Consider the following 186,204-nt stretch of genomic DNA (forward strand, 5'->3'; position numbering starts at 1 on the left):
CAACAATACTTCGTATTCCGCAAATGGTAGTAATATTCTTCAATGTTCTCCTGAGCCAACTTTCTCTCTTCGAGCGACATCTTCTTCCACTCCCTAAGGGTCTCCTCCTTGTTTTTCCGGGGCATGCGGGTGGTTTCGTGATATTCGTCCCAGAATGCCCCGAAGCCCTTTTCGAGAGTGGCGGCTGTATCCGCCTTTCCGGCCATCCTTTTGCCTGCCCATGCATCGTAGCCCGGTATGCGGATATGACTGACGCAGTCGCCTTCCACCAGCTCTATGCCGCCATCGGCAATCAGCCGGTTGAAGAAACGCCGGGTGCGCCCGATAGTCCAGCCCAGAATTTCCGCCCAATGGCTGAAGGATATCACCGATTCTCCCCGCCGACAAGCCACCTCGATATTGCAACATTTCGTCATCCCTTCGGCATAATTGACGTAGGTCAGCACCCGTAGGAATGCATTCATATCTCCCACCGCCTCACGATTTTCCTCAAAAGCCCTCAAAAGCAAGGCACGCGGAATCATGACGTAACCTGCCACCTGCAAATCTTTATTCAAATTCATAATTCATCTTCTTTGTTTACAGCGACAAAGATATGACAATAAAGCGGGTTCTGTTCCCACCACTGTTCCGACTGGTTACATTCGGTGGTTTATGGTGAATTATTGATACAATCCGTACCCTTTCGGACCGGTCTGCGAACCGTACAGCCCGGTGAACAGGAAAACTTACTGATAATAAACAGCTTAGTTACGGAAACGAACAAGCAACCGGACAGCCAACCGCACACAATATAATAATATAAAGAAAAAAAAGAAGGATATATAAATATATCCTTCCTGCTTTGACGGAGCTGCGTTCTTACTGTTCCATCTCTCTGCGTGCCTGATTGGGAAGCCCCAGATGGCGGATCAGCACCGCAATCTGCAACGGGGTCAGAGTAGTAATCTGATCAGTGTACCCCACTTCCAGCAGCCCGGCATACAAATCGGCAATTTCCTTGACGTGTTTCCGGAACGAGCGCACAGCCGAACTGTTGTGCATACATGGAAAATACGCCTGTGCCACTTCGGACAAAGGATGGCAACCTTGAAGCAGCCAGTCAAAATTCACTTCTTTCATTGTTTTTCTTTAAGTTTATAGTAGGGTAGCCCGTCGGGGAATAAGACCTTAATCACATTTTGCGACCCACCCGTTTGTTAATAAATCGGCTGCGAAATTATAAAAAGAATATCACATATACAGAACAAGAATGACAAGAGTGGTATTCAACTACCACGCTTCTTTTTAAAGTAGGAAAACACGGTGGTGAAGCCAAGGAAACGACGGTTGGGCAGACGCACACGGCTCTCGAACAGATAGCGGGTAGAGATGATGTAGCAGAAAAAGGAATAACTCAGATTCAGGTGCAGGCGGGCTTGCAAACGATCGTAGACGACGGAAGCCCTGTCAAAGAAACTGTCTATCTCAGCATGAGGGATGACGCGATGTCTGCGGTGCAGGCTGATGATGCGTTCCAATGACTGCAATGCATACTCCAGGTTTTCTATGTTCTGCCGCGTGCGCTGCATCCTGCGCGATAAGAGTTCTTCCCGTTCTTGCTGCCGGACATAGCGCTGCCTTTCATTTTCAAGGCGTTGTTCCAATCGATGTAAAGTCATTAATTCCATACTTTCTTTTTCGTTTTAGATGTTTATTGTTATTATTTACAAAATACAAAAAACGCAAAGGAAACAGACGAGCGCCACCGTTATGGGGCGGATTCGTCTGCAACCTCTGCGTTTTCCCTAGTTTCGGGGGTATGGTATGTTATTCTACTATTCTATTTTTTCCTGAACGCAACGGGTGGTGTGGGCGTCGTAATCCCTCATTGACCCTATTCCAGGCTTGGAGTTACCCGATACTACGAAAATTGTCGCACTTTCAGACGCAGACATATATCCTACTACCCCAACACTATTCAATTGAGTTATATTGGGCGGATACCCCGTAAATCGTATATAAAATTTACCTTCCGTATTATCATATTTAAGTAGTGCCCCGCCATCATCCTGCGCACTTGCAGGAATCACACTATTATTACGATTTATCAGAACATTAAGTTCACTCTTTTGGGGGATACGCCACCCTGCCGGGCACGGATCATGAATAGTTTTTATGGTACCCCATGCCGGACGCGAACCATCCGAACACCAAGTAGTACCATTATTACCAGCAATGGATATCGGTACCTGATAAGCCTTCTGTAACGAAGTAGCTCCACTACCGATGGACAAGGGCACAATTGCATGAAAACCATCCGGTTTATATCTATTCATGATATGTTTGGGAGGTGCATCCGCACTTAATGTAAATTGGTAGACACCTGGCAGTTTCTGCGTCGTATAACTACTTGGAAACGGGTCCTTCCGCCCTTTCTGGAAGTGGAAACCATTGTTTCGGGACATAGTAAGAATATCTTTCGGAATAGCATCGAACGCGCCTTCATAGGCACCCAGATTACGGTCCATCATGATGGCCGCAACAGTACCATCAGTACTGCTCACCGGCACCAGTTTCAACTTCCGCTTTTCCTCCGGCATCAGCACCGTTTCGGTTCCCGTAGCATCCGGATAATAATCCGTCACCCACACGTGCCAGCTCCAGAGGATATTCCCCGTACCATTCTCCCCGTCATAAGCGGCAATCACGCCGCTCCCGCCGGAAGTATTGGCTGCCGTGCGGCAATAAATGAGGCATTGCCCTGCTCCTGTTGCAGGAACCGTCGTGATAGTGGAACCATCTGTGCGTTTCACATCCACAATATTAGTGTGATCGTCATTACTATTGGCAATGCCCATCGTCGGATCACCCACATCACCATTCTCTTTGGTCTGCCAGAGCAACTTCACAGACTTGATGCCACCGGCACTGCACCAACTCACCAATTTATCATTAGTTATTGAAGTTCCATTGGACTGGAACACAAACGGATCGAAACAGAACGCACCACCCGGAGCAATCATGAAACAGTTTGCGGTAGGCAGAAGGTTGTTGTTATTTTCGGAAGCAGGTATCGGGTCAATATACGTCACACGACCGTCACCCGTAGGGATACCTACATGTTTAAAGTTCACTGTATAGTTATAATTGGTGTTACCCAGCACATTGAAGTCCGACGACTCCCTACCCCCAAAATAAACGCGATAGTCCAGTTTTTTCTTCGCATCCGTCTTATCCACGGCAACAAAATTAACAAAAGCACTTCCCTGCGGTGCATTGGCTTTCGTGCGCAATGCGTCCGAAGTGGCGGCAGGCGAACTCCCCCGCACATTAGCAGGTATCCAGCAGGAATAACTGCCACTATTACCCACCAAGGGAACTTCTATAGTCGTAAATTGCTGGATAAGCGATGGATAAGTGCCATCCTGTTCATCCGGTGCATCCACTACAGCATAAGCTAAAGGCACGCTTTGAATCAAGATTTGCTTTATGTCAAAACCACTAACAGTATATGTCCATGTCATTGTAAGCCGGGTTGCCAGGCGTTTCAGTCGGAGGCGGACATCATAAGCTCCGTCTATACTTTGGATGATATATTTACCGGAAGCGTCATCTTTCACCACTTTCACATGTTTCAGATGCAACACATAGGGCATCTTGTTCATGCCCGCTTGACTTGTCGGATCAATTTGGTTGAGTACTGTTGCCTCTACTGTTATTTCTTCCTGCACTTTTTGCAATGTTCTTGTTCCTAATTCTGTCTTAACCGTATTGCCATTACCACGCGCCACGATCACCAGTTGGCAATCTTCACTTGCTTGCAGTGTCACATCCAAAGTCTTGCCGATAGTGGCATTGGCAAAAGTGGAGCCTACAAGGTGCGTGCCTGCGGAATTGTATTGTCTGATTTCTAAATTATACAGAGCATCCGGGGTCAGTTCCGCAACATCACGAGTTGACAACTGGGGGGACAAGCTCGCCTCGAAGGAGGCAGTATTGCCTCCTTCGAGGCGAGCCCGAGGCACATCATAACCATTAAGTTCGGAGGCGAAGTCAAATGTCAGCGGCACCGTCACCAACCCATCATTACCCGTCGGAGCCTCTTCCTCCCCGATACTGTCTTCACATGCGGCCATTCCACCCGCAAGTGCAACTAACCCTAAAAATAGAGTCAAAAAACTTCCAATTTTCATTCGTTTCATATTCATACTATATTTATTTTTAATTCATTAAATACCAAATCATAATCATTATCTTACAAACTAATTTCAAACGACTGTTTATCCTAAAACAGACCGTCCATTTACCCGAAACAGATGGTCAGTTTCATTTAAACAAACGGTCTATTTGCTACGAACAGACCGTCTGTTTTTAATATATTTGCTGGAATAAATAAGGGGGAAAACAAACCGTCCCGCCACGTGTACTTTGCGGCACACGAAGCGGGACGGAAAACTAAAATTATTGATGAGAATCAGAAGCAAGCCTATTCTTCCACAAGCCACTTCTCAATATTACGTGTCGTATTACTAAAGTTTACGCCAATCTTGAACAAACGCCGGGCATCCTGTTCAAAAGGGAGCGCATAGCGTTTTTCATTTATCTGTTGCAAAGCCTCTTCAGCAGTGCCGTCCAGTTTAAACTCCATGATATAGATGAATTTGTCTGTCTGCAACACAAGGTCAATACGACCGTCCGAGGTGTGACGCTCCGCCTTGACATAGAACCCCAGCAACTTGTAAAGGATGAAAAGAACATTCTGATAATGAAGTTCAAGCTCACTCACCAGCTCATAAGGAGTATCCGCAAAGAAACTCCGAAGACGCTTGAAGAAAGCATCGATATCACCGGCACGCAACTCTTTCACAAACCTTTGTATCTCAAAAGGAGCCTCTACCTTGTTGAAGCGGGTATAGAAGGGAATCAAGAACTTCATGAAGCCTTCTTCCACCTCCTTGTTTGGGAAACCGAGACGATAAAGGCCGAACTCCTTGTCATAACCCTTTATAGTGAGATACCCACTCTGGAAAATCACAGGAATGGGATCTTCGTCACCATAGATACTATTCAGAACATCAGCATCAGTCTCCACGTGTGCCATACGTCCCAAGTCATAATGGGTACGTTTCAACAATTCAACCAGATAAGTGGGAGTACCCGTCTCAAACCAATAATTACTGATCTCCTTATATTTAAAAGCATTCAGCAAACTAAAAGGATTATAGATACCTATGGAATTATGTGTAAAATGATAACCGTCATAATACTCTTTCAGACGAGAGCCAAGGGCTTCAAACGTCAGTTCTTGCGCTTCAGCAAATTCGTGAAGTTCCGCTTCCAGATTATCATGAATTTCCCATTCACTGACGCCACAAATTTCGACATACTCATTACGCATCGAAATATCGTCCAGATTATTCAAATCACTGAACACACTTACCTTGCCAAACTTCGTCACTCCCGTCAACATCGCAAATTTGATGCAGCCATCCAGGGTTTTCAATACTCCGTAGAATGGTTTCAGTACTTCCCGAAATTGTTTTTGAAGTTCCTCATTTCCTATCGCCTGTAACATGGGTTTATCATACTCATCTACAAGAATGGCAACGCGTTGTCCCGTCTGCTCATAAGCCAAACGGATGACGTGATAAAACCGTTCTTCAGGTGCACGGTCAGCATACGGACTGTTATAGGCTTGCTCCCAGATTTCAAGATTTTTATTCAATTCTTCATACAGAGAATTCTTATCTTCATAATTACGGGCATTCAAGTCCAGATGCAATACCGGATACTTTATCCAATCCTTTTCCAGCTTCTCCATCGCCAACCCGGTGAACAGCTCCTTCTTTCCCTGAAAATATGCTTCCAAGGTAGAGATCAGCAGACTCTTGCCGAAACGGCGCGGACGGCTAAGAAAGTAATAGCTTCCGGTTTTCACCAATTGATAAACCAAAGCTGTTTTATCAATATAGAAATAACCATCTTTACGTATCTTCTCGAAATTCTGAATACCGATAGGATAAATCTTGCCACTCATATAGCTTTACTTTTAGATTAAGTACAGCAAAGATACTAATTGTTTTCCGTTATTCCAGCATGTCAAAGAGCGAACTTATAGTAGTGTTTCAATTCTATTCCCGTTCCTGAATACAGCGGATTGTATGGGCATCACTCTTATACATAGAGATTGCATCATAGTTCCCCTCCATAAATAACCTCGCAGCGGAATATCCTTTCGTCGTATTTTCTCCGGTGCAAGAGCAAACAGTACACAAGTTGCCAATATTCACAAAGGTGTTGAAATATCTGCCATATCCCGTAAACCTGAAATAAGAAGTATGTCCGCTACCTGAAGCTTCATAATAGACCAGATAACCTCCATCTTTACTTTTCGTTGCATCATTGCTTACATTCTTCCCACTACGTACTATAGCTCCCATATCAGTCCTCGATGCCACTCTCCAACCAGCCGGACAGGGGTCCCAGACAGTTTTGGTATCTCCCCACACGGCACTTCCCATTTCGGTAGTCCATTCAGGGCCTATGCCTGTCGTAATACCACCGGCAATTTGACCTCTTTTAGCATAAAAGACTGTCGGATTTTGGCAGACTCCCCGAAGATTCGTAAGATCCATTTTACCATCATTCACTACATAGGCAATGCCATCCGCTCCATAACGATTCTGCATACCTTCAGGCGGCGTAGATGAGTTTTTATTATCAATCATTTCGATTTCTTTTTCCGTATAACTACTCGGAAACGGATCTTTCCTGCCCCATTGATAATGCAGACCGTTTGCTTTCGACATATCCCGATAACTGGTCGGAGCCATATCCACATACCCTACCATAGCTCCCAGATTCCGGTCCATCACGGGCAATACATCAGAATTCCCATAAATAAAACGTAATTTCCGTTTATTAACAGGAGATAATACCTGTACATTTCCGGTATGCTCGGGAGCATAATCAGTCACCCACAAATGCCAACTCCAAAGGATATTCCCGTTTCCGTTTTCTCCGTCATAGGCTACAATCGCTCCATTGCCGCCTGTGGTATTCGAAGCCACACGACAATATATCCGGCATTGATTGATATCATAAGCAGGTCCTGTGAACACGGTGCCATCCGCATTTTTTATATCTACAATATTGATGTGATCAGTAGCACTGTTTACAATGCCTAGTACCGGATCGCCTACATCACCGTTTTCACGGGTCTGCCAAAGCACTCTCACAGACTTAATGCCGGAAGTAGAGTTACACCAACTTTTCAAAGTAGTATTGGTTATAGTTGCCCCCTGCTGCTGGTATGCAAACGGATCAAAACAGAAAGCACCACCCGGTTCCACCATAAAGCTGTTAGCAGTAGGGACAAAATTATCATTATTCTCAGAAGCCGGAATCGGGTCGATATACGTCACACGATTATCGCTCGTAGGGATGCCGACATGAGCAAAATTCACAGTATAAGCATAATCTTTATTGCGATACATATTAAAGTCTGTTGAAGCCCCCGAGCCGATATAAACACGATAATCCAGTTTCTTCTTTGTATCTACATCATTCACTGCTACAAAATTGAAGAAAGTACTTCCCACAGGTGCATTCGCTTTGGTGCGCTGAGTTTCCGTTGTAGCGGCAGCGCTCTCACCGCGGACATTGGCAGGTACCCAACAGGAGTAAGAACCATGCGCGGCATCCGCATCCGCAACAGGAACCTCCAGCGTAGTGAACTGCGATACGATGGAAGGGAACGTGCCGTCACTTTCCGGTTTATCCACGATTGCATAATTCATCGGTACACTCTGAATCAATAATTGCTTCAGTTTATATCCTGCCACTTTATAGTCCCATGTCACAGTCAGACGCGTAGCCAGACGCTTTAGCATCAGGCGCATATCATAGCTTCCATCCGGACTTTGAATAACCGGAACGCCATTGACCGTAGCCACTTTTACATGCTCCAAATGAAGCACATAAGGCATCGCGTTCATGCTATTTGCCTGCGAAGGGTCAATCGCATTTATTACTGATGAATTTACAATCATACTTTGTACAGCTTCTAAAGTTTTAGTTTCCAAGGCAGAGACGGCAGGACCACTACCGCGCGCCACCAATACCAGTTGACAATCGTCAGCCTCCTGTAAAGTCACTTCAAGGCTTTTGCCGATATCCACAGTCCCGTAATCCTTTCCTGTCAGATGATTTCCGTCTGCATCATATTGCCGAATTTCCAGATTGTATAGTTGATCCGGAACATCGGTTGAAGAACAGGTGATCACACTGGGCAACAGGCTCGCGTTGAAGGCGGTATAACCGCCTTCAACGCGAGCCGTTGCGGCGAGCCGTTGCGGCGAGCCGTTGCGGCGAGCCGTTGCGGCGAGCCGTTGCGGCGAGCCGTTGCGGCGAGCCGTTGCGGCGAGCCGTTGCGGCGAGCCGTTGCGGCGAGCCGTTGCGGCGAGCCGTTGCGGCGAGCCGTTGCGGCGAGCCGTTGCGGTATAACTCACCGAATGATTCCTCGGCGAAGCCGAAACTCAAAGGCACTGTTACTAAATCTTTTCCTTCTCCTGAAGAAATCGGGGCATCAACACGGTCATCGCATCCGATAGTACCGATATACAAAGCCGCAAATTCCAAAAGCAAATAAATATTCCTTTTCAATATCCGTTTCATATATTGCTTAATTTAAAATTATCTATTCAAAGCCGGAATACCGGAAAACAAACCGTCCCGCCTCGTGGACCTTACGGCACACGGGGCGGGACGGAAAACAATGTTATTTCATCAGATTTACTACAACCTTTCTTTTGCTAACTTTATTGATTTCTTCAATTGAATCTCTAAAACCTTCTTATCTGGTAATTCCGTCAAATACTGGGCGATATGTATTCCTGAGTTGCCCAACTCCAACAGTTCTACAAGACTATCACTTTTCTCAGCGCAAAGCAAAATTCCCATAGGAGAGTTTTCACCTTCTGCTCTTTCATGTTTATCCAGCCAGCGTAGGTATAATTCAATCTGGCTCTTATGCTCTACCTTGAATTTACCTAACTTCAACTCGATAGCAATGAGTCGTTTCAGCTTTCTATGATAGAACAATAAGTCAATATAATAATCCACATTATCAATAGTTATCCGTTTTTGGCGGGCAAGAAACGCAAAGTCGCTTCCAAGTTCCATGATGAAATTTTGTAAATGAGCCAAAATTGCAGATTCAAGGTCTTTTTCCGAATAAGTATCATTCAAACCTAAAAAATCCAATATAACAGGGTCCCGAAATGCCATTTCAGGAGTCAATTGCTTCTCCTTACGCAGTAATTCGATATCATGAGCTATGGTTTGCTCCGGTTTCTTACTGATAGCAGTACGTTCATACAACATAGAATCAATGCGTTCATTCAACTGACGCACACTCCAATGTTCCATTTTACACATTTCAATATAAAAATCCCGTTTCAAAGGATTATCAATAAACATTAATGCACGAATATGCGACCAACTCAATTCTATACACAGTGTGTATAAAATCTCCCTATCAACAAAAACTTCGGCACAACGTATGCAATGCCTTAACTGTTATTCACCCCATCCTTTCCCAAAAGCCACTGTCAACTCTTTACTCAGATTGGATAATATCTGTTTACCGTACTCAGCACGTTGATCTTTCAGAACTTCTTGCTTTATACGCTTCTCTATATTCCAGTAAAGCAATGTAATAGCACTATTTACCTGAGTAGCCACCTGCCGCCGACTCCTTGCTATAAGTTGTTTTATCTCTGTGGCAAGAGGATTGGACGCACTGTTCTCCAATATTATATCTTCGGATTCATTCATTATAGTTATTCTTTTGTTAATCAACATTCTACTGATTAAATAGATAACATACACATTGTCTTACAAAGGTACTAATTATTTTCCGTTATTCCAGCATGTCAAAGACCGAATCATAGAAGAAACCGCTGCGCGTATTCATTCCTCCGGCTGCGGTATATCCGTCTTCTTCATCCCAGTCATATCATTCTGTTTTATCTAAAAATCCACATTTTTGTTAATTGTGTCCACCTCATCGAATACCACCACGTTGCCGTTAGTGATGGTGACACGAACATCGCCGCTGTTAGCACCGCTGATCTGGACATTCAGATTGTACTCGTATCCGCGCTGAACATTATAGTCATTCATCAAATTTCCGCCCAGATAAATGCAATATTCCACAGCGATAGAATCTATAGCACCGGGATACGTATATGCCGCTTCCAGAACCAAACGAGTACATCCGTCCAAACTGCCATTATCTCCGGGTCCCTTTCCTACTAAATTCTTTTCGGCAAAAGAGGTAGCCGTACCCGTACCCCTGAGATTTTCACCCATATAAAATGTACGGGAACTTCCCAATGCCAACTCACCACTACCGATATTGATAGCAGCAGTAGATGAGGAAACTTCAGACAAGGCAGGATACTTGGTAGACAAAACCCCGCCACCACGAGTATACAAAGCCATCTTCGTGGGAAGAGAGTAGGCCTTCACGCCTGTGACCGATATTGTACCCTTAAAATCGGATGTTTTCCCCCACTTCAAAATAACACGGGCAAACGTACGCTGCAAAGGGGCAACAATAACAACCTTTCCCTTGTCACTGCCCGAAGCCGCCGGAGTATATTCTAACGGTCCTGTGGTCAATAAGGTAGGCTCATCTGCAACGCCGGGAGTTATATCTTTAGTTTTTTGCTTCAGCAATGTCTCACTTCCGCTAAAAGACGTGAGAAAATCCGTACCTGCATTAACTATGATATAGAAGCGGCTCTTTATATCAGAAAATTCTGACGTGGTTACATTTATGATACTTCCATTATTTTCCGGTTCACCAATAGCACCACCGGCACTCGCCATACCCGAGAAATTCTTCGCAAACAAAAAATTTTCATTGGAAGCATTATATTGTACCACCCATACATCATAAATCGTTATGTTACTCAAAGTGGGAGTACGTGTATCTACATCAATTCTACCCGGCAAACTAAGCCGGAACACAATTCCCCCTTCTTCCCGGACGGACTCATCATCTACGCAAGCACTCAGGAAACAAACGGACGATATTCCCCAAAGAAGACATATCCATAACCCTATATTCGCTTTTCGCATCATAATCATTCTAAATTTATTAATCTCCTCCAAGACCGTCAGACGATAAATCAACCGTATCATACTCTTTTACCGCCAACGTCAAATCACTGGGTTTCAACACTCCATAAAAAGTAAGTGAAAAATCAAACTGATAGGTCATTCCCGGCAACAATACCTTCTGTATGGAAGCTGGAAAACTACCGGTATAAGAGTCCTCCCCCTCATTATAACCAACCGTCAAATTGACCTCAAAGTCTAACATCTGCGAACCATCCACCGGCAATACAACCTGCGCCTCGCTAATCCAAGGTTCACTAACCTTTTCACGAGTGAACTTGTCAAAAGTAAAAGATGAATTATAGCCGGAAGCAGGCTCCCAAGCCGTACTTCCTAATTTATATGTCAGTGTTTCCGCCAATCCCTTAATTCGAATCCAGTTAGCTTTCAAAGAACTGACAGGTACGGGTTGCGTTCCATTTTTAGTTTGTACTGTAGTAACCACACGCGCCCCCATCCGTGTAAAAGGCCGTGGCAGCGATACCAGCATGGTGTTTTCCCCCGTCTTGTCGGGTTGCACTACGATGCCTTCCATTTTGGTGTACATAAAGTCTCTGCCATTCCCTACGGTGAAAGAACCGTCCGCGCTCAATTCCGGCACTTCGGTAGAAGAGTTGTACGACACCAGATAAAGGTCGTACGTGCCACGATAAAGAGTCAGGTTACCCGTAGCCTTGCCCGGAGAACCGGGAGTTGTTTCGGATTCCTGCACTGTATAGACACGACTATCCAAAGGAGCTTCCAATTTGACTGCCCCTGCCGTGAATGCATAGATACGAAACGTTTTCCCCACAGCCATATCTTCTGTTGTGGAAGTCGTTCCGGCACCATCCGCCCGAGTCAACGCCGCACTGTACATATCGAATGTCAACGTTACCGGATCTCCCGGATCCGGAACCGCATCCGGCAATACGGATTCCCCGGAACCGCACCCCGCCAATCCACATACAAGCAAGGCTATAATCAAGCGGAACCGTAATCTCAAAGTCAAAAGTCCATATTCCATAATCTTTCCCTTCTCCCTCACACTAATCACTTATCACTAACCACTAAATTCCTATTCCCGTATTCTGATTGGCATCGTTCTTCCACGCATCAATCTGTACGTTCGTAAGGTTGCCTCCCATTTTGTCTATCGTAATGGCGTACACATAATGGCAGGCTGCTTTCCATCGAACCTCATTCACTGCCGCCGTCTCAAATGAACGTTTGGTAATGGTTCCGTCCGTTTCCGTAACCTCCACCGTCAAACGGAACGAAAGACGGGTTTCACGGGCGCTCATAGGTGCTACCAGAGCACTCACATTAGGCTGGCTCTGAGTAGTATTAAGCACCACGCTACCATTCAGGATAATGGAGTTGGTAGACGCCAGACCATTCAGAATACCGTCCTTCAGATTCATGATACCACTGGTACCCGTTTGCAAACGGGCTGTACTGCTCAGTAGCTCTATTTTTTTCAACGTAACCGTTTCTTCCACATTGTCCGACTTCAACACCCGGAAGCTAACTTTTGCCAAAGCATGGTACATGGTAAACGTCACCGCACGGGAAGCAGAGTGCACCGTCTCCGGATCAGACTTTCCATACAGGTAATCGGTCTGCCCCGATGCGGTGAAATTGTCCGCGACTACCGTCACCGGAATGGTGTGATTCCCCCCTGCAACGTTCGTCACCGCCAAGCTGGAAGGAGAAAAGGCATATAAGTAGTCAGGTGCCGACGCTTCCACCGTTATCGTAGGCGGAGCATCACAACTCCATGTGCCACTCTGCAATTTATATACATACGGCGCATTATCCAGAGCCGTATGGCTATTATTAGTGACATATACACCGATTTCATTCAGTTGAGTGGCTCCCAGAGCGCGTGTACCCGAAAGTTCGGGAAGTTCTACCGAACATACCTGCAAGGTATTGTCCGCCAATACCGGACCGGACAACGTTTCCCCGTTGCATGCCGATAGCATGAAAGCCAGGAGTGGCATGAGTGATAAATTTATATTTTTCATATCCTTCATGAATCAAGTTGCATTTCCCGCATTTTCTTCATTGTCAGTACCATTCCAATCCGGGTCCTTGGCAAAATCCTTTACGACCACACTGTTGAGGATCAACTCGCTGGTAGCCGTAAACGTATATTGGTATTCGGTTCCCGCCTTTAAAGTCAAACCCGTATCGTTTTCTACATAGCTTTTACCGGTTGCATCAAATGTACTCGCCTTCACCGTAATGGTATACGGAATAGCGGCACCGGGCGAAAAAATGCCCGCATAGGTGTGACGCAGTTTATTGTCGCTGCCGTTAGTTTGCAACAGCAGGATAGACTCATCCTGGGATTGATTTCCACTACACAGTCCTTTGCCGGTAAGCGTAGTACCTTGCGCGTCATTGTTTGCTTCGTAGATTATAATCACCGTTATCTTACAGGCGGCCGGAACGAAAGTAAAACTAGCACGATTTCCTTGAGCCGTTGCCGCAGCGGAAAGCTGATTACTCTTCCAGAAGTTCGTAGCCGTTCTTTGGTCAGACAATATACCGCTAAAATCAGAAGGGAAAGTTGCCGTAAACTTCTCCCCACCCGTAGTCGTCATAGGGGTAGCCTCATCGACAGGAGTCCACGCTCCGGTAGCAGTCCGCTTATAATTTACACCGGAAGATGCGCCGGTCTTGGCAATCCGGATAATATCGCCCGCTACAAATTCCCGTTTATCATAATCGGAAGCATGGATGTCATCCGCACGGGTACGGACGCTACCGACTTCGGCGGATACATCCAGCGGAAGAGGCACGTACACTCCATCCCGTCCACACGAGGAGCACCCGACGAGTGTACACAACAGTAGCGTTCTATAAATCCTGTTCATCATTTATATCTTATCTTTAATTCTAATCAAATCCTCCGGTATGCCTCACTTTCAAATCCCACCGCTTTATCTCGGCATCTCCTACGGGAACAAGAATATCATTCCGAAACTTCAACGTATATGTATAACTGGTGGATTTTTGCATACCGCAACGAAGCACCACTTTATAAGTCACACTATATTCATCAATCACAGTCACCGTTATATCCGTATCCGCACTCCGGGGGTAGATAACCGCACACCAGCTATGCTGACTTGTATCGGGCCGAAAAGGATAGATAGTCTCTACTGTTGTAGCACCACCTGTACGAAGCCCGGAAGCTTGCAGGATGATACGGCTGAAAGCCGGCAGGGAGACGCTACCGCTACCCTGAAACTTGAGGGTAAGCTTCACATTCTCGTGCCCGAAAGCATCGTCCCCTGTAAAGTTCACTTCGGCACCCGAAACAGAAACTTCCGGGGTAAGAAGATAGTTGCTCCGTAGAAAAGCACTTCCATCCGCAGTAGACTGATCGGTACGGATACCGTCGTAGGCAACCGGAAAAGACGCACGGCAAGTGGTGGCAGGCAAGAAACCTAAACCCGAACTTCCGGTGGTAACTTCCCAAGCACCGGCAGCGGTATTCAAGGTATATCCTGAAGAGGCCAGTTGAACATCGTTGCGGCTACAAGCTACGTTTATCCGGTCGCCGGCAATAAAATCGGAACGGTCATAACTGTTCAATGCCACCGCCCGCGTAGACGAATAATCCGTCGTACCGATTTCAGCTGTCACAGTAAGTGGAGTGCCTTCGGCAACCGGAAGCACGGACGGCTCGTCAGTGCAACCCGTTGACAATAGAAAAGAGGCAGCGAGAATTAAATACAGTATGTTTTGTTTCGGTTTCTTCATTATTCAATTTCTATATATAAGTACTTATGGCCTTTCAGGCTAATAACCGGAAGCACTTCGGTTTAACCGATAACCGGGGGAACTTCAGTAGAGTCTCCCGAAGGAGCATCCGTCCATCCCTTGATACTTACGCTCTTTAGGGTTATATCATTCTTGTCGAGCAGCAGTTTATAGGTATAGGAATTACCTTTTGTCCACTCGGCATTGAATAAGTTGGTAGTGGTGGTCAGAGTACGGTCGTTCGTTGAGGTACTCTTTTGCCCCAATACCAGTTTCACTGTCACAGATTGCATGGTGGCACCCTTGGGAGCAACCAGTCCGTAAGCAACCCTTGCCGGAGTACCGATATTGCCGGGTAGCTGCGGATTTTGAGCCGCTGAAAAAGTAAGAGTGACGGGCATCGCGGACGAGGAAAAAAACAGCGTGCCGTCATTCAGTTGCAAGGTGCAGGCACCGGCATGGAAAGGCCCTTCCAGGCTGATACTTTTCACCCAGTCATATTCACTATCAGGCACACGTCCCGCCTTATACTCGATGGTGAAGATAAGCCGGGTAAGGGCATGTTGCAGATAAACCGTAGGATTGTTATTGTCACGGTTCACGGTTATCGGAGTAGCATCGCCGACAGTTCCGCTTGCCGATCCGTACAGATAGTCGCTCTGCGAACAATCGGTGGCATTGGCACCATCAAAGGTCTGCGAGGCTGGCAAGGTGATGGCAACAGTACGAGTAGTTCCATTATCCACAATAGTCAAATTCGACTCTACAGCAGGATACCACGCATAGAGCCGTGCCTGCGCACTGCGCAGATTGACAGGACGCGAAGCCGTCCAAACATCCGAACCACTTAATGTGAACAGGGCGGAAGAAGCCTCCGGGGTAGCATAAGCACTATGTCCATCGGACGCCAAAGCCAAACAAATACCGATTTCTCCCACTTGACCGGATGCCGTACCCGTCTGACTAACAACGGAACGGGTATCGGTAGAACCGGAAACAGCGTTTACCATCAGCTGTAAAGGAATCGTGGCGACTTCTTCAATGCCCGGAGCATCCTTGTCTGTACACCCGGCTAAAAGGAGGGTGCAGACAAGGAAACTACGGATATGTATGGACAAGTTGCAATTCATTGTTCGATAGGGTTAAAGGCTATTTGATTTCCAAATCACCGGATACTACTTGCTCTGTCCAGTCGGTAACAGTAACTTTGTTGATTGCTAATCCCTGTCCGCTGAGTTTGACGGTATAGATGTAGTTCTTACCTTGCTCCCACTTCTTGTGATCGGAAGCCGGCGCCGAGAGCTTTACATCATAATCAGCTGCATCGATGGTGAAAGTAGCTTTCACCTGATTGGCATCTATTGATGCGGCAGGCAATACCAGCATACTCAGTTTTTTGGAAGCGGCCGCAGCATCGGCATTGGCAGTAGAACCCGCGGCAACAGCAGTAGCACTGGCAACAGTAGCAACCGTAATCAAAGTATAGTTTGTAACCTTACGGGTATATGTGGCGGCTTGGGCTGTACCGTTCGCAATGGTTCCGTCGGAAATCTTCATCGTATGACCGTTACTTTTACTTAAAACAGTATTGCCACCTTCATTCTCCAACTTTATGCCGGTCAATGCGCCCGCATTGTGATAAGTGCCGTCATTGTATACGCGGAAACTTACCAAGGCAAGAGCATGGTTCATGGTGAGCGCTGCGCTTGTACCTTTCGGATCGGTACCTCTGCCATTGTCCACTTGAGTGGGACTGGAAGTAGCCCACATATAGTCCACTTCGCCCGGTGCGGCGGCAATGAGTTTTTTATTGGCACCAGTATTGTCTGCCCAACTACCGGGAGAGGCATTCCAAATTTTATCCGCATTGCCACATGGGGCAATGGTATAATTAGCATCAGTACCTGTCCCACCCTCATAAACGGTTAGAGGAATAGTAGAAGTTGCCGATGCATCACCACTGATTTTCAACGCCGTACTTGTGGCATATTCACCATTCGATCCCGGTGCATAAGCAGGATAATACGCATACACGGTGGCATCTTCGGAAGATAGATATATTTTATCAGTTCCGGAGTTGCTCCATGTACCGCTGCCTAGAGTGTAAATGGCATAGTTATTCTTCTTAGCATCCGTATTGGTAGTCGTACTCTGCGCATACACTGCGATGTTTTGCATCACATTAGCACCGTTTCCGGTTTGTTCTCCACCATTAATCGCACTACGCGTCAGAGTCACCTTAGGTGATACTTGTAGTTCTATCAGTTCATTTTCGTCCAACGGGACGGATTGTTCATTCTCACTGCATCCGATAGCTGCAATCAGTATCCCGGACAAAAAAGCGGAATAAATCAATCGCTTATTCTTCATTGTTTTCATTTTATTTTTTTCTACATAAAGTTTTGCCTATTATATTCAAGGCACCAATTCCTGATCGTCATCCACCTTTACCGATTCCCAGGGAACGGCTGTCACCGAAAGGATGCCCAAAGTAGAGTCCGTAAACCACAATGTGATTTCATGGGACATCCCGGCCTGAAACTTCTCTCCGGCAGACACATCATCGGTAAAAACAATCGGGATGTTCTGAAAATTCCCGAATGAGGTTTCCACATCCAGTGTGTATGTTCCGCCCGAAGCCAAAGGAGGTATCAACAAATCCCCTAAAGTGATCGTCGTGCCGGCATCAGCAGGAACCTCTATGCCCGCACCACTCTCTCCGGGATGCAAGGATAATCCCGGTGTACCCGCAAAAGAGGAGACTCCCGTAGCCAACAGCAAGATGACCTGAGACTTTGCTTCGTTCACTTTTAAACCGGTGACAGTTACCGCCTGTCCGCCCGCTTCCTTCTTGCGTGCCTTGAATTGCAGTCGGGCAAGCAGGTGGTTGAACTCCATAGGTTTGTCTCGCATGGGATCGGTATTCGTCGAAAACCGGTCGCCATCCCAACGGTTGCCGCATTGTTCCTTCGCATACAGCAGGTCTTCACTGCCGGTCAATGTATAGGAAACATTGCCGCCGGAGGGAACCGCCACAGGAGAAACGCCTACCAGATACATCCAATCACCCGTCTCGGGATATTCGGGTGTCTTGTCGCCACCCGACAATTTCCAGGTGACACTGCCATCCGTACCCACCGTTACATTCCGGTATCCTTCGTAGTTTCCTGTAAAAGCGGAGTATTCTCCCTGCCGGGTGGTTAGCACCACCGTAGCGTCGAAGGCATTCTCCGGCAGGTTATCCGCACGGGTGGAAGCATCCGGCAAAGCATCGCCCGCCGCATGAAGTTCCAAAGGGACGGCATCAACAGGAAGAAACTTGCCCTCCTGTGAACAAGAGGCTAAAAGCCCACACAGGAGGAATAAGCCCCAAGAGGTAAAAGTCAGGATACGTTTCATCAGCATACGATCAGCTATTTTATAAATCGGCACTGCCGGAAGCACCCTGCTGCCAAGGTTTCACGGTTGCGGTAGTCTTTATCGTGACTGCTGTGTCCGCATTGGCTGGCTCCTGAATAGTGAGCGTTATCTTATGGGATTTACCTTCTTCACGTGCCAGATCGATCTTTGCACCTGCGTCTTCTCCGTCAGTGGTTACACGTACATTGTTGAAAATCTTCTCAGCGCCGTCTACCGTAATCACAACATCCAATATCACCTCGGTATAAGGATTAATCATGAATGCCTCACCCACTTCGGTGGCTGTAGCAGCAATAGCCGCTTCGGAAATGCCGGGTACCTTAAAGGTTACAGGGGTGCTCCAGGTTATATCACCGTTAGCTACATTGATAGCCTGAGGAACAGAAGCCTTCTGAACAGCAATGCTCTTTAAAGCGACTTTCTTATTCTGCCATTCACCGCCACCTTGTACGCGCGTCAAACCAACGGCGAAGTTCAGCTGGGTAGTTTTATGGGTAAACGCCAGATTGTATTTGGCAGTACCGCCAGCATTCGTCTCATCTTTAGCACTACCTACGGATACCGTCGACGCCCACATCACATCCTGCGTACCGTCTTCCTGATTGAAGTTGACTGAAGCACCGCTATCTGCCACCTTGCCTGCCGGAGATACGGCGGCAATGAAAGATTTAACACCGTCGCTCAATGAATAATAAAGTAACTGATTCAATGAAATATCATTGGCGGGAGTAGCGGCTACCGTAAATGAGGCGGCGGAAATGCTGGCGCGACTCGTCAACTGGTTGCTTTCATCAATTGCATTCTTCTCCACTTTTACAAATTTGCTCCAATCGGCTTCACTCCCACTGCCATCGCACATCAGCAAAGTGGCGCTTACATTTACTCCGTCCGCTGCAACGGCACGCGACACGGCTTTCACTTGTTGTCCCAGATTGATAGGTACTGCATTCACCGGAGCCTCCGGCAGATTGATCTGGTCATTCTCACTGCATCCTGCCGCAATCAATAAGGTCAGTAATGCCACGCTCATTTTTGTTTTCATATTCACGTTTTTAATTAAATGATTAATAAATTATCAGTTCACAATTATATTTTCGTTTTACCGTTTATCGCGTTTTATCCGCCCCATCCCATCCCGGAATGTCACCACTGCCGGAACTTCCCGTTTTCCAGGGCACAACGGTGGCAGTGACCTTCACGGAAACTGGGTCCGGCAAGATGGGGGTAGGCAACGTAACCTGTACCGTATAGGCTATTCCACCTTCACTGCCACCACCTTCGAAGCTGACTACCAGGTCGTGATACGTCAGATCATGAGAACGATCATCGTCGATGGAAAGCACCATGTCCAGCAGAAATTCAGATTTGGGCTGCACCAACACATAGCCGGGAAGCTGAAGCGTAGCATTCACAAACGGGATACCTTCTGAATCTTCAGGGGTGGAGTAAATGGTTACGGGAACCGTTTCAGCACCATAGGACAACTTGCCGCTGCTTAGTGCCAATGTTACCCGGCTGACAAGCCCCTTGAGTTGCAGGGAACGCATCCGCAGGGAAGAAATGCTGACATCGCCTTCAAGATGAATGGAAAAATCCAGTTTTATCAACAAATGATTGTACATCAGCATTTTACCGTCTCCGAAAGTGAAAGGGGATGAAAGAGAACCGTTCTGTTCGTCACTGAGCAACAGATCTTCACTGCCCGTCAAAGTATACGCCAACGTACCATCGGCTGCCAGAGGCACAGGAGGATAATACCCGCGGAGATAGAGTGGAGAACCATCTTCGGGATAATAACGCACAGGGGTGAGAACGATTTCACCGGCAGTGGCAACACCATCCCATGCCTGCGCATAAGCACCGGATGAAGAACCGCAGGCTACGCACACGGGAGTAGCATCGAAGGCATCGACAGCCGCGCGGGTGCGGATGCCCGTATAAAGCCGGATGGGAACAGGATCGGGACGCGTCTCAAGCGTACGCTCCGTACAGCTACTGCACAACAAAAGCAAAAGTAGCCCTGCATTGTATATATATCGCATCTTTCCTTTCATCGTCTTATTGTTTTGTTCCACCATCGGTAAGTCAGGCTAAAGTTGAAACCAGTGATGCCCCAACGTGAAGAAGGGAAATCATGGTGATAATAGGCATGGGGAGGTTCATTATCGTATGCTTTACCGGAAGCGTCGAGGTAGCCGCCACGAAGTCCGGCTTCCAATCCCCAATGGCGGGAGAGGCGAAGATACAGCCCCAGGGAAAGGCCTGCACTCCAATAAGTACCGGTAACACTGGAACCATTACGGTTCGAATCACCGTCATGACTGGGCTGGTAGTCGAAATCACCCAACAGGCCGTATGCACCCAGATAGAGCCAACGGTAAGTGCCGTCTCCCAGCAACCAGAAACGGGGTTCGAGGCTGTAACCGGAGATGCCCCAAAATTTATGGTTTGTTCCTCCCTGCCAATGACTGTATTCGCCTGAAGCGGAAAGAGACCAGCAACGGGCAAAAAATAGTTCTAGAGCAAGGTTGGGACGTAAGGAAGCTATTTTACCCTCCGAAGTAAGCCCCGTCCATGTGAGAAGGTTCGTCTTCAGGGAAAGAACAGGTTTCGGACGACGGGCACGGGTAACCGAAAACCGGGACAGAGTTATGTCGGGAACCGGATACAAGGTATCCACATTGGCAAACGACGCTTTACTTTCACTGTAAGTAGTCATCGGAAGCGACAGTTCATCGAGATGCGCTGTTTTTTCTTTCATCCGTACCATGCATACCGCTGCATTACGCAGCTTCGGAAGCAGATTCTTATTGATATATTTATAAGCATATCCGCAATTCAACCGGCGCAACAATACCTTACAGCGTTCTGTATCGGAAACCTTATCAAGTATTTCCAGCACATCGTCACGGTCGGGAACAGAAGCATCCGCCTTTACCAATTGCCGGAGCCCTGTCCAGTCTTCGCCTTGTGGACGAATAACGATACGGAATTGATCGAGATGAGGGTATTTCCAAATAAGATAGCCTTTCACGGCAATAGCACGACGTTGAGCCAACCGGGTATTGTAACGGACAGCCCCTTCGGGAGAGGCATAGGAGGTAATGGTGATTGTATCGATGGAGGAAACGCAAAGAGTGTCGGAAAACAAAACGCGAAATTCATCCAGTGTGCGCGGGTTGTCCATATAGTCATACTCCACCAAAGTACGGTCGAAACGAAAATACAGCAGTAAAGGCTGACGACAAAGACTATCAGCAATACTATTCACCGACTGCCTGTCGCTCAAGCCAATAGGATGAACCGGAGACAGCAGAAACCAAAAGCTGCCAAGAAATATAAGCAAATATCTTTTCATTATAGATCGATCAACTTGATTTCGGACAAATAAAGACGAGTCATCTGGTTTATCACGCCCAAACGATTAGCAGCAGCACGATATTGATGATACATCTTCTCTTTAGTGGGATAATTGCAATTCAGATGTTCATCAAGAGCCTCCAGTATATTAAGTAGGGATATATCCATATAGGAACGGGTAAGTTCATACGAGGAGAGCAAATCAGAAAATGGAACGTCCTTACGACGAATCAATCCCGCTGACTCAAACTTAGTGAGAATATCAATCATTTCTTGCGGCGCAATCGTCAATTGTGCTGTGCGATAAGGCTTGCCACCGGCATAAATGTCGTACAATATAGCAATCGCCGTTTGTGTCAGTTGTGTGAGCATAATTATAATCTTTAACCGTTACTTCGTAAGTAACGGAAGCACGCAAATACGGAAAATATAAGGTGTTATAGGAATACGGCGCGCGGTTGAATTACAGATTACGCAAGAATAGAGCGTAGAATATCACAAGTCCATGTTGAAGGTAAAGCGTGGAGAGGAGAATTTATGTGTGTTCTCATAGCCGGAATGGCAATTATATGTCGATTTATGGTTTGTCTTGCTTGTTTGAGTTGTGTTTTCAGTTAAATAATATCCAATTTTGCATTTTATAATTTGTTTTTATCAAATATTTAATATCTTTGCAGCAAGATTACATATCCGTTACTTACGAAGTAATGCCTCTACACACTGTTACTTACGAAGTAACAGCCATTTCAAATCTTACTCCATACATTTTTCCTTCCGGTAACAATATAATTAATAATTATCCGATTTGCTTTTTCCAGTTCATCTCCTCCAAAGCTTTTCAAGTATGTGCGAGTGACTTCCAGAGAAGAGTGTCCTAATCCTTCGGAAATAATTTCTTCCGGTACCTGGCAGTATTTGGCAAGTGTGGCCCAGGTATGGCGTGCAGTGTATGAACTAACTTTCACTCCTTCTACCCCGCACAGTTCAGGAAGCTTGGACAAATGCAAATTCAGCTCACGAAGTTTTCCTTGATATTCTTCGAAAGCTTCTTTATCCGAGCAAGTGCCACTAAGAAAATTAAGAAGATAAGGGGAGTCTGGTTCATAATTACGGTAGCGATCAATCAATACCATTGCTTCGGGAACCACTTTCACGCAAAGTTCCGTACCCGTTTTCTGGCGATGACAAGTTAATAATCCACCATTCAAGTCATTTTTATGCAAATGTGCCAGATCCGTATAAGGCATCCCCTGTAAAAGTATCATCAAAGAGAGGGTGTCCTGCGCCTGGCATATTTTCGGCGATAATTTCCGATTTTCAGGTGTATGCACTAATTTCTGCATCTGCGAAGCTGTGACGGCCCGCTTTTTCTCCGAGGTAACTCCCGTCTTCAAGTTTGCAAACAGACGGAATTCACCTGCCACCAACCCGCGGTCTACCGCACGATTATAGACCGCACGCAACGCACGAATATAAGTGGAAATAGTGTTGTAGCTCTTCTGCAAATCTTCCAGATAAGTCTGGAAACGATGCAAGGCTCTTCTGTTCAGGCCTCCCCAGAAGATTTCACCACCTCCCACAGATTGAGTAAATGCCCGTAAGGCATACTTGTAGATATTAGCAGTGGCAAAACGCCCCTCTTGCTGCAACTCTACGATGACTTCGTTCATGAAGTCGGTTAAACTGTTTTGCTTCATAATTAATAGTATTAAAAACATATCCAAACATAAAAACTACAAAGATGAGATTCTGAGGAAAAAAACACAGGAAAAGCCGAAATGTTGAAAATCGGTAAGTTTGCGGATTACAACATTTTATGAGAAGAGTGTGACAAAATGAAAAACCTTGCGACAGATAGAGCAAATATCAATTCAATTATTTATCTTTGTTAGCTTTTATAAGTTAGCATACAAAAAACAATAACTACAATGAAAGAATTTTTTAAATTTACGCTAGCCACCATCACAGGTATCATTGTGTCAAGCGTCGTGTTGTTTTTCATCAGCATCCTGATACTGTTTAGTATGCTGTCCTCGTCAGAGTCTGAAACGCAGGTGCGTAAAAACTCTGTGATGATGCTCGACATGAGAGGTATGCTCTCAGAACGGAGCCAGGACAACCCTTTCGACATCTTCCTGAGCGAAGATGAAACTACGTACGGACTGGATGACATTCTTTCGTCTATCCAGAAAGCTAAGGAAAATGAAAATATCAAGGGGATTTACCTGCAAGCCGGTTCAATGGGTATAGGATTTGCCTCTTTGGAAGAAATACGCAAAGCGCTGGCTGACTTCAAAACCAGCGGTAAATTCGTGGTAGCTTACGGTGATCAATACTCACAACGCCTGTATTATCTGGCAAGTGTAGCGGATAAAGTGTTGCTGAATCCACAAGGCGCAATCGGTTGGTACGGTTTGGCTTCTACCCCGACCTTCTACAAAGATTTATTGTCAAAGATTGGCGTTGAAATGCAGGTATTCAAAGTAGGTACTTACAAATCGGCTGTCGAACCATTCATTTCTACGGAAATGAGTCCGGCCAATCGTGAACAGGTAACCGTATTCCTGGATGGTATCTGGGGACAAATGTTGAGTGATATTTCAGAATCAAGAGGCGTAAGCAAAGAAAAACTGAACGAGGCTGCCGACAAAATGCTGATGTTTTATCCCGCCAATGACTGCGTGGAATATGGTCTGGCAGATACTCTGGTATACAAAAATGACGTACGTAACTACCTGAAAACAATGGTGGGAATAGACAAGGATGACAGTATGCCAATATTAAGCTTAAAAGACATGGTGAACGTGAAGAAGAACGTTCCGAAAGATAAAAGCGGAAATATTGTTGCTGTGTACTATGCATATGGAGCCATTGACAGCGGAAGTTCGTATGCAGGTAGTGAAGATGGGATTAATTCTAATAAGGTAATCCGCGACTTGCGCAAACTGAAAGATGATAAGGACGTGAAAGCTGTAGTGCTACGTGTGAATTCTCCGGGCGGCAGCGCTTTCGGTTCGGAACAAATATGGTACGCTGTCACCGAACTGAAAAAAGAAAAACCGGTGATTGTTTCCATGGGTGACTATGCAGCATCAGGCGGTTACTATATCTCTTGCAACGCGGACAGTATTGTAGCTGATCCGACTACACTGACAGGATCTATCGGTATCTTCGGAATGTTCCCCAACGTGAAAGGATTGACGGATAAGATAGGTCTGTCATTCGATGTAGTAAAGACCAATACATACGCTGACTTCGGAGCAATGGGACGTCCGCTGAATGACGGCGAGAAGGCATTGATGCAGAATATGGTGAACGAGGGCTATGAACTGTTCGTGAAACGTTGTGCAGAAGGCCGGGGCATGACCACGGATGAAATCAAGAAGATTGCCGAAGGGCGTGTGTGGACAGGAACCAAAGCCAAAGAACTGGGCTTGGTAGACGAACTGGGTGGACTGGACAAGGCTTTGGAAATAGCTATCGGAAAGGCCGGACTGGATGCCTACACCGTAATGTCTTATCCGGGCAAGAAAAGTTTCTTCGATATGCTGACGGATACGAAACCCGGTGGATATATCCAATCTCGGATACTGAAAGGCAAAGTCGGTGAACTTTACAACCAATTCGACTGGCTGAATAATTTTGAGAACTGCGATAAAATTCAGGCACGCGTTCCGTTCGAGTTGAACATCAATTAAAGAAAGGAGTGGATGGAAGAACCGCTGGTTAAGATACACTATTGGCTATACCCCATCTCGTGGATTTACGGGATGGGGGTACGCCTAAGAAATAAACTCTTTGATTGGGGATATTACCGGTCAAAGAGTTTTGACGTACCTGTGGTATGCGTCGGCAACCTCGCTGTAGGTGGGACAGGCAAGACACCACACACGGAGTATCTTATCAAGCTGTTACAACAAACGGGAACAAACGTTGCCATGCTGAGCCGCGGATATAAACGAAAAAGCAAAGGGTATGTACTTGCTACGGAAGAAACGGATGTAAAGCGCATTGGTGACGAACCCTATCAGATAAAAGCCAAATTCCCGGCTATCCGGGTAGCTGTAGATGAGAACCGCTGTCACGGCATTGAGCAACTGATGAAATTGGACCACCCCAAAGTAGATGTAGTGTTACTGGATGACGCTTATCAACACCGTTACGTGAAAGCCGGGCTGAACATTCTACTGACAGATTTCCACAGGCTTTTTTCAGACGATACCCTGCTTCCGGCAGGACGATTACGCGAACCGGAAAGTGGCAAAAACAGGGCGCACATCGTGATCGTGACAAAATGCCCGGAAGATATCAAACCTATAGATTTCAATATCATCACGAAAAGACTAAAACTGTATCCGTATCAGCAACTTTATTTTTCCTCGTTTCGATATGGGGCATTAACACCGCTCTTCGGAGAAAAACGCCGAACCCTTGCATCACTGGAAAAAGACGAACAAATTTTACTGGTAACAGGAATCGCTTCGCCTGCACCGCTGGTGGAAAAGCTGCAAGTATATACACCGCACGTAAACTTATGCCAGTTTGACGACCATCATGATTTCAGCAGCAAGGATTTGCAAGCTATAAAAGAACACTTCGAACGTCTGGAAGGAAAGAGGAAGCTGATTATCACCACGGAAAAGGATGCGACAAGGTTGCAACACCATCCGGCACTCGCCGAAACGTTGAAGCCGTATTTGTACATTTTACCGATTGAGATAGAATTTTTACAAAATCAACAACATATATTTAACCAAAATATTATTGGCTATGTTAGAGCTCATTCAAGAAACAGCAGCTTACCTGAAAGGTAGGATGCACACACAACCTGAGACAGCAATTATCCTCGGAACCGGTTTAGGCAGTCTTGCCACCGAAATCACCGAGAAGTACGAAATAAAATATGAGGAAATTCCGAACTTCCCCGTATCGACGGTAGAAGGACATAGCGGAAAACTGATATTCGGAAAATTGGGAAACAAGGATATCATGGCAATGCAGGGACGTTTCCATTATTATGAAGGTTACTCAATGAAGGAGGTAACGTTTCCGGTACGTGTAATGCGCGAACTGGGTATCAAAACCCTATTTGTTTCGAATGCCAGCGGTGGTACAAATCCGGATTTTGAAATCGGCGACCTGATGATTATTACAGATCACATCAATTACTTCCCGGAGCACCCGTTGCGTGGCAAGAATATTCCATATGGCCCGCGTTTCCCGGATATGAGTGAAGCGTATGATAAAGAGTTAATTCGTAAGGCTAATGCAATTGCAGCGGAAAAGGGTATCAAAGTACAGCATGGTGTATATATCGGTACGCAAGGTCCGACATTTGAGACACCGTCCGAATATAAATTATTCCATATCCTCGGTGCCGATGCAGTGGGTATGTCTACAGTGCCGGAAGTGATTGTTGCCAATCATTGCGGTATCAAGGTATTCGGTATTTCGGTAATTACCGACCTTGGTGTGGAAGGTAAGATCGTAGAGGTGACACACGAAGAAGTGCAGAAAGCTGCCGATGCCGCCCAGCCGAAGATGACAGAAATTATGAGAGAATTGATAAACAGAGCATAATCATGAGAACAGAAATATCAAGCCTCGGTGAGTTCGGCCTCATCCGCCGCCTTACCGACGGTATTGAACTGAAGAATGAATCCAGCCGGTACGGCGTAGGCGATGATGCTGCCGTACTCTCCTATCCTACCGAAAAACAAGTATTGATTACCACTGACTTGCTAATGGAAGGTGTGCATTTCGATTTGATTTATGTCCCGCTGAAGCACTTAGGCTATAAAGCGGCTGTCGTGAACTTCTCCGATATCTACGCCATGAATGGTACGCCCAAACAGATCACCGTTTCTCTGGCTCTCTCCAAGCGCTTCTCCGTGGAAGATATGGAAGAGTTGTATGCGGGTATCCGTCTGGCGTGCGAGGAATATGATGTGGATATCATAGGAGGCGACACCTCTTCTTCTCTTACGGGACTGGCAATCAGTATCACTTGTATAGGTGAGGCAGACAAAGATAAGGTTGTCTACCGAAATGGTGCGAAAGAAACAGATTTGATTTGCGTAACCGGTGATCTGGGTGCCGCATATATGGGCTTACAATTATTGGAACGCGAAAAAGTGGCTTTGAAAGGTAAGGCTGATATGCAACCTGATTTCTCAGGAAAGGAATATCTGCTGGAACGCCAATTAAAACCGGAAGCTCGCCGCGACATCATCGAGAAACTGGCGGAAGAAGGCATCCAACCCACTTCTATGATGGATATTTCAGATGGTCTATCTTCTGAATTATTGCATATCTGCACGCAAAGTAAAGTAGGCTGCCGCATTTATGAGGAACATATCCCCATTGACTATCAGACTGCCGTCATGGCTGAAGAGTTCAATATGAACCTGACAACATGCGCTCTTAATGGTGGCGAAGACTACGAACTGCTTTTCACCGTTCCCATTGCCGATCACGAGAAGATTTCTGAAATGGAGGGAGTGAAGTTAATAGGACACATCACTAAACCGGAATTAGGTTGTGCACTGATCACCCGCGATGGTCAAGAGTTTGAACTGAAAGCCCAAGGATGGAACCCACTGAAAGAGGAAACTACCGAAAGTGAAGGCGAAAAAGCTGGCGAATAAAGATTTGTAAGAGCAGATAAAGATTTGTGAGAACAAATAAACAGCTGAATTCATTTTTTTCTTAAAATATAAGCGCTGATACTTAGCCACATAGGCAATTATCAGCGTTTTTTATCTCCAAAGCGCTTGCGTAGTCCAAAAGTTTCACTACCTTTGCAACCGCAAAAGAGAAACAATGGTGCCATAGCTCAGTTGGTAGAGCAAAGGACTGAAAATCCTTGTGTCCCCGGTTCGATTCCTGGTGGCACCACTTTAAGAAAATCAGAGAGTTACTCACCGAGTGACTCTCTTTTTTATTTATACGATTCCATTTTTCTATATCTATCCGATTATATTTTCCATTTACAGCCCCTTCCACCTCTTCAGTTCCGGGAAAAAGCCCCGCATCTTGTTCAGAGCTTCCTGCTCACTAAAATCAGGATTATCCTTGAAGATTTCTTTCATATGCACCAAACTAACATCGATCATTTCCTCCATACTGATATCCAAAGTGAAAGCCCCCTCCTTGTAGCAGTAGATGCAATAATCGTGCATGAGTGAACCATCTTTGTTCGTTGCTACTTCTTCTTCCTTAGTCAGTGGCATGCCACAACTTTGACAATACATATTTTCCATAATCATTCCATTGGTGGTTAAAAATGCCTGCTATACGCTATCCCATATGCTGACGTGCACAATTTATCAGCCAGTTAACACCGAATTTATCCGTGAACATCCCGAAATAATCACCCCAATGAGCTACACTCATGGGCATCATCACTTGCCCTTCTACCGACAGTCCAGCAAACAACCGGTCGGCTTCTTCCTTATTGGCCGCCTCGATATAAATAGAGAAATTATTACCGAAAACAGTTTTCTGAGCCATATAGCCCGTAACATCTGCACCTATCAGAAAAGTATCCTCATTTACAGGCAGACAGATATTTTCTATTTTGCCTTTTTCACTTTCGGGAATAGCAGGCATGCCATCTTGCGGAGGAATATCTCCATATCTGCCTATAAAAGTAAACTCTGTTCCGAATGCGGATTTGTAGAAATTGAAAGCTTCTTCACAATTACCATTGAAAAGGAGGGAAAGGCTGATTTTCGCCATATTGTTACATTTTTAATTCTATGTCAGAAGATCCCATGTTCATCTTCTATGATTATTTCGCAAATATAATATTTTTTCTCTGATCCGCAAGATTCTGCAAATCAGAGAAGAAATAAGAATTGCTTTGCCCTCAAAAAGATTTCTCCTAAAAAATAGATAATCACGAAAAATTCTGTAGATTTGCATCAACATAATGATGCAATACAATATGCGATACATACTGACTACTATATTTATATTCATTAACTCCATCCTATTTGCCCAGAACACGACACAGGCAACCGATAGCCTTTTGCAACTTCTGAACACAATCGCTTCTTCTGAAAAGAAAATTCAAATATACAGGGATTTAGCAGATATTTCCATAGATACTCCAGACGCTAAAGTTTATCTCCTGAAAATCTATCGGGAAGCGGACAAGATTAATGATAAAAAGAATATGCTGAATGCACTCAACGATATCGTCATGGGAGCAATCATCTCGTACAATAAAGATTCCATCATTAAATATACTGAATATATAAAGAAAATAGCTACTACAGAAGAAAAGGAGCGGCTGTTACCTCTTTATCATATACGTATCTTCGAATCCCAATGTTTCTCAGATCAAAAAGAAACCGCTATCAAAGAGGAACTAAATCTTCTGGATTCAATAAATGATAGTACGGACAATGTTTATAGAAAGATAGCATCTGCTTACACTATGGGATTTAGCTTTTATATACACGGTCAATTCGACAAAGCACTACCACACTTAGAAAATGCATTGCAACTTACAAAAACAATTCCAGAAAAAGACAGATATGACTATCAAAGATACATCACATTAAATTTATGCTTTACATATGCCCAAACGGGAAAAGAAAAAGAATCCATTAAAATCATGGAAAATCTGATCAATCTGGTAGAACAAAAATATAAAACAGACTATGAAAAGCAACGCCCCTTCTACAAAATCGAATTATACCTGCTTCAGTACTACTCTTTCATGATAAGCAACTTACCCTACCTCACAGTGGAGCAAGCACAGGATTACTGGAACCGGATTCAAATAATCGGTAAAACGTTAACCAATGATCTGGATCGGTACAATTATTATCTGTGTGCCAATAACTACTATTCCAACAACCGTATAAAAAAGGATTATCCCAGAGCCATAGAAGCTAATGATTCACTCATCAGAATTGCGAAAACATTAGCACCGGTCAATCTGCCGGGATTATATAATATCAATTCGTTACTTTATGAAGAGAGCAAAGATTATCCGAATGCATTGAAATACCTGAAGATTTCACATCAGATTCAGGACTCACTGGCTACAGACGTCGCTCATAAACAACTCTACGAATTGCAGGTGAAATATGACCTCAATGCGCTCAATAACGAAAAGACGATGCTGGAAATAAAGAATAAACAAACTCTGCTTATTTCCCTCAGCATTTTATTGATAATTGTAATCTCCATTTGTACCTACCTCTACTTCTCTTGGAAAAAGGAAAAGAGGATGAAGATGGAACTGAAAGTCCTGCATGGCAAGGCACAGGAAAGCGAAAAGATGAAGCAAGCATTCATCAACTCCATTTGCCACGAGATACGCACTCCTCTCAACGCAATCGTCGGATTCTCCGATCTGATTATGAATGAGGAGATCGACGAGGAGATGCGCCGTGAATTTCCGGCTGAAATACAAAAGAGTACGGTACTGCTCACCGGGCTTGTCAACAGTATGCTGGAAGTAGCCAACCTGGACGTTTCCGAAGAAAAACTTCCTTGCGAAGCTGCCGATTTAAGGGATATCTGCACGCAGGAAATGGAACTGCTCAACAAGAAGCCGGGAATAGAATACATACTGGACATCGCGCCCGAAAGTATGATAATCCAGACGAATGTCCAGTATCTGACACAGGTAATCGGACATTTGCTGAATAACGCTAATAAATTCACGGAGAAAGGATGTATCACCCTGAGTTATGAAGCTGACAAGCCGCAGGAAAATATATCCATCAGTGTGACGGACACTGGTTGTGGAATACCGAAAGAGAAATATGAAGAGGTATTCCATCGTTTCTCCAAACTTGATACTTTTGTTCCCGGCAACGGACTGGGATTATATCTCTGCCGGCTCATCGTGAAACGACTGGCCGGAGAGATTAAGATTGATCCTGATTATACGGAAGGTACACGAATGGTGGTTACTCTGCCGATACATTAATCACCCTTTCATGAATTACTGCTTTTGAAATCCGCTTGAAGTATGCTGTTTCCCCTTCAAGTAGATACAAGACTGCCCCCCCAACAATATCACAAACAGGTACTCAGCCGTTAAATAAACCGACAGGGATGTAGTGGAGCTGTGACTCAGCAAATAAAGATAACCCAGATAAATGGCAATTGTGGAAACCTGGAATGCAAATGCCATCCGGGTATCCCCCGTTCCCGTCACCGCATTGACATATACATATCCGGGCAGGGCAAATGCATAATTCAGCAGCATGACGATAAAGGGGTAATGGGCAAACTCGATTAATAGAGCATTATCTGTATAAAATCCAACAATCCGGTGGTTGAATAGCAGGGCGATAACAATCAGAGGAACCCCTATTGCATATCCCAGTCTGAGCACTTTATGACAAAGACGGAACAGGTTTCTCCCTTCCCCCGCCCCAATCAGGTTGCTAACCAAAGAGCCACTTGTCGCCGCAAAGGAATTGACTATCACGAAGAAAACCGTCGATACACTTCTGATGACATTAGACACTGCCAACTGCATCTCTCCCAAACGCTCTATCGCCACAAAGAACAGGAACCACGGGGCAACACTGATAAAAGCGTGCATCATGCTCCATACGGACAGCCGCAGGAGTGCCGCCAATAGTTTTCCGTCATAGACAGCTTTCAATCCGAAATACTCTTTGTCCACCTTCTTCTGAAAAGTATAGCATATCAATATCAACAAAGAACCTGCCTCGGCCAATGATGAAGCCATTGCCGCACCCGATATGCCCAGATTAAAACAGAAAATAAACAAGTAGTTGCAAGGTATATTAATAAGGACTGCCATCATCGCAGCCCACAACAATACCCTCGTCTTCGTGATTCCAACAAAGAAAGAACGGAATGCCAGAAACGGGAAAGAAAATACCAGTCCGAAACACCTCCATTCCAGATAATCGACCACGGCTTCATAAATTTCGGGTGAATGAATGAAATATTTCAGGATAAGAGGAGACAGCACATAGGATGCCAAACTTAAAACGACTGCTAAACAGCTCAGGAACAGTAATCCCTGATAGAACGTCCGGCCAGTTTCCTTGTACCGTTGTTCCCCGTTTCTACGGGCAACCATCACTTGCAGGCCCAGACTGAAACCAAATCCAAGCATATAGATAGCCAGATAATAGACACTTGCAAGGGCAGAGGCGCCTAATTCCACTTCGCCCACATGTCCAAGAAAAACTGCATCGGTAATATTGATTAATTGCTCCATCAGGATGCTCATCATCACAGGAAAGTTGATGAGCCAAATTTGCTTATATGTATAATTCATTGTCCAATTTTAATAAGTAATGAATAAAGCTTATCCGGGGAATGAAGCGAACCAAGCTATGAGTTTATGCCAGCTATACTGTTGCTACGACTAAGGGTATCATCATCCGTATTGATGATAGGCATCATCCGTATTGATGATAGGCATCATCGGCATTGATGGTAGGCATCATTGGCATTGATGATAGGAATCATTGGCATTGATTCTATCCTCAGTCTCAGAGTCACCCTATATCAGTTGCTGACATTAGCTATTACTCAGTTACTCCCTCCCAGGGAAAAGCGTAAATAAAACGGGGTATAAAACCTCTGTGACGAATTGCGTGAATCCGTCCGATAGCTGAATAGCTTTATACGAGAAGGTGCTATTCGTGAAGCGTAGCTATATACAGAGTTGATGTTTCATGAATTGAACAATCTGATCTTTATCTCTTGATTTGGTAGCAAATATAGGAAAAATAATAAAAAAGCAGATGCATTTACCGGATAATTCAATGGTTATCCTATTTTTGCAGAAAATAATTCCATCCAATGAAATCAACCGATACCACAAGAGAAGAAATGTGGGCCAAGCAGCATCTATCTGCCGCCCACATCGACTATGCTATATGGGAACGTGACAAGCAGATGCTCCATCGGATGTCTGCAATCAGTCGGAGTTGCACCTTTGTAGTCGATGTCTATAAACTCAGGTATGCGTTTGCTTCTACCAACTTTGTCGATTTGCTGGGGTACGACAGCCATAAGATAGCGACTCTGGAAAGGCAGGGGGATTATCTGGAATCACGCTTTCATCCGGACGACTCTACCCAACTGGAACGGTTGCAGGTTGAGCTGGGTAAGTTTATATACAGTTTGCCCATTGAAGAAAGAAACGATTATTGCAATATTTATAGCTTCCGGGTGCTCAATGCCAGAAAGCAATACGTGCGCGTCGTCAGCCGCCAACAGGTTTTAGAGCAAAGCCGCAACGGGAAAGCCTGGCTCATACTCGGCAATATGGAGATTGCCCCAAATCAGAAGGAATCCGACCAAGTGGAATGCACCGTACTGAATCTTAAAAACGGGGAAATGTTTTCTCCTGCACTACCATCACCTGCGTCTATCAGTCTGACACAGCGTGAACTGGAGATTTTACAGCTTATTCAAAAGGGATTATTAAGTAAAGAAATAGCTCACAATCTCTGCATCAGTATTCATACGGTCAATATTCACCGGCAAAACCTATTGCACAAATTAGGGGTACAGAATTCTATCGAAGCTATCAATGCAGGATTAAAGTTAGGAATACTAAGCTAACCGCTCCGCGAAAGAAATATTCAAGTTACGGCATCCAGTCCATAATTCCCGTAACCGGATGCAGACTTCTCCATTCCATAAAGTCCTCATAACTGCGTATACCATCCCGGATAACAGCCTTATAATACTCTATTCCCATAATCTTTTCCGACTCGGGCGTATCATATTTCAATTTTAAAATGGCATACCTTGTTTCATCAGTCAAAACAGCGGAAAGCCGTTCAGCAAACTTCTCAAAATAGCCATCATACCGGGAACCTTCCAAAATATGGATCATATCTATCTGCCAAAGCGCATTATCTGCATCCCGATACCAGGCATGCCACTCCACACATGCCTCCTCCGTATCCAGCAGATTCTTATGCTCCATCTTCATGAAAGACTTGTTTTCCGTAAACTTCACCATTGCCTGAAAGCTATCACACAGACTAAATTGTGAGGTATAAATATGAAAATCAATGTCAAGATGCTTCATCAGCAATCCTGTACTCAAAGAACCTACTAAATTCACTTTGGCACCTATACTTTCCCAAATAGGGATGATTTTTGTGTCTTCTATAATTTTCCGGGCTTTCTGTTGATTCCGTCTGGCAAGATCAAGAATATCCATTGTTTTTCTTTTGTAATGACGTGCAAATGTAGAAAAAAGGACGGATATATAGCTATAAATAACTATTTAATAACCTGATAATTCAGACTAACTTTGCCACCCTTTCCAAACTTCCCAGATAAAAAATTAAAAGAGTTATGACATTCAATCAAACAGAAAAGCAGGAAAAAAAGTACTTGCAACGGATCATCGGCATCATTAACGATACGATTCATAACACCGATACATCAGTCAAAGAACATGTAGAAACCTTACAGGAATACAAAGATTATATCTGGTCAAACAAAGATATCGATCCGCATGAAATCCGATCTATGCGCGAAAGCATCCTCAATCATTTCGCACTGGGTGAAAGCGTAATTGACAAACGCAGACGGTTGGGCAAAATACTGGATATTCCTTATTTCGGACGGATAGATTTCGAGGAAAAGAAAAACGGCAGTAGCGTTTTACCTATTTATATAGGCATACATACGTTCTATGATTCACAAAGTAAGACAAATCTGATATACGATTGGCGGGCTCCCATTTCCGGTATGTTCTACGATTACGAACTGGGGAAAGCGGTTTACACCTCCCCTACCGGTGAAATCAACGGAGATATTTCACTTAAACGCCAATACCGCATCCGTAAAGGAAAAATGGAATATATGATAGAAAGCTCGCTGACTGTACATGATGAAATACTTCAGAAGGAACTCAGCAGTAATGCCGATGATAAAATGAAGAATATTGTCACCACTATCCAGCGGGAACAGAACCGGATCATTCGCAATGAAGAAGCTCACGTGCTCATTATCCAGGGAGTTGCCGGATCGGGCAAGACATCCATTGCCTTACACCGCATCGCCTACCTGCTCTATACGTTGAAAGGAAATATTTCCTCAAAAGATATACTTATTATTTCACCCAATAAAGTTTTCGGTGATTATATCTCGAACGTACTTCCCGAACTTGGCGAAGAAAGTGTGCCCGAAACCAGTATGGAGCAGATTCTTTCGGGAGTTCTTGAAAACAAATACAAATACCAGAACTTCTTTGAACAGGTAACGGAATTACTCGAAAAAACGTCATCGAACTTCATTGAACGAATCAAATACAAATCTTCCTTTGAGTTTATTTCACAGCTTGATAAGTTTATCCTCTATATGGAAAACAACTACTTCAAAGCAGCAGAAGTAAAACTCACCAGGCACATCACAATTCCCGCCGAATATATTGAAGAGCAATTCAGGCGCTTCAACCGTTACCCCATGCGCCAGCGTTCTGAAGCTATGACGGATTATATCCTGGAAATGATGAAGGTGCAATACTACTTTACAGTTACCACTTCAGAGAAAAATCTGTTGAAGAAAGAAATAAAGAAGATGTTTGCAGGTAACAACGATCTTCAGATTTATAAAGAGTTTTTCGTATGGGTAGGTAAACCCGAACTATTCAAATTACGCAAGAACCGGATGTTGGAATACGCAGACCTGGCACCTCTGGCATACCTGCATCTGGCTTTAGACGGAAATATTACTTCACCCGGTGTCAAACATCTTTTGATAGACGAAATGCAGGATTATTCTCCTATCCAGTACAAAGTAATTCAGAAACTTTACCCCTGCCGGAAGACCATTCTCGGAGATGCATCACAATCTGTCAACCCTTACGGTTCGTCAACAGCCGATATGATTCGGAAAGCATTCACTATAGGCGAAATAATGAAACTATGCAAAAGTTACCGCTCTACGTTTGAAATCACGGATTTCTCGCAAAGGATTCAGACTAATCATGAATTAGAACCTATCATACGTCATGGTGAACCTCCTGCAATCCTACGGTTTGAAGATATAAAACAGGAAATACTGGGTATTTTCAGTATAATTTCTTCTTTTAAAAAATCCGGTTATACGTCACTCGGGATAGTATGCAAAACCGAAACACAAGCAAGAGAACTGTCAGAAAGCCTCAGGGTGCATACCGGTGATATCCATTTCCTGTCCAATCAAAGCTCTGCTTTTATGAAAGGGATTATCATTACCTCATCTCACATGGCAAAAGGATTGGAGTTTGACGAAGTAATCGTTCCCTATGTCAACGACAAGAATTACAACTCAGTCATTGATAAAAGTATGCTCTATGTAGCTGTAACAAGGGCTATGCATAGACTGACACTAACCTACAACGGACGACCAAGTGAATTTATTCCTGCCTCCATCAGATAAAATACCATTCTCCCTCATCTGCCGAACTACCGGTCTGCTCTGCTTCTGTGCACGGGAACGGTCATTCCCACGAAGAGAAACGAGCGTTCCCATTAGAGGAAACTGTCGTTCCCAAGTGCAGGGAACTTCATTGCCGGGAATCGTTTTAATAAGGAATTCCAGTTTCTTTCCAGAATCTCCCTTTATCTTTGCCATATCAGAATAAACCAAAGTATTAATTATTAAAATAGAAGAATATGAAAAAGTTAGTTTTATTATTAGTATGTATGTTCACGATGCACACAATGGTAATGGCGGATAATGACAAACCGATCCAGGTAAATCAACTCCCTGCAAAGGCTCAAACTTTCCTCAATACCTACTTTAAAGATCATAAAGTGGCATTGGCAAAAGAGGAAAGTGGAGTATTCTATAAAAGCTACGATGTAGTCTTTACCAATGGCGAAGAAGTAGAGTTTGATAAAACAGGAGAATGGAAAGAAGTGAAATGCCGTCAGAGTGAAGTTCCTGCCCAGATTATCCCGGAAGCCATCCGTAATTATGTAAAGGAAAACTATCCGGATACAAGAATCCTGCAGATTGAGCTTGACAAGAAAGAGTATGAAATCAGACTATCCAACCGTTTGGAAATCACGTTCGATTCAAAGATGAGGGTGATTGATATTGATGACTAAATCAAAGATATACTTCCATTTCGTTACTGCTGTAACAGTTACAGCGGTAACGAAACAAAATAACAACTGTTTGTATCAAGTGTCAAAGCTGTTTCAAAACTCAAATACAACAGCACAATGTTTCGTCATAAACCCGCACCGTTCTAACGTCCTGCGTGAAGCCACATTATCGGCAGCACAACCGGCAACAGGCACATATCCAGCCTTCAAGCACGTCTTTTTCAGATGAGAAATAATCATCACGGCATATCCTTGCCTGCGAAATGCTGGATTCACCCACATACCTACATCAAAAATGTCCTTATCAGGAAGTACTCGGATAAGATAACCACAGCCAACGAGTGCTCCATCCTTCTCATACATCAGTATCATACGGTTTGAAACGGTATAATTCAACTCTTCGGGAGATTCGTACAAATCACTGTCATGAGTCAGCAGCAACGGAACATCAATTTCTTTTGCTTTACGAACGGTTACGCCAGCCGGCAAAGGCATCACAATTTCGTCAGTGAAGAAGCGGAACAAAATACCGCCTATTTTACAGAACCGGCAGAATGTATGGCAACAAGTCATAAACAAATCATCGAAGGACTTACAGAAAGCATTTTTAATCTGAAACTCTCCCAACATTCGTCCGAAGATTTCTTCTTTTCGGGCAAACATCTTGTCGAGTAGATAGAATTCAACCAATTGTCCTTCTTCCGAACAGACAAAATATCCCACCCTTTCTACACCCGTTTCAATACTGACACAAGTCCCTTTCGCAACAAGCCACTCGCAATGTAACTCTTGCGGATAACGCAAAGAAGCTAAATATTGCTCCCGCAAATCACGGAGTGATGCCAACGGTACATTTTTAAATTCAATCATAGATCCATTTTTGCTAAAGATACGAAAGTTTTCCTGATACAGAAAAATCACTTCACTAAATCAATGTAATCTCCGTATCCTTCCGCCTGCATCTTGTCTTTGGGAATGAACCGCAGAGAAGCACTGTTTATGCAATAGCGCAAACCGCCTTTATCTGCCGGACCGTCTGTAAAAACATGACCTAAATGAGCATCACCCGTAGAACTGCGAACTTCCGTGCGCACCATACCGTGAGAGGTATCCACTTTCTCCTGAATGAGTTTACGGTCGATAGGCTTTGAAAAGCTGGGCCAGCCACAACCGGAATCGAACTTATCGGTAGAGACAAACAAAGGCTCGCCTGTAGTCACATCTACATAAATGCCAGGGCGATGTTCATTCCAATAAGGATTATGAAAAGCCGGTTCGGTTGCATTCTTTTGAGTCACGGCATATTGTTCTGCTGTGAGCTGCGAACGCAAAACGACATCATCCGGTTTGCGATAAACAGTTGCAGGCTTCTTCGGCATTTTTGCTTTACGCGCCAGTTCGAATAATTCCGGATGGATATGGCAATAACCTCCAGGATTCTTGTCTAGATAATCCTGATGATAGTCTTCTGCCGGATAGAAGTTTTCCAAAGGCTTAATTTCCACTGCCAACGGACGGGTATAAGCCGCAGCCAGACGGTTGACAGTTTCCCGAATGAGCGGTAAATCTGCCGAATCGGTGTAATAGATGCCTGTACGATACTGGGTGCCACGATCATTTCCCTGACGGTTCACACTGGTAGGATCTATCGTTTTGAAATAGAGGTCTATAAGGAAAGGCAGATCCACTTTTACCGGATCGTACTGCACCTTTACGGTTTCTGCAAAATCCGTGGTGCCGGTACACACCTGTTTATAGGTTGGATTGGCAATATTTCCGTTGGCATAGCCCACTTGCGTAGCTTCCACACCTTCAATCAGTTTCAGGAAATGTTCGGTTCCCCAAAAGCACCCTCCTGCCAGATAAATTTCTTTAGTTGACTTCATATCTTTTCTCCTTTCTGCCTGCCCGGTCCGGTTATTGGCACAAGCAAGACAACTTATTAACAATACAAAAGCGAATATCAGTTGTTTCATATCCTCCCCCTCTCCTGACGGTTCTTATGTTTCCGTTATATAATAACAATACAACGGGCAATATAGTTGAAAGCAGTAAGTCAAGGAGTATAATTTATTTCCGCCTTTCGTGCCTGTGAGTGCTGGAACTGACGGGCTATTTTGAACTCCTTGCCTTCTTTCATCAGATAAGATCCTGTCTGCTTGAACCAGAAGCCGACATGGGCGTCAATGCATTGCCGGCGGATATCCAGCACCCAGTCGTAATCGCATACACGGACTTCCCTGCCGGATTCTCCCCCGGCTACAACCTGTTCCACCCATGTGCCCAGTTCTCCACGGAAGTCTATCCGGCTGAGAAGAGGCTCGCAGATGATAATCTTATGTTTTATGGGAGCAGCCTTATAGATAGGCAGGCGGTAGTCAACCCGATCCTGGTTCTCCATGGTGCAGCAAATGGTGACATTATCATACCCCTCACCCCAGTCAGCGGGCAGGCAGGCACTCAGTCTGTCGATGCGTTTCGTGATAAAAAGGAAATGAAGGTCCTGACGTATCCGCATCATCTCCCACGCTTCGGGACGCCACTCGTCGGCATCCTCCACCAGAAAATCAGAAGTGAAACAAGTATAAACCATATTACCCGAAGGTATCTTATAAGTCTTGTTCTTTTTCTGCTGCAAAGGCAGGTCAAACTTCTCCGTTTTTGTCACAACGGAACTATCCTTGCCATATTTACCATCCGTGCGGTAGACATAGCAGTGCTGGCAACCTGTGCTGAACTTATGACAACCATGCCAGGGATTCCACATGGATGATTTTTTAGCTATTTGTAGCATCTGCCGGTCACCATTTCTTTTCGTGTTCCACCCGCGTTCCGTCAGCCGTAGAGTACTGCCGCAAAGAATTTTCACGCGACTGGATTACAATATATATCATCGCCTCATCTGAAGAGTTAGCCATTCCCCTGATGCCTTTAGGCGCCACACGGATAACGCTTCCCTCGGAAATGAGGAAACAATCATCATCTACCTGGAAATAACCTGCACCTCTTAATATAATGTATGTTTCCTCGTTCTGCTCATGCACATGAAAATAGGATAAATCAGTATGCGGCGGAAGGCTGTTGAAAGAAATCTCCGTACCGGTTGCTTTTGTCACTTCTTTCAGAAAAGCTTTGCCTTCTATAATGCGTCCGCTGACAGGATGCACCAGAGTATGCTCCATCAGTTCGTCCATACTACCGATATTCACAGCGGTATAATTCTCATTTTCTGATATTACCTTTGTCGTTTCCATAACCGTTTCTTTTTAAATTAGAATGTATCACAAAGTTATGCATTGCCCTCATTCAAAACAGAAACCGGGTTCTTTTTTATGGAACTTTTACATGCGCTTATGAAAAGAGAAAGAAAAGGGGCTCTGCAACATTTATGTCGGCAGAGCCCCTTTTTCTATATTCGCAATAAACTAATTCATTGTCGCCGGTGTCTTCAGCTTCACATCCGCCCAATCAGACCATGTAGGAGAAACCATATACTGAGGTTCCTGCATCTTGCCAATCAAAGCAGTAGCTTTCTTCACCTCTGCATTGGTCTTTTCAAACAGTTCTTTCATGGTTAAATCTCCCTTTGCATCCTTGATACATTTAACCAGGAAGTAAGTATAATATCCCTGCTTCTTATCATGATAAACACTGGAAGTCTGGTCACCGCTACTGGATGAGAAACTCAAGGTATGTCCCTGCGGCAAACCCACCTTCGGTACTACACGTACCCCTTTTTGGGCCAGCAACGGAGCAGCACTCTTGTAACCACCACTAAAGCAAGCATCCAGGAAAACATAAGCTCCCTTGATAGGATAGGTTGCCAGACGCTTATATAAATCCGCCAGAGAAATACCCAGACGAATGTTCTTACCCGTAATATCTACCGGCAGCAAATAAGGTTCTTTCGTAGCCTCATCATTATTACCATGACCGGAATAATAGAATATCAATTCCGCTTCAGGATCAGTACTTGCCATATTCACCAACCAGTCAAGCTGTTCGTGCATCATACCAGCCGTAGCATTCGGAACAACTTTCAGTTGTCCATCAGGTACACCAAATGTACGTACACAATATTCACGGAATACCATAGCATCATTCACGGCATAAGGCACATTTATCTCTGCATTGGCACCAGTGATGCTATAATCTTCGTTACCAATGATCAATGCATAACGGTGACGATTCACAGCACCCACAGGAATATCTTGCAGCAACTCAGTATTGAGCCCTAAACTAACATTCTTAAGATCAACCGCCTTACGGACAGCTCCGTCAATCTTGATTGTGCTGGATGCCGTTAAGTATTCACCCACCTTCACCTTATAGGCTTCACTCAGATAAGAAGAACGGGAATCTTCACTCACGCTTACCATCACAGCAATTGAATCACCATCAAAACGCTTGTTCACAAGGAAACCATAATCCAGTGTTGCTACATCACCCGGAGCAATACTATCAATCGTCATTTCAGGTACATCAGTTGTAAACACATTATTCGGCAACTTGAAGTTCAATTTCACATTACGTGCTGTCTTCGAACCGAAATTCTGCAAAGCAAGCGTCAGCTTACCATTCTTACCTAAAGTGATAGAAGAACCTTCGGAAGCAAAGAACTGATGATCCGCCACACGCAGGCGCGGCATAGCATATTCCTGTGTATTAACAATCAATTCCGACGGATCAGCATCAAAACCATTCGCTTCGAATGCATAGATATTAATCTTGGCCAGTGCTGACGGCATTTCTTTCTTTACCAAATAACGGAAAGTGTATTGCTTCGATGTTCCTGCGGGAATATTACCGCCATCCAACTCACGGGGACCGTCGAAATATTCATCATATCCCTGTTGTTCGGAAAGACGGAGGCGGATATTATAAGCATCCCCCTGTCCCTTATTCTCAACTGAAAATTGAACTGCAAAACTTTCACCGGCATCTATTACCTTATTATTATTGCCATCAATAAAACTATCCACATGGATGACCAACATAGCCGGTTCCACCGGTACAGGAGCAGATTCCTGCTGTTGCGCCACCCCCTCAGTCTTCTTCAATGCCTCATTATAAGCCAGCAAACGGGAGGGGAAAGAAGTATATGAAGCACCGTCAGTAATAATTTTCATCAAGACCTCATACTCAGATTTCATATCCATATACTGATATACGCCTGCCAACCCCTGCATATACATTTTGGAGGAAGGTTCTTTTTCCAGAATTTTCAGGAACAGGTCTTTAGCATCCAGCAGATAACCGGAAGCACGCTGACGTACCAACGCATATTCGGTATCATTGGCAATGGTAGCACCGTTATTCACAATTTCCGTAGCTACATTGAAATTAACACGCGCCAATCCGGTAAGCAACTCAAAACTATCGGGATGGAGAGCATACAAACGCTTGTAGATATCGAGCGCTTCCTGATTCTTTCCCTGGCGTTCCAAAATACGTGCCTTGATGGGCAATACCTTATCATTATTGGGATCAACTTCAAGAATACGGTCGATGGCCGACAGTAACTTCGGCATATTGTTCGTGGCAATATGCACATTCACCAGATTATAAAGGAAATCAAGCGAAACAGGATACTTGGCTATGGCTTCCTCCAGGACACGTTCCTGTTCCGAATAATTCTTCTGCGACTGGTAAATCATATTCATATATACATAGCAGTCTTTCTGCTGTGTATCCGTTCCCGTGCTTAAATACTCCTGGAAATACTTCAACGCCTGCGAATACTTTTGGAGATTGTAGGCAGATACCGCCGCATAATATACTACAGAAGCATAGCGGTTATCTTTGGGAAGCAATTCGCTCTGAAAAATCTTCAGCCGTGGCATCTCAATATAAGCCGCTGCAAAATCCAGTGCCTTAGAGGGTTGTTTCTGTTCGGAATAATACACTGCACCATTCAACAGATAAGGATACATCGCACGCAAACGATTCTTGGCGCCACTCAAATACTGACCGTTATCCGGTGCTTCCACTACTTTCATGAAATTCTCGTAACTGTCCAGCAGATAGCTATACATACCCGTCACGTTCGTTCCTTTATCGCGCTCACTTTCAAAAAGCACATATTGCTGGTTAGCACGCTTAGAGGCAGCTGCAGCATCCTGTGCCGCTACTCTCCCACATGCTCCCAACATTAAAATGATTGTCAGTACTAAAAAATTCTTCATATTTATTAGCTCCTCACTAAATTATTTTGCAGGAAAAGCATCCATGATTACAAACTCTACGTTAATCTTACGGAATTCACCACCGCGTTCTTTGGCTACTTCCACATGATATTCATATTCGTTCTTGGTGTTATCCAATGTGGTTACATTCTTTTCAATATAATCCTTCACACCTGCCGCACGCATCAAAGCCAACTGTTCATTAGTAGTGATGCCCGAAGCCTTTGTTACGGTAATATTATCAAGATTACCATTCTTATAATAAGGTTCATCAATAAATTCGCCATATTGTCCGTTATAGGCAATGCGCCCGCGAATAGGACTTGCATCGGCAGAACCGGTAACAATGACCTTCACTTGTTTACCTTCAGACAGATACTTGGAGAAATCGCCTTCAAAAGCATTCTTGATAATCTTCATCAAAGACATTGCGGCATTGGAACGTTCAATATCATAACCACCTGACGGGAAGTCCTCCTTTGCAGAAAACTCTTTATTGATCACCTCATACTGATAGCCCACTTTGTAGTTCAGAATCTTATTACCATTAGCATCCACACCCGGAATCACTTCTGTCCTCACATCAATCTGTGTATTTTCCGTAATCAGCTTATCCTGCTTCTTTTCTTCGATTACAGCTTCTTTAATTTCCTTCAGCTGAATTTCTTCACGACTTGCCTGCTGCATAATTTCCAGCGGAACAAAGTTTTCATCAGCTTCCAGAGCGGTTAACTTGGTGCGACCGATATTATCATAAATATAGACCTTATTTGTAGTCTCATTACGCACTTCTACGTAAGCCAGCTCAAATTCGTCCTTATCGTTCAACACGTAAACCGCGTTATCAAATTTCAAGTTCTTGCCATCCTTGAAATCGCCTACTTCATTTGAAGGCACTTCCAAAGCAATCGCAGGCAATGCATTAAATCCGATATTCAGCATATTCTTGGAAGCATCATATTCTCCCACGAAAGGATTATCGATAGAGATACGGTCGCCTGCCAATTCCGTTGCCACTTCCTGGGCAAACAATTGCTGCTGCTTCAGACGAGTCTCGTCATTCACACGGATAGCATAATCTTCCATGGACTCACCCTGCATCATCTTCACCCACTCGTTCATCTTAGCGTCCACTTCCTTGCTCATCAATTTACCAAAGAAAGGATTCAAACCATTAGCATCCCAGAATACAAGCCCTTTGGCACGATTTGAAAGCATGAATACATCGCTCGTTTGTTTGTTCACAAAAAAGCGACTACCCGTCACACCACCCGGATTTTCATCCAACGTCTGTTCAGGCACACTGTTTTTCAAATTCATGATAACAATGGCATTACCATCTTTAACCACACTGATATATTTGCCATCCGGATGAAAAGACGGAGAAGTCAGTGTTCCACCTATCTTATCAAAGATATCCACCTTATCCCATGTCTTTGTATCGAAAATAGTCAGACGCTTGTCTGTCGTCACAACAGCCATTTGAGAAGCATCGGCGGAAAAGACCAATTCGGTTACTTCGGCAGGCATCGGAAGCGAGGTACGCAGTTCTTTCGTCTGGAAATTCCAGATATCGATATTCTTACCGGTTCCGGCAGCAATAAAATAGTTGTTGGGACTCATAGTAATAGCCGTTGCCACAGCTTTTCCCTGAATATAAGCCTGAGGCAAATATGCTTTTGTATCGTAAACTATGATTTCTCCTAAAGAGTTGGAGACCAAGAAATTGCGTGCATCAGCACCATAGCACATGGCAACAGGGACAATATCTCCCTTTGATGCATCTTTCATCAACTCGGCACCTACAGGTCCGGGCACAAAGAAATTCAGATTCTTCCTGCCCTTCAATTCCTTGCTCTTACGCTGCTCTTTCAGTTCAAAAAGCTTCTTGTTCCGGTCGCGGAAAGAATAAATACTAACAGGTTTCTTTCCCCGCATCAAAGCCAGTGAACTGCCTGTAGGGTTAAAGGCTATCTTATCAACATCTCTCAGATCGACAATAGGGATATCGCGAATCGTAAGCAAAGAACCATCCGACAGGAAAGCTGTACAAAACGTTGTATTGTCAAATGCCGAAATACGTTTCGCTGAAGGAAAACTCCTTTTCGCTTGCACCTGAGCCATTGCCTGACCACCAAAGAAAGCAGCCACAATACAAAATGCAATACCCTTGACCGGGCGGAACCACATTTTCATTTCATCCATATCTTTAATGTTTATAATAGTTTATGTTTCATACTATTTGCAAATATAAACATTAAATTCCTATCAAGCGGTCAACAAATTCTTGTTTTTTTTGTTTAAGGAGGCTTTTAACAGGATAAACAGGTAAAAAACAAGATTAAGAGGATCAAAAAGATAACTATACGGAATATTTATTTGTCACGGAAATCAGTGACAAATATTAAGAATGCTTCAATCCCATCTTTTCAGCACGCTGCAACATAAAAGTGCGTGCAGCCTCGTATTCATTAGGTATCACTCCATCCAGAATAGCATCTTTAATGGCGCTTTTCAAAGTTCCTACCTGCTGGCAGGGTTCCAGATTGAAAGTTTTCATAATTTCTTCTCCACTGATGGGCGGTTGGAAGTTGCGAACACGGTCGCGTTCCTCAAGATCCTTCAGTTTCTGACGCACCAGTTGGAAATTATTAAGAAAACGTTGTTTGCGCTCCATATTCTTAGACGTGATATCGGCTTCACACAGGGTCATCAGGTCATCAATGTCATCTCCCGCTTCAAAGAGAAGACGACGTACTGCAGAATCGGTTACCACATCATCGGCAATGACAATAGGACGCATGTGCAGACTTACCAGCTTCTGTACATACTTCATTTTTTCATTCATCGGTAATTTCATTCTCCTGAAAATCTCCGGTACCATCTTCTCACCTATGAAATTATGATTGTGGAATGTCCAGCCTGCACGAGGTTCCCAACGTTTGGTAACAGGTTTCGCTATGTCATGCAACAGGGCAGCCCATCGCAACCAAAGGTTATCTGTTTTGCGACTGATATTATCAAGAACTTCCAAAGTATGATAGAAATTGTCCTTGTGAGCCCGTCCGTTACGGGTTTCCACACCTTGCAAAGCAGCAAGTTCCGGAAAAATCAGCGGCAACAGTCCGGAACGATCCAAGTCAATAAAACCTTTGGAAGGAACAGGAGAGAGTAATATCTTATTCAGCTCGTCCGCAGTACGTTCCTTAGAGATTATAGAAATGCGTTCACAATTGCGACACAAAGACTCGAACGTAGCATCATCAATATAGAAATTCAATTGGGTAGCAAAGCGGATGCAACGCATCATACGCAACGGGTCATCACTGAATGTGATATCCGGATCAAGCGGAGTACGAATTGTCTTTTCTTTTAAATCTTCTATGCCACCAAAAGGATCTACCAATTCTCCGAAACGACTTTGGTTCAGACAGACAGCCAGTGCATTAATAGTAAAATCACGACGGTTCTGATCATCTTCCAACGTACCATCTTCAACAATGGGTTTACGAGAATCACGTTGATATGATTCTTTGCGTGCACCTACAAACTCCACTTCTGTCCCATGATATTTAACCTGTGCAGTACCAAAATTCTTGAATACAGCCACATGCGCACCACGCCCCAAACATTTGCCCAATGCTTCAGCCATTTCTATACCACTGCCAACCACTACGACATCAATATCCTTAGAAGGGCGTTGCAGGAAAATATCGCGTACATATCCACCGACCACATAGCATTCCAATCCCAATTCATCTGCCGTCTCGGATATCCGTTTAAATATGTCGTCACTAAAATGTTGTTTCAATTCTTCTGCTGTCAACTCAACCATAATACACCTTTAAAAAATAATCATATAGTTTTCATTCCGGAGCATAGAAAGTCTTTTGGTCTATTTTTCCACCTTCCATGTATCCGAGCCGTGTCATCCTCGTATTTGCTCCGTACCTATACGCTTGGACTTGGTACGGACCAGGTACGGCTTTGATACGGACCGGGTACGGTGAGGACAAATAATTGTTCCAAACATCCGATATCTTAAGAAAACTAAAATACCATTTATCTATATTTGAGGCTGCAAAGATACGGATATTATTTATAATTTTGTCCTCACTAACAGAAGAACAACAGTTATGAAGACAATGATACTTCTTGCGTGCCTCTGTTGCACGCTCTTCTCTTGCGAGAATGTGGAGAAAAAAGCCGGTGAAAAATTGCAAACCGCCCGCGAAGCTTTTAAACGGGGAGACTTCAGTGAAGCAAAAATGCAGATTGACAGCATTAAGATATTATACCCAAAAGCTTTTGAAACTCGTCGTGAAGGCATCAGTCTGATGCAGCAGGTAGAACTGAAAGAACAGGAAAAAACACTTGTTTACCTGGATAGCCTGTTTCAAAAGAAACAAAGCGAATTGGATGCCATAAAAGGGAAATTCACTCTCGAAAAAGATGCCGAATATCAGAAAATAGGCAACTATCTGCACCCCTCACAAGTAATAGAAAAAAATCTGCATCGTTCATATCTCCGCTTCCAGGTGAACGAAACCGGACAAATGAGCATGACTTCCATTTATTGTGGTCCAAGCAATATTCACCATGTAGGTGTAAAAGTAGTTGCTCCTGATGGTAGTTTTGCCGAGACTCCTACTTCCAAAGATAGTTATGAAACTACCGATTTGGGAGAAAAAATAGAAAAGGCCGATTTCAAAATGGGAGAGGATGGCAATGTTATGGGATTCCTCTACCTGAATAAGGACAAGAATATCAAAGTGAATTATCAAGGCGAACGCTCCTACTCCACTACTATGTCTCCGGTAGACCGCCAGGCATTGGCAGGAGTTTATGAACTGGCACAGATACTTTCATCCATCACTCAGATAAAAAAAGAGATGGAAGAGGCGAACCTGAAAATAAAATTCGTGAAACGAAAGATGCAGGAAAGAGAAGAACATTAGACAATGTAACGTAACAGCAGTAACAAAAGAAACATAAAGGATGTAATCAATCGATTTGAAATCGATTGATTACATCCTTTATGTTTCACCTTTATTTCTATCTTTGGTACTCAAAATCAATATTATTCATTATGTTAATAGGTAGTTATGTGATAACAATGAAATCTATTCCGCAATATCACGAGTCTCATATAAACGTCCCCCTCCTCAGCTAATATTCCAGTATCGGATGCCACTCTTTTATTTCCTTCAATGTTTGCTCCGACGTCTTACATTTGCCCTCTGATCGATTCTCTATACGCTTCAGAAATTCCTCATCATATATATCAATCAAATGAATGCCACTAAACTCTGCCGTCGGTTTTATAAAGATAATACCATCACATCCGTCAGCCAGCAGATTTGTTTTAACATAAGGCGAACCATTCATCGGATTGTCTACCCAGATCAACTTACCATCCGGATTACCAAAATAATCCGCAACCGTCAGGCTTGCGAAAGCGCCGCCGAGGTCAAATGCAACAGGCTTATTCCCATTCATCCGAAAAGCCTCATCAATGACACCTCCCGCCAATTGCACCCAACGCGTTTTCTCATCCGGTATATATCCGTTAGCTCCCATGTATGCACCCCATAAAGTAATTATAAATACATCATTGGGATAACACTTCTTGAGCAAATAGCCTGCTGACGGGTAATTATAGTAATAATCTCCATTGCGAATGCCTCTGATTTGCGCGGTGGTATGAGCTCCGCCTGCATAGAAGACAACATGTTTACGTTGAATAATGTACCACCTTATCAGATTAACCATATTGTCATCTCGCGAACAAGTGTATTGAACTTCTTCTTTATCAAAAACTTGCTGAATATAAGCAGGATCTAACAAAACAATCCGGGTACGATACTCTTGCGGTTTGGTTTGATTGGTCTCCCACACTTTGCGAAAGACATCCGCATATTCCTTATAAGGATTTCCGTAATCATCAGGAGCGTGTTGCAGAATCTTAAAGACTAGATCTTCCCGATATTCGGATGAGTTCAATAATTCATTTACAAGCTTCTGATCCATCGAATTTCCGAATTCGAGAGCAAGGATATCAATATTTGCCGTCGTATCCGTGGCCATTGAGTCAATAACATCACAGAGAAACAGAGGATGATCCTTAATCCAATGATCTTCCCCTATCGTCACGACTGAATACTTACGGATTTTATCCGCAACATATTGCATCGGTTCCTGCCCACTTCTCTCGATATGTGCAAGATATGCATCACTGTTTATGACACTTTGGGCATTAGCAGTAAAATGAAGTGCAGTACATAGTAGTAATAATAGTAGTTGTTTCATATTAATAAATATTAGTTATGGAGAGTAGTTCTTCACATGCCGTTTTCCTACGTGTCTATAAATATAAGGAATTAATACAGAAAATAGATAAAATATCTTTTATTTTTTACGGAAATATGCTCAGAAACATTCTTATAGAGAATAAAAAGAAGTATCCTCCTAAATATAAATAACAAACGCGGGACAACTACATTAAGAAGTCATCCCGCGTTCGTTATAATATAATTTATACTATGAAAATTCTGTTACCACTGCAACAGTGGCAAGAACTTACTCAAGCAAGTACGTAATGCACTCAAGGTAATAGGCTTTACCAATACTTCCGAAGCACCGGCAGCCATTGCATTTTCACGGTCAGCCGTAAAAGCATAAGCAGTCTGCATGATAATAGGAAGTTCTTTCTCCTCTTCACGGATAATCTTTGTTGCTTCCAGACCATTCATGATAGGCATTTTGATATCCATAAGAATAGCAGCTGTCTTTCCACGGTTCTCTTTGAACAGATTAACCATCTCTTCACCGTTTTTTGCCCACAATATCTCGCATTTTTTGCCAATAATAGCCTTTATCAACTTAAAGTTACTATCATCGTCTTCCGCTACCAGTATCAGCGGACGGTAATCTTCTGATAAATTCCCTGTTTCCATGACCAATGTATTTTTGTTTAATGAGGCAAAGATATAAAAAATAATATAAATATATTATCTTTGGAGAAGATATGCTGCATCTCGGCATAACTTTTTCATGCAAGCATGAAAGTTCTACGCTCTATTTGCACTATCTTTAGAGAAGATAAGCTACACCTCAACATAAAAAATGAACGAGTTCATTTTATTCTGTTATCGGTTTGCATTATCTTTGCGCCTCAATTTAAAAATAGAGTATGATTTCAATAGACGGACTGGCCGTAGAATTCGGCGGCACCACCTTATTCAGTGACGTTTCCTTCGTTATTAATGAAAAAGACCGCATCGCCCTGATGGGAAAGAACGGAGCGGGAAAAAGTACCTTACTGAAAATTCTGGCAGGAGTACGCCAACCTACCCGGGGCAAAATCTCGGCACCTAAAGACAGTGTTATCGCTTACCTGCCGCAACATCTGATGACGGAAGACGGACGAACCGTATTCCAGGAAACCGCACAGGCTTTCTCACACCTGCATGAGATGGAAGCAGAAATAGAGCGCCTCAACAAAGAACTGGAAACACGTACCGATTATGAAAGCGACAGTTACATGGAACTGATTGAAACGGTTTCCGCCCTGAGTGAAAAATTCTACTCTATCGATGCTACCAACTATGAGGAAGATGTAGAGAAAGCTCTGTTAGGACTCGGCTTCAGCCGCGAAGATTTCAACCGCCAGACCAGTGACTTCAGCGGCGGATGGCGTATGCGCATCGAGCTTGCCAAACTACTGTTGCAAAAGCCGGATGTACTGTTACTGGATGAGCCTACCAACCACCTCGACATCGAAAGTATTCAGTGGTTGGAAGATTTCCTTATCAATAATGGTAAAGCTGTTATTGTCATCAGCCACGACCGCAAGTTTGTGGATAATATCACTACCCGTACCATTGAAGTGACAATGGGACGTATCTATGATTATAAAGTAAATTACTCCAAATATCTGGAACTCCGCAAAGAACGTCGTGAACAACAACAAAAGGCTTACGACGAACAACAGAAGTTCATTGCCGAAACCAAAGAATTCATTGAACGCTTCAAAGGCACTTACTCCAAAACCCTGCAAGTACAAAGCCGCGTAAAAATGTTGGAAAAGTTGGAAATTCTAGAAGTGGATGAAGAAGATACTTCGGCACTACGGTTGAAATTTCCGCCATCTCCACGTTCCGGCAATTATCCTGTAATCATGGAAAACGTAGGTAAAACCTATGGCGACCATGTGGTATTCAAAAACGCTACACTGACCGTGGAACGGGGAGACAAATTAGCATTTGTCGGCAAAAACGGCGAAGGAAAGTCCACCTTGGTGAAATGTATCATGAAAGAGATTGAACACGATGGCACGCTGACACTCGGACATAATGTGCAGATCGGTTATTTCGCACAAAACCAAGCTTCTCTGCTGGACGAAAACCTAACGGTATTCCAAACGATTGATGATGTGGCAAAGGGAGAAATACGTAATAAGATACGTGACCTGCTGGGTGCTTTCATGTTCGGTGGCCCAGAACAATCCATGAAGAAAGTGAAAGTGCTTTCCGGTGGAGAGCGCACACGACTCGCCATGATTAAACTGTTGTTGGAACCGGTAAACCTACTGATTCTGGATGAGCCGACAAACCACCTCGACCTGAAGACTAAGGACATTCTGAAGCAAGCACTGTTGGATTTCGATGGTACACTGATTGTAGTAAGCCATGACCGTGACTTCCTGGACGGACTGGTTACCAAGGTCTACGAATTCGGTAATAAACAAGTAAAGGAACACTTAAGCGGCATCTACGAATTCCTGGAAAAAAAGAAGATGGAGTCACTCCGCGAACTGGAAAGGTAAACGTTCCTTAACAGGGCTTCCGCAACTTTTCTTGCGTCATATTGTTTCATTTTTATAAAACTCTAATTACGAGAACAATGAAACGATATGACGCTATAATAATAGGCTTCGGCAAAGGTGGCAAGCTACTGGCGGTCGAATTAGCCAACCGCAACTGGAAAGTGGCGGTCATCGAACGTTCCCCGGACATGTACGGTGGAACCTGTATAAATGTAGGATGTATTCCTACTAAAACCATGATAAACGAATCGGAATTCGCCGAACGTATCTATCAAGACGACTATAAGAAACAATCCAAGTTATATTCCCTCGCCCTAAGGCGCAAGGATAAGTTAGTCACCTTTCTTCGAGAAAAGAACGTCGAAAATCTGACGAATAACCCTAATATAACATTGTATGACGGAACTGCATCTTTTCTCTGTCCGGACACGGTAAAGGTAGTTCCTTCACCGGAAAGTGAAGATTACTTTGAACTGGAAGGAAAAGAAATCTTTATCAATACCGGTTCTACACCTATCCTACCCGATATTGATGGATTAAAAAACAGCCGATACGTATATACAAGTGATACATTGCTGCATACCGAGATTCTTCCCCAACACTTACTGATTATAGGAAGCGGAGCCATCGGGCTGGAATTTGCCACCATGTATGCCGGATTCGGCAGCAAGGTTACTATTCTGGAAGCCGGTAAACGCTTCTTGCCGAAAGCTGATCGGGAGATTGCCGAATATATGCAGGAAAGTCTGAAAAGAAAAAATATAGAGATACGTCTGAACGCACGCGTACAATCATTACATGATACAGCGGACGGCATCACCGCCGCCTATACGGATGCCTCGGACGGCACACCTTACTTTCTTGAAGGCGATGCCCTGCTCATTGCAACAGGACGTAAACCTATGATAGATGATCTGAATCTGGAAAAAGCAAAAATACAGGTTAATGCACAAGGAGGGATCATTGTCAATGAGCAATTACGCACTACTGCACCACACGTCTGGGCTTTGGGAGACGCTAAAGGCGGGGAAATGTATGATTACCTTTCAATTGACGATTCCCGTATCATCTTAAATCATCTTTTCGGTAATAAGGAACGTTCTGTTGATGACCGTAATCCCGTACCTTACGCCATCTTCACAGATCCGCCTATGGCACATATCGGTCTGACGGAAGAAGAAGCCATGAAACGTGGATATCCCATCAAGATTTCACGTCTGCCCGCTTCCGCCATCCCTCGTGCACGTACTTTGCAGAATATGGATGGGATGCTAAAAGCTATTGTAAATACGGATACGAAGAAAATACTGGGCTGCTCACTCTTCTGCGTGGATGCACCGGAACTTATCAATCTGGTAGCGTTTGTCATGAAAACCGGGCAAAAATCTTCGGCTTTACGTAACTTCATATTCACCCATCCCAGTATGAGTGAAGGTTTAAATGGATTATTCAAGGCTTTTTAATAACTAACATTTGGTAATTAAGCCGTTAACTTCTATCTTTGTCCGCAATAAAAAAATAAGGATGCAGAGAAAACGGTACATAACACTCTTTTTTATATTCATCAGCATGGTCATGCTGGTGGTACCGGTTATTCCTCACCACCATCACAACAACGGGTTAATATGTATGAAGAATGACATAACTCCCAATTGTTGCGGACAACAACACACCCCGGATAGCGAACATTGCTGTTGCGATACGGGATGTGTTACTACTCACTTTTTCCAGCAAACTCCCAGCCCGGACAACGGATGGACACATCCGGATTTTCCGCTGGTTATCACATTATTCTCCGAACCACTTCTTAGACTATTGGTCCTCCCCGAAGAAAGCGGGCAAAGACAGGACTGCATATACCAGGAGTCACTTCATGGCACGTATCTCACACGTGCCACAGGACTTCGCGCACCTCCGTGTGTTCTTACTTTATCGTAAAGTCTGCAACTTTATTGCAGGCTTTTATCTCTAATTTTGTACACAGATAAAAGTAAGAACATAAAAATATCATCATGAAAAAAATTCTTTTTATGGGAGTCATGGGATTATTCCTGTTAGGCTCTTGCAATAGTAAATCCGGCGACGGACACGAAGGTCATAATCATGAAACAGAAAAACATGAGCACGAAGGTTGTGATCATGATCATGAAGGCGAAGACCACAATCACGAAGGTGACGAACATAACCACGATGGACATAGTCACGATGAACAAGCAGCCGGACATAGTGACGAAATCATTCTGCCTACCGCCAAAGCACAGGCTGCCGGAGTAAAATCCAATGTTGTAGAACCGGGGATTTTCCATCAGGTTATAAAAACCAGCGGTCAGGTAATGGCAGCACAAGGAGATGAGAGCGTGGCTGTAGCAACCGTAGCAGGTGTAGTATCTTTCCGTGGAAAAGTAATCGAAGGTATGAGTGTCAGTAAAGGTACGCCACTGGTGACATTATCTTCCAAAAACATGGCGGATGGTGACCCTGTAGAACGGGCACGTATCGCTTATGAAGTTTCCAAGAAAGAATATGAGCGCATGAAAGCCCTCGTAGGAAATAAAATTGTTTCTGAAAAAGATTTCGCTCAGGCGGAACAAGCATACGAAAATGCACGTATCAGCTACGAAGCCGTAGCTAAAAATAGTTCAGCAAGCGGACAAGCGGTAATTTCGCCTATCAGCGGATATGTAAAAAGCCTGTTAGTGAAAGAAGGTGATTATGTAGCCGTAGGGCAACCGTTAGTCAGCATTACGCAAAACCGCAAATTGTTCCTGCGTGCTGATGTGTCTGAGAAATATTACCAATATCTGCGTACTATTGGTTCTGCTAACTTCTGCACTCCTTATAATAATAAGGTATATACATTGAAAGACTTAGACGGGCGTCTTCTCTCTTATGGCAAGGCTTCCGGTGGTGATGGTGGATATTATGTACCTGTAACCTTTGAGTTCGACAACAAAGGTGATATTATCCCCGGTTCGTTTGTAGAAATCTTCTTATTGTCTTCCCCTATAGAAAACGTAATATCCCTGCCCCATTCAGCATTGACTGAAGAACAAGGCAGTTTCTTTGTCTACCTGCAACTGGATGAAGAAGGATATAAGAAACAACTCGTGACTCTCGGAGCCGATAACGGTGAAAGCGTACAGATTCTCTCAGGTGTAAAAGCCGGAGACCGCGTGGTAACCGAAGGGGCTTATCAAGTGAAACTGGCAAGCGCTACGAATGCGATACCGGCACACAGTCACGAACACTAAAATAACAGTGGTAAGTGATGAGGTTATAGAGTGATAAAGCAACTTCACCCTATCACGTTATCACATTAACACTCTAACACTTTAATCAACATGTTAAATAAGATCATACATTTCTCACTTCATAACCGCATCCTGGTGCTTGTAGCCTCGGTGTTGTTACTGATAGGCGGAACCTACACCGCCATGAACACGGAAGTGGACGTATTCCCTGACCTCAATGCACCTACGGTTGTTATCATGACCGAAGCAAACGGCATGGCAGCAGAAGAAGTGGAACAACTCGTTACATTTCCTGTAGAAACAGCTGTGAACGGTGCAACAGGTGTGCGCCGCGTACGTTCTTCATCTACCAACGGCTTCTCTGTAGTATGGGTAGAATTCGATTGGGATACGGATATTTATCTGGCCCGGCAGATTGTCAGCGAAAAGTTGGCTGTCGTAAGTGAAAGCCTGCCTACCGGTGTAGGTAAACCGACACTGGGCCCACAATCATCCATTCTGGGTGAAATGCTGATTATCGGATTGACGGCCGACTCTACCTCCATGCTCGACCTGCGTACAATAGCCGACTGGACCATCCGTCCGCGCTTGCTCTCTACGGGCGGTGTGGCACAGGTAGCAGTACTTGGCGGTGATATAAAGGAATATCAGATACAATTAGATCCGGAACGGATGCGGCATTACGGTGTTACGCTGAATGAAATCATGACTGTAACCCGCGAAATGAATCTGAACGCAAACGGTGGCGTGCTATATGAATATGGTAACGAATACATTGTGCGTGGAGTACTTTCTACCGACCGCGTAGATCAACTGGCACGTGCCGTAGTACGTGGTGGAACTGCTTCGGGTAATGCTCCTATCTTACTGGAAGACATTGCAGATGTACATATCGGAGCAAAGTTACCCAAACTGGGTACAGCATCCGAACGGGGCAAAGCCGCCGTATTGTTAACTGTAACCAAACAACCAGCCACCAGCACACTGGAATTAACGGATAAATTAGAAGCATCTTTAAAAGACTTGCAGAAGAACCTGCCACCGGATGTAAAAGTCAGCACAGACATCTTCCGCCAGAGCCGCTTTATCGAAAGCTCTATCGGAAACGTACAGAAGTCCTTGTTTGAAGGAGGTATCTTCGTTGTGATTGTCCTATTCCTGTTCCTTGCGAATGTACGTACAACGGTGATCTCATTGGTTACACTACCGCTTTCATTGATTACTTCACTGGTGACGCTGCATTATATGGGCTTCACAATTAATACAATGAGTCTCGGTGGTCTTGCCATCGCTATCGGTTCGCTGGTGGATGATGCCATTGTGGACGTGGAGAACGTATATAAACGGCTCCACGAGAATAAGTTGAAACCTGTGGAAGAACGACTTTCCATATTGGAAGTAGTATTCAACGCATCGAAAGAAGTACGTATGCCTATTCTGAATTCCACGCTGATTATCGTAGTCAGTTTCGTACCGCTGTTCTTCCTCACCGGTATGGAAGGCCGCATGCTGGTTCCGCTGGGTATTGCGTTCATTGTAGCATTGGCAGCTTCTACGGTAGTGGCATTGACAGTTACACCAGTACTTTGCTCCTATCTTTTAGGAAAAGACAAGAAGAAGGAACAGAAAGAGAGCAGCGACTCGTTCGTAGCACGCAAGATGAAACAGTGGTATGGTGCTGCATTGGCATTCGTACTGGGACATAAGAAGATCGTACTGGGCAGTACAATCGGTTTGTTCGTAGTTGCCCTGGTATGTTTCTTCACATTGGGACGTTCGTTCCTGCCACCTTTCAACGAAGGTTCGTTTACGATTAACATATCTTCCTTACCGGGTATCTCTCTGGAAGAAAGCAATAAGATGGGACATCGTGCTGAAGAGTTATTACTCAGCATTCCCGAAATACAAACCGTTGCCCGCAAGACCGGACGTGCCGAACTGGACGAGCATGCGCTTGGTGTGAATGTTTCGGAAATAGAAGCTCCGTTCGAATTGAAAGACCGTTCACGCAGTGAGTTGGTTGCCGAAGTACGCGAAAAGTTAGGTACTATCGTAGGGGCAAATGTGGAAATCGGCCAGCCTATCAGCCACCGTATCGATGCTATGCTCAGTGGTACGAAAGCCAACATCGCAATTAAACTGTTTGGTGACGACCTGAACCGTATGTTTACCTTGGGTAATGAAATCAAAGGTGCCATCCAGGATATTCCGGGTATTGCCGACCTGAATGTGGAACAACAGATAGAACGTCCTCAGCTTATCATTTCGCCCAAGCGGGAAATGCTGGCTAAGTTTGGTATCTCATTACCAGAATTCTCTGAGTTCGTGAATGTATGTCTTGCTGGTGAAACCGTATCACAGGTATACGAGAAAGGTAAAAGTTTCGACCTTACCGTACGTGTACGTGATGATCTTCGCGACGAAATGGAGAAGATACGCAACTTGATGATAGATACCAGTGACGGAAAGAAAATACCTTTGAACTACATCGCAGAAGTGCGTTCTGCCATGGGACCGAATACCATCAGCCGCGAGAACGTGAAACGTAAAATCGTGATCTCTGCCAATGTTGCCGACCGCGACCTGCGCAGTGTGGTGAATGATATTCAGGCCCGTGTGGACAAGGATATTAAGTTGCCCGAAGGGTATCATCTGGAATACGGTGGCCAATTTGAGAGCGAACAGGCAGCAAGCCGCACGTTATTGCTTACATCGCTGATGAGTATCGCGGTTATTTTCCTTTTGCTTTATCATGAATTCCGTAGCGTGAAGGAAAGTGCGATTATTCTTATCAATCTGCCGTTAGCATTGATCGGTGGTGTATTTGCTTTGTTGATGACAACGGGAGAAGTGAGTATTCCGGCTATTATCGGTTTTATTTCACTGTTCGGTATCGCTACCCGAAATGGTATGTTGCTGATCAGCCACTACAACCACTTGCAACGGGAAGAAGGAATGGGAGTATATGATAGCGTTATACGCGGTTCAATGGACCGGTTGAATCCGATTTTAATGACGGCATTGTCTTCTGCTCTCGCTCTTATTCCATTGGCACTGGGAGGAGATTTACCGGGTAATGAAATTCAAAGTCCGATGGCGAAAGTTATCCTTGGCGGTCTTTTAACTTCCACGTTCCTGAACGGTTTCATCATTCCGATTGTTTATCTGATGATGCACCGGAAACCAGCGAATTAACATCCATATAACCATTAACAATATCAAATAATGAAACGAATTCTGATATTTAGTATTATCACCTTTTTCCTATATGCGGGGATGCGCGCACAATCGGTCGACATAGACGAAGTGCTGCGCCGCATCGAAGCGAATAATAAAGAGTTGCAGGCCAACGCCCAACTCATCACTTCGCAGAAATTGGAAAACAAGTCGGAGAATAATCTTCCCGACCCAACCCTTTCTTATTCTCACCTGTGGGGAGCAAAAGATAAGGACGAAACCATCGGCGAGCTTGTTGTTTCACAAAGCTTCGACTTCCCTACGCTCTACGCTACGCGTGGACAAGTGAACCGTCTTAAAACCGGTGCACTCGATGCACAATCCACCGCTTTCCGCCAGCAACTGTTGCTTCAAGCCAAGGAAATATGCCTCGACATCCTCATGTTGCAACAACAGCAAAGGCTGCTGGACGAACGTCTGAAACAGGCAGAAGAACTTTCCGCCTATTACAAGAAACGTTTGGAAACAGGAGATGCCAATGTTTTGGAAACCAATAAAATCAATCTGGAATTGCTGAACGTTCGTACAGAAGCACGAACCAACCGCACCACCTTGGAAAACAAATGGCAAGAACTGACTGCATTGAACAGCAACCAGCCATTGCAAATCTCTTCTCTCAGCGAATATCCGCTGCATCCACTACCGGCTGATTATGAACAACTGCGTGAAGAGGTTATCGCGTCGGATGCTGCCTTGTGGTCACTGAGCAACGAAAGCGCTGCTGCCCGCAAACAAATTTCTGTCAGTAAACAAGGCTGGCTGCCTAAGTTGGAGTTAGGTTATCGTCGTAACACCGAATCGGGCACTCCGTTCAATGGTGTTGTGGTGGGCTTTTCTTTCCCCATCTTCGAGAACCGAAATAAGGTGAAGATAGCCAAGGCACAATCCATGAATATAGATTTTCAGAAAGAGAATGCGACTTTGCAGGCAGAGTCTTCATTAGCACAGCTTTATCGCGAAGCTCAATCCTTGCAAGCTTCCATGCAGGAATATCAGGAAGCCTTCAGCTCACAACAAGATCTCGCATTGCTGAAACAAGCCCTTACAGGTGGACAAATCAGCGTGATAGAATTCTTTGTGGAAGTTTCTGTGATTTATCAAAGCAAACAAAATCTGCTTCAACTGGAAAACCAGTATCAGAAGGTGATGGCACAGATTTATAAGAGTAAGTTGTAAAAACAGTATATTATAACGAAAGAGGGCTTGAATGTTCAGGCCCTCTTTTATCATTTATTATAGTTTCGTAATTTTCCCCATAAAAAGAATTGCTCCCGTACTCTTTTCCTTAATTACGAAAGCAAAAGGACGGTCTACATAGAAAGATATAGGAGTAGATGGCCCGGCAGAAGTTTCCAACATTCCACCAACTGTAACAGCCGCTGCTTCAGTACCTTCCTCATCTACATTTACATAAGTAAATTGCTGCAAAAGCCCAATATATAACTCGGCAGCCGACATTTTAGAGAAATCAGCCTTATAACCATCAAAGGCATCCTTCATCCCCATAGCAACCATATCCTCTATGAGCATCTTGTCATACTCCACTTTGAAACGGGGAAGTTTAACCTGCAATTGCCTGCTCGACAAAGCTGCATTCCATTCCTTCCAGTTTTCATAAGTCAACTCGGACAAACTCTCATCTAAAGTCTTATCCACGGCAGGCAATAAGAGCACCATACTGAAAGCTTCATTGCCATACGGCAATTCTGCGATGGAGAATGCTGAGTTCTGAGCATAATTAAACGTTTCTGTCTGATTCATCATGTTCACTTTCTGCTCAGTACCATCAGAATTAGTAAAATTTTCCTGGCGAGTATCCGATTTTTGGAATTGACTCTTCCAAATGCCTTTGAAGTAGAGTGCATTAATCAAATACATACGTGCATCTTCCGGTATTCTCTGTATAACCTCTTTTATACAATTATTCGTCTGCTCAGCGCACCACCGGTTAATCACATCCTTCGCTGTGGGAGATGTAAAATCAAGTTCCTGTACCTGGGCATCATACATCTTCTTATTCACCTCCACAAAAGAATCGTAAACTTTAAAACCTTGTTTTACCCAAATAGAATTGGCGATTCCTAATTGAGTGGTATTATCTAAATCCAATAAAGCTGAAGTTAGCTTTTGATTATAGTTATTCAGATCATCAAGAGAGAAAGAAGCGGCAGGAAATCCCAATACGTTCTGCATTTCAGTAAGCGTATTGCCCGAAGCTCCGTTAGTAATCATTGATAAGCAAAGTGATGCACTCAATGGAGACACAAAAACATTCGGTTTTTCCTTTTCGGTACTGCACACCTGATCGAAGAAACGGAAAGCAAAGTCTGTACCTTTGTCCATTAAATCTTGTTCCGCACGGGTGAGATTGATGTCTTGACGTGGTTTTGGTTCCGGTTGAGAGGGGGTCTCATCATTTTGACAAGCTGCAAGGATACTGAGTAGGCTTAGCGCAGCAATAGTTTTCTTTAGCATAAGCATTATAGTATTAGTTTTCTATTAAGTTACTCTGTTAGAATAAATGCATAAATTTATAAAATACTGCACCACATTACAAATTAAACATAAATCTTTCCTATCTTTGCTCCCGGTTTTGTTGGAGTATGCTTTTCGGTATACTCCATGAAAAGGGAATTGGGTGTGACTCCCAAACAGTCCCGCTGCTGTGATCTCCTATTGCAGGATTTGCCAATCACCTGTGCCACTGCCAATATTCGTATGGTGGGAAGGCGGCAAATCCGGAGTAAGTCAGAAGACCTGCAAAACCGATCATTTTTTATGCCTTCGAGGAAAGGGCATGAGGTGTATCTATTTTATAGCTTTCTGTATATGATAAAAGATAATCTATGTCGGTACATCTGGCTACGGTTTTGTTTGTGTTGCCTTGTGTGCTGTTTTTGTGCCAGCCTGCAAGCACAACAGACGGGAGACTCCATTACGGGAAAAGTACATGCCATTCCGGAAGTGGGGATAAAAGGTCGGCGTGTGCCACGGGCTCTCTCAGCAACCGCCCCGCTCCAACAGATGAAGAAAACTGATATGGAACGTTTGGGAGTATCGGATGTGGCCGATGCAGTTCGTCATTTCTCGGGAGTCAGCGTTAAGGATTATGGTGGAATTGGTGGATTAAAGACTGTTTCTGTACGCAGTTTGGGAGCGCAACATACAGCAGTCAGCTATGATGGAGTGACTGTCAGTGATTGTCAGTCAGGGCAGGTAGATATCTCCCGTTTTTCGTTAGACAATGTTTCCGAACTGGAACTCAGCATTGGTCAGAGTGATAATATTTACCAGACAGCGAAGATGTTTGCCTCTGCCGGTGCTTTAAGTATCGAAACCGCACGTCCGGATTTCAGTAACCGACCTTTCCGGTTGCTTGCAAATATGAAAACCGGTTCTTACGGGCTTGCTAATCCTTCTCTATTTTATGCTCAGAAATTAAGTAACCGTTTCAGTCTTTCTGCCTATGCTGATTATTTACGGGCGGACGGCAATTATCCTTTCAAAATGTGGAATGGGAATAAACTGATTGACTCCAAACGAAACAATAGTGATATAGAGACTTATCGGGCGGAATTAAATTTGTTTGTAACTCTGAATGAGAAACAGGATTTGAAAGCCAAAGTTTATCTCTTTGATTCGGAAAGAGGGTTACCCGGCGGAGTGATTTATGACAATCCGTATGCTGCCGAAAGACTATATGACCGTAATTATTTCGGCCAATTGAAGTATGAGAACCGATTCTCAGAGAAATGGAAGCTACAAGCAAGTGGAAAATTTAACTTCAGCTGGAACCGGGACTATAATAATGAATCTTCCGGCATTACAGACAATCGTTTCCGCCAGACTGAGACTTACTTATCCGCTACCCTATGGAGCGAACCGGTAAAAGGGTTATCTTTCTCATTAGCACAGGATTTCGCCTATAACTATTTGTCAACAACTTTACAGAACAATCAATATCCGGAACGTTTCACCTATTTAACAGCAATAGCCACACACTATAAAAGCAACCAATTTTCTGCTACCGCTTCTCTGCTGAATACTTATATTACAGAGAATGTACGGACAGGAAAAGCTGCTGCAGACCGTAAACGCCTTTCACCCGCTGTCAGCCTGTCGTGGAAACCTTTTGATTTTGGTCTACGTTTCAGGGCTTCATACAAAGATATCTTCCGTACGCCGACATTCAATGATTTGTATTATCTGATAATTGGCAACCATAATTTAAAGCCTGAAGTTACCCGGCAATTCAATGTAGGTACAACGTGGAATTCTACTTCATTGGAATTTATCGACTATCTAAGCCTTTCAGTAGATGCTTATTATAATCGGGTGAAAGATAAAATCGTGGCAATACCCACTATGTTTATCTGGAAGATGATGAATTTAGGTAAAGTCGAAACTATTGGTACGGATATTAACCTGGCAATTGAAAAAGAATTAGCAGAACATTATAAGTTATATCTCACAGGAACTTACAACTTCATGCAAGCGGAAGATATTACCGACCGTAATTCTAAAATATGGCGGAATCAGATTATATATACTCCGAAACATTCAGGTTCGGGAAGTCTGACTTTTGAGAATCCGTATGTCAACCTTACTTATAACATAATGTACGCTTCGGAACGCTATTCGATTGCCCAGAACATTCCGGAAAATCGTATTAAATCTTACACTGACCACAGTATAGCACTCTCGCATACCTTTAAATGGAAGAAGCAGTCACTACGCATACAGCTGGATGCCTTGAATCTGAGTGATAAAAACTACGAAATAGTCCGCTTCTACCCGATGCCCGGACGCAATTACAAAGTAACAATCAACTATAAATTATAAACTAAAAACAGAAACAATGAAGAAGTATTGGTATAAAACCGCCATGTTGGTTATGGCATTAGGAGCATTTACCGCATGTAATGATGATGACGAACCGAAAGGACCGGAAGGACCAATAGCTCCTGTCAATGGAGCGTATGTCATCAATACAGGAAATAATAAAGCTAATAACGGCACTATACAATGGTACGACAGGGATCAGAAAACAATAAGCACAGACTTGTTTGCTGCTGCCAACGGGGCAGGTATCGGTGATGCGCAAGACTTGTGCATATACGGTTCTAAAATATATATCACTTGTACTAGTTCTGCAAAGATTGAAGTAGTAAACAGAGCAGATTTTACCCGTATACAGACTTTGGCTCTCTCTAATGGCGAACAACCCATCAATCCACGATACATGACAGCTACCGGAGGAAATGTTTATTTCACCGCATATGATGGCACCGTATCACGCTTGGACACCACAAGCCTCTCCATCACCGGAAAGATAGAAATAGGAGATCATCCGGAAGCATTGACTTCTGCAAATGGAAAACTTTATGTAAATCTGTCAAACTATAACGCAGATGGCACCGGCAAGTACGTGGCGGTTGTCGATATTGCTACTTTCAAGAAAACGAAAAATATAGAAGTACTTCTCAATCCTTATGATGTTTGTACAACCGGAGAAGACGGAAAGGTATATTTCATTTCATGTGGAGATTTCAGTGGAAATCCAGTTCAGACATTACAATGCATTGACCCGCAAACAGATCAGGTTACGGAAATATGCCCAGCCAGCAAAATAGCAATAAAAAATAACAAGATCTATCTCATTTATGCAGAATATTACGAAGATGCCGCTCCCAAAAGCATTTCTGTATATGACATGAATACCAAACAAACTACGCAGTTTGCCAACTACAGCGATTTCTCCAATCCTGGTAATATTGTAGTCGACCCGGCTACAGGAGATGTAATTATCATCGATCAACCCTTCTCTGTTCTCAACGACATATATGTTTATGGTAGTGACGGCGTACTCAAAAAGAAATTGGAAACCGGATACTATACCACTAATATGCGCTTTGTAACTGAATAAAAGCATGAAACAATTTCTTTTCTTTCTAACCTTTTGGGTGACAGTGTTACTTCTTTCCGCCTGTGGCGGAAAGAACAGCACTGCTTCCGGCTCTGCACAAGGAGACACCATCTCACTGCACTATTCTTCGAATCTTTCTTTGGTAGATTACGAAGATTATACTGTTGCGCAGCTACGTAATCCCTGGGATACAGCAAAGATATTGCATACCTATATATTAGTAGACAAAAACCAACCGTTACCCCAAGAACTGCCTCAAGGCACCCTTGTCCGCACTCCGCTTAGTAAAGCCGTCATCTACTCATCCGTTCATTGCAGCTTACTGAAAGACTTCGGAGCTTTGAACAGCATCGGTGGCGTATGCGACCTGAAGTACATCAAACTACCGGAAATCGAGGAAGAATGCCGAAACGGAACCATCACCGATGTAGGTGATGGCATGAACCCCAATATCGAAAAAATCATAGACCTGCACCCCGATGCCATCCTACTTTCTCCTTTTGAAAACAGTGGTGGATACGGACGTGTAGAGAAACTGAATGTACCCATCATTGAATGTGCCGACTATATGGAAACCTCTTCATTGGGACGTGCCGAATGGATGCGTTTCTACGGTCTATTATTTGGTAAAAAAGCGGAAGCAGATGCTATGTTTGCTTCGGTAGAAAGAAGCTATAAGGATTTGCAGGAATTAGTAAAGCCCATCTCCTTTGCTCCCTCCGTGATGTGTGATTTGAAAACAAGCTCTACCTGGTACACTCCGGGTGGCAACAGCACCATCGCCAAACTATACTCTGATGCAGGCGCCAACTATATTTTCAGAGAAGATACACATAGCGGCTCGCTCCCCTATCCTTTCGAAGTTATCTTTGAGAAAGGTCAGCAAACGGATTTCTGGCTGATACGCTATAACCAACCCATAGATAAAACATACAAGGAACTGGAAAAAGAGTTTGCCCCTTATGCAGGTTTCCGTGCTTTCAAGGAACGGAACATCTACGGATGTAATACCAACCGGGTCCCTTTTTACGAAGAAACACCTTTCCATCCGGATTGGCTATTGAAAGACTTGATTAAAATATTTCACCCTTCACTGTTGGAAGGCTATGAGCTGAGGTATTACAAAAAACTATCAGAATAGAATTAATGATAAGAACGAAAGCAAAAGGATATATATATGGCATAGCACTGTCGGTCCTCATTCTCGTATTGATGGCTGCGAATCTCTGGTTCGGTTCAATCAATATCCCCGCCGGAGCTGTGTGGAATATTCTCATAGGGAATGAGATAGAAAAAGCCAGCTGGGCTTTTATTATCTGGGAGTCCCGCCTGCCGCAAGCCGTCACGGCATTACTATGTGGTGCCGCACTCGCAGCTTCGGGACTGATGTTACAAACGGCATTCAACAACCCACTGGCAGGTCCATCCATCCTGGGCATTAACTCAGGAGCAAGTCTTGGTGTCGCATTGGTGATGCTGGCCGGTGGAGGAAGCATTGCTACAGGGGTATTTACCTTATCCGGTTTCTTCTCCGTGATACTCGGCGCCTTCATCGGGTCAATGGTGGTAATGGGACTTATCCTTTTCTTTTCGACACTGATAAAAAGCAATATCATGCTACTGATTACGGGTATCATGATCGGTTATATCACTTCGTCCGCTATTTCATTACTCAATTTCTTTGCTACTGCCGAAGGGGTGCATTCTTATATGATATGGGGCATGGGGAACTTCGGAGGTGTCTCATTGCAACAACTCCCCTATTTCTCCATTTTCTGTCTGGCAGGTTTGTTACTTTCCATCCTGCTTATCAAACCCTTGAACGCCTTGCTGCTGGGTACTCGCTATGCTGAAAACTTAGGAGTAAACATCCGTCGCACAAGAAATCTGTTACTGATTGCCACCGGACTACTGACAGCCGTCACTACCGCCTTCTGCGGACCTGTTGCTTTCATCGGTCTGGCCGTTCCACATATCTCCCGCCTGATGCTGGGCACGTCCAATCACAATTCACTGCTTCCCGTCACTTTGCTGACGGGTGGTGTAATTGCCTTGCTCTGCAATCTGATCTGCATCCTTCCGAGTGAAGCAGGTATTATTCCTCTCAATGCGGTAACCCCTGTACTGGGTGCGCCTGTTATCATTTATGTCATTGTCAACCAACGTAAAATACAATACTTCAACTGATGGAGAAAGCTGTTATCACCGCAAACGATTTATGCATCGGCTACCGCCAGGGAAAGCAAGAGAAACGGATACATGAACATCTCTCCTTCCGGCTTTATCCCGGAGAACTGACCTGCCTGCTGGGAGCTAACGGAACCGGTAAATCAACTCTGCTCCGCACTTTGGCTGCTTCGCAACCGGCCTTGTCAGGAGAATTATTTGTACAGGAAAAGCCATTGTCTGCCTATTCCGAAAAAGAACGTTCACGTACCATCGGAGTAGTACTAACAGACAAGACACAAGCAGGCGGACTGACTGTATATGAGTTAGTAGCTCTGGGACGACAACCTCATACGGGGTTCTTCGGCAGATTGAACAAAACGGATCACTCCATCATTGAAGAGGCTCTGGAAGCTGTAAGCATCAGTCATAAAGCCCACAGTTATACTGCAGAGCTATCAGATGGTGAACGACAGAAGGTCATGATTGCCAAAGCATTGGTACAGGAATGTCCGCTCATTCTGCTGGATGAACCGACAGCTTTCCTGGATGTAGTGAGTCGCATCGAAATTATGACTTTGCTTCATCGCCTGGCAGTGGAACAAAAGAAAGCGATCCTGCTTTCCACCCATGACATAGAGCAGGCATTGGTACTGGCAGATAAACTTTGGTTACTTTCAAAAGAAAACGGACTGCAATGTGGAGTAACGGAAGATATGATTCTAAGTCACCGGATGGACAGTTTGTTTTCCCGCAACGATATCCGGTTTGATTATGCACACGGGGTATATTATCCCAAAGTGGATAGTCACCGCTGTATCATTGTGGAAGCCAATGATGAAGTATTGCTGCACTGGACAACAAATGCACTCAACCGTCATGGCTATGCTTGTTCTCCTGATTCTGTGGCAGAAACAGGTAGTTTACCACGATTACAGGTGTTGTCTTCCGAAGATTTCAGACTGCACAAGGAAAAGGAATACACATTCAGTTCTTTCGAGCAGCTACTTGCCAATGTGTGACAAGAAAGAAGCAAACATCTGCCAATTTACGAAAAGCATCATTTTTCTTCTTCGTTTGCGTCACTCTCTGAAAATTAATCGTAGCTTTGCAGTAACTATTTAATTGAAATGCAGTTATGATGCAACAAGACAAATACATTCGCTTTGATTGGGCCGTGAAAAGACTTTTGCGACAAAAAGCCAATTTCGATGTACTGGAAGGCTTCCTCACCGTGCTATTAGGCGAAAAAGTAAAGATACTGGAACTACTGGAAAGCGAGAGTAACCAACAAACGATAGATGATAAATTCAACCGTGTGGACATCAAAGCCAGAAATAGCAAAGATGAAATTATCATCGTAGAAATACAAAACACACGCGAACTTTACTATCTGGAACGCATCTTATACGGAGTGGCGAAAGCCATCACCGAGCATATCTCTTTGGGTGAACGCTATTATGAAGTGAAAAAGATTTATTCTATCAGCATCTTATATTTCGACATCGGCAAAGGAGAAGATTATCTATACCACGGCCAGAATATCTTCGTTGGTGTACATACAGGTGATTGCCTGGAAGTTACCACCAAGGAGAAAAATGCCATCGTACATAAACTTCCCGCCGAGATATTTCCCGAATATTTCCTGATCCGGGTGAATGAATTCAATAAAGCGGCCGTTACCCCATTGGAAGAATGGATAGAGTATTTGAAGACAGGCTGCATCCACCCCGACACGAAAACACCGGGACTGGAAGAAGCACGCCGAAAGTTGATTTATTACAATATGTCTCAGGCAGAGCAACATGCTTATGATGAGCATTTGAGTGCCATCATGATACAGAATGATGTACTGGATGGAGCAAAACTGGAAGGATTCATTGAAGGTAAAAAGGACATGGCCCGGAGCCTGAAAAAATTAGGTGTTCCTATAGAGACCATCATACAAAGCTCCGGTTTGTCCAAAGAAGAAATAGAAGCACTGTGAGTCATTCTTTCCGTTCAATCGGATTTATAATCCGATTGATTGAGTATAAGGATTTGTAATCCGCCCATATATAGTAATCCCGATATACTTAGTTGAGTCTGAAGAGGTATTTTTGTACTGACGATATTTAAGTACAAACTCACTGATTTCAGTTAATGTATTCACTACTGATTATCAAAAGATTACAAAATACCAATTCTTTGTCTACAAGAAGTTAGGAGTCTGTCAACAAGGAGTTAACTTCCTGTTGACAGACTCCTAACTTCTTGTAGACAGGCAGAGGGAGTGTTTTTCTATTCTTTTACAAAAAGATGAGAAGAAGAAAATAATCTGCCAAACACTTGACATCGCCTTTTGGATATTGTATATTTGCAACGTTATAATCTATACAGATTTCACTTTTAACTTAGCATAAACGGAGAGGCATTCGCCCCTCCGTTTTTTTTGCTCCTGCGCTTCATTGCATGAAACGACACGCTTATAGCTGCAACACCTTACGCACCTATCTGCATCAGCCGTTACTGGTACAAGCGTCAGCTCTCACTTGTACAAGTGCAACACCACACTTCACTGTCTATGATGCCACACCTTAGCTTCCCCAATGCCATTCATTTACATCACTGAGGTGTGATATTCCGAATGATGACATGTGGCATTCCGAATGGTGAAGTGTGGCATTTCAGATGATAAGTTGTGTACAGAATCCCCGTTATACAAGCAATATAGTTAATAATACATAAATCAGCTCTTGACAAGAAATGGTAACCATTCAGTTAGTGTACCTATGAGAAAGCAAAGAAGAGACATAAAAATCATAAAAAAAAACAATTTAATAACTTGCTTTTTAGAGCAATTTGTCTTTCCTTTGTAAGGTCATTTCCGTGGAACGCCGGGTGCGACGTTCCGCAAAAGCCGGAAATGACCTTTTTGAATAATACGGAAGCGTTAAAGATATTATCCCTAATTTGAAATTTCGCCAAATTTTTCTAATCCAACGGGGTAATAAGTAACAAGAACGCCTGCACCACATTATATATATACCCTTCATTCCAGAACCGTATATAATAGTGGGGGTGTGGGCTGTTACTTATTTGTTGGATGGGTGTTTGGCGATACCTCAAGTTAGAATAAGTAGCAGTCCCACGCTCCCTTTTTTATATACTTCCACTTCTTTACATACGGGGCTCGGTGGAAAACTAAGAAAGCATAAGCTTTAAGTTACCATGCAAAACGAGAAACAACATGTATGTTCAAAAACCGGATATACGGTTAAGGTAATTATAGCCCATCTGCTATTATTCATCTTCCTCACAGCGGGAGTAAAAGCAGACGTAGACAAGAAATTCCATTCTGCCAGATTGGAAAGTATCAGTATGCAACTGCACGAACGTTACCGAATAGATTGCATGACTTTACAGATACACTCCATTGAAAACAATATGCTTACAGTTGTACGAAATCCTTTTCAGGAAATCTGCCACATTGGTTTTCAACTTTTCCCCACAATACTTATCGAACAAAATCCTTCACCGGCGTATCGTTTTATCGAACGATATCTTTTAGAACTGTTTCTTCTGAAGGATGATGCCATTATTCGCCGACAGCTTTATGAAGACAAAGTCGTTATTCGCTTTAAAGGCGAACAGAGGGCAAATTTGTATGTATCACTTTTAGAGACACTTCCCCAGCTTAAGGGTAATGCATCATTAAGTATTACTACGGACAACAGCCATTATTCAGTGCTATGGTCAAAAAAAGATCATCCTCTGCTCCATCTCCGCTTTCCTATACAATACGAGTTATTGTGGGGCATGAATAAAAAAGAGATAGAAGCACATTTCTATCCGGATTTACTACTCTACACTTCCACAGTAACCAAACCAAAAGCATCTTTTCCTGCCGTCTCTTCAGAAAACTTACAAAACATAGGAGACAATCGTTTCGTGTGGAATGGAGAATGGTATGCTATCGGCAATGTAAATACCAATCAATACTATGAGCGACTACCGGATGGCAGTTACTCCCTCATATATAGCCCGAAGAAACCGGAAGAGTCTATCCGCAATTTATTTGTTTTGCCATGCGATCGTTCCATTACAGCCAGCGTCAATCAAAAGTTATATGGAGGAGAAGGTCTTTGTTTTGAAATCCCTTTAGTCCAACTTCTCAATTTTTGCCAACTGGAAGGCTGCGAGATATTTGTCGGTATCGAAGAATGTGGTAACAAGAAAATAAAAGGTATGCTGATTTTATTGAACCGCTCATCGGGCTACAACCACGTGATGCACTTCAACACAGACTTACGCATACTGGAACATCCGGAAAAATACAAAATGAATATTCAGTTGTATGCTTATGTACCTACACACAACATACACAGTCTGTTTTCTGAAAAAATAAATAACTACTAACAATAAAGGATATGGAAAATGTTAACAAGATTTTTTTGAAGGTGGCGGGCATAATACTCTTGATGCTATCGCCAATGACGGTCAAATCACAATACATGACCGAACTCTATCTGACCGATGTGAATAATGATGCAGTGAAAACCGCAGCGCAACAAAACATCGGTAAATTACTGACACAATTCAACATTGCCTATACAGACAGTGCGGCAGTAAAGTTTGAGGGCATAGACATCATACCCGCCGCACGAAAGACAATAGAAGATATGTGGCAAAACTCTCCGTTCCGTTGCGGAGAAACAGAAATCATAGAGCGTTGCCTCCATACTCATGATGGAAATTTTCAGGTACGCAACCTACCTGTATTCATAAAAGATAATGAAGGAAAAGAGGAATATCAGGAAGTTGTGATCAATTTCAACAAGAAAGGCACTATCACTGATTTCCACACGGCCATATCTTCCAACCTTTATGTCAAAGTGATAAAAAAAGGCTCTGACGTTACCGATCTTCGTTATCGGCAAATCATACTGGATTATGTAGAGCAATTCCGAACCGCATACAACACCAAAGACATGCCTTTCCTTGAGCAAATATATAGCGATGACGCACTGATCATTACCGGTAAAGTAATTAAGACAGCACCATCCGAGATGAACAATTTCATGTCGAAGGAAAAGGTTGTTTACAACAAACAGAGCAAGAAGGAATACCTTACCAACCTTGCCAGAGTGTTCAAAATCAATAAACGGATTCATGTGGTATTTGATGACCTTAAGGTAATGAAGCACCCCGCCAAAGAGGGATATTACGGCGTAACACTGAAACAAGGATACTCATCGGACAACTACAGCGATATAGGGTATCTGTTCCTGCTTTGGGATTTCAACAATCCGGATGCACCGCAGATACACGTCCGCACCTGGCAACCTGAGATGCTGAATGCGACCACTAAACTACCGGAAGAAGAAATCTTCACTTGCAACGATTTCGACATTAAATGAATTTAAACCCCAAAGAAAAAGAAACATGAAAAAGAACCTGCTTACATTCTCGCTCTTGTTCTGTTGCTGCCTGCTTATGCAAGGACAAGAAATAAAAGTAGAGGCATTTTCGAAATTAGAACGTGACCTTACACCAAGAACGGCCGAAAGGCTGGACTTGAATGATGAGCCTTGCTCTATCCTGAAAATTGTGGTTGCCCACGCCGGAGATTTCAGGTTTGAGGGAAATATTGTAGGAGATATACTGTACAAGGAAGGTGAAATCTGGATCTACATGCCCGCCGGCAGCCGGAACATCACCATTATGAATGACAAATATGGTGTATTGCGCTATGAGTTTCCCGAAAAGTTGAAAAAACAAACAGCTTACGAAGTACAAATAAAACTTGTGGAGAATTTGGAGAAGAAAGTCCGCACATTGGTCATGCCTGTCATCGGCATCGGTAAGGGACATCCGTCTTACGGGTTCATGCTGGGATTTGTACGCAACACCGGACCTTATCTGAAAGTGAAATATGACTTCAGCGGTTTCTCATCCGACCTGGAATGCGGAGATGACGGTATCATAAAAGGAGCTTCCGACGCTCCGTGGTACACGGGAGAGAAAAAACAGAGTCACCTGTCTGTAACGGCCGGCGTCATTCAGCGCTTGGGCAAGTTGTCACCTTTCTATGCATACGCCGGTTTAGGATATGGCTACAACAAGCTGGGCTGGAAAACGGTAAACGGTGATTGGGTAAAAAACACCGACCATTCTTGCAGTGGCATAGAGGCTGAAGTAGGCGGTATCTATCGTCTGAAAAACATCTCATTCATGGCAGGTGTGCAGACCAATAGTTTCAACTATGTGGAAGCCGCCTTGGGAGTGGGATTCATGTTCTAAAATCAGATAATCAACTAAAGGAAAATAAAGATGAAACGAAACATCATATTATATATAGTCGGCATTTGCTCCATCCTCATCGGATGCGGCGAATATCCCGGTCCTCATACCTTTGCGCCGAATGTTCTAAATGGAGAAGTGTATAACATTTATCGTTATGGAGCCACTGTTGACGGTGTTTTCATCAAACCGGACACAGATGCCGGTTCTGTAAAGCGATGCGGTATCTTACTTTCACTCTACTCAAGTATGGCAGAAGCAGATACAATAGAATCAGGAACAGTAGAATCAGGAAATAAGTTCACCCTATGGCTAAAGAATCTGAATTCTGACACACATTACTATTATCAGACATTTGCCGCCAACGACTTCAGCTTTTTGGCGAGCGAGAAAGTGAATGAATTTCAAACCTATAAGGAATGTCCGCCAGTCTTTGATAGAATCCGAATAGAAGAGCAGGATTGCAAAAGCCTTGTTCTTTCCGTACCGATGATAGATAAAGGTACAGATGGAGGGCTTTTCTCCAAAGGTTTCTGCTATAAGCTTGCCACATCGGAAAACGATCTGCCGTACGAGGACAGAGACAGCAAAGACATTCAAATCATAGAAACCGGAAATCCGCAGGAAATCAAAGCCCGCATCACAAACCTGAGACCGGGCAGGGAGTACGTGATACGCCCGTATGGCATCAATAGTGTGGATATAGGCTACGGGCCTGCTCTATTTATTTCCATGGAGAAAACGACCATACCCGTCATGTCCACCGTCACCGCCCTACCCTACGGCAACACTCCCACCGTACAGGCGGAGGCGTGGCTACTTGCCGCCGGTGAGAGCGCGATTGCAGAAATGGGATTCTGCTGGGACATTAATAACACCCCCACAGTGCAGGGACTGCACAAATCCGTTCCTTTCAAAGATGAAAATGAACCGATTGTCTCATTGATAGACTTAAAACCCAACACCACATACTATATGCGTGCTTATGCCATTAACGTAAACGGACAGGCCGGATATGGAGAAGTTTGCAGCATCCGTTTGGATGGAGAGTATGAGCTGGCTTTATCGGACATCATAATTGAGGATTGCACCACGCATTCTTTCTCTGTGTCTTCTTCTATTCTTTCGCCCGGTGCTGGGAAAGATGTCGTCATAGAAGGACAAGGCTTTTGTTATTCGGATGTTACCACCCCTGTAGTGAATGGGAATAATACTGTTACTGTTCCGGTGGATGACGTTGTGGACGGAGTTTTCAGCACGAAGGTCGACAATTTGGTTCCGGCTACCGAATATGCAATCAGAGCTTATCTGCAAACATCCGGGGGAATAATTTACAGCAATACAGCCACCGTCAAGACGCAGGAAGATCCTAAGCCGGATGGTGACATCAATGACTGGGAGGACAAAGGAGAAGAAGGTGGAATATTGAAATAAATGATCAGGAGGATAAATTAATGAAAAAAGACATTATAAAATGGATGATGGGATACGCTTGCTTCTTGGCATTCGTCTCTTGTTCGCAGACTGAAGAGGGTATGCAACTTCGCAACGAAAATGGCATTCGCTTCAGTGCCCGCATCGCCTCGCCGGCAACCAGAGTAACCGAACAGGCTTTTGAACCGGGAGATAACATCAGCGTATTTGCTTTTACGGACAATCAGGGATTCTTGGCAGATGCTTATGCAGCTAACGTGAAGTATAGTTATTCCGACGGTGCTTTCCGCCCTGCGGCAGAAGAAGGCATTGCCTACCCTACAAATGGCGGACTGGCTTTCTGGGCTATCTATCCCTATTGCGAGCAAGCGGCTTCGACTTTCAACTTCGAAGTGGCGGAAGACCAAAGCACGGCAGCCGCCTATGGAACCAGCGACTTGATGACAGCCTCCACAAGCTTGACCACGGAACAGAATCCGGCACTTTCTTTTTATCATCGCCTTGCTTGCGTAAAGTTTAAATGTTCGTTTGAGGAGGCAGAAGAGAAAGTTGTCTCCATTACAGTGAATAATGTGCAGAAAAATGTTTCCATTGATCTGAGTAACAACACGTATGAGGGGGCAGGTGAAATGATATCCGGTCTCTTGCCTTATCGCAACGATGATGGAAGTTACAAAATTCTCCTGCCTCCGCAGACTATTGCAACGGGAACTTCCTTCATGGTTGTTCACACCACTGCGGGAAAAGAATATACATGGAAAGTACCACGCGACTTACAATTGGCATCCGGTTGCCGATATACGTATAATTTGAAGGTTTCTGCCGGTAGGGAGATTGTGTTCTCAAGCAGTATTAATCCTTGGAATCAGGAGGAAAAGGATGTCAAGAAACGAGTGAAACAGATGATATGGGAAGGCTGGTCAGCGGGAGAATTACTTGATGGAAATGCATATAATTACAAATATGATGAGCAAGGACGACTTATAGACTGTAGTGGACCTACCTATGGTGTTGCAACCGGAAGTGATTCCACTAAGATTTCTTATATAGCCAATACTATTATAGCTGAAAATAAAGAGTATATTGTAGAAACTGACAAAAATCCATACACCAGGACAAGTAGATATGTATACACATTGGATGATAAAGGATTAGTCATTAAAATCAATGACTCTACCTCAGGTGAACCTACTTCAGAATCAGCCCTTTCTTACACCAATGGATACTTGACAACATTGACACGCAATACGGAGGGCAGTGTATATTCCCACCTCTTTGAATGGACAGATGGAAAGATGACAAAAATGTGGATAGATGAAAACCATTATTCAACCATAAACTATACTTCAACAGCTGGTTACAAAGCACCCTTTAGTGTTTGTGGAATGATAGTCGGCATCTTCTGCGAAACAGTGTTAGATGGCTTTTTCCCTTTGCCAAATACATATTTTGGAAATGGAATGGAATATTTACCGGCACAAACGAAGTGCATTTGGTTAGGAGATCCTCCTGTTACTGAAACCAATACGTACGAAACCGATGCCGATGACTATGTTACAAAACTTGTAGTAGAGGATAGCTATAATAACTATACTACCTATACTTTTACCTATGAGAATATTGAGTAATAAGATAAAACAGCTTCATCATGAAAACATCTTTAAAACCAAAATATTTCCCCCTGGCGGTTATAGCAGCACTCCTTACCGCATGCAGTCAAAACGAAGAGAACATCTTGACAAGTTCAAACGGAGTATGTTTCACTGCTTCTATCGGAGAAAACCACACACGTGCCACAGAAGAATCATTCGAAGCAAACGATGCAATCAGTGTCTTTGCTTTCAAGAACGAGACTGGATTCAGTGGAGAAGAATACGCCCACAACAGAAAGTACAGCTTTCAGAACCAACAATTCACTGCGGACGAGCAAAATATAATTAAGCAACCCACAGATGGAAGCCAACTCTCATACGTAGCGGTCTATCCATATAGCGAAGCGGCTGATGCAAAATTCAATTTTCAAGTGAAAGAGGATCAAGCGACAGGAAGCAATTACACCCAGTCCGACTTGATGATGGCCTCCACTTACCTTACTGACAACCAATCTCCTACCCTAATGTTCAGTCATTGCCTGTCAAGCGTTGTGATAAATCTTTCTTTTGCAAAAGCACCGGCAGGAAATGTCAGCGTAAAGATTACAAATGTCTCTGCCACCGCCGCCGTAAATTTGTCAACCGCCACTTTTGCCGGGAACGGTGAGACAAGCAAGTCAGTGATTGCCGCTTACAACGGAACAAATAGCTATAAAGCGATTCTTCCTCCACAAACAACGAGTGCGGGAAATACAGGCATTGAGATTATTGTTGGAGATGCCACGCCTTTGTCTTATAAGTTTCCGGAAACTATCGAATGGAAGTCGGGGATTCGATACAACTACACGTTCTATATAGATGAAGATGGAACTATCCATACAACACCCACCGTCACTACAACAAAGCGACTTAAAAAGCATATCTTTGAGTTATTGGAAAGCGAAGTGCAAGATAATGCAATATATGGTTTTAGCCTTCCGTATCAAATTGAGTTCTATTACGATGAAAAAGGAAGACTCTCTAAACTGATTATGGATACAATGAATGAAGAAGGTTCACCTAACACCTATACCGAAAGCTTAACGTATTCAGAGCAAAATATTAAAGTCGTTGAAGACAATAATGGAGATTATATCTGCCATACAACTTGTAATATAGATGGAAACAATAGAATAACCCAAATAATAGACCAATATGAAGCTGATCACATACACACAACTCAATGCTCATATACAAACGGATATCTGACTCAAATAGCATTGTCGTGTCCCCAAGCCCCACAAGATAATTGGATACAAAACAACCAATGGGAAAACGGGAGAATAACAAGTTCTGAGGTTTTAGACCAGACAACGATGGAAACTATGGAGAATGTCACACTAAAGTATTCTGCAAACTCTGATTCTTACAAATATCCAATGTCAGCATATCTTCTTTTTGAAACCGAGTTAATGTCATTAGCATATCTTCCAGAATCTTATTTGGGAACAAAGACAAACGGGATTCCTATTGAAACGATAGAATATGATACAAACTCCCGTCATACATATCGATGCACTTACACAATTGAAGCTGACGAAGACAGCTATATAACCAAACTAATCGAAACTTGTATAGAAACGGATAAGAATGGAAATGTTATAGGCAGAGAGGCCGGCTCTATAACCTTCATTTATGAAGAAGTAGTAACAAATTAAATACTATATCATGAAGAAAACAATATTAACATTTATCACTATCCTTGCAGCAACTACCGGTTTCACTCAGAATACATCAAACGATTCCATAAGGAGTAAAGTGCGTGAAATCAAGCTGAGCGAAAAGTATGTATACGCCGAATCCAGCAGCACGACGGATTTCGCCGAGGCCAAACTGGCAGTTGGCGAAAAATTGCATGCCACTGCCATAAGCTTGATGGCCGAACACCAGAAAGGAAAAGAGGAAATGAAGAATATCTGGGCAAAAGCTGAAAAGCAAAAACTGTTTATGGAATACACCAATGGTCCCTTGTTCAAAGTGTTTACTTATGTACCCAAAAGCAGCCTGATAAAAATACCAACCAAGACTGAAGCTGCCACCAATACTGCGACCAATGCAGTGACCACTCCACCACAACCCGCACTTGCCGCCGCCCCAATTGTTGAGGACACCTTGGCAGATACGCCTTCAGTCGCTGAAACAGATAGTATTATCCAAATTGTGGCGCAACAAACAGGGCAACCCGTCACTCCGCAAGACCCGCATATTCAAAAAGAAAAAGTTTACAACGTGGATGAAAATACCGCGGCACTGATACTCAAAATGCTCCCTATCGCCGATTCCAAACATTCTTCCACTGAAAAGCCCGATATGTCACAATCATCGGCAGATGAAGCTCAGACAGCGACAGAGGAGAAAGCAACAGAAGAACAAACCGCACAGGTTGAAGTCCCCACCCCCTGGACAGGCATTTCGGAAAGCACCCGCAGAGTACTGACTGATTTGCTTGCCATGGAAACTTACGAAAGTGCCATGATCTATCTGAGTGCCATGAAAGAAGACGGCAGGTTAATGTATGGTTCACTCAAAAAGGTTATCATGCCTGAACGCTCCTATCTGCTCATAATAAAAGACGGGAAAGTAGAAACTGTATTGAGCAAAGGGACGAGTGAACGTACCAATCTGAAAAGCCTGAAGCAGGAGTCTATTCGTAAATATATCGGCTATGGCATCATTTGGATACAAGTCTTCGACAAGAACTAAAAAACAAAAGCCATGAAAGAAAGATTATATTCATGTTTAGGAGTATTGTTACTGTGCATCTCTACAAGTATAGTATATGGCCGGACGATATCGTCCACTGCAATGCCCGCCCTTGCTCCCGGAAAGATTCCTGAAGAATATACCTATTCTGTCGACTCGCTTGCGTTGTATATAGACAGTCATTATGACGAAGAGAAAAGTAAGGTGCAGGCCGTGTATACCTGGATTACTTCTAACTTGAGCTACAATGTCTATACCACCTTTACTTCCCGTAATGAAGTTTATAGCGAAGCGCAAGAACTGAAGAATACACTGCTCACCCGTGAAGGTGTCTGCCGTCAATTCGCTTTGCTTTTTACGAGAATCGTTGAAAAGATGGGGATTCCCGCTTTTGTCATCAATGGTTATACCAGAAGCAAAGCCGGCGTCGTCATGCCCGAACCGCATGATTGGTGTGCCGCTAAGATCGGCGCGCAATGGTATCTGTACGACCCGACATTCGGGATGGGATATATAGATAATTACCAATTTGTACAGGCGCAAAGCATGAAATATTGCCATGTACCGGCCGAAGAATCGATTCAGACACACATGCCCTACGATCCTATATGGCAGTTGCTGGCTTATCCTTACCCCTATCAGGAATTCGACAAAGGAACTTTTCAACAAAAACCGGAAAATCCGTTCTGTAACTTTAACGATTCTATACAAAAGTATCTGCGACAACCACGTTTGAATCAGCTAATCTCTGCTTGTGACCGTGTGCTGAGAAATGGGCAGGCCAACAGGCTTACCCAATACTACCTGCAACTGACACAAGCAAACATTGGCGTATATCGCCAGCGTGAAGTATATGACATTTATAACAAGACAATAAAACTTCAGAACCAAGGGTGTGATCTCCTCAGCGACTTTATCCTTTATCGCAAAAACGGATTGAAACCCCGAAAGAGTGCAAAGGAGATGTGTGGAAAAGTGGACAAAGCCCTACAAACAGCCATTGCAGCGGACAGTTTACTCCATACAGCACGTAATATCCCCCAACAATATGCTTCGGCCGTACGGAATTTACAAACCTCCATCAGTGAATTGATAGAAGAGATAAATAGACAAAAGGTATTTATAGATGAGCATTCAAAAGGTTCTTAAACACTGTTTAAACTTACCTAGTAGTAGTTGGTCAGCTACCTAGTAGTAGTTACCTAACTATTACTAGGCAATGGCCCAACTACCTATAGGTTGTACTTCCCTGATAAGATTAATATCTCTTCCGGCAAATATCCGCTACGTATCCTCCACTCTTGCGGATAAAGATTATTAGCGCGGTTGCCTATATTCTTCACAAAACCTAAAGGAATATAGTTATAAGTCAACAACACATATCCACGTGGAGCTTCTGCGGAAAGCACGATCGCCTCTTTACGCAAATAAGCAATAGCCTGCTCATACGACACTTCTTCATGGGGAAAAGTATCATCACGCAGTATTTGGCTCATGGCAAGGGCATGATTAGGAATCAAGTCCTTCCCCTTCATTTCGGCAAGGGCAACACCCGCCTGAATGACACGAAGAGATTGCTGCAAAGACGACAGTTCCGGCAGATATTCTTTTGGAAAAGCCGTGATATTCGTTCCGTTTACTGAAAGTTCATAATCATCCGGAGAAAGAAGCCAACCCCGAGCAACGGCCAGTTGCTCTTTGGAAACACTGGAAGCCATCTTTTTCTTTCCTTGTGCAGAAGTTGATTTATACCCGGTTTGCAGACTACCCTCCTCCGGTTTACGAAGTACGGCAAGGAAAAAACCTTCACCCTTTGTACGGTGAGGCAGAAAACGATATACAGGAAAATCTTCACCAGCAAGCAAGTTTCCGGTAATGTTCCACGCTGTCAGAGCATCTACCGGAAGTATCTCTGCACCGAATTCATCACGCATCCAGCGGATATTTTCTTCATCTTCCTGCGTATTATACGTGCAAGTGCTATAGATAAGCAATCCGCCCGGTTTCAGACTGGGCCATATATCGGAGATGATACGTCGTTGACGTTGCCAGCAGATTTCCACATTCTCCGGACTCCACTCGCTGACGGCAACGGGATCTTTACGGAACATACCTTCACCGGAACAGGGAACATCGGTCAGTATGACATCGAAGAAGTCTTCCAGATCAGCGAAGTCTGCCGGATCGTTATTGGTTACAACCACACCAGGATGCCCCCACTTCGTCAGATTCTCCGCCAGGATTTGCGAACGGTTACGAATTACTTCGTTTGCTACCAACAGGCTGCCTGTAGGCAATACACTGCGGGCATGAGTAGATTTTCCACCGGGAGCGGCGCAAAGGTCAAGCATCACGGAAGGCGTTTCACCGATATACTGCTTTAATACTTGCTCCACAAACATGGAAGATGCCTCCTGCACATAGTAACATCCGGCATGAAACAACGGATCGAAGGTAAACGTCAATCGACGGTCAAGGTAGATACCTGTTGCTGACCAGGGCACACGCCCGAAAGAGGTATGAAAAAGACTGAATGAAGAATTGGGTAGTTTTTCTTCATTCAGCCGGATACTTACAGGCTGCTCGTCATTCAGAGCGTCTGTCAGTTTATTATATTCTTCATCTCCCAGGAGGGAACGTGTACGGTCTGCAAAAGATACGGGTAAGTCCATGTGCCAAATTGTTTGTTATTATTTCCGCAAAGGTAATGCAAATCGAATGCATAACTTTCATGCTTGCATGAAAAAGTTATGCTGAGATGCAGCTTATCTTCCTCAAAGGTAACATAAAAAGGCAATACAAGGCAAACCCGCCGGGCACTAAAAACTAAGCTTGACTCCCGCAAAGTAGGAACGAGGCGCTCCCGGACCATAAATGTAACCGGAATCGCGGGTGGCTCCTTTATCAAAATCTTTCTGATAGGAGTTGAAGATATTCTGTACTCCCACATTGAATTGCAGGCACATGCCGGAAAAATCTATATCATAAGCTACCTTGGCACCCAGTTCGAAGAAATCCGGGCTTTTCACCAACAGGTCTGCCGTACCATCCACTTCGGACATCAAATGAGGCACATACATTTGCCCGGTATAATTACCGTTCAGGGCTACAGACAATGCTTTTGTAGGATTGAAAGTGGCAGTAAAGTAACCATAAACATCGGGGGTACGCAATATCCGGTCGCTATGGCGTTCTTCATCCGACAAATGTTCCTTGTCTGCACTCCACTCCTCGGGAGAATCGTACAGACTGCGTTGCACGGTCAGTCCCGCCTGCAACTGGATTTTATCACGCCAAGCGATCTTTCCTTCCAATGTACCACCATACACCTTTGCACCGGAACCGTTGACACGGGTTTGTATCAGATATCCACTACCGTTCGGATCTTCTATCGGTGCTGTCAGTACAAACGGATCGGAGAGTTTCGTGAAGAAACCTTCTATCAACAAATTTGCTTGGAAATCACCGAAGTAATGATACCAATCCATCGAAGCGTTCACGCTGCGCGAACGTTCTTCTTTCAGATCCTTAGCACGAACGATGGAAATCAACCCGCCTCCCACATTACTAATATGTAAGTCTTCGTCGAAAGCCTGCGGAGCACGGAAACCTTCAGCATAACTGAAACGGATATTTATGTCCTGCGTAGGGTTGTAGCGGATATTGGCACGGGGACTGAAAATGGCTTTACTCATAATGCTATTCTTGTCCAGACGTCCGCCTATCAGAAAACTCCACTGCTCGCTTTTCCATTCATTCTGCACATAGGCACTCGCAATGTTCACAATCTGTTTCAAGGGATCGGGTGTATACTTATCAATCAACTGTTGCAGACGGTCTCCTGTTGCAGTGGGATCTTCCGCCAAAGCGGCATCCCGATATTTTTGCATATCCGTTGCTTTGTCGTCCAGATTATCATGATTAAATTCTACTCCACCCGTCAAGTCGGAAGGCATGAAGAAGAGCTTATCAAAATGATAGATATACTGGGCGCCCAATACGCCGGTGAAATCGGTGGTATGCCCATAGGCACTGTAATAACTGTCGCGCACGATATGCTGGGCAGAGGCGTATGCATTGAACGCATGCTTCTGATCCTTAGAGAAGGCACCGAACTTCAAGCCGCCCGTATTGATGGAATGTTCGATCTGCTCCACCAGTCCGGGTTCGCCGGAACCATTCAGATTGGCATCTTCGGCAATGTGAGGCGGCAGATCAAAGCGGTTACCGCCACGGCGAAACTCTTCCATGTGATGATATTCCAGATTCAACTTGGAATAGGGGCTCAGCCTATAATAAGCGTTCACGCCTACTGTCTGGTTCTTCAATTTGGGTAATTCGGAAAAACCGTCACCGTTGGAATCCCATGCCGAACGGTGGCGGTTCTGCCCGTAGATGTAAGCTCCCATTTTGTTATCCGAAGATACCAGGGAAAGGTTAAGCGTAGTATTATTGTCAAACGAACCGGAGCCATCAAAATTGGAGATAGAGTGGGCAAACGAACCTGAGTTGCGGAGAGGTTCTTTCGTGATAATATTCACTGTTCCGGCAATGGCCGAAGAGCCGAAAAGAGCCGAACCGCCTCCACGTACCACTTCCACACGCTCTATCATATTAGCGGGAATCTGCTCCAAGCCGTAGACGCCTGCCAATGCAGAAAAGATGGGACGGGAATCAATCAGTATCTGTGTATATTTCCCATCCATACCATTGATACGTACCTGTGAGTAGCCACAATTCTGGCAATCGTTTTCTACACGTACGCCCGGCTGGAAGACGAGACCTTGCGACAAGGTATGCGAATTGGTCATGTCGAATAGTTTCGGAGTAACGACCTTTACCAAGGTAGGTGCCAGTCGGCGAGCGGTTTCATTACGATTGGCTGTAACAACTACGCCATCCAGGGCTACCATATCTTCTTCCAGTTCGAAGTTTTCTTCCAGCGTCTTACCCCGTTTAAGGGTTACTTTTCGTTCTTGTGGTTTATAACCTACGGCACTGACGGAGAGTATGAACTCACCTTCCGGAAGGTTCTTCAGAAAATAATGTCCGGTACCATCGGTCATAGTTCCGATAGTGGTCCCTTTCAGGGCTACTGTCATATAAGGAAGGTGTTCTCCTGTTTTTTTCTCTAATATGTGGCCAATGATATTGGCGTCAGATTTATTTAAATCAATTGCATAAGCGGTGTGGGAGAGCAATGTACACATCACTCCCACCACGAAAAAGATATATTTTTTCATGTAGTTCTAATTTTTAATGGATTTTTTAATAAGGGGAATTCCTATTGTCAATGAACTACAGGTGGTGCACGCAGACTGATGCCGCAACGAACTCGCACGCACTTGGTATGTTCTACAGCCGGAACACTCAGTACACGCAATAAAATAAGGAAAGCCGATGCGGCAAAAAGAATAGCAGGTAGAGAAGAAGCTACAAAAGAAGAAAGGAAGAATATCGTTTCAACCTGCGCTTCCGTATGGCTATGTTCACCTTTGAACGGGTGGGAATGTACAATAATTACCCCATTTACCACATGCGAGTGAGTAAACAGTGTAATACCTCCTAAATATGCGATAAATAATAAAGGAAGGAACCATTTCAATATATTCCGTAACTTCTCCAAAAAGCGTTTTAATATAGATTTGCGAAAGTAACACTAATTACAATAAGAAGCAACCGGATTTAGTTGTTTTAACCGGATATAAAGCAAAATACCTACATCTTATGAGTACAAGAAGTCTGATATTACATTATTATTAAATAAAACTGATCCATTTTTGTAGGGTTATGAATTAAATGGGTACGCGGACGACGCGGATAAGGCGGACGAACGCGGACTTTAATTTATTAATAGTATAGCGCAGCTTTTTAAATCCGCGTTCGTCCGCCTTATCCGCGTCGTCCGCGTACCCATTTGCTTCATTTCTGTAGCTCGTAACTTTATTCATTTCTTTTTCTGATATGCATTATGTAGGAGTGAACTGAAGAACGTAACTTCTTGTGTGATAGCCGACTTGGTGTTCCACTAAGATTGGTCGTAGTGAAACACTAGTTCAGTCGTAGTGGGAAGTGGTTTCAGTCGTAGTGGGAAGTATGTTCAGTCCTAATGGGAATATAGTTCATTGTTGCACCGGAAAGAATCAATCCCACATCCCCCTTTACATCTAAAATGTCTGCAAATACTTTCAGATAATACCGATTTTCTAAAAAAAATATCGTCTCTTTGCAACTTTCTAACTGGCATGATACGTCTAACACACAAAGAAACAATAAAAGATAAAACAAAATATGATTATGAAACGGATAATTTTAGCACTCATCGCCGCCATGACATTATGTTCACTGGTACAGGCAAAAAACAGAACGGTTACAGAAAACGACAGTCTGGGGAACAAAAAACGCGTGATTGAACTGCGCGATACTACCATCGACGGAAAGACAGTAACCGATACGCTCAGCATCATGACCTACGAAGGCAGTAGCTCAGACGGCAAAAGCGATAAAGGATGGAAACACCACAACGGCAGTGGTTGGAACTGGGACTTCGATTTAGGTGGCAAAACCTCTGAAACCATCATTTCAGTTACTGCCATTGTCTTCATCTTCGGTCTGCCGCTACTCATCGTCTTTACGGTATTCTTCTTCAATTACAAAAATCGAAAAGCCAAATACCGCCTTGCAGAACAAGCACTTTCGAGCGGTCAACAACTGCCTGAAGACTTCTTCAAGAATGCGGAGAAAACAGAAGATATCCGTACCAAAGGTATCAAAAACATCTTCATCGGCATCGGATTGTTCATCTTCCTCTGGGCCATTACCGGGAACTTCGGAGTGGGCTGCGTCGGACTGCTGATCATGTTCACCGGATTCGGACAATTAGTTATCTATTATACGCAAGACTCTAATAAAAAGAACAACCGGGAGAGATGAGCCAACTCAATGACATATCGTTAGTCGCACAGGTCGTGGTGTTTCGCAACACCAGGGCCTTCGACCAGTTAGTGAAAAAGTACCAGTCGCCCGTGCGACGGTTCTTCCTCAATCTGACTTGCGGCGACAACGAGTTGAGTGACGACCTGGCGCAGGACACGTTTATCAAAGCCTACACCAACCTGGCTTCATTCAAAAACCTGTCCAATTTCTCCACCTGGCTCTACCGTATTGCATATAATGTATTTTATGATTATCTTCGCAGTCGGAAGGAGACAGCCGACCTCGACACCCGGGAAGTGGATACCCGCTGGAACACCAGCCAAGATGACGTAGGACAACAGATGGACGTTTACCGGGCGCTGGCGACACTAAAAGAAATGGAACGAACCTGTATCACCTTGTTCTATATGGAAGATCAGAGCATCGAAAAGATTGCAGGTATCACGGGATGCCCGGCGGGAACAGTCAAAAGCCACCTCTCGCGGGCGAAAGAAAAAATGGCTACCTACTTAAAACAAAATGGTTATGACGGAAACAACTGATGATAAACTTTTGCAGCAGTTCTTCTCTGACAATCGGAAAGAGATAGAAGATAACGGCTTCAGCCGTCGCGTGATGCACCACCTGCCCGACCGGTATTACCGGATTTCGCAGTTGTGGAGCTTGTTCTGTTTTACGCTTGCCGTAGTGTTGTTCTTTGTTCTCGACGGCTTGCAGCTGGTGCTGGGGGCCTTACGCGAAACTTTCACCAGCGCCATACAAAGCGGTGCAGCGGAACTAGATCCCAAATCACTGATTATAGTGGCAGTAGTATTGGTCTACTTAGGATATCGCAAGATTTGTTCTTTAGCATAAAGCTCATTTATTCTTGCAATAAATCCGTTTGCCCTTACAATAATTTAGTTAGCCCTTGCCTGCATTTTGCAGGTCAAGGGCTAATTTTTTTTAACTGAGCAAACATTTCTCATCAATAAATTGTATCTTTGTCGACTCAATTAGAAAAACTAACTAAGCGTAAGAAGTTTTGAGAAGAATATTATTCATCATATTATCATCTGCATTATTCTTTATAGGAAATATTCACGCGCAAGTCGCCACCAGTGACTCGCTCGTGATGCATTATCTACAACAACAAGGCATTCCGGTTACCGCCAACAATGAAGTAAAGCTTCTGATGAGCGGACGGGAGAAGTTTCTGGATCTCTTCGAAGAAATACGCCACGCCAAACATCACATTCATCTGGAATACTTCAATTTCCGCAATGACTCCATAGCCAATGCCCTGTTCGACTTACTGGCTGAAAAAGTACAGGAAGGTGTGGAAGTCCGTGCTCTCTTCGATGCTTTCGGTAACTGGTCTAATAACAAACCATTAAAGAAACATCACCTGAAAGCAATCCGTGACCGGGGCATTGAAATAGTGAAATTTGACCCGATCACCTTCCCATGGATCAATCATGCCATGCATCGCGATCATAGGAAAATCGTAGTGATTGACGGCAAAATAGGATATACCGGTGGTATGAATATAGCCGACTATTACATCACGGGACTGCCCAAAATCGGTCAATGGCACGACATGCACATGCGTATCGAAGGAGATGCAGTGCGCTATCTGCAAGGTATCTTCCTCACTATGTGGAACCAGGAGACTAAACAGCACGTCGGCGGCCCCGTTTACTTTCCGGATATACCGCAACTCCCCGACAGTATAGCCGAAGAAATAGCCATAGTAGACCGTACACCAAGGGAAACTCCCCGCTCCATCAGTCACGCTTATGCAGCATCCATTGGAGCAGCGCAACATAGCATACAGATTGTGAACCCCTACTTTGTACCGACCAAATCCATCCGGAAGGCTATTAAATATGCATTAAAAAAAGGTACTGAAGTGGAAATCATGATACCTGCCGTTTCTGATATTCCTTTCACCCCGGAAGCATCTTTCTATATCGTACACAAGCTGATGAAGAAAGGGGCAAAAGTTTATCTCTTTAACGGAGGCTTCCACCATTCCAAGATTATGATGGTAGACCGGAATTTCTGTACTGTGGGTACGGCTAATCTGAATAGCCGCAGTCTGCGATATGACTTTGAAACGAATGCGTTTATTTTCGATCCTACAATCACTCACCAGTTGAATGATATGTTTGAACGGGATAAAAAGAATAGTACGCTATTGACTCCCGAAGTTTGGAAAAAGCGTTCAGGATGGAAGAAGTTTGTAGGTTGGGTGGGTAACTTAATGACACCGTTCCTTTAATTATACCGCCGTTCCTCTAATTTTTAATTGAAAATTATTCGATGCTATCTGCCGAAGTTTAGTTACCTTTGGCGAGGCAAAAAAAAGATTGTCCCTTTTGTTGTTTATAATTCGTAATCTGCAATCATGAAACAATATTTAGACTTGCTCAATCGGGTATTAACCGAGGGCGTACACAAGGAAGACCGTACCGGAACCGGTACAATCAGCGTATTCGGACATCAAATGCGCTTCAATATGGATGATGGCTTTCCCTGCCTCACCACCAAAAAACTGCATCTGAAATCGATTATATATGAATTGCTATGGTTCCTGAATGGAGATACCAATGCCAAGTATCTGCAAGATCATGGTGTTCGCATTTGGAACGAATGGGCGGATGAGAATGGTGATCTGGGACATATTTACGGTTATCAATGGCGTTCCTGGCCTGACTACAAAGGTGGTTCCATCGATCAGATCAGTGAGGCTGTAGAAACAATTCTTCATAATCCGGATTCCCGCCGCATCATTGTCAGCGCTTGGAATGTGGGAGATATTAACAACATGAATCTTCCTCCCTGTCATGCTTTCTTTCAATTCTATGTGGCAGACGGACGGTTGAGCCTCCAACTCTATCAACGAAGTGCGGATATTTTTCTCGGTGTACCTTTCAACATTGCATCTTATGCCCTACTGTTGCAGATGATGGCACAAGTGACCGGGCTGAAAGCAGGGGATTTCATTCATACGCTCGGTGATGCGCACATTTATCTGAATCATCTGGAGCAGGTCAAACTGCAACTTTCCCGCGAACCACGGCCGTTGCCGCAAATGAAGATAAACCCGGACGTGAAGAGCATCTTCGACTTCCAATATGAAGATTTCGAATTGGTAAATTACGATCCGCATCCACATATAGCAGGTAAAGTTTCTGTTTAACAAATCATACATCCAATCATGATTAGTATCATCGCCGCCGTAGACCGCAACTTAGGAATCGGTTTCCAAAATAAATTATTATTCTGGCTTCCCAATGATTTAAAACGTTTCAAGGCATTGACCACAGGAAACACCATCATCATGGGAAGAAAAACATTCGAGTCCCTGCCTAAAGGCGCACTGCCCAACCGAAGGAATGTGGTGCTTTCATCCAATCTTGCGACTCAATGCCCCGGTGCAGAAGTATTCCCTACCCTCGAAGCAGCTTTGCAAAGCTGTCAACCTGAGGAACAAGTATATATTATCGGCGGAGCAAGTGTATATAAACAGGCAATGCCATTGGCAGACATGCTTTGCCTGACGGAAATCGATGCAGAAGCACCTCAGGTAGATGCTTACTTCCCAGCTGTAGAGTCCAGAATATGGCATGAAAAAAGCAGGGAATCTCATCTTGTTGACGAGAAACATCCCTGCCCTTATGCATTTGTGGATTATATCCGTAAGTAATTCCTAATCTTCATCCACCTCCACCATGATTGGCATCTGCCGTTTTATGGCTTCATGGAAGGATATTAGTGTTTCTGTGCGCGCTAACCCCAACGGCTGTAATTTATCGTGGATAATACTCAGCAAATGGTGGTTATTGCGTGCGTAAAGTTTAATAAACATATCATATTTACCCGTCGTAAAGTGACATTCCACAACTTCGGGAATAGCTTCAAGTGCCTTTGTCACTGCGTCAAAAGATTCCGGATCTTTCAGATAAATGCCAATATAGGCACAAGTCTCATAACCGATTTTTTCCGGATCGATGACGTACTCCGAACCTTTCAAGATACCTAAATTCGTCAATTTTTGTATGCGTTGATGTATGGCTGCACCGGAAACATTGCAAGCTCTCGCCACTTCCAGGAAAGGAATACGGGCATTATCTGCAATCAATTTCAGTATTTGCTCGTCTAAAGTATCCAATTGATGATGTCCCATTTCTAATTTTATGATTAATAAATAACGATTGCTTCACCGTATTCTCATACGATAATGTGCAAAGTTAGCGAAATTTTTCCCAATAAAAATACGATTTATTACTTTTCTTGCTAAAAAATGAATAAACCCACAGTTACGATAAACAGGGTGAAAAGAAGATAAGCTGCATCTCGGCATAACTTTTTCATGCAAGCATGAAAGTTCTGCGCTCAATTTGCATTATCTTTGCCTATAACTACAAAATTAGATTGTTATGAAAAAATATCTTGTACTTGCATTGTGCCTACTGATGGTTACAATAGGCCATGCGCAAAACTACACTGAGTATTTTGCCGATAAAACATTGCGTATTGATTACATCTTTACAGGAAATGCTGCCCGTCAGAATGTATGTCTGGATGAACTGTCCGTACTTCCATCATGGGCCGGAAGGCGTCATCATTTAGCTGAATTACCTTTGCAAGGTAATGGACAAATCATCATGAAGGATTTGGAAAGTGGAAAGACAATCTATACTACTTCTTTCTCTTCCCTCTTTCAAGAGTGGCTGGAAACGGACGAAGCCAAGGCTGTCACCAAAGGATTTGAAAATACCTTCTTACTGCCCTACCCGCTCCGTCCTGTGGAAATAGAGATCACCCTGTTAAGCCCGAGAAAAGAAGTGCGTACACATCTGACGCACACTGTACGCCCCAATGATATACTTATTCATCAGAAAGGAACTGCACACATCACTCCACATAAATATCTGCTAAAGAATGGTGAAACTGACAAGTGCATCGACGTAGCCATTCTTGCCGAAGGATATACTCCTGCAGAGATGAACGTATTCTATCAGGATGCGGAAATCGCCTGTGAAAGCCTATTCTCACACGAGCCGTTCAAGAGTATGAAAGATCGCTTCAATATTGTAGCTGTTGCTAGCCCATCTGATGACACAGGGGTGAGTGTCCCCCGTTTGGGAGAATGGAAACATACAGCCTTTAATTCCCATTTCAGTACATTCTATTCTGACCGTTATCTGACTACCCGTCGTGTCAAATCCATACACGATGCTTTGGCCGGAATACCATATGAACACATTATTATTCTTGCCAATACTGAAGAGTATGGAGGTGGTGGCATCTATAATGCTTATACCCTGACTACAGCTCATCACCCAATGTTCCGCCCGGTAGTTGTACACGAGTTCGGACACAGTTTCGGAGGGTTGGCCGATGAATATTTCTACAACGATGATGTCATGACAGATACCTACCCATTGGATATAGAACCTTGGGAACAAAACATAAGTACCCGTATCGATTTCGCTTCTAAATGGGAAGACATGCTCATTAAAGGTACTCCTATTCCTACCCCTGTCAACGAACAGGCAAAGTATCCGGTAGGAGTATATGAAGGAGGTGGATATTCAGCCAAAGGCATATTCCGTCCCGCTGATAACTGCCGTATGCGCACCAATGAATATCCAACATTCTGCCCGGTATGCCAACGATCACTGCAAAGACTCATTGATTTTTATACCAAATAATAAGAGAAACTAAACTTTAAAGACCAACATTATGATCAGACTTCAACGTATCAGCACCGCTGATGGATTTTTGTATGAATACATGGAACAGTTAATAACCGCCGCCTTCCCGCCTGAAGAATACCGACCGTTAGAAGAACTGCGCCTGTACACTGATAGCAAACCTCATTTCTATAACAATATTATTTTCCACCATGATACTCCTGTAGGATTCATTACCTATTGGGATTTCGGCAAATTCTATTACGTAGAACACTTTGCTGTTGATCCGGCCCAGCGTAATGGTGGACATGGAAAGAACGTTTTAAATCATTTATGCGAGTTGCTTCAACATCCTATTGTTCTGGAAGTGGAAATGCCGGAAGAAGAAATGGCCCAAAGGCGTATTAATTTCTACAAGCGCCAAGGATTTACTCTTTGGGAGAAACCATATCTTCAGCCTCCATACAGACCCGGGGATGATTATTTACCCATGCTACTTATGGCACACGGAAATTTAGAGTGTGAAAGGGATTTTGAAACAGTAAAAAACTCTATATATCGGGAAGTATATAACGTACAAGAATAAAAAAATAAAGGGTGCCTATTCGAAATAAGCACCCTTTATTTATATAGTTTGATTTAACTTCTTACTGACGCGGCTGCGCAGAATAGTTAAGTTTCAATGCATAAGCTTTACGAAGAGCTTCTTTGATATCTGTTACGATACCCATTTTCGTATCTTGGTCTACTTTCAAAGAAACAGTCATCTGCGGTTGATCTTCTTCCTTCATACTGGCACGTTCACCAATAATATAATCTTGGATTTCAGCAACTTCAGCATAGCTGTCGTTCAATTGGATACGACTTTCATTACCCAGTTTCTTACGGAACTCAGCTGTAGGCTTTCCTACATAGATAAACGTAACCAAAGATTTCTTTTCTAGTTTTTCCAACTCAGTAGCTTGCGGAACCTTAAACTCAACCTTTAATGTTACCTCACGCATTGTTGTTACAATCATAAAGAAGAACAACAAAGTAAAGATAAGGTCAGGCAGAGAAGAAGTATTCAACGCAGGCATTTCGCGTTTACCAGTCTTATTAAATTTTCCCATTACTTCTTTTCTCCGTACTTTTTAGGTTCTGCCTCAGAGATTTTCTGAGGATATACATCACGAATTGCTTTTTGCTCGTCTTCGCCCAAAGCAGCATAGTTCTTTCCAAATTTTTCCTGAGCTAATTCATCTCTCAACTCATTGTAAGCAGCTACCAATTCATTCTGAACTGCTAAGTATGCTTTATAGGAAGAACCACGGTCACAACGCAAAGAAACTACATGCTTTTCCGTAATCTGCATAGTTCCGAAGAAGGGAATGTCTTTCGCATGCTTTTCCGGTTTAGACTCATCATTATACGGATTGGCAATGAATTCTTTTGCCTTATCTCTCAACTGATCTATACTAACATATTCTCCACTACACATCAACTGATCGTTCATGTTCAGGAAGACTGTCATTACGTTACGCTCCTTAACCTTATCCGAATCGTCCTTCTTTTGGTCTTGTTCGGGTGGTGGCGGCAAACGTCTTGCCAAACCACGGTCCGTATCCATAGAAGTCGTAATCAAGAAGAAGATTAACAATAGGAAAGCGATATCCGCTGTAGAACTTGAGTTTATATCAGGAACTTTTCTTTTTCCTTTTGCCATTGTAATTACTCCATTAGATTGAGTTCCCTCAATCGATTATGATAATTTCTTTTTAATACTACTGAAAAGCATTGCAAGAACCGTTGCTCCCAGTAAGAAATAAATAGTATACAGGAACATGTCAGTAACCTTCAACCAGAACGGAACATTATCTGTTCCACTATAACCTGGTATATTCATCTGTTCTCCACTACCCATAGACCAAGCAACGATCATTACAATAACCAGTAAAATAACACCTACCAGTGATTTCAGAGCTTTTACAGGATTATCTTTTAATGCGCTACCAAACTGCAAAATAAAACCAGCTACCATTGCAATAACAGTCAAAACAAACAAACCATACATTAAGTATAGCAGACTATCTGTCTGTGCAGGTTGCCACATTTCGGGGTCAACACCTATCAGTTTTGCATCGCCCTGAGCATCTCCACCAAAGTAGAATAAGCCCAATACCACTAAAATAGCAGCGAACAAAACATACAGTACATAATATGATACTCTATATGATAATTTAGCCATTTCTCTTATTTTTTGTATTTCAAGTTATATTTGATAACCATGTCCAACAGAGTGATAGAAGAATCTTCCATTTCGCTGGTCAAAGCCTCAATCTTAGACAGGATATAGTTATAGAATACCTGCAGAATCAAAGCAACGATCAAACCGAAGATAGTTGTAATCAAGGCAACTTTCATACCACCTGCTACAACCGTCGGAGAAATATCACCTACTTGTTGAATCTTATCAAATGCCTGCACCATACCGATTACAGTACCCAAGAATCCCAAAGACGGAGCCATTGCGATGAACAGCGTAATCCAAGAACAACCTTTTTCCAGATAACCAGCTTGTACACCACCATAAGATACGACTGACTTCTCAACTACGTCAAGACCTTGATCGATTCTCAATAAGCCTTGGTAATAAATAGAAGCGATAGGACCTCTTGTACTACGTGCGATGTCTTTAGCTGCTTCTACGTCGCCTTTTTCCAAAGCAGCTTCAATAGCAGCCAAGAACTTCTTTGTGTTGATTTCAGCTAAGCTCAAATAAATGATACGTTCAATACAGAATGCAAGACCGATAACCAAAGCAATAGCAACCAAACTCATGAAAGATGCAGTACCTTCAATAAACTTAGTTTTAATTTCCTTGTGAATACCACCTTCTTCTGCTTCTACAGTAGCATCACCGGCAGGAGCTGCCTGAGCTGCAGGAGCAGCTTGTTCTGTTTGTTCCGCTGCAGGAGCATCTTGAGCCTGAGCAAGTTGAGTTGAGCCAAATGTTAAGACTCCCATCACAGCAACAATTGCAAATAACTTTTTCATTGTGTGTCTAATTTTTAAGATTAATTAATTAATTTGTTTATTATATTCATTTATTGTTTTTGTTTTTTCTTTCATCCTGCGGAGAGACGGGGATTCGAACCCCGGATACCCTTTAGAGGTATACACGCTTTCCAGGCGTGCCTCTTCAACCACTCGAGCATCTCTCCAATAGAGGCCTCTTTCAAAAACGGCTGCAAATTACAAAAAAAATGCGAACCACAAGCGTTTTCAGCTACAAATGTATTCTTTTTTTCGTTCTTGCCCTTCATTCTCCCCGTTTTATCTTTAATAAAATCTCAAAATTAATAAACTTTAAAATCTTTCCGATGTTATTTGAGCATTCCAAACACTTTTAAAGCGTTTTCCGAAGTAACGTCTCCAACAGCCTCAGGAGACATCCCGTAAATTTCAGAAACCTTCATCAAAGTATCCTTCACATAGGCACTTTCATTCCTCCTACCACGATTCGGGACTGGAGTCAGATAAGGAGAATCTGTTTCAAGAACAATTTTTTCTAATGGTATTCCTGGCAAAATTTCCGGAAGGTGGGACTTCTTAAAAGTAACCACACCATTAATTCCAATGAAGAAATCGGAAAACTCCAATACGCGGGTGGCTTCTTCTGCCGTTCCTGTAAAGCTATGAAATATTCCTCTTAAAAGAGTCTTTTTGTAAGGTTCCAGCACCTTATATATATAATCAAAGGCATCCCGGCAATGGATTACTACAGGAAGATCATATTCCAAAGCCCAGTTGACTTGTTTATCCAGTACTATTTGCTGCTCTTTCAGGTAAGTTTTGTCCCAATAAAGATCCATGCCGATCTCCCCTATAGCAACATATTCCTTAGAAAACTTCAATTCGCGAGCAACTATTTCCAATTCTTTTTCATAATTGGCATTGACAGAAGTAGGATGCAAACCAATCATAGGAAAACAGTATCCTTTATAAAGGCTACAGGCTGACAGCATTGCTTCAATAGTCGTACTGTCAATATTGGGCATAAATATATGAGTAACTCCGGCAGCACGTGCACGCTCAATAACTTGTGGGAAATCCTCTGAAAACTCCTCCAAAAAAAGATGGGAATGTGTATCTATCAATCTCATTCGTTTACTTTTTCTATTCGTTTCTCCCCAGTACGATAATAATAAATCAGCCCGTAATCACGGCATAATTCCAATCGTTTTTCATTGGGAGAAACATCTTCAAACTTTTTTTCCACCTGATTCCATATATCCAAGATCAATTCATCTGCAGTAGTTCGCATAGCAGAAAGAGAATCTAAACTACGGGCAGTTAAAGCCTGCAAATTTTTCTGTCGGTCATAACTATCTGTAAAAATATCATAATGAACTCTAACCTTAGCAATAGTAGGATTATAAATAGGAATCCCCCCTTGAGAAGTTCGCTTGGTTTCTCCATCTATAATTTTTCGCCCCCACTCTACCAAGGCTGCCTCCGTCGATAAATCCGGTACATTTGAACTATCAGCCGGCAAACCATAATAAGATTTATGGGCTGCACGCACTTCCGAGCGAATAACAGCCAGATTCAATACCTGAATGAAATGAGAGACATACAGACGAGCCATCTTTACATTGGCCTGATGCTTACGCCCTGCTTGCGACTGACGTTCAAAGCACTGGGCATAATACGATTGGGCGGCTTCAAATCTCATCAAGAAATTCCGGGCTTCAGTCAACGTCTTTAAAGAAACTGCCAAATTATAGAGGTTATGGGTATCAGATTTTGCAACCACTGCTTTCAGTGCCCGTATTCTCGCCTGGTCTGTATTTGGTAATCTTCTATAAGGCATAGTTACAAAAAAGCACAATTAAACTTCTCTGTGTATCAAATTTTCTATTATCTTTTTCAGTTCTTCTTTTTTTTCTTCTGCAATACTAACAGCTGCAAGGCTTTCCATTGCCCGGTTGCTATATTCCAATATCTTATTTTCGCAAACTGCTTTTACACCAATCCGGTCATACAGTTCCGTCACAGCTGCAATTTTCTCTGCCGGCTGGAAAGTCTCTGCGTTTATCCAGCTATTCAACTGGTTATGCTGATCCGCATTCGCATGCTCCAATGCTTTAATCAGCATATATGTTTTTTTATTACAGAGAATATCCCCACCTATATTTTTTCCAAACACTTTAGCATTGCCATATACATCCAGCAAATCATCTTTCAACTGGAAGGCAACACCTATATGCATACCAAAATCATATAAACGACCAGCGTCTTCTACCGAAGCGCCCCCCAAACGAGCTCCAATCTTCAGACTCGCCGCCAACAACACGGCAGTTTTCAGACGAATCATCTCCAGATATTCTTCTGCAGTTACATCATTCCTCTGCTCAAACTCCATATCCATTTGCTGACCTTCACAAATTTCAAGTGCCGTCAAACTGAAAAGATCCATAACCTCTTTCAGAAAAGCCGAAGGACATTCTGCCATAAACTGATAGGCAAGCACCAACATCGCATCTCCCGAAAGGATAGCAGTATTATCATTCCAAACTTTGTGGACGGTTTCTTTTCCTCTACGGCGATCCGCACGATCCATCAAATCATCATGCAAAAGGGTATAATTATGATAAACTTCGATACCTGTGGCCGGAGCATAGATACGGGTCACGTCTTCCTTGTACAAATTATAAGCCAGCAACATTAACACCGGGCGAATTCTTTTTCCACCCATAGATAATACATATTCTACCGGAGCATACAATCCTTTCGGAGTACGCGTAAATTGTAAGCCAGCAATATGAGAATTAAAATTTTCGAGAAGCTCGGAAGCTGTAAACATAATGATAGTAAATTTAGGAGAATAGTGGGAATAAAAAGAGGCTGCCCAAAAGCAGCCTCCTTTTTATATAGATAACGTATTACTGCAATCTAAACATTACAGGCACCGTATATTTAACGCGTACCGGTTTACCGCGCTGCATACCAGGTTTCCATTTCGGCATGGTACCAATCACACGAAGTGCTTCTTTATCCAGATACGGGTCAACACCTCTTATGACTTTGGCGTCTACAATACTACCGTCCTTGTTAACAACGAACTGTACTGTTACACGACCTTGCGTACCGTTTTCTTGTGCGATAGTCGGATATTTGATGTTCTTGCTCAAGAATTGCATCAAACCAGCCATACCACCATTCGGGAATTCAGGCATTTGTTCTACAACCTCAAAAATGGTTTGTTCTTCCGGTTCTTCTTCTACAACAGTTACAGGCACATATTTTACTTCTACTGCCTTACCTGTTTCTTCTGAAGAGGCGATAACTGTTTCTTCCACATCAGCATCATCCGCTACGATTTCCAACGTTTCGTTAATCGGAGCTACTTCAGGAGGAGGAGGAGCTACTTTTTCTTCCTGTTCAGTGATAGGAACCATTTCTTCTTCAAAATAGAGATCAGTAAGCGCCTGGCTTGTATCAATCTTGATATCGCGCTTCGTCCATTCAAATGCTATAAACATAAAGGCAAGCACAATAACATAACCAATAAGCATCCAAGTCGATTTCTTGTTCTCCAAATCTGCTTTAGGTGTTTTCTTAATTTCCATAATTATAATATTATTTTAACGTGTTTCTCATTTTGGGCAAATATAGTACTTTTTCCGCAAAACGTTCAGCCGTACTATCTTTTTTAAGACAATATGCACCCATTTTTGTTTTTTTTATCCTTCAGAAAGCACACCTGTGCTTTTGTGCCACAAATGTAACGAGATATTTTAAAAATACCGTATCTTTGGCAATAATTTTAAATGAAATGTTGAAAAAGTCTTTTATAACGGCGCTACTACTCCTGATTTTCTCCGTTTTACGTGCACAAGACGGAACCAGCGCCTTTCAATTTCTGAAACTCCCTTTTTCTGCCCATGCATCAGCATTGGGTGGAGAAAACATTTCTATTATAGAAGATGATTTGACTATGGCTGTCCAGAATCCGGCCCTTCTTTCCTGCGTAGCGGATAAGACTCTCAACTTGAATTACATGCTTTACATGAATGGTGTCAACGTTGGTGGAGCCGCATTTGCACGTACTGCCGGTGAGCGTTCCACCTGGGCAATAACCGCACAATATGTAGACTATGGGGAGCTTAAAGAAACGACTGAAGAAAATATTGAAACCGGAACTTTCTCCGCCAAAGATATCTCTATATCGGGTATTTATACCTATGATTTAAGTGATTATTGGAGTGGAGGTGTACGCACCAATTTCATTTACTCCCACTATGATAAATATTCTTCATTTGCTATCGGCGTCGATCTGGGATTAAACTACTATCATCAGGAGTCCGATTTTTCCGCCTCGCTCGTTGCACGCAACCTGGGAGGACAGCTTAAAGCCTTTGAGGAACGGCATGAGAAATTACCTGTTGATGTACAACTGGGGTTCAGCAAACGATTGTCACATGCTCCGTTCCGGCTTTCCCTTACCCTACATGACCTCACACACTGGAGTGCCTCAACCACAGCGGCAAACAATTTCGGAAAGAAATTGTTAAATCATATTGCCCTTGGTATTGACTTCCTACCAACCAACAACTTTTATTTGGCAGCCGGATATAATTTCCGCCGCGGAGAAGAAATGAAAATAAACGGTTCCAGTCATTGGGCAGGTTTCACCTGTGGTACAGGTATTCAATTAAAGCGGTTGAAACTGGGAATGGCATACGCCAAATATCATGTAAGTTCATCCTCACTTATTTTTAATTTATCATATACCTTATAATATATAATAACATAACTCAAATATGAAAAAGATAACTATTGCAATCGACGGCTTTTCCTCTTGCGGAAAAAGTACTATGGCAAAAGACCTTGCCCGTGAAATAGGTTACATCTACATCGATAGTGGTGCCATGTACCGTGCAGTCACTTTATACAGTATAGAAAACGATATCTTTCAGGGAAATGACATCGATACGGAAAGACTTCGAAAAGAAATAGATAATATCCATATTTCCTTTCAATTAAACCCTGAGACCGGACGTCCGGATACTTATCTGAACGGAGTAAATGTAGAAAATAAAATCCGCAGCATGGAAGTTTCTTCCCATGTTAGTCCCATTGCAACTTTAGGGTTTGTACGCGAAGCAATGGTAGCACAGCAACAAGCAATGGGCAATTCCAAAGGTATTGTCATGGATGGACGTGATATCGGAACTACGGTTTTTCCAGATGCTGAACTAAAAATATTTGTAACTGCCACGCCCGAAATCCGTGCACAACGTCGCTATGATGAATTAAAGACCAAAGGACAAGAAGCCAGTTTTGATGAAATACTTGAAAACGTAAAGCAACGGGATTATATCGATCAGAATAGAGAAGTAAGCCCGCTTCGCAAAGCAGATGACGCATTGCTGCTGGACAACACTGACATGACTATTCCTCAACAAAAGGAATGGTTGCAAGAGCAATTCAATAAGATCGTTAAGAGATAAAGGAAAAAGGGTGTAGCCTTATGCCGTAAAAGGTGTAGCCATCCAAGACAAAGGGTGTAGCCTTGGGCCGTAAAGGGTGTAGCCCTTCCGAAGGTCCGTTTACAATCTCTATATCAACATATTATATTATGGTAAAAGTAGAAATAGATGAAGGTTCCGGCTTCTGCTTCGGTGTAGTCACTGCAATAAATAAAGCTGAAGAAGAGCTAGCCAATGGAGGCACTTTATATTGCCTGGGAGACATCGTGCACAATAGCCGTGAAGTGGAGCGCCTGAAAGAGATGGGCCTCATCACTATCAATCATGATGACTTTAATCATTTGCACGATGCCAAAGTTTTGCTGCGTGCCCATGGAGAACCGCCCGAAACCTATGAAATTGCCCGTCGCAATAATATTGAAATCATTGATGCCACTTGCCCGGTAGTACTCCGCTTACAAAAGAAAATCAAGCAAGAATATACTCAAAAAGATACCGAGGACAAACAAATCGTTATCTATGGAAAAACCGGTCATGCGGAAGTCCTTGGTTTAGTAGGACAAACTACCGGAGAAGCAATTGTCATAGAAAAGTTGGAAGAAGCTAAAAAACTGGATTTCACCAGAAGCATCCGTTTATATTCGCAAACAACAAAGTCATTGGACGAATTCCAGAAAATCGTAGAATACATCAAAGAACATATCTCGCCTGATGTCACATTCGAATATTATGATACCATCTGCCGACAAGTAGCCAATCGCATTCCGAACATACGGAAATTTGCCGCTTCGCACGACCTGGTATTCTTTGTGAGTGGCAAGAAAAGTTCCAATGGAAAAATGTTGTTCAGCGAATGCAAAAAAGTCAACCCAAATTCCCACTTGATAGACAGTGCTGAAGAGATAGACAGTTCTCTGCTTACCGGAGCTTCCTCTATCGGAGTATGTGGAGCAACCTCCACTCCCAAATGGCTGATGGAAGAAATTTCTAAGGCCATTCAATCACGACTTACAGGACAATAAGTCACCGTTTTGAAACAACAAATTAACGTTAAATATGAATCACGCCCTCAGCTTTTTGCTATCTTTGCGTCGATTATTTAAACCAAACTAAAAGATTGTTATGGGAACAGTTAAGTGCATAGGTATTTTGACATCCGGTGGCGATGCACCGGGAATGAACGCTGCTATTCGTGCGGTAACACGTGCTGCTATTTACAACGGATTACAAGTAAAAGGTATATATAGAGGTTACAGAGGTCTGGTAACCGGTGAAATCAAAGAATTCAAAAGCCAGAACGTAAGTAATATTATACAATTAGGTGGTACTATCCTGAAAACAGCTCGTTGCCAGGAGTTCACTACTCCCGAAGGACGTCAGATTGCATATGATAATATGAAGAAAGAAGGCATTGATGCCTTGGTTATCATTGGTGGTGACGGTTCATTGACGGGTGCACGTATTTTCGCACAAGAGTTTGATGTACCTTGTATCGGATTACCCGGTACTATCGACAATGACCTGTACGGAACAGATACGACTATCGGTTATGATACAGCTTTGAATACCATTCTGGACGCTGTGGATAAAATTCGCGATACGGCAACTTCTCACGAACGCTTGTTCTTTGTGGAAGTAATGGGGCGTGATGCCGGCTTCCTAGCTTTGAACGGTGCTATTGCCTCAGGTGCAGAGGCCGCTATCATTCCAGAGTTCAGTACGGAAGTCGATCAACTGGAAGAATTCATCAAAAACGGTTTCCGTAAATCCAAGAACAGTAGTATTGTAATTGTTGCGGAAAGCGAACTGACAGGTGGAGCCATGCACTTTGCAGAGCGTGTAAAGAATGAATATCCTCAATACGACGTACGTGTTACTATCCTTGGACACTTGCAGCGCGGTGGAAGTCCTACTGCTCACGATCGTATCCTTGCCAGCCGACTCGGTGCGGCAGCTATTGATGCCATCATGGATGGACAACGCAATGTAATGGTCGGTATCGAACATGACGAAGTGGTATACGTTCCTTTCACAAAAGCTATCAAGAATGATAAGCCAATCAAAAAAGACTTGGTAAATGTATTGAGAGAACTCTCTATTTAATTAGAATATAGTGAAATATGCAAAAGCGCGGATGAAATTCATCCGCACTTTTGCATTATAGCCATTTTGCTACAATTTCTTCTGTCTTATCCCATAGTTCCTTCATCTGTACATGATGAAAGAATTTCTCTGAGAGCTGTTTAGGATGGCAACTTACATTCAATGTTCCGGTACGTTTTCCCGCATCTTCATCCAGTAACAAACTGATGGCCGTCGCTGCTCCCTGGCGAGGCGTACGTATGAAAGGCCGGAAAAAGATATCCGTCAACGGATCAAACCACATATGCATCGTAATGATTTTTGTGGAAACAATACCCGGATCAGCAGCATTGACAATAATTCCTTTTTCTTTCACCTTCTTCGATAGAGCTATTGTAAACAGAGTCAATGCCAACTTCGTATTACTATAAATCGGAATACGCCAGAAAGCACCTTTCTTTCCACGTAAAAAGAAGTCAGGAAAATCCAGTTTACCAATGGCATAAGTACAGGACACCATATTTACAATCCTGCTTCCCTCTCCCATCAATGGTAGCAATTTACGGGTCAACAAATAGGGAGCTACATAATTGACACTCACTGTATGTTCCAATCCATCTTCGGTGATACAACGTTTCGTTTCCATGGTGCCGGCATTGTTCATTAACAAGGTGATAGCTTCTCCACGCTGAAGAAGTTCATGGGCAAAAGAAGCCGTAGAAGATAAAGAAGCAAGATTGACCGGTACTATTTCCAATGCTATATTTCCTGTTTCCCGCATTATTAACTGACGTTTCTCTTCTGCGATTTCAGGATCACGACACGCCATAATGACTTTATATCCGGCGGCAGCAACAGCGCGTGTAATCTCCATTCCCATACCGCCATCTGCTCCGGTTATAACTGCAAGTTTCTGTTTCATTATCCTTTTGCTTCTATTTTTGTAATTTCCCGCTTTAAGCCGGCCGGAAGTTCTTCATTCAAATGCTGATGGCATGCCATTTCAATGGAATACATCCGTGCAATACAGTAATTACTATGTTTACAATTACAGAGTGCTTTCTCCTCTTCACGCATACGGTTGACAAAGCCCGGTTCATTAAGCAGGGCACGTGCCATCTGTACAGCTTCAAAACCATCATTCAGTACCTCATCTATTTTCTCACGCGAAACTAAGCCACCTACATATACCAATGGCATCTTTATTTCTGCCCGAAATTTCAGCGCATCTTCCAGAAAGTAAGCCTCTTTGAAAGGAACGGTCGGTATCATCCATTTTCCCACCATCCGCACGCCATACTTCAACCACCAACAATTCATATAATGAGTCATGGAGCGGATAGGCATCTGCCCCCGCATCACATACATAGGAGCCTTACTTACAAAACCTCCGCTCAGCACCAATGCATGAGCCCCCGATTGTTCCAGACGCTTTGCTACCTGCATCGTTTCATCTATCTCCATACCACCACAAAAACCGTCGCGCATGTTCATCTTCACTAATACAGCCATATCGGTTCCGGCAGCTTTCATCACTTCTTCCATCACCATGTCCATAAAACGCATCCGGTTTTCCAGCGAACCACCGAAGCAGTCCTTACGCCGATTGGTATAAGGAGAAAGAAACTGAGAAATCAAATATCCGTGTCCGGCGTGTATTTCAACGGCATCAAAACCAGCTTCACGAGCCAGATTCACAGCACGACCATACGCACATGCCATCTCAGGCAGTTCCTCTTTCTTCAAGCCACGAACAAAAGTAGGTGAGTAAAGATTGAAACCACTGGAAGCTCCGACAGGAGTAACACCACAAATGCTTTTGTGCGACATATTGCCGCAATGTCCCAATTGGATAGCTGCTGCAGCACCTTCGGCATGTACAGCATCAGTCAGTTCCTTTAATCCGGGAATGATTTCAGACCGCATCCACAATTGGCGGTCGAACGACAAACCACTTTGGGTGACAGCTGCATAGGCCACAGTAGTCATTCCAACACCACCAGCCGAAACTGAACGATGATAATCAAGCAACATTTGCGAAGGGGCATTACCCGGACACATACTTTCAAATGCCGCTGAGCGGATGGTACGATTCCGTAAAGTCAGCGGGCCAAAAGTTACAGGAGTAAATAACTTGCTCATGAGTATTATTTATGATTTGTGATTTATAAGTGAGAGAAATCAATATAGGAACGGAAAAACACGTTTCCGGTTTCCTACCGCATCTCCAAATTCTTCTTTATAGCGATGCCAGATAGCATTAGCACGAGGAACCAGGTTAGCCACTGTCCACCATAGGAAAACCAGTCCGGAAAGCGACCATGTCAATATAGCCCATCCTGTCCATTCTATAATTTCACCAAAGTAATTGGCAGAGGTGACATAACGATACATCCCCTGCGATGGCAGATAATGCTGCGTATCTCCCGGTTTACGAAGATGGCGGATTACATAATCCGAATACCAGTTGATTCCCATTCCAGTGAAGAACAGCAATACTCCAAGAATAAATTGTGGAGTCTTCAGCCAGTCCGGCATATAAAGATTTTCAGGAGCCAGATAAAAAAGCCATTCTCCTTGCATAAAGCCATTCAAGAGGTTGAACAACATTCCCATCATCATAATAGCAAGTGGCATACGGCTTTTCCCCTTCAGCAGGAAAGGAAACACAAAGGCGCGCTGGAAATAATGCAATTGAAATAAGAGAAAGAAAATTAAAGGAACAATTGAATTATATCGTGCTGAATTCCACCAAAGTAATAACATCACAATAAACACAGGTGCCTCCATCAGCATCCACGCCAACTTATTATTGATAGAAATGCCCCAAGATGCAGTTCGGAACATTCCATATCCCGCTTTGACAAAATAAAGTGCGATAAAAACAAACAGTGCGATAATGCTCATTGCACCCAGAAATAGCTGAAAAGTCCCTTGTTCCATACTTGTTTCGATTTAAGTACAGGCAAAGATATATAAAAAGGAGAGAAAAAGAAAACTTCCTCCCCCTAATTAGTTTACAAAGATGTTAGCAAATTATCTCATAAATATAGGGATATGAATCAGTTACGAGCTACAGGCTACAAGCTACAAGTGCCTTTCGGAACATAGCGCAGCTACTTGTAGCTTGTAGCCTGTAGCTCGTAACTTCATTCCTTTCTTTTTCGTTTTACTCGTCTTTATCGTTTCTTGATAGGTACATAGGTCGTATCTTCAAGTACATTTTTGTATGCCGGACGAATGATACGCTTACCTTCAAAGTTCAATTCTTCATTACGGTGTGCACACCAACCGACAATACGAGCCATAGCAAATAGCGGTGTAAAGATTTCCTGCGGTAATCCAATCATTTCATAAACAAAGCCAGAATAGAAATCAACGTTACTCGATACCGTCTTCCCATTGTTCTTCACGCGACCGAAAGTTTCGATAGCACGTTCTTCCAAGAGCTCAAGGAAAGCAAATTCGCGCTCTTTACCTTTTTCCCGGGCAAGATCACGAGCCAGTTCTTTCAGTAAGATAGCACGTGGATCGGAAATCGTATAAACAGCATGTCCGATACCATAAATCAATCCGGTCTTGTTATAAACTTCCTTATTCAGCATACGGGTAAAGTAAGTGTCGATCTCATCCACACTTGTCCAGTCCTGAATATTCTCCTGCAAATGATGGAACATATCAGCCACCTGAATATTTGCACCACCATGAAGCGGGCCTTTCAACGAACCGATACCTGCAGCAATGGATGAGTATGTATCCGTTCCGGTAGAAGAAGTAACACGGACTGTGAAAGTAGAGTTATTACCTCCGCCATGTTCTGCCTGAAGCACCAACAAAAGGTCGAGCGTACGAGCATCCAGCTGTGTATAATTACGTTTCAGCATATAAAGGAAATTTTCGGCAATAGAAAGATTTTCCTGCGGATGGCGAATATGCAATGAACGGCCGAAAGTGGCATGGCGCAACATATTATATGCATAAGCAATAATGGTCGGGAACTTAGAAATCAATTCTATGCTCTGGCGCATCAGGTTGTCGCGGGAAGTATCATCGGCAGCAGGGTCAAAACGATACATCTCAAGTACACTGCGTGCCAGGATATTCATAATATTATTCCCTTCCAGTTCGATAATATTCATCTTAGTCTTCTGTTCCAACGGCATATTATCATTAATCAGTTCACGAAAAGAAGCCAACTCTTCCTTATCGGGCAAATTACCGGACAGTAACAGATAAGCCACTTCTTCAAATCCGAAACGTTTCTCTTTAACAAAAGCATGTACAATATCTTCTACATCATAACCACGATAAAACAGCTTACCCGGGATAGGCTTCAAGCCACCGCCCGGAACACGTTCATAACCCACTACATTACCAATTCTGGTGAGTCCAACCAAAACACCCGTGCCGTCTTCATTGCGCAAACCGCGCTTCACATCAAATTTGGAGAATAATTCGGTATCAATCCGAACCGCTTCCTTCATATCCTCGGAAAGCTTATAAACTAAATATTCCTTCTTCATTTTCGTATCGTTTTAATCGTTAGTATTATTTTTCAATTCTTTCCACTATCTCCTGGGTAAAGGCAGAAGTGGACAAAGAGACACCGCCAGGCATGAAGCGCGCCAGGTCGGCGGTAGCACGGGCATCAAGGAAACTTCGTTCCAGCGCATGTTCTATCAGAGAAGCAGATTCTTTCCAACCAAAGTATTCGAGCATCATTACAGCAGACAGAATGATGGAACAGGGGTTCACAATATTTTTGCCTGCAATATTCGGTGCCGTGCCATGAGTGGCTTCAAAGATGGCATGTCCGGTCTGGTAGTTGATATTTGCTCCGGGAGCAATACCGATACCGCCCACCATGGCAGCCAACTGATCGGAAACATAATCTCCATTCAGGTTAAGGGTAGCAATCACAGAGTATTCTTCAGGAATCAACAAGGTATTTTGCAGGAAAGCATCCGCAATGCAATCTTTTATCACCAGCTTTCCGTCAGCCAATGCTTCTCCAAATTCACGTTCAGCCAGTTCGTAGCCCCACTTTTTGAAACCGCCTTCGGTAAACTTCATTATATTTCCCTTGTGTACCAATGTCACGGAAGGCAGATTATTCTCAAGTGCATACCGGCAGGCAGCACGCACCAGTCGTTCCGTTCCTTCTTTTGAAACTGGTTTCACACCGAAAGAAGATGTCTTGAGGAACCGTACTTTCTTCACCCCCATTTCATCGTGCAGAAACTTATAGAACTTCTCAGCTTCCGGTGTACCGGCTTCCCACTCAATACCCGCATAAATATCTTCCGTATTTTCACGGAATACACACATGTTCACCTTCTCCGGATGACGAACCGGAGAGTGAATGCCCTGATACCAACGAACCGGCCGCAGACATACATACAAGTCCAATGTCTGGCGCAATGCCACGTTCAGTGAACGGATACCACCACCGACAGGGGTCGTCAGCGGACCTTTGATACCCACCTTGTAATCACGGAAAGCTTCCATCGTTTCATCAGGTAACCACAGGCCACATTTTTCAAAAGCCCGTTCGCCTGCCCACACTTCCATCCATTCAATTTGCCGTTGTCCACTATATGCTTTCTGTACGGCAGCATTCACAATAGCTTGCATAGAAGGAGTTATTTCAACTCCTACCCCATCACCTGTAATAAAAGGTACTGTAATTTTATCCATCTTTCTATCTTGCATTAAGAGCAGAACCGGCACGGAACCAGCCTATCTGCTGTTCATTATACGTATGTTGAGCTTCGAAGCTATCCTTCGTACCATCTTCGTGGTGAAGGACAATCTTAAGATTACGGCCGGGAGCAAAGTCCATCAATCCGATTACCGAAATTAAATCATGTTCCTGAATCTTATCATAATCGGCTTTATCCACAAAAGTCAATGCCAGCATACCTTGTTTCTTTAGATTCGTTTCATGGATACGGGCAAAACTCTTTGCCAGAATCACACGGACATTCAGGAAACGGGGCTCCATAGCGGCATGTTCACGACTGGAACCTTCACCATAATTTTCTTCGGCTACTACAATGGAAGAAATTCCTTCGGACTTATACATCTTTGCCGTACCGGAAACCGGACCGTACGTATTAGTCGAACGATTCCAGACACTGTTAGTTTCTCCATTGAAAGCATTTACAGCACCCATCAGCATATTGTCTGAGATATTCTCCAGATGTCCACGGAAACGAAGCCACGGACCTGCCATTGAAATATGGTCTGTAGTACATTTACCCTGTGCCTTAATCAGCAACGGCATATTAAGTAAATCGGTCCCTTCCCAGGCAAGGAATGGTTGTAGCAATTGAAGCCGTTGCGAATGGGGATTCACATTGATTTCCACCTTTTCACTGCTGGGGGCTATATACCCTTCGCTACCTTCGGCAAATCCTTTCGGTGGCAATTCTTCACCCACAGGCTCGGAGAGTTTTACCTTTTCACCTTCACGATTCACCAATACATCTGTCAGCGGATTGAAACAAAGGTCTCCGGCAATCGTCAGTGCCATTGTCAATTCGGGGGAAGCGACAAAGGCATACGTATTCGGATTACCGTCTGCACGTTTAGCAAAATTACGGTTGAAAGAGGTTACGATAGAATTCTTGCGAGTAGGGTTATCTGTCTCACGTTTCCACTGACCAATACAGGGACCGCAGGCGTTTGCCATAATTGTAGCACCGACTTTTTCAAAAGTTCCTATCATACCATCCCGCTCTGCTGTAGCCCGTATCCGTTCGGAACCGGGGTTCACAATCAGAGGAGCGGCTACTTTCAGGTGTTTCTTTTCAACCTGGCGGGCCAGGGAAACGGCACGACTTAAATCCTGATAAGATGAATTGGTGCATGAACCTATCAATCCGACTTCCATCTTGCGCGGATAACCGTTAACCAATACTTTTTCTGCAAATTCAGAAATAGGCGTAGCGGCATCGGGAGTAAAAGGACCATTAATATAAGGTTCCAGCCTGGAAAGGTCAATCTCAATTACCCGGTCGTAATACTTCTCCGGGGCAATCATGATGTCGGCATCTGCACGAAGATCACCCGCCACAGAATCAGCCATCTCTGCCACTTCTTCCCTTCCTGTAGCTTTCAGATAAGTAGCCATACGATCATCATAAGGGAAAAGTGACGTAGTGGCACCGACTTCGGCACCCATATTACAAATAGTTGCCTTACCGGTAGCGGACAAAGAAGCCGTACCCGGTCCAAAATATTCAATGATCGCATTTGTACCGCCTTTAACCGTCAGGATACCTGCCAACTTCAGAATCACATCTTTTGGAGCCGCCCAACCATTTAATTCACCTTTCAGATGTACACCAATCAAGCGGGGCATTTTCAATTCCCATTCCATACCAGTCATCACATCCACTGCATCGGCACCACCGACGCCGATGGCAACCATACCCAGACCGCCTGCATTGGGCGTATGCGAATCCGTACCTACCATCATTCCACCAGGGAAGGCATAATTTTCCAATACCACCTGATGAATAATACCCGCACCCGGTTGCCAGAAGCCGATACCGTATCGGGAAGAAACATCACGCAAAAAATCGTATACTTCTTCGTTTGTCTTGGTAGCAGTGGCAATATCTTCCCGGGCTCCTCTATAGGCCTGTATCAGATGGTCGCAATGTACTGTCGAAGGTACGGCAACTTGTTCGCGACCCGCATTCATAAATTGCAGCAATGCCATTTGGGCGGTTGCATCCTGCATTGCTACACGGTCAGGGCGGAAGTTTACATAATCTTCTCCCCGCTTGTAGTCTTTTACCCCCTTCCCATCAAACAGATGAGTATACAAAATCTTTTCTGCTAATGTCAGCGGACGTTGCAGTATAGCCCGCACGTGTTCCATTTTCCCCTTATAAGAAGCATAAAAGGTCTTTAACATAGTTACGTCATACACCATAATCACATTTATTTTTAGTTTTCCAATATTGTAAAGATTACAAATTAATATAATAAACAAATTAAAATCGTTAAAGGTTTAACAAATTAAAGCTTTTCTTCGTGCAAAAGCGAAGAATGATTACCTTTGTAAGAGATTTAATAATAATATGAGCAATAACCTCCTTTCTACAACAGACCATCTTCAGCGACAAGAATTGCTCCTGCGTATGGAATATGAATTCGAAAAGGAAGAATTCAAAAGACAGACTGAAACCATGGGTATCGCCCGTAAGGTGAAACGGGGACTCTGTTGGTATCCTGCCACTCCCGGACGAAGTTACTACAATTCACTGAATCAATTAGTAATAGAAATTACACATACGGAAGATACTGATATAGAACATAATTTTGAATTCGGGCGTCCCGTCTGTTTTTTCCGTAAAGGATACGACGAAAAGATCACATATTTCAATTCCATTGGTACTATCAGTTATGCCAACGAAACACGTATGGTTGTTGCAATGCCCGGTGCAGGTGCTATACTGGAAGTGCAATCTGCCGAAAACCTCGGAGTGCAGCTTTATTTTGATGAAACGTCCTACCGCACTATGTTCGAAGCACTCTCCGATGTAATTCGCGCTAAGGGCAATCGATTGGCAGAATTGAGAGATATCATGTTGGGAACTTTAAAACCCGGATTCCGTGAACTCTACCCTGTCCGTTTCCCCTGGCTGAACTCTACACAGGAAAATGCAGTGAACAAAGTATTGAACTCCCGCGATGTTTCTATTGTACACGGGCCTCCGGGAACAGGGAAAACAACTACTCTCGTAGAAGCTATCTATGAAACATTGCACCGCGAACCTCAAGTACTGGTTTGTGCCCAAAGTAATACTGCCGTCGACTGGATCTGTGAAAAGCTCGTAGATCGTGGTGTGAATGTCCTGCGCATTGGCAATCCCACCCGGGTAAACGACAAAATGCTTTCATTCACTTATGAGCGCCGCTTCGAAGGGCATCCGGCCTATTCTGAACTATGGAGTATCCGCAAAGCCATGCGTGAAATGGGCGGCAAACATCGGGGCAGTTATGAAGAACGTGAAAGTGCACGCAATCGTATGAGTCGCCTGCGTGATCGTGCCACACAATTGGAAATACAGATCAATGCCGATCTTTTTGACAATGCCCATGTCATAGCCTCCACCCTTGTCAGCAGCAATCACCGTATACTGAACGGGCGTCACTTCGGTACACTTTTTATTGATGAAGCTGCCCAAGCCCTGGAAGCCGCCTGTTGGATAGCTATTCGCAAAGCCGACCGTGTAGTACTGGCAGGCGATCATTGCCAGCTTCCACCTACTATAAAATGTTACGAAGCTGCCCGTGGAGGTCTCGAATGTACATTGATGGAAAGAGTTGTTGCCAATAAACCCGGCACCGTCTCCCTATTGAAGGTACAATATCGTATGCATGAGGATATCATGAAATTTCCTTCTCAGTGGTTTTATAATGGAGAACTACAAGCGGCTCCTGAGATACGATACCGCGGTATTCTCGACTGGGACACTCCTATCAGCTGGATAGATACTTCTGACATGGATTTTAAAGAAGAGTTTATAGGAGAAACATTCGGGCGTATCAATAAAGCAGAAGCAGATTTACTTCTTCAGGAATTAAAAGCTTATATTAACCGGATAGGTGGAAAACGCGTATTAGAAGAGCGGATCGATTTCGGTATAATTTCCCCATACAAAGCCCAGGTGCAATATCTTCGCAATAAGATTAAAGCAAGCGGTTCACTTAAACCTTATCGTAGCTTGCTCACTGTTAACACTGTAGATGGCTTCCAAGGGCAGGAACGTGATGTTATTTTCATCAGTCTTGTCCGTGCCAACGAAGATGGTCAGATAGGCTTCCTCAACGACCTGCGAAGAATGAATGTGGCCATAACCCGTGCCCGCATGAAGCTGGTGATATTAGGAGAAGCCGCCACTTTAGCCCATCATACTTTTTATCACAAATTTCTGGAATATGCGGGAACTGTAAAGCCACAAGATGAGTCACCTCACCAGGACTAATCTCCTCATTCTTGTCAAGAGCAGATTTACGAAGCATTAACAGAGTAAAAGGTATTTAAACCATCTGTTCTTGTTCCACTGAAACAGATGATGCGTTTACCTCCATTACATTATCTGTTTTACCCCAACAGATGGTATGTTTTGAGCAATTACATCGTATGTTTTACTTCAAAAGAAGGTATGTTTTCTGCAATTTCACACCTTATCATATAAAAAAAGAGGAGCAACTTACGTTACTCCTCCCATTGTCTTCTTCCCGAACTTAAATCAGGATTACGGTTACAAATATACTACATTGAAACACCGAAATCAAGTATTCGGGCATTTTTATTCTTATCCCCAAGAAGGATTAGTTATTTTCCGGACGCAACTGACGAACCGTAACAGCCGTTTGCCACATTTCGCTTTCGCGCAACTGACGAAGTTCTTCGTTCAGCTTCTCACGATAATCAGGTTGAGAATTGCTGTCGATAGAGATCTGAGCCTCATTACCAGACTTAACGCTTGCATACAATTTCTGTACTACCGGCTTGATAGCATCGTGGAACGGAGTCATCCAGTCCAGAGCACCGCGTTGTGCAGTAGTTGAACAGTTAGCATACATCCAGTCCATACCATTCTTAGCAAACAACGGCATCAATGACTGAGTCAATTCTTCTACAGTTTCATTGAATGCTTCTGACGGAGTATGACCGTTTTCACGCAATACTTCATACTGAGCCAACAGCAATCCCTGAATAGCTCCCATCAATGAACCACGTTCACCTGTCAGGTCAGAAGTAGCTTCACGTTGGAAAGTAGTTTCAAACAAATATCCTGAACCTACACCGATACCCAATGCGATGGTACGATCCATAGCCTTGCCTGTAGCATCCTGATAGATAGCGTAAGAAGAGTTCAAGCCACGACCTTCGAGGAACATAGTGCGCAATGAAGTACCCGAACCTTTAGGAGCTACCATGATTACGTCGATATCTTTCTGAGGAACTACACCTGTACGGTCGCTCCAAGTGATAGCAAAACCATGAGAGAAGTAAAGAGCTTTTCCCGGAGTCAGGTAAGGTTTGATAGTAGGCCACACAGACATTACGGCTGCATCAGACAACAAGCACATAATGATAGTACCTTTCTCACAAGCTTCCTCAATACCAAACAGTGTTTCACCCGGTACCCATCCGTCAGCTATTGCTTTCTCATAAGTCTTACCCGGACGTTGTCCAACGATTACGTTGAAACCGTTATCGCGCAGGTTGCATGCCTGTCCCGGTCCCTGTACACCATAACCGATCACTGCAATTGTTTCATCTTTCAAAACTTCACGTGCTTTTTCCAAAGGAAATTCTTCGCGGGTCATTACATTCTCAGTAACACCGCCAAAATTCAATTGTGCCATTTTCTTTTTTAGTTTTTTATTTGTGGCTTGCGCCAACTAATGATTAATAAAATTATTTCTCTGTAAATATTACTTTGGAACGGCAAACCACTTCGCTGCCATTCTTTTTCACTTCAATATCGAAAGCTCCGTTGCCCAATTCATCTTTATAGAGTGTAAGTTCGTCACCGTAATAACTTTCGGCTACGTAAGCCATTTCAAAACGACGGATACGCTTTTCCTTATACATCTCTATCGGAAACAAGTCCATGATATGTTCGATGTAGCGGATACTGTTCACATGTCCGTTGATGTCGATATCACTGTATTTAGCTTTCAATGTAGCTACCGGTTCGGTAGAAGTCACTTTGATGCGTGAAGGTTTCTCGATAGGACAAGGTTCATCGCACACATAATCTACAATGCTACCTCCGTGCAATGCCAGCAAATCGGCAGGCCTACGGGTATTGAGGTTAATCATAGCCCATACGGAACGCGCATAACCAATCTTCTTTCCGTCTTTGTCCAACAAGGCAAAGTTACGGTCGGTGAAGAGGCGATATACATTCTCCACCCAAGTCCAGATGGTAAAGTCTTCATATTGAAAAGGCATTTCATCCAGTTCGATGGCAAGGCGGGAGAGTACCCATGTGTAGTTGTCTTCATTCAGCGTAGCTATACCAAATCCACGGTCGCTGGCATGGAAACCGGCGCAATTCAGCAAATGGTTTCCCAACACGCCCATGGTAAGGCGTCCGGTAAAATCCACATGGAAAGGCTCCGCTACAAACTGATATTTTCCTATCTTACTACTATTCTCACTCATTGTTTTGCTCCTTCTCTTTTTTCAAGCGGTATTTCGTTTCACGGTCGGCAAGGTATTCGTTCACACGCTCAAAGCAGCTGGTAGTGATGGCCACACGTCCTGAACGAACAAACTGAAGTACACAGTCAAGGGCACGCAGCTCGTCATAAAGATTAGTGATTTCTTCACCCATACCATTCTTCTCTACGATAGCAAACACAGCATTCACCTCTACGATACGCGCATTATACTTGCGAATCACTTTCGATACCTCCGGTTTTTCTTCCAGTATCGGGGTTGTTATCTTATACAATGCAATTTCGTGCTGATAGATCTCATCATCCGTGAAGTAGTGCGCTTGCAGCACATCTATCTTCTTGGTGATTTGCTTGGTCACTTTCTCAATGGTGTCTTTATCCGTCCATGCGGTAATGGTGTACTTATGTACGCCCTTGATGGACGAAGCCGAAACATTCAGACTCTCGATATTGATCTGGCGGCGGGTAAACACTGCGGTTACCTGGTTCAGCAAACCGGCGAAGTTCTCCGAATGAACGATTATCGTATATAATGTCTTATCCATATTTCAAATTAAGAATTAAGAATGATGAATGAAGAATTTCAAGAAAGAACTGAAAAATGAAAGATGCAGTTTCTGCACCGCAATTCTTCATTCTTAATTCTTCATTCTTCATTATGTTAGCATTCCAACAACATCTGGTTTACCGAACCACCCGGAGGTGTCATCGGCAATACATTGCCTTCTTCCATAACACAAGCTTCCAACAGGAACGGACCATCCGTAGCAATCATTTCCTCTATTGCACCTTTCAGTTCTTCACGCGTCATTACACGACGTGAAGGAATGTCGTAGGCAGAAGCTATCTTCATGTAATCCGGATTCAGCATCGGAGTGAACGAATAGCGACGATTGAAGAACATCGCTTGCCACTGGCGTACATTACCCAAGAAGTTGTTATTCAGCAAGATCATCTTAACGGGAGCCTTCTGTTCCATAATGGTTCCCATCTCCTGAATGTTCATTTGCAGACCACCATCACCCATAAATACACATACAGTGCGGTCGGGACGTCCGAAAGTGGCACCGATTGCTGCGGGAAGTCCGAAGCCCATCGTACCCAATCCACCGGAAGTTACCATGCTACGTTCCTTACTATACTTAAAGTAACGGGCAGACATCATCTGATTCTGACCAACGTCAGTAACCAATACAGCTTCATGATTCGTTGCCTCACTTACGGCACGGATCACTTCTCCCATACTCAAAGATTTGCTTGCCGGATGCAATTCAGGACGGATCACCTTTTCTTCCTCTACTTTTTCGTAAGGTAAGAAGCTATCCAACCATTCCTGGTGAGTAGCAGGTTTCAGAAGTGCCGTAACGGCAGCAAGAGTTTCCTTACAGTCACCCAACACGGCAATATCTGTCTTCACATTCTTATCTATCTCAGCAGGGTCTATATCGAAATGAATGATTTTCGCCTGTTTGGCATACGTATCCAGCTTTCCGGTTACACGGTCGTCAAAGCGCATACCTACGGCGATAAGTACATCGCACTTATTCGTATTGATGTTCGGTCCCAAGTTACCGTGCATCCCCAGCATACCTTTATTTAAAGGATGCGCGGTAGGCAAAGCAGAAAGTCCCAACAGCGTACAACCGGCAGGCATTCCAGCTTTTTCAATGAAAGCGCGTAGTTCCTGTTGTGCGTCGCCTAACTCAACCCCCTGTCCCACCAATACCAACGGACGTTCAGCACGATTGATCAGTTCAGCAGCCTGGCACACAGCCTCTTCATCCATTTCGGGAACAGGCTGGTAACTACGGATGTAATCCAACTTGGCAGGAGTATATTCACTTTTCTCTACTTGTGCATTCTTGGCAAAGTCCAATACAACAGGACCGGGACGACCGCTTTTTGCAACATAGAAAGCGCGGGCTACAGCCCAAGGCACATCTTCGGCACTACGTATTTGATAGCTCCACTTCGTGATAGGCTGCGTAATACCTACCAGGTCAACTTCCTGGAAAGCATCCGTCCCAAGGAATCCCGTACCTACCTGACCGGCAATTACTACCAAAGGGGTACTGTCTATCATAGCATCTGCGATACCCGTTATCGTATTCGTCGCTCCGGGACCACTCGTCACCAGGCAAACACCTACTTCGCCTGATACGCGGGCAAAACCTTGTGCAGCATGAGTAGCACCCTGTTCGTGTCGAACCAAGATGTGATTCAATGTCTTCCGATGGTCGTATAAAGCGTCAAATACCGGCATGATGGAGCCACCCGGATATCCGAAAATGGTCTTTACTCCCTGATGTTCCAAGGAACGCATCAATGCTTCAGCGCCTGTTATTATATCTTTCATTCTATTAATGGATAATGGAATTCTATTTCATTTGTCAATTCTCGGTTAATCAATCAGTCTCACTGCACCCTTATCGGCAGAACTTACCATGCTGGCATATGCCTTCAGGCTCTTTGAGACTTCGCGTTGACGGGTGACGGGAGTCATCGGGCGGGCTGCCAGTTCCTCATCCGTCAGTTTGACGTTGATAGCACGTCCGGGAATATCAATCTCGATGATGTCACCATCCTGAATCTTACCGATATTACCTCCGGCAGCCGCTTCGGGAGAAATATGTCCGATACTCAATCCTGACGTACCGCCACTGAAACGACCGTCCGTAATCAGTGCACATTCCTTGCCCAAATGGCGCGATTTGATATAAGAAGTCGGATAGAGCATTTCCTGCATACCGGGACCGCCTTTCGGACCTTCGTGTGTGATGACCACAACATCACCGCTAACCACTTTTCCGGCAAGGATACCATCGCAAGCAGCGTCTTGTGAATCGAACACTTTAGCAGGACCCGTAAATTTCCAAATACTTTCATCCACACCTGCCGTTTTCACTACACAGCCATCCTGAGCGATATTACCTTTCAGTACTGCCAGACCACCGTCTTTGCTATAAGCATGTTCCAAATCGCGAATGCAACCTCCGGCACGGTCAGTATCCAATTCTTTATAATAGACATCTTGCGAACCCAATACCAGATTGAACTTTCCGGCAGCAGCGCTCTTATATTTCTTCACAGCTTCTTCGCAAACATTGGGGCTGGTAACACCGTATTTGTCGATTACATCTGCCAGCGTCATACCGTCTACACGCTTTACGTTCGTATTGACTAATCCGCCTTTGGCAAGCTCGCTCATGATAGCGATGATGCCTCCGGCACGATTTACGTCTTGAATGTGATACTTCTGAGTATTCGGGGCAACCTTACACAGACAGGGAGTCTTACGTGACAGCATATCGATGTCATCCATACTGAAATCCGCCTCTGCCTCGTGTGCCACAGCCAGGAGGTGAAGCACTGTGTTGGTAGAACCACCCATCGCAATATCCAGCGTCATGGCATTCAGAAAAGCCTGACGGGTAGCGATGCTACGGGGAAGCACACTGTCATCCCCATCTTCATAATATTTATAAGCATTTTCAACAATCAGTTTGGCAGCATCCTTGAACAGTTGCGTGCGATTGGCATGAGTAGCCACAATCGTACCATTACCCGGCAATGCCAGTCCGATAGCTTCGTTCAGACAGTTCATCGAGTTAGCGGTAAACATACCGGAACAACAACCACAAGAAGGACAAGCATGTTGTTCTATCTGAGTCACATCGGCATCACTTACACTTTCATCAGCCGACTTAATCATAGCATCGATCAAATCCAGATGCTGACCGTTCCATTCACCGGCTTCCATCGGTCCGCCTGAAACGAATACAGTAGGGATGTTAAGGCGCATTGCTGCCATCAACATACCCGGAGTAATCTTGTCGCAGTTACTGATGCAAACCATCGCATCCGCCTTATGCGCATTCACCATATACTCTACGCTGTCGGCAATGATGTCACGTGAAGGAAGCGAATAAAGCATTCCATCGTGTCCCATCGCAATACCATCGTCAATGGCAATTGTGTTGAATTCGGCAGCAAAGCACCCCAGCTTCTCAATCTCAGCTTTCACCTGTTGTCCGATTTCGTGCAGATGCACATGTCCCGGGACAAACTGTGTAAATGAGTTGACAATTGCGATAATAGGTTTTCCTAATTGCTCTTTCTTCATGCCATTTGCCATCCACAACGCACGAGCCCCTGCCATACGGCGACCTTGCGTGCTGAACGAACTGCGTAATTGGTGTTTCATCTTCAAATCTCCTTTTAATTAAAAAGCCTTCCTCACATATGGTGAGAAAGGCTCCTAAATTGATATCTTAACGTACGAATACATACACAACCTTTCTCACGCTCTTGATTCCAGGACCACGACGCGAATAATATGCAGGACTGCCAGGTTAATAGATGTATGTAAGTTCATAACTTTATTTACTTTACTGTTTTCGTTAATTGTGCTGCAAAGGTAAGGGCTTTTTTATAAACTCCAAACAATTTGAAGAAAAAAATGAGATTATTATGATTAATCGTAAGAAAACCCCGCATTAAAATCTTATTTTATCACTTATTCAAGGTAAATCTGAGTAATTCGCTACCATGAACAGGAATTATTCAAGAAGGTTCGAAGCATTTAATAATCTGAAAATTACAAGAGCTTGCTCATTCGCCAACTAAATTATTCGTATCTTTGTCCCTTCCAAAAAGAAAAAACAGGAATTACTAACTTAAAAACAGTAGGAATATATCAATGGAAACAGTAGAAAACAAGTACATTACCGTAGCTTATAAATTATACGCTATAGAAGATGGTGAAAAAGATTTCACCGAAGAAGCCACCGCAGAACACCCTTTCCAATTCATTTCCGGTCTGGGTCTGACTTTAGAGTCTTTCGAAGATCAGGTGAAAAGTCTGAAAGCAGGTGATAAGTTTGATTTCACCATCGCTTGCGCAGATGCTTACGGTGACTTTGACGAAGAACATGTAATCGACCTTCCGAAGCAAATCTTTGAAGTAGATGGTAAGTTTGATAGCGAACGTATTGTAGCCGGTAACGTAGTGCCTTTAATGACCTCTGAAGGCCAACGTATCAACGGAACCGTACAAGAAATTAAAGCAGACGTAGTGGTAATGGACATGAACCACCCCTTGGCAGGTTGCGACCTGAACTTTGTAGGTGAAGTAATAGAAAGCCGCCCGGCAACCAATGAAGAATTAGCTGAAATCGCTCGTATGATGAGCGGTGGTGGATGCAGTTGCGGTTGCGATAGCTGTGGTGACGATTGCGGCGACGGATGCGGCGATCACGATCACCAGGGATGTGGATGCGGATGCAATCATTAATATAGTGATTAACGGTAAGTGATTAGTGATTAGCTGCTGCGCTATTATGCTGCACAGTTTCCAATCACTAATCACTCACCACTAATCACTATTTCCCCGTCATTATCTCCAGCACCAATTTATCCGTCTCATTCATTCCCTTCGACCCTATCTTGGTCAGATTACGGATACTCTGGTCCACATCCTCATCAATAATACCTTCTACAGAAGTTACACAACGGTTTTCCATAGCCATGATGGCAGAAAGAACAGCGGTAGATACACCGGTGGTTACTTTCAACGCACAGCTGGGCTTCGCACCGTCACAAATCATACCCGTAAGGTTGGCTATCATATTCTGAACGGCATAAGCCACCTGATCGTAAGTTCCTCCCATCAACCAGGTAATACCGCAACTGGAACCCGTAGCAGCAACCACACAGCCGCATAAAGCAGACAAACGTCCCAAACTTTGTTTAATGTAGATTACTGTCAGATGACTCAACATCAGAGCACGTATCAGCTCTTCTTCTGATTTATCATTCTCTTCAGCGAAGACGAGTACAGGCAAAGTGGCAGAGATACCTTGATTTCCACTACCGGAATTGCTCATTACCGGAATCATAGCTCCTGCCATACGAGCATCACAGGCACCTGATGTATAAGACAAAATATGCGAGAAGACACTATCTCCCATCACCTTATGTTCATAAGTACCACGCAACATCTTACCCAGACCATGGCCATAATTACCTTCAAAAGAACGTTCGGCAGCCGCCTTGTTCAAGCGGGCTGTTTCAAGAATAAAGCTGATCTCATCCAGCGGAGTATTCAGAGCAAAATCATAAACTTTACGTAAAGTCAGTTCCAAGCATTCTTCTTCTTTCTCACAGCTTGCCGTATGTTGTTTCTGAAATAGAACTTCTCCGTTACGTTCTATATATATAAAGGTGGTATGTCCTCCGGCAATCACTGCTGTAGCTTTATCATCTCCGGCCTCACAGCACACTTCAATATACAATTTTTCTTCGATGTTCTCTTTCAACGAAATATGAATGCGCTTTTCCTCAATGAAACGTTTCCCCTCTTCCACTACATCAGGTGTACTGTCTTTTAACACCTCCAACTGATATTCTGATTTTCCTATCAGCGCCCCCAATGCAATAGCAATGGGTAAGCCAATCATTCCGGTACCCGGAATGCCCACTCCCATAGCGTTTTTCAGAATATTAGCACTTAGCAACACATTTATTCTTTCCGGCTTTGTCCCCAGTGTTTCTGTTGCTTTAGCTACGCACAATGCCACTGCAATGGGCTCTGTACACCCAATAGCCGGCACCACTTCCTGATGTATCAGGTCTATTATCCGTTTTCTCTCCGTTTCCGTTATCATTATTTCACTGATTTTAATGGACACAAATTTAGAAAAAATGTTTTTAATACGTGCGCAAAGTCTTCTATTTCAAAAAAGAAACTTAACTTTGCGCCCGAGTTTTACATTATTAATAACCAAAAACTGAATTAAATGAAGATTAAAACGCTAACCTCGTGTTTCTTTTTGGCATTTGCCATATCTTCTTGTATACAAGACGAAGCGCTTAATTCTGAAGCGGCCATTGACGGTTGTACGGGTGCAGATGTGCAACTGGCAAATATTAATGCAAATGAAAAGATAGTTGATGTATATGTACATAGAGGTGCAGACCTAGCCAAACAAGAGTTGAAATTTACTCTACCGGAAGGTGCTACTATCAAACCTAATAATAGCAGAGACGGAGATACCGGAAACTTCTATAACTTTAGTGAAGCAGGCAATTCACGTTCATTTACCGTAACATCTGAAAATGGTGAATTCAAACCCACTTATACTATAAATATTAAACCGACAGAATTACCAACAGTTTATCACTTTGAGGACTTGCTGGTTGCAGAAAATACTCCTTACCATATTCTTTATGAGTTCGCCCCAAGTACCTCACAGGGAATATCAAAGGTTCTACAGTGGTCCAGTGGAAATCCCGGCTTTGCATTAACAGGGATGGCGAAAAGCCCTACCGATTATCCTACAGTACAAGTAGAAGGCGGATACAGTAAGAAATGTGTGAAGTTGGAAACTAAAGACACTGGCAGTTTTGGTGCAATGGTAAAAATGTATATTGCTGCGGGTAATCTATTTATCGGTAATTTTGATGTAACCAAAGCATTGGCAGGACAAGAAGGTGCTCTCAAAGCAACCACCTTCGGTTTTCAATTCTATAAGCATCCTAAAACACTGAAAGGGTATTACAAATACAAAGCCGGTCCTGTTTATACAGAAAACGGTCAGCCACAAAGCGGTTCGAAGGACAGATTCGACATCTATGCCATTATGTACGAAGCTGACGACAATTCATTCATGCTGGATGGCACAAATGCCAAGACTTCCGATAAGCTTGTATATCTGGCACAAATAAAAGCCAATGAAGCACTGGAAACTGACCAATGGACTGAATTCAATTTACCGTTCGAGCCCCAAAACAACAAATCCATCGATGAACAAAAACTTCAAAATGGAAAATATAAACTTGGCATTATATTCTCTTCAAGCGTAGAAGGTGACCACTTCAAAGGAGCAGTAGGCAGCACACTTTATATAGACGAAGTAGAATTAGTTTGTGAAGAGAACTAAAAACGAAAATGATTATGAAAAAATATAATATTATTTTTATAGCATTCCTGCTGGCAGTAGTAGGGAGCACATCTATAAAAGCGCAGGAAGATAGAACTAAAAGTATCACGCAATCCTACCTTCGCGGATGGGAATACTCTTTGAAGGCAGGATTCAGCATTGGTGGTACCGCTCCACTGCCCTTACCTAAAGAAATTCGAAAAATAGATAGCTATGTACCCAGCATGGCCATTTCGATTGAAGGAAATGCTACCAAATGGCTCGACGAGAAAAAATTATGGGGATTGACTCTAGGTTTGCGTCTGGAAACAAAGAACATGACAACAGAAGCTACCGTTAAAAACTATGGTATGAAGATTATCAATACCAATGGTGGTGAATTGGAAGGTTTGTGGACCGGAGGCGTAAAAACAAAAGTAAAGAATTCCTATCTTACTATCCCCGTCCTTGCTAACTATAAAGTCAGCAAACGTTGGAAACTCGTAGCCGGACCTTATTTTTCTTATTTACTGGAAGGTGATTTCTCTGGCCATGTTTATGAAGGTCACCTCCGTACTCCCGATGAAACAGGTTCACGTGTAGACTTCAGTGGAGAAAGCGTTGCAACCTACGATTTCTCCGATGATCTCCGCAAATTCCAATGGGGCATACAATTCGGTGGCGAATGGAAAGCTTTCAAGCATCTGAATGTTTATGCTGACCTAACTTGGGGTTTAAATGATATCTTTAAGAAAGACTTCAATACTATTAGTTTTGCCATGTATCCTATTTATCTGAATATAGGATTTGGGTATTCATTCTAACCTCCCTTAAAAGAGCTAAATCATATCAGAATATAAAAAATCCGAAAGCTATAAACTTTCGGATTTTTTATATTCTGATATATAGTTCTCCTATTCTCCTAAAACTTCCAATTCATCAACAATTAGCGTACTACCTACAGCACCTTTAAACTTATCACCTTCTTTACTTGAAGAACAGATAATAGCCAATTTATAAGTTTTCTCTTTATCATAAGCCTTACCTTCCAGATATTCAAACGGAATATTGAATGTCGTCCATTCTGCCTTATCAGTACCATCTTCTAAATGCGCAACAGCTACACGATAGTCAGAATCATTGATATCAAGACCTGTAAGAATGACTTCTTTACCATCTGCACCTACTGCCTCATACAGAACAGCCTGAATAGCACACTCATCTTGAAGACCAAGATTATCTTTTATATTATTTTTATCAGAACCATCAACATAATTATCACCACCTTTATACTTATAAACTCCTTTTAATGATAGTGGAATTTTATCATAAGGAATTCCAAACTCAGTCATCTTTAAAGGGGCTGTTATAGCTGTCATAAAATTAAAATTGAACTTACCTGTAAATAAAGAACCTGAAGCTAAAGGAGCATTTTTAGCAGTTAAAGCATTTCCTCTCGCATCTAAAGTAACCAACTTAGCAGCTTTTCCTTTATAACCAGCTTCTTCCACCATTACAGGATATCCCACCGGATTAGCACTACCATTCACCATTTTCACACCACCATTAGATGATGCTAACTGATCGGCGGGTTGAGGAGCCCAATATTCAGCATAACTCCCTTCTTGTACGGATTCCCATTCATCAAGAGGGAACTTCATTAAAGAGGTTTTACTAGGAGATATCACCTTATAAGTAGTAGCAGTACCATCTTCTGCAACTACCGTATAAACCACAGTCTGAGAGAAATCGGCAGTTCCACCTTCCACAGAGTAAGTAGCCTTATCAGAAACTTTAACAGTTGGAACCAAAGCTTTCAACTCTTCTGAAGTAGCATCATCAAGTACCTTGAAAGTAAATGTATTAGTGGCTTCATCCAACTTGGGCTGTTCAGTTACAACTGCATTCGCTTCATTACTTGGATCAAAGGCAAAACTAAGAATCTTCGCTTCACTACTTTCTGAACCGTTAAGGCGTTTCCCTTCATATACCACTTTTACTTGTTGGCTCTCCCCATTCACAACGGCAGCAATATCCATATCAATCTTTACCTGACCATTTGCAACAGTGCCTGCTGCATTTATAGTACAAGACAAAGTTTGCACATCCAGCTTCTGAATCCCTGTAAAAGTGTAAGTATCACCTTTTTTAGACAGTTCACAATTACTCAATTCAACATCCCCCACTGGTATACCCATAAAACTGAAATCTTTCAAAGAAAGATTAATAGCAGCAGGCCCTGCCTTTGCTACAGATATTTTTTGTGGAATGTCCTTTCCCAAAAGTTGACCTTGTACTGTTACATTCAATGTTCCTTTATAGTTACCTACAATTTCCCCATCAATCGCTGTAGAATAGTCTGGATCATCATCACTACAAGCTATAAACAAACTCATTGAACAGATCAATGCAAACAAATAAAATAAATTCTTCTTCATAATTTTTGTTGTTTAGTTAATACAAGCCTTCTCTACGAAGGCAATAATGTTCTGTTTTTACATTACAATAAATTAAGGATGCAAAATAACAGCTTTTAAAGAATATTTAAAAGGTCTATTCTACTTATTAATGTTCTATTTTTAATAAGAAGTTTATTAACTTTTTTATCTAAATAAAAAAACAAAAGTGCTTTGAATTAAAAAAACAACTAAAAACATTTGATTGTTTTCAAGTTCAAGAATTATTTATAGAACAAAAAAGGACTGTATAACTCCATACATTTACAAACACGTTCACAGATAACATATAATAAAAAATGAGGATACTCTTTCGAATATCCTCATCCTATTTTTCTAAATTTGAATTAGTTTCTCACTAAATCCAATCCTAAATTAAAGTTCGTCGTCACTGACCAATATCCTCCTATCATCTGAATAAATATTCCAGCAGCCTGTGCTTCTTCTGGTACTACACCACCTGCAACCAACGCATTCCAAAGTATAATCAAGTCATTTGTTAGCACTGGTTCTCCAGAATCATCAGTTTCTCCTGTACTACGAAGCGTAAACAGATTATCAAATGCACTCTTATCTAAGTAAATATGAACATGGCCATTATCAGCTATTTTAATATTCATTGGTATCCCATCTTTAGCCCAACTCGCTATTTGGTTAATAGTAGCATTTTGTATTCCACTAAGATCAGCATTCAACAAACCACCAAGCAAAGCTTTAACAGTAGCCGGATCTTCACTCAATACAGTTTCTATAATTTCCCCCATACCACTTGCATCGCTTCCAGTAGCAGCAGTTAAAATAGCAGGAATATTCAGTTTTACAACAAATTTTCCATTCTTCTCACTCCAATATGCCAGATCCTTAGGAGAAGTTGTAAAACCACTTGTCACAAAATTAGCTTTTACATCACTCACAGTAGGAAAAGCACCCGTAAAGAAAATAGATATTATAGAAGAGGGATCCATAGCTATTTCAGGACTTGCAACATAATCAGCAATTATACTTCCACTTTTGTCTAAAGTGATTGAATTCAAGACTTGAGGCAAAATAGAACCACCCAAATGTCGAAATAAAGCTGAAATAAATTCTGGATAATTATCTTCTCCAGTAAATTGCCAATCAGTATACAAGGCACCTGTCATAGGCCAATTCTTTGTAGTCTCATTTTCCGTCCATTCATAATCCTCAGCTGTATATTCTGACATTTTATAAGTTCCAATCCAAGGACTTACTTCATCATCATCATCATCACAAGCAGTAAACAAGCTCATTGAGCAGATCAATGCAAACAAATAAAACAAATTTTTCTTCATATCTTTGTTGTTTAGTTAATAATGGCTCCCCATCACTGGGTAACCGTGCTTCTTCTTTTATCACTTTTGGGGTGCAAAATAACCGTTTTTTATCACACCAAACAAGGTCAATACATTAATATTTTTGTCCTTTTTTTAATCTTTATCTATATATTCCTTCTTAAGATAAGCATTTCAACATCTCATTTATAATATTAAGGATTATCTCATATCACCTCTTCCCCCCTTTCACCCCACCCAGAACGCACTTGCTCCGTACCAAGTCCGTAGTTTCTCCGTCTAAAGGTACTTCTGACCGAAAAATGTACGGAGCAAGTACGGTTCAGATACAGTTCGGGTACGATCCTGGCACAATTCAACACAGGATAAAAAACACCTCATTCCATAAAAAAACAATATTTCTTCCTTCTCATGAGAAAAAATCCATAACTATTTGTTATCTTTAGGCATCCAAAAGCTTTTATTCAAAGGATTTGGCATGAATAAACCTTATACATAAACCATTAAAGCAAAAGATTATGTTCAACTCATTCGGCAACATTCTCCGCCTTACCAGCTTTGGGGAGTCACATGGTAAAGGCATCGGAGGCGTCATTGATGGATTTCCCGCTGGTATCCGCATTGACATGGATTTCGTGCAAGCGGAACTGAATCGTCGCCGTCCCGGGCAATCCCTCATCACAACGGCACGGAAGGAAGGTGATAAAGTAGAATTCCTTTCAGGTATCTTCGAAGGTAAATCGACAGGATGTCCCATCGGATTCATAGTATGGAACGAAAATCAACATTCCAGTGATTATGATAATATGAAGGAAGTGTACCGCCCCTCGCACGCGGATTATACATATAAAGTGAAATACGGCATTCGCGACTATCGCGGTGGCGGACGTTCATCGGCACGCGAAACTATTTCACGCGTAGTGGCAGGTGCGCTTGCCAAACAAGCACTCCGTCAGCTGGGGGTACGCATTACGGCATATACCTCGCAGGTAGGCCCCATTCGTCTGGAAGAAAACTATACCGCTTATGACCTTGATCTTATAGATACCAATCCCGTACGTTGTCCGGATCCTGTAAAGGCGAAGGAAATGGAAGAGCTGATTTTCAAGATCAAGGGAGAAGGTGACACCATCGGAGGTGTAGTGACGTGTGTCATCAAAGGATGCCCTATCGGACTGGGACAACCGGTATTCGGCAAATTACACGCTTCGCTTGCCTCGGCCATGCTCAGTATCAATGCTGCCAAAGCATTCGAATACGGTGACGGATTTAAAGGCCTGAAGCAAAAAGGTTCGGAACAGAACGACGTATTCTTCAATAACTGCGGACGTATTGAAACGAAAACCAATCACTCCGGTGGTATTCAAGGTGGCATCAGCAACGGACAGGATATCTTCTTCCGTGTTGCATTCAAACCTGTAGCCACCGTACTTATGGAGCAACATACGGTCAACATAGATGGAATAGACACCACACTGAAAGCCCGCGGTCGCCATGATCCGTGCGTATTGCCACGCGCAGTACCCATCGTAGAGGCAATGGCCGCCATGACCATACTGGACTTTTATCTTATTGACCGTACTACACAATTATAGAAGTGGTAGGGTGTTAAAGTAATAGGGTGATAGAGTGACATTACCCTATCACTTTATCATTCTATCACTTTATCACCTTATTATATATATATTTATGAACGAAATACAGAAATACATTTCAGAGAATGAACCCAAGATGCTGGAAGACCTGTTCAGCCTCATCCGTATACCAAGTATCAGTGCAAAACCGGAACACCATGATGATATGCTGGCCTGTGCAGAGCGTTGGGCACAACTTCTGATTGAAGCCGGTGCAGACGAAGCATTGGTGATGCCCTCAAAAGGCAATCCGATTGTTTTCGGACAGAAGACAGTAGATCCTACAGCAAAAACAGTTTTGATATATGCGCATTACGACGTGATGCCCGCAGAGCCGTTAGAACTGTGGAAAAGTGAACCTTTCGAACCGGAAATACGTGACGAACACATCTGGGCACGCGGTGCGGATGATGACAAAGGGCAAGCATTCATCCAAGTGAAAGCTTTCGAATATCTTGTGAAGCACGGCATGTTGAAGAACAATGTCAAGTTCATTTTCGAGGGTGAAGAAGAAATTGGCTCACCCAGTCTGGAATCTTTCTGTGAAGATCATAAAGAACTATTAAAAGCCGATGTCATTCTCGTATCGGACACCAGTATGTTGGGGGCGGATCTGCCCTCACTCACTACAGGACTCCGCGGACTGGCATACTGGGAAATAGAAGTAACCGGACCTAACCGCGACCTGCATTCAGGACATTTCGGCGGTGCTGTTGCCAATCCCATCAACGTACTATGCGGCATGATTGCCAAAGTGGTAGATGCGGATGGACGTATCACAGTGCCCGGTTTCTACGATGATGTAGAAGAAGTGCCGCAGGCAGAACGTGATATGATTGCACACATTCCGTTTAATGAAGAAAAGTACAAAACCGCTATTGGCGTAAAAGAACTGTTCGGAGAAAAAGGTTACAGTACGCTGGAGCGTAACAGCTGTCGTCCTTCATTCGACGTTTGCGGCATCTGGGGTGGATATACCGGTGAAGGTTCTAAAACAGTACTTCCATCCAAAGCTACAGCAAAAGTATCCTGCCGTCTGGTTCCGCATCAGGACCACCACAAGATTTCGCAAATGTTTGCCGATTATATTCGGAGTATTGCTCCGGATACGGTACAAGTGAAGGTGACACCGATGCACGGAGGACAAGGTTATGTATGTCCTATCAGCCTACCTGCCTATCAGGCCGCTGAGAAAGGTTTTGAAAAAGCATTCGGAAAAAAGCCACTGGCTGTGCGACGCGGAGGAAGTATCCCTATCATTTCAACGTTCGAACAAGTACTTGGCATTAAGACAGTGCTCATGGGCTTTGGATTAGAATCAAATGCCATCCACTCACCCAACGAAAACTTCCCGCTCGATATTTTCAGAAAAGGTATTGAAGCGGTGGTAGAGTTTTATTTAATTCTTAATTCTTAATTCTTCATTTAAAAGTTGTCCTCAGCACCTTGAACTCTGTACGACGGTTAATCGCATTACAAATCTCCTGCTGTTCCGGCGGGAGATTTTTTATAAACTCTTCTGTCAACACATCTCCCTCTTTCAGGAAAGGTGCTGATTTCAGCGTAAACTTGGTCACTGTTTTAGGTTGCTGTTCACCATATCCTTTCGGTGTAAGACGTTCCGGATCAATCCCTCCCTTAATAAGATAGCGTACAACAGACTCTGCACGGCGTTGCGAAAGACGAAGATTATAATCATCATTTCCTTTATAATCGCAATGCGCAGACAGTTCGATAGTGACATTCGGATTGTCATTCAGCAACTCTATCAGTTCATCCAGAGCCACTGTAGATTCTGACGTCAGATCAGCCTTATCAAACTCATAAAAAATATTCTCTATCAATACAGGGCGGGTAATGGAAGATAACGGAAACTCAAGTTCATAGAGGCGATCCTCATTAATATTTTCCGTTGCCATTTCTTCTTTGTCATTCAAATAACCACGGCAGGAAGCCAACAGGGCATAACGGCATCCCGGTGCGAGCTCTTGAGTGAAAGTACCGTCTTTCTTCACGTTTATCTTTAAATAAGTACCGTCATCCCCCACCAAAGTGACAAGCGCATCAGAGAGTGCATCCCCCTCCTTATCATACACCAATCCTTTCAAGACATGGTGTACCTCTGGAAACTCAAAACTATAAATATGATCCCAGCCACGGGCATCTCCACGGTTAGAAGAAAAGAAACCCCGATTGGGAGCACCGGGCTCAAAAGTCATACCGAAATCGTCACCCTGTGAATTCACCGGAGACTGCATATTTTCAATACGCCATCGCCCCGTCAGGCTATCTGTTATAGCACGGAATATATCTAGCCCCCCCATACCGGGATGTCCGGTAGAAGAGAAATAGAAAGTACCATCCGGCGAAAAGGTAGGAAACATCTCATCAGCAGAGGTGTTTATTTCAGGTCCCAGATTGTCGACATAACCGAAACCGTCGCGGGTTACGTTAATACGCCACAAATCCAGCCCCCCCTGCCCACCGGGCATATCAGATACAAAATAAAGATAATCACCCGCAGGAGACAACGCCGGATGAGCAACAGAAGAAAGCGTATCATTCAGAATTACACATTTCTGAGGAGCTCCCCACTCTGCCCCGGCACGTTGAGAAACATAAATCTCGGCATAAGCAGGTGCATTGGGCAACGTCCGGCAGCGAGTAAAATACATTGTTTTACCATCCGACGAAAAAGAGCAGGCCCCCTCTTCAAACTCACTGTTCACTTCCGAAGCAAGCGGTTCGGGTTTCTGCCATTGTTTCTTCTCATTCCGCTTAGAATGAAATATATCAGCACTTTTCATCCCGGTAATACCGTTCAGGTCAGTACCCTTCGCTTCGTTACGGGTAGAGGTGAAATACAAGATATCGGGATCATCTCCCGCATACATAGGAGAATAATCGCTCCGGCGGGAAACAAGAATAGGCACCCGTTTTACAATATATCGGGTAGGCTTCTTTTTCCATTCCTGCGCCAGACGACAAGAAGTGAGTCCGATTTGTGTCAGAGAGTCTTTACGTTCTTTCCCGGCAGGCAAGGTCTGTGCGTAAGCAAGGTAATTCTCATAATAAGGTATAGCCGCTGCATACTCACCATTCTTACGGAGCATTTCCGCCAGATAAAAATGAGAGAGAGTATCCGGATAACGATAACGGACAGCATTCATATAAGCGCCTTTGGCCTTCAATGTATAATTGATGCGTCGGTAACAATCGCCTTGCTTATAGGCCAGTACGCCCCGTTGCGAACGATCTTTCGGAGAAGTACGGGTATAGGCGGTTTTATAATGGCGGGCAGCATCAAAGTATTCACCACGAGCATAGCTTTGCTCTGCCTGGCGCAAACTCCGCCCCACCCCACAGGAAGTGAGAAGTAAACCGACAGAAAGAAAAAAGAAAAGAAAACGCCTATATAATCTCATGCTCCATTACTTTTCATTGTTCATTCTAATAAACTGAAAAATCGGCAGATTATTGTATCTTTCATCCCTTCTCGTTACATTTGCAGAAAACTCAGATAGCCTGATGCCTAAGAGCCTTTCAGACTATCTGTATCCTTATTCCGAATCAAACGCCTGACGAAACGTACATCCGTTCTTCCATTCGGAGCAACCGTAAGCGGTTTTACCTTTAATAATGGTTCCTTTGCCACACAACGGACAAACCTGTCCCTCAACAGAATCCGTATGAGCAGCACCTGTCTGAGCTGCATCTGCCTGAATATTCGCTGTCTGCGAAGCACCAGCAACCGGTGTGACAGGTTTAGCTTCAGCAGCCTTTTTCCGCGGCTTACTCTGACGCTTAGGCTTGGAAGCATCTTTTTCTTTAGCAGCTTTCCCGTTCTTATCACCTGCAGTCGCTCCCTGCACAGCCTGCACAATTGTAATATGCCGATTACTGTTATCTGAAAGCACACTCATCACAACTTCGGAAACCATCTGCTTCAGTTCCTCAAGAAATTGTGCAGCATTATATGTTTTCTTTTCAATCTCCCGGAGCTTCTTTTCCCAGATACCCGTCAGTTCGGCAGACTTCAGCAGTTCTTCATGGATAATCTGAATAAGTTCGACGCCTGTGGGTGTAGCAATCAGGTTTTTCTTTTCCTTGCGGATATAATTGCGCTTGAACAAAGTCTCAATAATTGCCGCACGCGTAGACGGCCTGCCGATGCCATTCTCTTTCAAGGCATCCCGCAATTCATCATTATCCACCAGTTTACCTGCGGTTTCCATGGCACGCAACAAGGTAGCCTCTGTATAAGGACGAGGCGGTTGCGTCCACTTCTCATATAAATCAGGCACATGGGGCCCGCTTTCACCTTTCACAAAAGCAGGTAATACATTCTCTTCCTCTCCCGGATCTTTTTCTTCTTGCGACTGTGCCCCCGGAGTTCCGAATATAACTCTCCATCCCGGTTCCAGAATCTGCTTACCGGTAGTCTTGAATTCAATCTCTTCAACTGCACCCAATACCGTAGTAGTGGCAAACTTACAATCCGGATAGAACACTGCAATAAAACGACGCGCTATCAGATCGAATACGCGACGTTCCATATCCGTCAGGTTCTGCGGATATTGCCCTGTAGGGATAATAGCATGGTGATCCGTTACCTTTGAATTATCAAAAACTTTTTTTGATTTCAGCAAAGTAGTGCCATCCAGAGGAGTCGTAAACGTAGCGTAGTCACGCAGTCCTTTCAGAATACCCGGACATTTCGGATAAATATCATCACTCAAGTAAGTGGTATCTACACGCGGATAGGTAGCTACTTTCTTCTCATATAATGACTGAATAATTTTCAGAGTTTCATCAGCAGAATAAGCAAACTTCTTGTTGCATTCCACCTGTAAGGATGTCAAATCAAAAAGACGGGGTGGTGCTTCCTTCCCTTCTTTCTTAGAAACATCCGTAATTGTAAAAGGGGAATTTCTGATTTGTTCCAGCAGAGCCATACCTTGCTCCTGATTGGCAATGGGGTCTATTCCCCGGTTTTCCTCTTCCTTCTTGGGTTTCTTTCCGGCAGCAATGGCTTCCTTATTTTTCTCTGCTTCCAGAATCAGTTCTTCTTCACTCTTCCTGATTATGGCGGCGAAGGTAGTATCGCGGTATACCGTTTTCAATTCCCAATATTGCTTGGGGACGAAGTTCTGTATCTCCAACTGGCGGTTTACGATGAGTGCCAGTGTAGGTGTCTGCACACGGCCGATGGAGAGCACTTGTTTGTTCTGCCCATACTTCATGGTATAAAGTCGCGTAGCATTCATTCCCAGCAACCAGTCACCGATAGCACGGGATAATCCGGCCTCATACAAGGGCTGAAAGTCGGAAGCATCTTTCAGTTTGGCAAAACCTTCACGGATGGCCTCTTCCGTCAATGACGAAATCCACAGCCGCTTCACCGGACAGCGTGCCCCGGCTTTTTGCATCACCCAGCGCTGAATCAATTCTCCCTCCTGCCCGGCATCACCACAGTTGATAATCATGTCGGCTTTCTGCATGAGGGATTCTATCGTATGGAACTGTTTTTCGTAAGTGGGATTGCTGATGAGCTTAATTCCAAAGCGGGGCGGTATCATGGGAAGGCTTCCCAGACTCCATGATTTCCAGTTCGGAGTATATTCGTGCGGCTCTTTAAGCGTACAGAGATGGCCGAATGTCCAAGTCACCTGGTATCCGTTCCCTTCAATGTATCCGTCTCTCCTATCTTTCGCTCCTAATACATCAGCTATGTCACGCGCCACAGAGGGCTTTTCGGCAATACAAACTATCATTCATCTCTTTTTTTAGTCTGGCAAAGGTAATGCAAACTGAAAACAGAAACAAATTTATTTGCAAGATGTTAAAAGTGCCTCATATATATATCGTACCTTTGCCGCACAATCATTAAATTGAAAACACAATGGAAAAAGAATCATTCGATTATTCAAGAGTTCCCCATAACTTTGGTCTGTGCGCGACAGCAGATTGCCCTCATGCCGACACTTGCCTACGCCGGATTGCATACACTCATACACCGGCAAGTGTTACTTTTCCGCCTACACTGAACCCGAAAACAATTGAAGCCATGGCAGGGAAGTGCGAATATTACCGTTCCAACCAAAAAGTGCGCTATGCCAAAGGTTTTGTCCGCACCACGGAAGCACTGGCTGTCAGCGCATCAGGAACGTTCCGCTACGGGCTGATAGGCAGTTGGGGAATCAGACGATATTATCAAAAACGGAAAGGAGAAACTTTACTGTCGCCTGCCGAACAACAAAGAGTGACGACGCTGGCCAGGAAATTGGGCTTGCAACAGGAAGAGTATTTCGATAGCTATGTAGAAGAATATAACTGGTAGCAAGGCGACTGTCGTCCGGCATACAACGGACAGGCAAGCAGCATCTTACAAACTAACAGCCGTGCCCCGGCAGGTGAATGAATTTCACCTTACGAGGACACGGCTGTTTCTTTTCATGGTAACTTGGTTTACCCCAAATGGTAACTCCATTTACATGCCGAGGTAAAGGTCGTTACATACCGAGGTAAAGAGCGTTACAATAAGTGGTAAAGGTCGTTACATCCAGCGGTAAAGGCTTTTACATCAAGATGCAAATAGGATGTAAATGCAGCACACTGATAATTAGCACACTAAACAAAAAGACCTTTCACCAATAAAACCAGCAACCTTAATCCTTGAAGAATATTTTCTTCCTCAACACATCTGCTCCATTGGTAGCTATGACAATATAAAAGCCATTCTGCATACCGGGTAATCTCAGATAATTATCGTTTGTTTGTTGTAATAGCACCCGCCGTCCCGATAAATCAACAATTTCAATCTTCGTATTCTCATTACTGTCCAAACCGCTCCATGATAACTGCTGATTGTAATAATATAATTCTCCGACGGGTGAAGCAACTTCCGGTGAGATTCCTGTCTCGATTTCATCTACGCAAGCTGCGTAAAGTTCATGAATCGACCAGTAATTCCCTTTGCTTCCCGTCTGCACGATCCGGAATTTCGAGGCTTCCTCTGCCGGAAAAGAGATAATTTGTACTGCTCCCGCATTCTTTCCTGAGGCAACCCGTTTCCAAGCACCGTCTATACCAGTATTCAAATACACCTCACAGCCCGCAGGACCATCACCCGGACTCTTTGATGTATCCAAAATAATGCGGTTCAGTTTATGTGCCGACTGCATATCCACTATCACCCATTGTCCCGATTCCTGCGGAGCGTTCGTATCCCAGCGTGTAGCCGCATCGTCGTCGATGGCTTTAGGAGCATTGGAATTATTTGTACTGGCAGTGATGGTCCACTTCGTACGGGAAAGCAATACATCCGTTGCCGTGAAAACGGGAGCTATTGGCAAATTGTTCTCCCATACACCCAACTTATCAGCTACCGCGGCAGCCACATCAGTTACGGTAGATGTCACAGCCGCCTGTTTCTCGTGTCCGCTACTGGCAAAAATAAGATCATCTCTCGTATTGACCACTGCATTATGCAGCGCAACAGCACCGGTCGACTTTGGTAAATTCATGAAAGACGTCTGCCCGGATGTGCTGAAGTTAGCCAGATTCAAATTGAGTTTTCCGTTTTCAACCACTACACCATGTTTAGCACTCCCCCAGAAGTCAGCACCAAACAAAGTAACTTCACCAGAAAAATCCGCCTTGGTAGTCAGGAAACGAGTTTCCGAATAAACAGATTCATCTCCTTCAAGGGCTACTAACTGGGAGTTTATCATATCGAAACCTGCCGGATCCAAAGCTTCGTAAACAACAGAATTCCAGGAGCCGTCTATACCCAATCCTAAAGAACGACCGGATGCAGCTTTTCCCCCGTCAGCCTGAAAGACAATGCCCTCGAAACCTCCGTAATGGAAATCGTTGTATAGAATTTGATTGCGGCAATCCCCCACAGTGATAAAACGTAATTCATTCTGGTTCTGCTTGTAAGCCTTGTTCTGATCCGCAGCAAGGCTATTGGGCCACGAACCGAACTTAGTTTCCGAACCACAAGCATAGACAATGGAATTGAACTGCATGTTACAAACCCGACCACCTTCCGAACCGCCACCAATACGGATAGCATTCATGAAAACGTGTCCGGCAAGATAGTCCACATAGTGATTATCACATTTATAAGTAAACAAGTCCACACCGTTATATGCGGCTCTCACCCCTACATTCACGATATATGCATCTTTTCCCGTCACCTGAATGCAATAAGGATATTTAGTCACTGTAGGCAAGCTGGAAGTTACCTGCTCCGGATAGTCGAATGTCAAACCGCGCAAGCCACTGCCTGCCGAAAGTTTCAGGAAAGGCTGACCTTGCTCCTGTCCACGTCCTGCATAGACTTCAAGAATACTGCCATGCCCCTTCGGAACAGTAGCAAAATCAGAGGCTCCCCGTAATTCTACACCTGTAGGAACCGTCAAGTTACCCAGTACCTTATAACGTCCGCCCGGCAAGTAAACAATACCTCCTCCTTCACTGGCCGCCTTGTCCATCGCTTTCTGGATAGCCTCCGTATTATCCTTGCCTTCTTGCAGTCCCCAACTGATATCTATCTGGAGCCACGAACTGCTTGAACTGGCATTAAACGTGACAACAAACGGCTCGGCACCAAAATCAAGTACATTATATAAAGCCAGACGATCGGGCTTGGTTTCGGGTACTTTCATTTCAGGAAAATCCGGCAAAGGTTTTGTCTCGACAGGCGTGTGGTCAATGCGGCATTCAAATAAAGACTGATTCTTCACTTCTGCCGTCTTTGCAAAACGATTGCCCGTCAGTATTGTACGAGCATCGGAACCGATGTAAATCTGCGGAGTATCATTGTTGAAGTCCGTATCCGAAGCCATTAAATCACCACCTAAACTATTCACAGCACCTTTATTTACTGTGCATTGTTGCATCATCAGCTTGGCGGAAACTCCTTCCTCCATCAATACAGCTTCATCAGAAGCTGAAATCTCACATCCGTAAAGCTGCACAGGTCCGGTGCTGGAGGAAGTGACTACTACTCCTCTCTCGCAATCTTCAATATGAACACGAGTGAACATGATACCTGCCGATGAAGTACCGTCCACATAAATACCCGTCTTGCAGTTCCGCAAAGTAAATCCGTAATTATGCCCGTTCGGCGCACCGTCTCCCGCTAAGGAAACTCCGGTACGGAACCCTTTATTATACCCCTCGATATCCACATAGCAAGTATACGACCAGTCATTACGGCGCATCACAATACCTGTTCCGTTCCTGTATATCCAGTCAGCATAAGCGCCTCCCACTCCCGGCGCTCCTTCCAGACCGGAGCCGGCCCAATAGTCGGGCGAGAAGTGTATCCACTCGAAACGCCCGACGTCAGCTATATTATCAATCTCGATACCACGGAATAACGGGGTACCATACACATCATAAATATTGGGGCAGCCTCCTCCATTCTTCCTCGACAGTACGATACCACTATAAGAGTTCACCAGCGTGACATGCCGTACATTGCAATAATCATTTCCCCATACACCATCACGTCCGTACAGTATCGTGGGTGGATAAGGAGTTATCTTGTCCGGGTCCTGATGCGGATACCAAATGTTCAGATGGGTTAATGCCGTGGAGGGTTCCATCGTAATAAACGCATTTGATTCTGTTTCAGAACCTCCTTTCATATCTACCATCAGTATCGTTCCCTCAACCGGTTTTCCCTTCACCGGACGTTTCCACTCACCACGCATGGTCACTCCGGTAGGAATGAATAATTTCCCGGAGATACGGTAACGTCCTGCCGGAACAAAGAGCGTACCACCCCGACGGTTTTCACCCAACTTGCTCAAGGCTGTTTGAAAAGCATTTTGCGAATCTTTCGCACCGGTAGGGTCAGCACCGAAATCGGTAGTCACGGTATAAGTCGCCACTCCCACATCTTCCGCCGGATAATCATCCGACACAATCAATTGCCAGTTACCAGGTTTGTCGTCAGACTGTGCCTGTACACATGAGGCTAACAAAGCCAAAACATAAAAAAGTAGTAATTTCTTCATGCCATATAAATTATTAGATTATGGTTCTTAAGATAAAACTGTAACAGCACAAAGATGCGGGAGAATAGTTAACGGAAGAATTAATATGGAATTAAAAACGAACTAAAATTCGCGCATATACTTAAAATCAGAGATAAAAGCAAAAGAAAACGGACTGCAAGTATAAAAATACCCGCAGTCCGCCTATTACTTTAGCGCCTCAGCGCCTTATTCACTTCTTAAACTTATTCTTCGTCCATCAGGATTTCCAGAATCTGGCAAGCAGCCTTGGCAACCGGAGTACCGGGACCAAAGATAGCAGCTACACCGGCCCTATAGAGGAAATCATAATCCTGTGCAGGAATTACACCACCGGCAATTACGATGATATCCTCACGGCCCAGTTTCTTCAATTCTTCGATGATCTGCGGAACCAGTGTCTTATGTCCGGCAGCCAGTGAAGACACGCCCACTACGTGAACGTCATTTTCAACAGCCTCGCGGGCAGCTTCGGCAGGTGTCTGGAACAACGGTCCCATATCCACATCGAAACCACAGTCGGCATATCCGGTAGCTACAACCTTAGCACCACGGTCGTGACCGTCCTGACCCATCTTGGCAACCATAATACGGGGCTGACGTCCCTCTTTCTTCGCAAACTTTTCAGTCAACTCGCAAGCACGCTTGAAGTCACTGTCATTCTTACTTTCTGATGAATACACGCCTGATATAGTTCTGATTATTGCTTTATAACGTCCTACAATCTTTTCGCAAGCATAAGAGATTTCTCCCAATGTAGCGCGAACACGGGCAGCTTCCACTGCCAATTCCAGCAAGTTGCCTTCCTTGGTTTCCACGCATTTGGTGATAGCCTCCAATGCTTTCTGCACTTCAGCTTCATTACGTCCTTCTTTCAGACGCTTCAGGTTCTCAATCTGTTCCAGACGAACTGCCGTATTGTCGATTTCAAGGATATCAATCGGAGCTTCTTTCTCCAAACGATACTTATTCACACCAACGATAGTCTGAGAACCGGAGTCGATACGGGCCTGCGTACGTGCAGCTGCTTCTTCGATACGCATCTTAGGAATACCGGTTTCGATAGCTTTCGCCATACCACCCAATTTTTCAACTTCCTGAATGAGTTCCCAAGCCTTGTGAGCCAGTTCATTTGTCAGAGACTCTACATAGTAAGAACCACCCCATGGGTCAACATTCTTGCAGATGTAAGTTTCTTCCTGAATATAAATCTGAGTGTTACGTGCGATACGTGCAGAGAAGTCCGTCGGCAACGCAATAGCCTCGTCAAGTGCATTGGTGTGCAAAGACTGAGTATGTCCCAGCGCGGCAGCCATGGCCTCGATACAAGTACGGCCAATATTGTTAAACGGATCTTGCTCGGTCAGTGACCAGCCCGAAGTCTGGGAGTGTGTACGCAGAGCCAGAGATTTCGGGTTCTTCGGATTGAACTGTTTCACAATCTTCGCCCAAAGCATACGTGCAGCACGCATCTTGGCAATTTCCATGAAGTGGTTTGTACCGATAGCCCAGAAGAAAGACAGACGCGGAGCAAAAGCATCAATATCAATACCCGCAGCTGTTCCGGCACGGAGGTATTCCAAACCGTCGGCCAACGTATAAGCCAACTCTATGTCCGCCGTAGCTCCCGCTTCCTGCATGTGGTAACCGGAGATAGAGATAGAGTTGAACTTCGGCATCTTCTGAGAAGTATATTCGAATATATCGGAAATAATCTTCATGGAGAATGCAGGCGGGTAAATATAGGTATTACGCACCATGAACTCTTTCAGAATATCATTCTGGATAGTACCGGCCATTTCTTCCAACTTAGCCCCCTGTTCCAGACCGGCGTTAATATAAAACGCAAGGATCGGAAGAACAGCACCATTCATTGTCATGGATACGGACATCTTGTTCAAAGGAATACCATCGAAGAGAACCTTCATGTTTTCCAGTGAGCAGATAGATACACCGGCTTTACCTACGTCACCTACCACACGTTCGTGGTCCGGATCGTAACCGCGGTGTGTAGCCAAGTCAAAGGCAACGGACAAACCTTTCTGTCCGGAAGCCAGGTTACGGCGGTAGAATGCATTCGACTCTTCAGCAGTAGAGAATCCGGCATACTGACGGATCGTCCAGGGACGCAGTGTGTACATCACAGAGTACGGACCACGCAGGTAAGGAGGCAAACCGGCAGCATAGCCCAGATGTTCCATGCCTTCCAGGTCTTCCTTTGTATAAACAGGCTTCACTTCAATGTGTTCCGGCGTCTTCCAATCAGCATGGATGCCGTTAGCCTTTTGCCACTCAGCACCGTTTGCGGGCTGAAATGCGGCATATATATCTAAGTTCTTAAAATCTTTTCTCATCGTTATATGAAATTAAGAATGAAGAATGAAGAATGAAGAATTACCATGCGGCGTTATAGCGCAGCCAAATTCTTCATTCTTAATTCTTAATTCTTCATTAATATCTTATTGTATTCTCTCAGCGTTTCCAGCACGTTAACGCGAACATGGATAAAGTTCTCGATACCGGCAGCCTTTAGTTCTTCCATGTTGGCAGGAGCACCGGCTACGATAAATATGGCACGGCCATCCAAAGCCTTGAAGGCAGGAACTGCATATTCTGCATATTCATCATCACTCGAACACAATACCACGATGTCAGCCTTGGCAGCCATGGCGGCCTCTATACCGGCTTCCACAGTGGGGAAACCAAGGTTGTCAATCACCTCATATCCGGCACAAGCCAGGAAGTTGCAAGAGAACTGAGCACGTGCCTGACGCATAGCCAGATTGCCGATAGTCAACATGAATGCTTTCGGACGCTTGCCGGAAGCTTCCGTTTCGAGACGCAACGCTTCAAATTCACTGGCAGCACGGTCGAAATTCAATGCCGGAACATCTTTTTCGCAAGTGTCGTGACCACCGCAGCAGCAAGTAGCTTCAAACGGTTTCTTCTCACCTGCCTTTTCATTGAAGTTCGGGAACTGATTGGTGCCCAACAATACTTCGCGACGCTGAGCAACTGCTTTATGACGGGTCTTGTTGCTTTCGTTCACGGCAGCCTGTACCTTACCTGCTTTTACTGCTGCATAGAAACCGCCTTCTTCTTCTACTGCAAGGAAGAGTTCCCATGCTTGTTTAGCGATGGATACAGTCAGATTTTCAATATAATATGAACCGGCAGCAGGATCAATCACCTTATCAAAGTGAGACTCTTCTTTCAGCAACAACTGCTGATTGCGTGCCATACGTTCAGAGAACTCATCAGGAGTTGCATACGTTTTGTCGAACGGACTCACAGTCATTGAGTCCACACCGCCCAAAGCAGCACTCATGGCTTCTGTCTGCGTACGCAGCAAGTTCACATGAGCGTCGAACAAAGTAAGGTTGAATGTAGAAGTTTCAGCGTGAACACGCATCTTGGCAGCACATTTAGCCTCCGCATCATAAGAAGCCACAATGTTTGCCCACAACATACGGGCAGCACGGAACTTAGCTATTTCGAGGAAATAGTTGGAGCTGATACCGAAATTGAATTTAATCTTCCTGGCAACTACAGCAGCAGGAACTCCGGCTTCAGTCAGTTGATTCAGATATTCATTACCCCAGGCAAGAGCATAACCCAATTCCTGATAGATATAAGAACCGGCATTATTCAGTGTCAGAGCCGTTACATTCAGTACACGGTATTCCGGCAGAGCAGCGGTTGCTTCAATCAAGGCTTTGGCTGTTGCCAGCATATCGCCCTTTTCTTTACCTTTGGCCAGCATCTTGTCGAAGAAGTCGTAGCCGATAGAACCTTGCAATTTCGTCAGGTCATATCCTTTTTTTTGGAAATAAGTCACCAGGATTTCCGCAAGTTCCACTACATGTCCCTGGCACGTGTAGAAGTTCAGTTCCACACACTCGGCACAGATACCTTCGAGCAATGTCTCGATGTATTCGGCATTGAGCTCTTTTGCCTTCACACGGAACGCCAGTGAATCTACGCCTTTATTCAGAATATCCAGCGCTTTTGTGTTAGCTTCCTTCGGGCACTCCACCTTGATTTCCTGGCGTACCAGCCATTCGTTGTTGTCTTTCTTGGTGCCTCTGAGATAAGGGAATTCACCGGGAAGTGCATCCGTCGTTTTCAGTCCTTCGAGGTCTTCCATGCGATAGAAAGGTTTCACCTTGAATCCTTCGTTTGTTTTCCAAACGAGTTTCTTCTCAAAATCAGCGCCTTTCAGGTCGGCTGTAACTTTGTCCATCCACTGTTCGGTAGTGGTGGGAGCAAAGTCTGAGAAGAGTTTTTCTTTACTGTCTGCCATAGTTTATTTTAATTAAAAAGATAATTAAGTAATCTCTTCACTTACCTATTTGTCGAAAAATAGGACTTGCAAATATACTCAATAAGTTATAATAACAAGGATTTTTAAGTAAAATTCGCATGGAGTTTGACATTCTGAAAGGATAGTGTTCAATTCCCCCGAAATCGGACTGTAGCCGAAACGTATCCGGACCGTACTTGCTCCGTACCTGCTCCGTAGCTTCTTCGGTTAGAGGTACCTTTGACCGAAGAAGCTACGGAGCAGGTACGGAGCAGGTGCATTCCAGATACGGTGCAGACAGATAGTCAGCCCCCTCAAAGCGACTAAAATAAAAACTCCCGGAAACCCTTTGCCAGCTCCCTTTTAATGCCTACCTTTGCGCGAAAATTCAGCAACTAAATAAAAAAGGTAAACAAAAGTAACTATGGATTGGTTAGAGAGTTTGTTATGGGACCCTGCCTCCGTCGCCCATATCGTATGCTTGTATGCATTCGTAATATCTGTCGGCGTGCTTTTGGGTAAGATTAAGATTTTCGGAATATCACTGGGAGTGACATTTGTACTCTTCACAGGTATTCTGATGGGACATTTCGGTTTTACGGGTGAGACACACATTCTGCACTTCATCCGCGAATTCGGGCTTATTTTATTCGTATTCTGTATCGGTCTGCAAGTAGGACCGTCGTTCTTCTCTTCCTTTAAGAAAGGAGGCATGACCCTGAATATGCTTGCAGTAGGTATTGTTGTACTGAATATTGCAGTAGCTCTGGGCATTTACTTCATCGACGGAGGAGTCGACCTCCCCATGATGGTAGGTATCCTTTACGGTGCAGTCACCAATACTCCGGGTTTGGGTGCCGCACAGGAAGCATTGAACCAACTGAACTACACGGGTGACCCCATCGCATTGGGATATGCCTGCGCTTATCCGCTCGGTGTTGTCGGTATCATCGGTTCTATTATTGCTATCCGCTACATCTGCCGGGTGAACCTGAAAAAGGAAGAAGATGAACTCTCTACACAGACTTCTGATATGAAGCACATGCCGCACATGTTGCATCTGGAAGTTCGCAACGAATCTATCGACGGAAAGAAGCTCCTCCAGATCAAAGAGTTTCTGGGACGTCCTTTTGTATGCTCACGTATCCGCCACGAGGGACATGTCAGCATTCCCAACCAAGATACGGAATTTCATATCGGAGACCAGGTATTCATCGTATGCTCCGAGGAAGATGCCGAAGCGGTAATCGCTTTCATCGGTAAAGAAATTCAAGTGGACTGGGAAAAACAAGATATGCCAATGGTTTCACGCCGCATATTGGTGACTAAGTCCGAAATCAACGGTAAGAAACTGGGTAGCCTGCATTTCCGTAGTATGTATGGAGTGAATGTAACCCGTATCAACCGTTCCGGTATGGATTTGTTTGCCGATCCGAATCTGATATTGCAGGTAGGTGACCGCGTTATGGTCGTAGGCCAGCAAGATGCCGTAGAACGGGTTGCCGGTGTATTGGGTAACCAGTTGAAACGTCTGGATACACCGAACATTGTGACTATCTTCGTGGGTATCTTCCTGGGTATTCTGCTGGGTAGTCTTCCTATCGCTTTTCCGGGCATACCTACTCCGGTAAAACTCGGTTTGGCAGGTGGTCCGTTGGTGGTTGCTATCCTTATCGGACGATTCGGTCATAAGTTGAAGCTGGTGACTTATACAACCATGAGTGCCAACCTGATGCTGCGCGAGATCGGTATTGTACTTTTCCTTGCCAGTGTAGGCATCGAAGCCGGTGAGCACTTTGTACAGACCGTAGTAGAAGGTTCCGGATTATCATACGTAGGCTATGGCTTCCTGATTACCGTAATTCCTTTGCTGATTATCGGTATGATCGCCCGCTTCTATTGCAAAGTGAACTACTTCACGCTGATGGGATTGATTGCCGGTAGTAATACAGACCCTCCCGCACTGGCGTATGCCAACCAGGCATCCGGCAACGATGCTCCGGCAGTAGGCTATTCTACGGTTTATCCGCTGACAATGTTCCTGCGTATTCTGGCGGGACAAATGATATTGCTGACAATGATGTAAGTTGCATCTTATAAAACACAGAAAGCATAAAGACACAGAGATTATAAATTACGTTCAATAGAAGTATTTATTAATCTCTGTGTCTTTTTATATTCAAAACAACAGATCATGAATGAATTAGAATTAATCCAAAGTAAAATATATGAAATCAGAGGTCAAAAGGTAATGTTAGACTTCGACTTAGCAGAAATGTACGGCATTGAAACCAGACGTTTAAAAGAAGCCGTCCGCCGTAATATAGATAGGTTCGAAGGTGATGATTTCATGTTTCAACTAACTAAGGAAGAAATAACAGAACTTTCAAGGTCGCAAATTGCGACCTTGAACAGAGGGAGAGGTTACAATATCAAATATGCACCTTTTGCTTTCGCTGAACTTGGCATAGCAATGCTTAGCAGTGTACTGAATTCTAAAACAGCCATAGAAATTAATAGAGGAATCATGCGTGCTTTCGTAGCTGTACGCCAGTTGTTGGTTTGTTCACCGATAGATAGAGTTTCAGAACTTCAACATGAAGTAAAAGAATTAAAAGAATATATCGAAGAGGTTTTTGCAGATTATAACGACATAAACGATGATACCCGGACGCAATTAGAGTTGATCAATCAAACATTAGCAGAATTACAATTTCAAAAGCGATTAGAAGAAAAGCCCCGTAATCCTATAGGATTTATTAAGCCCTCAAAATAAGATAATCATAACGAAGAACTACTCTCACTGACATAATATATCATGTCTCAGGAAGAGCAATTCTCCGCTACGCCGGTAGTATATTTTCTTACTTGATTTTGAGTCTCACAAACTCCTCCACAAAATCTATCGTCTTCTCAATGCCCAGCACCGAAGAATCAATACAGAGATGATAAGTTGCCGCAGCTCCCCATGTCTTGTAACTATAATAATTGTAATACTCCGAACGTTTTTTATCTGCCTTGCTCATCATATTTTCCGCCTCTTCTTCCGAAATGTGATGCATAGCGCAAAGACGGGCAACACGTGCCTCATGGGAAGCAGAAATAAAGATATTGGCGCAACGGGGATGCTCCCGAAGAATATAATCGGCACAACGACCTACAAAAAGACAAGACTTCTCAGAGGCCAGCTGACGGATCACATCACTCTGCACTTTGAAAAGCGCGTCATTACTAAGACAATTCTGGGTAGGTAAGGCACCATCTCCCACAAAAGGGAAACGCATACCGAAAAGTCCGCCGATGATTCCCTGAGAAGCACGCTCATCGGCTTTCTCAAAAAATTCACGACAGAGGCCACTCTCCTTGGAAGCCAGAGTTATCAACTCCTTATCATAGAAATCGATGCCCAAGCGGGCTGCCAACTTCTCCCCTATCTCCTTTCCGCCGCTTCCCAATTGGCGACCGATGTTCACAACGAATTTCTTATTCATAGCTTCAATCTAAATATTGGTTTACTGATAGCAAAAGTAAGGATTTATAGGAAAGAAACAAAAAAAGTCACACGTTTTTCACCTTATCCCTCCGCTCTCTTGAATTTACGGAACTGCCTTACCAACATTACCAGCGCTACCAGGCTGGCAAGCAAATCGGAGAATGGCATACTATACCATACACCTGCCGCACCAAAGAAACGGGGCAGGATTATCAATGCCGGAAGCAGAAAAAGCATCTGGCGAGTAAGAGAAAGGAAAATAGCCTTACTTGCCATTCCGATACTCTGGAAAAAGTTGGATGTCACCATCTGGAAACCGATGATAGGGAAAAACATCACTACAACCCGTAAACCACGTGCCGAAATTGCTATCAGTTCCTCATCAGAAGTAAATATCGAAACTACCAGTTCGGGAACAAGCATTCCCATCAGAAAGCCGGAAGTTGTGACAACCGTTGCAAAGATGATTGTCAGTTTCAACACCCGGGAGACGCGCGCGTATTGCTGGGCACCAAAGTTATATCCCGCAATGGGCTGCATACCCTGATTCAATCCCATCACAATCATTACAAATATAAATACCAGCCGATTGACAATACCGAATGCACCAATGGATAAATCTCCCCCATAACGCTTCAGCCCTTGATTGATAACGATCACAATAAAACATGCCGCCAGGTTCATCAGGAAAGGGGACATGCCGATAGCAAGCGAATCCATCACAATCTTACGGCGCAGGCGGAAAATGCCGCGGTGAAAATGCAAGAGTTCGTCTTTATTGCTGAATATCTTGAATTGCCACAGTAATGAAATGACCTGGGCAATGATAGTGGCAATAGCGGCTCCACGGATGCCCCAACCGAAACCGTAGATAAATAAAGGGTCAAGTATCGTGTTGATAACAACCGTAGCAATAGTGGCATACATTGCTTTCTGTGGATGTCCGGAAGAGCGCAACACGGCATTCAAACCCAGATAAAGGTGTGTGACGACATTGCCAAGCAAAATGATCTGCATATATTCGCGGGCGTACTTCACCGTCTCATCACTACCGCCGAAGAAGTAAAGGATGGGATCGAGAAATATCATCGTCGCTACCGTAAATGCCAATCCCAGCACTATATTCAGCACCAGCACATTACCCAAGACACGTTGGGCTGTATCGTAATCTTTTTGTCCCAGTTTAACCGATACCAATGTGGAAGCTCCAACTCCTACCAACGAGCCGAATGCAGCAGCAAGATTCATCAGAGGAAAAGTAAGTGCCAGTCCTGAAATAGCCATTGTGCCTACTCCGTGACCGATAAAAATGCTGTCCACCATATTATATAAGGAAGATGCCGTCATGGCGATAATTGCCGGCACTGCATATTGCATCAGTAGTTTTCCAATCTTTTCTGTTCCCAACGCTGTGGGTGCCTTTTGTCCTGTCATACCTATTTTCTTTTATTGAGGGTGCAAAGGTACTGATTTTCCGGCAAGCAAACAAAAGAAGGTGCAGGAAGAACGAATCAATGTACCCGCCAATCCGTAACATTACCGGTGCTGCCGCATGCACCTGACGCTGGAACAACTGATGAAAGCGGAAAGTCTGAACGAGAAGATCAAAAGCCTTATAGAACAGACCGGACGAAAAGGATAAAGTCCCCCGGATTCCATGAAATAAGAAAGGCGTCCCTTACGGAGCGCCTTTCTTATTTCATGATTCTCATCTCGCTCAACACGACAGGAAAAAGCTTCCTTCAATGAGTGAAAGAGAAGCCTCTTCCGCAAATCCTACTCAATGAAAATGATCTGTCGTCCCAGCACGTTCTCTCTTCTGACCACCAGCACATAGCATCCGGCGGAGATATCCGTCACGGACAGAGCCATGCCGTTCCTCAAGTCCTCCGCGCTACACGAAACGCTCCGTATTCTGACACCGCTCAAGGTTATGACTTCCAACCTGCAACCGCCTTCGCCCCGCAAGCCCGGGTAGCGGACAAAAGCTGTTCCCTTAAACGGATTCGGATATACCCCCAACGCTTGCGATGAGGCTTCCGTCGAAGGAATTGAAGTATATTGCCCCGCATCGAAAATCTCATGGCCAAGTTGCTCATTACCCACATCATCGCGCGAAATACAGTAGAAGCGGTAGGATGCACCCAACTCCGGAGCAAACAGTTCTTTCACTGAGGTTCCGGGGAATACATTCCAAAGTGTGAACGGCTCATTGTTTTTGCTGACCCAAAGCTCATAGCTCCTTATTACTCCCGTTCCTTCGTCGCTTCCTTCCCATTCCATCCACCATCGCGGCTCTCCCGTGGCGGCAGTGACCGACACCACTTTACTCTCAGGAGCAGTCTCATCAATCTTGTTGGAAAACAGCTCCGTCACAATCGGCGGATTGGCATCAAATACAATGGATGCTTTGTTGGCTATCACATCCCCTGTCCTGAGTCCCTGCTTTATTCCTGTGCGGAAGCTTACGAAACCCTCCCCTTCGGGAGCTGTCTTGTTAGGAGGCAGGAAGCCTAAGTCGGGATCTTCCTCTTCTTCCATCGTGGTGGGGTTGAGAGTAAGGAAATCCCAGCGAAGGACTCCTTTCGCCTCATCCAGATGACCTGTCACACGTATGATAAGTTCCTTCCCCGGACGCAGATCCACGTCTTGGGCAAACGAGCGCAGGTTGTCTCCCTTGAGGCTGTATGTCCTGCCGCCGAAACCGAAGTCTCCGAAACCGAACTGCGACAAGTCGAAGCGGCCGAGGTCGAGCGTATCATGGACGGTCACCGTATGCGCCGGCGCGGTAGCACTGCTCTTGTTTTCGAATAAAATGCTGTATGACATGTCCGAGGGTTGACGTATCCAATGCTCCGTACCATATCCCGCGGGACCTATCTTCTCGTTCGGGTCGAAAGAACTCACCGCTTTCACATGCTTCTGTCCTCCGCCTTTCTTGGCCATGCAATCTTTTCCGGTTTTGACCATGTCAGCGCCCTGTATGACTAAGCTACTGACGAGCTGGTAGATGAACGGAACACCCGAAAAGCTGAGGGCACAACTCCCCAGGCTCGTCCCGGTTATCCAGGCAGCGTTGAAAAGGGTCTCTTTTCCCTGAAACACATTCCCCCAGTTCCAACCGATCTTCAAGGCTCCCCATGCGCAACTGACTCCCGGTATCACCGACAAACCTCCATCGATAGCTGCCATTCCCAGTGCTTCGATGAAGCATGTGCCTGCCGCGACTATTCCCTGACTTTCACCGCTCCTGGTCACCAAAGTTCCGAGTTGCCCCCATAGTGGGTTGGACCACACGGCGATGCTTACGTCGCCAGGCGATTTGATCCGGATACGTATAGCTCCGTTACTGTTGCCCGGTATCACGGGAATCACCAGCGGGTAAATCCGCGTCTTGTGCATTCCGTCTATTCTGTCATTCACCACGGAGAAGTCTCCCATTTCATTCATCATTTTCTTGCCGATGTCTGCCACCGCCAATTCTTCCGGTTGCACCGTCACGAAATCGAGGTATTCCACTTCCAACCCCTCCACGTCGGATATGGCGAAATAGACCGGCACGATGTAAGCATCCACGTTGCCTCGGTTACCATAGCTGATGGTGTATGTCTGCCATTTATTGAAGAGCATCCTGTCTCGTCCTTCCAGCGCGCACCACGTTTCAGGCTCTTCAGCTTCCACCACTTCGAAAGCCTCCGCAAGGACGTATTCCGTGTCGCCGTTCTTCACTACCACGTCCCACTTTCCGGTCTTTGCCTTGCTCATGTCCAAAAAGCCTCCCAATACTCCGCCTCCTTCCGGAAATTCCGGATTCATGACGGGAAGGTCTTGTTCGCCCGGCTTGCGGAGGAACAAAACGCTCTCCTTCCCAAAACCTCCGCCGAACACGGAAATGCGCGCCAGTCCCATGTTTCCGGCCGAGGACGGCTCAATCCGTTCCACCCCCGTTATGTTGACGGTTTGTGCGGAAGCGGCTCTGCCCACGTTGTTGGACGTTTTCAACAGCACTTTATATACACCCGGCTTGGCATAGACGTGTTTCGGGTTTTTCAGGACAGAAGCAGGCGTCTTGTCCCCGAAATCCCATTCATAGGAGATCCCGTTCTCCGAACGGTTGCCGAAAGTCACTTCATACCCCTCCTTGTAAACTTCGAAACCGGCGGTCGGGATATTGTCGCGTTCCGTTTCCTCGAATGTGACGCTCATCATCGGAACCCCGTCGTTCCCGTTGCCGGACAAGTCCTTGAATGTGTCGTCGAAAGAGAGGTAGAGTTCCAGCGCTTCTTCCCCGCTGAAATCTTTCCGGCGCATGTTTGTCTTTATCTCTTCGGCGGTCAGGGCTCGCGACCACATCCTTACATCGTCAATCCAATAATCGACCTTGTCATTTCGAAACTGATCCGGACCTACCACATACATGTAGTCGTCATCCGCAAGCAGGCTTCCTGCCAGTTCCTTCTCCAGCACCTGCTCACCATCAATATACATCTTCAGGTTGAGCAACCTGTCCGGATGGTCTTCGTACGTGAATGCCACATGATGCCAAAGAGTGTCGTCTATCCGCTCTTCCTTATACATCTCCACTTCACCCTTGTCGGTTCTGACATACAGAGTCGGGAAACCATTACCGTAGCTACTGTATGTCCTGATTCCCAAGTTGAAAGAACCTTGTGTATGATATCCCTGGCTTCGTGAGAATATGTTTCCCGCACCATAGATACCTTCCTTGAAATTCACCCACGCCTCTACCGTCAACGCCTTGTCCGGACGGAAGTCGGAGTTTCCGCAGACAATCATGCCCTGATAAGGCTCATCTACATCGCGCTTGACGTGCCATGCCTTGTTAAGTTCCCCCGGTGCAGGCTGATTCCCGAAACGGAGGTAGTAAAGGTCTATTTTGTCCGATTGCGAGTAGTCGGATATCGGAGCCAGCGAAGCAATCAGGTGTTCTGTTCCCTTTCCGTCTATCATCAATTGGTTAACTTTTCCCGGTCTAGAATTAAAATTAATGGGATAAGTGGCTATGTCAATGAAAGATTCTCCGGCATTTGTTGATTTTGCCTTATCAAAACACCCGCCGAAGACATAAAATGTTTTTCCGGTAACATCGTTGGGATCCGGAAGAAGTTTGTAAAGAGTCACATTTCCGGGAGATTGTCTCATTATCCTGCGGGACGGTTTCCAAGAAAGTCCTTTGTCTTTCGATATTTTCAGGTAATGATGTCCCCTGTAGGAATAACTTACGTATACGTAATCTCCTTTCGCTATTATAGTATGGTGAGAAGACTGATTGTTGGTCATATCCGCCTCCCTCAGGTTTATGGGAGGAGTCCACGTTGCGCCATTGTCATCCGAACGCACATACATGGAAGCTTTCTCATACCGTTCAAAGATTACGTGAAGCGTGTTTCCGACCTTGGCCATATGAGGCCAGTAGTGGTCACCTCTGTTAGACGGCCAAGGTTCAAAACAGGAGGTAATATCTCCCGACAACAACTTCGTTGAGAATATTTGTCCCCGGTCGGCGGAAGTACTCATATAGACACGACCTCCCCCGGGACCTAAGTACCACGAATAATAACCATGCAGGACGTGAATATGACTTCCGTCAAAATGCAAGTCATAGAGTGTGGTGGCATGTGTTTCGGTCGAACTTTTATCGACCAAGTTCTTTTTGAAATTCTTTCCGCTATCAGTCGAAACGGCGGCATAAAGTTCCGACGCTCTATATAATTCTTTCCTATAAGCTATGACGACTTGTTCGCCCATTGCCCTGATCTGCGAATTTGTTATACGCTTGTAGCCGTCTATCATATCAATGACCGTTCCTTCCGAGAATGCCACCCCATTATCGTCGGAACGAAAATAATAAAGTCTGCCGGTACCATTATCCGCATAATTATAGTCGGTAACCGCTATGTGAACCGTGTTCCCGGACACTGCCATTGATTTACGATATTCGCTGCCGGTCAATTCTCCACTGTCGCTTTGAGTCATAATCAGTATGGGGTTATCCCACGTCTCTCCCAAATCCGCAGACCGGCGATAATAAAGCTTTCCCGGTTTATTGTATTCGTATTCCACCCAAAGCAGGTGGATGGTGTTTCCCTCTATTTGGCGGTCAACGGTTACGCTTTCCAGTTCTTTCTCCCCCTCTATCCGGCTCAAGTTCACCATTCGGTTCGAGATATACGATTCCTGTCCCTGCAGTGGAAAAACTCCTGCCGCAAGCACTATCCAACCGATCAAAAGAATCAGCCAATGTTTTCTTAAAGTGTAATGTTTAGCATTCATAAAATAGTATTTTTAAAAGTTATTAAAATATCCGCATTGCGGACCTGCGCGCTACACAATTCAAAATTACGCCTTAGCGTGGAGTATGCACTCTCATATTTGCAGTTTCTATTCTCAAAATCACAAAAAAAGAATCGAGACGCACCATATATTGTTTTAAACAAGTATCTTTGAAAAAAAAACCATGATAGAAGCCATTGTCACCACCTTTCCGATGTTTGCCTGCCTTTTCTGGTGTTGTTTTTTCCTTATGGGATATTCCGGTTGCGATTCGGGCAAACGGTTGTTTTTCTTTTTCATGCTGACGGCCACATTCCTGTATCTGGGACACTGTTGTTACTTCAATAAGGAATACTCTCTGATACCGTTGACGGACACTGTTTATTCTTTCGCGAATCTGGCTGTTTTTCCCATTTTCTTTCTTTATATCAAATGGGTGACCACCAACGCCTCTATTTCTCCACGAAATTGGTGGGTGCTTCTTCCGGCTGCCTGCGTCAGCATTTCCATAGGGGTGACGTACGCTTACATGACCAAAGACGAATCAGACTATTTTGCCGGCAATTACTTCTATTCCGGTTCATATGATATGAAAACTACCGGAATATGGCTTCAGACAAGATTGCATCAGTTGGCAGCCATCGTATTCTCCGCAGAACTGACACTGGTGCTGTATTTCGGGGAGCGGCATATCAGCCGGTTCAACAAGAGCGTGAATGACTACTACTCGGATACAGAAAACAAAACGTTTACCCGCATGCGCAACCTGCTGATATACTTTGTAATCATTTCCTGCCTGTCGTTCGTGGTCAATTTACTCGGAAAATCTTATTTTATAAACCACGGCACCCTCTTAGCTCCCCTTTCGCTACTTTTTGGCACATTTCTGTTCCTTATAGGCTACGAGGGGCACAAGCGCACGTTTACCGCCAAAGAGATGACGAGCGATACGGAAGCCTGTTCAGAATTCGGGCAAAGTCCGGATCCGCAGAAAGAACATACGAGCGATCATTTCCGGGATCTTTCAATCCGGTTGGTTTCCATTTTGAGGGAAGAACAACTCTTTCTGCTTCCGGACCTGAAGATATCCGACCTGACCTCACGCCTTCAGACCAACAGGAATTACCTGTATCAGGCCATCAATGTGCAGATGAGCACATCTTTTTCGGAGTTAATCAATCGGTTGCGCATAGAATATGCGCAAGAACTGATGAAAGAAGACCGCTCGCTGAGCGTTACGGAAGTATGTATAAGATCCGGCTATCTGTCGGAAAGTTCTTTTTATCGCAATTTCAAACAGGTATCGGGGGTATCTCCCAAAAAGTGGCATCAAAGTTTATGACGCGTATGGCGTACCTGTAGGTATCAACACCCGACTCCTCCCTTTTATCCTTTTCTAGTTCCCAAAGGATGTTTTTTTATAACGACCTTTCCCATAACCCGCTCTCACAATCAATTATCAGCCTGAAATCAAGATATCCATGCACACATTAGCCCTAAACTTTTCCTAATTCTCCCCTCCTTCGTGCCATTATATGAAAAATGTTTCGTATTTTTGCCCCAAATAGTGTTAATGTACAACGAAATGAATGTATTAGAACTAAGTGAACAGGAAATCATTCGACGTAATAGTATGAATGAACTTCGCGCGATGGGCATCGATCCCTATCCCGCTGCAGAGTATGTAACCAATGCTTTCTCCACTGATATAAAAGCAGAATTCAAAGATGACGCTGAACCTCGCAAAGTATCCGTAGCCGGACGTATGATGACACGCCGCGTGATGGGCAAGGCTTCATTCATTGAATTGCAGGACTCTAAAGGTCGCATTCAGGTATATATTACCCGCGACGATATCTGTCCGGGAGAAGACAAGGATCTCTACAACACTGTATTTAAACGCCTGCTCGACTTAGGCGACTTCATTGGAATCGAGGGTTTTGTATTCCGTACCCAAATGGGTGAAATCAGTATCCATGCCCAAAAGCTGACTGTACTGGCAAAATCCATCAAACCGTTGCCTATTGTAAAATACAAAGACGGTGTAGCTTATGACTCCTTTGAAGATCCCGAACTCCGCTATCGTCAACGTTACGTTGACCTTGTAGTGAATGACGGCGTAAAAGAAACATTCCTGAAACGTGCCACGGTTATTAAGACCATGCGTGCCGTACTGGACGAAGCCGGCTACACAGAAGTGGAAACTCCGATTCTGCAATCCATCGCAGGTGGAGCAAGCGCCCGTCCTTTCATCACTCACCACAACTCACTGAATATGGATCTGTATCTGCGTATCGCTACCGAGCTTTACCTGAAACGTCTGATTGTAGGTGGCTTCGAGGGTGTATATGAAATCGGAAAGAACTTCCGCAACGAAGGTATGGACAAGAATCATAACCCGGAATTCACCTGTCTGGAACTGTACGTACAATATAAGGATTACAACTGGATGATGAGTTTCACCGAGAAATTGCTGGAACGTATCTGCATTGCCGTGAACGGCAGCGAAGAAACTACCATCGACGGTAAGACCATCAGCTTCAAGGCACCATACCGCCGCTTGCCCATCCTGGACGCTATCAAGGAAAAAACAGGTTACGACCTCAATGGCAAGAGTGAAGAAGAAATCCGCCAGGTCTGCAAAGAACTGAAAATGGAGATTGACGACACCATGGGTAAAGGCAAATTGATAGATGAAATATTCGGTGAATTCTGCGAAGGCACTTTCATTCAGCCTACTTTCATTACTGACTATCCTGTTGAAATGAGTCCGCTGACCAAGATGCACCGCAGTAAACCGGGATTAACCGAACGTTTTGAACTGATGGTGAACGGTAAAGAGCTTGCCAATGCTTATAGCGAGCTGAACGACCCCATCGACCAGGAAGAACGTTTCAAAGATCAATTGCGATTGAGTGAAAAGGGAGACGATGAAGCTATGTTCATCGACCAGGATTTCCTGCGTGCCCTGCAATTCGGTATGCCTCCCACATCAGGTATCGGTATCGGCATTGACCGTCTGACAATGCTAATGACAGGCAAGTCGTATATTCAGGAAGTATTGTTCTTCCCGCAAATGCGCCCCGAAAAGATCACTCCGAAAGATGCTCCCGCCCAATATATGGAACTGGGCATTGCCGAAGACTGGGTACCCGTTATTCAGAAAGCCGGCTACAACACAATAGAAGATATGAAAGATGTGAATCCGCAAAAACTGCACCAGGACATTTGCGGTATTAACAAGAAATACAAACTGGAACTGACCAACCCGTCGGTAAACGACGTAGAAGGCTGGATTGAGAAAATTAAGAATTAAAGAATTAAAAATTAAATAAGAAGATTAAAGATCGAATGAGGGAAAGGAGTTTCCTTTCCCCTTTTAATTTTTAATTATTAATTATTAATTTCGATATGAAACTACCCGGAAAGATAGCCATAATGGGCGGAGGAAGCTGGGCTACAGCCATTGCAAAAATGGTACTTGCTCAGGCTGAGTCGATTAACTGGTATATGCGACGAGATGATCGCATAACCGATTTTAAACGACTGGGCCATAACCCTGCCTACCTGACGGGCGTCAAATTCGACATGAAGCGCATCAACTTCAGCTCTAATATCAACGATGTAGTAAAAGAGTCTGATACGCTGATATTTGTCACCCCCTCCCCCTATCTCAAAGCTCACTTGAAGAAGCTGAAAACGCGGATACGGGATAAATTCATCATTACTGCTATAAAAGGAATCGTACCCGACGACAATCTGATTGTATCGGAGTACTTCACAAAAGAATACGGCGTTCCACCCGAAAATATTGCTGTACTGGCAGGTCCCTGCCATGCGGAAGAAGTAGCCTTGGAACGTCTCTCTTATCTCACCATCGCTTGTCCGGACACAGACAAAGCATGTACCATCGCCCGCCGTCTGGCCAGTTCATTTATCAAAACATCCGTCAGCAATGACGTAGCCGGTATAGAATACAGCTCTGTGCTGAAAAACGTATACGCCATTGCCGCTGGTATCTGTAGCGGTCTGAAGTACGGTGATAACTTCCAGGCGGTATTGATATCCAACGCCGTGCAAGAAATGAACCGTTTCCTGCAAACAGTACATCCGCTGAACAGAAACGTAAATGATTCTGTTTATTTAGGTGATCTGTTGGTGACAGGATATTCCAACTTCAGCCGTAATCGCACGTTTGGTACAATGATTGGTAAGGGGTATTCTGTAAAAAGCGCGCAAATAGAAATGGAGATGATTGCCGAAGGATATTACGGTACAAAGTGTATCAAGGAAATCAACAAACATCACCATGTCAATATGCCGATACTGGATGCTGTCTATAACATTCTGTACGAACGCATTTCACCCATGATAGAAATCAAGTTGCTGACTGATTCGCTAAGATAATCTCTCCCTTAACTCCTCTTCCGCAAAGAAGAGAATAAAGTCAGAGTTGCGATATAAAGAAAAGAATATTATAAATAAATCTTATAAACCAAAAGTAACTCAAGCCTACCTTTTCCACAGGGAAGGGGACGGGTAAGAGGCTTTTAAAACCTAGAATATTATGATTAGTTTGAACATCGAAAAGACTTTTGGATTTATCTCCAAAGCATCTGTTGCTGCTTACGAAGCTCAGGTAAAAGCTGCGCAGGAAGCATTGGAAAACGGTACCGGAAAAGGTAATGACTTCCTGGGCTGGTTGCACCTCCCCTCATCTATCAGCCAAGAGCATTTGGCCGACCTGAAAGCTACTGCACAAGTTTTGCGCGACAACTGTGAGGTAGTAATCGTAGCCGGCATCGGCGGAAGCTATCTCGGCGCACGTGCAGTCATCGAGGCTTTATCAAACAGCTTCACTTGGTTGCAGGAAAAGAAAACTGCTCCTGTAATGATCTATGCAGGACACAATATCAGCGAAGATTATTTGTATGAACTGACTGAATTCCTGAAAGACAAGAAATTCGGCGTCATCAATATCTCCAAATCCGGAACTACCACCGAAACCGCTCTCGCTTTCCGTCTGTTGAAAAAGCAATGTGAAGACCAGCGTGGTAAGGAAATGGCAAAGAAAGTTATCGTTGCCATCACAGATGCCAAGAAAGGCGCTGCCCGCATCACTGCTGATAAGGAAGGTTACAAATCATTCATTATCCCCGATAATGTGGGAGGACGCTTCTCTGTACTGACTCCGGTTGGTTTATTGCCGATAGCGATAGCCGGTTTCGACATCGAGAAATTAGTAGCCGGTGCCGCTGACATGGAAAAGGCTTGCGGTGTGAATGTTCCGTTTGCCGAGAATCTGGCTGCGCAATATGCTGCTACCCGTAACGAGCTGTACAAGAATGGCAAGAAGATCGAGATCCTTGTAAACTTCTGCCCGAAACTGCACTATGTAAGCGAATGGTGGAAGCAATTATACGGAGAATCCGAAGGTAAGGAAAACAAAGGTATTTTCCCGGCAGCTGTAGACTTCTCTACTGACTTACACTCTATGGGACAATGGATTCAGGAAGGTGAACGTACCATCTTCGAAACCGTAATATCTATAGAAAACGTAGACCACAAGCTGGAAGTACCTTCTGACGAAGCAAATCTGGACGGTCTGAACTTTCTTGCAGGTAAGCGCGTAGACGAAGTAAATAAGATGGCTGAACTGGGTACTCAGTTGGCTCACGTAGATGGTGGTGTGCCCAACATGCGTATTATCATCGAGAAGCTGGACGAATACAATATCGGTCAGTTACTTTACTTCTTTGAAATAGGATGCGGTATCAGCGGTTATCTGCTGGGCGTAAATCCGTTCAATCAACCGGGCGTAGAAGCATACAAAAAGAATATGTTTGCATTGCTGAACAAGCCGGGATATGAAGAAGAGTCAAAAGCTATTCAGGCAAGACTTTAAGAAAGAGTCAGTTAACCATATATAAACGAGGTGTGGATGAGTTTAATCATTCACACCTCGTTTTTTTATTGTATCTTTGCAACCATAAAACAATAGGTATTATGTTTCAAGAAGCTATTTCCCGCTATCTTCAGTCCAGCGGGCACTCAAAAATTCAATTGAAATCCGTTCTTTTCGATATGGACGGCGTATTATTTAATTCCATGCCTTACCATGCCGATGCCTGGCACAAGGTAATGGAACGCCATGGATTGCACTTGAGCCGTGAAGAAGCTTACCTGCATGAAGGACGAACCGGAGCTGCTACTATCAATATCGTCTATCAACGGCAATACGGAAAAGATGCCACTCCCGAAATGATACAGAGCATTTATGCAGAAAAGAGTGCAGAATTCAACAGTAACCCCGAACCGGAACGCATGCCCGGTGCATGGGAAGTACTGCAGAAAATAAAATCGGATGGACTGATACCGATGGTGGTCACCGGTTCCGGACAACACTCATTATTAGACCGTCTGTCGCATAACTTCCCCGGTATGTTCCGTCGCGAACTGATGGTAACTGCCTTCGATGTGAAATATGGGAAACCACATCCGGAACCTTACCTGATGGCTTTACAAAAAGGAGGATTAGCCCCCAATGAAGCTATCGTAGTAGAAAATGCGCCTATGGGCGTACAAGCTGGTGCAGCAGCAGGTATATTTACAGTAGCTGTCAACACAGGTCCCATCAACGGACAGGTCTTACTGGATGCCGGAGCAAATGTATTATTCCCGTCTATGCAGGATTTTTGCGACAATTGGGAGAACTTACGTAAAGCGTTCGAATAAAGAAATCGGACGCTTTTTTATTTATGGAAAAGAAAATATTTTATCTTAATAGTTCACTGATCTTTTTCCTTAAATTTAACTTTATTATTTCGTCAGGTTTTAACTCAAGCTCTATCAAAATCTTGGCAGTAGAGAGTTTATAAGCTTCATTTCCCCTATCATAATTCATCTGTTCTTTATCGATAGAATAGAGCAGGGCAAAATCATAATCCAAAGCTTTTGAAACATTATATAAAGTATCCGTATCAATACTTTTTCGTGTCAACATATAGTCAACACTCTGAGGCTTAACTTGCAGTCTTCTTGCAAGTTCAGCCTTTGTCACCAGTTTTTCAACCATGACATTTTTTATAACTTCACCGATGTATATAGTAGTCTTTTCCATTTCTATGAAGGTACGATTTATTATCCAAACCTAGAGGAAGTGAAATAAAAATTTATCTGTCCTGTAATACCTATTTATTCACAATTCACTTGTTTTATCAAATAAATTGTGATACTTTTGTCGCAGAATGATATAAACAATAAATAATCAAATTACCATGACTCTACTGATTCTTATTCTGATAGCGATTCCTGTTTGTATCTTGACAATTCTATTATGGATATACAATGATTATAAAAAGTACAAAAGACAGAATTGCTTCTTGATTTTATTGTTTTTGGCTTTACCTGCCACTATACAAGCTCAATACACAGACAAAAATTGCTGTGTAAACTCTAAATGGCATGAAAATCCAAAAGAAATATTAGAGCATACGACTGGAAGTTTCACCACTTCCCATGGTCGTTGACAATAAACCACAATTCTTCAATACCTTCAATTTTATCATTACGCCAATCAAAATTGATTATGATACTCCAAGACATTAAAAGCCGTCTTAACGAAACGCGAAACTGGTACATTGTACTGACATTGCCCCGGAAAGAAAGAAAAACCAAAGAAACTTTGGAAAATAAAGGCATGATAACTTATCTCCCTACCATTTACGTAAAACGCAGATGGAAAGAACAAGTAAAAGAAATACAGATTCCCGCTGTAAACAGATGCGTATTTATTTACGCTACCGGTACAGAGCTAGAGGGATTAAAAGGAACATATCCTACTCTTCCGATAGAAATGACGGAAGTAGGACATTAGAGTTGACTTTACAACTGGAAAGGGAAAAAGGGGGACACCGTGATGGTATCCCCCTTTTTGTTGTGTGACCCCGGTGCGATTCAAACGCACGACCTTCAGAACCGGAATCTGACGCTCTATTCACTTAACATCCTTGTTTCCTGTTGATTAACTCTCATATATTAGGTTGATTAGGAAACTATTAGGAAACCGTCAACCCAGTTAGTATAGTCCACCACTTTCACTCCAACAGGTATGAAACCATAGGTTTTCTATATAGTACCCTAAAACCTACAAATCCATACTACAGGAGTTCCAGTCTTCGACTACGATTTCATCTTCCAGCCAAACCATTCTCTGTTCTAGGAGAGATTTATCGCTCAATGGTCTCACACACATCATATCCCATAATAACCATGCACCCTTACTCATAAGTCCGTTAGAATGTGGTATATGTCCTAAACTGAGAAGTGATAAAGCTCTGTAAGAAAAGCGGCAAAGAGTAATTCAATGCCGCTTCATCCTCAGTACTTTAGAGATATCATCTCTTCTTCATTTCGTAGTTCTCTTCTGATTCAGCATCCGTTGCCTTAATATGCTTCTATAATTTGTCTAAACACATCTCCAGCCATCAATCCACCACTCGCAGGTAATCCCCTCTTGTTGATAGAGACTATCATTGTGTATTTGGGATTGTCAACAGGGAAGTAACCACAGAACTCAACTCCATATTCAGCATCTTCTTCATTGATAACAATAGTACCTTGCATCCCTGCTACTGAGACCTTATTAGACTTAACTGTTTTACCTAATCCGTCTGTTACATTGAATAGCAATGCCTGTTTCAGTTTGCCGATGCTCGCCTGACTTGCTATTAGTGGGTTGATTACCGTTATGCTATCCTTATATAGCTGTGGTTGTATCATTTTCCCATTGTTAGCAATGGCATTATAAAATGTGAGAATCTGAATTGGAGTAATCAGTTGGTCATATCCAATGCAGAACCAAGTGGTGTTACCATCTTCAACAGAATAGGATTTCAGATTAGCTATTCCTGTGATGCTATCTGGCTTTCCGTAACTCATTTTATTCAGTAAGTTAAAGTAATCCTGCGTATGATTATCAAACGCAGCTTCTATCACCTTATAAGCTGCAATGTTGGAACTGTAAGCCAATCCTTGTTTCACTGAAATCTCACCATATCCGCCTCTATGCCAATTATGGTCTTTCAGTTCTTCTCCATCTACATGATAGATACCATTGTCAACGTCCACCATCTCACCCAATTCAACTTTTCCAGTTTCCAAAGCTGCCAATAATGATATTGGGTGCATTAGGCTTGTAGGCTGCTGGGTGGCGAAGTTCTCACTTGGTTGATAGTCTGTACTGTCTTTCCTTTCAAGTCCAACCAGAGCCTTGATTTGTCCTGTCTGAACTTCCATGATAATCACTTGTCCAGATAAGGCGTTAATCTCTGATAACTTGTTTCCTAATATAGAAGTAGCCTTAACTTGTAAGGTGCTGTCTATGGTGGAGCTTTGTATAACTTCCTGCTGCTTGAGTTGGCATGATAGTAAACACGTTGTTACAAGAATAATTATATAGGTTCTCACAGTTGCCTTAATCGTAAGCATTAATAAAGTTGCCATATAGTATATTATGCTCCTTGTCTTTTAAGCTCTACATCTAGATCATCTAATATAGACTTTAAGAATGAAAAGAGTTCCCTTGTGGTAGCTTGTCTTCCTTTAAATCTGTATGATGCAATAGTTGCAGCACTACTGCTTGATATGACTTCTTGTAACTCAATGAATTGTTCCTTTAGAACATTCCATTCTAACCGTATTTGTTGGAAAGAACAGCCAGACGCAAGTTTATTATATAAGAAGTCAAGTTGTACCTCCATTTCCTTTAGGAGATGATTAGCTCGATTTACCGTCTTATAAGCATTAAATAGTCCCATATTGTTATAGTTTTAAGATTTCTAATACTGCTATTGCCTTATTTCTCAGTTCAAGAGAAGAGTTTAATTGGTAGCGTCTATTTACCTTCTCATCCCATAGCTTGATGGCGAACAATGCCCCTAATGCGCAGGTATATTGACTGCTAAAGATGAAGTATGGTATTGTATGAAGAGCCGTCAAAAAATCGTGTGCGGTAGGTGCTAATCTTAACCGTAATGATCTACCATCGAGTTCTGCCAGCTTATTAGAATTGCTAACCTTATCATAGACCTTCTTGAACTTCTCCACTCCATTGTGGCGTATGTATTCATTAGAGAAACCATCTATAATTTCTTCTAATGTGTTTGCTAAGAATTCCATATATATTTAATTCTGTTCTTGATAGTAATTGTATTAGGAATCTTAAACCAAAGGAGGTAGATTGTACATCTTAACCATATAATGTAGTACTTTAAGTTCCATTTCATTAATTACTTCATCTACTGTTGCCATTTCAACAAGTAATTTGTGTATCATAAGTTTCTTCTGGAAATCCAAGTTACTAATCAATGTCTGAACTTCTTCTTCTTTCATTAAGGCGGCTTCTTCGATTATTCCACCTAAGAAATCCTCCAAACTAAAGCAAAGAGCTTTACTTGCTATTTCACTGAGTAGGCTATTCTCAAGGGAGCCTCTACGTCCGTCTGCATTTGCGATTATTATCAATGTATGTAATATCGCTAACCTTTCTTTTGTGCTAAGTGACATCTTGTTTAATATTAATTCCTCCCTATTCCCTTTGGGAAGCTGTTGTAATAAAAGCGTAAGGAACAGTAATATTTTGGTATTACTACGCTTATAAGTCTAATATCTTCTTTACGTTTTGAGCCAACTTGTATCTAAAGCTGCCAACAGTGTCACAAGCAGCGATTTCATTAATCCAGTCAAAGACTATCTTACGTTTTGAGTAATCCATATTGTGTAAAATGATAAAAGCTTCTCTTGGTGATAACTGTGCTGATTGGTTTGACATCTCTGGTGAAATTGAAAACCTCTCATAGGCTTCTAAGAGGATATTAAAAGGTTTTCCAGTAGGATAAGATTGTTCTCCACATGCAGCAACTCTAAGAATTGCACTAAATGCGATTAGTTCTTTACTTGTAAACATAGATTTGAAATTGTGCTTACCTGTCCCCTCTAGCAAGCGATTATAGTATAAGTGTGAGGAACACAGCGATAGCTGCACACTTCATTAATGAATTGTTAATTGATAAGTACTCTGTTTCGTATGGTAATTCATGTATTATAGCCAGTGTTCCCTAACTGACTGTTACATAATAAGAAGCGTGGGAACTACTGAGTATTACCTAATCTGAGGCACTCTCGGCAACGAGAGTTTCTGGACTGCCCAAGCACAAGTAATAAACAATAGCCCACGCCATATGTTATATAGTCCACTTGGAGAAGTGGGTATATAGCATTGACGTGAGCGTCCTTGCCTATCATCCCTGTGCTTTGAAATTGTCCAGATTTCAGATTAAGGATAATATCTTAAACGCTCTTTGTTAACTAATATGTCCTTCTAAGCCACTAACGCATTAGTGTCATTAGAATTGGCACAAAGTTACAAATTCCGTTCTGATTAGCAAGGATATTGTTTATTAAATGTTGAGAGTTATCTCTACTTCATAATCCAAGGTAGGTATGAATTTCTTCCAACCCCCTATATTTGTAGAAATTCAGTAATGTCTACCTACCCTGATTTTAGAAGCTGAGACAGTCATAAGTCTGTAATATCTCTTCCTGCCTTAAACCGAGATACCGTTTTGTGATGGCAACCGAACTATGATTGAATAGTTCCATCAGTTTGACCAATGCCAGTTCCGCATTATCACTGTTCATATTATAGACCTGTCTACCAAATGTCTTTCTAAGGGAATGGCAGCTAAAGTTCTTAATCTTTAGCCTGTACTTCTTCTTCACCTCTTTAAGAATGATATTGATTCTCTGTACTGTGAAGATAGCGCCTTTCTGACTTATAAGGATTGGCGCATTGATTCCAACCGGATTTATATGCTCGTAGCACTCTTTAATATGTTGCTGCAATTGGGGGTTCAGTCTGATAGTTCTTACCTTACCCGTCTTCTTCTCAATTACAGTGAACTCGTCAGCACCTAATATATGTTTCCACCTTAGAGATAGAATATCAGATATTCTTAAACCTGTGAAGCATCCCAAAGCTATAAGGAGCGAGATTTTATAATTCTCGTCCTTAACTAACTTCCTTATGAGGTTCATAGCATCAGACCATATAAGGTAATCCGCAGTTGTACTTGAATATTTAAGTGACATAATGTTCTGTTTTATAGGTTAATCAATCAAAGTGAATGTCGTTCCCGTACTGAGCCGTCTAACTCTCTGGCTACTAATCGTATGTTCACTAATAATAGAAGTGAATATCAAGAGCATCCCATTTCAGTACGTATTATTAGAACGGTTTATCTCCGTACTGATAAGCTAAGATGGAATGATAAACCCTGTCGTAGAATGAGAACCCGCAACATGGTTGGAAGTAGCTCTTATAAGCTGCCGCATACTCACCCTGTGACTTTCCTTGCTTATCTAATAAGGTGTCCAGTGTGTTTAGCCAATGCCTTAAAGCCTGTAATCTCTTTATGTATTGCAGGTTGTTCTCGCTGTGGCATAATCTAACCTGTAAGGTAGTTATATGATTTATAGCCTTTTCTATTTCCTTTGTATTCATAATGTCTAATAATCTGGGGTTATAACTCTTAGTATATAAGGGAGGCATGGAATAGAAAATGGACACCACCGGAGTAGTGCCCATTCAGTAAGACGCTCATCCCAAGAACCAAGCATACTCACTGTCTCCCTGTTTGGCACGCTGAATGCCTTGTACAAACTCTGTGCAGTTCAGATTCCTTTCCAAGAAGTTGTCTATGTAGCTTGACTTGACGCTTCCATTAAGGAGATTGAGAAGCTGCCAACCTGTAATGCTGCCTCCCGTACTCTTGAAATTGGTATCAGAAACGAATGCCCTGCAAGCCGCGTTAATCTGACTGTCTCCCAATAGTAAGCGAGGTAAATCCCGCTGCTGATTAGGATTAAGAGCTTGGTATAATCTCATCCTTCCTATAATCTGGCAGAACTCAGATTCCGTAATGTTCATGCTGCCAAGTGTCTTTAACAGGTGCAGGTCTTTGGACGGATTATAGGCATGGAACAGGTTCAATGCTGCTGAGTATAGTTCTTGTATGCTCATCACCTCGATTTTATCCTGCAAGCCATCTGTTGTAAGCATAAGGTTACTGCACACACGATTACGGAAACCTATGAAGATTTTGAACTTCTCAACAGCTTTCTTACTGTACAGGTTAACCTCATTGTATGCTCTCACTCCACCAATGGATAATGCAAGACGATTTCCATATTCATCGTGTACAATGGATGGAATTTCAAAGCAAAAGCACATGCGTTGGTAGAATAAGGTTTTCTCTTCTTCTGCCAGTTCAGACGCCTTCTTCCCTAATGCGCTGGGTATTCTGCCGTTAATAGGATGGGATATGCGTATCTCTGGCATATCAAGCTGTTCTCCATGAAAGTAGTCCTTGGCTGCATCCACTACTGCACCTATAAAGGACTGGTGACTGATAGTCTCTTCCATTGATGCGAAACTTGGGATGATGCAGTCGTTTGTAAGATGCTGCAAGGTTACTTCCTGTGTGTTCGCTTCAATGAAATGGTTAGCCTTCTTGGGTGCTTCTTCGATGATTGTAGCTTCTTCTGCATACTTCCCCATGTTTAAGCTCTCTCTTTGCTGTGCCACGTTGGGCATGATTACTAAATCTCTCATAACTGTAATGATATTAAATGAATATTGATTGAATTACTGGAATATGAATGAAGTCCATAATGGAACGGATTACTCCATTCACGTTCCAGACTTCATTACTACTCGCTATAGAATTGTTAGTGTTGTACAAGTACATCTAAGGCTATATTGTGTTTACGTCTACAGAGAGCTTAATAGGGTTAGCTTGGAGGTGCCGGAGAACATTGGTTTTAGTGTGAATGGGAGTGTACCCTCTCTGCTCTTCTAAGGATGCTTTTCCCTTTGGAGCATGAGAGGGGGTGTTAATTAGTAGTATGGCAGTGCGTTTACCTTTCTTCCAGTTCTTCTAATGCAGCATTTATCGCTTTCTTTGCTCGTAATTGTCTTAGTGTATTAACTCCTAACTTACTATATCCCTCTACCAATATTGGATGCTTTGTAGATATGGTTTCTAACTCCTGTTCTTCGCTATCTGATAGCATGCCCTCCTTGCTCTTTAAGTCACAGAACCGTTTATGATAATCTCTGAACTGTGGCGATGCAAGAATATTCTTCATTATATCCTCGTCTGCAATGTCCCATTCATAGCCTTGGTTGATTACTATGCCTAATTTCTTATAAGCCTCTTGCAGTGCTTCTGACGACCTATATATTATATTTGTAGTCCAATGTTGATAGAGCTTTAACTGGGCAACCATGTCATTGACTTCGTATCTGTCACCTTTCTTGATAATATATGTATGAACGCCCAGTCTCTCAAACTCCTTATCCTGCTGCTTTAATATCTTTATATCAGTCTCCTTATTCAGTTGCTCTGCTCTTCTGCAGGCAGTAGCAAGTTCGTCCTCTATGCTCTCCTTCATCACATCAAACGGAAGGTAGTAATTCATAGCCTTGGGGTTGAAGATATGTACTATCTTATTCCTAAACGGATTGGACTTAGTTCTGATACGTCCTGCAATCTGGGGTATATCCATGTCAATGCTGATTAGGGTATGCTTGTTGTAGCCGTTACTAACGATAAAGCATATTGCCGTTTCAGAGTAGTAGTCCACTCCTTCAAATGCCTTGCAAGTCACGAATGTAAACCGTTTGGCGGGAGCTGTTGAATTGGATATCTCAAAGCCTTCCAATTTATAATGATTCAATTCATCATCAGCACATATAATTCTACAGTCGTCATTAGTTAACTTGCACTGCTTGAGTATCTCCTTAATCTCTCTTACACTATTAACAAAGAAGTATGCTTCCTCACTCTTAATCCCGTCTAAGACGAAGTAGCCTATATCTTGATAGTGCTTGATAATCTTAGCTGCTGTAGTACTTGCGTTCTTACAAGGGTAAGGATAGACTGTAATCTTATCCACCGTCTTCCAGTTGGCAACATATTCTTCCATCTCTGCGAATATGTCGGGTTTAAACCGTTCTGGGATAGGGGTTGCAGTTAAGAAGCAATGAGACTTGAAGCATTTAAACTTCTCCATGATTTGATTTATTACCATTGTCCTAAACCCATATTGCTTTAACAGATTGTGATACTCATCCACAAGTATCTTAAATTCAAGCGGATTAATGAGGTCAATCAGTTTATCTACCTTATCATATGTACAGATTATCTTCTTAACTCCGTCCTGTTTAAGGAACTTACTTAACTTAGCTTTCACCGTCCTGTTGAGTTTATCATATAAGCCAAACAGTCTGTCATTAGTAGGACTTACCCCTGCTTGAATCTGTGACTTCTTCCAAGTAATGTCCTTACCATCCTTATCTTTAGGCGGGTAGCACTTATTAATTACCAACTCTGTCGTAGGTACGGCAATAATGTAATTCTCGTTATTAGTAAGTGCTATCGTAGTAGCACCGCATCCAGTCTTAACCTTGTTGAAGATGCAATTCTCTGGGAAGTCATCCATAATGAGATAACCGTCCCGCTCTTGAATATCTAACTTTATCATAATTTATCTTTGGTGATTTAAAATCTGTTATCTGCGACCTTGATTATTGGACTTTAAATAATTCTCAACTCTGAATACTGGGATAATCAGTACTATTATATAGGGGTAATTCACCACTCTTTGGGAATTTCAACTCTATCATCATCTCTACTTGGTGATTTATAAGCTGCTACCTGTGACCTCAATAATCAGACTACAGATTGCTCTCAGCTTCATTTATTAGGGTAAACTACCTTATTATATATAGGTAATTCACCACTCTGGAAGAATTGAGAGTAGAAGAGCCAACCTCTCACATTGGCTTTCTCTGGGGTATGGATTAAGCATTCAGAGCTTCTTGAAGCATCGCTTGGAAATCATCATCTTCCTTTACCTGCTTTAGTTTCTCGTCATTAAGCTCTAATTGCTTTAGTTTCTCCAAAGCCTCAAATGCTTGCTCCTCACCATGTACTTTGGCATAGCTGTTAAAGCCTTTAATGAAATAGCGTTTAGTAAGATATGGAACGCTGATATTGGCAGCCTTACATAGTGTTATGAAATCGTTACCTCTTTTGATGTCAACTATGGCATCTTTGGATAGCTTGTACTCTCCTCCTTTTAAGACCTTGTTTAGTGTCTTCTCTGGAATATTCTTCTTGGTGTAAATCAAACCTGCCGTCGTTGGGTTGAATCCTTGTTGGATTAATTCATCCATATTCTCAAAGAGTTTATCTTTAGAGGTCAGAGCGGCAACACCTACCTTAGCTTTCATATCCCAGTTGCCAATTCTATTGATTTCTTCCAGATAACCTCCCACATTCTCTCCCATATCTTTAATCTCTTTAACAAAGACATTAGGGATAACTATGTCACCGTTAACAGAATTAAGTTTAGCAAATGCAGTACTTCTATGTTGACCATCTAAGATTACAAAGTAGTCTTCTACCTCTTCTTCTGTTAGTGCTCTACTGTTTACATCTGTTATAGTATAGCCAGCTTTTATCAGTTCTTTGGCTTCTACAACGATGATAGGATAGGCATCTTCATATTTACCATTAGCAATAATGCCAATGAACTCATCTACCTTCTTAGAATCAATGGTTCTATTATGTTTCACAAAGGCAATCCTCTTGGAGACCTTCTCACCAGTCTTGGTTAATTGGAATGTTATAGGTTCATCATTAAGAGTGAGAGCAAGGGCTTCCTTTTTACTATCTTTCTTAACTTTAGCTTGCTTTAATCGCTCAATGATTTGTCTTTGGCAATTAATTACTGCTTCATCCTGCTTCCTATTAATCATATTCTTTAAATCCCTCTCAGCTTTAACCAGTTGTTGTTTCAAACTTGTAGTGCGCACAACCTTTCCTGATTTAGCGTTAGCTACTGAATCAATGTTTATTGTAGTCTCTCCTACTGTCTTAGTAATTGCTTCCATATATATTATTATTTAGAAGATTAATGATTTTAATTACTATAATCATCAATTTTGGTACCTTATCGTTTCTGATTACGGAGGCAAAAGTATTATGAATTTAGGAGGAAGGGAAGTAATTTAGGGTAAAGAGCTTTAGGGAAAGCTGATTATGCAGCTCTCCCTAAATATTAGTCGTCTGATTATTAAGACATTACATAAAAGTAATTTGAAGTACTTATAGGAGCATAGTCTGTACACTTCTTGATGGTATCTGCTACTTTCTTACCAACATCTACAGGCTCTCTAATATATTCAATTCCGTTCAAGGTTACTGTTCCAAATTGTTTAATCATAAACCAGTTTCTCTTAGTAATGGGAGTATGCAAATAACTTGTGTAAAACCATTCCTGCTCTGCGATGTTAGCAAGGTATAAGAATCTACCTATGAATGTCATTTTACTTGGCTTAACAGCAGTTATATGAGCATCCAGAAAGTATCTGAACAGCTCAACGAAGAATTTCATCTTACGAGTTCTGACCTTATCTTCTTCAGTTGTAGAACTCCAATATGGTACTATATCAAGTGAGTTATCAACAGAAAGCAGATGCTCTGCACAAAATTTCTTGAATAGATGTAATAAGATGGGATTGTCGGTTGATACCGTCTTCCCTTCTGTCTTTAATATTAATTGTGTATTATGAGGATTCTCATATTCAGTATGTAGTTCTCTCTTAATCTGCAAGGTATCATTAAGCATGTCATATAAATCCATTATGGTCTCACGAGTAGTTGGAGGAGACTTTATCTCATAGCTAAAGCAACTATTAGTGAAGTCTGTGGCAAAGAGGAATAGTAACCAGAACTTATCAGGATTGAGATTATAGATTGTAAGCGTCTTCTGGATTTCAAGATTTGAAATGAATTCCTCATACTTATCATTGTACTGTTCTTCAAGGATGGAGAACCTATTCTTAAATATGTCCGTAGCAGTAAGCTCTGCCAGTTCCAATGTATCATCGTCCATAAACTCATCTGGTCTACAATATCTTCTTGCAACGAAGGCAATGTATTCTAATTTATCTTCTGTTAATTCCATTAATCTAAGCATTTGGACAACAAAGATAGATAAATTATCCCCACTTGCATTACTACAAGCGGGGGTATCTGGTCATTTATCCCAAACATACTTCATAACCTTAGCATTAGCTTTGTTCTCCATCACGAAATCACGCTCAATATAAATGTCTGTTACTTTCATTGCATCGTCAACATGATTCAACGCTGCATGAACAGTGTATTTATCAATTCCAACCTTATTAAGTGCTATAGTAGCCCATGAATGGCGGGCAGCATAATATTCTAAATCGTCCACTTCCAACAACGCTCCAATCTCCTTTAAGCCATAATTGATTGCCTTGTTAAATCCCTTCTCGTCAACATAGTATTGATAGAAGTTGAATAGACGTTTGCCTGTCATATCCTTATACTTCTCAATGAGAGGCAGGATTAACTTAGGTATATCAACCTTCATTTGAGCTTTATCCAATCTACGGTCTTTCGTCTTGGTACGATTATAGATGATTGTATTGCCTTCCATCTCAGTGGCATTATAAAGGTCTGCTGAGTTCATACCCATAAGGCAGAATGAGAGTATGAAGCAATCTTTAGCTAGATTATAACGGCATGTAGCCTTATAACCTTTCTTCATATCCTTATAAGGTAGATTCCATACCTTCTTAATAATGTCTACCGGTATTGCTCGTTTACGTGTAGCTTCCTGCCTAGGAACTTCTACATGTTCAAATGGAGAGTTAGGTATAAGAATTATATTCTTATCATAATCATTATATTTCTTCTTAGCTTCATTGAAGAGATGTCTTATGCTTCCCAAATAGAGTGAAACTGTCCTATTGGAAGGTATTCGTTTACCCTGCTTCTGTAATTGAATCACCAATTCTTCTCTCTTAAGGTTGAGATATGCCTTGAAACCATTTAGGAGTTGAGAGGTAACTTCATCTGTCTTTAAATGTTCCTTACCTAAATAGTTCATAAAAGAATTAAGGGCAGACTGATAGTTCTTCCTTCCCTTAATACTTGTCGTCTCCAACCATTCCTTACAGAACTGAATGAAATCTATAGACCGTGTTCGCTCACGCTCTGACTTTAAGTAATCGAACACATCATCTAAAGTGCAAGCATTCACTTCCAACTGAAGTTTAGCACATATGCCTTGATAAGTACGGACAAGATTATCAACTTCCCGCTTAATAGGAGTTCCTTCCTTCAGCTTCAAGGACTTGGTTAAGTCCTTAGATGTTGCAAAGAGACTTGTAGACAATCTCTTAAACTTACGGTCTAGAGTAAACCTAAGCTTTACATTATAAGTTCCGTCACTCTTAACCTCACCTTTCTTGATTTCTTCTCTAATAGTCAGCATCTTAGCTCTTACTTAAATTAGGAAACTATTAGGAAACAAGTGTGGTATATTAGCGATATTAAAGCATAATTCTTCGTCTGAAGAGTAATGTGCCCAATAAAAAATCCTCGATAATCTATTGATTACCAAGGATTTCCAAGTGACCCCGGTGCGATTCAAACGCACGACCTTCAGAACCGGAATCTGACGCTCTATTCACTAAGCTACGGAGCCTTAAATGCGGGGACAAAAGTATAAAAAAATCGGGCATATTCCTAATGATTTGTCTTTTTTTACAGTAAAAGCCTATAAATAAGAATATTATTTTGAGAGCCACAACTGGTTAACAAGAAACAAATTGCTCATAAAATTAGCCAAATACGATGCAAATATAAATATTATACCTATATTTGCCGAACAAAAACATAGTACGCACTTATGAGTTATCTGATAAAACCAAAGGGTTATAAACCCTTGTTGGACTTAAAACAAACAGAATTAGGAATCAAACAGATCAAAGAGTTCTTCCAATTGAACCTTTCATCGGAATTACGTTTGCGTCGTGTCACAGCCCCGCTTTTCGTATTGAAAGGTATGGGTATTAATGACGATTTGAATGGCGTAGAACGTGCAGTATCATTTCCTATCAAAGATTTGGGAGATGCGCAAGCCGAAGTAGTACATTCTCTTGCCAAATGGAAGCGATTGACATTGGCAGACTATAATATTGAATCCGGATATGGTATTTATACGGACATGAATGCCATACGCTCAGACGAAGAGTTGGGAAATCTTCATTCTCTCTATGTAGACCAATGGGACTGGGAACGTGTCATCACTACCGAAGACCGGAACGTGAACTTCCTGAAAGAAATTGTGACCCGTATTTATGCAGCCATGATACGTACAGAATATATGGTGTATGAAATGTACCCTCAGATTAAGCCTTGTCTGCCTCAGAAGTTACATTTCATTCATGCGGAAGAGTTACGTCAACTTTATCCGGATCTGGAACCCAAATGTCGCGAACATGCCATTACGAAAAAATATGGTGCTGTATTCATTATCGGTATTGGCTGCAAACTAAGCGATGGAGAGAAACACGACGGACGCGCCCCGGACTATGATGACTATACCACAGAAGGGTTGAATGGTCTTCCGGGCTTGAATGGTGACCTTTTATTATGGGATAATGTATTGCAGCGCAGCATTGAGCTATCATCCATGGGTATCCGTGTAGATAAGGAAGCCCTGCAACGCCAGCTGAAACAAGAGGGAGAAGAAAAACGACTGGAACTCTATTTCCATAAACGTCTGATGAATGACACATTGCCCCTTTCTATAGGTGGTGGTATCGGGCAATCACGTCTTTGTATGTTCTATTTAAGAAAAGCTCATATCGGCGAAATTCAAGCCAGTATCTGGCCGGAAGATATGCGTGAGGAATGTAAGGAACACAATATTTACTTGATTTAATACTCAGATACAATCGAGTAGGAGGAAAACGGAGTAGTTTTCTTCCTACTTTCGTTTTCCGACCTCTCACACCACCACGCATGCCGTTCGGCACGTGGCGGTTCTTTATCTGCGATGCAATTTACTGTAATACTCCATCAAGGTAGGGTATCCCGATAGTTTCAATTTGTCATTGTTCATTGCAGAGGTAAGTATGCGACTACCGGCTACACTCCAATATCCCAATCGAGTATTGGCATGTTGCCAAGCATAAAACCTACTGATACCACACTTCTGCAAGTTTACAAACTTCGTTCTAATCTTCTTCCAACATTTCCAGATGCACATCCGTATTCTACGGCGAAGCCATTCGTCTATTCGTTTCAAATAACTCTGCATATCTGCTAACTGAAAGTAGTCTATCCACCCTCGTATAAACAGACGAAGTTCCACCTTGCGTTTATCATAGCCCATACCATTACTTCTTCCTGTCAACTCTTTCAACCGAGTTTTCAATTTAAGATAGCTTTTAGGATGGACAGATAGGCGACACTCTCCTTTATGAACATAAAATGAGTATCCCAAAAACTTCATTCCGCGAATATAACCAACGCTAGTCTTATCTACATTAACCTTTAAGAAAAGGTGCCTCTCAAGAAAAGTAGTTATACTCTCCTTTACACGTAACACAGAACGTTTACTCTTACAGAAAATCATGCAGTCATCAGCATAACGAACAAACTTGTGACCACGAGATGCCAACTCAATGTCCAATTCATGGAGCATGATGTTGCTCAGCAACGGACTCAAAGGACCACCTTGGACGGTGCCATGAGCACGGCTTTCGTAATGTCCACCCACCATTACACCAGAGATAAGGTATTTATGGATGAGGGAGATAACACGACCATCCTTCACTGTGCGAGACAAAATCTCTATCAGCTTGCTATGGTTGACCGTATCGAAGAACCTTTCCAAGTCCAAATCAACACAGTATCTGTAACCGTCACTGATATATGATTGGGCACGCTGCAAGGCCTGGTGAGCACTCCGTTTAGGCCGGAAACCAAAACTGTTGTCACTGAAGTGACGTTCGTAAAGTGGACTAAGCACCTGGCTGATGGATTGTTGAATAAGACGGTCAACAACGGTGGGAATACCTAATTGACGCTTCTTACCTCCATCTTTGGGAATTTCAACCCGGCGAACAGGATTGGGACGGTAGATACCGTCAAGCAAAGAGTTTATCAACTCATCCTTATGGAATTTAAGGTAAGGAAGTAAATCTTCCGTTTCCATCTTATCGACACCTCCACTGCCGCCATTGGACACAACCTGTTTGTAAGCACGGTTCATGTTCGCAGGTGACAAGATGCGCTCTAATAAATCATCTTTGGTAAATTGCACTTCCACGAGGTGGTTTTCAGTTATCCCAATAAAAGTCTGCACTCCGACATAGCTTTCGGATTCCGTCCTATCCTTCTGCCGGTAGTTATCACTCAATGTTGATATTTTCTGCATTCGTTCCTTCATCGGGTAACATTCATTGACTACTCGCTTAAATAAAGTTCAGACCTTCCCCGACTGTCGATTTTTTTTCCGGGTACTATGTCTTCTGCTGACTTCTCACAACAAGCTTTACTCCGTGCCTCTGAAAAAAAAATACATCCGCACGTCTGTGAGACCTCCCCAGTTAAGAATATATTCTTTCCATCTTATACCTGCCGGATTTACTTTGGATGTTTCCGGATAGTTATCGGGCTTTGTCTTGCATTGCAGACTTACCCACATCCTTTAGCCTTTTATCCGGTTTCTGTTCGTCAGGCCAGATGTTTGCCGAGACCTTCCTTTGGATTCCACCTCACGATGGACACCCTTGGCGTTGGCTAAACACTTCCCACTATCAGGGTGTGTAAGGGACTTGCACCCATTAGAATATATCCATGCTGGGCGAACAATAGAAAAGGCAGAGATTTTATGATTTCTGCCTTTTCTGTTTATCTCTGTTCGAAGAAATAAAAAGAATGCTCTATTACAGGAATCAGATTAAAATTGTATCTTAGCATCCGAAACTTTTAACACACAAAATTATGAACGTTCAAATAGAAGAAAGTTGGAAAGCACGTTTGGAACCGGAATTTGAAAAAGATTATTTTCATACACTAACGGATTTTGTACGGGAAGAATACAGTCATTATCCGATATACCCTCCGGGAAAGCTCATATTCAACGCTTTCAATCTTTGCCCATTCGATAAGGTGAAAGTAGTTATCATCGGTCAGGACCCTTACCACGGTCCCGGACAAGCTCATGGTTTATGCTTTTCTGTGAACGACGGAGTTCGTTTCCCTCCTTCATTGATTAATATATTCAAAGAAATAAAAGATGATATTGGTACAGATGCTCCCACCACTGGAAATCTGACCCGCTGGGCCGAGCAAGGCGTCCTGCTCCTGAATGCAACCTTAACTGTCCGTGCCCATCAGGCAGGTTCTCATCAGAACCGCGGCTGGGAGACTTTTACGGACGCCGCCATACGTGTCCTTGCCGAACAGCGTGAACACCTCGTATTCATCCTCTGGGGATCTTATGCACAGCGTAAGGGTGCATTCATCGACCGGAGCAAGCATCTTGTTCTGACTTCTGCACATCCCTCTCCCCTATCTGCCTACAATGGCTTCTTTGGAAATAAGCATTTTAGCAGAGCGAATGCCTATTTGAAAGAACATGGAGAACAAGAAATAGCGTGGTAAAAAGCAATTCCTAATCAGAAAAAAAGATATCCCCTTCTACACTGAAGCATTCCGATAAATAAATCGTTTCAACAGTATAGAAGGGGATATTTTTTATGAAAAAGCAAATGCAGTGAAAGGAATATCAAATGGATTCTTAATACCATTTAATATTAGTCTGTGTCTGACTCTTCTTATCATATTTCAAATCTTGCAGAATACTGGCATTGGCACGGATAACGAAGCTATAGTACTTCCATGTACCAAATGGAGAAAGACTGGCAGACATGCTGAAACAGTGCAAGTCACGCGTTATATTGAAAGAAGTCTGTACTATCTTTTTAGCATTAAAGTCATAACCGGAGTTGAAGCTGACTGCCCACTTATTGGAAATCTTAACATTACCATTAATATTAAGCGCATTCAGACTAAACTTATACGGATAACGCATGCTCTCTCTGTTGATTGGTCTGGAGGTATCTTCTGTTATATTAAAACCTGTACTTAGATTTATAGACCAAGGCATTTTGAAAACCTGATAACCGTCATCATCTACAGCAGCTTTTTCCTTCTTCCGCTTGGTAGGCGTATTACTTGTTCCCGCATCATCAGTTTCGTCACTTTCACTGTCCGCATCAGTCTGTTCGTTTCCTTTTCCATCATCTTCACTCTTCTCTCCGGTAAAGAATGCTTTCCACTTCTTCCATGTATCGTTATTAAGCGTGTAACTGAAAGAGTTCCCATAGCCCTGGAAACGTCCAAAACGTCCGTAAGACCACTCTGTGCGGTCACTCGTTACAACCCTACCGTTTTTATCAAAGGCATAAGCATAAGTAGCAAAGACTGAACTCATACTGAAGGTATAGTTCTTACTCAATTTCAAACGCAAATTTAATGTCAGGTTACTCCATGGACGCACCTTAGCAGCCGTATTATAAGAAATACTCGCACCCAACTCATCAATCAGACTGACCTTGCGTATTGAGTCATTCTTATCCTTATATTTCATTTCCAAGTTATTGGATATCTGGAATGAAATATTTCCAGATCTTCCTTGTCCAGGCACTCCGAACATTTGTCCGGCATATGGAGAATAAGTGATCGTATCTTGTGTTCCATCAGCATTGGGTTTAATATAAGTATCATAGTAACCATAGCGGGAAGAACCAAAGTCAGGAGCTGCACTGATACTGACAGAAGGAGTTATGACATGTCGAATCTGTATTTCCTTTTTCTTCATAAACAAAGGTTTATACATACCATAAATCTTTGTATTAACACCCAGACTGGCACTATAGTTATATACTCGATGGAAACCATAAATAGTATCAGTTTCTACTTCCCGCCCACTGGTACCTATATTCGGATCCCAGTCTTTCATCACCTTACGTGTATACCAACGCTCCGTATAACTCACCGATGGAGTTACATTGAAGTACTTGAACAATGTAAACGTAGCACTGATAGGTATTTCATGTTTCATTCCGTTCTTCCAGTCCTTCACCAGATTGGATTTGAACAGAAGATCATCTTTCGTAGTAATACTGTTAGAAAGGCGGCCACTATAGCGGAGAGAAATCTTCTCATACCACTTCTCATTACCTACTGCATTTTTCCGTTTGAAAGGAAAAATAGTACTCAAAGTAATATTCAAATCCGGTAAAGTTACGGCAATCGAAGAATCCTTCATACTCTGCGCAATATTACCGGTAGCAGCAATAGAAAGTTTCTGATCGGGGAAGTTACGTGAGTAGCTGATACTGGATGTTTTGGTATTCTGCGTCATAGCCTGCGCATTGTACATATTACCGATATTAGTACGCTCGTAGCTACTGGACGAGAAGTTCACACTGGCCGAGAATGACGAATTCGGACTGGCCTTGGGATCCTGGCGATGTGACCAAACAACTTTGAAGTCTTTTGCTACTGCATAGTCATCCAGGCCTTTATCACCGGTTTTAGTCACCTGATAGCTGGCCTGAAACAGACCGGAGAATTTATAACGAACATTATAATTGGTCTCCGCATTCAAAGCCCAGGAGCCTTTAGTAAAGATATCACCGCGCAGTTTCAAATCCATCTTGTCGCTGATAGCGAAATAGTAACCGCCATCCGTCAAACCAAATCCACGGGTAGAGTCATCCATATAACTTGGCATGATGAAACCTGATGAATAACTACTGGAGAAAGGAAAGAAGAAAAACGGTACGGCAAGAGGTAGCGGGACATCCTCAATAACCAGATAAGCAGGCCCCGTCACTACATTTTTCTTGGGGCGTACTTTGGCATAGGTCATCTGCATGTAGAAGTGAGGATGATCGTGATTATCACAGGTAGTATAACGGCCGCTCTTCATGTACAGCTCATCGTTCATACCCTTCTTAGCATTATTACCGGTCACATATCCTTCACCTTGCTGACTGACTACATTACTAATCAAGCCCTTTTTACTCTTAAAATTATACCGAATCGTATTCGTCTCATAAGGTGTATCCCCATCTTTGAAGACTGGTCTCCCCTGTATGACTTTTAATGAGTCTTCCACACCATGGGCAAAAACCGTACTACTGTCCATATTCATAGTAATCACCTCGGCAGCCAACTCTATCTTCTGATAGTTCACCTTCCCATCTCCATATAAATTGGCAATACCATTCTGAGTGAACACAATAGAGTCAGTAGCTTCATAAATCACCGGAGCATCCAAAGGTTGCTTTTTCTTACCGGCAGGCTGCAATTGTATCGTATCGTTTTGCAGGGTATCCCCCTTCAATAAAGTGTCTCCTCTTTGTACACCTTCTATATTAAAGGTGTCTGTCCGCTCGGTTCCTGTGGGAACAGTTCTTCCACGCCGACGTTGCGAAAAAGCCTCGCCGGAGAGCAGGAGTAAGACAAGTAGTAGTATGAATGATATGAATGTATTTGCTTTCAATGGCGTAATCAACTTATAGTTTCCGCTTGAAGGGACAAAAGTACGTAAATTATACGGATAATCTCCCTTTTTAAAGAAATTTAGATTGCTACAAGAACTGTTCGCACCAGCGATCAAAACGTTTCAGACCTGCATTACCGAAATTTGAAAGACTTTTTCGGGCTTTCTCCACTGTTTTTTCCCGCTCCAGATGAGTCTTGGAATAAAACTTATCGGCAAAACAAACGACTTGCTCTTCCAGGCTAACCGGGAGCATATCCCGATGAGGTACTGGCAGGTTTTGCGAAATAATATCATCCAGAGATAGTCCTGCGCCCGTATGCCTTTCACATACCAACGCATGCCGGGGATATCCTTCCTGACGCATCAGATCTGCCCCTAAATAGCCATGACAGATATAGGGCTGATCGCCAAAACAGAAGATTCCCGGAGCATTAGTCAGAAAGATTCCGATATCATGCAGCATGCCGGCTTCATATAAAAAGTCTTTATCCAACTGAAGCTCCGGATGGTGATCAGCAATTGAAAGAGCCTTCTCGGCCACCAAACGACTATGCACCAACAAGATGTGTTTCCGTTCATTATCCTCCGGATAATATTTATCGATGATTGTAACGGGTGACATTTATTTCTTTTTAAACTTATACATATAAATCTCATCACGCAAATCGCAACTGCGCTTCTTCGTAAGGAAAATCTCTTCAAAGTCGTATGTATTTCCAAATTCTTCAAACAACAGTTCTTTTCCTCTCTCCGGCAAAACAACATATCCCTCACCGGACGGCAAATCCTTCTCAAAATGACGCATCTGATCATTCATATAGAAATTTGCACAATAGAAGCTCATGCCATCATATGAGTAGACCGTTCCCTGCGGCACATATTCCCTGATTTGGTTAACCAGGTGCTTGTCCGATTTAACTGCCAACACCGTAGGTTGATAGACCCCATCCAGAGAAACGAAAAGACAAAGCATACATCCGGCGATACTATATAATAAGGAGTAAGCGCCGGCCCGCTTCGCTACTCCCATCCATGTGCAGACGGCCGCTATCAAAGGAAGCACCACCAGACACCATTTAGGAATAGACAGAGAAACCGATTCCAAAGCATGCATAAAAGATACATTTTCAGCAGCATGACGACCGGTTCCAAAAAGACTATCCGGTATCAGCCCTAAACGTACCACTATGAAAGTAACCGTAAGTATCAAACACAGAGACGCAAATATATGTGCAGAGATTTTAAATACTTTTGCCCCACGCTGCACCAAAGCTAATAAATATTCAGCTATCAGCACTGCCATAAATGGATAGATGGGAAGCAGATAAACGCTACGTTTACTCTTGGGGATGCAATAGAATATGAAAATAAAGAGAATTACCACCCATGTGAACAATTGCAAGGGCGACTGTGAACGGAATTTTTTCCAGGCTTTCCCAATACGTTCGCCGAAAGATATCCCCTCAGGTAACACACGCATGTTTTTCCATTTCAGTCCAAAGAGAGATATCAGCAATACCAAAGTCCAGGGTATCCAGCCCCAGATAACAGTTAGGAAATTATACCATATCGGATTCTCATGTGATCCGTAGGACATCTTTCCCATGAAGCGACCGGTATTCTCTTCCAACATTAAATCGACAAAAGACTGTCCGCCTTGTGCATAAGCTGCGCCCGCCCAGGCTGCATAAGGAATCAAAGAAAGGATTCCTACAGGCAATAACAAGAAGAATGTCTTCCAGAAAGAACGTCCACGCAACAACTGGTAAATACCGATACAGACACATGGGAATATAGAACCTACCGGTCCTTTGGTCAATGTGGCACAGCCCATCAGTAAAACAGCCAGCCAGGGAATGCCGCGGCACTCCTTCTCATCCCAACGAAACAGTAAACACAATGAAATAACAATAAACGACACCTGCAACATATCTACACGGCAAGCTACCGCTGCCCGATGTACTTCAAAAGAAGACAGAAGAAGGATAGAAGCCAGAAAAGCTGTTTTTACACCCTTACGTTTTGCTATAAAAGAGAAGAACACCAACTGCATAGCCAGGAATGCAATAGCAGACGGCAGGCGGGATGAATACTCTGACACTCCTCCAAAAAGAGAAGAGATGGCAGCAATGGCCCAGTAGAGGAAAGGAGGCTTATAAGCTATATCGGTACCATAATTCACCGGAAGTATCCAGTTACCACTCTCTAACATAGAAAAGGCAACAATGGCCTCACGTGGTTCACCTTTAGAATAAAAAATGGTTTCCCCCAGAAAAGGGAGTATCACAAGCATACTGAGTAGCGCTATAAACCAGAACGCTTTCTTCCTATCATCTGACATATATTTCTGTTTTTAGTGATTTCTGTGCGCAAAAGTACGAATTATTCTGCAACAATCCCTAACTTTGCCTTCTCAATTCTATGAATATGAAGAGACAGAAAAAACTGCCGGAATTTATTCGTTTCATTATGGTAGGTGTCTTTGCCACCGCTCTGCACTATGGTTTATATTTTATATTCCAGCGATTCATCAATGTAAATATAGCCTACAGCATAGGCTACATACTCAGCTTTATTGCTAATTTTTATCTGACAGCCCTTTTTACCTTCGGAAAGAAGCCATCCTGGAAGAAAGCTTTTGGCTTCGGGGGAGCCCATCTGATCAACTATATCCTGCATATAAGTTTACTGAATCTGTTCCTTTGGTTAGGCTTTTCCAAACCCTTCGCCCCCATACCGGTATTTACCATCGCTATCCCGGTAAACTTCCTGCTAGTGAGATTTGTTTTCAAATACAAAGAAAGATAATTTGTTTTTCTCCCGATTTCTTACGAATATTGCAAAAAGAATAATTGATTATGGAAAAATCTCCAGTACTCGCTATCGTAGTACCTTGCTACAAAGAAGAAGCTGTATTACACGAAACACATAAAAGACTCAGTCTCCTATTGGATAAACTGATAGCAGAACGACACATTTCTCAGGATAGTTATATCTTATATGTAAATGATGGCAGTACAGATCAGACTTGGCCTATCATCAAGGATTTACACCAAAATACCCCCTATGCCTGTGGGCTGAATCTAGCCGGAAATGTGGGACACCAAAATGCACTCATGGCCGGACTGAATGCCGTCAAAGAACGATGTGATGTTGCCATTTCCATAGATGCCGACTTGCAAGATGATGTCAACGCCATTCCCGAAATGCTCGAACGCTACCGGGAGGGATGTGACATTGTTTATGGTGTACGCCGGGAACGTAAAACCGACACTTTCTTCAAACGTACCACTGCCCTCGCTTTCTACAAGTTGATGAAAATAATGGGAGTAAAGTCGGTTTATAACCATGCGGATTATCGCTTGATGAGTTGCCGTGCTATCCAACAACTTTGCCGTTTTCGCGAGCGCAATCTCTATCTGCGCGGACTGGTGCCTCTCATCGGTTACCAAACCGCCTGTGTTTACTATAATCGCGACAAGCGTTTTGCCGGAGAATCGAAATATCCATTCAAGAAGATGTTGAACTTTGCCATCGACGGAATCACATCTTTCTCAGTCAAACCTGTGCGCATGGTTTTCTGGCTGGGCTGTATTTTTATACTGATAGCCGTATGCGTCACCATCTGGACGCTACGCGCTTACTATTTCCACGACACTGTGCCCGGATGGTCATCTCTGATGATTTCCCTCTGGCTGGTAGGTGGTACAATATTGGTATCCCTGGGAATTGTAGGCGAATATATCGGTAAAATCTACATTGAAGTAAAGGACAGGCCAAGATATAACGAGGAAGAATTGCTGTTGCGTTAATGTTGCGCTTCTTCCCTCTTTCTTTTTTTCCATAGCTGCCAGCTATTGATCAGATTCTGCCATAAGACATAAGATCCCGGTCCCACGGAGGAAAGTGGATTCAGATAAGTATATGCCATCCAGATAGCAAGAACCGTATTTTTCTGTCCCAGTGCCTGCCCGCCACTGATACGGTCATTATAACGTCCACCTATATTCTTACCCAAAAAGAATTGCAGGCAACAAGCCACTAATCCGGCAAAGGCTATCAATATTTCCACCGAAACCGGTGCATCACTGATTACCAGGGAACGAACTGTTTGTCCGGATACAATAGCAAGCGCTACGCCCCACAAATAAAAAGCAAGATCATGGAAACCCAATAAAAAATGGTGTACACGGGGCATAAACACTCTCAGAAACCACGCCAGGAAGAAAGGGAACAACAACAACGGGAACACTTTACTCAGGATTTTCAAGAAAGCGGCAAAGAAAGTCATGTCAGCATGAGGCTCCACTAACGGAAAAACCAAAGGAACCGCTACTGCCGCCAGCAAATTAGACAATAAGGTATAAGTAGTCAACGTAGATGCACTGCCTCCCAACTTGCCAGTGATGACAGCCGCTGCAGTAGCAGTTGGACAAATCACACAAACCATCGCCCCCTCAAATACTTCCCGATATATTTCATCCATCGGACAGCATACCAGCAAAGCGGCAATCGCCAGACATGAAATTGTCTGAAACAGCAGCAACCAGCCATGCCATGCTTTAGGTTTCAGTTCATTCAGTTTTTCTACTTTACAAAAAGTAAGCAACAGTTGGACAAAGATCAGCAGCGGAGTAATATACGCAATCAAATCACTAATATATGGTTTGGTAGGCGCCAAGAAAGGGACATTTGCAAGGATAAAGTATCCCAAAGTACCTGAAAGCATCGCCAGTGGCAATGTCCAGTTCTTAAGAAAACGAACTAACATACCTTTTTTCTATTTAATTTGCGGGTGCAAAGTTAGTCTGTTTTAAAGAAATCTCTCACAAATCCCGGGGAAAAGTAACAAAACTTCATGTAAAACGTGAGTTTTCTATAAATTTCCACTACATTTGCAACGACTTTTGGGTATGAAACTATATAAACGACACATATTATATATCTGTATTTGCTTCGGGCTGTTCATCTCTCCTTTTTGCACTACCAGCATCGAAGCAAAAGACTTCGTTGTCGTTATTGACGCCGGACATGGCGGTCATGACCCCGGTGCTTTAGGCCGAATCTCCAAAGAAAAGACTATCAACCTGAATGTTGCCCTCAAATTAGGCAAACAGATAAAAAGGAATTGCCCTGATGTAAAAGTGGTATATACCCGTGAAAGAGATGTATTTATCCCACTTGACAGACGCGCGGAAATAGCCAATAATGCTAAAGCAGATTTATTCATTTCCATTCATACCAATTCCGTAGCGGGCGGTAAAACAGTCAAAGGAGCCTCTACATGGACGCTCGGTTTAGCCAAGTCGGATGCCAACTTAGAAGTCGCTAAACGGGAGAACTCCGTAATTTTATACGAAAGTGATTACAAGACGCGGTACGCAGGATTCAATCCAAACTCAGCCGAATCTTATATCATCTTTGAATTCATGCAAGATAAATACATGTCTCAGAGCGTACACCTTGCCTCATTGGTACAGAAAGAATTCCGCCATACCTGTAAGCGTGCAGACCGTGGTGTACACCAGGCAGGGTTCCTTGTATTGAAAGCGAGTGCCATGCCCAGCATCCTGGTAGAACTCGGTTTCATATCCAATCCGGAAGAAGAACGTTATCTCAATTCGGAAGCGGGAACCACCACACTTGCCAACGGAATATTCCGTGCTTTCCTGTCTTATAAACGTGAACATGAAATACGGATGACAGGAAGCAGCCGCACCCTACTACCGGAGGATACGGATGCCGGCAGGGTAGAAGAAGAGATACCTGCCCCCCCCGTTTCCAATAACACCGAAACCAAACAAAATACAGAAAAAGTAGCTGACAGGCAAACCGATAGTGCTGCTCCAGTGTTTAAAATACAGATACTTACTTCTTCCCGTCCGCTTGCCGCCAATGACAAACGACTAAAAGGGCTGAAAGGTGTAGAGTATTATCAGGAAGGCGGACTTTGTAAATATACATACGGTGCATCGACCGATTATAATAAGGTATTACGAACTAAACGGGAGATAGCACCAAAATTCAAAGACGCATTTATCATTGCTTTCAAAAACGGAAAGAAGACAAGCGTCAGCGTTGCTATCGAAGAATTTAAAAAGAAAAGAAATAAATAATAAGACTATAACATCATGATGAAGTATCTTACTAAAGAAGTTAGAATAGGAATTGCGGGCATTATTGCTCTCTGCATATTGGTATATGGTATTAACTACCTGAAAGGCATTCATATGTTTAAGCCTACCAACTATTTCTACGTCAAGTTCCATAACATTAATGGACTGACCAAATCAAGTCCGGTCTTTGCTGATGGCTTTCGCGTAGGTATTGTACGCGACCTTTATTATGACTACAATGAACCGGGAAAAGTGGTAGCGGAAATAGATGTAGACCCGGAACTGCGTATTCCTAAAGGCAGTACCGCCGAATTAGCCTCCGAACTGATGGGTGGTGTAAAAATGAACTTGCTACTTGCCAATAATCCACGCGAAAAGTATCTGACAGGTGATACCCTACAAGGTAACGTCAACAATGGTGTAATGGACCAGGTAGCCACCATCATGCCTCAAGTAGAAAAGATGCTTCCCAAACTGGATTCCATCCTTGCTTCACTGAACACAATCCTTGGAGACCCGGCAATTCCCGGTACATTGCACAGCGTGCAAAACACAATGGCTAGCATGGAAGTCACCAGCCGACAGCTACAGGCCATTATGAGTAAAGATATTCCTCAGCTTACTAAAAAGCTGAATACTATAGGAGATAATTTCGTCACTGTCAGTGACAACCTGAAAGAGATAGATTACGCAGCCGCATTTGCCAGAATAGATTCGACTTTAGCAAATGCAAAAATGATTACAGACCAATTAGGCAGGAAAGACAATACAATCGGTTTATTACTGAACGATCCGTCACTTTACAATAATTTGAATGCTACAACAGCCAATGCTGCCAGCCTTCTTGAAGATCTAAAATCACATCCGAAAAGGTATGTTCATTTCTCCCTGTTCGGCAAAAAAGATAAGTAGGGAAAATCTCTTTAAATAGAATAAGTCTAAATAATAGGAGCAAACAGAATTGGAAGAAAAAGCCTCAGTAAGTCCATGTAGAAACTAAAGTATTCCCATCTGTCAGATTATTTAAAAAGTTAAAAACCTTATTCTTTTCTAATATATCATCCTAGAAGTCAGATACTTATAAAAATGCAATAGCCTCCCTGTGGGGCTATTTGCATGAAGCAAGATAAGTAGTTGAAAGTAAAGAGATTATTGTTTTTAGATAAAAAGCAAGAAAAAACACATTTGTTTTTCTCAAATAAGATTGCGAATTTTGCATGCGTAGAAGTTTTGCTTAATTAATAAATGTATTTAAAGCCGTT

The 186,204-nt window shown here is 43.4% G+C and carries 149 protein-coding genes, 3 tRNA genes, 1 pseudogene and 1 riboswitch (1 of these 154 cut by a window edge); of the genes and pseudogenes, 63 read left to right on the plus strand and 90 right to left on the minus strand.

What is annotated here, in order from left to right; all coding sequences use genetic code 11:
* The 21 genes and pseudogenes from K6V21_RS25885 to K6V21_RS25985 all read right to left on the minus strand — a co-directional run.
* Positions 1-563, minus strand: the 5' portion of a protein-coding gene (locus K6V21_RS25885; protein ID WP_224320362.1) for a hypothetical protein. It extends 55 nt beyond the left edge of the window; the window shows 563 of its 618 coding nt (coding positions 1-563); the start codon lies at positions 561-563; its stop codon lies beyond the left edge, outside the window.
* Positions 564-861: 298 nt separating this feature from the next.
* Complete coding sequence (locus tag K6V21_RS25890) at positions 862-1,122, minus strand: DUF4248 domain-containing protein (protein ID WP_217714277.1); 261 nt, start codon at positions 1,120-1,122, stop codon at positions 862-864.
* A 146-nt stretch (positions 1,123-1,268) separates the two neighbouring features.
* Positions 1,269-1,670, minus strand: coding sequence for a hypothetical protein (locus K6V21_RS25895; protein ID WP_224320363.1), 402 nt, complete (start codon positions 1,668-1,670; stop codon positions 1,269-1,271).
* Between the two features lie 147 nt (positions 1,671-1,817).
* A complete protein-coding gene (locus K6V21_RS25900) occupies positions 1,818-4,184 on the minus strand; it encodes a DUF4906 domain-containing protein (RefSeq protein WP_224320364.1) in 2,367 nt (788 codons plus the stop codon).
* 284 nt (positions 4,185-4,468) lie between these two features.
* On the minus strand, positions 4,469-6,019 hold the full coding sequence (locus K6V21_RS25905; RefSeq protein ID WP_217714275.1) for an ATP-binding protein: 1,551 nt from the start codon (positions 6,017-6,019) through the stop codon (positions 4,469-4,471).
* Positions 6,020-6,113: 94 nt separating this feature from the next.
* Positions 6,114-8,492 (minus strand): DUF4906 domain-containing protein, encoded by a 2,379-nt coding sequence (locus K6V21_RS25910; RefSeq protein ID WP_224320365.1) that lies wholly within the window; start codon positions 8,490-8,492, stop codon positions 6,114-6,116.
* A gap of 286 nt (positions 8,493-8,778) precedes the next feature.
* Entirely contained in the window at positions 8,779-9,366 is a 588-nt protein-coding gene (locus K6V21_RS25915; protein ID WP_309493910.1) for a PDDEXK nuclease domain-containing protein, read from the minus strand.
* A pseudogene (locus K6V21_RS25920) lies at positions 9,364-9,846 on the minus strand (DUF1016 N-terminal domain-containing protein); the annotation flags it as partial. The gene K6V21_RS25915 and the pseudogene K6V21_RS25920, both read right to left, overlap by 3 nt.
* Positions 9,847-10,014: 168 nt before the next feature.
* On the minus strand, positions 10,015-11,193 hold the full coding sequence (locus K6V21_RS25925; RefSeq protein WP_224320366.1) for a DUF4906 domain-containing protein: 1,179 nt from the start codon (positions 11,191-11,193) through the stop codon (positions 10,015-10,017).
* Positions 11,150-12,175 (minus strand): hypothetical protein, encoded by a 1,026-nt coding sequence (locus K6V21_RS25930; RefSeq protein WP_224320367.1) that lies wholly within the window; start codon positions 12,173-12,175, stop codon positions 11,150-11,152. Before K6V21_RS25930 ends, K6V21_RS25925 begins: the two co-directional genes overlap by 44 nt.
* A gap of 43 nt (positions 12,176-12,218) precedes the next feature.
* The gene (locus K6V21_RS25935) at positions 12,219-13,178 is read right to left on the minus strand and encodes a fimbrillin family protein (protein WP_224320368.1); all 960 of its coding nucleotides are present in this window, start codon (positions 13,176-13,178) and stop codon (positions 12,219-12,221) included.
* A 12-nt stretch (positions 13,179-13,190) separates the two neighbouring features.
* On the minus strand, positions 13,191-14,036 hold the full coding sequence (locus tag K6V21_RS25940) for a hypothetical protein (protein ID WP_224320369.1): 846 nt from the start codon (positions 14,034-14,036) through the stop codon (positions 13,191-13,193).
* Between the two features lie 19 nt (positions 14,037-14,055).
* On the minus strand, positions 14,056-14,925 hold the full coding sequence (locus K6V21_RS25945; RefSeq protein WP_224320370.1) for a fimbrillin family protein: 870 nt from the start codon (positions 14,923-14,925) through the stop codon (positions 14,056-14,058).
* 62 nt (positions 14,926-14,987) lie between these two features.
* Positions 14,988-16,055: a fimbrillin family protein gene (locus K6V21_RS25950; protein ID WP_224320371.1), complete on the minus strand. Its 1,068-nt coding sequence runs from the start codon at positions 16,053-16,055 to the stop codon at positions 14,988-14,990.
* A gap of 19 nt (positions 16,056-16,074) precedes the next feature.
* A complete protein-coding gene (locus K6V21_RS25955) occupies positions 16,075-17,304 on the minus strand; it encodes a fimbrillin family protein (protein ID WP_309493866.1) in 1,230 nt (409 codons plus the stop codon).
* A gap of 36 nt (positions 17,305-17,340) precedes the next feature.
* The gene (locus tag K6V21_RS25960) at positions 17,341-18,330 is read right to left on the minus strand and encodes a fimbrillin family protein (protein ID WP_224320372.1); all 990 of its coding nucleotides are present in this window, start codon (positions 18,328-18,330) and stop codon (positions 17,341-17,343) included.
* A 13-nt stretch (positions 18,331-18,343) separates the two neighbouring features.
* A complete protein-coding gene (locus K6V21_RS25965; RefSeq protein WP_217714265.1) occupies positions 18,344-19,387 on the minus strand; it encodes a fimbrillin family protein in 1,044 nt (347 codons plus the stop codon).
* A 64-nt stretch (positions 19,388-19,451) separates the two neighbouring features.
* Positions 19,452-20,399, minus strand: a complete 948-nt coding sequence (locus tag K6V21_RS25970) for a fimbrillin family protein (protein ID WP_224320373.1) — start codon at positions 20,397-20,399, stop codon at positions 19,452-19,454.
* Entirely contained in the window at positions 20,396-21,703 is a 1,308-nt protein-coding gene (locus K6V21_RS25975) for a DUF3575 domain-containing protein (protein ID WP_224320374.1), read from the minus strand. Before K6V21_RS25975 ends, K6V21_RS25970 begins: the two co-directional genes overlap by 4 nt.
* Positions 21,703-22,077, minus strand: a complete 375-nt coding sequence (locus K6V21_RS25980; RefSeq protein WP_217714263.1) for a hypothetical protein — start codon at positions 22,075-22,077, stop codon at positions 21,703-21,705. Before K6V21_RS25980 ends, K6V21_RS25975 begins: the two co-directional genes overlap by 1 nt.
* A 374-nt stretch (positions 22,078-22,451) precedes the next feature.
* A complete protein-coding gene (locus tag K6V21_RS25985; RefSeq protein ID WP_224320375.1) occupies positions 22,452-23,402 on the minus strand; it encodes a tyrosine-type recombinase/integrase in 951 nt (316 codons plus the stop codon).
* A gap of 231 nt (positions 23,403-23,633) precedes the next feature.
* Here K6V21_RS25985 and sppA point away from each other — a divergent pair, with 231 nt between their 5' ends.
* The 5 genes from sppA (at position 23,634) to K6V21_RS26010 (ending at position 28,602) form a co-directional block, all read left to right on the plus strand.
* Positions 23,634-25,403 (plus strand): signal peptide peptidase SppA, encoded by a 1,770-nt coding sequence (gene sppA, locus K6V21_RS25990; protein ID WP_224320376.1) that lies wholly within the window; start codon positions 23,634-23,636, stop codon positions 25,401-25,403.
* A 12-nt stretch (positions 25,404-25,415) separates the two neighbouring features.
* Positions 25,416-26,519, plus strand: coding sequence for a tetraacyldisaccharide 4'-kinase (gene lpxK, locus K6V21_RS25995; RefSeq protein WP_217714260.1), 1,104 nt, complete (start codon positions 25,416-25,418; stop codon positions 26,517-26,519).
* Positions 26,476-27,285, plus strand: a complete 810-nt coding sequence (locus K6V21_RS26000; RefSeq protein ID WP_007210456.1) for a purine-nucleoside phosphorylase — start codon at positions 26,476-26,478, stop codon at positions 27,283-27,285. The genes lpxK and K6V21_RS26000 overlap by 44 nt, the downstream gene beginning before the upstream one ends.
* A 2-nt stretch (positions 27,286-27,287) precedes the next feature.
* Positions 27,288-28,352 (plus strand): thiamine-phosphate kinase, encoded by a 1,065-nt coding sequence (thiL, locus tag K6V21_RS26005; RefSeq protein ID WP_007210455.1) that lies wholly within the window; start codon positions 27,288-27,290, stop codon positions 28,350-28,352.
* A gap of 177 nt (positions 28,353-28,529) precedes the next feature.
* Positions 28,530-28,602: transfer RNA gene (locus K6V21_RS26010), tRNA-Phe, on the plus strand.
* Positions 28,603-28,694: 92 nt separating this feature from the next.
* On the opposite strand, the gene K6V21_RS26015 is transcribed toward K6V21_RS26010, so the two are convergent.
* Together K6V21_RS26015 and K6V21_RS26020 are read right to left on the minus strand one after the other, a co-directional pair.
* Complete coding sequence (locus tag K6V21_RS26015; protein WP_224320377.1) at positions 28,695-28,967, minus strand: zinc ribbon domain-containing protein; 273 nt, start codon at positions 28,965-28,967, stop codon at positions 28,695-28,697.
* A 37-nt stretch (positions 28,968-29,004) separates the two neighbouring features.
* Complete coding sequence (locus tag K6V21_RS26020; RefSeq protein WP_224320378.1) at positions 29,005-29,445, minus strand: VOC family protein; 441 nt, start codon at positions 29,443-29,445, stop codon at positions 29,005-29,007.
* Positions 29,446-29,653: 208 nt separating this feature from the next.
* Between K6V21_RS26020 and K6V21_RS26025 the strand changes: the two genes are divergently transcribed.
* On the plus strand, positions 29,654-31,657 hold the full coding sequence (locus tag K6V21_RS26025; RefSeq protein WP_224320379.1) for a sensor histidine kinase: 2,004 nt from the start codon (positions 29,654-29,656) through the stop codon (positions 31,655-31,657).
* A gap of 15 nt (positions 31,658-31,672) precedes the next feature.
* Here K6V21_RS26025 and K6V21_RS26030 read toward each other — a convergent pair whose 3' ends face one another.
* Positions 31,673-32,992, minus strand: a complete 1,320-nt coding sequence (locus tag K6V21_RS26030; RefSeq protein ID WP_224320380.1) for an MATE family efflux transporter — start codon at positions 32,990-32,992, stop codon at positions 31,673-31,675.
* 530 nt (positions 32,993-33,522) lie between these two features.
* Between K6V21_RS26030 and K6V21_RS26035 the strand changes: the two genes are divergently transcribed.
* The gene (locus tag K6V21_RS26035) at positions 33,523-34,290 is read left to right on the plus strand and encodes a response regulator transcription factor (RefSeq protein ID WP_217714254.1); all 768 of its coding nucleotides are present in this window, start codon (positions 33,523-33,525) and stop codon (positions 34,288-34,290) included.
* Positions 34,291-34,315: 25 nt separating this feature from the next.
* Here K6V21_RS26035 and K6V21_RS26040 read toward each other — a convergent pair whose 3' ends face one another.
* A complete protein-coding gene (locus K6V21_RS26040; RefSeq protein ID WP_217714253.1) occupies positions 34,316-34,900 on the minus strand; it encodes a phosphoglycerate mutase family protein in 585 nt (194 codons plus the stop codon).
* 137 nt (positions 34,901-35,037) lie between these two features.
* Here K6V21_RS26040 and K6V21_RS26045 point away from each other — a divergent pair, with 137 nt between their 5' ends.
* Positions 35,038-37,110 carry a HelD family protein gene (locus K6V21_RS26045; RefSeq protein ID WP_224320381.1) on the plus strand — a complete coding sequence of 691 codons (2,073 nt, stop codon included), beginning with the start codon at positions 35,038-35,040 and terminating at the stop codon, positions 37,108-37,110.
* Here K6V21_RS26045 and K6V21_RS26050 read toward each other — a convergent pair.
* Positions 37,060-37,305 (minus strand): hypothetical protein, encoded by a 246-nt coding sequence (locus K6V21_RS26050; protein ID WP_224320382.1) that lies wholly within the window; start codon positions 37,303-37,305, stop codon positions 37,060-37,062. The two genes, K6V21_RS26045 and K6V21_RS26050, sit on opposite strands and share 51 nt — an antisense overlap.
* Positions 37,306-37,346: 41 nt before the next feature.
* On the opposite strand from K6V21_RS26050, the gene K6V21_RS26055 reads away from it, so the two are divergent.
* Positions 37,347-37,784, plus strand: coding sequence for a PepSY-like domain-containing protein (locus K6V21_RS26055; protein WP_217714250.1), 438 nt, complete (start codon positions 37,347-37,349; stop codon positions 37,782-37,784).
* Between the two features lie 93 nt (positions 37,785-37,877).
* Here K6V21_RS26055 and K6V21_RS26060 read toward each other — a convergent pair whose 3' ends face one another.
* The 7 genes from K6V21_RS26060 to K6V21_RS26090 form a co-directional block, all read right to left on the minus strand.
* Positions 37,878-38,654, minus strand: coding sequence for a GNAT family N-acetyltransferase (locus tag K6V21_RS26060; RefSeq protein WP_224320383.1), 777 nt, complete (start codon positions 38,652-38,654; stop codon positions 37,878-37,880).
* 47 nt (positions 38,655-38,701) lie between these two features.
* Positions 38,702-39,760 (minus strand): peptide-methionine (R)-S-oxide reductase MsrB, encoded by a 1,059-nt coding sequence (msrB, locus tag K6V21_RS26065; protein WP_224320384.1) that lies wholly within the window; start codon positions 39,758-39,760, stop codon positions 38,702-38,704.
* Between the two features lie 80 nt (positions 39,761-39,840).
* Complete coding sequence (locus K6V21_RS26070) at positions 39,841-40,569, minus strand: DUF5131 family protein (protein WP_224322099.1); 729 nt, start codon at positions 40,567-40,569, stop codon at positions 39,841-39,843.
* 16 nt (positions 40,570-40,585) lie between these two features.
* Positions 40,586-41,038: a cupin domain-containing protein gene (locus K6V21_RS26075; RefSeq protein ID WP_224320385.1), complete on the minus strand. Its 453-nt coding sequence runs from the start codon at positions 41,036-41,038 to the stop codon at positions 40,586-40,588.
* Positions 41,039-41,209: 171 nt separating this feature from the next.
* Positions 41,210-43,969 (minus strand): caspase family protein, encoded by a 2,760-nt coding sequence (locus K6V21_RS26080; RefSeq protein WP_217714246.1) that lies wholly within the window; start codon positions 43,967-43,969, stop codon positions 41,210-41,212.
* Between the two features lie 21 nt (positions 43,970-43,990).
* Positions 43,991-46,174: a WD40 repeat domain-containing protein gene (locus tag K6V21_RS26085; protein ID WP_217714245.1), complete on the minus strand. Its 2,184-nt coding sequence runs from the start codon at positions 46,172-46,174 to the stop codon at positions 43,991-43,993.
* Positions 46,175-46,373: 199 nt separating this feature from the next.
* A complete protein-coding gene (locus K6V21_RS26090; protein ID WP_224320386.1) occupies positions 46,374-47,804 on the minus strand; it encodes a CCA tRNA nucleotidyltransferase in 1,431 nt (476 codons plus the stop codon).
* A gap of 301 nt (positions 47,805-48,105) precedes the next feature.
* On the opposite strand from K6V21_RS26090, the gene K6V21_RS26095 reads away from it, so the two are divergent.
* A complete protein-coding gene (locus tag K6V21_RS26095) occupies positions 48,106-48,927 on the plus strand; it encodes a hypothetical protein (RefSeq protein ID WP_224320387.1) in 822 nt (273 codons plus the stop codon).
* Between the two features lie 211 nt (positions 48,928-49,138).
* On the opposite strand, the gene K6V21_RS26100 is transcribed toward K6V21_RS26095, so the two are convergent.
* Both K6V21_RS26100 and K6V21_RS26105 read right to left on the minus strand, forming a co-directional pair.
* Entirely contained in the window at positions 49,139-50,278 is a 1,140-nt protein-coding gene (locus K6V21_RS26100) for a hypothetical protein (RefSeq protein WP_224320388.1), read from the minus strand.
* Positions 50,279-50,523: 245 nt separating this feature from the next.
* The gene (locus tag K6V21_RS26105) at positions 50,524-50,925 is read right to left on the minus strand and encodes a response regulator (RefSeq protein WP_217714239.1); all 402 of its coding nucleotides are present in this window, start codon (positions 50,923-50,925) and stop codon (positions 50,524-50,526) included.
* 236 nt (positions 50,926-51,161) lie between these two features.
* Between K6V21_RS26105 and K6V21_RS26110 the strand changes: the two genes are divergently transcribed.
* The 6 genes from K6V21_RS26110 to K6V21_RS26135 all read left to right on the plus strand — a co-directional run bounded on the left by K6V21_RS26110 (position 51,162) and on the right by K6V21_RS26135 (position 60,460).
* A complete protein-coding gene (locus tag K6V21_RS26110; RefSeq protein WP_007210433.1) occupies positions 51,162-52,796 on the plus strand; it encodes an ABC-F family ATP-binding cassette domain-containing protein in 1,635 nt (544 codons plus the stop codon).
* Between the two features lie 77 nt (positions 52,797-52,873).
* The gene (locus K6V21_RS26115; RefSeq protein WP_224320389.1) at positions 52,874-54,259 is read left to right on the plus strand and encodes an FAD-dependent oxidoreductase; all 1,386 of its coding nucleotides are present in this window, start codon (positions 52,874-52,876) and stop codon (positions 54,257-54,259) included.
* Between the two features lie 61 nt (positions 54,260-54,320).
* Positions 54,321-54,734 carry a DUF6769 family protein gene (locus tag K6V21_RS26120; protein ID WP_074435160.1) on the plus strand — a complete coding sequence of 138 codons (414 nt, stop codon included), beginning with the start codon at positions 54,321-54,323 and terminating at the stop codon, positions 54,732-54,734.
* Between the two features lie 74 nt (positions 54,735-54,808).
* On the plus strand, positions 54,809-56,047 hold the full coding sequence (locus K6V21_RS26125) for an efflux RND transporter periplasmic adaptor subunit (protein WP_217714237.1): 1,239 nt from the start codon (positions 54,809-54,811) through the stop codon (positions 56,045-56,047).
* Positions 56,048-56,137: 90 nt separating this feature from the next.
* Positions 56,138-59,242: an efflux RND transporter permease subunit gene (locus K6V21_RS26130; RefSeq protein WP_224320390.1), complete on the plus strand. Its 3,105-nt coding sequence runs from the start codon at positions 56,138-56,140 to the stop codon at positions 59,240-59,242.
* A gap of 30 nt (positions 59,243-59,272) precedes the next feature.
* Entirely contained in the window at positions 59,273-60,460 is a 1,188-nt protein-coding gene (locus tag K6V21_RS26135; protein WP_217714235.1) for a TolC family protein, read from the plus strand.
* Positions 60,461-60,517: 57 nt separating this feature from the next.
* Here the strand turns inward: K6V21_RS26135 and K6V21_RS26140 are convergent, their stop codons facing one another.
* On the minus strand, positions 60,518-61,759 hold the full coding sequence (locus K6V21_RS26140; RefSeq protein WP_224320391.1) for a serpin family protein: 1,242 nt from the start codon (positions 61,757-61,759) through the stop codon (positions 60,518-60,520).
* A gap of 101 nt (positions 61,760-61,860) precedes the next feature.
* Positions 61,861-62,064, plus strand: a riboswitch (cobalamin riboswitch).
* 49 nt (positions 62,065-62,113) lie between these two features.
* Here K6V21_RS26140 and K6V21_RS26145 point away from each other — a divergent pair.
* The 14 genes from K6V21_RS26145 (at position 62,114) to K6V21_RS26210 (ending at position 80,575) form a co-directional block, all read left to right on the plus strand.
* Positions 62,114-64,126: a TonB-dependent receptor plug domain-containing protein gene (locus K6V21_RS26145; RefSeq protein WP_224320392.1), complete on the plus strand. Its 2,013-nt coding sequence runs from the start codon at positions 62,114-62,116 to the stop codon at positions 64,124-64,126.
* Between the two features lie 16 nt (positions 64,127-64,142).
* On the plus strand, positions 64,143-65,210 hold the full coding sequence (locus K6V21_RS26150; protein WP_224320393.1) for a YncE family protein: 1,068 nt from the start codon (positions 64,143-64,145) through the stop codon (positions 65,208-65,210).
* 4 nt (positions 65,211-65,214) lie between these two features.
* Complete coding sequence (locus tag K6V21_RS26155) at positions 65,215-66,351, plus strand: ABC transporter substrate-binding protein (RefSeq protein ID WP_224320394.1); 1,137 nt, start codon at positions 65,215-65,217, stop codon at positions 66,349-66,351.
* Between the two features lie 5 nt (positions 66,352-66,356).
* On the plus strand, positions 66,357-67,397 hold the full coding sequence (locus K6V21_RS26160) for an iron ABC transporter permease (RefSeq protein ID WP_224320395.1): 1,041 nt from the start codon (positions 66,357-66,359) through the stop codon (positions 67,395-67,397).
* Positions 67,397-68,398 (plus strand): ABC transporter ATP-binding protein, encoded by a 1,002-nt coding sequence (locus K6V21_RS26165; protein ID WP_224320396.1) that lies wholly within the window; start codon positions 67,397-67,399, stop codon positions 68,396-68,398. The genes K6V21_RS26160 and K6V21_RS26165 overlap by 1 nt, the downstream gene beginning before the upstream one ends.
* A gap of 116 nt (positions 68,399-68,514) precedes the next feature.
* Positions 68,515-69,363, plus strand: coding sequence for an Rpn family recombination-promoting nuclease/putative transposase (locus K6V21_RS26170; RefSeq protein WP_224320397.1), 849 nt, complete (start codon positions 68,515-68,517; stop codon positions 69,361-69,363).
* A 1,223-nt stretch (positions 69,364-70,586) separates the two neighbouring features.
* Positions 70,587-71,774, plus strand: a complete 1,188-nt coding sequence (locus tag K6V21_RS26175; RefSeq protein ID WP_224320398.1) for a hypothetical protein — start codon at positions 70,587-70,589, stop codon at positions 71,772-71,774.
* Between the two features lie 11 nt (positions 71,775-71,785).
* Positions 71,786-72,775 (plus strand): nuclear transport factor 2 family protein, encoded by a 990-nt coding sequence (locus K6V21_RS26180; RefSeq protein ID WP_224320399.1) that lies wholly within the window; start codon positions 71,786-71,788, stop codon positions 72,773-72,775.
* A gap of 25 nt (positions 72,776-72,800) precedes the next feature.
* Positions 72,801-73,658, plus strand: coding sequence for a hypothetical protein (locus tag K6V21_RS26185; protein WP_224320400.1), 858 nt, complete (start codon positions 72,801-72,803; stop codon positions 73,656-73,658).
* A gap of 30 nt (positions 73,659-73,688) precedes the next feature.
* On the plus strand, positions 73,689-75,092 hold the full coding sequence (locus K6V21_RS26190; RefSeq protein ID WP_224320401.1) for a hypothetical protein: 1,404 nt from the start codon (positions 73,689-73,691) through the stop codon (positions 75,090-75,092).
* A 20-nt stretch (positions 75,093-75,112) separates the two neighbouring features.
* Positions 75,113-76,720, plus strand: coding sequence for a fimbrillin family protein (locus K6V21_RS26195; protein WP_224320402.1), 1,608 nt, complete (start codon positions 75,113-75,115; stop codon positions 76,718-76,720).
* Between the two features lie 20 nt (positions 76,721-76,740).
* Positions 76,741-78,381: a fimbrillin family protein gene (locus K6V21_RS26200; protein ID WP_224320403.1), complete on the plus strand. Its 1,641-nt coding sequence runs from the start codon at positions 76,741-76,743 to the stop codon at positions 78,379-78,381.
* A 10-nt stretch (positions 78,382-78,391) separates the two neighbouring features.
* On the plus strand, positions 78,392-79,426 hold the full coding sequence (locus K6V21_RS26205; RefSeq protein ID WP_224320404.1) for a hypothetical protein: 1,035 nt from the start codon (positions 78,392-78,394) through the stop codon (positions 79,424-79,426).
* A gap of 12 nt (positions 79,427-79,438) precedes the next feature.
* Entirely contained in the window at positions 79,439-80,575 is a 1,137-nt protein-coding gene (locus K6V21_RS26210) for a transglutaminase domain-containing protein (RefSeq protein WP_224320405.1), read from the plus strand.
* An 83-nt stretch (positions 80,576-80,658) separates the two neighbouring features.
* Here the strand turns inward: K6V21_RS26210 and K6V21_RS26215 are convergent, their stop codons facing one another.
* The 3 genes from K6V21_RS26215 to K6V21_RS26225 form a co-directional block, all read right to left on the minus strand.
* Complete coding sequence (locus K6V21_RS26215; RefSeq protein WP_224320406.1) at positions 80,659-82,098, minus strand: methyltransferase RsmF C-terminal domain-like protein; 1,440 nt, start codon at positions 82,096-82,098, stop codon at positions 80,659-80,661.
* Between the two features lie 147 nt (positions 82,099-82,245).
* Positions 82,246-84,669, minus strand: a complete 2,424-nt coding sequence (locus tag K6V21_RS26220) for a TonB-dependent receptor (protein ID WP_224320407.1) — start codon at positions 84,667-84,669, stop codon at positions 82,246-82,248.
* A gap of 47 nt (positions 84,670-84,716) precedes the next feature.
* On the minus strand, positions 84,717-85,052 hold the full coding sequence (locus tag K6V21_RS26225) for a hypothetical protein (RefSeq protein WP_044271733.1): 336 nt from the start codon (positions 85,050-85,052) through the stop codon (positions 84,717-84,719).
* 671 nt (positions 85,053-85,723) lie between these two features.
* Between K6V21_RS26225 and K6V21_RS26230 the strand changes: the two genes are divergently transcribed.
* The 6 genes from K6V21_RS26230 to K6V21_RS26255 all read left to right on the plus strand — a co-directional run bounded on the left by K6V21_RS26230 (position 85,724) and on the right by K6V21_RS26255 (position 90,053).
* The gene (locus K6V21_RS26230) at positions 85,724-86,359 is read left to right on the plus strand and encodes a DUF6249 domain-containing protein (protein ID WP_224320408.1); all 636 of its coding nucleotides are present in this window, start codon (positions 85,724-85,726) and stop codon (positions 86,357-86,359) included.
* A complete protein-coding gene (locus tag K6V21_RS26235; protein WP_007210408.1) occupies positions 86,356-86,904 on the plus strand; it encodes an RNA polymerase sigma factor in 549 nt (182 codons plus the stop codon). The genes K6V21_RS26230 and K6V21_RS26235 overlap by 4 nt, the downstream gene beginning before the upstream one ends.
* Positions 86,888-87,217 carry a DUF5056 domain-containing protein gene (locus tag K6V21_RS26240; protein WP_217714225.1) on the plus strand — a complete coding sequence of 110 codons (330 nt, stop codon included), beginning with the start codon at positions 86,888-86,890 and terminating at the stop codon, positions 87,215-87,217. The genes K6V21_RS26235 and K6V21_RS26240 overlap by 17 nt, the downstream gene beginning before the upstream one ends.
* A 223-nt stretch (positions 87,218-87,440) precedes the next feature.
* Positions 87,441-88,625, plus strand: a complete 1,185-nt coding sequence (cls, locus tag K6V21_RS26245) for a cardiolipin synthase (RefSeq protein ID WP_256141479.1) — start codon at positions 87,441-87,443, stop codon at positions 88,623-88,625.
* Between the two features lie 126 nt (positions 88,626-88,751).
* On the plus strand, positions 88,752-89,546 hold the full coding sequence (locus tag K6V21_RS26250) for a thymidylate synthase (RefSeq protein WP_224320409.1): 795 nt from the start codon (positions 88,752-88,754) through the stop codon (positions 89,544-89,546).
* An 18-nt stretch (positions 89,547-89,564) separates the two neighbouring features.
* A complete protein-coding gene (locus K6V21_RS26255; protein ID WP_224320410.1) occupies positions 89,565-90,053 on the plus strand; it encodes a dihydrofolate reductase in 489 nt (162 codons plus the stop codon).
* A gap of 3 nt (positions 90,054-90,056) precedes the next feature.
* Here the strand turns inward: K6V21_RS26255 and K6V21_RS26260 are convergent, their stop codons facing one another.
* Positions 90,057-90,533: an Lrp/AsnC family transcriptional regulator gene (locus K6V21_RS26260; protein ID WP_044271724.1), complete on the minus strand. Its 477-nt coding sequence runs from the start codon at positions 90,531-90,533 to the stop codon at positions 90,057-90,059.
* A gap of 253 nt (positions 90,534-90,786) precedes the next feature.
* Between K6V21_RS26260 and K6V21_RS26265 the strand changes: the two genes are divergently transcribed.
* Positions 90,787-92,064 (plus strand): IgA Peptidase M64, encoded by a 1,278-nt coding sequence (locus K6V21_RS26265; RefSeq protein ID WP_224320411.1) that lies wholly within the window; start codon positions 90,787-90,789, stop codon positions 92,062-92,064.
* Positions 92,065-92,095: 31 nt separating this feature from the next.
* Entirely contained in the window at positions 92,096-92,632 is a 537-nt protein-coding gene (locus tag K6V21_RS26270) for a GNAT family N-acetyltransferase (RefSeq protein ID WP_217714221.1), read from the plus strand.
* Between the two features lie 61 nt (positions 92,633-92,693).
* Here K6V21_RS26270 and K6V21_RS26275 read toward each other — a convergent pair whose 3' ends face one another.
* The 9 genes from K6V21_RS26275 to K6V21_RS26315 all read right to left on the minus strand — a co-directional run bounded on the left by K6V21_RS26275 (position 92,694) and on the right by K6V21_RS26315 (position 98,660).
* Positions 92,694-93,158 (minus strand): ExbD/TolR family protein, encoded by a 465-nt coding sequence (locus K6V21_RS26275; RefSeq protein ID WP_007210400.1) that lies wholly within the window; start codon positions 93,156-93,158, stop codon positions 92,694-92,696.
* Positions 93,158-93,751, minus strand: coding sequence for an ExbD/TolR family protein (locus K6V21_RS26280; protein WP_044271720.1), 594 nt, complete (start codon positions 93,749-93,751; stop codon positions 93,158-93,160). Before K6V21_RS26280 ends, K6V21_RS26275 begins: the two co-directional genes overlap by 1 nt.
* A 36-nt stretch (positions 93,752-93,787) precedes the next feature.
* Complete coding sequence (locus K6V21_RS26285) at positions 93,788-94,273, minus strand: hypothetical protein (protein ID WP_044271719.1); 486 nt, start codon at positions 94,271-94,273, stop codon at positions 93,788-93,790.
* A gap of 5 nt (positions 94,274-94,278) precedes the next feature.
* Complete coding sequence (locus K6V21_RS26290) at positions 94,279-95,082, minus strand: MotA/TolQ/ExbB proton channel family protein (protein ID WP_007210397.1); 804 nt, start codon at positions 95,080-95,082, stop codon at positions 94,279-94,281.
* A 79-nt stretch (positions 95,083-95,161) separates the two neighbouring features.
* Positions 95,162-95,249: transfer RNA gene (locus K6V21_RS26295), tRNA-Ser, on the minus strand.
* Positions 95,250-95,411: 162 nt separating this feature from the next.
* Positions 95,412-96,191, minus strand: a complete 780-nt coding sequence (locus tag K6V21_RS26300; RefSeq protein WP_224320412.1) for a TatD family hydrolase — start codon at positions 96,189-96,191, stop codon at positions 95,412-95,414.
* Complete coding sequence (locus K6V21_RS26305; protein ID WP_224320413.1) at positions 96,188-96,901, minus strand: hypothetical protein; 714 nt, start codon at positions 96,899-96,901, stop codon at positions 96,188-96,190. Before K6V21_RS26305 ends, K6V21_RS26300 begins: the two co-directional genes overlap by 4 nt.
* An 18-nt stretch (positions 96,902-96,919) precedes the next feature.
* The gene (locus K6V21_RS26310; RefSeq protein WP_224320414.1) at positions 96,920-97,894 is read right to left on the minus strand and encodes a polyprenyl synthetase family protein; all 975 of its coding nucleotides are present in this window, start codon (positions 97,892-97,894) and stop codon (positions 96,920-96,922) included.
* Between the two features lie 79 nt (positions 97,895-97,973).
* On the minus strand, positions 97,974-98,660 hold the full coding sequence (locus K6V21_RS26315; protein WP_007210393.1) for an energy transducer TonB: 687 nt from the start codon (positions 98,658-98,660) through the stop codon (positions 97,974-97,976).
* 206 nt (positions 98,661-98,866) lie between these two features.
* Here K6V21_RS26315 and porQ point away from each other — a divergent pair, with 206 nt between their 5' ends.
* The 4 genes from porQ to pfkA all read left to right on the plus strand — a co-directional run bounded on the left by porQ (position 98,867) and on the right by pfkA (position 102,626).
* Positions 98,867-99,832 (plus strand): type IX secretion system protein PorQ, encoded by a 966-nt coding sequence (porQ, locus tag K6V21_RS26320; protein WP_224322101.1) that lies wholly within the window; start codon positions 98,867-98,869, stop codon positions 99,830-99,832.
* Positions 99,833-99,854: 22 nt separating this feature from the next.
* Positions 99,855-100,544: a (d)CMP kinase gene (gene cmk, locus K6V21_RS26325; RefSeq protein ID WP_217714216.1), complete on the plus strand. Its 690-nt coding sequence runs from the start codon at positions 99,855-99,857 to the stop codon at positions 100,542-100,544.
* 128 nt (positions 100,545-100,672) lie between these two features.
* Positions 100,673-101,545, plus strand: coding sequence for a 4-hydroxy-3-methylbut-2-enyl diphosphate reductase (locus K6V21_RS26330; protein WP_007210389.1), 873 nt, complete (start codon positions 100,673-100,675; stop codon positions 101,543-101,545).
* Positions 101,546-101,645: 100 nt separating this feature from the next.
* Positions 101,646-102,626 carry a 6-phosphofructokinase gene (gene pfkA / locus K6V21_RS26335; protein WP_007210387.1) on the plus strand — a complete coding sequence of 327 codons (981 nt, stop codon included), beginning with the start codon at positions 101,646-101,648 and terminating at the stop codon, positions 102,624-102,626.
* Positions 102,627-102,681: 55 nt separating this feature from the next.
* Here the strand turns inward: pfkA and K6V21_RS26340 are convergent, their stop codons facing one another.
* The 6 genes from K6V21_RS26340 to K6V21_RS26365 form a co-directional block, all read right to left on the minus strand.
* Positions 102,682-103,527, minus strand: coding sequence for an SDR family oxidoreductase (locus K6V21_RS26340; protein ID WP_224320415.1), 846 nt, complete (start codon positions 103,525-103,527; stop codon positions 102,682-102,684).
* Positions 103,527-104,747 (minus strand): NADH:flavin oxidoreductase, encoded by a 1,221-nt coding sequence (locus K6V21_RS26345; RefSeq protein WP_224320416.1) that lies wholly within the window; start codon positions 104,745-104,747, stop codon positions 103,527-103,529. The genes K6V21_RS26340 and K6V21_RS26345 overlap by 1 nt, the downstream gene beginning before the upstream one ends.
* Before the next feature lie 39 nt (positions 104,748-104,786).
* Positions 104,787-105,548: a DUF1295 domain-containing protein gene (locus tag K6V21_RS26350; RefSeq protein WP_224320417.1), complete on the minus strand. Its 762-nt coding sequence runs from the start codon at positions 105,546-105,548 to the stop codon at positions 104,787-104,789.
* 236 nt (positions 105,549-105,784) lie between these two features.
* Positions 105,785-107,128, minus strand: coding sequence for a citrate/2-methylcitrate synthase (locus K6V21_RS26355; RefSeq protein WP_007210383.1), 1,344 nt, complete (start codon positions 107,126-107,128; stop codon positions 105,785-105,787).
* A gap of 25 nt (positions 107,129-107,153) precedes the next feature.
* Positions 107,154-108,302, minus strand: a complete 1,149-nt coding sequence (icd, locus tag K6V21_RS26360) for an NADP-dependent isocitrate dehydrogenase (protein WP_224320418.1) — start codon at positions 108,300-108,302, stop codon at positions 107,154-107,156.
* Positions 108,303-108,306: 4 nt separating this feature from the next.
* Positions 108,307-110,550, minus strand: a complete 2,244-nt coding sequence (locus K6V21_RS26365) for an aconitate hydratase (RefSeq protein WP_224320419.1) — start codon at positions 110,548-110,550, stop codon at positions 108,307-108,309.
* Positions 110,551-110,698: 148 nt separating this feature from the next.
* On the opposite strand from K6V21_RS26365, the gene K6V21_RS26370 reads away from it, so the two are divergent.
* Positions 110,699-112,609: an AAA domain-containing protein gene (locus K6V21_RS26370; protein ID WP_224320420.1), complete on the plus strand. Its 1,911-nt coding sequence runs from the start codon at positions 110,699-110,701 to the stop codon at positions 112,607-112,609.
* A gap of 349 nt (positions 112,610-112,958) precedes the next feature.
* On the opposite strand, the gene ilvC is transcribed toward K6V21_RS26370, so the two are convergent.
* The 5 genes from ilvC to ilvD form a co-directional block, all read right to left on the minus strand.
* Entirely contained in the window at positions 112,959-114,002 is a 1,044-nt protein-coding gene (gene ilvC / locus K6V21_RS26375; protein WP_044271687.1) for a ketol-acid reductoisomerase, read from the minus strand.
* A 52-nt stretch (positions 114,003-114,054) separates the two neighbouring features.
* Positions 114,055-114,807 carry an acyl-[acyl-carrier-protein] thioesterase gene (locus K6V21_RS26380; RefSeq protein ID WP_224320421.1) on the minus strand — a complete coding sequence of 251 codons (753 nt, stop codon included), beginning with the start codon at positions 114,805-114,807 and terminating at the stop codon, positions 114,055-114,057.
* Positions 114,800-115,369 carry an acetolactate synthase small subunit gene (gene ilvN / locus K6V21_RS26385; RefSeq protein ID WP_007210376.1) on the minus strand — a complete coding sequence of 190 codons (570 nt, stop codon included), beginning with the start codon at positions 115,367-115,369 and terminating at the stop codon, positions 114,800-114,802. The genes K6V21_RS26380 and ilvN overlap by 8 nt, the downstream gene beginning before the upstream one ends.
* Before the next feature lie 116 nt (positions 115,370-115,485).
* Entirely contained in the window at positions 115,486-117,180 is a 1,695-nt protein-coding gene (gene ilvB / locus K6V21_RS26390; RefSeq protein WP_224320422.1) for a biosynthetic-type acetolactate synthase large subunit, read from the minus strand.
* 45 nt (positions 117,181-117,225) lie between these two features.
* Positions 117,226-119,028, minus strand: a complete 1,803-nt coding sequence (gene ilvD, locus K6V21_RS26395) for a dihydroxy-acid dehydratase (protein WP_224320423.1) — start codon at positions 119,026-119,028, stop codon at positions 117,226-117,228.
* A 495-nt stretch (positions 119,029-119,523) separates the two neighbouring features.
* Between ilvD and K6V21_RS26400 the strand changes: the two genes are divergently transcribed.
* Complete coding sequence (locus K6V21_RS26400) at positions 119,524-120,117, plus strand: peptidylprolyl isomerase (RefSeq protein WP_217714206.1); 594 nt, start codon at positions 119,524-119,526, stop codon at positions 120,115-120,117.
* Positions 120,118-120,205: 88 nt separating this feature from the next.
* On the opposite strand, the gene K6V21_RS26405 is transcribed toward K6V21_RS26400, so the two are convergent.
* The gene (locus K6V21_RS26405; protein ID WP_224320424.1) at positions 120,206-121,489 is read right to left on the minus strand and encodes a serine dehydratase subunit alpha family protein; all 1,284 of its coding nucleotides are present in this window, start codon (positions 121,487-121,489) and stop codon (positions 120,206-120,208) included.
* 132 nt (positions 121,490-121,621) lie between these two features.
* On the opposite strand from K6V21_RS26405, the gene K6V21_RS26410 reads away from it, so the two are divergent.
* Together K6V21_RS26410 and K6V21_RS26415 are read left to right on the plus strand one after the other, a co-directional pair.
* On the plus strand, positions 121,622-122,764 hold the full coding sequence (locus K6V21_RS26410; RefSeq protein ID WP_224320425.1) for a PCMD domain-containing protein: 1,143 nt from the start codon (positions 121,622-121,624) through the stop codon (positions 122,762-122,764).
* 14 nt (positions 122,765-122,778) lie between these two features.
* Complete coding sequence (locus K6V21_RS26415) at positions 122,779-123,567, plus strand: porin family protein (protein ID WP_224320426.1); 789 nt, start codon at positions 122,779-122,781, stop codon at positions 123,565-123,567.
* A gap of 90 nt (positions 123,568-123,657) precedes the next feature.
* On the opposite strand, the gene K6V21_RS26420 is transcribed toward K6V21_RS26415, so the two are convergent.
* Both K6V21_RS26420 and K6V21_RS26425 read right to left on the minus strand, forming a co-directional pair.
* Entirely contained in the window at positions 123,658-125,181 is a 1,524-nt protein-coding gene (locus tag K6V21_RS26420) for a PCMD domain-containing protein (RefSeq protein WP_224320427.1), read from the minus strand.
* A 365-nt stretch (positions 125,182-125,546) separates the two neighbouring features.
* On the minus strand, positions 125,547-126,512 hold the full coding sequence (locus K6V21_RS26425; protein WP_224320428.1) for a DUF4925 domain-containing protein: 966 nt from the start codon (positions 126,510-126,512) through the stop codon (positions 125,547-125,549).
* A gap of 518 nt (positions 126,513-127,030) precedes the next feature.
* On the opposite strand from K6V21_RS26425, the gene aroC reads away from it, so the two are divergent.
* Together aroC and K6V21_RS26435 are read left to right on the plus strand one after the other, a co-directional pair.
* On the plus strand, positions 127,031-128,107 hold the full coding sequence (gene aroC / locus K6V21_RS26430) for a chorismate synthase (protein ID WP_007210363.1): 1,077 nt from the start codon (positions 127,031-127,033) through the stop codon (positions 128,105-128,107).
* Positions 128,108-128,201: 94 nt separating this feature from the next.
* Positions 128,202-129,563, plus strand: coding sequence for a dipeptidase (locus tag K6V21_RS26435; RefSeq protein ID WP_224320429.1), 1,362 nt, complete (start codon positions 128,202-128,204; stop codon positions 129,561-129,563).
* A gap of 4 nt (positions 129,564-129,567) precedes the next feature.
* On the opposite strand, the gene K6V21_RS26440 is transcribed toward K6V21_RS26435, so the two are convergent.
* Both K6V21_RS26440 and K6V21_RS26445 read right to left on the minus strand, forming a co-directional pair.
* The gene (locus K6V21_RS26440) at positions 129,568-131,571 is read right to left on the minus strand and encodes an OmpA family protein (protein ID WP_224320430.1); all 2,004 of its coding nucleotides are present in this window, start codon (positions 131,569-131,571) and stop codon (positions 129,568-129,570) included.
* A gap of 135 nt (positions 131,572-131,706) precedes the next feature.
* Entirely contained in the window at positions 131,707-133,920 is a 2,214-nt protein-coding gene (locus K6V21_RS26445; RefSeq protein WP_224320431.1) for a DNA topoisomerase 3, read from the minus strand.
* Between the two features lie 128 nt (positions 133,921-134,048).
* On the opposite strand from K6V21_RS26445, the gene K6V21_RS26450 reads away from it, so the two are divergent.
* Positions 134,049-134,486 (plus strand): DUF6078 family protein, encoded by a 438-nt coding sequence (locus K6V21_RS26450; RefSeq protein ID WP_224320432.1) that lies wholly within the window; start codon positions 134,049-134,051, stop codon positions 134,484-134,486.
* Positions 134,487-134,814: 328 nt separating this feature from the next.
* Here K6V21_RS26450 and K6V21_RS26455 read toward each other — a convergent pair whose 3' ends face one another.
* From K6V21_RS26455 to mutA, 3 genes are all read right to left on the minus strand, one after another.
* Positions 134,815-138,180, minus strand: coding sequence for a glycosyl hydrolase family 28-related protein (locus K6V21_RS26455; RefSeq protein ID WP_224320433.1), 3,366 nt, complete (start codon positions 138,178-138,180; stop codon positions 134,815-134,817).
* Positions 138,181-138,404: 224 nt separating this feature from the next.
* Positions 138,405-140,552 carry a methylmalonyl-CoA mutase gene (scpA, locus tag K6V21_RS26460; RefSeq protein WP_224320434.1) on the minus strand — a complete coding sequence of 716 codons (2,148 nt, stop codon included), beginning with the start codon at positions 140,550-140,552 and terminating at the stop codon, positions 138,405-138,407.
* 86 nt (positions 140,553-140,638) lie between these two features.
* A complete protein-coding gene (gene mutA / locus K6V21_RS26465) occupies positions 140,639-142,501 on the minus strand; it encodes a methylmalonyl-CoA mutase small subunit (protein ID WP_224320435.1) in 1,863 nt (620 codons plus the stop codon).
* A 424-nt stretch (positions 142,502-142,925) separates the two neighbouring features.
* On the opposite strand from mutA, the gene K6V21_RS26470 reads away from it, so the two are divergent.
* Both K6V21_RS26470 and K6V21_RS26475 read left to right on the plus strand, forming a co-directional pair.
* A complete protein-coding gene (locus tag K6V21_RS26470) occupies positions 142,926-144,587 on the plus strand; it encodes a putative transporter (RefSeq protein ID WP_224320436.1) in 1,662 nt (553 codons plus the stop codon).
* A 108-nt stretch (positions 144,588-144,695) separates the two neighbouring features.
* Entirely contained in the window at positions 144,696-145,277 is a 582-nt protein-coding gene (locus K6V21_RS26475; RefSeq protein WP_224320437.1) for an ORF6N domain-containing protein, read from the plus strand.
* Between the two features lie 88 nt (positions 145,278-145,365).
* Here K6V21_RS26475 and K6V21_RS26480 read toward each other — a convergent pair whose 3' ends face one another.
* From K6V21_RS26480 to K6V21_RS26490, 3 genes are all read right to left on the minus strand, one after another.
* Positions 145,366-145,992, minus strand: a complete 627-nt coding sequence (locus K6V21_RS26480) for an AAA family ATPase (protein ID WP_007218950.1) — start codon at positions 145,990-145,992, stop codon at positions 145,366-145,368.
* Positions 145,993-146,075: 83 nt separating this feature from the next.
* Positions 146,076-147,428, minus strand: a complete 1,353-nt coding sequence (locus tag K6V21_RS26485) for an MATE family efflux transporter (RefSeq protein ID WP_007218949.1) — start codon at positions 147,426-147,428, stop codon at positions 146,076-146,078.
* Between the two features lie 342 nt (positions 147,429-147,770).
* The gene (locus K6V21_RS26490) at positions 147,771-152,288 is read right to left on the minus strand and encodes a LamG-like jellyroll fold domain-containing protein (protein ID WP_224320438.1); all 4,518 of its coding nucleotides are present in this window, start codon (positions 152,286-152,288) and stop codon (positions 147,771-147,773) included.
* Positions 152,289-152,472: 184 nt separating this feature from the next.
* Between K6V21_RS26490 and K6V21_RS26495 the strand changes: the two genes are divergently transcribed.
* The 5 genes from K6V21_RS26495 (at position 152,473) to K6V21_RS26515 (ending at position 159,023) form a co-directional block, all read left to right on the plus strand.
* On the plus strand, positions 152,473-153,630 hold the full coding sequence (locus tag K6V21_RS26495; RefSeq protein WP_224320439.1) for a helix-turn-helix domain-containing protein: 1,158 nt from the start codon (positions 152,473-152,475) through the stop codon (positions 153,628-153,630).
* 243 nt (positions 153,631-153,873) lie between these two features.
* Positions 153,874-155,604 (plus strand): lysine--tRNA ligase, encoded by a 1,731-nt coding sequence (gene lysS / locus K6V21_RS26500; protein ID WP_224320440.1) that lies wholly within the window; start codon positions 153,874-153,876, stop codon positions 155,602-155,604.
* A gap of 95 nt (positions 155,605-155,699) precedes the next feature.
* Positions 155,700-156,695: an NAD(P)H-dependent glycerol-3-phosphate dehydrogenase gene (locus K6V21_RS26505; protein ID WP_007210337.1), complete on the plus strand. Its 996-nt coding sequence runs from the start codon at positions 155,700-155,702 to the stop codon at positions 156,693-156,695.
* 160 nt (positions 156,696-156,855) lie between these two features.
* Positions 156,856-158,193 (plus strand): glucose-6-phosphate isomerase, encoded by a 1,338-nt coding sequence (locus K6V21_RS26510; RefSeq protein ID WP_224320441.1) that lies wholly within the window; start codon positions 156,856-156,858, stop codon positions 158,191-158,193.
* A 101-nt stretch (positions 158,194-158,294) separates the two neighbouring features.
* Positions 158,295-159,023: an HAD family hydrolase gene (locus K6V21_RS26515; protein ID WP_224320442.1), complete on the plus strand. Its 729-nt coding sequence runs from the start codon at positions 158,295-158,297 to the stop codon at positions 159,021-159,023.
* A 40-nt stretch (positions 159,024-159,063) separates the two neighbouring features.
* Here the strand turns inward: K6V21_RS26515 and K6V21_RS26520 are convergent, their stop codons facing one another.
* Positions 159,064-159,408 carry a helix-turn-helix domain-containing protein gene (locus K6V21_RS26520; RefSeq protein WP_034754569.1) on the minus strand — a complete coding sequence of 115 codons (345 nt, stop codon included), beginning with the start codon at positions 159,406-159,408 and terminating at the stop codon, positions 159,064-159,066.
* Between the two features lie 468 nt (positions 159,409-159,876).
* Here K6V21_RS26520 and K6V21_RS26525 point away from each other — a divergent pair, with 468 nt between their 5' ends.
* Positions 159,877-160,164: a UpxY family transcription antiterminator gene (locus K6V21_RS26525; protein WP_007218941.1), complete on the plus strand. Its 288-nt coding sequence runs from the start codon at positions 159,877-159,879 to the stop codon at positions 160,162-160,164.
* A 569-nt stretch (positions 160,165-160,733) separates the two neighbouring features.
* Here K6V21_RS26525 and K6V21_RS26530 read toward each other — a convergent pair.
* From K6V21_RS26530 to K6V21_RS26590, 13 genes are all read right to left on the minus strand, one after another.
* Positions 160,734-161,777: a penicillin-binding transpeptidase domain-containing protein gene (locus tag K6V21_RS26530; protein WP_224322102.1), complete on the minus strand. Its 1,044-nt coding sequence runs from the start codon at positions 161,775-161,777 to the stop codon at positions 160,734-160,736.
* A gap of 23 nt (positions 161,778-161,800) precedes the next feature.
* Entirely contained in the window at positions 161,801-162,106 is a 306-nt protein-coding gene (locus K6V21_RS26535) for a hypothetical protein (RefSeq protein WP_224320443.1), read from the minus strand.
* A gap of 4 nt (positions 162,107-162,110) precedes the next feature.
* Positions 162,111-162,467 carry a hypothetical protein gene (locus K6V21_RS26540; RefSeq protein WP_224320444.1) on the minus strand — a complete coding sequence of 119 codons (357 nt, stop codon included), beginning with the start codon at positions 162,465-162,467 and terminating at the stop codon, positions 162,111-162,113.
* A gap of 42 nt (positions 162,468-162,509) precedes the next feature.
* Complete coding sequence (locus tag K6V21_RS26545; protein ID WP_224320445.1) at positions 162,510-162,854, minus strand: hypothetical protein; 345 nt, start codon at positions 162,852-162,854, stop codon at positions 162,510-162,512.
* A gap of 88 nt (positions 162,855-162,942) precedes the next feature.
* Positions 162,943-163,254: a hypothetical protein gene (locus K6V21_RS26550; RefSeq protein ID WP_224320446.1), complete on the minus strand. Its 312-nt coding sequence runs from the start codon at positions 163,252-163,254 to the stop codon at positions 162,943-162,945.
* A 596-nt stretch (positions 163,255-163,850) separates the two neighbouring features.
* Positions 163,851-164,438: a tyrosine-type recombinase/integrase gene (locus K6V21_RS26555; RefSeq protein ID WP_224320447.1), complete on the minus strand. Its 588-nt coding sequence runs from the start codon at positions 164,436-164,438 to the stop codon at positions 163,851-163,853.
* Between the two features lie 136 nt (positions 164,439-164,574).
* Positions 164,575-164,850 (minus strand): hypothetical protein, encoded by a 276-nt coding sequence (locus K6V21_RS26560; RefSeq protein ID WP_224320448.1) that lies wholly within the window; start codon positions 164,848-164,850, stop codon positions 164,575-164,577.
* A 96-nt stretch (positions 164,851-164,946) separates the two neighbouring features.
* Positions 164,947-165,960, minus strand: coding sequence for a DUF3871 family protein (locus tag K6V21_RS26565; protein ID WP_224320449.1), 1,014 nt, complete (start codon positions 165,958-165,960; stop codon positions 164,947-164,949).
* Positions 165,961-166,265: 305 nt separating this feature from the next.
* Positions 166,266-167,894 carry a hypothetical protein gene (locus tag K6V21_RS26570; RefSeq protein ID WP_224320450.1) on the minus strand — a complete coding sequence of 543 codons (1,629 nt, stop codon included), beginning with the start codon at positions 167,892-167,894 and terminating at the stop codon, positions 166,266-166,268.
* A gap of 319 nt (positions 167,895-168,213) precedes the next feature.
* The gene (locus K6V21_RS26575; RefSeq protein WP_224320451.1) at positions 168,214-169,308 is read right to left on the minus strand and encodes a hypothetical protein; all 1,095 of its coding nucleotides are present in this window, start codon (positions 169,306-169,308) and stop codon (positions 168,214-168,216) included.
* 182 nt (positions 169,309-169,490) lie between these two features.
* Positions 169,491-170,384: a hypothetical protein gene (locus K6V21_RS26580; RefSeq protein ID WP_117987807.1), complete on the minus strand. Its 894-nt coding sequence runs from the start codon at positions 170,382-170,384 to the stop codon at positions 169,491-169,493.
* A 72-nt stretch (positions 170,385-170,456) separates the two neighbouring features.
* Entirely contained in the window at positions 170,457-171,725 is a 1,269-nt protein-coding gene (locus K6V21_RS26585) for a site-specific integrase (RefSeq protein WP_224320452.1), read from the minus strand.
* A 140-nt stretch (positions 171,726-171,865) separates the two neighbouring features.
* Positions 171,866-171,938: transfer RNA gene (locus K6V21_RS26590), tRNA-Arg, on the minus strand.
* Between the two features lie 204 nt (positions 171,939-172,142).
* Here K6V21_RS26590 and asnA point away from each other — a divergent pair.
* On the plus strand, positions 172,143-173,180 hold the full coding sequence (gene asnA, locus K6V21_RS26595) for an aspartate--ammonia ligase (RefSeq protein ID WP_224320453.1): 1,038 nt from the start codon (positions 172,143-172,145) through the stop codon (positions 173,178-173,180).
* A gap of 105 nt (positions 173,181-173,285) precedes the next feature.
* Here the strand turns inward: asnA and ltrA are convergent, their stop codons facing one another.
* A complete protein-coding gene (gene ltrA / locus K6V21_RS26600; protein WP_224320454.1) occupies positions 173,286-174,692 on the minus strand; it encodes a group II intron reverse transcriptase/maturase in 1,407 nt (468 codons plus the stop codon).
* Positions 174,693-175,249: 557 nt separating this feature from the next.
* Between ltrA and K6V21_RS26605 the strand changes: the two genes are divergently transcribed.
* Complete coding sequence (locus tag K6V21_RS26605; protein ID WP_007218939.1) at positions 175,250-175,912, plus strand: uracil-DNA glycosylase; 663 nt, start codon at positions 175,250-175,252, stop codon at positions 175,910-175,912.
* Between the two features lie 136 nt (positions 175,913-176,048).
* Here K6V21_RS26605 and K6V21_RS26610 read toward each other — a convergent pair whose 3' ends face one another.
* From K6V21_RS26610 to K6V21_RS26620, 3 genes are all read right to left on the minus strand, one after another.
* Positions 176,049-178,832, minus strand: a complete 2,784-nt coding sequence (locus tag K6V21_RS26610) for a putative LPS assembly protein LptD (RefSeq protein ID WP_224322103.1) — start codon at positions 178,830-178,832, stop codon at positions 176,049-176,051.
* Positions 178,833-178,911: 79 nt separating this feature from the next.
* Positions 178,912-179,448: an HD domain-containing protein gene (locus K6V21_RS26615; RefSeq protein WP_007218937.1), complete on the minus strand. Its 537-nt coding sequence runs from the start codon at positions 179,446-179,448 to the stop codon at positions 178,912-178,914.
* Positions 179,449-181,167, minus strand: coding sequence for an ArnT family glycosyltransferase (locus K6V21_RS26620; RefSeq protein ID WP_224320455.1), 1,719 nt, complete (start codon positions 181,165-181,167; stop codon positions 179,449-179,451).
* A gap of 86 nt (positions 181,168-181,253) precedes the next feature.
* Here K6V21_RS26620 and K6V21_RS26625 point away from each other — a divergent pair, with 86 nt between their 5' ends.
* Together K6V21_RS26625 and K6V21_RS26630 are read left to right on the plus strand one after the other, a co-directional pair.
* A complete protein-coding gene (locus K6V21_RS26625) occupies positions 181,254-181,634 on the plus strand; it encodes a GtrA family protein (protein WP_224320456.1) in 381 nt (126 codons plus the stop codon).
* Between the two features lie 50 nt (positions 181,635-181,684).
* Complete coding sequence (locus K6V21_RS26630; RefSeq protein WP_224320457.1) at positions 181,685-182,638, plus strand: glycosyltransferase family 2 protein; 954 nt, start codon at positions 181,685-181,687, stop codon at positions 182,636-182,638.
* Here K6V21_RS26630 and K6V21_RS26635 read toward each other — a convergent pair.
* The gene (locus K6V21_RS26635) at positions 182,635-183,597 is read right to left on the minus strand and encodes a transporter (protein WP_224320458.1); all 963 of its coding nucleotides are present in this window, start codon (positions 183,595-183,597) and stop codon (positions 182,635-182,637) included. The two genes, K6V21_RS26630 and K6V21_RS26635, sit on opposite strands and share 4 nt — an antisense overlap.
* Before the next feature lie 142 nt (positions 183,598-183,739).
* Here K6V21_RS26635 and K6V21_RS26640 point away from each other — a divergent pair, with 142 nt between their 5' ends.
* Together K6V21_RS26640 and K6V21_RS26645 are read left to right on the plus strand one after the other, a co-directional pair.
* Positions 183,740-184,942, plus strand: a complete 1,203-nt coding sequence (locus K6V21_RS26640) for an N-acetylmuramoyl-L-alanine amidase (RefSeq protein WP_044266413.1) — start codon at positions 183,740-183,742, stop codon at positions 184,940-184,942.
* A gap of 18 nt (positions 184,943-184,960) precedes the next feature.
* Positions 184,961-185,854 (plus strand): MlaD family protein, encoded by an 894-nt coding sequence (locus tag K6V21_RS26645; protein ID WP_025726019.1) that lies wholly within the window; start codon positions 184,961-184,963, stop codon positions 185,852-185,854.
* Positions 185,855-186,204 lie beyond the last annotated feature (350 nt).

The organism is Bacteroides cellulosilyticus (assembly GCF_020091405.1).
Taxonomy (GTDB): Bacteria; Bacteroidota; Bacteroidia; order Bacteroidales; family Bacteroidaceae; genus Bacteroides.

Bases quoted from the DNA above. Each gene is read 5' to 3' on its own strand.
- K6V21_RS25890 (WP_217714277.1), bottom strand. From the start codon at position 1,122: ATGAAAGAAGTGAATTTTGACTGGCTGCTTCAAGGTTGCCATCCTTTG.
- K6V21_RS25895 (WP_224320363.1), bottom strand. From the start codon at position 1,670: ATGGAATTAATGACTTTACATCGATTGGAACAACGCCTTGAAAATGAA.
- K6V21_RS25900 (WP_224320364.1), bottom strand. From the start codon at position 4,184: ATGAAACGAATGAAAATTGGAAGTTTTTTGACTCTATTTTTAGGGTTA.
- K6V21_RS25905 (WP_217714275.1), bottom strand. From the start codon at position 6,019: ATGAGTGGCAAGATTTATCCTATCGGTATTCAGAATTTCGAGAAGATA.
- K6V21_RS25915 (WP_309493910.1), bottom strand. From the start codon at position 9,366: ATGTTGTATGAACGTACTGCTATCAGTAAGAAACCGGAGCAAACCATA.
- K6V21_RS25925 (WP_224320366.1), bottom strand. From the start codon at position 11,193: ATGATACGGTTGATTTATCGTCTGACGGTCTTGGAGGAGATTAATAAA.
- K6V21_RS25930 (WP_224320367.1), bottom strand. From the start codon at position 12,175: ATGGAATATGGACTTTTGACTTTGAGATTACGGTTCCGCTTGATTATA.
- K6V21_RS25935 (WP_224320368.1), bottom strand. From the start codon at position 13,178: ATGAAAAATATAAATTTATCACTCATGCCACTCCTGGCTTTCATGCTA.
- K6V21_RS25940 (WP_224320369.1), bottom strand. From the start codon at position 14,036: ATGATGAACAGGATTTATAGAACGCTACTGTTGTGTACACTCGTCGGG.
- K6V21_RS25945 (WP_224320370.1), bottom strand. From the start codon at position 14,925: ATGAAGAAACCGAAACAAAACATACTGTATTTAATTCTCGCTGCCTCT.
- K6V21_RS25950 (WP_224320371.1), bottom strand. From the start codon at position 16,055: ATGAATTGCAACTTGTCCATACATATCCGTAGTTTCCTTGTCTGCACC.
- K6V21_RS25955 (WP_309493866.1), bottom strand. From the start codon at position 17,304: ATGAAAACAATGAAGAATAAGCGATTGATTTATTCCGCTTTTTTGTCC.
- K6V21_RS25960 (WP_224320372.1), bottom strand. From the start codon at position 18,330: ATGCTGATGAAACGTATCCTGACTTTTACCTCTTGGGGCTTATTCCTC.
- K6V21_RS25965 (WP_217714265.1), bottom strand. From the start codon at position 19,387: ATGAAAACAAAAATGAGCGTGGCATTACTGACCTTATTGATTGCGGCA.
- K6V21_RS25970 (WP_224320373.1), bottom strand. From the start codon at position 20,399: ATGAAAGGAAAGATGCGATATATATACAATGCAGGGCTACTTTTGCTT.
- K6V21_RS25975 (WP_224320374.1), bottom strand. From the start codon at position 21,703: ATGAAAAGATATTTGCTTATATTTCTTGGCAGCTTTTGGTTTCTGCTG.
- K6V21_RS25980 (WP_217714263.1), bottom strand. From the start codon at position 22,077: ATGCTCACACAACTGACACAAACGGCGATTGCTATATTGTACGACATT.
- K6V21_RS25985 (WP_224320375.1), bottom strand. From the start codon at position 23,402: ATGAAGCAAAACAGTTTAACCGACTTCATGAACGAAGTCATCGTAGAG.
- sppA (WP_224320376.1), top strand. From the start codon at position 23,634: ATGAAAGAATTTTTTAAATTTACGCTAGCCACCATCACAGGTATCATT.
- lpxK (WP_217714260.1), top strand. From the start codon at position 25,416: ATGGAAGAACCGCTGGTTAAGATACACTATTGGCTATACCCCATCTCG.
- K6V21_RS26000 (WP_007210456.1), top strand. From the start codon at position 26,476: ATGTTAGAGCTCATTCAAGAAACAGCAGCTTACCTGAAAGGTAGGATG.
- thiL (WP_007210455.1), top strand. From the start codon at position 27,288: ATGAGAACAGAAATATCAAGCCTCGGTGAGTTCGGCCTCATCCGCCGC.
- K6V21_RS26015 (WP_224320377.1), bottom strand. From the start codon at position 28,967: ATGGAAAATATGTATTGTCAAAGTTGTGGCATGCCACTGACTAAGGAA.
- K6V21_RS26020 (WP_224320378.1), bottom strand. From the start codon at position 29,445: ATGGCGAAAATCAGCCTTTCCCTCCTTTTCAATGGTAATTGTGAAGAA.
- K6V21_RS26025 (WP_224320379.1), top strand. From the start codon at position 29,654: ATGCGATACATACTGACTACTATATTTATATTCATTAACTCCATCCTA.
- K6V21_RS26030 (WP_224320380.1), bottom strand. From the start codon at position 32,992: ATGAATTATACATATAAGCAAATTTGGCTCATCAACTTTCCTGTGATG.
- K6V21_RS26035 (WP_217714254.1), top strand. From the start codon at position 33,523: ATGAAATCAACCGATACCACAAGAGAAGAAATGTGGGCCAAGCAGCAT.
- K6V21_RS26040 (WP_217714253.1), bottom strand. From the start codon at position 34,900: ATGGATATTCTTGATCTTGCCAGACGGAATCAACAGAAAGCCCGGAAA.
- K6V21_RS26045 (WP_224320381.1), top strand. From the start codon at position 35,038: ATGACATTCAATCAAACAGAAAAGCAGGAAAAAAAGTACTTGCAACGG.
- K6V21_RS26050 (WP_224320382.1), bottom strand. From the start codon at position 37,305: ATGGCAAAGATAAAGGGAGATTCTGGAAAGAAACTGGAATTCCTTATT.
- K6V21_RS26055 (WP_217714250.1), top strand. From the start codon at position 37,347: ATGAAAAAGTTAGTTTTATTATTAGTATGTATGTTCACGATGCACACA.
- K6V21_RS26060 (WP_224320383.1), bottom strand. From the start codon at position 38,654: ATGATTGAATTTAAAAATGTACCGTTGGCATCACTCCGTGATTTGCGG.
- msrB (WP_224320384.1), bottom strand. From the start codon at position 39,760: ATGAAACAACTGATATTCGCTTTTGTATTGTTAATAAGTTGTCTTGCT.
- K6V21_RS26075 (WP_224320385.1), bottom strand. From the start codon at position 41,038: ATGGAAACGACAAAGGTAATATCAGAAAATGAGAATTATACCGCTGTG.
- K6V21_RS26080 (WP_217714246.1), bottom strand. From the start codon at position 43,969: ATGAAGAATTTTTTAGTACTGACAATCATTTTAATGTTGGGAGCATGT.
- K6V21_RS26085 (WP_217714245.1), bottom strand. From the start codon at position 46,174: ATGGATGAAATGAAAATGTGGTTCCGCCCGGTCAAGGGTATTGCATTT.
- K6V21_RS26090 (WP_224320386.1), bottom strand. From the start codon at position 47,804: ATGGTTGAGTTGACAGCAGAAGAATTGAAACAACATTTTAGTGACGAC.
- K6V21_RS26095 (WP_224320387.1), top strand. From the start codon at position 48,106: ATGAAGACAATGATACTTCTTGCGTGCCTCTGTTGCACGCTCTTCTCT.
- K6V21_RS26100 (WP_224320388.1), bottom strand. From the start codon at position 50,278: ATGAAACAACTACTATTATTACTACTATGTACTGCACTTCATTTTACT.
- K6V21_RS26105 (WP_217714239.1), bottom strand. From the start codon at position 50,925: ATGGAAACAGGGAATTTATCAGAAGATTACCGTCCGCTGATACTGGTA.
- K6V21_RS26110 (WP_007210433.1), top strand. From the start codon at position 51,162: ATGATTTCAATAGACGGACTGGCCGTAGAATTCGGCGGCACCACCTTA.
- K6V21_RS26115 (WP_224320389.1), top strand. From the start codon at position 52,874: ATGAAACGATATGACGCTATAATAATAGGCTTCGGCAAAGGTGGCAAG.
- K6V21_RS26120 (WP_074435160.1), top strand. From the start codon at position 54,321: ATGCAGAGAAAACGGTACATAACACTCTTTTTTATATTCATCAGCATG.
- K6V21_RS26125 (WP_217714237.1), top strand. From the start codon at position 54,809: ATGAAAAAAATTCTTTTTATGGGAGTCATGGGATTATTCCTGTTAGGC.
- K6V21_RS26130 (WP_224320390.1), top strand. From the start codon at position 56,138: ATGTTAAATAAGATCATACATTTCTCACTTCATAACCGCATCCTGGTG.
- K6V21_RS26135 (WP_217714235.1), top strand. From the start codon at position 59,273: ATGAAACGAATTCTGATATTTAGTATTATCACCTTTTTCCTATATGCG.
- K6V21_RS26140 (WP_224320391.1), bottom strand. From the start codon at position 61,759: ATGCTAAAGAAAACTATTGCTGCGCTAAGCCTACTCAGTATCCTTGCA.
- K6V21_RS26145 (WP_224320392.1), top strand. From the start codon at position 62,114: ATGATAAAAGATAATCTATGTCGGTACATCTGGCTACGGTTTTGTTTG.
- K6V21_RS26150 (WP_224320393.1), top strand. From the start codon at position 64,143: ATGAAGAAGTATTGGTATAAAACCGCCATGTTGGTTATGGCATTAGGA.
- K6V21_RS26155 (WP_224320394.1), top strand. From the start codon at position 65,215: ATGAAACAATTTCTTTTCTTTCTAACCTTTTGGGTGACAGTGTTACTT.
- K6V21_RS26160 (WP_224320395.1), top strand. From the start codon at position 66,357: ATGATAAGAACGAAAGCAAAAGGATATATATATGGCATAGCACTGTCG.
- K6V21_RS26165 (WP_224320396.1), top strand. From the start codon at position 67,397: ATGGAGAAAGCTGTTATCACCGCAAACGATTTATGCATCGGCTACCGC.
- K6V21_RS26170 (WP_224320397.1), top strand. From the start codon at position 68,515: ATGATGCAACAAGACAAATACATTCGCTTTGATTGGGCCGTGAAAAGA.
- K6V21_RS26175 (WP_224320398.1), top strand. From the start codon at position 70,587: ATGCAAAACGAGAAACAACATGTATGTTCAAAAACCGGATATACGGTT.
- K6V21_RS26180 (WP_224320399.1), top strand. From the start codon at position 71,786: ATGGAAAATGTTAACAAGATTTTTTTGAAGGTGGCGGGCATAATACTC.
- K6V21_RS26185 (WP_224320400.1), top strand. From the start codon at position 72,801: ATGAAAAAGAACCTGCTTACATTCTCGCTCTTGTTCTGTTGCTGCCTG.
- K6V21_RS26190 (WP_224320401.1), top strand. From the start codon at position 73,689: ATGAAACGAAACATCATATTATATATAGTCGGCATTTGCTCCATCCTC.
- K6V21_RS26195 (WP_224320402.1), top strand. From the start codon at position 75,113: ATGAAAAAAGACATTATAAAATGGATGATGGGATACGCTTGCTTCTTG.
- K6V21_RS26200 (WP_224320403.1), top strand. From the start codon at position 76,741: ATGAAAACATCTTTAAAACCAAAATATTTCCCCCTGGCGGTTATAGCA.
- K6V21_RS26205 (WP_224320404.1), top strand. From the start codon at position 78,392: ATGAAGAAAACAATATTAACATTTATCACTATCCTTGCAGCAACTACC.
- K6V21_RS26210 (WP_224320405.1), top strand. From the start codon at position 79,439: ATGAAAGAAAGATTATATTCATGTTTAGGAGTATTGTTACTGTGCATC.
- K6V21_RS26215 (WP_224320406.1), bottom strand. From the start codon at position 82,098: ATGGACTTACCCGTATCTTTTGCAGACCGTACACGTTCCCTCCTGGGA.
- K6V21_RS26220 (WP_224320407.1), bottom strand. From the start codon at position 84,669: ATGAAAAAATATATCTTTTTCGTGGTGGGAGTGATGTGTACATTGCTC.
- K6V21_RS26230 (WP_224320408.1), top strand. From the start codon at position 85,724: ATGAAACGGATAATTTTAGCACTCATCGCCGCCATGACATTATGTTCA.
- K6V21_RS26235 (WP_007210408.1), top strand. From the start codon at position 86,356: ATGAGCCAACTCAATGACATATCGTTAGTCGCACAGGTCGTGGTGTTT.
- K6V21_RS26240 (WP_217714225.1), top strand. From the start codon at position 86,888: ATGACGGAAACAACTGATGATAAACTTTTGCAGCAGTTCTTCTCTGAC.
- K6V21_RS26250 (WP_224320409.1), top strand. From the start codon at position 88,752: ATGAAACAATATTTAGACTTGCTCAATCGGGTATTAACCGAGGGCGTA.
- K6V21_RS26255 (WP_224320410.1), top strand. From the start codon at position 89,565: ATGATTAGTATCATCGCCGCCGTAGACCGCAACTTAGGAATCGGTTTC.
- K6V21_RS26260 (WP_044271724.1), bottom strand. From the start codon at position 90,533: ATGGGACATCATCAATTGGATACTTTAGACGAGCAAATACTGAAATTG.
- K6V21_RS26265 (WP_224320411.1), top strand. From the start codon at position 90,787: ATGAAAAAATATCTTGTACTTGCATTGTGCCTACTGATGGTTACAATA.
- K6V21_RS26270 (WP_217714221.1), top strand. From the start codon at position 92,096: ATGATCAGACTTCAACGTATCAGCACCGCTGATGGATTTTTGTATGAA.
- K6V21_RS26275 (WP_007210400.1), bottom strand. From the start codon at position 93,158: ATGGGAAAATTTAATAAGACTGGTAAACGCGAAATGCCTGCGTTGAAT.
- K6V21_RS26280 (WP_044271720.1), bottom strand. From the start codon at position 93,751: ATGGCAAAAGGAAAAAGAAAAGTTCCTGATATAAACTCAAGTTCTACA.
- K6V21_RS26285 (WP_044271719.1), bottom strand. From the start codon at position 94,273: ATGGCTAAATTATCATATAGAGTATCATATTATGTACTGTATGTTTTG.
- K6V21_RS26290 (WP_007210397.1), bottom strand. From the start codon at position 95,082: ATGAAAAAGTTATTTGCAATTGTTGCTGTGATGGGAGTCTTAACATTT.
- K6V21_RS26300 (WP_224320412.1), bottom strand. From the start codon at position 96,191: ATGAGATTGATAGATACACATTCCCATCTTTTTTTGGAGGAGTTTTCA.
- K6V21_RS26305 (WP_224320413.1), bottom strand. From the start codon at position 96,901: ATGCCTTATAGAAGATTACCAAATACAGACCAGGCGAGAATACGGGCA.
- K6V21_RS26310 (WP_224320414.1), bottom strand. From the start codon at position 97,894: ATGTTTACAGCTTCCGAGCTTCTCGAAAATTTTAATTCTCATATTGCT.
- K6V21_RS26315 (WP_007210393.1), bottom strand. From the start codon at position 98,660: ATGGAAATTAAGAAAACACCTAAAGCAGATTTGGAGAACAAGAAATCG.
- porQ (WP_224322101.1), top strand. From the start codon at position 98,867: ATGTTGAAAAAGTCTTTTATAACGGCGCTACTACTCCTGATTTTCTCC.
- cmk (WP_217714216.1), top strand. From the start codon at position 99,855: ATGAAAAAGATAACTATTGCAATCGACGGCTTTTCCTCTTGCGGAAAA.
- K6V21_RS26330 (WP_007210389.1), top strand. From the start codon at position 100,673: ATGGTAAAAGTAGAAATAGATGAAGGTTCCGGCTTCTGCTTCGGTGTA.
- pfkA (WP_007210387.1), top strand. From the start codon at position 101,646: ATGGGAACAGTTAAGTGCATAGGTATTTTGACATCCGGTGGCGATGCA.
- K6V21_RS26340 (WP_224320415.1), bottom strand. From the start codon at position 103,527: ATGAAACAGAAACTTGCAGTTATAACCGGAGCAGATGGCGGTATGGGA.
- K6V21_RS26345 (WP_224320416.1), bottom strand. From the start codon at position 104,747: ATGAGCAAGTTATTTACTCCTGTAACTTTTGGCCCGCTGACTTTACGG.
- K6V21_RS26350 (WP_224320417.1), bottom strand. From the start codon at position 105,548: ATGGAACAAGGGACTTTTCAGCTATTTCTGGGTGCAATGAGCATTATC.
- K6V21_RS26355 (WP_007210383.1), bottom strand. From the start codon at position 107,128: ATGAAGAAGGAATATTTAGTTTATAAGCTTTCCGAGGATATGAAGGAA.
- icd (WP_224320418.1), bottom strand. From the start codon at position 108,302: ATGGATAAAATTACAGTACCTTTTATTACAGGTGATGGGGTAGGAGTT.
- K6V21_RS26365 (WP_224320419.1), bottom strand. From the start codon at position 110,550: ATGGTGTATGACGTAACTATGTTAAAGACCTTTTATGCTTCTTATAAG.
- K6V21_RS26370 (WP_224320420.1), top strand. From the start codon at position 110,699: ATGAGCAATAACCTCCTTTCTACAACAGACCATCTTCAGCGACAAGAA.
- ilvC (WP_044271687.1), bottom strand. From the start codon at position 114,002: ATGGCACAATTGAATTTTGGCGGTGTTACTGAGAATGTAATGACCCGC.
- K6V21_RS26380 (WP_224320421.1), bottom strand. From the start codon at position 114,807: ATGAGTGAGAATAGTAGTAAGATAGGAAAATATCAGTTTGTAGCGGAG.
- ilvN (WP_007210376.1), bottom strand. From the start codon at position 115,369: ATGGATAAGACATTATATACGATAATCGTTCATTCGGAGAACTTCGCC.
- ilvB (WP_224320422.1), bottom strand. From the start codon at position 117,180: ATGAAAGATATAATAACAGGCGCTGAAGCATTGATGCGTTCCTTGGAA.
- ilvD (WP_224320423.1), bottom strand. From the start codon at position 119,028: ATGAAACACCAATTACGCAGTTCGTTCAGCACGCAAGGTCGCCGTATG.
- K6V21_RS26400 (WP_217714206.1), top strand. From the start codon at position 119,524: ATGGAAACAGTAGAAAACAAGTACATTACCGTAGCTTATAAATTATAC.
- K6V21_RS26405 (WP_224320424.1), bottom strand. From the start codon at position 121,489: ATGATAACGGAAACGGAGAGAAAACGGATAATAGACCTGATACATCAG.
- K6V21_RS26410 (WP_224320425.1), top strand. From the start codon at position 121,622: ATGAAGATTAAAACGCTAACCTCGTGTTTCTTTTTGGCATTTGCCATA.
- K6V21_RS26415 (WP_224320426.1), top strand. From the start codon at position 122,779: ATGAAAAAATATAATATTATTTTTATAGCATTCCTGCTGGCAGTAGTA.
- K6V21_RS26420 (WP_224320427.1), bottom strand. From the start codon at position 125,181: ATGAAGAAGAATTTATTTTATTTGTTTGCATTGATCTGTTCAATGAGT.
- K6V21_RS26425 (WP_224320428.1), bottom strand. From the start codon at position 126,512: ATGAAGAAAAATTTGTTTTATTTGTTTGCATTGATCTGCTCAATGAGC.
- aroC (WP_007210363.1), top strand. From the start codon at position 127,031: ATGTTCAACTCATTCGGCAACATTCTCCGCCTTACCAGCTTTGGGGAG.
- K6V21_RS26435 (WP_224320429.1), top strand. From the start codon at position 128,202: ATGAACGAAATACAGAAATACATTTCAGAGAATGAACCCAAGATGCTG.
- K6V21_RS26440 (WP_224320430.1), bottom strand. From the start codon at position 131,571: ATGAGATTATATAGGCGTTTTCTTTTCTTTTTTCTTTCTGTCGGTTTA.
- K6V21_RS26445 (WP_224320431.1), bottom strand. From the start codon at position 133,920: ATGATAGTTTGTATTGCCGAAAAGCCCTCTGTGGCGCGTGACATAGCT.
- K6V21_RS26450 (WP_224320432.1), top strand. From the start codon at position 134,049: ATGGAAAAAGAATCATTCGATTATTCAAGAGTTCCCCATAACTTTGGT.
- K6V21_RS26455 (WP_224320433.1), bottom strand. From the start codon at position 138,180: ATGAAGAAATTACTACTTTTTTATGTTTTGGCTTTGTTAGCCTCATGT.
- scpA (WP_224320434.1), bottom strand. From the start codon at position 140,552: ATGAGAAAAGATTTTAAGAACTTAGATATATATGCCGCATTTCAGCCC.
- mutA (WP_224320435.1), bottom strand. From the start codon at position 142,501: ATGGCAGACAGTAAAGAAAAACTCTTCTCAGACTTTGCTCCCACCACT.
- K6V21_RS26470 (WP_224320436.1), top strand. From the start codon at position 142,926: ATGGATTGGTTAGAGAGTTTGTTATGGGACCCTGCCTCCGTCGCCCAT.
- K6V21_RS26475 (WP_224320437.1), top strand. From the start codon at position 144,696: ATGAATGAATTAGAATTAATCCAAAGTAAAATATATGAAATCAGAGGT.
- K6V21_RS26480 (WP_007218950.1), bottom strand. From the start codon at position 145,992: ATGAATAAGAAATTCGTTGTGAACATCGGTCGCCAATTGGGAAGCGGC.
- K6V21_RS26485 (WP_007218949.1), bottom strand. From the start codon at position 147,428: ATGACAGGACAAAAGGCACCCACAGCGTTGGGAACAGAAAAGATTGGA.
- K6V21_RS26490 (WP_224320438.1), bottom strand. From the start codon at position 152,288: ATGAATGCTAAACATTACACTTTAAGAAAACATTGGCTGATTCTTTTG.
- K6V21_RS26495 (WP_224320439.1), top strand. From the start codon at position 152,473: ATGATAGAAGCCATTGTCACCACCTTTCCGATGTTTGCCTGCCTTTTC.
- lysS (WP_224320440.1), top strand. From the start codon at position 153,874: ATGAATGTATTAGAACTAAGTGAACAGGAAATCATTCGACGTAATAGT.
- K6V21_RS26505 (WP_007210337.1), top strand. From the start codon at position 155,700: ATGAAACTACCCGGAAAGATAGCCATAATGGGCGGAGGAAGCTGGGCT.
- K6V21_RS26510 (WP_224320441.1), top strand. From the start codon at position 156,856: ATGATTAGTTTGAACATCGAAAAGACTTTTGGATTTATCTCCAAAGCA.
- K6V21_RS26515 (WP_224320442.1), top strand. From the start codon at position 158,295: ATGTTTCAAGAAGCTATTTCCCGCTATCTTCAGTCCAGCGGGCACTCA.
- K6V21_RS26520 (WP_034754569.1), bottom strand. From the start codon at position 159,408: ATGGAAAAGACTACTATATACATCGGTGAAGTTATAAAAAATGTCATG.
- K6V21_RS26525 (WP_007218941.1), top strand. From the start codon at position 159,877: ATGATACTCCAAGACATTAAAAGCCGTCTTAACGAAACGCGAAACTGG.
- K6V21_RS26530 (WP_224322102.1), bottom strand. From the start codon at position 161,777: ATGCTTACGATTAAGGCAACTGTGAGAACCTATATAATTATTCTTGTA.
- K6V21_RS26535 (WP_224320443.1), bottom strand. From the start codon at position 162,106: ATGGGACTATTTAATGCTTATAAGACGGTAAATCGAGCTAATCATCTC.
- K6V21_RS26540 (WP_224320444.1), bottom strand. From the start codon at position 162,467: ATGGAATTCTTAGCAAACACATTAGAAGAAATTATAGATGGTTTCTCT.
- K6V21_RS26545 (WP_224320445.1), bottom strand. From the start codon at position 162,854: ATGTCACTTAGCACAAAAGAAAGGTTAGCGATATTACATACATTGATA.
- K6V21_RS26550 (WP_224320446.1), bottom strand. From the start codon at position 163,254: ATGTTTACAAGTAAAGAACTAATCGCATTTAGTGCAATTCTTAGAGTT.
- K6V21_RS26555 (WP_224320447.1), bottom strand. From the start codon at position 164,438: ATGTCACTTAAATATTCAAGTACAACTGCGGATTACCTTATATGGTCT.
- K6V21_RS26560 (WP_224320448.1), bottom strand. From the start codon at position 164,850: ATGAATACAAAGGAAATAGAAAAGGCTATAAATCATATAACTACCTTA.
- K6V21_RS26565 (WP_224320449.1), bottom strand. From the start codon at position 165,960: ATGAGAGATTTAGTAATCATGCCCAACGTGGCACAGCAAAGAGAGAGC.
- K6V21_RS26570 (WP_224320450.1), bottom strand. From the start codon at position 167,894: ATGATAAAGTTAGATATTCAAGAGCGGGACGGTTATCTCATTATGGAT.
- K6V21_RS26575 (WP_224320451.1), bottom strand. From the start codon at position 169,308: ATGGAAGCAATTACTAAGACAGTAGGAGAGACTACAATAAACATTGAT.
- K6V21_RS26580 (WP_117987807.1), bottom strand. From the start codon at position 170,384: ATGGAATTAACAGAAGATAAATTAGAATACATTGCCTTCGTTGCAAGA.
- K6V21_RS26585 (WP_224320452.1), bottom strand. From the start codon at position 171,725: ATGCTGACTATTAGAGAAGAAATCAAGAAAGGTGAGGTTAAGAGTGAC.
- asnA (WP_224320453.1), top strand. From the start codon at position 172,143: ATGAGTTATCTGATAAAACCAAAGGGTTATAAACCCTTGTTGGACTTA.
- ltrA (WP_224320454.1), bottom strand. From the start codon at position 174,692: ATGAAGGAACGAATGCAGAAAATATCAACATTGAGTGATAACTACCGG.
- K6V21_RS26605 (WP_007218939.1), top strand. From the start codon at position 175,250: ATGAACGTTCAAATAGAAGAAAGTTGGAAAGCACGTTTGGAACCGGAA.
- K6V21_RS26615 (WP_007218937.1), bottom strand. From the start codon at position 179,448: ATGTCACCCGTTACAATCATCGATAAATATTATCCGGAGGATAATGAA.
- K6V21_RS26620 (WP_224320455.1), bottom strand. From the start codon at position 181,167: ATGTCAGATGATAGGAAGAAAGCGTTCTGGTTTATAGCGCTACTCAGT.
- K6V21_RS26625 (WP_224320456.1), top strand. From the start codon at position 181,254: ATGAAGAGACAGAAAAAACTGCCGGAATTTATTCGTTTCATTATGGTA.
- K6V21_RS26630 (WP_224320457.1), top strand. From the start codon at position 181,685: ATGGAAAAATCTCCAGTACTCGCTATCGTAGTACCTTGCTACAAAGAA.
- K6V21_RS26635 (WP_224320458.1), bottom strand. From the start codon at position 183,597: ATGTTAGTTCGTTTTCTTAAGAACTGGACATTGCCACTGGCGATGCTT.
- K6V21_RS26640 (WP_044266413.1), top strand. From the start codon at position 183,740: ATGAAACTATATAAACGACACATATTATATATCTGTATTTGCTTCGGG.
- K6V21_RS26645 (WP_025726019.1), top strand. From the start codon at position 184,961: ATGAAGTATCTTACTAAAGAAGTTAGAATAGGAATTGCGGGCATTATT.